Source organism: Marinobacter profundi (genome assembly GCF_002744715.1).
Classification (GTDB): Bacteria; Pseudomonadota; Gammaproteobacteria; order Pseudomonadales; family Oleiphilaceae; genus Marinobacter; species Marinobacter profundi.
On the sequence record NZ_KZ319369.1, the window covers coordinates 115,344 to 343,602 of the forward strand.

215 protein-coding genes and 1 tRNA gene (2 of these 216 only partly in view) are annotated in these 228,259 nt (G+C 60.2%); 99 read left to right on the forward strand and 117 right to left on the reverse strand.

Annotated features, from left to right (window positions below; genetic code table 11):
* From CLH61_RS06025 to CLH61_RS06075, 11 genes are all read right to left on the reverse strand, one after another.
* On the reverse strand, nt 1-246 hold the beginning of the coding sequence (locus CLH61_RS06025; RefSeq protein WP_170003618.1) for a flavin reductase family protein. Its footprint begins 771 nt before the window's first position; only the first 246 of its 1,017 coding nucleotides appear in the window; it begins with the start codon at nt 244-246; its stop codon lies off the left edge, out of view.
* Nucleotides 247-287: 41 nt separating this feature from the next.
* The gene (gene phnE / locus CLH61_RS06030) at nt 288-1,355 is read right to left on the reverse strand and encodes a phosphonate ABC transporter, permease protein PhnE (RefSeq protein ID WP_099613814.1); all 1,068 of its coding nucleotides are present in this window, start codon (nt 1,353-1,355) and stop codon (nt 288-290) included.
* 10 nt (nt 1,356-1,365) lie between these two features.
* Nucleotides 1,366-2,109 (reverse strand): phosphonate ABC transporter ATP-binding protein, encoded by a 744-nt coding sequence (locus CLH61_RS06035; protein WP_099613815.1) that lies wholly within the window; start codon nt 2,107-2,109, stop codon nt 1,366-1,368.
* The gene (locus tag CLH61_RS06040; RefSeq protein WP_099613816.1) at nt 2,106-2,990 is read right to left on the reverse strand and encodes a phosphate/phosphite/phosphonate ABC transporter substrate-binding protein; all 885 of its coding nucleotides are present in this window, start codon (nt 2,988-2,990) and stop codon (nt 2,106-2,108) included. Before CLH61_RS06040 ends, CLH61_RS06035 begins: the two co-directional genes overlap by 4 nt.
* 13 nt (nt 2,991-3,003) lie before the next feature.
* Nucleotides 3,004-3,639, reverse strand: coding sequence for a hypothetical protein (locus CLH61_RS06045; protein ID WP_143752099.1), 636 nt, complete (start codon nt 3,637-3,639; stop codon nt 3,004-3,006).
* Nucleotides 3,640-3,677: 38 nt separating this feature from the next.
* Nucleotides 3,678-5,297 carry a citramalate synthase gene (gene cimA / locus CLH61_RS06050; RefSeq protein WP_099613818.1) on the reverse strand — a complete coding sequence of 540 codons (1,620 nt, stop codon included), beginning with the start codon at nt 5,295-5,297 and terminating at the stop codon, nt 3,678-3,680.
* Nucleotides 5,298-5,301: 4 nt separating this feature from the next.
* Complete coding sequence (locus CLH61_RS06055; protein WP_099613819.1) at nt 5,302-5,919, reverse strand: NUDIX hydrolase; 618 nt, start codon at nt 5,917-5,919, stop codon at nt 5,302-5,304.
* Nucleotides 5,916-7,091 carry an MFS transporter gene (locus CLH61_RS06060; RefSeq protein WP_099613820.1) on the reverse strand — a complete coding sequence of 392 codons (1,176 nt, stop codon included), beginning with the start codon at nt 7,089-7,091 and terminating at the stop codon, nt 5,916-5,918. Before CLH61_RS06060 ends, CLH61_RS06055 begins: the two co-directional genes overlap by 4 nt.
* A gap of 89 nt (nt 7,092-7,180) precedes the next feature.
* The gene (locus CLH61_RS06065; RefSeq protein WP_099613821.1) at nt 7,181-7,873 is read right to left on the reverse strand and encodes an L-threonylcarbamoyladenylate synthase; all 693 of its coding nucleotides are present in this window, start codon (nt 7,871-7,873) and stop codon (nt 7,181-7,183) included.
* Nucleotides 7,874-7,905: 32 nt separating this feature from the next.
* Entirely contained in the window at nt 7,906-8,781 is an 876-nt protein-coding gene (locus CLH61_RS06070; protein WP_099613822.1) for a sugar phosphate isomerase/epimerase family protein, read from the reverse strand.
* 43 nt (nt 8,782-8,824) lie between these two features.
* Nucleotides 8,825-9,700 (reverse strand): SMP-30/gluconolactonase/LRE family protein, encoded by an 876-nt coding sequence (locus tag CLH61_RS06075; protein ID WP_099613823.1) that lies wholly within the window; start codon nt 9,698-9,700, stop codon nt 8,825-8,827.
* 179 nt (nt 9,701-9,879) lie between these two features.
* Between CLH61_RS06075 and CLH61_RS06080 the strand changes: the two genes are divergently transcribed.
* The 8 genes from CLH61_RS06080 to CLH61_RS06110 all read left to right on the forward strand — a co-directional run bounded on the left by CLH61_RS06080 (nt 9,880) and on the right by CLH61_RS06110 (nt 17,589).
* Nucleotides 9,880-10,812 (forward strand): helix-turn-helix domain-containing protein, encoded by a 933-nt coding sequence (locus CLH61_RS06080; RefSeq protein WP_228152567.1) that lies wholly within the window; start codon nt 9,880-9,882, stop codon nt 10,810-10,812.
* 119 nt (nt 10,813-10,931) lie between these two features.
* Nucleotides 10,932-11,087 (forward strand): hypothetical protein, encoded by a 156-nt coding sequence (locus CLH61_RS18410; protein ID WP_170003624.1) that lies wholly within the window; start codon nt 10,932-10,934, stop codon nt 11,085-11,087.
* A 145-nt stretch (nt 11,088-11,232) separates the two neighbouring features.
* Nucleotides 11,233-11,973 carry a ParA family protein gene (locus tag CLH61_RS06085; RefSeq protein ID WP_099613825.1) on the forward strand — a complete coding sequence of 247 codons (741 nt, stop codon included), beginning with the start codon at nt 11,233-11,235 and terminating at the stop codon, nt 11,971-11,973.
* 104 nt (nt 11,974-12,077) lie between these two features.
* A complete protein-coding gene (locus CLH61_RS06090) occupies nt 12,078-12,782 on the forward strand; it encodes an alpha/beta hydrolase (protein WP_099613826.1) in 705 nt (234 codons plus the stop codon).
* Between the two features lie 168 nt (nt 12,783-12,950).
* Nucleotides 12,951-13,940, forward strand: a complete 990-nt coding sequence (locus CLH61_RS06095; RefSeq protein WP_099613827.1) for an NAD-dependent epimerase/dehydratase family protein — start codon at nt 12,951-12,953, stop codon at nt 13,938-13,940.
* A gap of 1 nt (nt 13,941) precedes the next feature.
* Nucleotides 13,942-15,333, forward strand: a complete 1,392-nt coding sequence (locus CLH61_RS06100; protein ID WP_099613828.1) for a glycosyltransferase family 2 protein — start codon at nt 13,942-13,944, stop codon at nt 15,331-15,333.
* Nucleotides 15,330-17,135: a tetratricopeptide repeat protein gene (locus CLH61_RS06105; protein ID WP_099613829.1), complete on the forward strand. Its 1,806-nt coding sequence runs from the start codon at nt 15,330-15,332 to the stop codon at nt 17,133-17,135. The genes CLH61_RS06100 and CLH61_RS06105 overlap by 4 nt, the downstream gene beginning before the upstream one ends.
* A gap of 187 nt (nt 17,136-17,322) precedes the next feature.
* Nucleotides 17,323-17,589: a hypothetical protein gene (locus CLH61_RS06110; protein ID WP_099613830.1), complete on the forward strand. Its 267-nt coding sequence runs from the start codon at nt 17,323-17,325 to the stop codon at nt 17,587-17,589.
* A 352-nt stretch (nt 17,590-17,941) separates the two neighbouring features.
* Here CLH61_RS06110 and CLH61_RS06115 read toward each other — a convergent pair whose 3' ends face one another.
* The 8 genes from CLH61_RS06115 to CLH61_RS06155 all read right to left on the reverse strand — a co-directional run bounded on the left by CLH61_RS06115 (nt 17,942) and on the right by CLH61_RS06155 (nt 28,183).
* Complete coding sequence (locus tag CLH61_RS06115; RefSeq protein WP_099613831.1) at nt 17,942-18,958, reverse strand: Abi family protein; 1,017 nt, start codon at nt 18,956-18,958, stop codon at nt 17,942-17,944.
* 21 nt (nt 18,959-18,979) lie between these two features.
* Nucleotides 18,980-19,189, reverse strand: coding sequence for a restriction endonuclease subunit S domain-containing protein (locus tag CLH61_RS06120; protein ID WP_211289077.1), 210 nt, complete (start codon nt 19,187-19,189; stop codon nt 18,980-18,982).
* Between the two features lie 206 nt (nt 19,190-19,395).
* Entirely contained in the window at nt 19,396-20,676 is a 1,281-nt protein-coding gene (locus CLH61_RS06130) for an FG-GAP repeat domain-containing protein (RefSeq protein ID WP_099613832.1), read from the reverse strand.
* A 61-nt stretch (nt 20,677-20,737) separates the two neighbouring features.
* Nucleotides 20,738-22,411, reverse strand: coding sequence for a restriction endonuclease subunit S (locus tag CLH61_RS06135; protein WP_099613833.1), 1,674 nt, complete (start codon nt 22,409-22,411; stop codon nt 20,738-20,740).
* Nucleotides 22,408-23,904 carry a type I restriction-modification system subunit M gene (locus CLH61_RS06140; protein WP_099613834.1) on the reverse strand — a complete coding sequence of 499 codons (1,497 nt, stop codon included), beginning with the start codon at nt 23,902-23,904 and terminating at the stop codon, nt 22,408-22,410. The genes CLH61_RS06135 and CLH61_RS06140 overlap by 4 nt, the downstream gene beginning before the upstream one ends.
* Before the next feature lie 50 nt (nt 23,905-23,954).
* Nucleotides 23,955-26,387 carry an EcoAI/FtnUII family type I restriction enzme subunit R gene (gene hsdR, locus CLH61_RS06145; protein WP_099613835.1) on the reverse strand — a complete coding sequence of 811 codons (2,433 nt, stop codon included), beginning with the start codon at nt 26,385-26,387 and terminating at the stop codon, nt 23,955-23,957.
* A 245-nt stretch (nt 26,388-26,632) separates the two neighbouring features.
* Nucleotides 26,633-27,385: a hypothetical protein gene (locus CLH61_RS06150; protein WP_099613836.1), complete on the reverse strand. Its 753-nt coding sequence runs from the start codon at nt 27,383-27,385 to the stop codon at nt 26,633-26,635.
* A 222-nt stretch (nt 27,386-27,607) separates the two neighbouring features.
* Entirely contained in the window at nt 27,608-28,183 is a 576-nt protein-coding gene (locus CLH61_RS06155) for a hypothetical protein (RefSeq protein ID WP_099613837.1), read from the reverse strand.
* Between the two features lie 297 nt (nt 28,184-28,480).
* Here CLH61_RS06155 and CLH61_RS06160 point away from each other — a divergent pair, with 297 nt between their 5' ends.
* Nucleotides 28,481-28,966 carry a hypothetical protein gene (locus CLH61_RS06160; RefSeq protein WP_099613838.1) on the forward strand — a complete coding sequence of 162 codons (486 nt, stop codon included), beginning with the start codon at nt 28,481-28,483 and terminating at the stop codon, nt 28,964-28,966.
* Nucleotides 28,967-29,036: 70 nt separating this feature from the next.
* Here the strand turns inward: CLH61_RS06160 and CLH61_RS06165 are convergent.
* The 4 genes from CLH61_RS06165 to CLH61_RS06180 all read right to left on the reverse strand — a co-directional run bounded on the left by CLH61_RS06165 (nt 29,037) and on the right by CLH61_RS06180 (nt 32,847).
* Nucleotides 29,037-29,112, reverse strand: a tRNA-Phe gene (locus tag CLH61_RS06165).
* A 121-nt stretch (nt 29,113-29,233) separates the two neighbouring features.
* A complete protein-coding gene (locus CLH61_RS06170; RefSeq protein ID WP_099613839.1) occupies nt 29,234-29,506 on the reverse strand; it encodes an oxidative damage protection protein in 273 nt (90 codons plus the stop codon).
* 51 nt (nt 29,507-29,557) lie between these two features.
* Complete coding sequence (mutY, locus tag CLH61_RS06175) at nt 29,558-30,622, reverse strand: A/G-specific adenine glycosylase (protein ID WP_099613840.1); 1,065 nt, start codon at nt 30,620-30,622, stop codon at nt 29,558-29,560.
* Nucleotides 30,622-32,847, reverse strand: coding sequence for an AsmA family protein (locus CLH61_RS06180; RefSeq protein ID WP_099613841.1), 2,226 nt, complete (start codon nt 32,845-32,847; stop codon nt 30,622-30,624). Before CLH61_RS06180 ends, mutY begins: the two co-directional genes overlap by 1 nt.
* Nucleotides 32,848-33,011: 164 nt before the next feature.
* Between CLH61_RS06180 and CLH61_RS06185 the strand changes: the two genes are divergently transcribed.
* The 5 genes from CLH61_RS06185 to hisF all read left to right on the forward strand — a co-directional run bounded on the left by CLH61_RS06185 (nt 33,012) and on the right by hisF (nt 36,485).
* Nucleotides 33,012-33,473 (forward strand): SRPBCC family protein, encoded by a 462-nt coding sequence (locus CLH61_RS06185; protein ID WP_099613842.1) that lies wholly within the window; start codon nt 33,012-33,014, stop codon nt 33,471-33,473.
* A gap of 116 nt (nt 33,474-33,589) precedes the next feature.
* Complete coding sequence (gene hisB, locus CLH61_RS06190; protein WP_099613843.1) at nt 33,590-34,183, forward strand: imidazoleglycerol-phosphate dehydratase HisB; 594 nt, start codon at nt 33,590-33,592, stop codon at nt 34,181-34,183.
* A gap of 96 nt (nt 34,184-34,279) precedes the next feature.
* Nucleotides 34,280-34,918, forward strand: coding sequence for an imidazole glycerol phosphate synthase subunit HisH (hisH, locus tag CLH61_RS06195; protein WP_099613844.1), 639 nt, complete (start codon nt 34,280-34,282; stop codon nt 34,916-34,918).
* 43 nt (nt 34,919-34,961) lie between these two features.
* Nucleotides 34,962-35,708: a 1-(5-phosphoribosyl)-5-[(5-phosphoribosylamino)methylideneamino]imidazole-4-carboxamide isomerase gene (hisA, locus tag CLH61_RS06200; protein ID WP_099613845.1), complete on the forward strand. Its 747-nt coding sequence runs from the start codon at nt 34,962-34,964 to the stop codon at nt 35,706-35,708.
* 3 nt (nt 35,709-35,711) lie between these two features.
* On the forward strand, nt 35,712-36,485 hold the full coding sequence (gene hisF, locus CLH61_RS06205; RefSeq protein ID WP_099613846.1) for an imidazole glycerol phosphate synthase subunit HisF: 774 nt from the start codon (nt 35,712-35,714) through the stop codon (nt 36,483-36,485).
* A gap of 54 nt (nt 36,486-36,539) precedes the next feature.
* Here the strand turns inward: hisF and CLH61_RS06210 are convergent, their stop codons facing one another.
* The 4 genes from CLH61_RS06210 to gpmM form a co-directional block, all read right to left on the reverse strand.
* The gene (locus tag CLH61_RS06210) at nt 36,540-37,361 is read right to left on the reverse strand and encodes a divergent polysaccharide deacetylase family protein (RefSeq protein WP_099613847.1); all 822 of its coding nucleotides are present in this window, start codon (nt 37,359-37,361) and stop codon (nt 36,540-36,542) included.
* Nucleotides 37,361-38,755 (reverse strand): S41 family peptidase, encoded by a 1,395-nt coding sequence (locus CLH61_RS06215; RefSeq protein ID WP_099613848.1) that lies wholly within the window; start codon nt 38,753-38,755, stop codon nt 37,361-37,363. The genes CLH61_RS06210 and CLH61_RS06215 overlap by 1 nt, the downstream gene beginning before the upstream one ends.
* A 114-nt stretch (nt 38,756-38,869) precedes the next feature.
* Nucleotides 38,870-40,006, reverse strand: coding sequence for a murein hydrolase activator EnvC family protein (locus CLH61_RS06220; protein ID WP_099613849.1), 1,137 nt, complete (start codon nt 40,004-40,006; stop codon nt 38,870-38,872).
* The gene (gene gpmM / locus CLH61_RS06225) at nt 40,003-41,550 is read right to left on the reverse strand and encodes a 2,3-bisphosphoglycerate-independent phosphoglycerate mutase (protein WP_099613850.1); all 1,548 of its coding nucleotides are present in this window, start codon (nt 41,548-41,550) and stop codon (nt 40,003-40,005) included. The genes CLH61_RS06220 and gpmM overlap by 4 nt, the downstream gene beginning before the upstream one ends.
* A 142-nt stretch (nt 41,551-41,692) precedes the next feature.
* Between gpmM and CLH61_RS06230 the strand changes: the two genes are divergently transcribed.
* Together CLH61_RS06230 and secB are read left to right on the forward strand one after the other, a co-directional pair.
* Nucleotides 41,693-42,109, forward strand: a complete 417-nt coding sequence (locus CLH61_RS06230) for a rhodanese-like domain-containing protein (RefSeq protein ID WP_099613851.1) — start codon at nt 41,693-41,695, stop codon at nt 42,107-42,109.
* Nucleotides 42,110-42,251: 142 nt separating this feature from the next.
* Nucleotides 42,252-42,752 (forward strand): protein-export chaperone SecB, encoded by a 501-nt coding sequence (secB, locus tag CLH61_RS06235; RefSeq protein WP_099613852.1) that lies wholly within the window; start codon nt 42,252-42,254, stop codon nt 42,750-42,752.
* A gap of 75 nt (nt 42,753-42,827) precedes the next feature.
* Here secB and trmL read toward each other — a convergent pair whose 3' ends face one another.
* The 13 genes from trmL to trhP form a co-directional block, all read right to left on the reverse strand.
* On the reverse strand, nt 42,828-43,292 hold the full coding sequence (trmL, locus tag CLH61_RS06240) for a tRNA (uridine(34)/cytosine(34)/5-carboxymethylaminomethyluridine(34)-2'-O)-methyltransferase TrmL (RefSeq protein WP_099613853.1): 465 nt from the start codon (nt 43,290-43,292) through the stop codon (nt 42,828-42,830).
* A 6-nt stretch (nt 43,293-43,298) separates the two neighbouring features.
* A complete protein-coding gene (locus CLH61_RS06245) occupies nt 43,299-44,477 on the reverse strand; it encodes an acetyl-CoA C-acetyltransferase (protein ID WP_099613854.1) in 1,179 nt (392 codons plus the stop codon).
* Between the two features lie 151 nt (nt 44,478-44,628).
* Entirely contained in the window at nt 44,629-45,399 is a 771-nt protein-coding gene (locus CLH61_RS06250) for a pteridine reductase (protein WP_228152552.1), read from the reverse strand.
* 10 nt (nt 45,400-45,409) lie between these two features.
* Nucleotides 45,410-46,543 (reverse strand): tRNA nucleotidyltransferase/poly(A) polymerase-related protein, encoded by a 1,134-nt coding sequence (locus tag CLH61_RS06255; RefSeq protein WP_099613856.1) that lies wholly within the window; start codon nt 46,541-46,543, stop codon nt 45,410-45,412.
* 150 nt (nt 46,544-46,693) lie between these two features.
* Nucleotides 46,694-47,947 (reverse strand): conjugal transfer protein TraF, encoded by a 1,254-nt coding sequence (locus CLH61_RS06260; RefSeq protein WP_099613857.1) that lies wholly within the window; start codon nt 47,945-47,947, stop codon nt 46,694-46,696.
* Between the two features lie 202 nt (nt 47,948-48,149).
* Nucleotides 48,150-48,611 carry a SufE family protein gene (locus CLH61_RS06265; protein ID WP_099613858.1) on the reverse strand — a complete coding sequence of 154 codons (462 nt, stop codon included), beginning with the start codon at nt 48,609-48,611 and terminating at the stop codon, nt 48,150-48,152.
* A complete protein-coding gene (sufT, locus tag CLH61_RS06270) occupies nt 48,612-49,154 on the reverse strand; it encodes a putative Fe-S cluster assembly protein SufT (RefSeq protein ID WP_099613859.1) in 543 nt (180 codons plus the stop codon).
* Nucleotides 49,155-49,212: 58 nt separating this feature from the next.
* Nucleotides 49,213-49,566, reverse strand: coding sequence for a HesB/IscA family protein (locus CLH61_RS06275; RefSeq protein WP_099613860.1), 354 nt, complete (start codon nt 49,564-49,566; stop codon nt 49,213-49,215).
* A 13-nt stretch (nt 49,567-49,579) separates the two neighbouring features.
* The gene (locus tag CLH61_RS06280) at nt 49,580-50,833 is read right to left on the reverse strand and encodes an aminotransferase class V-fold PLP-dependent enzyme (protein ID WP_099613861.1); all 1,254 of its coding nucleotides are present in this window, start codon (nt 50,831-50,833) and stop codon (nt 49,580-49,582) included.
* A 6-nt stretch (nt 50,834-50,839) separates the two neighbouring features.
* Nucleotides 50,840-52,120 (reverse strand): Fe-S cluster assembly protein SufD, encoded by a 1,281-nt coding sequence (gene sufD, locus CLH61_RS06285; protein ID WP_099613862.1) that lies wholly within the window; start codon nt 52,118-52,120, stop codon nt 50,840-50,842.
* 14 nt (nt 52,121-52,134) lie between these two features.
* Entirely contained in the window at nt 52,135-52,896 is a 762-nt protein-coding gene (gene sufC, locus CLH61_RS06290) for a Fe-S cluster assembly ATPase SufC (RefSeq protein WP_099613863.1), read from the reverse strand.
* Between the two features lie 42 nt (nt 52,897-52,938).
* The gene (gene sufB / locus CLH61_RS06295) at nt 52,939-54,387 is read right to left on the reverse strand and encodes a Fe-S cluster assembly protein SufB (RefSeq protein WP_099613864.1); all 1,449 of its coding nucleotides are present in this window, start codon (nt 54,385-54,387) and stop codon (nt 52,939-52,941) included.
* A 378-nt stretch (nt 54,388-54,765) separates the two neighbouring features.
* Entirely contained in the window at nt 54,766-56,091 is a 1,326-nt protein-coding gene (gene trhP, locus CLH61_RS06300; RefSeq protein WP_099613865.1) for a prephenate-dependent tRNA uridine(34) hydroxylase TrhP, read from the reverse strand.
* A gap of 348 nt (nt 56,092-56,439) precedes the next feature.
* Here trhP and CLH61_RS18550 point away from each other — a divergent pair, with 348 nt between their 5' ends.
* Nucleotides 56,440-56,769 carry a helix-turn-helix transcriptional regulator gene (locus CLH61_RS18550; RefSeq protein ID WP_265734785.1) on the forward strand — a complete coding sequence of 110 codons (330 nt, stop codon included), beginning with the start codon at nt 56,440-56,442 and terminating at the stop codon, nt 56,767-56,769.
* A 24-nt stretch (nt 56,770-56,793) separates the two neighbouring features.
* Here the strand turns inward: CLH61_RS18550 and fabB are convergent, their stop codons facing one another.
* The gene (gene fabB, locus CLH61_RS06310) at nt 56,794-58,005 is read right to left on the reverse strand and encodes a beta-ketoacyl-ACP synthase I (RefSeq protein WP_099613866.1); all 1,212 of its coding nucleotides are present in this window, start codon (nt 58,003-58,005) and stop codon (nt 56,794-56,796) included.
* Between the two features lie 11 nt (nt 58,006-58,016).
* On the reverse strand, nt 58,017-58,526 hold the full coding sequence (fabA, locus tag CLH61_RS06315; protein WP_099613867.1) for a bifunctional 3-hydroxydecanoyl-ACP dehydratase/trans-2-decenoyl-ACP isomerase: 510 nt from the start codon (nt 58,524-58,526) through the stop codon (nt 58,017-58,019).
* A 348-nt stretch (nt 58,527-58,874) separates the two neighbouring features.
* Between fabA and CLH61_RS06320 the strand changes: the two genes are divergently transcribed.
* Nucleotides 58,875-59,387 carry an SRPBCC domain-containing protein gene (locus tag CLH61_RS06320; protein ID WP_099613868.1) on the forward strand — a complete coding sequence of 171 codons (513 nt, stop codon included), beginning with the start codon at nt 58,875-58,877 and terminating at the stop codon, nt 59,385-59,387.
* Between the two features lie 64 nt (nt 59,388-59,451).
* Here CLH61_RS06320 and CLH61_RS06325 read toward each other — a convergent pair whose 3' ends face one another.
* On the reverse strand, nt 59,452-60,636 hold the full coding sequence (locus CLH61_RS06325; RefSeq protein ID WP_099613869.1) for an NnrS family protein: 1,185 nt from the start codon (nt 60,634-60,636) through the stop codon (nt 59,452-59,454).
* A gap of 134 nt (nt 60,637-60,770) precedes the next feature.
* Between CLH61_RS06325 and CLH61_RS06330 the strand changes: the two genes are divergently transcribed.
* Entirely contained in the window at nt 60,771-61,151 is a 381-nt protein-coding gene (locus tag CLH61_RS06330; protein WP_099613870.1) for a SirB2 family protein, read from the forward strand.
* A 36-nt stretch (nt 61,152-61,187) separates the two neighbouring features.
* Here CLH61_RS06330 and CLH61_RS06335 read toward each other — a convergent pair whose 3' ends face one another.
* The 3 genes from CLH61_RS06335 to CLH61_RS06345 all read right to left on the reverse strand — a co-directional run bounded on the left by CLH61_RS06335 (nt 61,188) and on the right by CLH61_RS06345 (nt 64,040).
* Nucleotides 61,188-62,018, reverse strand: coding sequence for an ion transporter (locus CLH61_RS06335; protein ID WP_099613871.1), 831 nt, complete (start codon nt 62,016-62,018; stop codon nt 61,188-61,190).
* A gap of 96 nt (nt 62,019-62,114) precedes the next feature.
* On the reverse strand, nt 62,115-62,570 hold the full coding sequence (locus CLH61_RS06340) for an EVE domain-containing protein (RefSeq protein WP_099614197.1): 456 nt from the start codon (nt 62,568-62,570) through the stop codon (nt 62,115-62,117).
* A gap of 105 nt (nt 62,571-62,675) precedes the next feature.
* Nucleotides 62,676-64,040 carry an MFS transporter gene (locus CLH61_RS06345; protein WP_099613872.1) on the reverse strand — a complete coding sequence of 455 codons (1,365 nt, stop codon included), beginning with the start codon at nt 64,038-64,040 and terminating at the stop codon, nt 62,676-62,678.
* Between the two features lie 313 nt (nt 64,041-64,353).
* On the opposite strand from CLH61_RS06345, the gene CLH61_RS06350 reads away from it, so the two are divergent.
* The 3 genes from CLH61_RS06350 (at nt 64,354) to CLH61_RS06360 (ending at nt 67,016) form a co-directional block, all read left to right on the forward strand.
* Nucleotides 64,354-64,815 (forward strand): universal stress protein, encoded by a 462-nt coding sequence (locus tag CLH61_RS06350; RefSeq protein ID WP_099613873.1) that lies wholly within the window; start codon nt 64,354-64,356, stop codon nt 64,813-64,815.
* 42 nt (nt 64,816-64,857) lie between these two features.
* The gene (locus CLH61_RS06355; protein ID WP_099613874.1) at nt 64,858-66,363 is read left to right on the forward strand and encodes an MFS transporter; all 1,506 of its coding nucleotides are present in this window, start codon (nt 64,858-64,860) and stop codon (nt 66,361-66,363) included.
* Nucleotides 66,364-66,518: 155 nt separating this feature from the next.
* The gene (locus tag CLH61_RS06360) at nt 66,519-67,016 is read left to right on the forward strand and encodes a DUF2703 domain-containing protein (protein ID WP_099613875.1); all 498 of its coding nucleotides are present in this window, start codon (nt 66,519-66,521) and stop codon (nt 67,014-67,016) included.
* Nucleotides 67,017-67,061: 45 nt separating this feature from the next.
* On the opposite strand, the gene CLH61_RS06365 is transcribed toward CLH61_RS06360, so the two are convergent.
* The 3 genes from CLH61_RS06365 to CLH61_RS06375 form a co-directional block, all read right to left on the reverse strand.
* Nucleotides 67,062-68,654 (reverse strand): MFS transporter, encoded by a 1,593-nt coding sequence (locus tag CLH61_RS06365; protein WP_099613876.1) that lies wholly within the window; start codon nt 68,652-68,654, stop codon nt 67,062-67,064.
* Nucleotides 68,655-68,928: 274 nt separating this feature from the next.
* Nucleotides 68,929-70,059: an NnrS family protein gene (locus CLH61_RS06370; protein WP_099613877.1), complete on the reverse strand. Its 1,131-nt coding sequence runs from the start codon at nt 70,057-70,059 to the stop codon at nt 68,929-68,931.
* Nucleotides 70,037-70,582 (reverse strand): MarR family winged helix-turn-helix transcriptional regulator, encoded by a 546-nt coding sequence (locus CLH61_RS06375; RefSeq protein WP_099613878.1) that lies wholly within the window; start codon nt 70,580-70,582, stop codon nt 70,037-70,039. The genes CLH61_RS06370 and CLH61_RS06375 overlap by 23 nt, the downstream gene beginning before the upstream one ends.
* A 126-nt stretch (nt 70,583-70,708) precedes the next feature.
* Here CLH61_RS06375 and CLH61_RS06380 point away from each other — a divergent pair, with 126 nt between their 5' ends.
* Nucleotides 70,709-71,272, forward strand: coding sequence for a Yip1 family protein (locus CLH61_RS06380; protein ID WP_099613879.1), 564 nt, complete (start codon nt 70,709-70,711; stop codon nt 71,270-71,272).
* 38 nt (nt 71,273-71,310) lie between these two features.
* Here CLH61_RS06380 and CLH61_RS06385 read toward each other — a convergent pair whose 3' ends face one another.
* From CLH61_RS06385 to CLH61_RS06450, 14 genes are all read right to left on the reverse strand, one after another.
* Nucleotides 71,311-74,400, reverse strand: a complete 3,090-nt coding sequence (locus CLH61_RS06385; protein WP_099613880.1) for an efflux RND transporter permease subunit — start codon at nt 74,398-74,400, stop codon at nt 71,311-71,313.
* Nucleotides 74,397-75,755 (reverse strand): efflux RND transporter periplasmic adaptor subunit, encoded by a 1,359-nt coding sequence (locus tag CLH61_RS06390; RefSeq protein WP_099613881.1) that lies wholly within the window; start codon nt 75,753-75,755, stop codon nt 74,397-74,399. The genes CLH61_RS06385 and CLH61_RS06390 overlap by 4 nt, the downstream gene beginning before the upstream one ends.
* Entirely contained in the window at nt 75,752-76,363 is a 612-nt protein-coding gene (locus tag CLH61_RS06395; RefSeq protein WP_099613882.1) for a TetR/AcrR family transcriptional regulator, read from the reverse strand. The genes CLH61_RS06390 and CLH61_RS06395 overlap by 4 nt, the downstream gene beginning before the upstream one ends.
* A gap of 138 nt (nt 76,364-76,501) precedes the next feature.
* The gene (gene trhA / locus CLH61_RS06400; protein ID WP_099613883.1) at nt 76,502-77,167 is read right to left on the reverse strand and encodes a PAQR family membrane homeostasis protein TrhA; all 666 of its coding nucleotides are present in this window, start codon (nt 77,165-77,167) and stop codon (nt 76,502-76,504) included.
* 163 nt (nt 77,168-77,330) lie between these two features.
* Complete coding sequence (locus CLH61_RS06405; RefSeq protein WP_099613884.1) at nt 77,331-78,515, reverse strand: trans-sulfuration enzyme family protein; 1,185 nt, start codon at nt 78,513-78,515, stop codon at nt 77,331-77,333.
* A gap of 85 nt (nt 78,516-78,600) precedes the next feature.
* On the reverse strand, nt 78,601-79,302 hold the full coding sequence (locus CLH61_RS06410; protein ID WP_099613885.1) for a Crp/Fnr family transcriptional regulator: 702 nt from the start codon (nt 79,300-79,302) through the stop codon (nt 78,601-78,603).
* Nucleotides 79,303-79,468: 166 nt separating this feature from the next.
* Nucleotides 79,469-80,962 (reverse strand): nitrite reductase, encoded by a 1,494-nt coding sequence (locus CLH61_RS06415; RefSeq protein WP_099614198.1) that lies wholly within the window; start codon nt 80,960-80,962, stop codon nt 79,469-79,471.
* A gap of 87 nt (nt 80,963-81,049) precedes the next feature.
* The gene (cobA, locus tag CLH61_RS06420; RefSeq protein WP_099613886.1) at nt 81,050-81,916 is read right to left on the reverse strand and encodes a uroporphyrinogen-III C-methyltransferase; all 867 of its coding nucleotides are present in this window, start codon (nt 81,914-81,916) and stop codon (nt 81,050-81,052) included.
* A 10-nt stretch (nt 81,917-81,926) separates the two neighbouring features.
* On the reverse strand, nt 81,927-83,123 hold the full coding sequence (gene nirJ, locus CLH61_RS06425) for a heme d1 biosynthesis radical SAM protein NirJ (protein ID WP_099613887.1): 1,197 nt from the start codon (nt 83,121-83,123) through the stop codon (nt 81,927-81,929).
* A 28-nt stretch (nt 83,124-83,151) separates the two neighbouring features.
* Nucleotides 83,152-83,631: a siroheme decarboxylase subunit beta gene (gene ahbB, locus CLH61_RS06430; protein WP_099613888.1), complete on the reverse strand. Its 480-nt coding sequence runs from the start codon at nt 83,629-83,631 to the stop codon at nt 83,152-83,154.
* Between the two features lie 55 nt (nt 83,632-83,686).
* On the reverse strand, nt 83,687-84,166 hold the full coding sequence (locus CLH61_RS06435) for an Lrp/AsnC family transcriptional regulator (protein WP_099613889.1): 480 nt from the start codon (nt 84,164-84,166) through the stop codon (nt 83,687-83,689).
* On the reverse strand, nt 84,150-84,653 hold the full coding sequence (ahbB, locus tag CLH61_RS06440) for a siroheme decarboxylase subunit beta (protein ID WP_407657559.1): 504 nt from the start codon (nt 84,651-84,653) through the stop codon (nt 84,150-84,152). The genes CLH61_RS06435 and ahbB (CLH61_RS06440) overlap by 17 nt, the downstream gene beginning before the upstream one ends.
* 50 nt (nt 84,654-84,703) lie before the next feature.
* On the reverse strand, nt 84,704-85,168 hold the full coding sequence (locus CLH61_RS06445) for an AsnC family transcriptional regulator (RefSeq protein ID WP_099613890.1): 465 nt from the start codon (nt 85,166-85,168) through the stop codon (nt 84,704-84,706).
* A gap of 28 nt (nt 85,169-85,196) precedes the next feature.
* Nucleotides 85,197-86,921 carry a nitrite reductase gene (locus CLH61_RS06450; protein ID WP_099613891.1) on the reverse strand — a complete coding sequence of 575 codons (1,725 nt, stop codon included), beginning with the start codon at nt 86,919-86,921 and terminating at the stop codon, nt 85,197-85,199.
* 225 nt (nt 86,922-87,146) lie between these two features.
* Here CLH61_RS06450 and CLH61_RS06455 point away from each other — a divergent pair, with 225 nt between their 5' ends.
* Genes CLH61_RS06455 through CLH61_RS06475 form a run of 5 tightly spaced genes read left to right on the forward strand, consistent with a single transcriptional unit; the run spans nt 87,147 to nt 90,676 of the window.
* On the forward strand, nt 87,147-87,500 hold the full coding sequence (locus CLH61_RS06455) for a c-type cytochrome (protein WP_099614200.1): 354 nt from the start codon (nt 87,147-87,149) through the stop codon (nt 87,498-87,500).
* A 13-nt stretch (nt 87,501-87,513) separates the two neighbouring features.
* Entirely contained in the window at nt 87,514-88,797 is a 1,284-nt protein-coding gene (locus CLH61_RS06460) for a cytochrome D1 domain-containing protein (protein WP_228152553.1), read from the forward strand.
* Nucleotides 88,754-89,551 carry a hypothetical protein gene (locus CLH61_RS06465; RefSeq protein ID WP_143752101.1) on the forward strand — a complete coding sequence of 266 codons (798 nt, stop codon included), beginning with the start codon at nt 88,754-88,756 and terminating at the stop codon, nt 89,549-89,551. The genes CLH61_RS06460 and CLH61_RS06465 overlap by 44 nt, the downstream gene beginning before the upstream one ends.
* Nucleotides 89,548-90,336 (forward strand): CbbQ/NirQ/NorQ/GpvN family protein, encoded by a 789-nt coding sequence (locus CLH61_RS06470; RefSeq protein ID WP_099613893.1) that lies wholly within the window; start codon nt 89,548-89,550, stop codon nt 90,334-90,336. The genes CLH61_RS06465 and CLH61_RS06470 overlap by 4 nt, the downstream gene beginning before the upstream one ends.
* A gap of 10 nt (nt 90,337-90,346) precedes the next feature.
* Nucleotides 90,347-90,676, forward strand: a complete 330-nt coding sequence (locus tag CLH61_RS06475) for a hypothetical protein (protein WP_228152554.1) — start codon at nt 90,347-90,349, stop codon at nt 90,674-90,676.
* Nucleotides 90,677-90,858: 182 nt separating this feature from the next.
* Here the strand turns inward: CLH61_RS06475 and CLH61_RS06480 are convergent, their stop codons facing one another.
* The 6 genes from CLH61_RS06480 to CLH61_RS06505 all read right to left on the reverse strand — a co-directional run bounded on the left by CLH61_RS06480 (nt 90,859) and on the right by CLH61_RS06505 (nt 96,433).
* The gene (locus CLH61_RS06480) at nt 90,859-91,098 is read right to left on the reverse strand and encodes a cytochrome C oxidase subunit IV family protein (RefSeq protein ID WP_099613895.1); all 240 of its coding nucleotides are present in this window, start codon (nt 91,096-91,098) and stop codon (nt 90,859-90,861) included.
* Between the two features lie 26 nt (nt 91,099-91,124).
* Nucleotides 91,125-91,709, reverse strand: coding sequence for a cytochrome c oxidase subunit 3 (locus tag CLH61_RS06485; RefSeq protein WP_099613896.1), 585 nt, complete (start codon nt 91,707-91,709; stop codon nt 91,125-91,127).
* 2 nt (nt 91,710-91,711) lie between these two features.
* Nucleotides 91,712-93,532: a nitric oxide reductase activation protein NorD gene (locus CLH61_RS06490; RefSeq protein WP_099613897.1), complete on the reverse strand. Its 1,821-nt coding sequence runs from the start codon at nt 93,530-93,532 to the stop codon at nt 91,712-91,714.
* Between the two features lie 14 nt (nt 93,533-93,546).
* Nucleotides 93,547-94,494 carry a 4Fe-4S binding protein gene (locus CLH61_RS06495; protein WP_099613898.1) on the reverse strand — a complete coding sequence of 316 codons (948 nt, stop codon included), beginning with the start codon at nt 94,492-94,494 and terminating at the stop codon, nt 93,547-93,549.
* A gap of 63 nt (nt 94,495-94,557) precedes the next feature.
* Nucleotides 94,558-95,973 carry a cbb3-type cytochrome c oxidase subunit I gene (locus CLH61_RS06500; RefSeq protein ID WP_099613899.1) on the reverse strand — a complete coding sequence of 472 codons (1,416 nt, stop codon included), beginning with the start codon at nt 95,971-95,973 and terminating at the stop codon, nt 94,558-94,560.
* Between the two features lie 10 nt (nt 95,974-95,983).
* Nucleotides 95,984-96,433 (reverse strand): c-type cytochrome, encoded by a 450-nt coding sequence (locus tag CLH61_RS06505; protein WP_099613900.1) that lies wholly within the window; start codon nt 96,431-96,433, stop codon nt 95,984-95,986.
* A gap of 244 nt (nt 96,434-96,677) precedes the next feature.
* Between CLH61_RS06505 and CLH61_RS06510 the strand changes: the two genes are divergently transcribed.
* Entirely contained in the window at nt 96,678-97,595 is a 918-nt protein-coding gene (locus CLH61_RS06510; RefSeq protein WP_099613901.1) for an AEC family transporter, read from the forward strand.
* 63 nt (nt 97,596-97,658) lie between these two features.
* On the opposite strand, the gene CLH61_RS06515 is transcribed toward CLH61_RS06510, so the two are convergent.
* The 3 genes from CLH61_RS06515 to CLH61_RS06525 are packed head-to-tail and all read right to left on the reverse strand — an operon-like array spanning nt 97,659 to nt 100,573.
* Complete coding sequence (locus tag CLH61_RS06515; RefSeq protein WP_099613902.1) at nt 97,659-98,552, reverse strand: cation efflux transmembrane domain-containing protein; 894 nt, start codon at nt 98,550-98,552, stop codon at nt 97,659-97,661.
* 31 nt (nt 98,553-98,583) lie between these two features.
* Complete coding sequence (locus tag CLH61_RS06520) at nt 98,584-99,921, reverse strand: ATP-binding protein (RefSeq protein WP_099613903.1); 1,338 nt, start codon at nt 99,919-99,921, stop codon at nt 98,584-98,586.
* Complete coding sequence (locus tag CLH61_RS06525) at nt 99,908-100,573, reverse strand: response regulator transcription factor (RefSeq protein WP_099613904.1); 666 nt, start codon at nt 100,571-100,573, stop codon at nt 99,908-99,910. The genes CLH61_RS06520 and CLH61_RS06525 overlap by 14 nt, the downstream gene beginning before the upstream one ends.
* A gap of 202 nt (nt 100,574-100,775) precedes the next feature.
* Here CLH61_RS06525 and CLH61_RS06530 point away from each other — a divergent pair, with 202 nt between their 5' ends.
* From CLH61_RS06530 to CLH61_RS06570, 9 genes are all read left to right on the forward strand, one after another.
* Nucleotides 100,776-101,333: a cupredoxin domain-containing protein gene (locus tag CLH61_RS06530; protein WP_099613905.1), complete on the forward strand. Its 558-nt coding sequence runs from the start codon at nt 100,776-100,778 to the stop codon at nt 101,331-101,333.
* A 76-nt stretch (nt 101,334-101,409) separates the two neighbouring features.
* On the forward strand, nt 101,410-103,176 hold the full coding sequence (locus tag CLH61_RS06535) for a copper resistance system multicopper oxidase (protein WP_099613906.1): 1,767 nt from the start codon (nt 101,410-101,412) through the stop codon (nt 103,174-103,176).
* A gap of 68 nt (nt 103,177-103,244) precedes the next feature.
* Nucleotides 103,245-103,916 (forward strand): copper resistance protein B, encoded by a 672-nt coding sequence (locus tag CLH61_RS06540; protein WP_099614202.1) that lies wholly within the window; start codon nt 103,245-103,247, stop codon nt 103,914-103,916.
* Between the two features lie 173 nt (nt 103,917-104,089).
* Complete coding sequence (locus tag CLH61_RS06545; protein ID WP_099614203.1) at nt 104,090-104,446, forward strand: hypothetical protein; 357 nt, start codon at nt 104,090-104,092, stop codon at nt 104,444-104,446.
* Between the two features lie 11 nt (nt 104,447-104,457).
* A complete protein-coding gene (locus CLH61_RS06550) occupies nt 104,458-105,813 on the forward strand; it encodes an APC family permease (protein WP_099613907.1) in 1,356 nt (451 codons plus the stop codon).
* A gap of 27 nt (nt 105,814-105,840) precedes the next feature.
* Nucleotides 105,841-106,083: a hypothetical protein gene (locus CLH61_RS06555; protein ID WP_170003631.1), complete on the forward strand. Its 243-nt coding sequence runs from the start codon at nt 105,841-105,843 to the stop codon at nt 106,081-106,083.
* The gene (locus tag CLH61_RS06560) at nt 106,076-108,433 is read left to right on the forward strand and encodes a heavy metal translocating P-type ATPase (RefSeq protein WP_099613908.1); all 2,358 of its coding nucleotides are present in this window, start codon (nt 106,076-106,078) and stop codon (nt 108,431-108,433) included. Before CLH61_RS06555 ends, CLH61_RS06560 begins: the two co-directional genes overlap by 8 nt.
* Before the next feature lie 24 nt (nt 108,434-108,457).
* On the forward strand, nt 108,458-108,844 hold the full coding sequence (locus tag CLH61_RS06565) for a DUF302 domain-containing protein (RefSeq protein WP_099613909.1): 387 nt from the start codon (nt 108,458-108,460) through the stop codon (nt 108,842-108,844).
* A 192-nt stretch (nt 108,845-109,036) separates the two neighbouring features.
* Nucleotides 109,037-109,387: a DUF3147 family protein gene (locus CLH61_RS06570; RefSeq protein ID WP_099613910.1), complete on the forward strand. Its 351-nt coding sequence runs from the start codon at nt 109,037-109,039 to the stop codon at nt 109,385-109,387.
* A gap of 11 nt (nt 109,388-109,398) precedes the next feature.
* On the opposite strand, the gene CLH61_RS06575 is transcribed toward CLH61_RS06570, so the two are convergent.
* Together CLH61_RS06575 and CLH61_RS06580 are read right to left on the reverse strand one after the other, a co-directional pair.
* Nucleotides 109,399-110,121, reverse strand: coding sequence for a cytochrome c biogenesis CcdA family protein (locus CLH61_RS06575; RefSeq protein ID WP_099613911.1), 723 nt, complete (start codon nt 110,119-110,121; stop codon nt 109,399-109,401).
* A gap of 50 nt (nt 110,122-110,171) precedes the next feature.
* A complete protein-coding gene (locus CLH61_RS06580) occupies nt 110,172-110,684 on the reverse strand; it encodes a DUF411 domain-containing protein (RefSeq protein ID WP_099613912.1) in 513 nt (170 codons plus the stop codon).
* 323 nt (nt 110,685-111,007) lie between these two features.
* Between CLH61_RS06580 and CLH61_RS06585 the strand changes: the two genes are divergently transcribed.
* The 29 genes from CLH61_RS06585 (at nt 111,008) to CLH61_RS06725 (ending at nt 142,176) form a co-directional block, all read left to right on the forward strand.
* On the forward strand, nt 111,008-111,292 hold the full coding sequence (locus CLH61_RS06585) for a hypothetical protein (protein WP_099613913.1): 285 nt from the start codon (nt 111,008-111,010) through the stop codon (nt 111,290-111,292).
* Between the two features lie 226 nt (nt 111,293-111,518).
* On the forward strand, nt 111,519-113,927 hold the full coding sequence (locus CLH61_RS06590; protein WP_099614205.1) for a phosphoketolase family protein: 2,409 nt from the start codon (nt 111,519-111,521) through the stop codon (nt 113,925-113,927).
* Nucleotides 113,928-114,007: 80 nt separating this feature from the next.
* The gene (locus CLH61_RS06595) at nt 114,008-114,466 is read left to right on the forward strand and encodes an ATPase (RefSeq protein WP_099613914.1); all 459 of its coding nucleotides are present in this window, start codon (nt 114,008-114,010) and stop codon (nt 114,464-114,466) included.
* 48 nt (nt 114,467-114,514) lie between these two features.
* The gene (locus CLH61_RS06600; RefSeq protein WP_099614206.1) at nt 114,515-116,026 is read left to right on the forward strand and encodes a thymidine phosphorylase family protein; all 1,512 of its coding nucleotides are present in this window, start codon (nt 114,515-114,517) and stop codon (nt 116,024-116,026) included.
* A gap of 2 nt (nt 116,027-116,028) precedes the next feature.
* Complete coding sequence (locus tag CLH61_RS06605) at nt 116,029-116,946, forward strand: ribose-phosphate diphosphokinase (RefSeq protein ID WP_228152556.1); 918 nt, start codon at nt 116,029-116,031, stop codon at nt 116,944-116,946.
* Nucleotides 116,943-118,298: an MBL fold metallo-hydrolase RNA specificity domain-containing protein gene (locus tag CLH61_RS06610; RefSeq protein WP_099613916.1), complete on the forward strand. Its 1,356-nt coding sequence runs from the start codon at nt 116,943-116,945 to the stop codon at nt 118,296-118,298. The genes CLH61_RS06605 and CLH61_RS06610 overlap by 4 nt, the downstream gene beginning before the upstream one ends.
* A gap of 195 nt (nt 118,299-118,493) precedes the next feature.
* Nucleotides 118,494-119,564, forward strand: coding sequence for a YncE family protein (locus CLH61_RS06615; protein WP_099613917.1), 1,071 nt, complete (start codon nt 118,494-118,496; stop codon nt 119,562-119,564).
* Nucleotides 119,565-119,601: 37 nt separating this feature from the next.
* Complete coding sequence (locus CLH61_RS06620) at nt 119,602-119,805, forward strand: DUF2933 domain-containing protein (RefSeq protein WP_099613918.1); 204 nt, start codon at nt 119,602-119,604, stop codon at nt 119,803-119,805.
* A complete protein-coding gene (locus CLH61_RS06625; protein WP_099613919.1) occupies nt 119,795-120,451 on the forward strand; it encodes a methyltransferase family protein in 657 nt (218 codons plus the stop codon). The genes CLH61_RS06620 and CLH61_RS06625 overlap by 11 nt, the downstream gene beginning before the upstream one ends.
* Nucleotides 120,452-120,470: 19 nt before the next feature.
* Nucleotides 120,471-121,217: an outer membrane lipoprotein-sorting protein gene (locus tag CLH61_RS06630; RefSeq protein WP_099613920.1), complete on the forward strand. Its 747-nt coding sequence runs from the start codon at nt 120,471-120,473 to the stop codon at nt 121,215-121,217.
* Nucleotides 121,218-121,226: 9 nt separating this feature from the next.
* The gene (locus tag CLH61_RS06635; RefSeq protein ID WP_099613921.1) at nt 121,227-121,913 is read left to right on the forward strand and encodes an ABC transporter ATP-binding protein; all 687 of its coding nucleotides are present in this window, start codon (nt 121,227-121,229) and stop codon (nt 121,911-121,913) included.
* The gene (locus tag CLH61_RS06640; protein ID WP_099613922.1) at nt 121,910-124,423 is read left to right on the forward strand and encodes an FtsX-like permease family protein; all 2,514 of its coding nucleotides are present in this window, start codon (nt 121,910-121,912) and stop codon (nt 124,421-124,423) included. Before CLH61_RS06635 ends, CLH61_RS06640 begins: the two co-directional genes overlap by 4 nt.
* Entirely contained in the window at nt 124,416-125,549 is a 1,134-nt protein-coding gene (locus tag CLH61_RS06645) for a hypothetical protein (protein WP_143752103.1), read from the forward strand. Before CLH61_RS06640 ends, CLH61_RS06645 begins: the two co-directional genes overlap by 8 nt.
* On the forward strand, nt 125,537-126,025 hold the full coding sequence (locus CLH61_RS06650) for a hypothetical protein (RefSeq protein ID WP_099613924.1): 489 nt from the start codon (nt 125,537-125,539) through the stop codon (nt 126,023-126,025). Before CLH61_RS06645 ends, CLH61_RS06650 begins: the two co-directional genes overlap by 13 nt.
* 542 nt (nt 126,026-126,567) lie before the next feature.
* A complete protein-coding gene (locus CLH61_RS06655) occupies nt 126,568-127,887 on the forward strand; it encodes a TolC family protein (protein ID WP_099613925.1) in 1,320 nt (439 codons plus the stop codon).
* 5 nt (nt 127,888-127,892) lie between these two features.
* The gene (locus CLH61_RS06660; protein WP_099613926.1) at nt 127,893-129,191 is read left to right on the forward strand and encodes an efflux RND transporter periplasmic adaptor subunit; all 1,299 of its coding nucleotides are present in this window, start codon (nt 127,893-127,895) and stop codon (nt 129,189-129,191) included.
* A complete protein-coding gene (locus CLH61_RS06665; protein WP_099613927.1) occupies nt 129,188-132,313 on the forward strand; it encodes an efflux RND transporter permease subunit in 3,126 nt (1,041 codons plus the stop codon). Before CLH61_RS06660 ends, CLH61_RS06665 begins: the two co-directional genes overlap by 4 nt.
* 153 nt (nt 132,314-132,466) lie before the next feature.
* Nucleotides 132,467-132,961, forward strand: a complete 495-nt coding sequence (locus CLH61_RS06670) for a hypothetical protein (protein WP_099613928.1) — start codon at nt 132,467-132,469, stop codon at nt 132,959-132,961.
* 88 nt (nt 132,962-133,049) lie between these two features.
* On the forward strand, nt 133,050-134,669 hold the full coding sequence (locus tag CLH61_RS06675) for a BCCT family transporter (protein ID WP_099613929.1): 1,620 nt from the start codon (nt 133,050-133,052) through the stop codon (nt 134,667-134,669).
* Nucleotides 134,641-135,105 (forward strand): universal stress protein, encoded by a 465-nt coding sequence (locus CLH61_RS06680; RefSeq protein WP_099613930.1) that lies wholly within the window; start codon nt 134,641-134,643, stop codon nt 135,103-135,105. The genes CLH61_RS06675 and CLH61_RS06680 overlap by 29 nt, the downstream gene beginning before the upstream one ends.
* A gap of 141 nt (nt 135,106-135,246) precedes the next feature.
* Entirely contained in the window at nt 135,247-135,762 is a 516-nt protein-coding gene (locus tag CLH61_RS06685) for a Na+/H+ antiporter subunit E (RefSeq protein ID WP_170003634.1), read from the forward strand.
* Nucleotides 135,759-136,085, forward strand: coding sequence for an MrpF/PhaF family protein (locus CLH61_RS06690; RefSeq protein WP_099613932.1), 327 nt, complete (start codon nt 135,759-135,761; stop codon nt 136,083-136,085). Before CLH61_RS06685 ends, CLH61_RS06690 begins: the two co-directional genes overlap by 4 nt.
* Nucleotides 136,082-136,402: a cation:proton antiporter gene (locus tag CLH61_RS06695; RefSeq protein ID WP_228152557.1), complete on the forward strand. Its 321-nt coding sequence runs from the start codon at nt 136,082-136,084 to the stop codon at nt 136,400-136,402. Before CLH61_RS06690 ends, CLH61_RS06695 begins: the two co-directional genes overlap by 4 nt.
* Nucleotides 136,395-136,682: a Na(+)/H(+) antiporter subunit B gene (locus tag CLH61_RS06700; RefSeq protein ID WP_099613933.1), complete on the forward strand. Its 288-nt coding sequence runs from the start codon at nt 136,395-136,397 to the stop codon at nt 136,680-136,682. The genes CLH61_RS06695 and CLH61_RS06700 overlap by 8 nt, the downstream gene beginning before the upstream one ends.
* The gene (locus CLH61_RS06705) at nt 136,679-137,380 is read left to right on the forward strand and encodes a Na(+)/H(+) antiporter subunit B (protein ID WP_099613934.1); all 702 of its coding nucleotides are present in this window, start codon (nt 136,679-136,681) and stop codon (nt 137,378-137,380) included. Before CLH61_RS06700 ends, CLH61_RS06705 begins: the two co-directional genes overlap by 4 nt.
* The gene (locus CLH61_RS06710) at nt 137,377-137,724 is read left to right on the forward strand and encodes an NADH-quinone oxidoreductase subunit K (RefSeq protein WP_099613935.1); all 348 of its coding nucleotides are present in this window, start codon (nt 137,377-137,379) and stop codon (nt 137,722-137,724) included. Before CLH61_RS06705 ends, CLH61_RS06710 begins: the two co-directional genes overlap by 4 nt.
* Nucleotides 137,724-139,193, forward strand: coding sequence for a complex I subunit 5 family protein (locus CLH61_RS06715; protein ID WP_099613936.1), 1,470 nt, complete (start codon nt 137,724-137,726; stop codon nt 139,191-139,193). The genes CLH61_RS06710 and CLH61_RS06715 overlap by 1 nt, the downstream gene beginning before the upstream one ends.
* On the forward strand, nt 139,190-140,686 hold the full coding sequence (locus CLH61_RS06720) for a complex I subunit 5 family protein (RefSeq protein ID WP_228152558.1): 1,497 nt from the start codon (nt 139,190-139,192) through the stop codon (nt 140,684-140,686). Before CLH61_RS06715 ends, CLH61_RS06720 begins: the two co-directional genes overlap by 4 nt.
* Complete coding sequence (locus CLH61_RS06725; RefSeq protein ID WP_099613937.1) at nt 140,686-142,176, forward strand: complex I subunit 5 family protein; 1,491 nt, start codon at nt 140,686-140,688, stop codon at nt 142,174-142,176. The genes CLH61_RS06720 and CLH61_RS06725 overlap by 1 nt, the downstream gene beginning before the upstream one ends.
* Here CLH61_RS06725 and CLH61_RS06730 read toward each other — a convergent pair.
* A complete protein-coding gene (locus tag CLH61_RS06730) occupies nt 142,159-142,314 on the reverse strand; it encodes a DUF2256 domain-containing protein (RefSeq protein WP_099613938.1) in 156 nt (51 codons plus the stop codon). The two genes, CLH61_RS06725 and CLH61_RS06730, sit on opposite strands and share 18 nt — an antisense overlap.
* A 65-nt stretch (nt 142,315-142,379) precedes the next feature.
* Between CLH61_RS06730 and CLH61_RS06735 the strand changes: the two genes are divergently transcribed.
* Nucleotides 142,380-144,068, forward strand: a complete 1,689-nt coding sequence (locus CLH61_RS06735) for an HAD family hydrolase (protein ID WP_099613939.1) — start codon at nt 142,380-142,382, stop codon at nt 144,066-144,068.
* 18 nt (nt 144,069-144,086) lie between these two features.
* Here the strand turns inward: CLH61_RS06735 and CLH61_RS06740 are convergent, their stop codons facing one another.
* The gene (locus tag CLH61_RS06740; RefSeq protein WP_143752105.1) at nt 144,087-145,355 is read right to left on the reverse strand and encodes a type 2 periplasmic-binding domain-containing protein; all 1,269 of its coding nucleotides are present in this window, start codon (nt 145,353-145,355) and stop codon (nt 144,087-144,089) included.
* Between the two features lie 77 nt (nt 145,356-145,432).
* Entirely contained in the window at nt 145,433-146,974 is a 1,542-nt protein-coding gene (locus CLH61_RS06745) for a cryptochrome/photolyase family protein (RefSeq protein WP_099614209.1), read from the reverse strand.
* A 170-nt stretch (nt 146,975-147,144) separates the two neighbouring features.
* Here CLH61_RS06745 and hemN point away from each other — a divergent pair, with 170 nt between their 5' ends.
* From hemN to selD, 4 genes are all read left to right on the forward strand, one after another.
* Entirely contained in the window at nt 147,145-148,563 is a 1,419-nt protein-coding gene (gene hemN / locus CLH61_RS06750; protein WP_211289078.1) for an oxygen-independent coproporphyrinogen III oxidase, read from the forward strand.
* A gap of 145 nt (nt 148,564-148,708) precedes the next feature.
* On the forward strand, nt 148,709-149,704 hold the full coding sequence (gene ubiU / locus CLH61_RS06755) for a ubiquinone anaerobic biosynthesis protein UbiU (protein ID WP_099613942.1): 996 nt from the start codon (nt 148,709-148,711) through the stop codon (nt 149,702-149,704).
* Nucleotides 149,705-149,716: 12 nt separating this feature from the next.
* A complete protein-coding gene (locus CLH61_RS06760) occupies nt 149,717-150,610 on the forward strand; it encodes a U32 family peptidase (RefSeq protein ID WP_099613943.1) in 894 nt (297 codons plus the stop codon).
* A gap of 17 nt (nt 150,611-150,627) precedes the next feature.
* A complete protein-coding gene (selD, locus tag CLH61_RS06765) occupies nt 150,628-151,665 on the forward strand; it encodes a selenide, water dikinase SelD (protein WP_099614210.1) in 1,038 nt (345 codons plus the stop codon).
* On the opposite strand, the gene CLH61_RS06770 is transcribed toward selD, so the two are convergent.
* From CLH61_RS06770 to pqqA, 6 genes are all read right to left on the reverse strand, one after another.
* A complete protein-coding gene (locus CLH61_RS06770) occupies nt 151,655-152,524 on the reverse strand; it encodes a beta/alpha barrel domain-containing protein (RefSeq protein ID WP_099613944.1) in 870 nt (289 codons plus the stop codon). The two genes, selD and CLH61_RS06770, sit on opposite strands and share 11 nt — an antisense overlap.
* Complete coding sequence (serC, locus tag CLH61_RS06775; protein WP_099613945.1) at nt 152,517-153,608, reverse strand: 3-phosphoserine/phosphohydroxythreonine transaminase; 1,092 nt, start codon at nt 153,606-153,608, stop codon at nt 152,517-152,519. The genes CLH61_RS06770 and serC overlap by 8 nt, the downstream gene beginning before the upstream one ends.
* Nucleotides 153,608-154,114, reverse strand: a complete 507-nt coding sequence (locus CLH61_RS06780; RefSeq protein WP_099613946.1) for a urate hydroxylase PuuD — start codon at nt 154,112-154,114, stop codon at nt 153,608-153,610. Before CLH61_RS06780 ends, serC begins: the two co-directional genes overlap by 1 nt.
* A gap of 105 nt (nt 154,115-154,219) precedes the next feature.
* Nucleotides 154,220-155,353 carry a pyrroloquinoline quinone biosynthesis protein PqqE gene (pqqE, locus tag CLH61_RS06785; RefSeq protein ID WP_099613947.1) on the reverse strand — a complete coding sequence of 378 codons (1,134 nt, stop codon included), beginning with the start codon at nt 155,351-155,353 and terminating at the stop codon, nt 154,220-154,222.
* Nucleotides 155,322-155,615, reverse strand: a complete 294-nt coding sequence (gene pqqD / locus CLH61_RS06790; protein ID WP_099613948.1) for a pyrroloquinoline quinone biosynthesis peptide chaperone PqqD — start codon at nt 155,613-155,615, stop codon at nt 155,322-155,324. The genes pqqE and pqqD overlap by 32 nt, the downstream gene beginning before the upstream one ends.
* Before the next feature lie 81 nt (nt 155,616-155,696).
* Nucleotides 155,697-155,783, reverse strand: a complete 87-nt coding sequence (pqqA, locus tag CLH61_RS18675; protein WP_099613949.1) for a pyrroloquinoline quinone precursor peptide PqqA — start codon at nt 155,781-155,783, stop codon at nt 155,697-155,699.
* A gap of 394 nt (nt 155,784-156,177) precedes the next feature.
* Here pqqA and CLH61_RS06800 point away from each other — a divergent pair, with 394 nt between their 5' ends.
* The gene (locus CLH61_RS06800) at nt 156,178-156,369 is read left to right on the forward strand and encodes a DUF488 family protein, N3 subclade (protein ID WP_099614211.1); all 192 of its coding nucleotides are present in this window, start codon (nt 156,178-156,180) and stop codon (nt 156,367-156,369) included.
* 71 nt (nt 156,370-156,440) lie between these two features.
* Here CLH61_RS06800 and CLH61_RS06805 read toward each other — a convergent pair whose 3' ends face one another.
* The 5 genes from CLH61_RS06805 to CLH61_RS06825 form a co-directional block, all read right to left on the reverse strand.
* Nucleotides 156,441-157,154 carry a succinate dehydrogenase iron-sulfur subunit gene (locus CLH61_RS06805; protein WP_099613950.1) on the reverse strand — a complete coding sequence of 238 codons (714 nt, stop codon included), beginning with the start codon at nt 157,152-157,154 and terminating at the stop codon, nt 156,441-156,443.
* A gap of 212 nt (nt 157,155-157,366) precedes the next feature.
* Entirely contained in the window at nt 157,367-158,038 is a 672-nt protein-coding gene (locus CLH61_RS06810) for a hemerythrin domain-containing protein (protein ID WP_099613951.1), read from the reverse strand.
* Between the two features lie 382 nt (nt 158,039-158,420).
* Nucleotides 158,421-158,918: a ubiquinone anaerobic biosynthesis accessory factor UbiT gene (gene ubiT, locus CLH61_RS06815; protein WP_099613952.1), complete on the reverse strand. Its 498-nt coding sequence runs from the start codon at nt 158,916-158,918 to the stop codon at nt 158,421-158,423.
* Nucleotides 158,919-158,986: 68 nt separating this feature from the next.
* Nucleotides 158,987-159,646: a two-component system response regulator NarL gene (gene narL, locus CLH61_RS06820; RefSeq protein ID WP_099613953.1), complete on the reverse strand. Its 660-nt coding sequence runs from the start codon at nt 159,644-159,646 to the stop codon at nt 158,987-158,989.
* A gap of 35 nt (nt 159,647-159,681) precedes the next feature.
* Entirely contained in the window at nt 159,682-161,541 is a 1,860-nt protein-coding gene (locus tag CLH61_RS06825) for a histidine kinase (RefSeq protein WP_099613954.1), read from the reverse strand.
* A gap of 201 nt (nt 161,542-161,742) precedes the next feature.
* Between CLH61_RS06825 and CLH61_RS06830 the strand changes: the two genes are divergently transcribed.
* From CLH61_RS06830 to CLH61_RS06900, 15 genes are all read left to right on the forward strand, one after another.
* Nucleotides 161,743-163,014: an MFS transporter gene (locus tag CLH61_RS06830; RefSeq protein WP_099613955.1), complete on the forward strand. Its 1,272-nt coding sequence runs from the start codon at nt 161,743-161,745 to the stop codon at nt 163,012-163,014.
* A 125-nt stretch (nt 163,015-163,139) separates the two neighbouring features.
* Nucleotides 163,140-166,883 carry a nitrate reductase subunit alpha gene (locus CLH61_RS06835; RefSeq protein WP_099613956.1) on the forward strand — a complete coding sequence of 1,248 codons (3,744 nt, stop codon included), beginning with the start codon at nt 163,140-163,142 and terminating at the stop codon, nt 166,881-166,883.
* Nucleotides 166,880-168,457 (forward strand): nitrate reductase subunit beta, encoded by a 1,578-nt coding sequence (gene narH / locus CLH61_RS06840; RefSeq protein WP_099613957.1) that lies wholly within the window; start codon nt 166,880-166,882, stop codon nt 168,455-168,457. The genes CLH61_RS06835 and narH overlap by 4 nt, the downstream gene beginning before the upstream one ends.
* Nucleotides 168,458-168,467: 10 nt before the next feature.
* A complete protein-coding gene (narJ, locus tag CLH61_RS06845) occupies nt 168,468-169,208 on the forward strand; it encodes a nitrate reductase molybdenum cofactor assembly chaperone (RefSeq protein WP_099613958.1) in 741 nt (246 codons plus the stop codon).
* A gap of 23 nt (nt 169,209-169,231) precedes the next feature.
* Nucleotides 169,232-169,909 (forward strand): respiratory nitrate reductase subunit gamma, encoded by a 678-nt coding sequence (gene narI, locus CLH61_RS06850; RefSeq protein WP_099614212.1) that lies wholly within the window; start codon nt 169,232-169,234, stop codon nt 169,907-169,909.
* Nucleotides 169,910-169,973: 64 nt separating this feature from the next.
* The gene (locus CLH61_RS06855; RefSeq protein ID WP_099613959.1) at nt 169,974-170,780 is read left to right on the forward strand and encodes a peptidylprolyl isomerase; all 807 of its coding nucleotides are present in this window, start codon (nt 169,974-169,976) and stop codon (nt 170,778-170,780) included.
* A gap of 156 nt (nt 170,781-170,936) precedes the next feature.
* Nucleotides 170,937-171,686 carry a Crp/Fnr family transcriptional regulator gene (locus CLH61_RS06860; protein ID WP_099613960.1) on the forward strand — a complete coding sequence of 250 codons (750 nt, stop codon included), beginning with the start codon at nt 170,937-170,939 and terminating at the stop codon, nt 171,684-171,686.
* 47 nt (nt 171,687-171,733) lie between these two features.
* Nucleotides 171,734-172,111 carry a putative zinc-binding protein gene (locus CLH61_RS06865; RefSeq protein WP_099613961.1) on the forward strand — a complete coding sequence of 126 codons (378 nt, stop codon included), beginning with the start codon at nt 171,734-171,736 and terminating at the stop codon, nt 172,109-172,111.
* Nucleotides 172,112-172,164: 53 nt separating this feature from the next.
* Nucleotides 172,165-172,566: a ribonucleotide reductase subunit alpha gene (locus CLH61_RS06870; protein WP_099613962.1), complete on the forward strand. Its 402-nt coding sequence runs from the start codon at nt 172,165-172,167 to the stop codon at nt 172,564-172,566.
* A gap of 251 nt (nt 172,567-172,817) precedes the next feature.
* Nucleotides 172,818-174,917 carry a transcriptional regulator NosR gene (gene nosR / locus CLH61_RS06875; RefSeq protein WP_211289079.1) on the forward strand — a complete coding sequence of 700 codons (2,100 nt, stop codon included), beginning with the start codon at nt 172,818-172,820 and terminating at the stop codon, nt 174,915-174,917.
* 88 nt (nt 174,918-175,005) lie between these two features.
* On the forward strand, nt 175,006-176,892 hold the full coding sequence (nosZ, locus tag CLH61_RS06880; protein WP_211289080.1) for a TAT-dependent nitrous-oxide reductase: 1,887 nt from the start codon (nt 175,006-175,008) through the stop codon (nt 176,890-176,892).
* Between the two features lie 232 nt (nt 176,893-177,124).
* Nucleotides 177,125-178,393: a nitrous oxide reductase family maturation protein NosD gene (locus tag CLH61_RS06885; protein ID WP_099613964.1), complete on the forward strand. Its 1,269-nt coding sequence runs from the start codon at nt 177,125-177,127 to the stop codon at nt 178,391-178,393.
* Nucleotides 178,390-179,322 (forward strand): ABC transporter ATP-binding protein, encoded by a 933-nt coding sequence (locus CLH61_RS06890; RefSeq protein WP_099613965.1) that lies wholly within the window; start codon nt 178,390-178,392, stop codon nt 179,320-179,322. Before CLH61_RS06885 ends, CLH61_RS06890 begins: the two co-directional genes overlap by 4 nt.
* Nucleotides 179,319-180,149 carry an ABC transporter permease gene (locus tag CLH61_RS06895; protein ID WP_099613966.1) on the forward strand — a complete coding sequence of 277 codons (831 nt, stop codon included), beginning with the start codon at nt 179,319-179,321 and terminating at the stop codon, nt 180,147-180,149. The genes CLH61_RS06890 and CLH61_RS06895 overlap by 4 nt, the downstream gene beginning before the upstream one ends.
* A gap of 15 nt (nt 180,150-180,164) precedes the next feature.
* Nucleotides 180,165-180,737: a nitrous oxide reductase accessory protein NosL gene (locus CLH61_RS06900; RefSeq protein ID WP_099613967.1), complete on the forward strand. Its 573-nt coding sequence runs from the start codon at nt 180,165-180,167 to the stop codon at nt 180,735-180,737.
* Between the two features lie 52 nt (nt 180,738-180,789).
* On the opposite strand, the gene CLH61_RS06905 is transcribed toward CLH61_RS06900, so the two are convergent.
* From CLH61_RS06905 to moaA, 5 genes are all read right to left on the reverse strand, one after another.
* Nucleotides 180,790-182,520, reverse strand: coding sequence for a thiamine pyrophosphate-binding protein (locus tag CLH61_RS06905; protein WP_099613968.1), 1,731 nt, complete (start codon nt 182,518-182,520; stop codon nt 180,790-180,792).
* Nucleotides 182,521-182,699: 179 nt separating this feature from the next.
* The gene (locus tag CLH61_RS06910) at nt 182,700-184,307 is read right to left on the reverse strand and encodes an FAD-binding dehydrogenase (protein WP_099613969.1); all 1,608 of its coding nucleotides are present in this window, start codon (nt 184,305-184,307) and stop codon (nt 182,700-182,702) included.
* 102 nt (nt 184,308-184,409) lie between these two features.
* A complete protein-coding gene (locus tag CLH61_RS06915; protein WP_099613970.1) occupies nt 184,410-184,991 on the reverse strand; it encodes a DUF6448 family protein in 582 nt (193 codons plus the stop codon).
* Between the two features lie 208 nt (nt 184,992-185,199).
* Entirely contained in the window at nt 185,200-186,345 is a 1,146-nt protein-coding gene (locus CLH61_RS06920; protein WP_099613971.1) for a helix-turn-helix domain-containing protein, read from the reverse strand.
* A gap of 7 nt (nt 186,346-186,352) precedes the next feature.
* A complete protein-coding gene (gene moaA, locus CLH61_RS06925) occupies nt 186,353-187,345 on the reverse strand; it encodes a GTP 3',8-cyclase MoaA (protein WP_099613972.1) in 993 nt (330 codons plus the stop codon).
* A gap of 318 nt (nt 187,346-187,663) precedes the next feature.
* Between moaA and CLH61_RS06930 the strand changes: the two genes are divergently transcribed.
* Entirely contained in the window at nt 187,664-188,551 is an 888-nt protein-coding gene (locus tag CLH61_RS06930; protein ID WP_099614214.1) for a choice-of-anchor L family PEP-CTERM protein, read from the forward strand.
* Nucleotides 188,552-188,629: 78 nt separating this feature from the next.
* Here CLH61_RS06930 and CLH61_RS06935 read toward each other — a convergent pair whose 3' ends face one another.
* The gene (locus CLH61_RS06935) at nt 188,630-190,912 is read right to left on the reverse strand and encodes a nitric-oxide reductase large subunit (RefSeq protein WP_099614215.1); all 2,283 of its coding nucleotides are present in this window, start codon (nt 190,910-190,912) and stop codon (nt 188,630-188,632) included.
* Nucleotides 190,905-191,588 (reverse strand): iron-sulfur cluster repair protein YtfE, encoded by a 684-nt coding sequence (gene ytfE, locus CLH61_RS06940; protein ID WP_099613973.1) that lies wholly within the window; start codon nt 191,586-191,588, stop codon nt 190,905-190,907. The genes CLH61_RS06935 and ytfE overlap by 8 nt, the downstream gene beginning before the upstream one ends.
* A 355-nt stretch (nt 191,589-191,943) precedes the next feature.
* Here ytfE and CLH61_RS06945 point away from each other — a divergent pair, with 355 nt between their 5' ends.
* Nucleotides 191,944-192,300: a YbaN family protein gene (locus CLH61_RS06945; RefSeq protein WP_099613974.1), complete on the forward strand. Its 357-nt coding sequence runs from the start codon at nt 191,944-191,946 to the stop codon at nt 192,298-192,300.
* 27 nt (nt 192,301-192,327) lie between these two features.
* Entirely contained in the window at nt 192,328-192,765 is a 438-nt protein-coding gene (locus CLH61_RS06950) for an RrF2 family transcriptional regulator (protein WP_099613975.1), read from the forward strand.
* Nucleotides 192,766-192,821: 56 nt separating this feature from the next.
* Here the strand turns inward: CLH61_RS06950 and CLH61_RS06955 are convergent, their stop codons facing one another.
* Entirely contained in the window at nt 192,822-193,901 is a 1,080-nt protein-coding gene (locus CLH61_RS06955; protein WP_099613976.1) for a fatty acid desaturase family protein, read from the reverse strand.
* Between the two features lie 48 nt (nt 193,902-193,949).
* The gene (locus CLH61_RS06960) at nt 193,950-195,053 is read right to left on the reverse strand and encodes a ferredoxin reductase (protein ID WP_099613977.1); all 1,104 of its coding nucleotides are present in this window, start codon (nt 195,051-195,053) and stop codon (nt 193,950-193,952) included.
* Between the two features lie 266 nt (nt 195,054-195,319).
* On the opposite strand from CLH61_RS06960, the gene CLH61_RS06965 reads away from it, so the two are divergent.
* The gene (locus CLH61_RS06965) at nt 195,320-195,910 is read left to right on the forward strand and encodes a TetR family transcriptional regulator (RefSeq protein ID WP_211289081.1); all 591 of its coding nucleotides are present in this window, start codon (nt 195,320-195,322) and stop codon (nt 195,908-195,910) included.
* Between the two features lie 97 nt (nt 195,911-196,007).
* Here CLH61_RS06965 and CLH61_RS06970 read toward each other — a convergent pair whose 3' ends face one another.
* Nucleotides 196,008-197,447, reverse strand: a complete 1,440-nt coding sequence (locus CLH61_RS06970) for a WS/DGAT/MGAT family O-acyltransferase (RefSeq protein WP_099613979.1) — start codon at nt 197,445-197,447, stop codon at nt 196,008-196,010.
* Between the two features lie 271 nt (nt 197,448-197,718).
* Complete coding sequence (locus CLH61_RS06975) at nt 197,719-198,309, reverse strand: outer membrane beta-barrel protein (protein ID WP_099613980.1); 591 nt, start codon at nt 198,307-198,309, stop codon at nt 197,719-197,721.
* 350 nt (nt 198,310-198,659) lie between these two features.
* On the opposite strand from CLH61_RS06975, the gene CLH61_RS06980 reads away from it, so the two are divergent.
* From CLH61_RS06980 to CLH61_RS06990, 3 genes are all read left to right on the forward strand, one after another.
* Entirely contained in the window at nt 198,660-199,040 is a 381-nt protein-coding gene (locus CLH61_RS06980) for a CidA/LrgA family protein (protein WP_099613981.1), read from the forward strand.
* Between the two features lie 10 nt (nt 199,041-199,050).
* On the forward strand, nt 199,051-199,782 hold the full coding sequence (locus CLH61_RS06985) for an LrgB family protein (RefSeq protein WP_099614216.1): 732 nt from the start codon (nt 199,051-199,053) through the stop codon (nt 199,780-199,782).
* 100 nt (nt 199,783-199,882) lie between these two features.
* On the forward strand, nt 199,883-201,241 hold the full coding sequence (locus CLH61_RS06990) for a TrpB-like pyridoxal phosphate-dependent enzyme (RefSeq protein ID WP_099613982.1): 1,359 nt from the start codon (nt 199,883-199,885) through the stop codon (nt 201,239-201,241).
* Here the strand turns inward: CLH61_RS06990 and CLH61_RS06995 are convergent, their stop codons facing one another.
* The 6 genes from CLH61_RS06995 to tmpT form a co-directional block, all read right to left on the reverse strand.
* Entirely contained in the window at nt 201,242-203,098 is a 1,857-nt protein-coding gene (locus CLH61_RS06995; protein ID WP_228152571.1) for an alkaline phosphatase D family protein, read from the reverse strand. It abuts the gene before it with no gap.
* Nucleotides 203,099-203,224: 126 nt separating this feature from the next.
* Nucleotides 203,225-204,790 carry a SpoVR family protein gene (locus tag CLH61_RS07000; protein WP_099613983.1) on the reverse strand — a complete coding sequence of 522 codons (1,566 nt, stop codon included), beginning with the start codon at nt 204,788-204,790 and terminating at the stop codon, nt 203,225-203,227.
* Nucleotides 204,787-206,082, reverse strand: a complete 1,296-nt coding sequence (locus tag CLH61_RS07005; protein ID WP_099613984.1) for a YeaH/YhbH family protein — start codon at nt 206,080-206,082, stop codon at nt 204,787-204,789. Before CLH61_RS07005 ends, CLH61_RS07000 begins: the two co-directional genes overlap by 4 nt.
* Before the next feature lie 33 nt (nt 206,083-206,115).
* A complete protein-coding gene (locus tag CLH61_RS07010) occupies nt 206,116-208,038 on the reverse strand; it encodes a PrkA family serine protein kinase (protein ID WP_099613985.1) in 1,923 nt (640 codons plus the stop codon).
* 322 nt (nt 208,039-208,360) lie between these two features.
* Nucleotides 208,361-210,733 carry a DUF6351 family protein gene (locus CLH61_RS07015; RefSeq protein ID WP_099613986.1) on the reverse strand — a complete coding sequence of 791 codons (2,373 nt, stop codon included), beginning with the start codon at nt 210,731-210,733 and terminating at the stop codon, nt 208,361-208,363.
* Between the two features lie 148 nt (nt 210,734-210,881).
* Nucleotides 210,882-211,541, reverse strand: a complete 660-nt coding sequence (gene tmpT / locus CLH61_RS07020) for a thiopurine S-methyltransferase (RefSeq protein WP_099613987.1) — start codon at nt 211,539-211,541, stop codon at nt 210,882-210,884.
* A 77-nt stretch (nt 211,542-211,618) separates the two neighbouring features.
* Between tmpT and CLH61_RS07025 the strand changes: the two genes are divergently transcribed.
* A complete protein-coding gene (locus tag CLH61_RS07025; RefSeq protein ID WP_099613988.1) occupies nt 211,619-212,557 on the forward strand; it encodes a D-2-hydroxyacid dehydrogenase in 939 nt (312 codons plus the stop codon).
* Between the two features lie 81 nt (nt 212,558-212,638).
* Here the strand turns inward: CLH61_RS07025 and CLH61_RS07030 are convergent, their stop codons facing one another.
* The gene (locus CLH61_RS07030; protein WP_099613989.1) at nt 212,639-213,892 is read right to left on the reverse strand and encodes an OmpP1/FadL family transporter; all 1,254 of its coding nucleotides are present in this window, start codon (nt 213,890-213,892) and stop codon (nt 212,639-212,641) included.
* A gap of 266 nt (nt 213,893-214,158) precedes the next feature.
* On the opposite strand from CLH61_RS07030, the gene CLH61_RS07035 reads away from it, so the two are divergent.
* Entirely contained in the window at nt 214,159-215,487 is a 1,329-nt protein-coding gene (locus tag CLH61_RS07035; RefSeq protein WP_099613990.1) for a YihY/virulence factor BrkB family protein, read from the forward strand.
* A 39-nt stretch (nt 215,488-215,526) separates the two neighbouring features.
* Here the strand turns inward: CLH61_RS07035 and CLH61_RS07040 are convergent, their stop codons facing one another.
* From CLH61_RS07040 to CLH61_RS07050, 3 genes are all read right to left on the reverse strand, one after another.
* Nucleotides 215,527-216,756, reverse strand: coding sequence for a hypothetical protein (locus CLH61_RS07040; RefSeq protein ID WP_099613991.1), 1,230 nt, complete (start codon nt 216,754-216,756; stop codon nt 215,527-215,529).
* A gap of 271 nt (nt 216,757-217,027) precedes the next feature.
* Nucleotides 217,028-217,762, reverse strand: a complete 735-nt coding sequence (locus CLH61_RS07045; protein ID WP_099613992.1) for a 16S rRNA (uracil(1498)-N(3))-methyltransferase — start codon at nt 217,760-217,762, stop codon at nt 217,028-217,030.
* A gap of 5 nt (nt 217,763-217,767) precedes the next feature.
* Entirely contained in the window at nt 217,768-219,117 is a 1,350-nt protein-coding gene (locus tag CLH61_RS07050) for an adenosylmethionine--8-amino-7-oxononanoate transaminase (protein ID WP_099613993.1), read from the reverse strand.
* A 168-nt stretch (nt 219,118-219,285) separates the two neighbouring features.
* Here CLH61_RS07050 and CLH61_RS07055 point away from each other — a divergent pair, with 168 nt between their 5' ends.
* A complete protein-coding gene (locus CLH61_RS07055; RefSeq protein WP_099613994.1) occupies nt 219,286-219,774 on the forward strand; it encodes a DUF2505 domain-containing protein in 489 nt (162 codons plus the stop codon).
* 19 nt (nt 219,775-219,793) lie between these two features.
* Here CLH61_RS07055 and CLH61_RS07060 read toward each other — a convergent pair whose 3' ends face one another.
* From CLH61_RS07060 to CLH61_RS07095, 8 genes are all read right to left on the reverse strand, one after another.
* Nucleotides 219,794-220,369, reverse strand: a complete 576-nt coding sequence (locus tag CLH61_RS07060) for an NnrU family protein (protein WP_099613995.1) — start codon at nt 220,367-220,369, stop codon at nt 219,794-219,796.
* Between the two features lie 62 nt (nt 220,370-220,431).
* Complete coding sequence (locus CLH61_RS07065) at nt 220,432-221,178, reverse strand: amino acid ABC transporter ATP-binding protein (RefSeq protein WP_099613996.1); 747 nt, start codon at nt 221,176-221,178, stop codon at nt 220,432-220,434.
* Between the two features lie 13 nt (nt 221,179-221,191).
* Nucleotides 221,192-221,863 (reverse strand): amino acid ABC transporter permease, encoded by a 672-nt coding sequence (locus tag CLH61_RS07070; protein ID WP_099613997.1) that lies wholly within the window; start codon nt 221,861-221,863, stop codon nt 221,192-221,194.
* Nucleotides 221,864-221,950: 87 nt separating this feature from the next.
* Nucleotides 221,951-222,709 (reverse strand): transporter substrate-binding domain-containing protein, encoded by a 759-nt coding sequence (locus tag CLH61_RS07075; protein WP_099613998.1) that lies wholly within the window; start codon nt 222,707-222,709, stop codon nt 221,951-221,953.
* A gap of 259 nt (nt 222,710-222,968) precedes the next feature.
* A complete protein-coding gene (metF, locus tag CLH61_RS07080) occupies nt 222,969-223,838 on the reverse strand; it encodes a methylenetetrahydrofolate reductase [NAD(P)H] (protein WP_099613999.1) in 870 nt (289 codons plus the stop codon).
* Nucleotides 223,839-223,850: 12 nt separating this feature from the next.
* Nucleotides 223,851-225,245, reverse strand: coding sequence for an adenosylhomocysteinase (gene ahcY, locus CLH61_RS07085; protein WP_099614000.1), 1,395 nt, complete (start codon nt 225,243-225,245; stop codon nt 223,851-223,853).
* Nucleotides 225,246-225,560: 315 nt separating this feature from the next.
* A complete protein-coding gene (gene metK / locus CLH61_RS07090) occupies nt 225,561-226,751 on the reverse strand; it encodes a methionine adenosyltransferase (RefSeq protein ID WP_099614001.1) in 1,191 nt (396 codons plus the stop codon).
* A gap of 116 nt (nt 226,752-226,867) precedes the next feature.
* Nucleotides 226,868-227,869: an ArsR/SmtB family transcription factor gene (locus CLH61_RS07095; protein WP_099614002.1), complete on the reverse strand. Its 1,002-nt coding sequence runs from the start codon at nt 227,867-227,869 to the stop codon at nt 226,868-226,870.
* Nucleotides 227,870-228,076: 207 nt separating this feature from the next.
* On the opposite strand from CLH61_RS07095, the gene tkt reads away from it, so the two are divergent.
* A protein-coding gene (gene tkt, locus CLH61_RS07100; RefSeq protein WP_099614003.1) for a transketolase crosses the window boundary here: on the forward strand, nt 228,077-228,259 show its start. It continues 1,818 nt past the right edge of the window; the window shows 183 of its 2,001 coding nt (coding positions 1-183); it begins with the start codon at nt 228,077-228,079; its stop codon lies beyond the right edge, outside the window.

Sequence of the window (228,259 nt, forward strand, 5' to 3'; positions counted from 1 at the left end):
GCCGGAGACCAGGCCGTTTGGGATACGCTTTACGGTGATTCGCAGGTTACCTTCTTGAGGGGGGGTACTCAGGGAATAGCAGCGTACGAGAGCCTGATGGCCTATGGGAAATTGCAGATTGAGATACTGGCCGGCCTTGAACTGACAGTGTTCCTGAACATACGTTGTCGGCTCGAGCCAAACGGAAACCGCATCGGCGGTTTCGCGTTGAATGGCAACGACCTTGTAAACTTCATCAGCTTCCATGTTAAGGCGGACCTTGGGCTTCCGTTCCGGGATTCTGAGCATTACAGAACCCTTTTCCGCAAGAATGCACTACTGTAGTCGATAACAATGGTCATCAAAATTGTCACCAGGATAAAGGTCGCTGCACTGTCGTAGGCCAGTGCCGAGAGGTATTCGTGAATTGGCAGGCCTATACCTTCAGCGCCGATCAACCCCAGCACGGTAGCGCTGTGAACGTTGATCTCCATGCAATACAACAGCTGCGCAAGAATGCCGGGTAATGCCTGCGGGATAACGGCAAAAACCACAGAATTGAGCCAGTGACCCCCACTGGCTTTGACAGCTTCAACCGCACCATAGTCAATGGTTTCGATGGTTTCTGAAAACAGCTTGACCATGACCCCGAACGAGAACAGCGTTATCGCCAGAACCCCGGGAAATGGACCTAGTCCGACCAAGGCCACGAAAATCAGACCGAGCATGAAGGTAGGCAGCGCCCGCACGATTACCATCACTGCCCTGCAAAACAGGTAAACCAGTCTTGCCAGGATATTCCCGCCCATCAGGTTCTGGGCACAGAGAAAGCTTACCGGCAAGGCCAGGAGGAACCCCAGCCCGGTTCCAAGCAAAGCGACTTCCAGAGTCTGCCTGGCATAGATGAGTACTGCATCGGGCAGTAATGACCAGTCAGGGCTCAGCATTCCCTGGACCAGCTCACCGGCAACGGGAAGGCCCTGAACAATTCCGGCCAAGGATACCTCGGTGCTTCGAGCCAGCAACGCGACAGCAAAGCCTGTGGCGCCAAGGGTCAGCCAGGGCCAGTTCAGAACCGGAAGCCACCAGCCTGGCCGGCGGAACAGCTGAATGACCCGGTCAAGGTTTTCGGTATCCACGCTTTGTTGTTGCAGCTTGTTGTCGCAGGCCTTCTGATGGAGCTTAAAGAACCCCCGATAGCATTCACTGGCTACGAGCAGGAAGCCCAGTGGCAGCATCCAGCCGAAACCCAGAAGCGAATAGCAGGCAGCAAGACAAGTGACAAGAAGCATCACATCACGACAGGCCTGCCAGTACTGGCGTCCTTGCAAAGCCCGAGCCCCGGGCACTAAGAAAATAAGGGTGGTCTTGGTCATGTCATGCACCTCAGGCGTAGATTTGTTTCCAGTCAGGAGTGGACTTCGGAGTCGCCCCGGTGGGCTGGTGGAATTTCATTTGCCCCGCGCTAAGGCCTACAACAGAGTCGCAATAGCTCTCCACCAGGTCGGTCTGGTGAAGATTGACGACCACAGTGATGCCGTACTCCAGGTTCAGATCTCGCAGTAAACTCATGACGTTCCGAGCATTCAGAGGATCAAGGGATGCCACCGGCTCGTCGGCGAGGATAATGCTCGCTGCCTGGGCAAGGCAGCGCGCGATGGCAACACGCTGCTTCTGCCCGCCCGAAAGGTCTCGTATATCTCTGTAGGCGTAACGCAGCATTCCGACCTGACTCAGTGCCCTGAGTGAGATGTCCCTGTCACGTGCGTCAAACCGCCCCATTAACTTGGTCAACCCGCGTTTATGGGAAAGTCTCCCCACCAGGACATTGCTCAGCACACTCATACGAGGCATCAGGTTGAACCCCTGAAAGACCATTGATACCTGCTGCGGTGTCGTACCCGGAGGAACCGGGTGTCCATTGATCCGAATCTGGCCCCGAGTCGGCCTGACCAGCCCGTTGAGACTGCGAAGCAAAGTTGATTTTCCTGCACCGGAGGGGCCTACGATGCCGGTGAAGCTGCCCTCTTTAATTGTTAACTGTGCAATATCGAGCACGACCTGTTTGGTTCCGGGGTAGCGTACTTGAAGATTCTGGACGTCCAGGGCTGGTTGTGCCGGGTTCATCATGGGGCCTCCTGTTTTTGATCTGACAGTAATGCTGAATTAACCCGGTTCACGACATGCCTTAAACCTTCGTACTCCGCCGCCGTTGCCACGTTCAGGCCATCAATGCCATAGATCTCCTTCAACCATGTCCGTGCTTCGTCGTCACGTGACATCTCCAGGAGGGATTCCGTGAGCTTCCTTCTCTGAGTGGCATTGAGTGAGGCGCGGGCGATCTGGGGGTCCGCGGGAATCAGCGGTGTCTGGTAGAGAACCCGGGTGTGGGAGGTCACTTCAGGGTAGTAGCGAAGCACTTCCGGATTGAGGCGGGCGTCGTCGTAGATAGCGCCGGCGTCCACCTTGCCGGTTACTACCGACATAACCACGGCGCTTTGGCTGCTGAGCATCAAGGAGCGGATATCTTTATCCGGGTTGATGCCAGCCTCCTTTAGTGCCGCCTTGGGATAGAGACTGCCGGAGGCGGAAAGCGCATCTCCGAAAGCCACACTTTTGCCTCTCAGATCCGCCAATGACTGGATGTCGCTATCGGAACGGACGATAACGAGGCCGTGATATCCTTGTTGGCCGTTTCTGACGGCCGCGGTAAGCGGTACCGCGCCGACCCGGTCGTCAATCACCAGGTAGTTGATGGGACCCACAAAGGCAAAGTCCACTCTTCGGGACTTCATGGCCAAGGCAACGCCAGCGTAATTTGACAGTGTTACGGATTTGATTCGGTAACCGGTGGACTCACTGAGGTAATCCGCAATCTTACTGGCGGATACCTGAATCTCATGAACACTGCGGGATGGTACAAATCCCATAACGAGTTCTTCTTTCGGAGGCTCTTCCGCGCTGGCCAGCACGCTGAAAACAAAGAGAATGGTTGCAAGTAGTCGGTGCATGTCAGTTCCTGCGTTAGAAATTGAATCGAAATCCCAAAGACGAGGTATGGCCTTGACGACCGAGCAATGGATCGGCCTTGTCGAGGAAGTTCCAGCGATAATAAAGGTCCCAGTGGCGGTGCACTGGATGGATCACATCTGCCCAGAGGTTCCAGAGATCGCCACCTTGCGGGCGGTGGTAATAGACGTTGTTGCCGCGGATTTCGAGGGGTAACCCCAGCGGGGATTTCAGGTGGTAATAGTGCAGTACTTCCAGGTTACCCAGTTGTTCTGTGCGATTCCGGGCGAATAGCTGGACAAAGGATCTGGTGTTGATTGACCTGAGGGCGCTTTGCACGATGGGTGTGTGGTTCAGTTCCAGCTGCAGGCCTGCAGCTGCCATTGCGCTGGAACCGGACCATTTTTGTCCACGGACCACCCATCCCAGAAGGTCGTTGATGGGACGACCCAAATAAAGCTCATGGCGTTCATGACTATCGCGTGAGTCAAAATCGCGTTCGTTATCGTAGATCTGGAGTACATAGGTACCATCCTCAAAACGATGAAAAACGCTTTCGGTGAAGGAGTAAGTGTCTGCATCCGAAACCCGCGCCTGCAGACGACTGATCGTGACTGCGTTTGCGTGGCTCATTGCCAGTAGCAAAGCCATACAGACACCAAGGGTCCGAGTCGCTCGTATTGCCCGAATCATGCCGAGCACGCCATGGTTGCATGCAGCGACTGTTGCCTGTTTTGCCGGGCATTGAGCCAGGCCCAGCGATAGCTTTCCACAACGGCGAGACACTGTGCCGCCCGTTCTCCGGCGCCCGTCACTACCATGGATTGGGATGATTTGTCGGCACCGAGAGCAACCCACGCTCGCAGGTGTCCACTACTCAATGCTTCGACACTGACCTGCTGAATCCGCGGGGGCTCGAACTCTGCCCATTCCTCACGCATCAGCGCCAGCAACATGCTCTGGATAGCCGCTACGGGATGCTCACTGAAGTGCCGGCGGAATCGCACGCTTCCTGCAAAGCACAGCGCAAGTTCGATGCGGAAAAGCTGGCTGGACTCAATGCCTGCCAACGGGACACAGCTGAGGTGTTCCAGAGTCAGCCCCTTGCCCTGTTCGCCAAGCATGTCGTGGATCAATAGCTCCAGTGAGATCTCTGCCCGGTCGAACGCATAACCCTGGCTGCTGAGTCGCTTGATCTCCTCGACAAGTCGTTTCAGGGTCGCTTCTTCACATGTTTTGTATCCCATGCCCTTCAGTTTGTGGCTGATTGCCACACGCCCCGATTGCTCGGAAACGACCAACTCACGGCGATGGCCTACCCACTGGGGTTCAATGTGCTCGTAGCAACCGGGATGCTTGAGCACCGAGGCGATATGGACGCCGGCCTTGTGCGTGAATGCGTTGTCGCCGACATAGGGCTGGTTTTCCGTGACTGGAAGCCGCATTACCTCTGAAACCCGGCAGGAAAGGGGGCGCAACAGGGCAAGGCGGTTAGGGGTGATGAATTTCATCTGATAACCGCATTTGAGCGCAAGGTTGGGTATCAGGGAGCACAAATTGGTGTTTCCGCAACGCTCTCCAATCCCATTGATCGTGCCTTGAACCTGAAGGGCCCCGCCGTCGACTGCAGCGAGGCTGTTTGCTACCGCGGTGTCCGCGTCGTTATGGCCATGAAAACCAAAGTTGGCGCCCGGAAACCGGTTACGTACGGTTTCCATGGCTTGTCTGATCTGGCCGGGAAGTTTGCCGCCATTGGTATCGCACAGGACAATCCGGTCTGCTCCGGCATTCAGTGCGGCCTCTACCACTGCCAGGGAGTAGTCCGGATTGGCTTCCAGTCCATCAAAGAAGTGCTCCGCATCAAATATCACGGTATCGAACCGCCGGCGGCAGTACGCGAGTGACTCAGCAATGATGGCAATATTTTGTTCAAGGGGGATTTTCAGCCCCTCACGGACCTGAAAATCCCAGGACTTGCCAAACAGTGTCATCACGGGGACGTTCACGGCAGTCCCGGCGCGGAAAACCGGGTCGCTATCCACGGAAAGGGCCGGTCTGAATGTGCTGCAGAATGCGGCGATTCGACTATTGCCAAGCGTGCGGCGACCCAATTCCTTGAACAGATTTGTGTCGGTGACATTGGCTCCGTTCCAGCCCGCTTCGATGATGTCTATGCCAAAGTCGTCCAGCAGATCGATGATGGTGAGCTTGTCACTTAACGAAAAGTGAATGCCTTTGGTCTGTGCGCCATCCCGTAAGGTGGTGTCGTAAAGTTCGATGAACTGAGTGCGGGAATAGTTGTTGTTCATGGCTTCATTCCTTGGTGTAGAACCGTTCTCCCTTGCACAAAGGAGAAGCGCTTTCCGTAATCACATCCACGAAATGCCTCAGGATGCTGGCGGTCAGACCCCAGACCAGCCCATTACCATGGTTGAGTTCAAGCAGGTAGGCAGGCTGCCTCTGCGCGGCTGTCCGGCCCGCAGTATCCAGCTTGATGCGGGACAGCCCGGATAGAGGCATTAGCATCCATTCCGAAGATTCCTCGGGTTGCAGGCACAAACTCCCCCGGAAACTGGTTTCGGAAAGCGTGCAAACGAAAGGCCTGACCAGTTCGCCCCGGCCGTCATAGAAATCGTCGAGTTCAGCCAGTAGTGCACAAGACGATGGGTCAATCCCCGTTTCTTCTTGCAATTCGCGCCAGGCGCATGCCAACAGCGACCGGTCGTTAGCGTCCTGTCGTCCGCCAGGCAGGCACCAATCGTTGGCATAGTTGCGCATTGTTGCTTGCCGGCGGGTAAGCAGTAGTGATGGCTCATTTCGGGGTGGGCTCACCAGAGTGATTACAACTGCTGCCGGACGTGTTGTTTCAGCAAGAGGTTTTGGCCTGTGTGCAGCGAGTTTGTCCTTAATGGAGACCAGCGGAAGCATCATATTTGCCCTGTTTCGGTATCTGCCGGTACCAGGGTGTCTTTGGTGCCCAGACTGCGGCGAATAAAGGGCAGGGCACTCAGCACGCAGGTCATTCCAATCGCTACCCAGGTAATTTGTGGGTCCTGGCTGTACAGCCAGGGGATCAGCAAAGCGAGGAGCAGAGTCAGAGCTTCTGTAAGGCCGCCAAACGACGAAACAATGTCGGTTCTCTCAGGGTGGCCATCGACGACATCGGCGAACACCTTCATTCCGGCTGGCAGCATGAAGGCGAAGGCCAGGCTTTCAGCCAGAAACAGTGAGGTAAATACAAAGACGTTATCACTTACGCCAAACAGCATGATGAGCAAGGCCATCAGGGGCAGGCTCAGAGCGAGGATTTTCTCCGGTGCAAACCGGTCTGCCAGCTTACCGGTAAATGGCATCAACGATGCTGAAATAACGGCTGATGCGGTGAAGTACAGGGCAACTTCGGTTGGTTTTAAACCGAGTTGTGCGGTCACGAATAATGGCAGCACCATCATGAAGCTGAAGAACACCGCCCGTCGAATAATGCTGGGGCCATACTCCGGCAGGAATTTCATGTGACTTGCTGACGGTAACAGCCATGCACCACGTTTCTTCTGTGGAACCTGGTCGATGGCGGGTATGAGCAACGACGCCGCAGCGGCTAAACCACCCATCACCGATCCGGCGGCAAACATGGCGCCGGTTCCGCCCAGTTCGAAGCAGATTCCGCCTAACAGTGGGCCAACCACAAAACCTATGCCGAAGCTTGAACCGAAGATTCCCATAAGCTTGCCGCGATTCTCACGAGACAACACGATGGCGAGATCGGTCAGGCAGATAATGCTGATACCCTCGACGATTCCTTCGAAAAAGCGTAGCGCAACGAACGCCGAAGCAGTTTCAACAAGGGGGTAGCACGCGAACACCAGGGCGTAGAGCACGAAACTGACCACCAGCGTGGTCTTGTTGCTCAACAGCGCGATTATCTGTGCCGCCCATGTCTTCGATAGCATTCGGCCAACAATCAGGCTGACGAACGGCAGGGACAGGCCTGCGATGGAAAAACCATAGTCCTGCAAGAATGTGGGCAGGATGGGAACGATCAGACCCATACCCGCATTTACTGCCACAGTCAGGCAAATCACGATCAGAAAGGAGCGGTTCATGTCGGTTCCTTGACATCAGCGAACTCAGAGGGGTCGAAACGGGCGGTTACCGTGCGCGGAAACGTCGCCCGTTCTCTTCAAGGCGGCTGTTAAGCGGGTATGACGGGCCTACCCACGCGTTGCTTGGCCAGTGCCTTATACTCATTCTTGCTCTTGTCGATAATAAGGTCCGGTAAATAGCGCAATACCTCGTCCAGAGGGTAGGCACCGTCCCTGGCCAGCATTGGAAGGTCGAACGTGAAGTCAATAATGGTATTGGCGTTGTCAACCGCGGACACCCCGGCGTCGATTACCAGGTCCACATGTTCACCCAGGTGCTCAACGGCCTTGCGGACGTCAGGGACGTTGCCTGTACCACTCAGGTTCGCTGAGGTACCTGCCAGCGGTGTACCCACGAGATGCGCGATTTCACGGTGCACTGCGTTCTGGTGCAGGGTGCAGGCAACTGTGCCAAAGCCGCGTGTTACGTAGTGTGGAACGCTGGGTCTCTGCCAACAGACAAATGACACCATACCCGGCCACATGCGTTTTGCCAGGAATTCGGTCAGCGGGGAGGTGTAGGCGTACTGCGAAAACTCCATGCTGTCGCCGAGAAAGAGGGTCAGCGGGCTCAGGCTTTCGCGTTTTTTCATTTCAAAGATACGCTCAACGCCACGAGCGGAGAACGGTGACGTTACCACGTTATAGTTGGTATCCGTAGGAACAACGACAGTCCCGCCAGCGTTAATGATTTCCGCAGCTTTTCGGACCGCTTCGGGGCCAGATTTCATCAGTTCGGCCATGATTTGTTTCCTTCTGGGTATTGTTGGAGTTATCAGGCGACGTAACGGGAGCGCAATTCGTCGCGGTAACGTACGGCGGCGTTGAAGTAATCTTCGCCCTTGAAGCCCGCTCCGATTTCCTCAACGATGTAGGCGCCACGGTAGCCCGTTTCTTCAATCGCAAGGATCATATCGTGGTAATCGAAGTCCCCTTCACCCAGCGGAAGGTGCAGGTGCTTTGGAAACTTGATATCCGCGAGGTGCACGTTGGCCGCGTAGCGGGCAAAGTACTTCATCTCTTCCCGGGCTTCGGCAACCGTGCTGCAATAGGAAGCCGCATGCGCCATGTCCAGGGTCAGGGATAGGGGAGATGTGCTGAACAGCTCGTCGTTCTCGTCATGGGTAAGCGTCAGGAATGGCCTTTCGTTACCTGAGTTTTCCAGGCTGTAGGTGAGGTTCGCCCCCTGGTGCTTGTTGACATGGAACAGGTCATACGCCAGTTCCTGGATGAGCGCCAGAGCTTCACTGCGGGCCTCGGGGGCGCTATTTTTGGGGAAGCGGAATCCCGGATGGAAAGTCATTACCTGGGCACCGGCACAGATCGCAAATTCTGCAGAACGAATAATCGTGTCACGAGCTGCTGCGCGGTCTTCTTCTCGTCCAAGAATATAGTCAACGCGGATATAAGGCGCGTGAATGTTAATGGTGCTTCCTGTGTCTTCGGCAATTTTCCGGAGAGACCTGGCAAGCTCCAGATTACGTCCCTCGTCGCTTTGTGCTCGCACTGAGCCTTCGATTTCCACTTCCACGACCGGGAAGTGCGTCGCCAGGTAACGAACGAGCTCCTCTACGTTCTCTTCGTCCAGGAAAAGGTTGGTTGAAATGCCAATTCGATTGGCCAGGCTGTTCAGTTTTTTCTCGGGGGTCATATCAAAAGTCCTTTCTGTTTGCGGAATGGCAACTCCATCGCCATCAGAGTTCCAGGGTCTCGATTACAAGGGATTGGTCCAGCATGTTGGGCGCTACAACCCGGCCATCCTCCATTACCATGAAATCCGCCGGGCCACTGGCGTTGTTTCGAATGGTCTTTATCTGGCCTGACTTAAGGTTGATGGTTTTGAACTCACCGGCACCGGGTTCGAATTTGCCCCAGTCAGACACAACCACGGTGTCACCATCCACGACGCTTATGCCGTCAAACAGCCCGGCAGCGCCTTCTATGCGGTGGTACTTGCTGTCATTGAGCGAGAAAATACCGAGCTCGCCGTCGAGCTGGTCTGTCCCGAAGCTGGCAATGAAAAGTCGCTGCTGGTCGTTATCAACGAACAAGCCATTCGGCCCGGGCAGCGGGGAGATGGGTAAAGGCACAGGGATGGAGTCATCGGAGTTCAGGTCGACTTTATAGACGACCCCGGTATCAGTAGCGCTTACGTAAAGGTTTCCGGTGCTGCTGATAGCGACGTCGTTCAGAAACCCGACATTCTCAGAAACAAAGGAGATCTGTTTTACCTGGGTTTTGGTAACGAGATTGATGGCTACTAACCGGTCAATATCGGCAACATACAGGATATCGTTGTAGAGGCCCATTCCCTTGGGCGCATCCAGGCGGACGTTGCCGTCGAAGGCGTCCTTGTTTATCTCTCCGTCAGGATACACCGCGCTAATGAAACCGTCCCCGTCCTTGGCTGTGGGTGCAAGAGTTGCCCCAAGGTTGGAAACCAGCAGGTGATCGTTTACGGCGATCGCGGATTCCGGAAAGTTAAAGCCGTGCAGGGTATCGGTCAGTCCTGATATGGGGAGGATGCTGGCAGCAAAAAGGACCAGTCCCCGTTTTCTGAACGTGTTCATAAATTTTGTAAGCTCCCCTCGGTATTTAGAGGGGGCGTATAGTAAAGTTCACGCTCCCGGCGTACTTTTCATATAAGTTCATTTTTTTGTATTTTTGGCTCTTTTTAAGCGGTTTATGACGCTCTAAGCGCATGGAAGCGTGTAACAATCACGGAAAGGAGGTGTTAGCCGTGCCCGTCATGGTGCCCGATCATTTTTATGCAGAGTCCAGCCCTTTCGCACACTTCAAAACTCCGAGTGTGGACATCATTCGATACCAGCATGGAGAGAGTGAACTCGTAAACGAGGTTGTCCTGAACAAGTCACTGCTGCTGTTTATCAATCGGGGTACCAAGCGGCTGCGGGTGTCTGGCGAAGAAGAGAGCCTGACATGCGCGGAAGGCGTGTTTGTGCCGAAAGGCTCCTATGTGATGACGGAGGTGGCGGCAAGTCAGAGATTCAACGGATTCGAATCTTTGATGGTGCTCATTGACGATCATTTTCTGGAAGATTTCCTGCAAGGCTACCGGCCTCCTTTATCGCTCCTGGAGTCCGGGCAGAATGTTGCCGGCACGGAGCCGGGTGCGTGGGTCCGGTTCGAGAAAACGCCATTTCTGGATAGTTCTATCGTTTCCCTGCAGGTCTTTTTTGATCATCCGGAGCAGGTGAACCGGATGTTTCTGGAGGAAAAGGTCCGGGAAATTCTTCGGTACCTGTTGACTACGGTTAGGTCACACCGGTTGTTCAATATTCTGAAGTTTGCTTCGGGAGGAGGTCGAAATGCCCGGCTTCATCAGTTTCTCGAGTCGCACTACATGGAACCTTGGACGGTAGAGCGCTTTGCGGAAAATTTCGGGCTCAGTGTCAGCACTTTCAAACGTGAATGTTGCAACACTCTGGGCATGTCGCCCAAGCGCTGGATCAATAAAAGACGACTGGATTCGGCAAAGCAGAAGCTGCTATGCAGTGATGCGCCACTGACCCAGATTGCCTTTGAGCTTGGGTTCAGCGATGGCAGCCATTTCTCCACCGCGTTCCGGAAAGAATTTAACTGTTCACCGTCCAGTTATCGTAAAAACCGGCCTGGCAGGCTATTGGCTCAGCTCAACGCCGACACCCTGGTTCCTACCTGACCAGGTTTGCAGGTTATGAGTGACATTCCTTATACCCCCGATACGGCAGTGCGGGGGGAAGGTGCTACACTGGCACCCGTAATTCCAACCCCATGACTACGCCGACAGGAGAATCCACCATGGCGAAAAAACGGGCCAGGCCCACCCAGGAAAGCGCCATCAAGCGCGATCTGAAAACCCCGAAATACCAGATGCGCGTTGTCGAGGACAAAACCAGGTACAAGCGCCAGCGTGACCGGGTGGTGAGATCCGAGGACTTCCGTAAGGCTGCCTGAGCGGCGGATTTACGAAAGTCCCCGGTATCACCGGGTTTTGTCATCTGATTGCAACAATTCGGCGTGACCGGTCCGGTACCATAGATGGCTTTACTTCCGCGACAGGTGACTACGCCTGGCGCCGTATTTCCATTCGGGGACAGGGATGAGAACAATCGCGTTTTACAGCCTGAAAGGTGGTGTCGGAAAAACCTCTGCGGCGGTGAATATTGCCTACCTGGCCAGCCAGTCCGGCCTTGCCACCATTCTGTGGGACCTGGACCCGCAGGGCGCTTCCAGTTGGTACCTGGCCGGTGCCGATCAGGTCAAGGGGCGCAAGCTCGCGGCGCTGATGGACGGCAAAACCCCCATCGGCAAGTTCATTCGCCCGAGCCCGTATCCCAACCTTGACTTCATCCCTTCACACACCAGTTTCCGCAATCTGGATGTGCGGCTCGACAAGGAAGAGGACGCCAACCTGCTGAAACAGTGGCTGGGCCCGCTCTCCGAGGAGACCGAGCTGGTGGTGCTGGACTGCCCGCCCTCCCTGTCGCGGCTTTCGGAGCAGGTGCTGGCCGCCTCCGACCATGTTTTTGTGCCGGTCGTGCCCACCTGGCTGTCACTCAACAGTTGGCATCAGTTGCGGGATTTTGCGAAGGACCACAAACTCAAGCGGTCGAGGCTGCACCCGTTCTATTCCCTCGCTGACCGCCGCAAGGCTCTGCATCGCGAGCTGGTGGATGATCAGGAGCGGCATCTGAAGGGCAGCCTGAAGACCATCATCCCCAATGCCAGCGTGGTAGAGAAAATGGGGGAGAGCGGCCGCCCGGTGGAGCTCACGGCACCGTCGTCGATCGCCGCCGATGCCTACCGCCGGCTGTGGCGGGAGATCCGCGAACTGCTCTGAAGGTCGTGGCTCCGCACTTTTACTCTTACACCCGCCTGGCTGGCTGCTGTCAGACAGGGTGGCCATGATGGTAGAGTCTGGTGTTTACAACGACCGGAGAGCCCATGACTACACCCGATGCCCTTGCCCTGGATACCCTGCAACTGGATACCGGCCCGGATCCCCGAATGACCGTCATCTGGCTGCATGGCCTCGGTGCCAGTGGCCATGACTTCGAACCGGTGGTGCCGGAATTCGCCTTCGCCAGGGTGCGCCCGGTACGCTTCATCTTCCCCCATGCACCGGAGATTCCGGTAACCATCAATGGCGGCATGGTGATGCCGGCGTGGTACGACATTCTCGCCATGGACATCGACCGCAAGGTGGACGTCACCCAACTGAAGGCGTCCGCCGACCGGGTGGCCCGGCTGATCGAGACCGAGATCCAGCGCGGCGTAGCCAGCGAGAATATCATCGTGGGGGGCTTTTCCCAGGGCGGCGCCGTTGCCTATGAGCTGGCACTGAGCTATCCGCGGCCGCTGGGTGGCTTGTTTGCGCTGTCGACCTACTTCGCCACCGCCGACTCCATCGATCGCAGTGACGCTAACCGGACTATCCCGGTGTTCATCGGTCATGGTAGCTATGACCCGGTGGTGGCCGAATCCCTCGGCGAGGCCGCCTTGCAGCGTCTGCAGGGGCTCGGGTATACCGCGGAGTATCACCGTTACGCCATGGAGCACAGTCTGTGCCTGGAGGAGGTGAGGGATCTGGACCGGTTTCTCGAATGCTGTGGTGAAGCCATCGCCGCCGGAAGTTCCAGCCCGACCTAGGGTGAAAACCTGAGCGGAGCTGTCCGCCCTGCCGTTCACGGAATTGACCGGGAGCAGAGACAGCTGCCGAACACTGTGCAAGGATAACAATCAGCTATGTTGTCGTTGCGAATGCGCAGGGCATCCGAGCATTCCCGCCATGATCCTGAATTGAAGACGGAGTCGACTGTGCACATTCTCGTTACTGGTGGAGCGGGTTTTATCGGCTCCCATATCACCGAGTACCATCTCGCCCGCGGTGACAAGGTGCATGTGGTGGATAACCTCAGCACCGGCTCGCTGGCCAATATTGCAGGCTTTCAGGTTACCGGCCGCTTTCATTTCGATGAAGCGGACATCGTGACCTGGGAGGGACTGGACAAGGCCGTGGCCTGGGCCGACCGGATCTATCACATGGCGGCGGTAGTCGGGGTGTACCGGGTTTTGCGTGAGCCGGTCAACACCATGGCCACCAACATTGCCGGAACCGATCGCCTGCTCCGGGCGGTAGACCGCTGCAGCTGGTCTCCGCAGGTGATTCTGGCATCCAGCTCGGAAGTGTATGGTCCGCACACCGAGCCAACCCTCAGCGAGGACGATTCGCTGATCATCCAGTCCGGCGCGCCATTGCGCTGGAACTACGCCATCAGCAAACTGGCAGACGAAGGCTTCGGCCTCGCCTATGCCCGGGAACACAATCTGGCGGTGCTCATTGCCCGGTTCTTCAACACCGTGGGGCCGCGGCAAACCGGACGATATGGCATGGTGGTGCCGCGATTTATCCAGCGTGCCGTGGCCGGTGAGCCGATTACCGTCTTCGGCGACGGCGAGCAGACCCGCGCCTTCTGTGATGTGCGAGACACCGTGGCGATACTCGACCGCCTGGCCTCAATGCCGGACCTGCCCAACGGCGAAATCGTCAACGTTGGTAGCGAGCGGGAAATCAGCATCAACGATCTGGCTCGTCTGGTCATCGATTGTGCGGGCAGCCAATCGGCCATTGAACACATTCCCTACGGCGAAGCCTACGGTGCCGAGTTTGAAGATATCCGCCACCGCCGGCCATCGCTGGCCAAACTGCGCCAGCTGACTGGATATGAGCATCGCTGGTCGCTGGAGGACACCCTGCACGACCTGATCAACCGGGCCCGGGCACAACACTCAGCAGCGGAGCGCTAACATGGCCACAATGCCCTGGTTTGTCATCGGTCCGAGCACGTTGGTCTCCTTCATCGGATTGCTGCGAGGGCCGGACAAAACCCCGCCCGAGTCGGCGGAGGATCCTTCCGGCGCCATCGTGGACCTGGTTATCCCGGCGCTCAATGAAGAGCAGAACATCCTGATGACGCTCAGCTCCATCGCGCGGCAGACCCTGCAGCCCCGCAAGGTGGTACTGGTTGACGACGGCAGTAGCGACAGAACTGCAGACTATGCCCGGGCGCTGGGCGATGAGCTCGGCCTGAACCTGCAGGTTATCCGTCGCCGGGCGCCGATCGGCAAGACGCCGACGCTGAAACGTGAATCCCGTGAGCTGGATGCCGATGTGGAAGTGATACTCGACGGTGACACTTTTCTCGAGTCGGAAAACTACATCGAACGCCTGGTGGAAGAGCTGTACAAGGCGCCCGGCATCGCCTCGGCCTGCGGGATTGTCCAGCCCATGCGCCAGCGGGACCGCCGGGAAATCTGCCAGGCTCCGCCGCTGCGAGACTTTCTCGCCAGCCATGAGGACTTTGCGCCGCGGGAGCAGGGCGCCTGGCACCGCTTCAACCGCGCCATCACCAATTTTTACCGGGGCATTCTGTACACCTTCCTGCAGCGGTTTATCTACCGTGGCCAGATGGTGGTATTCGGCAGCATCATCAACCCGGTCGGATGCGCCGTGGCCTATCGCCGCAAGTATCTGAAGGAGCTGTTCGACCACTATGAACCCATCCTGGGGGATGATCTGACCAACTCCGAAGACATCTTCATCGGCTTTGCCATGCTCAACGAAGGCTACCGCAATGTCCAGTTGCAGGACGTAACGGTACGCTCGCTGGAACCCGAGTTCCCGCGATTGGCTCACCAGCTTTACTACTGGTCGTCCAGTTTCCTGCAGAGCTGTTACTACTTTGATGGCTTGCTGCGCAGCCCGTTCAAGGGTCTGCGCCGCTGGAAGCAGAAGCGCGAGGCCAGGCATTATGACCAGACCCATCCGGACAGCCCGCGCCAGCACCGGCGTGGTGAGCCCTACCGTCAGCCCTGGGGCCAGGGCTATACCGGCCGCTTTGGCCGGCCCATGGGCTGGGCGGTCTTTATGTCCGCGCTGGAGAAGATCGCCTTTCCCACCACCTTAGTGATCATGCTGATATTGCAGCTGTGGGGGCCGTTGCTGATTACCTTTCTGGCTGAAATGGCGCTGGTAATCATTATTCTGATGGCCAACGCACCCGGCCACCGGTTCCGCGCATTCTGGCAGGCTATCGCGGTAACGCCGCTACGCTACGGCAGCCTGTTGTTCGACGCCGTGAATATCGGCCGGTTTGCGACCGATCTCTGGATAACCCGCAATCGGAGGTGGCGCAAATGAAACGCCTGCTTGCCGGAGTCTTGTTTACCCTCTGTGCCGGAACCCTGGCCGCTGACCCTGCAGTCCCTGACGAAGGCCTGCAGGCGGAAATGGCCGGGCAGTGGGATAGTGCCCTGGAGGTTTACCAGGCTGTTCTGGACCAGCAACCACAGCGGGTGGATCTGTGGCTGCGCATGGCCGACATCTACCACCACCTGAACCGGGAAGACGCCAAGCTGGATGCGCTGGAGCAGGCCGCCCGCATGGCGCCGGACGATGCTGTGGTGGCGTACCGGTTGTCCCAGGCCTACGCCATGGCAAACCGGCCGGCGGATGCTGTCCAGCAGTGCCTGCGGGCGGCCGAGCTGGATCCGGGCAACGTGGAATACCTGCGCGGCTGCCTGCAACAAGCCAACTGGGCCAACAACCGGGCCGCCGCCCAGGCCAGTATTCAGGGCTTGCTGAGCGTCGCGCCAGGTGACCACGACGCACTGCTGGGGCGCGCCCGGTGGCACAGCTGGAGCGGCGACTATGGGCAGGCTGCCTCCGCCTATGAGGACTACCTCCGCTATTTCCCGGACGATCAGGACGCGGCGGTAGCTCGCATCCAGGTACTGAGGTGGGCCGGGGATGACGCCGGTGCCGAACAGGCGCTGGAGGATTACCTCCGTCGTTATGGCAACACCGACGATTACCAGCGGGAGCAGGCCAATCTCCTGCTGCAACGGGGGCATTTCTATGCCGCTTCCGCCCTGCTGGAACCCCTGGCCGATCGCTACCCGGATGACTACGACATCCAGTTCGCCCGGGTACTGGCCACCCGCTCATCCGGCCAGCCCTCGGCAGCGCTGGACGGCGTGGCGGCCATGGAGCGCCTGAAGCCGGATCAGCCAGAGACCGCGGACGTCGCCCGGGTAACCCAGGCGCCGCTGAAGTCGTTGGTGGGCATGTACGGTGACTATCAGTTCGATGCCGACGATATCCGCATCGCCAGCCTGCACACCCGGGGCGAACTGGCGCTGAGCCCGGAAACCCGGGCGCTCCTGGGCTACAACGTCCGCCGGGTAAGCACCCGCCAGGGCTCGCCCTTCATGACCGAGGAGAGCGAGCGCTCCACCATGGACCATTACGGCTGGCTGGGCGTGCGACACCAGTTGCATCGCCGCCTGAGCGTGGAAGCCCGCGCCGGTCGGGGTAGTGTGGAGGGCGGCGGTGACTACGGATACTACCTGCTCGAAGGCAGCTATCACCCGCGCGACCACCTGATGCTGCAGCTGACCCGCGAGCGGGCACTGTACGCCATGTCGCCCCTGGCCGTATCCGAGGAAATTGTTGAAACCCGCAACCGCCTGCGCGCCCTGTGGCAGCCGGCTCCGCTGTACCAGGTGGAGGGCTGGGTGAGCGTCTCGGATTTCTCCGACGACAACGGCCGCGAGGAAGTCTTCCTTGCCCCCAGTCGCAACGTCTATCGCCACGGGCCCTGGGGCGTGAACCTGGGGTTGTCGGCCCAGTGGTTCAGTTTCGATGACGACCTGAACAACGGCTATTACGATCCCGATTACTTCCGCCGCTATGCCGGCACCGCGCTGCTCTACTGGAGCCCCAACGCCGACGACTGGGTAAGTCTGCGCACCAGCCTGGGCTGGCATAAAGACAACACCTTCACCAGCTACGAATTCGGCTCCGACATCGAACTGGAAGCCCTCATCGGCCGCTACCGCGACTGGCAGTTCCACGGTCGTGTTGCCTACGCGGACCGCCTGCTGGAAACCGGGCGCTATTACGGTACGTCCCTGCACCTGGGCGCATTGCGCCGGTTCTGAGGGCCGGGGTAAATGCGCTGCGCCGCTGGTTGGCGCAGTGCATTCCGCTCCGGTTCACAAAACTGTAACCCCGATCAGTTTGAATGGCCCCGCCGAGAGAGACCTCGGCCCTGTCACGTTGCCAACGTTTCAAGTTTTCTCAGGACGAGTCGAACTCAGCTGTCACCTATTTGATCGGAGATGAGATGTGTCGATCCTGAAAGACGAACTCCAGGGATTCACCGTGCGAACCCTGTGGAAGGGGCCCGACGTCGAGCTGGTTGTCTTAGCAAAGCAGGATGCCCGAGGCTTGCTCTGCGACCAGCAGTTTGAAGTCCACATCCCCGGTGAGCCGGTGCTGTACCGCAGTACCAGCCGGAGTGCTGCGGTGCATTATCTGGAGATGCTGCTGGGAATGCCGGAATATTTTCAGGCGGGCAAAGGCTCCGGTGGGCTGGGTTATCTGGGTTATTAGACTGGTTGGCGACAATTAATGTCGAAAGACTCGGCGCTGCTTGGAATGTTCGATCAGTATGTGTCCCAATCCACGCTAGCACAGCGATGCCGATTGATAGCGCACTTTGGCTACGAGTCGGAAGTGGTTGCGCTTGATATTGCCTTGACGAATGCTTGATTATTTTATGCGCGGTTCATATCCTTTCACCTAACACGACCCCTGCCTCTTGGCTCCGACAGGAGCTTACGCGGGGGTTTTTTGTAATTAGTGGTAAGCCACACTTGAGTAATGCACCACTCGTGTCTATTATTTGTCGCAACACGGCCCCAATCGGTGGATCCGCTTTGCGGTGAAGCTGCTGCGGGGTTTTTTATTGCCTGCTTTTCGGGAAACACTCCCAACCTCTCCATTCATCCGAAACGCCAAAGGCGCCCCAGCCAACCCCAAGCGATTCGTTTTCTGGAAATTCTGTCAGTAATTCCGAGAGCCGTTGCCACCAGCTGGAACTTGGGTTGATGGAGCTCAACAGCGTCCGGCAGATACACAGCAACAGAAAAGGTCGGGCAAGGATATGTTCGTTGCCGCGCGCCCAGGCATTGTCAAAGTCCGGCACAACGCCCTTGGGAGGTTTTTGTGGCTGGTCTACAACGTTACGGTTCCATAAGCGGCTGTGATGGGCGCATACGTTGCGCAAATAGTTCAGACTTCGTAGCCAGGAGGCTAGAGTCCTGCCATCCTGAATCCCATATTTGTCCGCGATGGTGTCCTGGTCTTCCGGGCGCATGCCATCATAGAGCTCTGACAATGTGTTGAAATCCCATACCTCGCAGGCAATCCAGATAGGCAGAGGGTGGCCATACTTGGTTTTATTGTGCTTGATGAAGTCTTCCTTGGAGCGGGCGATTTGCGTGGCCTGCTTCTTCATCCAATCCACGTGTCTGGGTAACCCTGTTTTAGCGTCTGCCTCCTTGGCGAACCCCTCGAACAGAATGTCCGGATTCAGGTAGGCGAATGGGTCATGCTTTCCCAGGGTGTGGGATATATCGACCCGCAATGCCACTTTGATACGCTCGAGCGCATCCAGGGCAAGAAGGCGAAGCTTTTTGTCGAATACGTAGAGGCGCACGGCCGCCTCGAAAGACGCGCTCGGCTTGAAGCTGTCCAGAACGGTGCTGGTTTCCTTTGTTTTCTTCCCTCCGGGGATGCCCTTACCGATGGGGCAAAACAACCCTGAGCGTTCACGAAACGGATGCCAGTACCCACTCAATCGGTAGTAGCCAATACGCTCCAGGTATTCCAGAGCCTTCGGCTCATCGGTAACCGCAAGTCCCCGGTTCTTTAGTTTCTCAAGCTGCTCGCGGTACCTAAGCCACGGTTTTTCGTACACTGGGCGGTCATCCTTTTCCGGTTAGTTCAGGGCGTTTTCAACCACGGCGTCGGCCAACTGGCAGCGGGTTTCGCTGGCCCGGTTGACGCGTTCCTTGAGTTGGTCGCAGAGGGCCATGAGTTCATCGACTTTTTGGACGATACGGTATTGTTCTTGTTCAGGTGGCAGCCCCATCACAGTTGAGATGATTTTATCGCGCGAAATATTCGGCTGTGCTCCGCCTGCACCCATGGCGATAAATCGTGACCGGTATCCTTCATTACTTGGTCTTCCAGTAGCGACTCGTCAGCGAGGGCCGCAGACTTGAGTTTTTGTGGTTGGTCTCCGATTCGCCAAATACCTTGTTCGATTGCCATAACGCTGCCTGTGGACAGTTAGACGTAGTTTAGAGTAACTCAAGCAAACAAGCCTTGGTGATGGCCATATCAACTGCAATCCTACAAACCTGAATCACTGTCCGTTTGCAGGGCAATGCCAATCGTATTGTGGTATCCATGACTGGCTATTACGTCGAGCAGTCCGTCGTTGTTCAGGTCGGCTGCGCCGACCTGCATTGCATCAGGGGCGCCCGTATCAACTTGAGCTGCGTGCTCGAATGTTCCGTCACCCTTTCCTGTGTAAATGGTTACAGATGTCTCCTGGTTGGCCTCAGCCAATATCAGGTCATAAACTCCGTCCGAGTTAATGTCTGCTACTTCATAATCACTCCAGACAGGGGATGAAGAAATTGCTTTGAGAGGCTCTGAAAACGTTCCATCGCCGTTGCCCAAAAAGCTGAAGATGTTGCAGCTATCCGCTGCAACAGCATCGATATTTTCGTCCCCGTTTACATCTCGCAAAACTACCAAGCCCCCATGGGAGGTAAAGCAACCGTTGTCTGGCGCCAAGTAGAGGTTTGCAGTCTCAAAAGACCCATCTCCGATACCCATAAAGACGGCGAGCGTTCTATCTCCATCGAAAGTGACCGCATCACCTGCACCATCTTTGTCTAAGTCAGAAATAGCCAGTGCAGCTCCACTCGTTAGCCCGATGAGATCATGTGATGTGGTGAACTCACCGTCGTTGGAGGCAATATTGATATGGCCAGCGTTGGAGATGGAATCGATGACCTGGTCGTTGTTGAGGTCCTTTCCAAGAACATACCTGTTGCCACATGAGATGCTCGGCACACTTGCGAAACCGTCGAAACCGTCGGTTTCATTCGATTGATAGTAAGCAATAGAGCAGTCTGCTCCTGTTGGAATGAAAAAGCCGATGGAGTTCTTGTTGGGAACTTCAAAAAGCGAAATCCAGCTTGCACCGTATTCCAGGTCGGCAATAGTTGCTCGGTTGAACCCGTGGCCATCTAAATTTGAAAAGGCAGTGACGGAGTAGGTATATCCAGTCCACTGGTCGCCCTCCATCGTGGGAGCGATGATATCGCTCGCGCCATCAGTATCGATGTCGAAGATGGAAAACCAATAGGCATTATTCGCGGAGAGGAGGCTTGGGGCTGAGAAGGAGACGACTGGCTCACTCGGCTTCGGTGGTGCAGTCGGTTCACTAGGTTCCGGCGTTTCTTCGGACGCCGTTGAATCCGCTTCCTCTTGAGTTGAATCAGAGCTACTGTCGTTAGTTTCGGAAGGTTGGGGGGGCTCCGCGTCACTCCCAGAGCTGCCTCCGCAGGCGCTCAGTACGAGGGAGATCAGAATTGGTAGCAACACATTTGCGGGTTTCATGCTTTTCCTTCCTTGTTTAGTGGTGAAAGTCGCCGTACGAGGTTGAATTTTCGAGATAGCATCAACTCACTGCCTTTTGGACAATGGCTTCGGCCAGCTGGCAGCGGGTCTCGCTGGCCTGGTTCAGGCGTTCCTTGACTTGGTCGCAGAGGGCCATGAGTTCATCGACTCTACTTAGAATCCTCTCCTGCTCCCTGATAGGGGGCAAATCGATAGGCAGCGCCCAGAGTTTCTCTGATTTTAGCTTACAGGTGCCATGGCTAGAGCGGTCCACCAGGTCGGTCACAGTTGCTTTTCGAGCTTTAAGAAACAAAAGCAAGTACTGGGAGATGTCACTTGGCGGGACTAGCGCTTTCATGTCTTGATTGATGGTGACGGGGGCAGTTGTTATTGCGACAGGGAAGGAGTGCGCGAGTATCATCCCTCTGACAACCATAAGTAAGCTTTGTGGTGGGATTCTGCGCAGCGGGCTATTTGTAATCGCTTCTTTAGAGACGTGGTCTTGACTGTCTGATATTTGATCAGTCTTCATGTCTTTGGGTGAAACCCACGGAATCTCTCCCTGCCAAAATTCGGGATTTTTCTTGCTCGGCGTAGCTCCGCCAATGATTTCGCCCAAATCTCCCAAGCGCACTTGAGCCCATCCAGACTGTTCGTGGTTGGTGGCATTAATATTGTGTGAGTTAAGGTAATCAATGATGGGCTCATCCTCCGCATCCTGCTCCACCAACCGCCCCATCACGGCCAGTTGCAGGATGGTCTGCTTGAGCTTGTCGATGCTCTGTTCGGTGGTGAAAAGGGTGTCGAAGTGGGCGGCGAGGCGGGCCCAATTGTCGGCCAGTTCGGTGGCGTTTTGAGATTGGGTGAGGGTGCCGAACAGGGTGTCCACGAGGGTTTCGTGGGCTTCGAGCTGGTCGCTGGTTTGCTTTTCCAGCCGGTCGCAGAGGGCCATGAGTTCATCGACTTTTTGGACGATGCGGTGTTGTTCTTCCAACGGAGGAACCGGTACTAGGCCCGAGAAAAACTGTTTGTCGTTAATCGCTGGGTAAGCAATGCCAGTTTGCGCCGATTCAACATATCTCACGAAGGCTGGGCTTCGTAGGTAGTGAAGGAAAAAGCGAGCAGGCATTCCAGCGAGTGGGTGAAGGACAGCGAATGCTGTACTGGCGATTGGCTCTGGCTCGATTTCGCTTTCGACTACAGCGATATTCTGGAGGTAGGGACGGATGGTTGAGTATATCAGCGTCCCTTCACGCACGATTTTTCTTGCTCGCGATGGTGCTTCGTCAGCTGAGAGAATACTGGGCTGGGTGGTTGCACCTCGCAGGTTATCGACAGAAGCGACATCAATATAGCTAAATTCGTTGCTTGGTGCTTTCTGACCCCAATCTCGGCCCACATCCTCTAGCTGACCCCATTCCCAGCTTGAAGGTAAGTGAAAAGGTATGGTCATTTCCGAAAGTTCAGGGAGCTTCCTCCGTTTCTTAATCTCGCCCTGTTTCACCAAGTGAAGTTTTTCAGCTCTGACGCGCTCAAGGAGCTTGCTGGCGGGCTCGTCTGCTGGATTCTGCTCAACTAGCCTGCCCCGTACGGCCAACTCCAGAATCAACTCCCGAAGCTTCTTAATGCCAGTCAACTCAACCTTGCCATTACTCCCCCGGCCACTGCTGGACTTCTTCGTGACTGCCCCGGTCCACAAATCCAGATGCTCGGTAATCAGCTCCCGCGCACTCACGCCGCACCTCCGTCGGTATTCTCATCGCTGTTGTGAGAAAGCGCATCGGCTAGGATGTCCCGCAGTTGGTTGCGGATTTCCTGGATTTCGGCCTGTTGCTGTTCGTACTTGGCCAGCAGTTCGTCCGGGTCATGGTTGACCTCTTCGCCCTGCCAGGGGTTCTTGATGTCCAGGTTGTAGTTGCGGGCCTTGATGTCGTCGATTGACACCTTCCAGGCCTGCTCGGTTTCCTCGCGGCTGGCGAAGCTGTCGGCCTCGGTGCCCCACCAGTCGATTTCGGTCTGGAACTCGGAGAACTTCATGGGCTTGGTTTTGCTATAGCTCTTGTAGCCTTCCGGGTAGGGGTGTTCGTAGTACCACACGGTTTCCGTGGGTTTGCCCTTTGTAAAGAACAGCAGGTTGGTTTTGATGCCGGTGTAGGGGTTAAACACGCCGTTGGGCAGGCGCACGATGGTGTGCAGGTTGCACTCTTCCAGCAGCTTTTCCTTGAGGCGGGTTTTCATGCCTTCGCCGAACAGGAAGCCGTCTGGTAGCACCACGGCGGCGCGGCCACCGTCCCGCAGCAGGTGGATGAACAGGGTCATGAACAGGTCGGCGGTTTCCCGGGTGCGGAAGGCGCTGGGGAAGTTGGTTTCAATGCCGTCTTCTTCCATGCCACCGAAGGGCGGGTTGGCCACGATAACGTCTACCCGCTCTTTCGGGCCCCAGCTGATGAGCGGGCGGGCCAGGGTGTTGTCGTGCTTGATCTGGTCCGGCACTTCGACGCCGTGCAGAATCATGTTGGTGGTGGCCAGCAGGTGGGGCAGGGGCTTTTTCTCAACACCGTGGATGCTCTTCTGCAGGGTTTGTTCGTCCTGCGGGGTGCTGACGTAGTGTTTGCGCTTGTGCTCGATGGTGCAGGTAAGGAAGCCGCCGGTGCCGCAGGCCGGGTCCATCACTTTTTCGTCCAGCTTCGGGTCTATCCGGTTGACCATGAACTCGGTCACCGCCCGTGGGGTGTAGAACTCACCGGCGTTACCGGCGCTTTGCAGGTCTTTGAGGATTTGCTCGTACATATCGCCCAGCTCATGGCGCTCGGCGGATTTGTTGAAGTTGATGCCGTCTTGCAGCTTGTTGATGACCTGGCGCATAAGCTGGCCGGACTTCATGTAGTTGTAGGCATCCTCGAACACGTTGCGGATAACCACGCCCCTGTAGTCGTCACCGGCCGGCTCCAGGTTCTGCAGGCCGGGGAACAGGGTGTTGTCGATGAAGTCTTTGAGCTCGTCGCCGGTCATGCCCTCCGGGTCGGCGGCCCAGTTGCGCCAGCGCAAGTGTTCCGGAATCGGGGATTTGTAATCGTCGTGAGTAATTGCCCACTCATCTTCCCGGTCGTCGAAAATTTTCAGGAACAACATCCATACCAGCTGGCCAATGCGCTGGGCATCGCCGTCTACGCCAACGTCTTTGCGCATGATGTCCTGGATGGATTTGATGGTGGTGCTGATAGACATAGATGTTCAGTTCCTGGGTGCTCGGAATGGTGTTAAATGATTAGTTCGGATTAGGACGTTTGCCGGTAAAGCTCGTCTTCCAGGTCTTTCACGGCCTCGGTGTAGCCGGGCTTGCCCCCGAAGGAGTCCACCAGTTCCATGAGTGAGCCTATCTGGCTGAAGGGCGCGAGGGTGAGGATTTTAACATCTTCGATAGGCTCGATGCCGTCGTCGGTGTACTTGTCCAGCAGGGCGTCCAGAACCTCTTTGCTGGCGCCTTCGTATTTACTGAAGTAATCCTGCTTACGCACCTGCTCGGCCCGTTCCTTGCGGCTCAGAGGCGGCTGGTCGTAGACGATGTGGCAGATGACATCGAAGGGGTCGGGTTCGGCCCCCAGTTTCTTACTGACATCCTTGATGAGGTCGTCCCACATTACACCTTGCTCGGCCAGTTCTTCGATGATGGCCTGTTTGCGCTCGGCTTCGTTCCAGCCTTTGAGGAAGTCGGAGAGGGTGGCGTACTGCTCTTTCACTTGTTTGCGGGTGAAGTCTTTCAGACTTTCGGTGATGAGCTTGCCGTCCGGGCCGAGGTACTGGACGCGCTCCGCTATGACGGTGACTTCAACATTGTCTACCACGTAACGGGTTCGGCCACCGCCGGTTCCACCACCTTCGCCCGGGCCACCGGTATCTCCGCCTTGCGGGTCGTCGGTTTCCCAACCCGCTTCGGGGTCTGCTTCATAGCCCTCGGGCTCCTCGCCGCATCCATGCCCCGGCTCTGGAGTCTCCGGCGCGTCCTCGTCATCAGGATTAACGGGATCTCCGGCTCCGGGAACATAGACTTTCACAGGGTCGCCATCGAATGCTGGGTCCGCAAACAGCTCGGTGGCCTTTTTGAAGTCCAGAATGGTGAACCAGTGCTTGTTGTAGTCGTCGTTGATGCGGGTGCCACGGCCGATAATCTGCTTGAATTCGGTCATGGACTGGATGCGCTGGTCCAGCACGATGAGTTTGCAGGTTTGGGCGTCCACGCCGGTGGTCATCAGCTTGCTGGTGGTAGCAATCACCGGGTAACGCTCTTCCGGGTTGATGAAGTTGTCCAGCTCGGCTTTGCCTTCCTGCTCATCGCCGGTGATGCGCATGACGTACTTGCGGTTCTCTTTCACTCGCTCCGGGTTCAGGTTCACGAGGGCCTGGCGCATGCGTTCGGCGTGGTCGATGTCTTCGCAGAAGACGATGGTTTTCTGGTAGGGGTCGGTTTGTTCGAGGAATTCGGTCACTTTCCTGGCGACCACTTCGGTGCGCTTCTCCAGCACGAGCTGGCGGTCGAAGTCTTTCTGGTTGTAGATGCGGTCTTCGATGAGCTCGCCGTGCTTGTCGGTCTGCCCCTTGCTGGGGCGCCAGCCCTGCAGGTCTCGATCCAGGTCGATGCGTACGACTTTGTAGGGGGCCAGAAAGCCATCTTCGATGCCCTGCTTCAGGGAGTAGGTGTAAACCGGCTCGCCGAAGTAGTCGATGTTGGAGACTTCCTTGGTTTCCTTCGGTGTGGCGGTCAGGCCGATGTGGGTGGCGGCGGAGAAGTAGTCCAGAATCTGCCGCCAGGCGGAGTCCACGGAGGCGCTGCCCCGGTGGCACTCGTCGATAACCACGAGGTCGAAGAAGTCCGGGGAGAACTGCTTGTAAATGTTCTGCTCGTCCTCGCTGCCGGTGACGGCCTGGTACAGCGACAGGTAAATCTCGTAGGACGGGTCTACCGTTCGGTTCGTGACCTTGGTCATGGCCTGGCCGAAGGGCTTGAAGTCATTGTTCTTGGTCTGGTCTACCAGAATGTTGCGGTCGGCCAGGAACAGGATGCGTTTCTTCTGCTTGGACTTCCACAGCCGCCAGATTATCTGAAAGGCCGTGAAGGTCTTGCCGGTGCCGGTGGCCATCACCAGCAGAATGCGGTTCTGTCCGCGGGCCACGGCCTCTACAGTGCGGTTGATGGCGACTGTCTGGTAATAGCGGGGCGTTCGGCCGCTGCCGTCATCGTAGTAGGGCTGTTCGACCGTCTGCCTGGCGTTCTGGTGAATGCCTTTGTGCTGGCAGTAGAGCTCCCAGAGGGTTTCTGGGGAGGGGAATTCGCCCAGGCTTAGGGTGGTTTCGGTTTGGCCGAAGAGCCCGGTGCGGTCGTGGAACAGGAAGCCGTCGCCGTTACTGCTGAACACGAAAGGGGCGTCGAGGGCATCGCTGTAAGCCAGAGCCTGCTGCATGCCATCGCCCAGGCTGTGGTTGTTGTCCTTGGCTTCGATGATGGCAATGGGCATGTTCTTCTTGTAGCTGAGAACGTAATCCGCCCGGCGGCGCTTGCCACGGGTGTGCAGCCTGCCACGCACGATGATGCGGCCAGCAGTGAACGAGACTTCCTCCCGCACCTGGCTGTGCATGTCCCATCCTGCTTGCTGCAGGGCAGGATTGATGTACTTGGTGCAGATGTCCCGCTCTGTGAGCTTTTTCTTGTCCATGCGCTCGCCGCCGTTATTTCCGGATTGCAACTATCTGACGTGAAATGATTTTGCCGCTTCAGGGTAGCCCAAATTGTCGGGTTCCAGAAGAGCTGCTTGGTTTGCTGTGTCACTAGCGCGTGGAGTGCGATGTGCGGTGTCTGACCGATATTGGGAGGTGCGCATGGTCAGTAACAGCGACATCAGAATATTTCCTGGGAAACAAGCGGTCCTATTTGCAAACCTGAAAAGAATGACAAGAGCTGTCACCTTTCCAAGCTTAGCCCTATGTGCCGGTCCTCGTTCCACAAGACTCCGAAAATGAGGTCTGCAGTCTGCGGCTGAACGCCAAGCACTGAGCCAGCTCCCTTGTAGATTCCGCTTTTGATGCAATTACTGACGGTCGCCTCTATTTCAAAAACACCACCTTCAACGGATGGGTCATTGAGGCTGCCGGCGTACACACATCCGGTACTATCGGATCCAGTGAAGGTGTTATCAGCATCAATCGTTAGAGTTGTTGTCACCTCATCGTAGGTTTGAGACCACGAGCCGGTCGCATCGACAGCTGCCAGACAGATGTCTTCATTCGGAACCTGATACTGGGCATGGAATTGGTAGTCGAAAATGCCAAGGTTGTAGCCCTGAATTGAGTCTCGGGCAACAAATAATCCATTGAGTGAATAATTGGTTCGCTCGGTTTCAGCGCTCCACAGGTCGACATTTCCTGACACTTGAACGCTATCGGAGAAGTAGCCTGTCACTATGCCGATACTTGAAATAACCGTAATGCGACCTGAGGGCGTGAGGATTGCGTACGCGTCATCTGACGATTCCTCGGCTGCGATTTCGAGGAAGCCACGGTACACTCCGGCATTTTGTGCTGTTTCTTGGGAGTATTTTTGGATGGCGGGTAGGCACAATATTTCTGGTTCGGTTGTGGCGGTTTCATTTTCACTACTGCCTCCACAACCCGCGAGGGATGTCATTGCGAGTATGGTTAGAATTCCTGATTTCATTTCCGAGTCCCTCCGGATGTTGATGCACTAGGCTAACTAGCTGCAGAGATTTTGTGGATATTTTGCTATAAACGCATACTGGAAAATGCGGTATATGAATGCATTCAAACTCATGTCCCATATCGATTGAAAGTCTAAGTTCGACCGTTCGAACATTTGATTATTAGATTAATTCGGCAGCTAGTTTAAGCACATCTTGTCACTTACTGAAGGATCTATCCGTTATAACGGTTTTAATTTGACAACAGTTTCGGCTCGTGTTCTTACCAATGTTTGTGTTAATTTCTCCATGTCACCGTCGAGCTGAAAGGCGGTTGAGCAAGATTTTCCTTCGATGTAAGTGATGCTCAAGTATCTGCCTGACTTCTCAGGGCGGAATATAAGTTGTCGGCCATACCCGCAGGCTGGGGCATCGAAGCCATGCGCTTCGGATAGTTTATCGAGAGATAGCTGACTTAGCTCTGTCGCAAAAAATAATTCAAATGCTGGGCCGAGCGGCGTATCAACATCTGTGGCGCCTTCAAGTTGTTCAGGCAAATCATTGCTTCCTATAGTTAGCAGGATGAATTCTTGGTCAGATTCGCCCTCATAATCAGTATATACCCAGAATTTGCCTTTCCTGTTTTCAAGTTTCTGTCGCTCGGTGAAGCGGGAGTCAATTAGTACAGTGGCTTCTAAATCCAATAGAGTGATCCCGTGATAGCCATCGGTCACCACCGGTATTTCCTCAGTGGTTGGGGTTGAGATGCAGCCAGAGCTAAAGGTTGCGAATAGAATAATGATAGGTCGGATCTTCATGCAATTAACTCCCATTAGAGACATCCAATTCCATCAGTAGCATAAACTATAGGTCACATGCGGTTCGCGATGAAGGCTATGCTTGTTTCGTTCAGAAATCTGGAGTAAAAGCCAATTATTACTTGTTCGAGTGGGCATGCTCACCGATGGTAGTTCCTGAAATTGTCGAGCTTGGGAAAGTTTGAATTCAGGTAGAAACCACGCTCAGCGCCCCCCCGTGGTGATGGATTTCCGATAGGAAGGGCCCGCGCGCTTATATGGACTACCGTTGATAGTTGAAGGGAAAGGGAGAGCCTAATGATTGTTAATCACCATCGGAAGTGCCCAGAATGTAATGAGGTAATAGAAAAGGCTGCGCCCGGGTGTAAATACTGCGGTGAAAACTTCCGAATAAATACAGTGTATACCTGGATGGTCAATATTGGCACTCTGGTATTTGTTGGCGCGATGATGTGGGTTCTAATTAGCTGGGAAATAGGGCATTTTTATGATCCGCCGGCATTGGTTGCAGAGCGGCCAAGCAAGAGCGTAACCGGTGAATATTATATTGGTGCTATTGCGCTGGGTTGTGTCACCGAGGATGTATACTCTCGCGCCTTCAGCATGATGACGAATAGAGAGTGGGAAGCGTTGGCAAGAGTGGTGGAGTCAGGTCAGTGTGTTGAGCTCCCGGAAGGAATGCGCGTTCACATTGAGGATTCAACGTTTTCAATGGTGAGGATTCGACCGGCTGGAGAGGTAACGGCCTACTGGACTGGGATTGAAGTTCCCATTGAAAGGTAAAATCTGCTTACAAATTGGGGCATCAGAAACAACAAAGCCCGCACAAGGCGGGCTTCATCAGAATTCTTAATGGTGCCCGGAGGCGGAATCGAACCACCGACACGGGGATTTTCAATCCCCTGCTCTACCAACTGAGCTATCCGGGCGTGTTGCGGTACTGCGCTGCAACGGGGCGCTATTAAACCGGTTTAGCGGTACCGAGTCAAGGCTGTGCAGAAAAAATTTGTGGATCTTTTCGGGGTTGCTCAGTCCTTGACCAGGTTGGGCTTATTGCTCCGGTGGAACATAGCCTTCGGCCTTGTCAAACGGCTCGTTGTCGAGGAACCGTTCCATCTGGGCCTGCAAGTATTTGCGACTGTTCGGGTCCATCATGCTGAGGTGTTTTTCGTTAATCAGCATGGTTTGTTGTTGTTGCCATTCCTGCCAGGCTTTTTTTGACACGGTGTCATACAGCTCCTGGCCTTTCTTGCCCGGCATGGGCGGGAAGTCGAGGCCTTCGAGTTCTTCCTGGTACTTGCGACAGAATACGGTGCGGCTCATGTCTGCTCCTGTGGAATCGCCGGGTAGCGGGTCTGCGGGCATGATAACAGATCAGAGCAGGGCGGTTTGCTCTGGTGTGGTCAGCAGGGTGCGAATCGGGGCGGGCAGGCCCAGGGCGAGGGCTTCGTCCCGGTGGACCCAGCGTTGTTCAGTCTCCTCGGCCACCCCGGTTGGTCCGGTGACGGCGAGGCGCGCCGGCTGGATGTGCAGGTGGTAGTGACTGAAGGTGTGGCGGAAGCCGCTGATCAGCTCGGCGTCACTGCAGCCGAATCCGAACTGACGCTCGCAGGCGTCGGGTAGTTCCTCGGGGCCGTAGGCCGGGTCCAGCTCCGGCAGGCTCCATAGCCCGCCCCAGATGCCGCTGGGTGGGCGCCGCTCGAGCAGGATGCGTCCCTGATGGTCTTCGAGGATGACCATCCAGGTTGTTTTCTCCGGCTTGGCCTTTTTCGGCTTGGCGCCGGGGTAGCTGGTAGTTTCCTGGCGGGCGTAGGCGGTGCAGCCAGGCTGCAGCGGGCAGCGTTCGCAGGCCGGGCGGCTGCGGGTGCATACCGTGGCGCCCAGGTCCATGATCGCCTGGGTGTAGTCCCGCACCCGGTCTTCCGGAGTGTGTTCCTCGGAATGTTGCCACAGCTGGTTCAGTACCGCGGTCTGTCCCGGCCAGCCGGGTATGGCATGGTAGCGGGCAAGGACCCGTTTGACGTTGCCATCAAGAATGGCGGCGCGGATGCCGAAGGCCTGGGCGACAATGGCGGCGGCGGTGGAGCGGCCGATGCCGCTGAGGGCTTCGAGGGTTTCCTGCTGTTGCGGGAATTCGCCGCCGTATTCCGCGACGACTTGTTGCGCCGCCTTGTGCAGGTTGCGGGCGCGGGCATAGTAACCCAGGCCGGACCAGTGGCTGAGCACGTCGTCCACCGGTGCGGCCGCCAGTGCGGCCACGTCCGGAAAGCGTTTCATGAAGGCTTCGAAGTAGGGGATGACGGTTGCCACCTGGGTCTGTTGCAGCATGATCTCAGACACCCACACCCGGTAGGCATTGCGGTCATGGTGCCACGGCAGGTCATGCCTGCCGTGCTGGTCGTACCAGGCCAGCAGCTGGCCGGCGAAGCTGTCGGCCATTATTTGAACAGGCCTTTGAGTGCGTCCTTGACCTTGCTGCCGGCTTCCTCGCCGAGCTTTTCTTCCAGCTTCTCTTTCACTTTCTCTTCGGCCTTCTGCTTGGCTTCGTCCACTTCTTCTTTCGCCTTGGCCTTGGCGGCATTGGCGGCCATGTCCTTGAGGGTGTCGCGGAAGCGGGAGCCGTCGAACGAGCACAGGCCGGCGGGATCTTCGGTGAAGTTGCCGCGGCATTCTACCGGAATCACCGCGTTCTTGACGTATTCGGTGACGCGGCAGGCCGGGTCGCGGTGGATCTCACCAACAATGCGCAGGCCCAGTTCGTAGTCCAGTTGCGAGGCTGCCATGTCGACCGTGCCATCACCTTCCAGCGCCATGCCGGCCAGTGAGGCGACCAGATCGGTGTTGTTGAGGGTATTGCCGTCAATCTTCAGGGTGCCGCGCATATCGTTGAACGGGGTGCTGGTGCCCCAGTCACTGGTCGTCAGGCTTTCCTGGTTGGCGAGGGCAATGCCCTGGCAGGCCATCCGGGTCAGGTTCATACGGGTGAACTGGCCTTCGGCCAGGTTGAAGCTGACCAGGCCATTGGCATTGTTACGCAGCGCCGAGATGCGGTTGCCGGTGGTTTTCACGTCCAGGTCCAGGTTGGCGCCGCCGGATAGCATGTCCATCTCCGCCAGGTCCTGCAGCAGTGGCAGGGTCTGCACGCTGTTGACTTTGGAGCCGATCACCCAGCTCGGGTTGTCGGAGCGGGCGTCCAGGGTGACGTTGGCGCCGAAGCTGCCGTCATAGAGCTTGCCGCTGAACTGGTTGACCTTGAGCAGGCCGTCGTTGGCGGTGATCTTCGACTGGATCTCGTTGATGGTCAGGTTGCTGACGATCAGCTCGCCGAGCCCCAGGTTGATGTCCATGATCAGGGCCCGCAGGGTGTCCAGCGGCAGCAGGTCGGTTTCTTCCGCCGGGGTGGCCGGGCTGCTGCTGGCGCTCTGGCTGTCACCGGCGCTGCCTTGGGCTGCGGCGTCTTCCTCGCTGGCGAGTGGCAGGTAGCGGTCGGCATTGATCTTGTCGCCCTGCAGGTTGAGGCCGATGGCGCCGTTGCTGATGCCGTAGCGGGCGTCGCCCTGGAAGGTGGTGTCGTCGAGTGTGATCTTCAGGCCGTTGAGGGCCACGGTGCCGGCCGGGCCGGCGATATCGGTGGCGAGGGCCATCCTGGTCAGTACCTCCGGATCGGCGGTATCAATCGGCGCCTGGCCGAGGGCCTCGAGCAGTTCTTTCAGGGAGAAGGCGGCGATGTCCAGCTTGCCCTGCAGCTGCGGCTGGTCGCCGAAGCCGGTCACGCTCAGGTCGGTTCTGAGCTTGAGATCGGCGAGGCTGGCGGTGAAGCCGCTGACTGTCGCCACTTCGTTTTCCAGGTTTACTTCGGCTGATCCGCCAAGGGTTGCCTGCACCGACTTGTCGCCAAACGGCTCGCCGTTCATGTCGAAGGTGCCGTCCAGGTTGGCGATGGCGAATTCGTTGAGCGCTTCGTTGGCGCCCAGCTCGGCACTGATGGCTGCATCGACGGCGAAGCGGGGCTGGTTGGTCTCCACGCGGAAGCTCAGGTCCAGCGGAAACGCCTGGCCGAGGGTGATGTCGCGGGCGTTGACGGCAAAGTTGTCGAGGGTAACGGACTGGCCAGTGGCCTGGTCGTCGTAGTGCACTCGGGCATTGCTGATCTGCACGTTCTCGACGTTGAAGTTGAGCGGCTCGGCGGCGCCTTCCTCCGCGGCTGCCGCCGGAGTGGGTGCGGTATCTCCGGCTTGGGCGCTGCCGTCGCTTGGTGTACCAGTGGCGGCCGCGTCTTCTTTCATGATGCGGGTCCAGTTGCCATTGCCCTGCTTGTCCACCGACAGGTTGGCGTCCAGGCCGTCCAGCACAAAGGTGTTGACCCGCGGCGACATGCTGATCAGCGACCAGAAATCGAGCTGGGCGATCAGTTGCTGCAGGCTGACAAAACTCTGGTCGTCGAGCTTAGCTTCTACGTTATTCAGTTCCAGGCCCAGCGGGATGAACGACCAGCCGATGTCCCCGTCGAGGATCAGGTCGAGGTTGGTGTTGTCCTCCACGGCTTTTTCGATCTGCGGCTTGTAGTCATTGGGATCAATAACCGCGATGGCGATGGCAATCGCTGCCGCCACCAGTACGATAATGCCGATAATGGCCAGGATCAGATAACGTAAGGCTTTCATATCCGAAGCATCCTTTCGGTTGTTAGGGGCGCAAGCCCAAGGATAACGCACGAAGCACAAATTAAAAGTTGATATGTATGACAATACGCCGGTGATCAGCCAAAATAGCTCCCCTTAACAGATTAGACTGGTCCAAGACCTACAACGACAACAAGGAGCTTTTCGTGGCTATCACTGTATCCATTGAGCTGAACCGGGACATCGAGATTCCAGGCAGTTACGACGAGGTATTCGAGCTTCTCGCCGATGTACCCCGGTCGGCAAGCCACTTCCCCAAGGTCGACAAGCTGATCGACCTGGGTGACAACGTGTACCGCTGGGAGATGGAAAAAGTGGGTGTCGACAAGCACGCCATCCAGTCCGTCTACGCTTGTCGCTACGCCGCTGACAAAGACGCCGGCAAGATCACCTGGGAGCCGGTTCGTGGCGAGGGCAATGGTGTGGTGAAGGGAGCCTGGGTGCTCCGCGCCAACGGTGATAACGCCACGTCTGTCAAGTTCCAGACCAGTGCCGAGCTGACCGTGCCGCTGCCGGGCCTGCTCAAGCTGGCGATCAGCCCGGTGATCAAGCATGAATTCAACAGCCTGGTTGATACCTACATGAACAACCTGAAGAAGGCATTCTGACGACCACGGCTATGATCGTCATAGCGGTGTTTGCGGGACGTCGGGAAAGTTAAACGGTATAATCGGCAGGAAATGTTTCCCGGCGCCCCGGCGCCCGATTTAACTACGGAGTCCCCATGGCCGAACGTAAGGCTCGGGTTGAAAGAAATACCCTTGAAACCCAGATCACCGTCGAAATCAATCTCGACGGTAGCGGCAATGCCTGTTTTGATACCGGTGTGCCTTTCCTTGAGCACATGATGGACCAGATTGCCCGCCACGGGCTGGTGGACATTACCATCACCTCCAAAGGCGACCTGCACATCGATGACCACCACACGGTGGAAGACATCGGTATTACCCTCGGCCAGGCGTTCAAGCAGGCGGTGGGTGACAAGAAAGGGATCCGTCGTTACGGTCACGCCTACGTGCCGCTGGACGAAGCGCTGTCACGGGTGGTGATCGATCTGTCCGGACGTCCCGGCCTGATCATGGATGTGCCCTACACCCGTGGTTCGGTGGGCGGCTTCGACGTCGACCTGTTCGAGGAGTTCTTCCACGGCTTTGTAAATCACTCCATGGTGACGCTGCACATCGACAACCTGCGTGGCAAGAACACCCACCACCAGATCGAGACGGTGTTCAAGGCGTTTGGCCGTGCCCTGCGCATGGCGATCGAAATGGACGAGCGGATGGCGGGCATTACCCCGTCTACCAAGGGCTCGCTGTAACCGGAACTGCGGGCGGCACGGATCGGTACTGCCTGGTATTGATCAGACCGCCGGCCGCAGTCCGTTCTCACTGCATTCAGGAAACCTGTTCCCGATATGAAAACCGTTGCCATCATCGATTACGGCATGGGCAATCTGCACTCCGTCAGCAAAGCGGTGGAGCACGTGGCCCCGGATGTCCGGGTGCTTGTCACCGACAACCCGGACCTGATCCGTGCCGCAGACCGGGTGGTACTGCCCGGTGTCGGAGCCATCCGTGACTGCATGGGTGAAATCCGCCGGCTGGGGGTGGATACCCTGGTGAAGGAGGTGGCTGTGGACCGCCCCCTGCTCGGGATCTGTGTCGGCATGCAGGCGCTGATGTCCCGCAGCGAAGAAAACGGCGGAGTGGACTGTATCGGCCTGTTCCCGTCGGAGGTGCGGTTCTTTGGCGACAACCTGACCGAGAACGGCGAGCGCCTGAAAGTCCCGCACATGGGCTGGAACGAGGTCTACCAGACCCTCGATCACCCGCTGTGGCACAATATCCCCGACGGCGACCGTTTCTATTTTGTCCACAGTTATTACGCCGAAGCCGAGCATAACCCCGACATGGCCGGCCGCACCCGCTACGGCGTTGACCTGGCTGCCGCGGTGGCGCGGGATAACATCTTTGCCGTACAGTTCCACCCGGAAAAGAGCGCCCGGGCCGGATTGCAGTTGCTGAAAAACTTTGTGCAGTGGGCGGGCAAGTAACCGGCCCCGCCCCAGCCTGACCGAATCTACTGGAAGACCACTTATGCTGATTATCCCCGCCATTGATCTGAAAGACGGCAAGTGTGTACGCCTGCGCCAGGGCCGTATGGATGACTCCACCGTGTTCGGTGACGACCCCGTCGACATGGCCACCCGCTGGGTGGAGGCAGGCGCCCGTCGCCTGCACCTGGTTGATCTGAATGGTGCCTTTGCCGGTGAGCCGGTCAACGGTGAGATTGTGCAGGCGATTGCCCGCAAATTTCCGGACCTGCCCATCCAGATCGGCGGTGGTATCCGGTCTGCGGAAACCATTGACGCCTACCTGAAGGCGGGCGTGCAGTGGGTCATTATCGGTACCAAGGCGGTCAAGGAGCCGGAGTTCGTCACCGAGATGTGCAAGCGCTTCCCGGGGCACATCATTGTCGGCCTGGATGCCAAAGACGGCCGCGTCGCCACCGATGGCTGGGCAGAAGTCTCCGAAGTGATGGCAGTGGATCTGGCGAAGCGCTTCGCCAATGACGGCGTCGAGGCCATTGTGTATACCGATATCGCCCGCGACGGCATGATGCAGGGGGTCAACGTGGAAGCGACCGCCGCGCTGGCGGAGCAGGGTGGCATTCCGGTGATAGCCTCCGGTGGCGTTACCAACATGGATGACCTGCGCCAGCTGGCCACCGTGGCGGATAAAGGCATTCTCGGCGCGATCACCGGTCGTGCCATCTACGAAGGTACGCTGGATGTGGCGGAAGCCCAGGCGTTCTGCGACAGCCTCGAGCAGGCGGGGAGCTGAGTCATGGGGCTGGCCAAGCGCATCATTCCCTGCCTGGACGTGGATAAGGGTCGGGTGGTCAAAGGGGTAAACTTTGTCGACATCCGCGACGCCGGTGATCCGGTGGAGGTGGCCCGCAAGTACAACGAGCAGGGCGCTGACGAGATTACCTTTCTGGATATCACTGCCAGTCACGAGAGTCGCGACACCACCTATGAGACGGTTGAGCGGATGGCGAGCCAGGTGTTCATTCCGCTGACAGTGGGTGGCGGCGTACGTACGGTGGAGGATATCCGCAAGCTGCTGAATGCCGGTGCCGACAAGGTGTCCATCAACACGGCGGCGGTCTTCAATCCGGACTTTGTCCGGGAAGCCGCCGAGCGTTTTGGTAGCCAGTGTATCGTTGTCGCCATTGATGCCAAGCGGGTGAGTGGTGAAGGCGAGGCGCCGCGCTGGGAAATTTTCACTCACGGTGGCCGCAAGCCGACCGGGCTGGAGGTGGTCGCATGGGCCCGCAAGATGACCGAGCTGGGGGCAGGCGAGTTGCTGCTGACCAGTATGGACCGTGACGGTACCAAGATCGGCTTCGATCTGGAGCTGACCCGTGCCGTGAGCGATGCGGTTTCGGTACCGGTGATTGCCAGTGGCGGCGTTGGCGAGCTGCAGCACCTGGCGGATGGCGTCACCAAAGGTGGCGCCGATGCAGTGCTGGCGGCTTCCATTTTCCACTTCGGCCAGCACACCATTCCCGAGGCCAAGGCGTTCATGAAGGCTCAGGGCATCGAAGTCCGCGACTGAGCGTTTCCGGCGGGGTGACTGCCACCCCGCCGTCGGTTTTTCCTTTCTTTTCCGCTATGGCTTGCGCGCCAGCGCCGGCGACACCGGTTGCTTGTCGCCTTCGGCAAACATCGGCTGGTTGTTATTGCGGATGGCCCACAGCCCGCTGACCGTTGCAATGGCAATGCCCTGGGCATCAAGCTCCGGCAGGTGTTTCTCCAGATAATCCACGGTGACCCGGTGGGGATGGCCAATGCCCACCGCAGTACCGTTCTTCCTGGCAGTGCGGATCAGCAGCTGGAACTGGCGATGGACAAATTCCTCGGTTTGCTCGTGGTCCAGAAAGACATCCCGGGTCATGGTGGGAATCTGGTAGGCGGTGGCCACATCCCCGGCGACGGTGTTGGCAATGGTACGGCTGTCGACAAAGTACAGCGGGTAGCGGTCCAGCTCCGACATCACCCAGTCCATAGGCTCAAGCTGCTGGGTCAGCAGGCTGCCCATATGGTTATTGACACCGCGCACGTGGGGAATGGACTGCAACGCCCGGCGCAGGGTGGTGCGGATGCTGTCCTGGTCCATGTCCGGTGTCAGGCCGCCCGGGCCGAGGCCGAAGTTGCGGGTGTTGGCCATGGGTGCGTGCAGCATGACCTCCTTGTGGTTCTGGTGGGCCTGCCGGGCCAGCTGCGAAGTGTGGCGGCGATAGGGCAGGAACGCCAGGGTAAGAGGTTGCTCGAGGGCAATCAGCCGTTCGCCCTCTACCAGGTTATGCCCCATGTCGTCGATGATGATCGCAATGGTGGGCGGCCCCTGGTGGCGACCGGTTTCCTGCGGTCCGGCCGCAAGGGTGCAGGCCGGGCCGAGCAGGAGTGCTAGTGCCAGAATACAACGGTGCATCAGTTGCTCTGGCCCTGACTGCCCCGGTCGAGAATCTTCATTCCCTTGAGCAGGTTGAGTGCGGAGCGGAGCTGGTAGTCGCGGTCCACCGGCGAAGCGTCGGCATCGCTGCCGTCTTCGGCTGGTTCGCCATCCGCCTCGCTATCGCCATTTTCGAGGTGGCCGCTGAGGTCCGCCTCGGTGAAGAACGGCTTGCCGTCGAATTCGGTCAGCCGGGCGGGTTTCACCTCGATATCGGGGGTGATGCCCTTGGCCTGGATTGAGCGACCGTCCGGCGTAAAGTAGCGGGCGGTGGTCATCTTGATGGCATGGGTTTCGTCGAGGGGGATGACGGTCTGGACGCTGCCCTTGCCGAACGACTGGGTGCCCATGACGACAGCGCGGTGGTGGTCTTGCAGGGCGCCGGCGAGAATCTCTGACGCGGAGGCAGATCCACCGTTGATCAGCACTACTATCGGCGTGCCGGCAATGTGATCGCCGGGCTTGGCGCTGAAACGCAGCCGCGAACTCTGGATGCGGCCCTCGGTGTACACGATCAGGCCCTCGTCCAGCAGTGCATCGGCGGCTTCTACCGCCGCCTGCAGGATGCCGCCGGGGTTGTTGCGCAGGTCGATTACCACACCGTCCAGCTTGCCCTTGTTGTCTTTTTTCAGGTCGTCGAGGGCACGGACGAACTCGCTGCCGGTTTCGGCCTGGAACTGGGTGATGCGCACATAGCCGTAGCCGTTCTCGATCAGCCGGGACTTGATGCTCTTGACCTTGATGATGTCCCGCACCACGTCTATTTCAATCGGTGCACTCTCGCCTTCCCGCATGATGGTCAGGGTCAGGGTGGTGCCGGGTTTGCCGCGCATCAGCTTGACCGCCTCTTCCAGGGACATGCCTTTGACCGGCTGGTCGCCCAGCTTGATGATCAGGTCGCCGGCCTGCACACCGGCTTTCTGTGCCGGGGTGTCGTCGATGGGGGCGATTACCTTGACGAAGCCGTCCTCCATACCCACTTCAATGCCGAGGCCGCCAAACTCGCCGCTGGTGCTCTCCTCGAGCTGCTCAAATTCCTTGGGGGCCAGGTAGGTTGAATGGGGGTCCAGGTTGGACAGCATACCCTTGATGGCATTTTCCAGCAGGGTACGATCGTCCACTTCTTCGACGTAGGCATCCTTGATGCGGCTGAATACCTCGGTGAACTTGCGCAGGTCCTCAAGGGGCAATTGCTCTTCCGGGTCAGGGAGCCGGAGTTCCACTTGCTCGCCGTTCTGCAGGGACTCGAGGATCTGTTCCTTTGACGGTGTAGTGTCCTGTGCGCCTGCCGCCCCGGAGAGCAGGGCCAGGCACGTTGCCAGTGCCAGTGCACCACGGGGAGTGGACTGAGGGTTTCTTCCTGCCCTTATCATTCACGTATCCTGTTATTCTGATAGTGGAATTGGTTCCTGAAGCTGTGCCTCACAGTATGGCGTCAGCTGCCTGCTTTGTCAGCACCCGTGAGGCACCGCGATTCAGGCGGTCAGTCAGCGACCTGCCAGCCAGCGGCGGGGGTTGTCCGGCTTGCCCTTGTAGCGGATCTCAAAATACACTGCGGGCTCGGTGGTGCCGCCGGTCTGGCCTGAAATGGCGATCACTTCGCCGGCATCCACCCAGTCGCCGGGGCTGGTCAACAGGCTGCTGCTGTGGCCATAAAGGCTCATGTAGCCGTCGCCATGATCGATGATGGTGATCAGGCCAAAGCCCCGCAGCCAGTTGGCAAACACCACCCGGCCATAGTGGACGGCGCGTACGTCGGTTTCGTTGCCGGTGCTGATCAGCAGGCCGTTGTGGCGCAGTTTGCCTTCGGCGAGGGTTTCGCCAAAGCTGCGGCTGACCTTGCCCTTGGCGGGCCATGGCAGCTTGTTGCGCAGGGCGCGGAAAGGCTTCGATTCGTTGGGGGCGGGGATGCTGGCGATGGCCTGCTCCACTTCCCGCAGCAGTTTTTCGAGCCGCTTGCGGTCGGCATCGAGAGACTGCCGTTCGTTCTTGCGGTAATTGATGTCTTTGTTCAGTGCGGCGAGGGTCTGCTGGCGTTTGGCCTTGCCGGCCTCCAGCTTGTCCTGGCGCTCGGCGACACCTTTCTCCAGTTCGCCAAGCCGCAGCCGGGTTGCCAGCATGTCCTTTTCGGTACGCTGCAGTTCGCGCAGGTTGCGGTTGAAAGCTTCGAGACGGGTAACGGTATCCTTGCTCAGGTACTCGTAGTAGGTCATGGTGCGGGCAATGCGATCCGGGTCGATCTCGTTGAGCAGTACCCGAATGGCCGGGGTGTCGCCCTCCATCCAGGCGGCCCGGACCTGTTGCCTGAGACTCTTGCGCTGGCTTTCCAGGGTGCGCCTGAGCTCCGCTTCCTGCTGCTGCAGCTGCGCCAGGTTCTGTTCCTGGGCGGCAATTTTGCCCCGCAGCTCCCGTCGTTCACGGGTCAGCTGGCTGATTTCCTGCTCGACATCACGAAGCTGCCGCTCCAGGCTGGAGCGGTCCTGTTCGGCTTCATTGAGCCATTGGTCGATACTGGCGATCTTGTCCTTGAGCGCTTTGACCTGGCCGGGGGTAACCTGCTCTTGCGCCAGTGCCGCCGCCGCACCCAGTAACAGTGCGGCGGTCAGCAAGGTGCGCAGGATCAACCCAGCTTGACCAGGCTGTGGCCAGTCATTTCAGCGGGTTGGTCAAGCCCCATCAGCGTCAGCAGCGAAGGTGCCACGTCGCTGAGGCTGCCGTCGTCACTGAGGGTTACCGGCTGCGGGCCGACATACACCAGTGGCACCGGGCCGATGGTGTGTGCGGTGTGGACCTGGCCGGAGGTGGGGTCGGTCATCTGCTCGCAGTTGCCGTGGTCTGCAGTGATCAGCGCCTGGCCACCGACCTCTTCCAGCGCCTCGCAGACCCGCCTCACGCAGGTATCGAGACATTCAGCAGCCTTGATGGCCGCATCGAGCTTGCCGGTGTGGCCAACCATGTCGCCGTTGGCGTAGTTGCACACCACCAGGTCGTACTTGCCGCTCTTGATGGCTTCCACCAGCTTGTCGGTGACTTCCGGAGCGCTCATTTCCGGTTGCAGATCGTAGGTGGCGACCTTCGGAGACGGCACCAGGATCCGGTCTTCGCCCTCGAACGGAGTTTCCAGGCCACCGTTAAAGAAGAAGGTGACGTGGGCGTACTTCTCGGTTTCGGCGATGCGGAGCTGGGTCTTGCCCAGCTTGGAGACGTACTCGCCGAGGCCATTGCTCAGGGTTTCCGGCGGGTAGGCGCAGGCAGTTCTGATGTCGGCGGCATACTCGGTCAGCATGACAAAGTCGGCCAGTTCCGGGTGCTTGCGACGGTTAAAGCCGTCAAAGTCACGCTCCACGAAGGTGCGGGTCATTTCCCGGGCACGGTCGGCGCGGAAGTTCATGAACAGCACGGTGTCGCCATCGTTGATGGTGCCTTCGCTGTCGCCGGCCGCGCGGATGCGGGTCGGTTTGACGAACTCGTCGTTCTCGTCGCGGGCGTAGGCCATCTCAAGACCGGCCACCGCGGTGTTGGCGGTAAACTCACCTTCGCCCAGGGTCATCAGGTTGTAGGCGGCTTCCACCCGGTCCCAGCGGTTATCCCGGTCCATGGCGAAGTAACGGCCGACAATCGAGGCTACCCGGCCGACGCCCAGTTCCGCGAGCTTGGCAGAGGCCTTCTCGAGGGAGGCCAGCGCGCTGCGGGGGGGCATGTCACGGCCGTCGAGGAAGGCGTGGATATAGACTTCCCTGGCGCCGCGGCGGGCCGCCAGTTCGGCGGCAGCGAGGATGTGGTCCTCGTGGCTGTGGACACCGCCCGGGGAGAGCAGACCCATCAGGTGGACGGCACGACCGCCGCTGACGGCCTTGTCGATTGCCGCGCACAGCACCGGGTTTTCATTGAAGGTACCGTCGGCCAGGTCCTTGTCGATGCGGGTCAGGCTCTGGTAGACCACGCGACCGGCGCCAAGGTTCATGTGGCCAACTTCGGAATTGCCCATCTGGCCCTGGGGCAGGCCGACGAACATACCGGAGGTGTTGATCAGGGTCTTCGGCTGCTGTTGCCAGATCTGGTCCCAGTAGGGCGTGTTGGCATTGCTGATGGCGTTGTCTTCGGCCGGGTCCCGGTGGCCCCAGCCATCGAGAATAATCAGGGCAGTCGGCTTGCGCGTCGTGGTCATCACTCGTTCCGGTATGGTTGGACTGTTTACAAGCTGGAACGCGAATTCTAACCGTTTTCGTGATCTCAGGCTATGGACGCCGCCTTCTGTCACCGGCCGCGGGTGTGTATAATTCCGCGAAATTAATCAGTAGGGTGTTTTCATGGAAAGGTTGTTCGAGTTCGTCGTCAATCACTACATTCTGGCGTCCCTGTTTGTGGCACTTCTGGCAGCGATCCTGTTGCTGGAATCGCGTCGCGGCGGCCAGAAGGTATCGGCTCAGGCGGCAGTCAGTCTGATCAACCGTGACGAAGCCATTGTGGTGGACATCCGTGACCGCAAGGATTTCAACGAGGGTCGGATCACCGGCTCGGTCCATATCCCGCTGAGCAGCATCAAGGAGCGCGCCGCGGAGCTCAAGAAGCACAAGGACAAGCAGATCATTGTGGTGGACAAGATGGGCCAGCATGCCGCCCTGGCGGTGAAGCAGCTGACGGCGGAAGGGTATACCAACGTGGTCCGGCTCAATGGTGGCATTGCTGACTGGAAGGGCAGCAACCTGCCGCTGGTCCGCAAATAAGCGATCGCGTCCGCCTCTTGAATTGCGCGCGAATCTGACGCACTGTTTCACATCCGTACGCGGAGCCAGGGGTTAACTGTTCCGGCCGCGCTTTAAACAATAACAGGGCCCGCGGGCCCTACCGAGACCGAAAGGATTGAACATGGCTGAAAATCAGCAGGCCGCAGCAGGCAGTGAAAACCCGAACCAGCCGCAGTTCCACCTGCAGCGGATTTACCTGAAGGACCTGTCTTTCGAATCACCGAATGCCCCGGTGGTTTTCCAGGAGCAGTGGAAGCCGCAGGTCAACCTGGACCTGAACACCAGTCACACCAAGATCAGCGACAACCAGTATGAGGTGGTGCTGTCATTGACGGTTACCTGCAAGCTGGGGGAAAAGGTTGCCTACCTGGTCGAGATCCAGCAGGCCGGGGTTTTCCTGGTACAGGGCATTGAAGGGCCCCAGCTGGGTCAGATGCTCGGTGCCTATTGCCCGAACATCCTGTTCCCCTACGCCCGCGAGTCCATTGACGGCGTGGTGAACAAGGGCAGCTTCCCGGCTTTGATGCTGGCCCCCGTCAACTTTGACGCGATTTACGCCCAGGCCCTGCAGCGCAAGCAGGAAGAGGCCGCAGGCGAAGCCCGGGAAGAGCAGACGCACTGATCCCGCCAGCCCGGCAATGCCATAAAAAAACCGGCCACGAATGGCCGGTTTTTTTATGGCTGGGAGCAGCGCTTTCTACACCGCACCGTCAAATCCCAGCTGTCGCCAGGCCTCGTACACCACCAGGGCCGCTGTGTTGGACAGGTTGAGACTGCGGCTCTCCGGTCGCATCGGTACCCGCAGCCGGTGGCCCTCGGGTAGCGCGTCGCGGATATCGGCCGGCAGGCCGCGAGTCTCCGGGCCAAACATCAGGTAATCCCCCGCCCGAAAGCTGACCTCATGGTAGGGGCGGGAGCCCTTGGTGGTCAGGCCAAACAACCGGGTCGGCTGCTCGGCGGTCAGGAAGGTCGGGTAATCGCGATGCACCTTCACCCTGGCGTATTCGCTGTAGTCCAGCCCGGCCCGCCTCATCTGCTTGTCTTCGAGGGAAAATCCCAGCGGTTCGATCAGATGGAGCTGGCAGCCGGTGTTGGCGCAGAGCCGGATGATATTGCCGGTATTCGGCGGTATCTCCGGCTCGTACAGCACGACGTTAAACACCGGCGCTTAGCGCTCGACCGCCAGGGCGACACCCATGCCGCCGCCGATGCACAGGGTTGCCAGGCCTTTGCGGGCGTCACGGCGTGCCATCTCGTGCAGCAGGCTGACGAGAATCCGGCAACCGGAAGCACCGATCGGGTGGCCGAGGGCAATGGCGCCGCCATTGACGTTCACCTTGTCGGTGTCCCAGCCCATATCCCGGTTCACCGAGATGGCCTGGGCGGCAAAGGCTTCGTTGGCTTCGATCAAGTCCAGGTCGTCGACACTCCAGCCGGCCCGTTGCAGACAGAGCTGGCTGGCCGGGATCGGCCCGGTACCCATGATGGTGGGGTCGACACCGGCGCTGGCGTGGGCGCGGATGGTGGCCAGCGGGGTCAGGCCCAGCTCGCGGGCTTTGTCGGCGCTGCAAACCAGCACCGCGGCCGCGCCGTCGTTCAGTGACGAGGCGTTGCCGGCAGTGACGGTGCCGTCCTTCTTGAACGCAGGGCGCAGCTTGGCGAGGCTGCCTGCGGTTACGCCATCGCGGGGGTTCTCGTCGCGGTCCACGACGATCGGGTCGCCCTTGCGCTGGGGGATGCTCAGCGGCACGATCTGGCCATCAAAATGGCCGGCCTGTTGGGCGGCCACCGCCTTTTGCTGGGATGCCGCGGCGAAGGCATCCTGTTCCTCGCGGCTGATGCCGTATTTTTCGACGACGTTCTCGGCGGTGATGCCCATGTGGTAATCGTTGAAGGCATCCCACAGGCCGTCGTTGATCATGGTGTCGATCATCGTCCAGTTACCCATGCGCTGGCCGTTGCGGCTGTTGGGAACAACGTGGGGCGACTGGCTCATGCTTTCCTGGCCGCCGGCAATCATCATCTCGGCGTCGCCACAACGGATTGCCTGGACCGCCATGTGAATGGCCTTGAGACCGGAGCCGCAAACCTTGTTGATGGTCATGGCCGGCACCGAAGCGGGTATCCCAGCGTTGATGGAAGCCTGGCGCGCCGGGTTCTGGCCGCAGCCGGCGGTCAGGACCTGGCCGAGTACCACTTCGTTGATCTGGTCCGCAGCAACGCCGGTTTCTTCCAGCAGGGCGCGGATTACGGCGCTGCCCAGCTGATCGGCGCGAAGGCTGGCCAGTGACCCGCCGAAAGCACCGACGGCGGTGCGCTTGGCGGCAACAATTACGACGTCACGCATGAATCTTCTCCGGTTGAGAGGATAACGGGGGCAGCAAATTGGCTTCGTTGCCGCCCCGGGGGAATGGTTGCGTTGGCATTGTATCGGAAAGCCGTGGCTGCACCCAAGCAGTTGCCGGCCCCCGGAGCCGGCGGGGGTGGCAACTGCAGCGCTACATATTCAGGCTGCGGCCGCCATCGACTGCAAGGATCTGGCCGGTGACAAAGGGGGCGTCACAGACGAGGAAAGTGATGGCGGCGGCAATGTCATCGGGATTGCCGGTGCGCGCCAGCGGGGTTTTGGCAAGAATGCTCTGCTGGTACTGCTCGTTGATGGCGGCATCGCCGCCGGGCCAGAGGATAGCGCCGGGTGATACGCCGTTGACCCGGATATCAGGCGCCAGATCCCGCGCCCAGGAGCGGGTCAGCGCGGCCAGGCCGGCTTTGCTGGCGCAGTAGAGCGGATGGTCCGGCAACGGGCGTTCGCTGTAAATGTCGATCAGGTTGACGATGCTGCCCCTGCTGGCTCGCAGCGCCGGCAGCAACGCCTGGCCGAGGAAGAACGGCGCGCGCAGGTTGGTGTGCATGATGCGATCCCAGTCGGCAGCGGTGGCCTCGTCGGTCGGGTTCGGATAGAACACCGAGGCGTTATTGACCAGGGCATCAAGTCGTCCCCAGCAGGCGACGGCGTCCGTGGCGAGGCGGCCGAGGTCCTGGTCGCGGTCCAGTTCTGCCGCGATGGCCATTGCGCTGTCCGGGCGGCACTGGTTGAGGCTGGCAACCAGGGCCTCGGCCTCAGCCTTGCGGGCGCGGTAGTGGATGATGACGTTCCAGCCCCGCTCATGGAGCCGGCTGGCGGTGCGGGCACCGAGGCGGTGTGCGGCACCGGTAACCAGGGCGACGGGGCTGGCGATCATTGCGGGTGACGGATGTGCGGAATCCACAGCGGGCTCCTTAGTGGGCGGTCAGAATGTCTGCAATACGACGCAAGCGCTCGTTCCGGATCGCCTCACCGAGTGCCTTGCCCTTGTGGCCCTGTGCCATCAGTTCCCGGGGGTTGACGGCGCGGGCGGCTGCCACGGCTTGCTCGAGGATATCAAAGCCGGCTGGCCGGGTGTCGGCGAGCGTGCAGCGGCAGGCCTGTAACAGCCGCTCAAAGCGCTCGGGGCGGCGCCACACATCGGCCTGTTCGAGGATGTCCAGCACGGCTTCGGCGCACTGGTCGCTCGTTTCACTATCGCCATTCCCGGTGACCCGGGCGATGGCAGGGCCCAGGGTAACGCAAAGCCGGGCAAGGTCCTTGCAGTCGTTCGGGGCCTTGAGGGCTGCCGCACGGTCAATGGCGGCAGCGGCGCCGACGGCGCTCAGCAGCGCGGCGAACCGCACCTCCAGGGGCCAGTCATGGGCCTGGCAACACTGTAACGCGGTCATGGCCCCTGCCAGGATGGAGGGCTCCTCCAGTTCGGGAATCAGCACCGTCAGCGCTCCGCACGCCTGCAGGACGTCAAAGAACGTGGTCGGCGACTGTTCCATCAGGGCGCGCTGGATTTCCTGCCAGACCCGCTCCGGGACCAGGTGGCCAACTTCGCCGGAGCGTACCATGTCCCGCATCAGCGCCATGGTCTCCCCGGCCACGGTGAAGCCCTGGGGGGCAAATCGGGCGGCGAAACGGGCGGTGCGCAGGATGCGCAGCGGGTCCTCGGCGAATGCGCTGGAGACGTGGTGAAGTTGCCGGGCGGCGAGGTGGTCGCGGCCATGAAACGGATCGACCAGTTCGCCGGTATCGGATTTTGCCATGGCGTTGATGGTGAGGTCGCGACGGCGCAGATCGTCCTCGAGGGTCACGTCCGGTGCGCTGTACACCTCGAAACCGTGGTAGCCGCGGCCCTGCTTGCGCTCGGTGCGGGCGAGGGCGTATTCCTCACGGGTCTTCGGGTGCAGGAACACCGGGAAGTCCGCGCCGACCTGTTTGAATCCCCTGGCCAGCATGTCTTCGGGGGTGGCGCCGACCACGACCCAGTCCCGGTCCTTGACCGGCAGGCCGAGCAGTTCGTCCCGCACCGCGCCGCCAACGAGATAGGTTTCCATGAATCCTGCTGCCTTTTCTGGAGGGACAAGTCCCGTGTGCGTGGGTGAAACGGGGAGATTATCGGCGGGCAGCCGCCGGGGTGCAAACCGGGAATTAAAAGGCCCGTTGGGGAACGGGCCTTTTGATAGTGTCTGATCAGTGGCGGGAGGTCAGAACGCAACACCGAATTCGAGTGCGGCGCCGAACTCGGCATCACTGACCAGCGCGCCGATATCGAGACGGGCACCGAAAGGGTTCAGGCCCAGGCCCGCGGTCAGCTGGGTCGACTCTTCAACACCTTTGTTTCCGCTGTTATCCGCAAGGTTCTGCCGGACCCCGATGCGCAGCTGGGCGTAGCGCAGGGCATCGAACTCCGCACCCAGAGCCAGCCACTGGGTGTCGTCTTCATAGCCGAAGGCCTGCTGTTTGGTCAGGTCCAGCTCTGCAGTCACCACATGGTATTCGCTGGCGTGGGCAATGCCGACGGTCAGTTGTGGATTCAGCTCCAGGGTGCGGACTTCCTCGCCCAGTTCAGGACGGGTCGCTGCCGAGTCCAGGTCCATGGGAATGATGTTGCGAACCGCCGCGCCGAGGTTCCATTGCTGTTCCGTGCCGAAACGGTAGGCGGCGCCGATGTCGAAGTTCAGGCCGCTCTTGCTGGTTTCGTAGGTGCTGGCGTCGAAGTCGTTATCGTCGAAGCCGGAGACGGTTTCGGTGTACTGGAATGTGCGCAACTCAACGTATTTCGGTGACACGCCCAGCTGCAAGCTGCGGTTGTCCTGCAGGGTTACCGTGCGGGCAAAGCTCAGCCCCACTTCGGCGACGGCGGAGGCCAGGATGCTGCCCCGTGACTGCAGCTGGTCGGCAAAGCCGGGATTCAGCGCGCCGTTTTCAATAGCCGCCAGCAGGGCATCGTCATTGTCATCATACTCGCCGCGCACTGTGGCCCGCAGACTGCCCTGGGTGAAAAAGCCCACCGACAGGGTGTTGTTGGGGATCGCGAGGCTGATGCCAAGACCGGCATCAACCCGCATGGTGTCTTTATCGAAATCCTGCAGCTGGCGGCGGAGGTCTGCGGCGCCGGCCTGGGCTCCGGCGGTATCGAGGGTGTTAATGGCGTCATCGATGCGGTCGATGGTGGTTTGCATGTCGTCAATCTGGTCGACGGTGTCCTCGTCGTCGGCAACGCGGGCATTGACGGACGGCAGGATCAGCCCGAAATCGTCGGACCAGGCGTGGTGGTCCGCCGCCAGCATGGCCGGATTGGCACTGTTGGCTGCAGCCGGGTGAGCAATGGCCACGCCGGTGCCGCCCATGGCGAACGAGCGGGCGGTCAGGAAGTTCTGGGGGGCGGCCAGGGCGGAGGTGGTAGCAGCCGACAGGCTGATGGCCAGGGCAAGCCGGGATACGGGTACAGCGCGCATGAAAAGGGTCTCTCCTGGTTATGAAAAGCGGCGACATTATTAAATCAGTCAGTTATGTCGCCAAAGACACGTTCAGGAGATTAATAGAGTTCCGCCGGGCCGGCATGGGGTAACTGGTAACGGATTGTTTACCAACTGTTAATGTCGGGGAGGTTCGGCCCGGCGGGGCCGGGCTGAGGGCAGCGGCAAGTGATACGAGGGCTCAGGCCTGGCCGGTCAGCGCTGCAAGGTCGCGAATCTTGCCCACCATGGCGCGCAGGCCGTTGCCGCGGGTCGGCGAAATGTGGCGGAACAGGTCCAGCTGCTCGAACAGTTCGTCGATGTCGGTAGCCAGCAGGTCCCGTGGGGTCTTGCCGTTGAGTGCCACCAGGATGATCGCAGCCAGGCCGCGGACAATCATGGCGTCGGAGTCGATCAGCAGATAGAGTTTGCCGCTGGCCTCATCGTAGTGATGAATCAGCCACACCTGGCTCTGGCAGCCGTGGACGTAGTTTTCCTCGACGCGGGCGTCGTCCGGAAACGCCGGCAACTGCTTGCCCAGGTCAATGATGTAGGCGTAACGCTCCTCCCAGTCGTCGAGGAACTCGAAGGCATCGAGCACGTCTTCCAGGCGGGTGTCCTTGCCGAGCGGGTTGTTCAGAAAGTCCTGTACACTGGCGGTCATTTACAGCATTCCCAGTTCAAGCTTGGCTTCGTCGGTCAGCATGTCGTTGCTCCAGGGCGGATCGAAGGTCAGCTCGACGGTCACCTTGTCCACGTTGGGAACATGCTCGAGTTTGCGTCGGACATCTTCGGTGATGACCGGGCCCATGCCACAGCCGGCGGCTGTCAGGGTCATCTTGACGAAGACCTCGTTGCCGGCGTCGGTACCGTTGCGCACGTCGCACTCGTAGATCAGGCCGAGATCCACCACATTGACCGGGATTTCCGGGTCGTAGCAGTTGCGCAGGGCTTCCCAGACCTGGTTTTCGTTGACGGAACCGTCTTCCGGGGTTTCGAAGCTGCTTTCCAGGGGCTGCTTGCCGAGGGCGTCGGCGTCGTGGCCCTCGATGCGGGCCAGGTTGCCATTGACGGCCACGGTAAACGTGCCCCCGAGTGCCTGGGTGATGGTCACAAAGGTATCCGACGGAATCATGATCTCGGTTCCGGACGGTACAAGGCGGGCTTCCACCTCACGTTTGGTCAGCACCACTTCCCGTTCTTGCATGCCCAAGCTGGCCTCGCTGTTGACTGTTGATTACCTGACTGCCGTTGACCGGCCCGGTTCAGGCAACCGTGAAACTTTCTCCGCAACCACACTCCGCCGTGGCGTTGGGGTTACGGAACTGGAACATGGAATTCACGCCTTGGGTGACAAAGTCGATCTCGATGCCATTAACCAGCGGCAGGTGTTCTTCCCTGACGAACACATCCACGCCGTCGATGTGGAAGATGCGGTCATCACTGCCCGGTTCTTCCACCCATTGGGTTTCATACTTGAAGCCGGAGCAGCCGCTCTTGCGGATTGCCAGGCGGATGCCTTTGGCTTCCGGCTTCTTGTCGAGTTGTTTGCGCACGTGCTTGACCGCGGCGGGTGTCATCGACACTCCCACGGTCGGCGTAAAGACTTCGGCTGTCATTGAACCACCTCCATCAGGCAAACAGACGCTGGATTTTTTGCAGAGCGGTGAACAACTGGTCCACCTCATCTAACGTATTGTAGAACGCAAAGGAGGCCCGGGCTGTACCGGGAACTCCGTAGAAGTCCATCAGCGGCATGGCGCAATGGTGACCAGTGCGGATGGCAATGCCCTGCTGATCCAGCAGGGTGCCGATATCACTGGGGTGCAGGCCGGCAATCTTGAACGACATCACCGGCACCTTGTGGCTGGCGGTGCCGATGATTTCCATGCCGGGCACGGATTCAACCAGCTGGTTGGCGCGGTCCAGCAGGGCGTTTTCGGCGGCTTCAACGGCTGGCCGGTCAAGCTGGCCAAGGTACTTGATGGCAGCGCCCAGGCCGACCGCTTCGGCGATGGCTGGTGTGCCCGCCTCGAATTTGTATGGCAACACGTTCCAGGTGGTGCCGCTAAAGGACACCCGCTCGATCATTTCACCGCCGCCCTGGTAAGGGGGCATGGCTTCCAGCAGCGCAGCCTTGCCATACAGTGCGCCAATGCCGGTGGGGCCGAACACCTTGTGGGACGAGAACGCGTAGAAGTCGCAATCCAGCGCCTGAACATCGGGCTGGAAATGGGGCACCGCCTGGGCGCCATCGACCAGGGTGATCACCCCGCGGGCCTTGGCCCGGGCAATCAGCTCGGCAACCGGATTGACGGTACCCAGTACGTTGGATACATGGGTGATGGCCAGGACCCGGGTGCGGTCACCCAGCAGGCTGTCGAAAGACTCCAGGTCAAGCTCTCCCCCGGGGGTGACCTGTACCGGCACCACCCGGGCGCCGGTACGCGCGGCAATCATTTGCCAGGGCACGATGTTGGCGTGGTGTTCCATCTGGCTGACCAGAATCTCGTCGCCTTCCCGCAGTTGCGGTGCCAGGCCGTTGGCCACCAGGTTAATGGCCTCGGTGGTGCCGCGGGTCCAGATGATTTCGCGGGTGCTGGCGGCATTGAGAAAGTCGCGGACAATCTCCCTGGCTCCTTCAAAGGCCGCGGTGGCGCGGTCTCCCAGGGTGTGGGCACCGCGGTGGACGTTGGAGTGCATCTCCCGGTAATAACGATCCATGGCATCCAGGACGGCCAGCGGCTTCTGGGCCGACGCTCCGTTATCCAGATACACCAGCGGCTTGCCATTCACCTGTTGCGCCAGGATCGGAAAGTCCCGGCGGATGGCTGCTGCGTCGAACGCCGGCTTGTTGGCGGAATTTGCCACGGACAGGTCAGTCATAACCGGTCAGGCCTCCTGGAATGTCTGGTCAAAGAAGTCGCTCAGCCGGGCCTGGGCGGTTTCTTTCACCGCCTCGACCGGAATCTGATCAACCAGCTCGTTGATAAATGCCATGGTCAGCAAAACATTAGCGTCGCGGCGGCCGATGCCGCGGGATACCAGGTAAAACAGTGACGTTTCGTCGAGCTGGCCGATGGTGGCGCCGTGGGCACACTTGACGTCGTCGGCGTAGATCTCGAGCTCCGGCTTGGTGTCGATTTCGGCACCGTTGTTGAGCAGCAGGTTCTTGTTGTTCATATCCGCGTTGGACTTCTGGGCGTCCTGGTGGATGTGAATCCGGCCGTTGAACACTGCGTGGGACTCGCCGGCGGCAATGTTGCGATAGGTTTCTTCACTGTTGCAGTGGGGCGCAATGTGCTCGATGGTGGTGTGGTTGTCGTAATGCTGCTTGCCCTGGGTGACGACCACGCCGTTGAGCTTGCACTCCGCGCCCGGTCCTTCCAGGCGCACCTGGAGGTCGTGCCGGCGCAGCGGTCCACCGAAGCCGACACAGTGGCTTTCAAAGCGGGCATTGTCCAGCAGGCGAACGCCGGTAGCGCCCAGGTGCTGGACGTTCTGCTCTTCCATCGCCAGGCGGACGCTGGTGATGCTGGCGCCATCGCCGAGGGTGAACTCGGTGACGGTGTTGGTCATGGCCACCGCCGTCCCGCTGGAGGTGTACTCCTCGACGATGGTGGCTTTGCTGTGGCGCGCCGCGTCCACATAGATCCGCGGGAAGGCGGAGCCGCTGCTCTCGGCACCGGTCTCGTGGATGATGAACAGTGGCTGGTCGAGAACCGCCTCCGGCTCCAGGGTAATCAGCAGGCCATCTTCGAAGCGGGCGGAATTGAGCCCGGCCAGCTGCACGGCCTGGCGGTCCAGGGTGCCGTCGAGGCGCTGGGCCAGCGTGGCCGCCTCGTCGTCGGACAGCTCGCTGAAGCGGCGGACGCGGATGCCGGCTACTGCCGGCAGGTTACTGGCATCACTGACCAGCACCCCATTACGCAATACCGCACAGTAGCCAGGTGCCGCGGCGGCCGGAGTTCCGCTCACCGGCAGGGTGGCGGCAATCTCGTCGGTCAGCTTCAGGTACTTGCTGGAGTATTTCCAGTTTTCGGTCTTGCGGGTTGGCAGTGGCAGGTCGGCCAGTGCGGTACCCCGTTGTTGGCGCAGCGCAAGCAGGGCCGCGGGCAGGGTCTGCCCGGGCGGCTGCAGGAAGGCGCTGGAAAGCGTTGGTGCCGGTTTCATTCCGCGACCTCCTGTTATTGGGCTGCTACTTCGTCTTTGATGCCGAGCCAGCCGTAGCCGCGCTCTTCCAGTTCCAGGGCCAGTTCACGGCCGCCGGATTTGATAATCTTGCCGCCGGCCAGCACGTGGACATGATCCGGCACGATGTGGTTCAGCAGGCGCTGGTAGTGGGTCACCATCAGGATCGCACGGTCAGCCGAACGCAGGGCGTTGACGCCATCGGACACCACTTTGAGGGCGTCGATATCGAGGCCAGAATCGGTTTCGTCGAGAATCGCCAGTTTCGGCTGCAGCAGCAGGGCCTGCATGATTTCATTACGCTTTTTCTCGCCACCGGAGAACCCTTCGTTCACCCCGCGCTTGAGAAATGCCGGGTCGAGGTCTACCTGTTTGGAGACTTCCCGGGCCAGCTTCATGAATTCGGCGGCGTTCATTTCCGGCTCGCCCTTGTGCTTGCGCATGGCATTCACTGCGGTCCGCAAAAACTGCAGGTTACTGACGCCGGGGATTTCCACCGGGTACTGGAAGGCCAGGAAGATGCCTTCGCGGGCGCGCTCCTCGGTTTCCAGCTCCAGCAGGTTGTCGCCGTTGAGGGTGACTTCGCCTTCGGTCACTTCAAACGCTTCGTTGCCTGCCAGCACCTGTGACAGGGTGCTCTTGCCGGAACCGTTCGGGCCCATGATGGCGTGGACTTCCCCGGCCTTGATCTCCAGGTTGATGCCTTTGAGGATCTCTTTGCCCTCGACGGAGGCGTGCAGGTTTTTGATACTCAGCATTTGTAGCGTCTCTCTGTATTCTGGAATTCTGTTGTGAATGATTTAGCCAACGGAACCTTCGAGGCTGACCTCAAGCAACTTGCCGGCTTCTACGGCAAACTCCATCGGCAGCTCCTTGAACACTTCCTTGCAGAAGCCGTTCACAATCATGGATACCGCCTGCTCCGGGTCGATACCACGCTGACGGCAGAGGAACATCTGCTCGTCGCTGACCTTGGAGGTGGTGGCCTCGTGCTCGACGATGGCGGATTTGTTCTTGCTCTCGATGTACGGGAAGGTGTGGGCGCCGCAGCGGTCGCCGATCAGCAGCGAATCGCACTGGGTGAAGTTACGCGCACCTTCGGCACCGGGGCCGAATTTCACCAGGCCGCGGTAGGCATTGGAGCTGCGGCCGGCGGAGATGCCCTTGGAGATGATGGTGCTTCGGGTATTCTTGCCCAGGTGGATCATCTTGGTGCCGGTGTCCGCCTGCTGGTAGTTGTGGGTCAGTGCCACCGAGTAGAACTCGCCGACGCTGTTCTCACCGCGCAGCACGCAGCTCGGATACTTCCAGGTGATGGCGGAGCCGGTCTCGACCTGGGTCCAGGAAATCTTGGAGTTCTTGCCGATGCAGGCGCCGCGCTTGGTGACAAAGTTGTAGATGCCACCTTTGCCGTTCTCGTCGCCCGGGTACCAGTTCTGCACGGTGGAGTACTTGATCTGGGCATCGTCGAGCGCGACCAGCTCAACCACCGCCGCGTGCAGCTGGTTCTCGTCCCGCATCGGGGCGGTGCAGCCTTCCAGGTAGCTGACGTAGCTGCCTTCTTCGGCAACAATCAGCGTACGCTCGAACTGGCCGGTATTGGCGGCGTTGATGCGGAAGTAGGTGGACAGCTCCATCGGGCAGCGGACGCCTTTCGGGATGTACACGAAGGAACCGTCGGAGAAGACGGCAGAGTTGAGGGCGGCGAAGTAGTTGTCACCGGCCGGAACCACGCTGCCGAGGTATTTCTTCACCAGCTCCGGATATTTCTGTACGGCCTCGGAGATCGGGCAGAAGATAACGCCGGCTTTCTCGAGAGGTTCCTTGAACGTGGTGGCGACGGAAACCGAGTCGAACACCGCATCAACCGCAACGCCCGCCAGCTTGGCACGCTCGTGGAGAGGGATGCCCAGCTTCTCGTAGGTTTTCAGCAGCTCGGGATCGACCTCGTCCAGGCTCTGGGGCATGTCTTCCTTTTTCTTCGGCGCCGAATAGTAGGAGATGGAATTGTAGTCCACCTTGGGGAAGTCCACGTGGGCCCATTCCGGCTCTTCCATTTCGAGCCAGCGACGATAGGCTTTAAGCCGCCATTCGAGCATGAACTCCGGTTCCTGCTTGATCTCGGACAGGCGGCGGATTACATCTTCATTGAGGCCGGGCTCGAAGGTGTCGGATTCGATTTCGGTGACGAATCCGTGCTCGTATTCCCGTTTGATCAGCTCTTTCACCTCTTTGTCGGTGGTCGCCATGATCGTCGCTCCGTATTCTCTCATCTGGGGCTTGTGGCCCTGTGTGTCGCCGGCAACACCTCTGCGGGGTTGTGGCGGCGGATGTCATCAGTTCGGGTGTTGCAGTCGTCGCTCCACTGATGGATACGCTCTGCAATCGGTTTTTGGTTGACGGGCAGGAGTGGCCTGCTGAAGATGCGATGCCTGTCCCGTTGAATCTGGCGAGTGATTATACAATACCATACTAAAATAGTCAGGTATTAAATCGGTTGTGTAGGGATTATACCTTAATCGGCCTTTGGGGTACCAAGGGGCGGGTAATTGCCTTGTCAGACTTTGGTTTGCTGCGAGGCTTACCCGCCCGGCGCTGCCTGGCAGTGTGCAATTGGCCCGGCTATTTTAGTCCGCCGTTGCTTCGGGGAAGATTTTGGTCAGGTAACTGAAGTTCAGCGTCTCCGGCAGGTGTTCCGGCTTCGGGATCTTCACGATGTGACCGCTGCCGGGGGCGTATTCGATCGTTTCGCCGTGGCGGTTTTCCATGGTCGCCGCAGAGAAGCGGAGGTTGCCGGCCGGCGTGATGAGTTCGAGCTGGTCGCCGGGAGCGAATTTGTTCTTGACGTCGATGGTCAGCCAGTTGTCATCCTGGTCCGTTATGGTGCCAACCACCTGTTGGGTGCCGAGGTAGGAGGAGCCCTGTTCGTAGGACTGGTACTCCTGGGGTAAATGGCGGCGCAGGAAACCTTCGGTGTAGCCCCGGTTGGAAAGGGCTTCGAGCTCGTTCATCAGGCCCATGTCGAACGGCTTGCCGTGCACGGCCTCGTCGATGGCGCGCCGGTACACCTGGGTGGTGCGGGCCACGTAGTAGGTGCTTTTGGTACGGCCTTCGATCTTCAGGGAATGGACGCCCATCCGGCAGAGTTCGGCCACATGCTGCACGGCACGCAGGTCCCTGGAGTTCATAATGTAGGTGCCGTGCTCGTCCTCGTAGGCCGGGATGAAGCTGCCCGGGCGATTCGGCTCTTCCAGCAGGATTTCTTTCGGCTCGAATGCCTGTACGCCCCCTTGGGCTGAGGTGGCAATCAGGTCGCCGGTCTGGTCGTGGCTGTGGGCCACTTCCTTGTAGTTCCAGCGGCAGGCGTTGGTGCAGGCACCCTGGTTGGCGTCGCGGTGATTCATGTAACCGGACAGCAGGCAGCGCCCGGAGTAGGCCATACACAGCGCCCCGTGGACGAAGACTTCCAGCTCCATCTCCGGTACCTTGTCGCGAATTTCGCGGATTTCATCGAGGGCCAGTTCGCGGGACAGGATGACCCGGCTGATGCCCTGGCGTCGCCAGAATTCCACGGTGGCCCAGTTGACGGCGTTGGCCTGTACCGACAGGTGGATGGGCTGGTCCGGCCATCGTTCCCGGACCAGCATGATGAGGCCGGGATCCGACATGATCAGGGCGTCCGGCCGGAGTTCCAGCACCGGCTCGAGATCCCGCAAATAGGTGCGCACCTTGCTGTTATGGGGCGCGATATTGGAGACCAGATAAAACTGTTTGCCCAGTGCGTGGGCGTACTCAATGCCTCCGCCTAAAGCCGCAATGTCTTTGAAACTGTTATTGCGTACTCTAAGCGAGTATCGGGGCTGGCCGGCATAGACGGCATCCGCACCATAGGCAAAGGCGGTCTCCAGGTGTTCAGGAGTGCCGGCCGGGGCAAGTAACTCGGGGGCTTTCATCAGGACTCCGCGGGATTTGTTTGGGGGAGCGGTATTTTGCCCTGATCGGGCGGTCAGTGAATTGACCGGCCTCAAAGTTAGGGTTGGCAAGTTTCAGCTAACATCTGTACGCTGATGTTTTTCGGGGGCGAGCGAATATCGCCTCCGCTAATTGGGAGGTTTTTGATAATGGGAGCTGATCCAATGGGAGCCCTCGTGGCTGCCATGATCAAATATCTTCAGTCGTCGGGCGTTTCCCGCAAGGAGCTGGCCCGCTACGCAGACCTGTCCCTGGAAGATCTGGCGGCGGCCGAATCCCGGCTGTCACCATCCCAGTTACAGCGCCTGTGGCAACTGATTCAGTCGCGCATCCTGCCGACGCTGTCCTTCAGTGTTCAGGTCCGTCCGCTGATCGCGGACCAGCTGGCCCGTGGCCGGGTCCGGATCGAGGTGGTGGCTGCCCAGCTCAATATGAGCCGCCACACCCTCTACAAGAAGCTGAAGGAAGAAAACCTGACCTTCGCCGCCTTGCTGGAAGATGTCCGTCGCGAGCGCGCCCTGACGTATCTGCAGGACCGCTCCAAGCCGCTGGTGGAAATCGCCGAGCAGCTGGGGTTTTCCGAGCTCAGCGCCTTCAGCCGGGCGTTCAAACGCTGGATGGGCACTTCGCCGGCAGAATACCGGGCCGCTGCGGCCTGACAGGCAGGCCGCAGCACCGCCTGGTTACGCCTTCTTGAAGACCAGGGTCGCGTTGGTGCCACCGAAGCCAAAGCTGTTGCTCATGACCAGGTCCAGGTTCTGGTTTTCCCGAACTTCCCGCACGATGGGGTAGCCTTCGGCGCCCTCGTCCAGGGTTTCGATGTTGGCGGACGGGCTGATGAAGCCGTCGCGCTGCATGATCAGGCTGTAGATGGCCTCATGCACACCGGCGGCGCCCAGGGCATGACCGCACAACGGTTTGGTGGAGCTGACCGGCGGGATCTTGTCGCCAAAGGTTTCCCGGAGGGCCTTCAGTTCGGTGATGTCACCGGCCGGGGTGCTGGTGCCGTGGGTGTTGATGTAGCTGATCTCGCCGTCAATGTTCTTCATGGCCTGCTGCATGCAGCGCACGGCACCCTCACCGCTGGGGGCGACCATGTCGGCGCCGTCAGAGGTGGCGCCGAAGCCGACCAGCTCGGCAATGATGTTGGCGCCGCGGGCTTCGGCATGCTCCAGGGCTTCCAGTACCAGAATGCCGCCACCACCGGAGATGACGAAGCCGTCGCGGTTGGCATCGTAGGTGCGGGATGCCGTGTGCGGAGCATCGTTGTACTTGGTGGACAGCGCGCCCATGGCGTCAAACAACAGGCTCAGGCTCCAGTGGATGTCTTCGCCGCCGCCGGCAAACATGACATCCTGGCGACCCCAGGCAATCAGATCGGCAGCGTGGCCGATGGCGTGGGCGCTGGTGGCGCAGGCCGAGGTAATGCCGTAGTTGACACCGGTAATGCCGAATGCCGTGGCCAGGGAGGCGTTGATGGCGCTGCCCATGGTGCGGGGTACCCGGTAGGGGCCGACCCGGCGGATGCCTTTTTCCCGGTGGGTGTCGATGGCATCAAGCAGTTCCACCGTGGAGGCGCCGCCGGTACCGGCAATCACCCCGGTGGTGTGGGCGCGAATCTGCTCGTCGGTCAGTCCTGCCTGTTCGATGGCTTCACGCATCGCCAGGTAGGTGTAGCCGGACGCCGGGCACATGAAGCGCCACAGCTTGCGGTCAATCAGTTGCGGAAGATCGAGATTGATCTGGCCGCAGACATGGCTGCGCAGACCGTTATCACGGGCTTCTTCGCTGAACCCGATGCCGGACTTCACTTCCCGCAGGGAGCGGGTAACTTCTTCTTTGTTGGTGCCAAGGCTGGAGACAATCCCCATTCCGGTTACGACAACACGGCGCATTTCAGTAACTCCTAAAAATCGTCAGTAGAAGTGAACAGGCCGACCCGCAGGTCCTTGGCGGTGTAGATTTCGCGGCCATCGACTTCCATACGGGCATCGGCGATCGCCATGGTCAGCTTGCGCTTGATCAGGCGTTTGATGTCGAGGTGATAGCGGACCACTTTGTTCTGCGGCAGTACCTGGCCGAAGAACTTGACCTCACCGGCACCCAGGGCGCGGCCCTTGCCTTCACCGCCGGTCCAGGCCAGGAAAAAGCCCACCAGTTGCCACATCGCGTCCAGACCCAGGCAGCCGGGCATCACCGGATCGCTGTCGAAATGGACCTTGAAAAACCACAGGTCCGGATTGATGTCCAGTTCCGCCACCACGCTGCCCTTGCCATAGAGGCCATCGCTGTCACTGATGTGGGTGATGCGATCCATCATCAGCATTTCATCGATGGGCAGACGCATGGCGCCCGGGAACAACTCCCCGTGGCCACACCGGATCAGGTCGGCTTTGTCAAAATGGTCTGGATACATGATGCCTGTGTCTCTGTTACAAAATGGTTTCCTTTACTTTAGCAGAGCCTGACCACTTGGCGATTGACCTTTGGTTGGCTTTTTTTGACAGGTGGTTGATGGTTTTGATGGTCATCAAAGACTTCAGTGCAGTCGCTGCGTAGTCTGGATTCTGGCCCCTGAGCAGGCGTCGGGTTCGTCAGAACCGGTAACCGGATTCGGGCAGCAGTGCCCGGGGAAATGTGCGCTCCGGTCTGGATTTACTGTTGGATCCGGCACTCCAGGGACATCAAGACCGTCTGGTCAGGGGCAATTTTCTTCAGTAATCCGCGGTGTTATGACCGCGGATGGAAGACAGTGGAGTGAATTATGACGACCACAGAACAGCCATGGGGAACACTTCGCCGTGACGGTGACCGCGTCCGCGCCAGCCTGCAGCGTCGGCTGGACCATGATCCTGCCAGAGTCTGGGAAATGCTGACCGACTCGGTTTGCCTGGCCAACTGGCTGGCACCGGGCGTGATCGAGCCGCGCAAGGGCGGCATCGTCAAGCTTGATTTCGGTCGCAGTGGCACGCCGATTGACTGTCGGGTACGGGCCATCCGGGCACCGGAACTACTGGAATACTCCTGGAGCGCCGCCGGCGATCCGGAGCGTCCGATTCGCTGGGAACTGATCCCCGAGGGCTCCGGAACCCTGCTGCAACTTACCCTGTTATTACCGGATGACGAGCTGGTGGCCATTTCCTGTGCCGGCTGGGATGCCCACCTGGAAATGCTGACGGCGTCACTGGAAGGTATCCATATCCACTTCCCGGCCGACCGTTTCCGCCAGGCCCGCTGTGCCTTCGGTGAGATGGTGCGGGCCCGCCTCGCAGCCTGAGTCCCTTGTTCAGAGTGCCAGCACCGGCGGAGGCCGGTGCTGTGTCGATCCTCCCGCCGGCATCCTAGCCGGCTTTGCCGTCCGGCCGCGGGCTGGCGAGGATGCCGGTATAACGGATCAGGAACGCGGCATAGGCGCCCATCCACAGCAAGCTGCTGATACCGATACCGCTATGCCAGGGCAGCAGCTCAAAGGCCGTGATGACTCGCACCAGGGCGGCCAGGTGGATGGCCACAAAGGCCGCTACCATGCCTTTTGGGAGCACCAGTGGCCGCCCGGTATGGCCTAGGGATACCCGCGCAATCACACCAAGAATCAGGCAGCCGACCGCGCCGGTACCGGCAGCATGGGACCAGGCGTTGGACGGCCAGCCCAGGGTCAGGCTACCGGCGAGCAGGATCAGGGCGACCGGTACCCACAGAATGGACAGGTGCAGGATCCACAGTAACGGTTCGCTTCGTACCAGCCAGCCTTTCCAGTTATACAGCCTTACCAGCATCAGGAGGGCGGCAATGCCGGCCAGCACCGCCGTTATGGTCTGCCAGCCCGTCACCAGGGAAAGCATCAGCAGAATCATGCTGGCCAGTACGGCCATATCCAGCGCAGGAACCATTCGGATGGCGCTGGTATCGCGGCCCCGTTGCCGCAGCCAACCCATGGAAAAGGCCGGCGTGATGCGACCGCCAATGATACTGATCAGCGCCATTGCCATGATCAGGGCGCCGTGACTGAATCTCATATCAAGGCCGGTGACGAAGCCGACCTGCATCGCCCAGAGCAGTCCCAGCACCACCAGGATCATCAGCTGGCGCAGCTGGCGGGCGTGCCAGATGCGCCAGCCGGCATCGATCATCACCAGCGGCAGGAACGCCAGGTTCACACCCTGTACCAGCCAGTCCGGCAGGCCTTCCCCAAGCCCGAGTAGCAGACGTCCCCCCAGCCAGACCAGCCAGAGCAGCACCAGGCGCCAGCCATGGGTACGCTCGGTCTGGGTCCAGACACATACTGCTGTCAGCAGGAAGCCGGCAATGGCAGCGGTCAGGAAACCGAACAGCATCTCATGCTGGTGCCACAACAGGCCGGGCATCGCCAGTGGAAGGTGCACGGTGCCGGTGACTTCCAGCACCCACAGGGGGATCGCGGTCAGTGCCAGCACTGTCATTGACAGGAAAAAGATCCGGAACGGATAGGAGAACAGCTGGCGTGTGCTGGCCGCCCGGGTCTGGTTGGTGGTAGGTATCGCCTGCATGGAATGGCTCCGTTCAGGTGGGGGTGTTTGGCTTTAAGATTTATTTTAGATAAATGTTATCGGAGTTAACATACCCAGTTGTCGGTATGTTTGCGTACAATGCGTGACTGATTTATCTGACAACAGGATTGTGAATGAGTGCCTACCTGATTCTCAAGCATCTGCACATGACAGCGGCCTACCTTACAGTAACGCTGTTTGCCCTGCGCCTGCTGCTGGACGCCGTGGGCCGGCCGGGCTGGCGCCAGACGCCGCTGCGCTGGATTCCCCATGCCAACGATACGGTGTTACTGGTGGCGGCCATCAGCCTGCTGTTCGTGACACCCTGGATGCCATTTGTCCACGGCTGGCTGACGGCCAAGATCTTCTTGCTGGTGGGCTACATCGTTGCCGGCCTGTTCGCCCTCAAGCCGGGGCGCAGCACCCCGGTGCGGGTCACGGCGGCCATCCTGGCACTGGTGCAGGTGGCGGCAATCTTCCATCTGGCTATGGCCAAGCCCGTGTTCGGGGCCTGAGGGCCCCGCCGGCCGGGCTGAGGGCCGCCAGCCACGTCAGGTGTCGCGGCGGTTCTCAGCCAGCTGCCGCGTCAGTTCCGCCAACTGGTGTTGTACCCCCGCCAACTGACGGGCAATGTCTTCCCGCTCGTCATGGGCCTTCTGGGCCTGCTTGGCGTTCTGCTCTTCGCTCATGACCTCCAGAATGGCGCCGATCATCATGTTCAGGAACACGAAGGCGGTCAGGAAAATGAACGTCAGATAGTAAATCCAGCTCAGCGGGTAGGATTCCATGGTGGCGTACATCACGTCGGTCCAGTCCTCGAAGGTCGCGACACGGAACAGCGTCAGCATGGCAATCGCCACGTCACCCCAGAGCTCTTCATCGATGCCGGCAAAGAACATCGAGCCCATGGCGGCGTAGATGTAGAAGATGATGAACATCAGCAGGGCAATGTAGCCCATGCGCGGAATGGCTTTGAGCAGCGAATTGATCAGAAAGCGCAGCTCCGGCACGACCGAAACCAGACGCAATACCCGGAACACCCGCAGCAGCCGGCCCAGCAGGACCGCCTCCGAGTTGTCCAGCGGGATCAGGCTGCCGATGACCACGATGGTGTCGAACAGGTTCCAGCCGTCAAACAGAAAGCGCTTCTTGTTCTCGCAGACCCCGAAGCGGAACAGGATCTCCACCAGGAAAAACAGGGTGATGGCGTTATCCAGAACCGTCAGGACATTCTCCACCAGCGGTGGCACGTCGTAGGTTTTCGCACCAATGGTGAGGGCGGACAGGATGATGATGGCGATCACCGCGCCCTGGAACAGCTTGCTGGATTCGATACGACGCAGCTGGCTGAATCCGGAAACCGGACTGAGTTCGGATGACATGGTGGAAATCGGCTCCTGATGGCTGGGGGAGCCGCGATTTTAAGGGGCAATCCGCAGGAAAGGTAGTGGGTAGAACTCGCAGCCCGGCGCCGGGGCTCAGCCGGCTGCCAGAATGATCTGCCATTCTTCGTCGCTGACCGGCATCACCGATAGACGGTTGCCCTTGCGCACCAGGGCCAGGTTATCGAGCCCCGGCTGTGACCGGATCCGGTCCAGCGGAATCAGCCGTGGCAGTTTGCGGACAAACATCATATCCACCGCTTGCCAGCGGGGGTTGTCCGGCGTGCTTTTGGCGTCGAAATAGGGCGACTCCGGGTCAAACTGGGCCGGGTCGGGATAGGCGCTGCGGGCAATCCGTACGATGCCGGCGACGCCGATGTCCTTGCAGCTGGAGTGATAGACCAGCACCTCGTCCCCCACCGCCATGTCCTTCAGGAAATTGCGGGCCTGGTAGTTCCTCACGCCATCCCAGGGAATGGTTTTGTCAGGCGCAGCCGCGAAATCATTAATACCGCATTCGGAGGGTTCGGTTTTTACCAGCCATTTCGCCATCAGGTCACCTGCCGGGAAGTTGTTGTGCGAGGCCATCATTGTAACCAAAAAAAGCCCCCGACCGGGGGCAAAGCTACGTGCAGATCATCCGTCTGGCGCGCCCGGTCAGCGCCGTTGTTGCGGGGGCTTGCCGGAGGTGCCGGTGGCAGGTCCGGACTTGCGGTTCAGCGGGTAGAACAGTTGTGGCGAGGCCAGCTCCGGCAGGTCGGTGCGTTCCTCGTTGGCGGCCCACTCCACGCGCTCGGCCGAGCGGATGGCGTAGTGCATCCAGGCCAGGGCGGCGGCCACGATCACGAACATCAGCATGAAGCAGCTTTGCCAGACACCGGTCAGGTCGTTCAGCACCCCGAAAGTCAGTGGCAGGATGAAGCCGCCGAGACCACCAATCATGCCCACCACACCCCCCACCGCGCCGACATGAAGCGGGTAGTAAACCGGGATGTGCTTGTACACCGCGGCCTTGCCCAGGGACATGAAGAAGCCCAGGGTGAAGATCAGCAGAATGAACAGTGGCAGGCCGACGGTCAGGGTAAAGCGGATATCGCCCTCGATGCCATGGACCACGTATTCCGTAGGGGGGTAGCTGAGCAGGAAGGTGCAGACCACCGAGGCGATGAAGGTCCAGTACATCACCCGCCGGGCGCCGTAACGGTCAGACAGCCAACCGCCCAGGATACGGAACAGCGAGGCGGGAATGGTGTAGAGCGCGGCGATGATGCCGGCGGTTTTGATGTCGAGGCCGTACACCCCGATCAGGAAATGCGGTAGCCACAGGGCCAGTGCGACGAACGCGCCGAACACGAAGAAATAATACAGCGCGAAACGCCAGACCCGCAGCTCCTTCAGGGGTGCCATCTGTTCGGCAAACGACTTGGACTGGGCCTCGGCGCGGCTGGCGGCCAGCGGATCTTCCTTGGCCAGGATGATGAAGACCACCCCCATGATGGCGAGCACGGTGGCGTAAACCTGCGCGGTGCTTTCCCAGCCGATGGCGACCAGCAGGAAGGGCGCACCGAAATTGGTCACCGCGGCGCCAACGTTGCCTGCACCGAATATGCCCAGTGCTGTGCCCTGGCGTTTCGGTTCGAACCAGGCGGCGGTGTAGGCCACCCCGACAATGAAGGCACCGCCCGCCAGGCCCACCCCCAGTGCGCCCACCAGCAGCATCGGGTAGGTGGTGGCGAAGGTGAGCAGGTAGACGCAGAGGGCCGTGGTCAGCATCAGGATGCCAAACACCCAGCGTCCGCCATAGCGATCGGTCCAGATACCCAGAAACAGCCGGCTGATGGAGCCGGTAAGAATCGGCGTTGCCATCAGCAGACCCAGTTGGGTGTCGGACAGCCCGAGATCCTCGCTGATGCGGATGCCGATGATCGAGAAGATGGTCCACACCGCGAAGCACAGGGTGAACGCAAATGTGGACAGACCAAGCGCCCGGTACTGCTCGGGTCTGGACGGGACATTGACCATGGTGTCCTCCTTGTCTGGCCGGTTGGCGGCCTGCGTTGCGGACCGCCTCTCCGGCTCGGATTGTTAGCTAAAACCATATCAAAAACCGGGTTTTTCCATGCGGGGCATTGGAGGTACTCCCAGAGGGTGCCGAGGTGGTAGCTGAAGGAGCGCCAAAGCGAGGTGAAGGGATAGCTGGCGGATTGCCCTGGTGGGGTATGCGATAGCGGCGTTGATATACGTCAAATATCGGCTTCGGGGGCTGTGGGGTAATGCTGACAGATATCAATCCGTGCCCGGTCCCGGGCGCAGACTACCGTGTCTGGAGATCGCCATGAAAATCATGATTGCCTACGACGGTTCGCGGAACGCCAGGCTGGCGCTGGTGCAGACCATCACCATGTTCCGTGACCTAAAACCACAGCTCACCCTGGTGGCGGTGGCCGAGAACCCCCGCGACATCACGTCCGGCAACGAGGAACTCTTCCAGCAGGAAGTGGACGAGCTCAAGCAGCACCTGGAAGAAGCCCTGGCTGTGTGCCGGCAGGAGGAGATCGCCGGCGAGACCATGCTGCTCGAGGGCGATGCCCGCAAGATGCTGCTGTATGCCGCCGAGAAAAAAGTCCATCCGGACATGCTGGTCATCGCCCGCCACAGTCACGAGCCGGATGGTGGCTTTATTGCCCGCTCGCTGACCTATTTCGTGGATGAACTGGATTACATGACCTTTGGCAGCGTGAGTTCCTTCCTCGCCCGCCGCATCCAGTGTCCGTTGCTGATTCTGCCCAGCCGTTGAGGCGGCACCGAGTTTTGTCTTTGATAGCCCCGGGAGGCTGACATGAAAGTCGCAGATGTTTTCCATTTCAAGAATGCCGAGATCAGGGCCCTGCACCTGACCTGGATTGCGTTCTTCATTACCTTCTACGTGTGGTTCAACATGGCCCCGCTGGCGTCCAGCATGCTCAAGAGCGTGGACTGGCTGACCTCCGATGACCTCCGCCTGTTTGCCATCTGCAACGTGGCACTGACCATTCCGGCGCGCATTATCGTGGGGATGGCGCTTGACCGGTTTGGCCCGCGGCGGGTGTTCTCCGTGCTGATGGTCGTCATGTCGATTCCTGCACTGGTGTTTGCCTTCGGTAACACCATGACCCAGTTACTGGTCAGTCGCCTGGTACTCAGCTCGATCGGTGCCAGCTTTGTGGTGGGTATCCACATGACCGCCATGTGGTTCAAACCCAAGGACATCGGCTTTGCCGAGGGCTTCTATGCCGGCTGGGGTAATTTCGGTTCTGCAGCGGCGGCCATCTCGCTGCCAACCATCGCCCTGCACATGTACGGTGGAGACGATGGCTGGCGCTGGGCAATTGCCCAGAGCGCTTTCGTGATGGCGGCTTACGGGGTTTACTACTGGTTCGCCATTACCGACGGCCCTGTGGGCTCCGTGCACCGCAAGCCCCGCAAGGCGGTGGCGCTGGAAGTCAGCTCCTGGGGTGACATGATCAAGCTCATCCTGTGGACCATTCCTCTGGTGGGCGTGCTGGCCATTCTGGTCTGGCGGATCCAGAACATGGGGTACCTGAGCATCACCGGTGCGGTGATCTGTTACGCGGTGATTGTTGCCATCGTCTGCTACCAGATTGTCCAGATCCTGCGGGTGAATGTGCCGATTCTCCGCAAGGGTGTACCGGAGGACGACAAATACCCGTTCAACAGTGTGGCGGCGCTCAACAGCACCTACTTCGCCAATTTTGGTGCGGAACTGGCGGTGGTTTCCATGTTGCCCATGTTCTTCGAGGAAACCTGGAGCCTGAGCGCCACCGCCGCCGGCCTGATCGCGGCGTCCTTTGCCTTCGTCAACCTGGTGGCACGCCCGATGGGTGGCCTGGTTTCGGACCGCATGGGTAACCGCCGGTTCGTCATGCTCAGCTACATGTTCGGCATCTCCGTGGGTTTCGCCCTGATGGGACTGATGAATTCCAACTGGCCGCTGATCATTGCCGTCGGCATTACCGTGTTTACCTCGTTCTTTGTGCAGGGTGCGGAAGGTGCCACCTTCGGCATCATCCCCTCCATCAAGCGTCGTCTCACCGGCCAGATTTCCGGGATGGCGGGTGCCTACGGCAACGTCGGGGCGGTGGTGTACCTCACCATCTTCACCTTTGTCACCCCCACCCAGTTCTTCTATATCATCGCCGGTGGTGCGTTCGTCAGCTGGCTGCTGTGCATGATGTGGCTCAAGGAGCCGGAGAGCGGGTTCTCGGACGAGTACCACGTCTCCTCGGTGGATCGCCAGATCGAGGAAGAAGAGCGCCTCCGTCAGGCGGCAGCGCCCGCCAGCTGATCCCTGCCGCTGAACCAGGCCCGCCCGGAGCAATCCCGGCGGGCCTTTTTTGTTATCTGCCCGGTACACCTCCCGATCAAAGCGCTGCTATTCTGAAACGGTTAGCCGGCCGATCGAGTGGGGATCCACGAGTTGATTGCCGGTGGGAGGAGACGATGAAGACACTGCAGATTCGTTGGCAACGCCTGGTGAACCAGCAGGGCGAGACCTGTGACCGTTGCGGGATGACCGAGGCCGCGGTGACAGCAGCCGTGCACCAGTTAAAGCAGGCTTTGCAGGGGCTGGGTATCGACGTTACGGTGAGCAAGGAAGCCCTGAGCTCCGCTGAATTCCACGAGGGACCACTGGAATCCAATCGTATCTGGATCGGTAACAAGCCCCTCGAGCAATGGCTGTCGGCGACAACCGGCCAAAGCAGGTGTTGTGCCGCGTGCGGCAATGCCGATTGCCGTACCTTGACCGTCGATGGCCAAACCTTCGAAGCCATCCCGGTGGAGCTGATTATCCGGGCCGGATTAATGGCCGCTGCCGAGCTGTTGCAGAACTCGTCCGGCGAGACGTGCTGTGAGCCGGAGGCGCCTGAACCATCGTCCGGCGGGTGTTGCCCGGCGCCATCCGCGGCAGTGGGTTGTGGTAAGGCTGGCGGCAGCTGATACAAAAAAACCGGCTTCATTGCTGAAGCCGGTTGCCGGTATGGGTCAGGGATTCTTGATGTAGGCGTCCTTGCGCAGGTAGAACCACCAGTTGACGAAGAGGCAGACGGCGTAGAACACCGCAAAGCCGTACATCGCCACTTCCGGAGTGCCAGCCTGGATTTGCTGGCCCATGACCCGTGGCGCAATGAATGCACCGTAGGCGGCGATGGCAGAGGTCCAGCCAAGCACCGGTCCTTTCTGTTGCTGGTCGAAGATGAAGCCGATGCTGCGGAAGGTGGAGCCATTACCAATGCCGCTGGCGGCGAACATGATGATGAACAGGATCAGGAACAGGGCAAAGTAGCTGTTCGGGTCGGTGGAGTTGTAGGCCAGCATCATCACGTAACCGGTCGCTACGGAGGCGACAACCATCACCACCGAGATAATCTGGGTCACAATCGAGCCGCCCATCTTATCGGATATCCAGCCACCTACCGGGCGGATCAGCGCGCCCACGAACGGTCCCATCCAGGCCCAGGTCAGGGCGCTTGGGGCGTCCGGGTTGACTACCCGGGTCATGGTGCCATCTGCGGCGACTTCCATCATGTTGCCAAAGATAACGCTGATGGACAGCGGCAGTGCGGCGGAGAAGCCGATGAACGAGCCGAAGGTCAGGATGTAAAGCACCGTCATTGACCAGGTGTGCTTGTTGCCGAAGATCTCAAACTGCTTCTTGATATTGGGCTTGATGTCGCCGGGAATCAGCCGCAGCAACACCACGGTCAAGATGATGGTCAGCGGCAGGGCCAGCCACATGTTCATGATCGACAGCGCCCATACGCCGGCAATGGAGGTCAGGATGCCTACGCCATAAAGGCCAAGGATCTTGCCGAAGGCCGACATCGGATTACCCGGGTTGGGGGTGACTACTTTGAGGTTGTTCATGCCGAACCAGCCGGCAAAGGCCAGCGGAATCAGGAAAACCAACCAGATGAAGCCCGCGTTCTGGATCCAGGTGTTGGTGCCGGCTTCGATGCGGCCGATCAGGGTGCCGCTCGGGCTTTGCAGGGCCAGCGGATCGCCGGCGATGGCGCCAAAAATGCCGACGGTCATCACCAGCGGAATCAGGATCTGCATGGTGGTAACACCAAAGTTGCCCAGGCCGGCATTCATGCCGAGGCCATAACCCTGCTTGCTCTTCGGGTAGAAGGCGCTGATGTTGCTCATGGAGCAGGCAAAGTTGCCGCCGCCGATGCCGGAGAGCAGGGCGAGGGCCTGGAACACGATGAACGGCGTCTCGGGATTCATCAGGGCAATGCCGGTGCCCAGCGCCGGGATCATCAGTAATGCGGTGGTCAGGAATACCGTGTTGCGGCCGCCGGCGATCTTGATCATGAACGACGCCGGGATCCGCAGCGTGGCACCGGACAGGCCGGCAATCGCTGACAGGGTAAAGAGCTGCTCAACGGAGAACGGGAAGCCCAGGTTTTTCATCTGGGTGGTGATCATTCCCCACATCAGCCAGATGGCAAAACCCATCAGCAGGCTGGGTATGGAAATCCACAGGTTGCGGGTGGCAACGCGCTTGCCTTCCCGTTCCCAGAAATCTTCGTTTTCGACATCCCAGTGTTCAATGTCGGCGTTGGTTTTAGCCATGGTATTGACTCCCTCGGTTAACGTGCCCGGAGCCGCCGGTCAGAGCGGATCTTGGGCTTCACCTGCTCATTGTGCAAAGGCAGGGGAGGGGTCAATCTTGATATAACTCAAGGAAAATGATGGTTGGTTAAGGTGCCGTTTTTCGGTGTGGGCAGGGTCTTGCGGGGATCGATTTTTGTCTTTTAAAAACATAGAGATGCGACGGTAATATCCCCAATTGGGTAGCTCTGGGGCTGGCAGGGGCAGTGGAGGTAGCCAATCATTGCCGGCGGCGTTACGCCCGCCGGATCAGGTTGATAAGGTCGAATGTCACCGCAAGATAGGCGACGCTCCAGAGCCCGGCCGACAGCCACAGCAGGGCGGGTTCGGCGAATGGCGTCGCACCGGCCAGGTAACGGGTGATGCCGGCGCCGGACAGCGCAGCAGCCAGCGGCAGTACCCGACTGGCGGGGGGGAAACAGCGTTGCGAGCGCTGCCAGGCCAGCCGCAGCATGACGCTGGTGGACAGGGTGCCAAGGGCGGCCACCGTGATGAGGTGCAGCGCCGGCGCCAGCGGCGCCGCGGTCAGCAGGGCAATGCCAGTCAGCAGGCTGCCCGCGGCCAGCCACAGGTAACCGATACCGAAAACCAGCAGGTCCGGGCGTTCCGGACAACGCCACAGCTGCCAGCGCAGGGTGCGGGCAACGATCAGGGCTGCTGCCGCCACCAGTAACGCCCCGGCCAGCGGCCGACCTGGGGAAATCAGTGTCAGGGCCAGGGCCCCGCTCAGCAGTACCAGTAGCGCACCCTCAAGCCGTGGCTGCACCCGGGCTTCGAGGGCAATGCCCTTCTTTTCCAGGGTACCCGCCACCGCCGGGGCGATGATCCGGCCCCCCATGAACGTCATCAGCAACAGCAGGCCGAGCACGGTGCCCTGCATCAGCTGTCTCTGGTCCGGCAGCAGGCCGCCGGGGCGCCAGTCAACGAGCCCGATCAGCCAGTAGCCGGCGGCAAGCAGGCAGATCAGCAGGATCAGCGGTCCGGTGAGTTTGTTGCGCCACTTCTTGGCAGCATTGAATCTAGGCACCACCAGCCAGGCGAGGGTGAGGGCAAAGGCCGGGCTCAGTATCCCGGCGGCTGTGCTGCCCGGTAGTACCAGCCAGCTCATCCGGGCCAGCAGCCAGAGCCCGAACAGTGGCAACAGGATCCTGCGGGGTTGCGGGCCGAGGGTGTAGCCGGCCACCAGGGCCAGGGCGAAGCCGAAGATCAGCTCGTGGCCATGACCGGCACCCAATAAACCCGGCGGCCAGCCACTGCCGGAGCCACCCGACCATACCGACAGCGGCACAAGGAGGGCGGCCAGCAGGCTGGCGGCGGGGAAAAACCAGTAGAAAGCCGGCTGTTTAGTCGGCGCGCGGGTTGTCATCTGCCTCTCCTTCTGCCTCCCGCCCTGGCATAGCGTTACCCGATGGCGGCGGGGAAGCCGGCCAGCCGGGCAGGCTGAACTCTTCACGCAGATAGTTCAGCTCCGGTTGGTGCAGCTCGGCAATCCGTTCGGTCAGCTGCGCCCCCCTGGGCAGCAGATGAACCTCGATGCGCCGGCGGTCGTGGCGGGAAGAGCGCCGCTCCACCAGCCCTGCGTCAACACAGCGGTCTATCAGCATCACTGTGCCATGGTGTTTGGCCTGAAGTTTTTCGGACAGCTCACCCACCGTCGCCCACTCACGCTCCGCGAAGCCTTTCAGGTGCAGCAGTAACTGGTACTGCAATGCCGTCACGCCGTGATCGCGGCAAATGTCCTCGCTCTGACGCAGAAAACAGCGCAGCCGGTGGCGAAAGTGGGACAGTCGCTCAAAATCGCTTTTCGCCAGCGTTGTGACTGGCTGGTCAGGGGCGTCCTGATCCTGGGGGACGAGGTGGGGTTTAAGTGGAGAGTTGCGCGAGGTCATCCGGGCTTCCTTGACAGTCCGCAGCGGCCGAACTAAAAATTAAAAGAAAACATATCATAATATGATAGAAAATTCGTTGTCCCTGACCGATGACAACGACAACCTGATTACCGCGGGGGCAAGGTCATGAACGTAACGAATCTAATCAAAATGCCGTTTACCACCAAGGGGGGCTGGGAGGAGTTGCAGCGCCGGCAATTGTCCATTCCGATGCTGGCGTGGCTGATTGTGGTGCCGATGTCCCTGTTGCCTCCGGTGTTGCTCTATTATGCCGGAACCCACTACGGCGATGAGTTCATTGCCGGGTTTGGTGGCAAGGAATGGCGCTTCATCACCACCATCCTGTTTCTCGCGGAGCTGCTGACGTTCTTCGTGATGGGATGGCTGATCCATGCGGTGGTCGAGGGCCACAACCTGACCATCAGCTACCCCGATGCCTATTTGCTGGCCGCCGTCGCCCCGTTGCCCCTGTGGCTGTCATCGCTGGCACTGCTGGTGCCGGCACTGGCGGTGAGCGTGATTGCCGTGGCAGCGGCGCTGGTGCTTTCATGCACCCTGGTTTACCAGGGGCTGCGAGCCCTGTGTGAGCGCAGCGACAATGATGTGGTGGCCATGTCGGCGACCTACACCGTGATGGCCGCCTCGCTGCTGGCATGGGGCGTGCTGATGGCGATGGTCTGGGCGTTCTGACGTCGGCACCGGGAACGTGGCGGGCCCGACCGGGCCGGCTAGTCCTGCGGTCGGGTCATGCCCAGGTCGTCCAGCATCACGTACAGCGCCGGTAACGCCAACAGCACCAGCACCGTAGACGCCAGCAGCCCGAACACCACCGAAATCACCAGCGGAATCACCGCCATGGCCTGGGTGCTGGTTTCCGCCAGCAGGGGCAGCAGCCCGGCAATGGTGGTACCGGAGGTGATGAAAATAGCGCGGAAACGATCGCGGCTGGCCTGGCCGGCAGCCTCGCGGACCGATAACCCCTGCCGGCGGTAGGCTTTGATGAACTGCACCAGCAGGATGGCGTTATTGACCACGATCCCCGCCAGTGAGGCGGCGCCAATCAGCGACGGCATCGACAGGTTGTAGCCCATCAGCACATGCCCCCATACCGACCCGAGCAAGGCCAGCGGAATCGACAGCATCACGATCAGCGGCTCGACGTAACTGCGGAACTGGAAGGACAGGATCAGGAAGATCCCCAGTAATCCGATCAGCAGTCCCCGGGCAATGGACTTGCCGGTTTCTTCCGAGCGGGCGACCTGGCCTTCGATAACAATCTCGAGCCCCTCGAAGCGGTCAGCCAGTTGCGGAAATACCTGCTTACGAAGGTCAGCCACGATGGCAGCGGCATTGCTGGTGCGGCTGTCTATGTCCGCAGTAACGGTTACCGTACGGCGGCCGTCAATGCGGGTAATCTGGGCCCAGTTGCGCCGCTCGGTCACTTCGACCACCTCGGTCAGCGGTATGGCGGTGCCGGTGCGGCTGGTAATGCTGGTATCCCGCAGGAAATCGCGGGTGCCACGCTCTTCTGCACTCTGGCGCACCAGCAATTCGATGTGCTGGTCATCAATCTGGATGGTGTCAACGATCTCGCCCAGTAACCCGGTGCGCAACTGGTTGGCCACGTCAGCGGCATTGAGCCCGGCTTCGAGGGCGCCCTCCCGCAAAGTCAGGATCCGCTGGGGTTTGCCGGGACGCAGATCGTCGAGGACATTAAACGTGCCATGGTACGCAGCCAGTTCGGCGGTCAGCAGCTGAGCTGCCTGTTTGAGCTCTGTCAGGTCGTTGCCATGCAGGCGCAGTTCGATGGGGATGCCGGCGGGGCCGAATCCCGGTTCCTGGATATTGAGGCTCAGGATGCCGGGAATATCGCCGGCCGCCTGGTACCAGAGGCGGGTCAGTTCGGCCAGGGTGGTTGCCCGGTTTTCGGCGGTCAGCAGATCCACCAATACTGTTGCGACGTGGCCCCCGGTTTCATTGGCGGAAGGATTGTGGTTGAAGCGGATCTGCAGATTTTCTACCAGCGGTTGCTGGCCGGGTTGCTGCGGGCTGAGTTGCTCATTGAGCCGGCCCATGGCAGCGGCGACCTGCCCGGCCACCTGCTCGGTCCGGGCGAGCGGCGTGCCCTGGGGCATCAGGAGCCTGGCTTCGAGCACGTCACCGTCGATTTCCGGCATGGCCTCCATCTTGACGTGGCCACCGGCCATGAAGCCGATGGAGCCGAACAGCAGCAGGAGCAGTGCTGCCAGTACCGGATAGCGGTAGCGGATGGCGCCATCTGCGCTGCGGCCCACCTGCTCGCGGAACTGCTCGAAGCGCCGGTTGAAACGGGCGCGCCAGGAGTGCTCTGGCGGGGCGGCGTTACCTGAAAGCCCGGCTTTCAGGTGGTGGGGCAGGATCCAGAACGCCTCCACCAGGCTGGCGGCCAGGGCGGCGATCAGCACCACCGGGAGCACTTCGAGTACCGAGCCCAGCTCGCCGGCGAGGAAGGCCAGCGGAATGAACACCGAAACCGTCGTCAGGAAGGAGGACAGCACGCCGGGCAGGACTTCGGTAGTGCCGCTGACCGCCGCCTGGAGCGGTGATGAGCCAGCGGCCGCGGTGTCGGCAATGTTGTCGGTGATGACCACCGAGTCGTCCATCACAATGCCAATGGCCATCAGCAGGGCCACCAGGGTGATCATGTTCAGGGACAGCCCGGTCAGGGCCATCACCACAAAGGCACCGGCGAAGGCCGCCGGCAGGCCGAACAGCGCCCAGAGTGCGAGCCGCGGCCGGAAGAACAGGCTCATCACCAGTCCGACCAGCAGCAGACCGACAATACCGTTACTGACCAGCATCTGCAGCCGGTCACGGACAATGGAGGTCATGTCCTGGGTGATATCCAGGCTGACCGTGCCATGCTGCTGCGTGCGCTCGGCATCAACAACCTCCTCCAGCGCCGCCATTACCCGCAGGGCGTCTTCGTGGCGGTTCTTGTGAACTTCCAGGATGATGGCTCGCTGGTCATTGAACAGGATCTTGTCTTCGGCCCGTTCATGAGTTTCACGCACCGTGGCAATGTCACCCAGTTGCAGCACCGCACCGGTGGCACTGCTGATAACGGCCAGGGTCATGAGTTCCCGGGGGCTGCGGCGCTGGTCGACAAAGCGCAGCTGGATGTCCTGGCCGCGGGTTTCCAGGGTGCCCAGTGGCATATCCAGGTTCTGTTGGCGAATGGTGGCGGCAATTTCCGTCATGCTGAGGCCATACTGGCGCAACGCCTGGCGTGAGATTTCCACCTGCCACTGGCGCTGGGAGAGACCGCGGGTAACCACATCCGCTACCCCGGGAAGCCGGAACAGCCGGTCTTCCAGGCGGCTGGCATAGCTTTCCAGGTCGTTGAAGGACATGGGGCCGGATACCGCCACGGCGGCGACCAGGTCGGTGCGGTGGCGCTGGCGGATGACCGCAGCCTCGGCCTGTTCCGGCAGGTCGGTCAGGGCCTCGATTTCGGTGCGAAGATCGTCGAGAAACCGGCCCATGTCGCCGCGGTCGTCCATGCTGGCTACGGCGCTGGCCTGGTTGTCGCGGGCAGTGCAGCTGAACTCCTTCAGGTAATCGACCCGCTGCAGTGCGTCATCGAGCCGCTGGCACAGGGTTTCCTCCACGTCCGCAGCAGTAGCGCCGCGGTATTCCATGGTAATGCTGACTTCCGGCGGCAGGTAGTCGGGAAAGGTTTCACGGGTCAGGTTTGGCGCTGCAAACACCCCGGTTGCCAGGATCAGGATCAGCAGCAGGTTGCTGGCGGTGGGGTGGGCCGCAAACCAGCGGGTCATGGCCGCGCTCCACGGGCCAGTTGCTGCAGCCGCGCCAGCGCATCGGCATCCTCCGCCGGCGTCAGTGGCGTGCCGTCTATCGCCGGTACCAGGTCATCAAGAATCAGCCGGTCACCGACTTCCAGGCCTGCGGTGACCAGGGTCAGGTCACGCTGGGTCCAGCCGGTTGTCACCGGGTGGCGGGCCAGCCGGTTATCGTCGTCCACCACATAGGCCGTACCCTGGTGGATGCTGGCTGCCGGCACCACCACAACAGGCTCTGCGGCGGCCACGTCAAGAATGCCGTGGACGTACATGTCCCGCACCAGAGGTGGCTGGAGCGGCGGGTTGGCATTGCGGTAAGGCTCCGTTACTTCCAGTACCACCTGGAGTGTGCGGGTGGCCGGATCAACGCCGTTGGCAATGCGAATGACCCGCGCCGGCCATCGTGTTGCAGGGTCGCCGGCAAGGCTGAGGCTGGCGCCGATGCGGTCAAGGTCAAAGCGCCGGTGCAGATCCGGGAACCCATCGGCATCCTCCTGCCGGATCGGGGTGAGTGCTGTCAGCAGTTGGCGCATCTGGGCCAGCGGAATCTGAATGACGGCCTCTGCGGTGGCGATGCTGTCGGCGGTGAACAGGGGTTGCCCCGGGTTGACCTGCTGATAGCGTTCGACCCGGGTGTCATGAATGCGAAGATCGAAGGGGGCGTCGAAGCGAGTGTCGGCAATGTCCCGGCGGGCCTGGTCCCGGGCGGCTTCGGCCCGGGCCAGCCGCGCTTCAAGCAGGCTGCGGCGTGCCGGTACCAGCGCCAGCTGGTTGCTCAGGGCCTGTACTGCCTGGCGTTGCTGCAGGGTTGCCCGCTCCTGTTCGTCCAGGCGGGTCGCCGACAGGGCATTCCGTGCCGCCAGGGTCTGTGCCCGTTCCAGCTCCCGTTCTGCCAATGCCAACCTGCGTTGTTCCAGCGCCAGCAGTTTTTCGGTATTGCCCTGTTCTTGTATCAGTTGCTGGAGCTCGGCGCGGGCCGCGGCGCTATCGGCTTCGGCGGCCGCCAAGGCAAGCTCGAAGCGTGACGGGTCGATTTCCAGCAAGCGGGTGCCGGCGGGAATCAGGTTGCCGCTGGAGAGCTCCGGATGGGTCCAGGTAATCTGGCCGCCCACGCTGGCCACCGCCTGCCAGGAATCGCCGGGACTGACTTTACCGAACCCCTTTGCTTCCAGCTGGAACGGCAGCGCGGTAACCTCCAGGGTCCGCACGGCTTGTGGGACGACGGTGGCCAGGTCCCGGGCCGGGCCCTGTCGCAGGTTCACCATGACGGCAATAAAAACCAGGCCCAGACCAAACGCCGCAAGCAGCCCGAGGCGCTGCCGGCGAGTCATGACTGTGGCTCCCGTATGCCCGCAAGGAAAATGTCGAGTACGCGGGGGGCGGCCTGGGCCGCTGTTGCCATGTCACCACTGACCAGCGCCTGCACGGCCAGACCCTGGATGGCCCCCAGATAGAGCACGGCCGCCGCATCGGTATCGAGGTCGGCACGGACTTCGCCCGCGGCCATGGCGGTCTCCAGCAACTGGCCAATGCGGCCACGGTAGATGGTCATGGCGTTCATGATAACGGTGCGGGCTGCGCTCTGGTCCGGTTTCTGCAGTTCGCCCAGCATCAGCCGGGGCGCGCCGGGATGGCGAACAATAAAATCCACGTGGGCAAGGAACATGGCTCGCAGGCCGGCAAGCGGTGAGCTGTGCCCGTCTGCGGTGGCCGCAATCCGCCCGGTCAGCTGCTGGGCCACCCAGCGGGCGACTGATTCCCACAGGGTCTTCTTGTTGGGGAAGTGTTTGAACAGTGCCCCCTGACTCAGGTTGATGGCTTCGGCGATGGCTGCGGTGCTGAGGGTTGCCGGATCCCGTTCACCACAAAGACGGATCACCGCTTCCACGGTGTCGGACTGGCGTTGCTCGGAGCGGATGTAGGGGCGGGTATCGGACATGGCGCACCAAAAGAAAGTAATTGATTGCTTTCTAGTGTAGGCCGGTTTTTCCTGAAGGACAACGGTTCAACGGTGTCGTTGTTGCTTAATCGGCAGGCTGGCGGGCGAGGGGAAGGAGTGGGCCGTCACCCCGTCCGGTCAGGCCATGTGGGGCAGGACCCCAAAGTAGATGGCGCTGAAGTGACAGGCGCTGCCGCCTATCACGAACAGGTGCCAGATGGCATGCATGTAGGGTATGCGGTCGGCGAGATAGAACGCGACTCCGGCGGTGTACACAATGCCTCCTGCGACGGTGAGGTGCAGGGCGGTTTCGCTCAGGTTCTGCACCAGGTCCGAAGACGCAAACAGAATCAGCCAGCCCATGGCGACGTAGATGCCAACCCTGGCGAGTTTGAAGCGGTTCTTGAAAATCACTTTGAGCACTACCCCGGTCAAAGCAAGGGACCAGATGACCGCAAACAAGGTCCAGCCGGTGGCGCCGCGCAGGTTGACCAGCAAAAACGGGGTATAGGTACCGGCAATCAACAGGAAGATTGCGCAGTGGTCGAGGGTCTTGAACAGGGTTCTCAGCTGCGGCCGGGTGGCGCCGTGGTAAAGGGCCGAAGCCAGGTACAGCAGGATCAGAGAGGCACCAAAAATGCTGAAGCTGATGATTTTCCAGCTGTCGCCCAGGCGACTGGCGCCCACCAGCAGGGCAACGGTTCCGATCACACTCAACACCGCACCAATACCGTGGGTTGCGCTGTTGATCCACTCTTCAATACGGTGATGAACCGACTGAGCCGGTGGTTGGGTAATGGTCATGGCCGATGCCTCCCTGAATTATCTGGCCACAAGGTACTTCAGCGTACAAGTGTACGCAATAGCTTGAAGGCGCCATCTCTGTGACCGCGTGCAGAAAACAAGACACTTTCGCGAAAAGTCCCGGTTTCTGGCGCTCTGCCGCTGCGTCGGTCGCCCTGCAGTGTCAGCCGCAGGCTTTGGCCAGCGCCTGCTCCAGGTCGGCGATCAGGTCCTGGGGGTCTTCCAGGCCGACCGACAGCCGCAGCATGCTGTCACTGATGCCCCGCCGCTGCCGCTCCTCCGCACTCAGGCCGTGATGGCTGGTGGTGCAGGGCTGGGTAACCAGGCTTTCCAGCCCGCCCAGACTGGTGGCCAGCAGGAACAGTTGCAGGTTGTCGGCCACTGCTGCAGCGGTCGGGCCATCCCCGTTCACCTCGATGCTGACCATACCGCCGAAACCGTCCATCTGGCGACTGGCGAGGCTGTGGCCGGGAAAGCTCTCCAGGCCTGGGTAGTGTACCTGGCGGACATGGGGGTTCTGCGCCATCGCCCGGGCCACTGCCAGGGCATTGCTGTTGTGCTGGCGAATCCGCAGCGGCAGGGTACGCAGGCTGCGGGACAGCAGTGCAGCGGTTTCCGGCGCAATGATCTGGCCCAGGTTCTTGCGCCACTCAGCAACTGCGTTCACCGCTTGCTGGCTCGCCATCAGGGCGCCAGCGGTGAGGTCGCTGTGACCACCGAGGTACTTGGTGGCGCTGTGAACCACCAGATCGGCGCCCAGGGATAGTGGCCGCTGGTTAACCGGGGACGCAAAGGTATTGTCTACGGCCAGCAGGGCGCCCATGCGGTGGGCGCGGGCGGCCAGGTCCCGCAGATCCAGAATACTGAGGGTCGGGTTGGCGGGTGTCTCGCAATAGACCAGGCAGCCGGGCTCGGGCAGGCAGCTTTCCAGTTGCTCCAGTTCTGCCTGCAACAGGAATCGCACCGGGATCCCCAGGGGCTGGCACTGGCGGACCAGAAATTCCTGGGTGCCGCCATAAAGATCTCCGACACAGACAATGCCCTTGCGACCGTGTGCCAGCAAGGTCGCCGAAATGGCCGCCATACCGGAGCCAAATGCCAGTGCAGACTCGGCTCCTTCCATGCCGGCAAGGGCGTGTTCCAGTTCGGTAATGGTCGGGTTGGTTCCCCAGCGGGTATACAGGTTGCCGCGGACTCGCCCCTCGACCACATCCAGCAGGTCTGCGGTGGCGTCAAAGCGGAAGGTGGTGGTGTTGTAGACCGGGGTGTATGGGCTGCCGTAAGCATCCTGATGATACTGACTGTGGATGGCGCGGGTGGCTGGTTTCAGGGCATCGGAATCGCTCATGGCTGCTCCAGGGGCTGCAGGTGATCTGTCAAAACAGGGTTGTCGCGGCATTACCGGCGCCGCAACGCCGCAACCGGGATGGGCATCAGTGATTGCGGGTCGCGCTTTTCAGCCGTGAGAACGTTGCCGGCACCACGCCCAGCCACGACGCCAGCTGGTTATCCGGAACCCGCTTGACCAGTTCCGGGTATTCCTCGAGCAACAACAGGTAACGTTCCCGGGCCGACAGCGTCTGTTTACGGAACTCCCGCATGCTGGTCAGTTCGGCCAGCTCTTCGGTGAGGGCGAGTGCGAAGCGGGCCCAGTAGCCGTCTCCCTGAGCCTGAACCGCCGACCGGAACGCGGAGAAGTCCGCCACCCATACAGTTGCCGGAGTGACCGAGGTCAGGCACAGGGTGTTGCGCACGGTCCGGCTGCGGCCAAATACCGGCCACACCATGTCGCCTTCGGCGAAAAAATGGTGGACGGCGGTTTTGCCGCTGGGAGCCTCACGGAACAGCCGCAGGATACCATATTGCACCAGATACACGTTGGCCCAGGGGCGTTCGTGTTTCTCCATTGCAGTTTCCGGATTGATCCGGTGCTGGTGGAACAGGCGGGACAGGTTGTTGAGAAAGTGGTTTTCCGGCTTGTCGGGATCGTCGCTCAGGCGCATACCAAATACCCGGCTCAGGCCGTTAAGCAAAGCCAGGGATCCGGATGCGGGCTCCTGGCGGATGATGTCCGGGTTGCTCTCGCCGAGCAGGCATGGCGCCGAAGAAAATCGCGGCTCCGACTCAGTCTTCATGGTCTCTGACCCCCTTCTCATGGTCCGCGGCATTATTCCACCCGCAATCATGCATGTGAAATGACTTAAATCATTAAGGGTAACAGGTAAACTGGATAATGCTCCAGTTTACCTGTTACCTGCCATTACGACAGGGGGGGACAGGCGGACCAGTGATGGGGCGGGGTTAGTGGCTGGTGCCCTCCTCATAACGAATCTTGTTCCAGACGTTGTATTTGCCTGAGGGCTTGTTCATCGGCAGCCGTTTGAGCTCTTCGAGGGTATTGGCGTCGTAGGCAATCACCGCGCCGTCATCATCCCAGACACTCAACAGCAGTTTCTCGCCGTAGCGGTCGAACTCCACATGAGCGGACACCTTGCCCGGCGCCGGCTGCAGGGTTTTGACGATCTCCAGGGTCTGCTTGTCGATGACGTGGACCTTGTCGCTGTTGGGACCGAAAAACACATCGACCCAGGCATAGCGGGAGTTTTCATGGCTCCGCATAAAGAAGCCCGGTCCCTCGGTCTGCAGGGTCTTGATAACTTCCCAGTTATCCATGTCGATGATGGATACGGCACCGGTGCGGAAGTGGGGGGTGGCCATCACCCGGCGTCCCCGGTAATCCCAGGTAATGCCGGAGCCGAGGTGCGGCATGCCCGGCAGGGGCAGGTCGGCAATGGTCTTGCCGCTGTCGAGGTCGATGACCAGGCCGTGCTTGCCGTCCCGGGCGGCGCCGATCAGGTGTTGATAACCGGGGTCGAAGAAGAAGTCATCCAGGTAGGTGCCGGTTGCCATCACCCGCACCTCTGGCCGGCCCTGCCTGACGGTGATTTCCCAGGCTTCCGGCAGATCCTTCAGTGCGGCGATAAAGCTGCCGCGTGGCGGAGCGGTGTAGACCGCGCTGACTCTTGAACTGGTGCCGTTCTCGCCGGTCACGTCGATGACCTTCATCAGCCCGAGGTTGGTGGCATCAAACAGTACCAGGCTGTGGGGCAGGTAGTTGGCGGCGAGCACATAGTTGCCGTCGGCAGATACCGCAATGTTGCGCATATTGATGCCGGCGCGGACTTCGGCCACCACGCGGAGATTGTAGAGGTCGTACTTGGTAATCCAGCCATCCCGCGAGCCGAAATAGACATAGCGGCCGTCGGGGCTGTACTTGGGGCCGCCGTGCAGGGCATAACGACTGGCAAAGCGGGTCACGGGTGTCATGGTGTCACCGTCCAGCACAGTGACGTGGTGGTCGCCGATTTCCACGACCAGGAACAGGTTCAGCATATCTGCTTCGAAGACCGGCTCATCGGGCAGGCTGCCAGCGGGGTGAGGCAGCAGGTGGCTGGCGAGAATCTCGGGCTCGGCCCAGCGGGGTGGTTCGGCCGGGGGCTGGTAGATGAACTGTGCGAGGGCCTGGGCGGACTCCGCCGACAGGGTCTCGGCGAACGCCGGCATCTGGGTTGCCGGCCGCCCGTTGAGAATGACCCGGGCGGCATCGGCCTGTTTCAGCCGGGCCAGGTTCTCCGGTAACAGCGCGGGCCCCATGGCGCCAAGGCGGTCGGTCCCATGGCAGGAGGCGCAGTGTTCCGCATACAGCTCGGCGGTTCCGGGCTCCGCGGCCTGGGCTTGGGCCTGGGTGAGGGCGAGGGTGAGGGCGCCGGCAGCGGCCAGCAAGCCGCCCAGCATCAGGTACCTGACGGCGGGGTGGCGAAGCAGCGTAACGGACATGGCGGTTCCTTCTAACGAATCTGGTTAATCGTCGGTCGTCGGTGGTCAGCGTACAGGCAATGCCGCGACCGGCCGCTGGGCCGCCGTAACAGGAGCACTGCCCTGGCCGGTAGCAACGGATTTGGCCAGCTTGCCGGCCAGTGCCACCACCTCTCCGACGATAATCAGGGTGGGTGGCTGGAAGCCTTCCCGGGCAATGGTGTCTGCCAGGCCGGCGAGGGTGGTCACCGCCATGTGCTGCTGCGGCGTGGTGCCCCGCTCCACCAGCGCGACCGGGCAGCTGGCCGACAGGCCGTGGGCAGTCAGTTCACGGACAATGGTCGGGGCGTTGTGCAGTCCCATATAGAACACCCGGGTCTGCCCCGGTGCGGCGAGCACCGGCCAGTTCAGCTCCAGGCAATGATCGGATTTGCGGTGCCCGGTGACAAAGGTCACGCTCTGGGCATAATCCCGATGGGTGAGCGGAATCCCGCAGTAGGAAGCGCAGCCGGCGGCAGAGGTGATGCCGGGTACCACCAGGAAATCGATCTTGTGGTCGACCAGGAACTCTGCTTCTTCACCGCCGCGGCCGAAGATGTACGGATCACCACCTTTCAGCCGCACCACCCGGCGCTGCTGCCGGGCCAGTTGTACCAGCAGTTCGTTGGTTTCCTCCTGGGGCACATAATGGCAGCCGCTGGCCTTGCCGACGTGGATGCGCTCCGCTGTCGGGCTTGCCAGCTCCATGATCTGGGGTGATACCAGGCGGTCGTAGACCAGCGCGTCGGCCTGGCGGATCAACATCAGGGCGCGCAGGGTCAGCAGGCCGGGGTCACCGGGGCCAGCGCCGACGATGGCCACTTCGCCGGCCCGCAACGGTGGCTCGGCGAGCTGGAATTCCACCAGGCATTTCTTGTGTTTGCCGTTGGTCATGGCGGGCTCCTTAAAGGTTGTGGACCGGAATTTCGACCACCGGTGCGGCAACCCGCCGCGGTGTATCGGCAACCCCGATTTCTTCATTGGTGAGGTAGCAACCGGGGTCTTCTTCCCAGAAGTCGCCAGAGACGTTGTAGGCCCGCACCCGGGTGTTGCCATTGCAGATGGCCAGGTAATGGCAGCCGGCGCAACGGCCTTTGACCGGGCGGGGATGCTGGCGCAAGCCGGTCATTAGCGGATCGCTGGCATCCCGCCAGATTTGCGAGAAGGGCTGGCGCCGCACGTTGCCCAGGTTGTGGTTCCACCAGAAGGTGTCCGGGTGGACTTCGCCGAGGTTGTCGATGTTGGCGATGTTCACTCCGGAGGCATTGCCGCCCCAGTTTGCCAGCCGTTGGGCGAGGGCCGGCACCTGGTTCGGGTAGTGTTCGGCCGCCCATTGCAGCAGGAAGGGACCGTCGGCATCGTTGTTGCCGGTGACGTATTCCCGCTCGATGCCCCGTTGCAGCTCGTCGTGGCAGTGGTTGAACAGCAGGGTCATGGCGTCCCGGGTCATGTCGTACCAGGCGTCGCGCTTGCGGTTGCGGCCTCCGCGGCCGGAATAGTTCAGGTGCGACAGGTAGAACTTGTCGATGTCGTGCTCGTCGAGCAGCTGCAGCATGTCCGGCAGCTGCGGGTAGTTGTCCTGGGTCAGGGTGAAGCGCAGGCCGACCTTGATGCCGGCTTGCTTGCACAGCGCGACCGCTTTCATGGAAGCGGCGAAGGCACCCTGTTTCTGGCGGAAGTCGTCGTGGGTCTGCTCCAGCCCGTCGATACTGATGCCGACGTAGTCATAGCCGGCGTCGGCAATCTGGCGGATGTTGTCGGCAGTGATCAGCGTGCCGTTGGTGGACAGGCCGACGTAGAAACCAAGGTTCCGCGCTCGTCGGGAAATATCGAAGATGTCCGGACGCATCAGGGGCTCGCCGCCAGACAGGATCAGTACCGGTACGCCAAAGCGCTTGAGATCATCCATCACGGTGAAAACTTCAGTGGTGCTGAGTTCACCCTTGAAGTCCACATCTGCCGAGATGGAATAGCAGTGTTTGCAGGTCAGGTTGCAGCGGCGAATCAGGTTCCAGATTACCACCGGGCCGGACGGGCCGGGGACCGCGCGAACCGGGGCCGGATTCATCAGGCTCTTGATGTAGCGGGTCATTCTGAACATGGTGTGTCCTCTCTCCCGATGATCTGGTTCAGGTTCTGCGCAGCCGCAGTCCGGTTTTTTTCAGGATGGCCGAGCTGTACAGGATGGTGTGTTCACCACAGGCCGTGCCGAGCAGCTCGCGGATCTGCTGAGCCTTGGTTTCCACCTCGTTGCGGCTGGTGCCGTGCACCATGGCAAACAGGTTGTAGGGCCAGTAGGGCAGGTGGCGGGGCCGGCGGTAACAGTGGCTGACAAACGGCAGTTGTCCGGTCGCCTGGCCGAGTTCCCTGATGTGTTCGTCTGCCACATTCCACACAGTCATGCCGTTAAAGCGATAGCCCAGGCGGTAATGGTCCGGTACCGCGGCCACCCGCCGGATGACGCCGGCCTGCTGCATACGCTGGAAGCGGGCGAGAATCTCGTCAGCTGGCAAGCCGAGGCGCTGGCCGAGCTCGCCCCAGGGGTCCGGCACCAGTGGCAGGCCCGCCTGAGTGGCCAGGATCAGTTCACGGTCGGTGGCGCTCAGCACATAGTCTGTCTGCGAAGATCCGGAGCCGGGCAACGGAGCCCCGGACGGTCGTGAGTCAGACGGCAAAGTGAAGCCGGACATGGAACTCCTCCTCCTTGGGCATGTTGTAAACCGGGTAACCGGTTTTTGCCTCGATGGCCCGGATCACCTCGGCGATGGCCTCTCCGGTCTCGGTCGCCAGTACGAACCACATGTTGAGCTGGTGTTCGCGGCGGTAGTTATGGGCCACTTCGGCAAAGCTGTTGACCTGCTCGCTCACCCGGGCAAAGTCCGCTTCCGGAATGCGCATCGCGGCCAGGGTCAGACCACCGCCAAGTTCACCGGCATGGAACATCGGCCCGAAGCGGGTCAGGATTCCCGTCGCCAGCAGGTCATGCAGGTGGTCAAGCAGCGCCGCCTCGCTCAGGCCAAGCTCTTCGGCCACCGCCGCGTAGGGCCGGGGAACCAGGGGCAGGCCATGCTGGAGCCGGTTGATGATGGCCCGCTGCGCGGGACTGAAGGTTGCGGGGGCGGTGCGGTCAGCTTCTGCTGGCATAACGGCCTCCCCGCTGCAGGTACGCCTTGTGACTGAACAGGACGGCATGGGGCACGTCGGCCAGGCCATGGGTGTCGATGAGTTGCTGCAACTGGTCCTGCACCGTGCCCCGGCTGGTGCCGTGGATCATGCAGAACAGGTTGTAGGGCCAGTCCGGCAGGCGGCGCGGGCGCTGGTAGCAGAGGGTGACACAGCGGGCTTCGGCGAGCTTTGCACCGAGTTGGCTGACCCGCTGATCCGGGACATCCCAGACCACCATGGCGTTGGCGGTGTACCCCAGGGTACGGTGGCGGACCACCAGGCCCATGCGCTTGATCAGGCCTTCCTGCTGCCATTGCCGGACCGCGTGTACGACTTGCTCCTCGGTCAGTCCGGACCGTTCCGCGAGAGTCTGGAACGGGCGTGGGGTCAGCGGCAGGCCATTTTCCAGTTGCTGGCGCAGTCGCAACAGGCCCCAGGCGCTCACGGGCTCCGGGCCCGGAGCAATGCACCTCAGGCAGGCCTGGATGGCCGGTGCGGAGGGCTGCAGATTGCGGTTCACGGCAGGGACTCCCAGTCGATGTCGAAGCCCAGGTCGATGTGATAGCCCTCAACCATGGGCAGCCTCAGTATCGGTAACCGAAGCTGGTGTTCCAGTTCGTCCAGCCGCTCGTCGAGAGTCTCCTCATCGGGGGCGGTCATCACGAACCAGAGGTTGTAGGCATGCTCGCGGGCGTAATTGTGATTTACCCCCGGAGCATGATTGATGCAGGCCGCGATCAGGTCGATCTGCTCTTCCGGTGCGGCCACCGCGGCGAGCAGGCTGGCGCCTGCCCGGCGGTGTTCAAATACCGGTCCCACCCGGCTGATGACCTCCCGGGCCTGGAGTGCTTCCAGCCGCCCGATGACCTCCTCCTCTGCCAGCCCGACTTCCTCGGCCATGGCCAGGAACGGGCGCTCGCAAACCGGCAGGTTATGCTGGAAGCGGTCGATCAGTTGACGGTCTTTGTGGTCCAGTCTCATCGGGTCACCTCGTCCGGGTGGGGAACGGTCAGTACACGTCGTGCTGGGTGTTGTAGACGTTGAACTTGCCGGTCGGAGTGACCAGCCGTTCATCCTTGATCACCGCCTTGAGCTTGCGGGTCTTGTCGTCGACCACCACCAGCGCCGATTTCTGGTCCTTGCCATTCCAGACCGAGAACCAGACCTCATCACCGGCTACGTTGTATTCCGGTTGCACCACGCGTTTCGGTCCTTCACCAAGATTCGCCCATTCCGCGATCGGCAGAACCTCATAGCCGGCCTCCAGGTTGTCGATGTCATACACCGCCACGCTCTGGCTCACCGCCTCGGCGGGGTTCAGCGCGGTATCCACATACAGGTTGCTGGATTTCGGATGGGTCTTGATAAACAGCGAGCCACCGCCCTGGCCATTGAGGGTGCGGACCACCTTCCAGGCATTGTCCGGATGGTTGTCCGGGTCGGTGCCGATCATCTGGATGGTCGGGTCGCCCAGGTGGCTGGTTGCCCAGACCGGTCCGAACTCAGGATCGACAAAGTTGGCGCCACGGCCGGGGTGGGGAATACTGCCCACTTCCACCAGCGCTGCCAGCTTGCGTTCCTTGGAGTCCACCACGGCAATCTTGTTGGACTGGTTGGCGGCGGTCATGAAGTAACGCATGCTGCTGTCCCAGCCACCGTCGTGGAGGAAGCGTGCGGCGTTGATGGTGGTGGTGTTCAGGCTTTCCAGGTCCTCGTAATTCACCAGCATGATCTTGCCGGTTTCCTTGACGTTGACGATGAACTCCGGATGTTTGTGGGAGGCCACAATGGCGGCAACCCGGGGTTCCGGATGGTATTCCTGGGTATCCACCGTCATGCCGCGGGTGGAGACGATTTTTTTCGGCTCCAGGGTCTCGCCATCCATGATCACGAACTGGGGTGGCCAGTAGGTGCCGGCAACCGCGTAGGTGTCCTCGTAACCCTTGTACTTGGAGGTTTCCACGGAGCGGGCTTCCAGGCCCACCTTGATCTTGGCCACGGTGTCCGGTTTCTCCATCCACAGATCCACCATGTTGATCAGCGCATCCCGACCGATCACGAACAGGTAGCGGCCGGACGCAGACATGCGGGAGATGTGGACGGCGTAGCCGGTGTTGATGACGTGGGCGATTTTCTTGCTGTCACCGTCGATCAGGGCAATCTGGCCGGCATCCCGCAGGGTGACACTGAACAGGTTTTTCAGGTTCAGCTTATTGAGCTGCTTCTTGGGACGCTGCTCCGGCGGGATCACCACCTCCCAGGTGGCTTTCATTTCCGCCAGGCCGTATTCCGGTGGCTCGGGCGGCTCGTGCATCAGGTACTTGGCCATCAGCTCGACTTCGTCTTCGGTGAGGTCACCGGAGGTGCCCCAGTTGGGCATGCCGGCCGGTGAGCCGAAGTTGATGAACACCTTCAGGTAATCCAGCCCGCGTTCCTGGGTGATATCGGTGGTCAGGGGCTTGCCGGTGGCACCTTTGCGCAACACGCCGTGGCAACCGGCGCAGCGCTCGAAGAAGATCTTCTTGGCTTTCTCGAATTCCGCTTCGGTCAGGTCCGGCGCGCCGGGCGTGCGGACTACTTTGGCGGATTCGGGGGCAATGGTGGTGGGTGCTCCTTCGTAAGCTGTGGCCGGGGTTTCCGGGTGTTTGGGTGCGGCGCTGGCGGTCATTGCTCCGGTGGATGCAATGGCAACGGCCAGGGCCAGTGGATGGAACAGTCGCTGTGTAACCCTCATAACTCTCATCAGGTCCTCTCCTCGGAATGTAAGAGTGTTTTAAGGTTTCGCGGATTTGCTCCTTCAAACCTTGATCAATATCAGAAGATGTATTTTATCTGTTGGTCTACCCAGCTGGAGGTATATCCAAATCCCTTGGGCGACGTTAGTTTCTTTTACCAAAGTCAAGGATGGCGCCGGACTGACTGTTCAGGATGGCGTTAAGTGCTGGACGGAGGCTTTCTGGTGGCAACAAATCGGATACATTCAGCTGGCCTGGTGGCCGGGCTGCAGCAGCGGGTAATTTTTTCGGTGCTGATCCTGCTGGCACCGCTGGTTTCCGCCGAGCCGCAGGAGCAACTCGCCAACCTGGTGCTGCAGGATTGCGGGTCCTGCCATGGTATGACCCTCAAGGGCGGGCTGGGACCGCCTTTACGGGCCGAGGATCTCGCCCGGCTGCCGGCTCCGGCGATCGCCGCCATCATTCGCGATGGTGTGCCGGGCACCGCCATGCCGCCCTGGAGGGCATTGTTATCGGACCAGGAAATCCGCTGGATCAGTGAGCAGCTGAAAGCCGGCGCGCTGGTGGCACCACAATGACGGGAGATGCCCGATGAAGTTTTTGATGCGACGTGAGAGGTCTTGTCCGCGGGTCGCCGCTGTACGCCGGCGCCTGGCTGCCAACTGCCTTTGGCCAGTGCTGGCGCTCCTGCTGGCGGGCTGCCAGGCCCCGGGGCCGGGTGCAGCGGACGTTGACGCAGCAGGGGTGCCAGAGCTGACTGAGCTGCGAGGCACCGGCGACCTGGGGCTGGTCATCGAGCGGGCCACCGGTTCGGTGCTGGTTGTCGATACCACTGCCCATAAGACGCTCGGGCGCATCGAGGGCCTGGGTGATTTATCCCACGCCTCCGTGGTGTACTCCCGCGATGCCCGCTACGGCTTTGTATTCGGTCGCGACGGCGGGCTTACCAAGGTGGATCTGCTGACCCGCCGCATTGTCAATCGTACCCTGCAGTCCGGAAACAGCATCGGCGGGGCCATCTCCCAGGACGGGCGTTTTGTCGCGGTCTCCAACTACCAGCCGGGTGGCGTGAAGGTGTTTGACAGCGGGACTCTGGAGCAGGTGATGGACATTCCCGCCCACTACACCACCGCGCTGGGCGAGCCGGCCCGCTCCAAGACCGTGGGCCTGGTGGATGCGCCGGGCAACCAGTTTGTTTTCAGCCTGTTTGATGCGGATCAGGTGTGGACGCTCGATATGGCGTCGCCCGCACGGGAAATTACCCGCTATCCGGCTGGCCGGGCGCCCTATGATGCGCTGATCTCACCCGATGGCCGCTATTACATTGCCGGGCTGTTTGGTCAGGACGGCCTGTCTTTGCTGGATCTGTGGAATCCTGAACTGGGGGTTAGCGAAATCCTGCCCGGTTATGGCAAGGGGGAACAGAAGCTGCCGGTGTACAAGATGCCTCACCTGGAAGGCTGGGCGATTGCCGGTGGCCGGGCGTTTGTACCCGCGGTGGGTCATCACCAGGTGTTGGTGGCAAATATGGCGGACTGGGCGCTGGAGGACCGGATTCCCGTTCAGGGCCAGCCGGTGTTTGTGATGGCCAGCCCGGATAACCGGCAGATCTGGGTAAGCTTTGCCCACCCCGGGAACGATGTGGTCCAGGTGATCGATACTCGCAGTCGCCAGGTGATCCGCACCCTCGAGCCGGGCAAGGCGGTGCTGCACATGGAATTTTCGCCGCGGGGCGAAGAGGTCTGGGTGTCGGCGCGGGACAGTAACCGGATTACCGTTTACAGCACCCGTAGCCTGGAGCCGGTGGCGACCCTGGAGGCGGAGAAACCCAGTGGCATTTTCTTTACCAGCCGGGCGCATACTCTCGGTTTGTAGGCGTACCGGCGCGGCTGCGGCGCTTTACGTGGTGGCGCTGGCGGTGCACGCTGAAGACCAGCCGGCGGTCGAGGTGACAATCGAGGCGGTCACCGCCGTCACCGCTGTAGCGCGTTTCCGCCTGGGCCGCTACCTGGAAAGCGCGGATTGTCCGGCCACGATTCGCTTTGGTGAGGCGGACCGCAACACCGCGTTGGCTTTCCGGTTCAGCCCTGCCGCGGATGAAGCTGGCGAGGAGGCAGCTCCGGTGCTGGTGGCGCTCAACCGGCAACGGCGCTTGCCGCAACCGGTCTGGGTATCCCGGCGGACCGCCGGGGTCACGGCGTTGGGGCAGCTGGAGGACCGGGACCTGGCCACGGTTGGCGGTGCCGATCCGCTTGGTGCGGACCTGCCCCTGGCTGCCCTTGGCGGCGAGGGTGTGCGGCCGGGCCCTGAACGGCTTTACCAGGCCGGAGATTACAGTTCGGCACTGGGCCTGCTGCTCCACAACAACACCTATGCGGCGGTGTCGGAACTCGGGTTTGTTCTGCCGCTGCTGGATAGCAACGGGCTGGCGGTGACCTGGGCGGGGGAGCCGGTGATGGCTGCCGGCTGGTACCGGGGGCCGGCGTGGCGTTCCGGGGCGCTGGCCTGTGAGCAGGCACTGCAGCGCTTATCCCGGGCGGATGACCGCCAGGTTTTTGTGATTTTTCCGGAGTGGGTTGACGGTTTTGCCGGGCCCCAGCAACAGATTTCAGAGGATGATGTCCAATGACTTTTTATCAGCCGATTGGCAACGAGATTGAACTTTTCCGGGCGGCAGCCGACAACGGTCTGCCGGTGCTGATCAAGGGGCCCACCGGCTGTGGCAAGACCCGTTTTGTGCGCTATATGGCGGAGCAGCTGGGGCGTCCGGTGTACACCGTCGCCTGTCACGACGATCTGACCGCGGCCGATCTGGTGGGGCGTCATCTGATCGGCCCTGACGGTACCTACTGGCAGGACGGCCCGTTGACCCGGGCGGTGCGGGAAGGGGGCATCTGCTATCTTGATGAGGTGGTGGAAGCGCGCAAAGATACCACGGTGGTACTGCATCCGCTGGCAGATGACCGTCGCGAACTGCCCATTGAGCGCACCGGTGAGCTGCTGACCGCGGCGCCGGGCTTTATGCTGGTGGTGTCCTATAACCCGGGTTACCAGAGCCTGCTCAAAGGTATGAAACCGAGCACCCGGCAGCGTTTTGTGTCACTGCGGTTTGATTATCCGGCGGCCGAGGCGGAACAGGCCATTGTGATCGAGGAGGCGGGTTGCGACCGCGAGCTGGCGGTGCAGCTGGTCAGCCTTGCGACTGCGCTGCGCAATCTGAAGGATCACGATCTGGAGGAGGCGGCATCGACGCGGTTGCTGATTCATACCGCGTTGATGATCCGGGCAGGGTTGCCGCCGCTGGATGCGGTGCGCGCCGGCATGATCGAGCCGCTGTCGGATGATGAAGCGACGGTTAGCGCACTCATGGAGGTGGGGTATGCAGTATTCGGGAGGCCGGAAGACGGCCGCTAGCGGAGCGGTGGTGCCGGTTGTCTGGTATTTGCTGAATCTGCTGGTGATTCCGCTGGTCGGATTTGCGGTGTTGCTGTGGTTGTTTGCCGGCAGTGCCGATACCAATGCCTTGCGGCGGGCCCATACCCGTGCGGCGATGTTTATGTCGGTGATCGGGGCGGTATTGATCAGTTCCGGGGTGGGCGTTGCCTGGCTGGCGCTGGGCAATACCGGGCACTTCTGGAGCTTTGCTCTGGTTTGGGCGATCGTGCTGCACACGGGATTTGTGTTGTGGGGGATGATTGCCTTGGCTCAGGCTATGTCTGACAAGCGGCCGTTGTTTCCCGCGCAGTGGTTGTAGCCTGCGTTATTCAGGGGGCGAGAGCTTTTGACGCGGGTTGTCCAAAACCCGCTCCTTGCGGCACATCCCTGTGACGCTTGGGCTCCGCCATCCATGGCTCCGCACAGTTTTGGACAACCCGCGCCAAAAGCTCTTTCTGACCTGGGTGCCAGCCTCCGCGGCTTTAAGGTCTCACAGCCCCTCTAGCTCACTGCATGAAACCCCGCAATCACCGCCACCACCACCGGCGCCCAGGCCTGGGCGGCGAAGCGCCAGCCTTTGGGGGCGTGGCGCATTTCCATGAAGTGATCGACCAGCAGCATCGCCTTTACGAGGATGAGGCCGAACACCAGCCAGGCCAGGAATTCCGCGCCCAGGCCGGTTTGCAGGGCGAGCACCGGCAGTGCGGTACAGATCATCAGGGCGAGGTAGATTGTCAGCATGTCAGTTCCTCCTCAGGCCAGTACGTTCAGGCCAGCACGTAAATCATCGGAAACAGCACCAGCCAGACCAGGTCGACCATGTGCCAGTACGAGGCGCCGGATTCCATGCCGTTCATGTCGGAGCCGTCGTAGTCGCCGCGGCGGACTTTAACCGCCAGTACTGTCAGGATGATCTGGCCCAGGACCACGTGCATGAAGTGGAAGAAGGTCAGGAAGAAATAGAACATGAAGAAGGTATCGGTGCCCAGGTTGTAGCCGAGGCTGTAGAGATCACCGTACTCCCACAGTTTGCCGGCGGTGTACACCGAAGATACTGCGAGGGCGAGCCACAGTCGGAGCTGGCTGCCGGGTTCGCGGTGGCGCAGCTGGTGGACGGCGGTGGCGACCAGGTAGCTGGCGGTGATCAGGGCGATGGTGTTGAGCAGGCCGACCCAGGGGTGGAGCACGTCGCGGCCGGCGTGGAAGGTGGCCGGGTCGAGGCTGCGGGCGACGGTAAAGCCGATGAACAGGATGCCGAATACCGCCAGTTCGGCAAAGATGAACATCCACACAGCCAGGTCTCCGGGCAGGTGGCGGTTGGCGGGCGGTTGAATCAGGCTCTGGTCGGTCATGGTCAGCGGGTCAGGTTCATATAGAGTTTGGGCAGTTGCAGGGGCAGTTGTGCCGGGTCGCGGATGACTACGAAGTTGTTGCTGCCGAACACGTAGGGCAGGTATTCGCTGGCGTCGTCGTCAATGGTGACGCAGAACGGGGTCAGTCCGGCCTTGTGGGCTTCCTGCACGGCCATGCGGGTGTCTTCGACGCCGTAGCGGCCTTCGTAGAGGTCCAGGTCGTTGGGCTTGCCGTCGGTGAGCAGCAGGAGGATTTTCTGGTGCTCATGGCGAGCCTGCAGCAGGCGGGTGGCCTGGCGAATGGCCGCGCCCATGCGGGTGTAGTAACCCGGCTCCAGGGCCTGGATCCGTCCGCGGCTGATGTCGGTGTAGGCCTCGTCAAAGCCCTTGATGTGGTGAAAGCGCACATGGTCGCGGCGCCGGGATGAGAAGGCGAACAGGGCAAACGGATCGCGGCTGGCCTGGAGCGCTTCGCTGAGCAGCTGCAGGCCGTCACGGGTAATGTCGATAACCCGCTGATGGTTGTTGATGTAGGTGTCGGTCGACAGCGACACATCGGCGAGGATCAGGCAGGCAAGGTCGCGCTGACTGAGCTGGCAGCGGCGGAACAGTTTCTGGTCGATCACCCCGGAGCCGCGGCGATGCTGGACTTCCCGGTCCAGGCAGGCGTCGAGATCGAGTTCGTCACCCTCGGTTTGCCGGCGCTGCCACTGTTTCAGCGGTTTGAGTGCGCTGAACTGGCGGCGCAGCCGCTGCGCGGGCCGTTTCAGTGCCTCCGGCAGTGGTGATGGCACCGCGTCACGGCTGAGCATGGGTTGCAGGCAGCAGAACTTTTCCCGGTAGCCCTGGCTGCGCCAGTCCCATTCGGGCAGGTGGATGCCGGGGCCCAGGCGCAGGTCGTCGTTTTCTTCCGATGGCAGGTCGAGGTCAAACTTGATCGCCGAGGAGGTTTCCCGCCGGTCGCTGGAGATGGAGATCATGTCCATGTCGTCGGCGACGGCCTCGGCATCTTCTTCTTCGGTGTCGTCACCGGCCCGGTCTACCGGGATGAATTCGGTCCAGGAAAACAGGCTCTCCAGGCGGAAGATCATCAGGCCCTGGTCGCGATCGAAGCCGTCTACCCGTTCTGCCTGGCGGCGCTTGTTCTTCTTTGCCAGGCCTCCGGGCCTGGAGTTGGCATCGTCATCAATGACCTGGCCGCTGACTTTGCCCTTGCCCAGCACCGGGTATAGCCAGAGGATGACGGGCCAGGGGTCGGTGGTGGCGCGGGGCAGGCGGGTGACGCTGCCGGGGTGGATCAGCGCCTGGCGCAGGGCACGCTCGCGCTGGGCTTCGGCCTCCGGCAGGCTGTCCGGGTCCGGCCGCCATTGCAGGGTGTGGCGAACCAGTCGTTGGTACATGGTTTCCAGGCCTGGCCAGTGGGCAAGCAGGTGCTGTACCCGTTGCTGGTTTGCAGTGAACCAGTCGGGATGTTCCTGGCTGTCAGTGGCGGCCAGTGCCGCCAGCCATAGATAGAGCTCGCGATTCAGCTGTTTGTCGGGGAACAGCGCCAGCCGCTCCGGCAGGCGCAGGCTCTGGTCATCCCGCCATGCCAGTTCGAATTTGCGGTGGGTTCCGGCCAGTTTCTGCAGCAGGCGCCGGCGGATCTGGAAGTGGCGGGGTTCGGCGGTGACCAGACTCAGTGCTGGATCGCCGCCAAGGGCGCGGAACAGTACGCCGAGGGTCCGGGCCTCGTCTTTCAGGCACACCGCATGCTCCGGGAACTCCCCGAGCGCCTGCCGGGTGATGTATTCGTGCCACTTGAATCCGACCCATTCTTCCATATCAGCTCCGTTGGTCAGGTGCGGCCCTTGCGCGGGGCGGTGTCCAGCTGGTGAACCGGAATCAGCACGGTTTGCCGGTTAGGCTGGCCCGGCTCCCAGTGCAGCAGGCTGCCTTCCGGATTGTCTTTCTGGACCTCGCGACAGGCGCTGACGCATTGCAGGCACTGGGTGCAGGTGAACTTTGCCCGTTTATGGCTGCGGGTGGGCAGCCGCATCGGGCAGGCTTCGTCACAGGCCCGGGTGCAGTCCCGGCAGGCCGCGGCTCGGGCGGTATCAAAGGTTACCAGGCGGCCGCGGCCGTTGGTCATCCAGGCAATGCTTTGCACCACGCCGAAGGCGCAGCCATATTTGCAAAACAGGTGGCGGGCAAACAGGAAATCCAGGGTAAACACGGTGCTGGCCACCGCGAGAAACACCGAGGGGTAAAAGGCTAGATTGCCGGTGATGAGGTCGGTGTACAGCGGAATCGGCGGCAGCAGGTAGGACAGCAGCGCCAGTGCCCAGGAGAATCCGATCAGTCCGCACACCAGGGTCAGTCCAGTCCAGTGGATGAACTTGCCGCGGCGACCTTTCTTCAGGGCTTCCCACAGGGTGGGGCGACCGGTAATCCGGGTCATCAAGTGATTGATGGTTTCGACCACAGAGAAGTGGGGGCACAGCCAGCCGCAGTAAATCCGCCCCCATTTCCAGGCCACCCAGAGCACCAGGGGGACCAGTACGGTAATCGGTAACACGAACCAGACCAGGATTTGTCCCGCGACTTCTGCCGGGGCACTGTGGGACACCCAGTCCAGGTCGAGATTGAAAGAGAGCGGAAACCCGAACAGGATGAAGTGGGTTTCCGTCAGGTCATAACGAAAGATGTTGAGCACCGGCGCAAGCAGGAACAGCAGGAAGAAGCCGCTGCGGGTCAGCAGTCGGTTCCGCTGCAGGGTGTCCTTGTTGGTGGTCGGTGCAGGCACGTTGATGGTATCCCGTCAGGGGTGAAGGCCGGGGCACCAGGCCCCGGCGTTGAATGGCTCCGATCAGGCGTCTTCGGTGGCAGGTCCGCGGACCTCTTCCGCAGCAGACGCCTGTCCGCCGATGAAGAAGCTGCCGAAGTAGACCACCAGCCCGCCCAGGAAGAAGCAGCCGGCAACAAAGCGCATCCAGTAGAACAGCGCGATGTTGTCCTGGGTGGCCATGAACGACAGCGCCTCGCCGCTTTCCGGAATCCGCTGCAGCCAGATCTGCAGGATGCCGGCGCCGGTCAGGAACAGGGTGATGAACACCATGGAGATGGTCATCAGCCAGAAGCCCCACATCTCCAGTACCTGGGCAGTATTACTGTTGCCGTAGGGCCGGCCGCGCATGATCGGCATGGCATAGGAGATGATGGTCAGCACGATCATCACGTAGGCGCCGTAGAAGGCCATGTGGCCGTGAGCAGCGGTAATCTGGCTGCCGTGGGTGTAGTAGTTCACCGGTGCCAGGGTATGCAGGAAGCCCCAAACGCCAGCGCCGAGGAATGCCATCACCGCAGTCCCCATGGCCCACAGCATGGCGGCCTTGTTGGGGTGGTTACGCCGGCGGCGGTTGATCATGTTGAAGGCGAACAGCACCATCATGAAGAACGGCAGCGGCTCCAGGGCAGAGAACACGGAACCCAGCCACAGCCAGTACTCGGGCGGCCCGATCCAGAAGAAGTGGTGGCCGGTACCGATGATGCCGGTAATCAACGCCATGGCGATGATGACGTACAGCCACTTCTCGATCACTTCCCGGTCGACCCCGGTAATCTTGATCAGTACGTAGGCGAGGATGGCGCCCATGATCAGTTCCCACACGCCTTCTACCCACAGGTGGACGACAAACCACCAGAAGTATTTGTCCAGGGTGAGGTTGCTGGGGTTGTAGAAGGAGAACAGCCAGAGCACTGCCAGCCCGACCAGGCCGGTAATCAGCACGATGTTGACCACGGTTTTACGGCCCTTGAGGGCAGTCATCAGGATATTGAACAGGAATCCGACCACCACCAGCGCTATGCCTATCTTGGTGATGGTGGGCTGCTCAAGGAACTCCCGGCCCATGGTGGGCAGTAACCGGTTCATGGTGACATCGGCCAAGGTGGCGTAGTCGACAAACAGGTAGCCGAGAATGGTCAGAGTGCCGGCGGCGGCAAACACCCAGAACAGGATCCACGCCAGCAACGGGCTGTAGAGCTCGGTCTGGGCCTCTTCCGGCACCAGATAGTAGGTGGCGCCCATGAAGCCGAACAGCAGCCAGACAATCAGCAGGTTGGTATGCACCATCCGGGCGACGTTGAAGGGGATCTCCGGAAACAGGAAGTCGCCCACGACATACTGCAGGCCGAGCACCAGGCCGAATACGATCTGGCCGGCAAACAACAGCAGGGCGAAGATGAAGTAGGGCATGGCGACCCTTTGGGATTCGTATTTCATGTCAGTTCCCTCAGCCTTCGATATTGGGTGGCCAGTTGTTGTCGTCGATTTTCGATGTCCACTCCAGGAAGGCCGCGAGCGCATCGATCTCTTCGTCGGTCAGGTTGAACTGGGGCATCTGGCGGCGGCCCGGCACATTGGTGGGCATGGCGTTCATCCAGGCCCGCATGTAGGACTTGAAGGTCGCACTGTCGCCGGCACCGCGGCGGTCAAACACGTTGGCCAGTTCCGGCGCGAAATACGCGCCTTCGCCCATCAACGAGTGGCAGCCGACGCAGTTATTTTCCTCCCAGATGTGTTTGCCCTGGGCCACCTCGGCGGTGATCAGTTCCCGGTTGTCACGTTCGGGCATGGCCCGTGACTGGGTGTCATAGGTGAGGGCCAGGAACAACAGGACGAAGAAGGCACTTCCCCCCAGATAGATGTTCCTGGCCATGCTTTTGGTAAAGCGCTCGGCCATTGTTCTGCTCTCCTTGATCGTTATGGAAAACCTGATTGCGCTACTAGGATATAAAGATGCATTTTAAATACTGTTGATGATTATCAAAGAAATTAGGGGATCCTGCTATTGATCCGGGGAGTTACCTCCAGAGAGGTATGCGAAACGGCGGGGTGTGCGGGCAGCGGGGGAATATCGTCCGCGCCGGGCGGTGGTGATAGACTGCGCGGCCTGAGTCTGTTCACTTGCCGCTTCCGGAGTATCGATGGCTGCTGCCCTTGCGCTTTTTATCAAGTTGATTCCGCTGTACGTTACCGTAGCCCTGGGCTGGATAGCCGGGCGGTACCTGGAGGCCAGCGGCCGTCACATTGCCGGCATCATGCTGTATATCGTCACGCCGTCGGTGGTGTTCTCCGGGGTGATGGTGGCGCCACTGTCGACCGAGGTGATCCTGCTGCCGTTCCTGGTTTTCGGGCTATCTTCGGTGCTGGGACTGGTGCAGCTGAAGCTGGCAAAAAAGGTGATCCGTGACGGCAGCGCCAACATCATCCCATTGTGTGTCGGTTCCGGTAACACCGGCTATTTCGGAGTGCCGGTGGCGCTGTTGCTGTTCGGCGAGGAGGGTCTTGGGCTGTATATCGTGTGTATGCTGGGGACCACCCTGTTCGAGAATTCGGTGGGCTTCTATCTGGCAGCGAGGGGCCGCTACGGCTTGCAGGATGCACTGTTGCGGGTCGCAAAACTGCCATCGGTTTATGCCTTTGTGGCGGCGGTGCTGCTCAACCTCAATGGCGTGGGGATACCGGAGGTCTTCCAGCCGTTGTTCGATAACCTGCGGGGCGCCTACAGTGTGCTCGGCATGATGATCATCGGCATGGGCATCACCAGTTTCCGGGGCCTGGCCGGCAATGTCCGTTTTACCGCCCTGGCCTTTTTCGGCAAGTTCGTGATCTGGCCACTGGTGGCCATCCTGTTCTGGTGGCTGGATGCCAACGTACTGGGGATCTACGACACCGCCGTCCACCAGGCCATGTTCCTGATTTCGATCACCCCGATTGCTGCCAACACCGTGGTCATAGCCACCCTGCTGGACACGTCGCCACGCCAGGCTGCGGGTACCGTACTGCTGACCACGCTGTTTGCCCTGGCGTTCATTCCGGTGATGGTTTCGCTCGCGTTCTAGCGGGAACCGGAGGTGGAGCCCTTGAGTGCCGGTGCCACGCTGCCGGCCCGGGCCTCGGCTCCCTCAGGCCTTGAGTGCGAGTATGCGTCGGGCGCCGTTCAGTACGATCAGCCCGACAATGGTGCCGACCATGAGGTCGGGATAGTTGGAGCCGGTCCAGGCCACCAGTGCGCCGGCAACGATGACCCCGAGATTGATGATCACGTCGTTGGCGGAGAATATCCAGCTGGCTTTCATGTGGGCGCCACCATGCCGGTGCCTGGAGATCAGGACCAGACAGGTACTGTTGGCCACCAGGGCAATCAGGGCCATCACCATCATAAGCGCCGATTCCGGCTCGCTGCCAAGCAGGAAACGTCGACCCACCTCCAGCAGTACCCCGAGTGCCAGGATCAGTTGCAGAACGCCGGCAACATGGGCTGCGCGCACTTGCATCTGGATGCTATGCGCAACGGCATACAGCGACAGGCCATAGACGGCAGCGTCGGCGAACATGTCGAGGGAATCGGCAACCAGGGCGGTGGACTGGGCGATGACCCCGGTGGTCAGCTCCAGCACAAACATCACCGCGTTGATGGCCAGCAGGATCTTCAGGGTGCCGGCTTCCTCGCCGGCACGAGTCGCCGCTGCTGTGGCAGCTTCGATGGCATCCGGGTCCGCCGGGCGAGTTTCCTGCAGGGTTGCCCCCAGCCCCAGGGGCAGCAGCTTGTCGGTCACAGGTTGGGCTTCGCCGTCATGAAGCACCCGGAGCTGGCGGTTTTCCAGGTCAAATGACAGGCCGCCGATCTGCGCACAGCCGTCCAGCGCCATGCGAATCATCCGTTCTTCCGATGGGCAGTCCATTTTCGGAATTCGGTACAGGCTGACCCATTCACCGGACGTTACGGGCGCCGCCGGTGCTTGGCTCCCGGGATCACCTGACTGACAACCGCATTCACCACTTCTGGCTTCATTCATAAACCGAATTGCCCCATCCACTTTTTCGGGTTCACGTCCAGGGAATATCGACCAGGGCACGAAGGCCGCCCTGAGCACCTGTATCAAAGGTGAGTGTACCACCGTAACGTTCGGTGATTTCCCTGACGATGGCCAGGCCAAGCCCGTGGCCCGGGGTCTGTTGGTCCAGTCGAAGGCCGCGGACACCCAGGGAAGACAAGGACTCGGGGGGGACGCCGGGCCCGTCGTCCTCGACCCGTATTATCATACGGTCATCCTCCTCCAGTAACGACAGTTCGACGGTTTTCTCCGACCACTTACCGGCATTGTCCAGCAGATTGCCGAGCACTTCGTTCAGATCGTGTTCCTCCAGCGGCCACCGCTGCTCCTCCATCATTTCGGAGGATAATTCGAACGACTTTTCCGGGTACAGCCGGCCCAGCATCCAGAGCAGGTCTCGCGCCTGCTTGACCGGGTAGGCGCTTTTCCCAACCTGAGGGCCGGCAAACCGGCTTCGGCGCATTTCCGCTTCAAGCTGTTTGTCGATATCCCCGAGTCGGGATGCCATTTCGTGCCTGAGGGGGGCGTCCAGCGGGCGGCTGGTATCTTCCAGTATCTGCCGGGTTGCTGCTATGGGGGTTTTGACACTGTGGGACAGGTTGGCCAGGGCGTCCCGGGAGCGTTCAAGGCGTTGGTCCAGCGAGTCCAGCAACTGGTTGAGCTGTTGCACGAGGGGGCGGAACTCTTCCGGGGCCTGAACGGCAATACGGGAGATTTCGCCATCCTGCAGTCTCTTCAGGGCAGCCTTCAGGGTCACCACGGGCCGCATGGACAGGGTGATGCCCAGCCAGATCACCGCAACGAGCAGCACAATCAGAAGAATGGAGACGATGGCGGTCCACGCATGCAGCTCGGCCTGGCTGCTTTTCAGGGCGCCCAGATCCTCGGAGACAATCACCACAATGGGGGTGTCGCCAACCCGGAACGACTTTCTGTAGGCCAGGATACTGTAGGGAGTGTCGGCATTCCCTTTGCTTGCGACCTGGGTGGCGCCGTCTGGCCCGGACTCGAGCAGTGACATCAGTAGGGGCGACCAGGATTCCGGGGAGATGAGGGTGCGGTCGGGAGAGTGGATGACAAAGGCATGGTGAAAGACTTCCTGGAAATAGTCGCCGGTCTGGAGTGTGTCGATGCGACCGCCGGATTCCCGGATCTGGTGCTCGAGGAACGCCACCTCGTCCTTTAGCCGGCTTTCAACAAATTCCCTTGCCATCCGGTCCAGCAACAGACCGTGAACCAGCCAGGCCAGAGCCATCAGGCCGATGCCGGCCGGTAACAGCAGGACGAGCAGGGTGCCCTTCACGGACACCGGCTTCTTAAACAATGTCATTGAACAGATAACCCTGGCCCCGCCGTGTTGCGATGGTGTCCGGGCCCACCAGTTTCCTCAGACGCCGGATGTAAGCCTCGATCACATTCTCGCTCGGGTTGTCGTTGAGGTTGTATAGCTGCTCCATCAACTGTTCCTTGGAAAACACATGGCGGGGGCGGCTCATCAGGCAGCGGAGCAGGCGGAACTCGGTGCCGGTCAGGGTATGCTCGGTGCCATCGGCCAGTTTCAGGCACTGGCGATTCTCATCCAGCTCGAACCGGCCCGCTTTCACCACCGAGTGAACCCGGCCTTCACTGCGCCGGACAATGGCGTTGAGGCGGGCGATCAGCTCTTCGGTCTGGAAGGGCTTGGCAAGGTAATCGTCCGCCCCGGCTTTCAGGCCGTTCACCTTGTCCTGCCAGTCGCCCCTGGCGGTCAGAATCAGAACCGGCAGATCGACCTGGTGCGCCCGCCATTTCCTCAATACCTCCAGGCCGTTTCCGTCCGGTAAGCCAAGGTCCAGCACCGCGGCGCGGTAATCCTCCTGTTCTCCCAGCACGACAGCCTCCCTGGCCGTGGCAGTGGTATCCACACTGAAGCCCGCTTTTTCAAGCTGTCGCGCCAGGCCATCGGCCAGCAATCGGTCGTCTTCGACAAGCAGTAAGCGCATGACTCTGTTCCTTATCGGTGTCTTGTCGGCCGCGTCAGTGTCACTGACTTACCTGAATTCAGCCTGAACTCTAAATTGTTGGTCATTTTCAGAAAGAATTCAGGTTTGTGCGAGATGGTATCAACCGTTTCTTGGTATTGCTCAAGTTTCAGAGCGAGCCGACCCGCATTCCAACGCACAGTATTTCACAGGAGAAGATGGCATGAATGCATCAAAAAATTTTGTTGCCGCTGCGGCCATGTCGTTGACCGCGACCGCGTTCGCCGCAGGCGGCCACGGCGGTGGTCACGGCAACGGCATTGGTGAGCCCGGTAAAGCGGGTGATGTTTCCCGCACCATCCAGGTGGAAATGCACGATAACTACTATGAGCCGGAAACCATTGAGGTGGCCCGCGGCGAGACCGTGCGCTTCGTGATCGAGAACAAGGGCAGGCTGGTGCACGAGTTCAATCTCGGTACCCCCGAGATGCACGAGGCCCATCAGGACGAAATGAAGATGATGGTCGAGCACGGGGTCATCCAGGGGGGCACCCTCAATCGCAAGCTGATGGAAATGGACATGGGCAATGGCCATTCCATGAAACACGATGATCCCAACAGCGTGTTGCTGGAGCCGGGTGAGAAGAAGGAAATCGTCTGGACCTTTAACACCAAGGCCAACATGGAATTCGCCTGCAATATTCCCGGCCACTACCAGTCCGGGATGTACGGCGATGTGAACTTTGATTCTGCGGCCGACAGCCAGGCCAGCGCAGACTGATCCCGCCCGGAGACGGTAAGAAGGGAGTGCCACTTTCCCGGTGCTCCCGAAGCAGTATTCCAGGAGTAACCAACACATGAAGAACGCCCTTATGGCAGGGGCCCTCGGGCTCCTCATGCCGGCGCTGTCGGCTGCCGGTGAATACAACATCACCGTGGACCGCGTGATGATCGATACCGGCGATTTTGTGAAAGAAGGCATCGGCTACAACGGTGCCTCGCCCGGACCGGTGCTCAGGTTCAAGGAGGGGGAGACGGTAACGATCAATGTCACCAATAACCTCGATGAGCCGACCTCCATTCACTGGCACGGACTGATCCTGCCGTTCGAACAGGACGGGGTTCCGGGCATCAGCTTTGACGGTATCAAGCCCGGTGAGACCTTCACCTACGAGTTCCCCATCGTGCAAAGCGGCACCTACTGGTTTCACAGTCATTCGGGCTTTCAGGAACCCAACGGTGCCTATGGTGCGATTGTGATCGAACCCGAGGGGCGGGAGCCGTTCCGGTACGACCGGGAGTATGTGGTCCAGCTCACCGACAAACACCCGCACGATGGTAACCGGGTCATGCGTAATCTGAAGATGATGCCGGACTATTACAACCGTCAGCAGCAGACCGTGGGGGATTTCTTTGCCGATATCTCGAAGCACGGTTTCGTGACCACCCTGCAGGACCGTCTGGCCTGGGGCGACATGCGCATGATGAAAGCCGACGTGGAAGATGTTCAGGGCTTTACCGGCCTGATCAATGGCAAGGGGCCCGAACAGAACTGGACCGGCCTGTTCGAGCCGGGCGAGCGCATCCGACTCCGGTTCATCAATTCCTCCGCCATGGCGTACTTCGATATCCGGATTCCGGGCCTGGAGATGACCGTGGTGCAGGCCGACGGCAATAACGTACAGCCGGTCACTGTGGACGAGTTCCGCATCGGTGTGGCGGAAACCTACGATGTGATTGTCCGGCCGAAGACCGCCGAGGCCTACACCATCTTCGCCGAATCCATGGGCCGATCGGGCTATGCCCGGGCAACCCTGGCGCCTGAGGAAGGCATGCAAGGGCCCGTGCCCGAACTGAGAGAGGCGCCATTGCTGACCATGGCCGATATGGGGGGCATGCATGGTATGGCCGATGGCGATATGGCGACCCGCGACGGTGCGGAAGACATGGACCATGGCAACATGAGCCAGGGTTCAATGGAACAGGCCAGTATGAATGGCAGCTCCGGCATGGCCGCTGACGCTGGCACTTCGATGGCCGGAATGGACCACTCGGGCATGGATCACGGTGCCATGATCATGGCCGAAGGTGGTGCCAGCGATCCCTTCTACGCGGAGGGTAGCGGCCTGGTGCCGGTGGCGGCGAATGGTGGCAAGTTCCTCTCGTACTCGGATTTGCGGGCCCAGAAGCCACTGTACGAGGAGCGGGAGCCCACCCGTGAAATCGAACTGCGCCTGACCGGCAACATGGAGCGGTATACCTGGAGTATTGACGGCGTCAAGTATGAGGACGCGGAACCATTGAAGCTGCAATACGGCGAGCGCGTCCGGTTCAAGTTTGTTAACGAAACCATGATGACGCATCCGATGCATCTGCATGGCATGTGGTCGATCCTCGATGTGGGGGCCGGGGAGTGGAACCCGGTTAAACACACCGTCAGCGTTCAACCGGGCACTACGGTCTATATGGAAACCGAGGTGGACGCGCCGGGCCAGTGGGCTTTCCATTGCCACCTGTCCTACCATGCCGCCTCCGGCATGTTCCGTAAGGTCGTGGTCGAGGGTGGTCCGGACCAGGGCAACACCGCCGGCGTTGAAGTTGCGAATGACGGAGGTGATGCATGAGGACTTTGACCCTGTCTGCGCTTGCACTGGCATTGACGTTGCCATCGTTGCCCGTGCTGGGCAGTGATATGCCGCAGGACCAGTCCGGCCGGAAGGACGCGCTGAGCCTCTGGGGTGTCCAGTTCGAGGAACTGGAATATCGTTACAGTGACGATGACGAGGAACTGGGGGTCTGGAACGGCGATGCCTTCTACGGCACTGATGAACTCAAGTTCCGCTGGCTGACTAAAGGTGAGTACGCGATCGAAGAAGAGGCCTATGAGAAGCTGGAAAACCAGTTGCTCCTGCAGACGCCGGTGTCCAGCTTCTTCGACGCCAAGGCCGGCGTGCGCTTCGACACGCCCGAGGGCCCGGACCGTACCTATGGGGTGTTGGGGCTGACCGGCCTGGCTCCGCACTGGTTCGAGGTGGATGCCAGCCTGTATGTCAGTGACGAAGGCGATACTTCGGCGGAGTTTGATGCCGAGTACGAGCTGCTGTTCACCAATCACCTGATCCTGTCTGCTGCACTGGATGCCACTGTTGCTTTCAGTGAAGACCGGGAAATTGGTGTGGGCAAGGGGCTGGTTTCTACAGAAACCGGGCTCCGGTTGAGCTATGACCTGGTTGACCGGTCCTTCTCGCCCTACCTGGGCGTGGTCCACGAACGCAAATATGGCGACACCGCCGACTTTGCGGAAGCAGAAGGGGGAGGCACCGAGGACTGGTTCGCCGTTATCGGAGCCAGAGTCTCGTTCTGAGTCCGCCTCTGACGCTCCAGCTAACGGGCCGAGGGTACCCCCCTCGGCCCGTTTTTGTTGCTGACAAGTTGATGTGGATCAACCGGGGGCGGTTGAGGCAGCTGATTTTCAGCCGCAATTCAGCTTCGGATGTTGTGATGAGGTCAAAGCAAGCAGGTTGGGAGGTGAATGCCATGACCAAAGCTCACAAAGCAACCAGTCAGGAACCCTTTCTTCTCCACAGGAAATTGCCCGTTGAGGGGCTGGGTGAGAGTCAGTGGGAGGATTTCATTCACGAACTGAATCACCACCCCTGCGTGGACTTCGCCGAGCGCAAGCCGGGCAACCGTCTATTCGTGACCTATGATGGAAGTCATTGGTCCATCGATGAGTTGCTCGATCTGGTTGCAGGCTATGACGGGAGGCTTCCCGGAGGCTGGTGGACGCGCAGGAAACTGGCCTGGTACCGGTTTACCGATGACAACGTCCGGGCCAATGCCAATCACGAGCCATTCTGTTGTTCGAAGATTCCGCCAATGAAACGAAAGTGACAGGAGGTTGAATGGGCAGTGAGCAGGACAGAACCACCCATTATCAGGAAGGAAGTCTGACGCTTCCCGGAACCGTGATGCTGGGAACCGGCGTCATGATTGGCGCCGGTATCTTCGCACTGACCGGCCAGATGGCCCAGATGACGGGTGTGCTGTTTCCGCTGGCCTTTCTGGCGGCTGCGGTCATCGTGGCCTTCAGCGCGTACTCCTATATCAAGATCTCCAATGCCTGGCCATCCGCCGGAGGCATTGGTATGTATCTGCACAAAGCCTACGGGAACCGCTTGCCAACTGCGTTCAACGCCTTGCTGATGTATTTCTCGATGGTGATTGCCCAGAGTTTTCTGGCGCGTACTTTCGGTTCCTACACCATGCAGTTGTTCGGCGGCGACGAAAGCGGACGCATGGTACCCATTCTCGGCGTATCGCTGATCCTGGGGGCTTTTCTGATCAACCTGCTGGGTAACCGGATGATCCAGGGAGTGGCCTCCTTCATCGGCATTCTGAAAATAGGGGGGATACTGGTTTTCGGGCTGGTGGGTGTCTGGATCGCCGACAGCATATCGGTTGATTTCTCCACACCGGGAGAAGCGGGAACCGCTGGTAATTTCCTGGGTGCCACCGCGCTCGGGATACTGGCCTTCAAGGGTTTCACCACCATCACCAACAGTGGCTCCGAGGTGAAGGATCCGCACCGGAACGTGGGGCGCGCTATCGTTATTTCCATTGCAGCCTGTGTGGTGATCTACACCCTGGTTGGCTTTGCCGTTGCCAGCAATCTTTCACTGGCTGAAATCATTGAGACCCGGGACTACTCCCTTGCTGCAGCCGCACGCCCGGCACTGGGGGATTATGGTGTCTGGTTCACGGTTGCCATCGCCATGATGGCCACCGCCGGTGGCATTCTGGCCAGTATCTTCGCTGTCTCGCGCATGTTGGCCATGCTGACGGAGATGAAGCTGGTGCCCCACAGTCATTTCGGCATGCCGGGAACCATCCAGAAGCACACGCTGGTCTACACTGTGGTCCTGGGGCTGACCCTCACGGCCTTTTTTGATCTTTCCCGCATTGCGGCTTTGGGGATCGTCTTCTACCTGGTCATGGATATTGCCATTCACTGGGGCGTGCTTCGGTATCTGCGGGCAGATGTGAAGGCAAGCGTCTGGGTGCCGGCGACGGCGATCATTCTGGATATGCTGGCACTTGGTGGTTTTGTCTGGGTGAAACTGAACACCGATCCTTTTGTTATCGGTGTGGCCGTGGCAACGATGGCCGTGATTGCCATTGTCGAGCAGCTGTTCCTGACCAGAACTGCGCGCACCCGGGAATCCGGGCATGAGGGAACTCAGGTGCATCATCACCATTAATAGGTTATCGACCTGGAGAGCAGTACCATGATGGGAAATGGAGCGTTTGGTAATACCATGTTTTATAACACGATGTGGGCCGGACACTGGTTGTGGATGCTGGTGATCGGCATTGTGGTCGTCATACCGGCCTGGCGTATTTGCCAGCGCACGGGATATCCGGGCTGGATGGGCATTCTGATACTGATTCCAGTGGTTAATCTTTTCCTGCTTTATTTTCTTGCGTTTTCTGAATGGCCCGCGGATAAACAAGGGGGGCCGGATGCCTGAGCACCAGCACGCTCACCATGCCCACCACGGTGAAGGGGAAAGTGGAGAGCACCTCGCCAAGGACCCGGTTTGCGGAATGTCCGTAGACCCCCACACGGCCGAGCATCGAAGTCAGCACGGTGGAAAAACCTGGTATTTTTGCTCGTCACGCTGCCAGTCGAAATTCGACGAGGACCCCGAACAATACCTCGGCGGGCAACCGCAACAGGAAGAGGCCGTGCCGCCGGGCACCATCTACACCTGCCCGATGCATCCCGAAATTCGCCAGCAGGGACCGGGAGACTGCCCCATCTGTGGTATGGCTCTGGAGCCCGAGCAGGTGAGCCTGGATGATGGGCCATCCACAGAGCTTACGGACATGACCCGCCGGTTCTGGATTGGACTGGTTCTGACTCTGCCGGTGCTGGTGCTTGAAATGGGCGGGCACCTGACCGGGCTTGATCACATTGTCGCCCCTCAGATATCCAACTGGATCCAGTTGGTGCTGGCAACACCGGTTGTTATGTGGTGTGGCTGGCCGTTCTTTGTCCGGGGCTGGAAGTCCGTGGTCAGTCGCAACCTGAACATGTTCACGTTGATTGCCATCGGTACCGGCGTGGCGTTGATATATAGCCTGGTGGCGACCCTTGCCCCTCAGGTTTTCCCGGCAGCCTTTCGGCAGGAGGATGGCTCGGTTGCCGTCTATTTCGAGGCCGCGGCGGTCATTGTGGTGCTGGTCTTACTGGGGCAGGTGCTGGAACTCCGGGCCCGGGAAAAAACCTCGGGTGCCATCAAGGCCTTGCTGGATCTGGCGCCGGCAACCGCCAGGAAACTGGACGATGCGGGCGGTGAGTCCGATGTGTCGCTTGATCAGGTCAAGGTTGGCGACCGCCTTCGGGTTCGGCCCGGAGACAAGGTGCCACTGGACGGAGAGGTGCTTGAGGGCAGCTCCAATGTGGACGAATCCATGGTCACTGGTGAGCCTTTGGCGGTCAGCAAGAAATCGGGAGATCAGGTGATTGGCGGCAGCATCAACCAGCAGGGCAGCTTTATCATGCGGGCCGACAAGGTTGGCCGGGACACCATGCTGTCACAGATTGTGCAGATGGTGGCGAGCGCCCAGCGCAGCCGCGCGCCCATTCAGGGCCTGGCCGACAAGGTCGCGGGCTATTTTGTGCCGGCCGTGATCCTGATCGCCATTATCGCCTTTATCGTCTGGTCCGTCTTCGGGCCCACGCCGCCCATGGCCTTCGGGCTGATTGCCGCTGTGAGCGTGTTGATCATCGCCTGCCCCTGTGCCCTGGGGCTGGCCACGCCCATGTCGATCATGGTCGGCGTCGGCCGGGGTGCCCAGAGTGGTGTGCTGATACGGGACGCGGAAGCTCTGGAGCGCATGGAAAAGGTGGATACGGTTGTGGTGGACAAAACCGGCACACTGACAGAAGGCAAACCTCAGGTCACAAAGCTGGTTCCTGCCGAGGGATTCAGCGAGGAAGAACTCATGCGGTTTGCCGGCGGCCTGGAAAAGGGCAGTGAGCACCCGCTGGCCCATGCCATTCTCGACAAAGCCGGGGCCATGGACCTGACGCTGCCAGAGGCTGAGGGTTTCGACTCCCCGAATGGCAAAGGCGTGACCGGAAAGATCGATGGGCAGCAGGTACTGATTGGCAACCGGCTGTTGATGGAATCCGAAGGCGTCGATACCTCGGATTTTGAGTCTGAAGCCGACCAGCTCCGCAGGGATGGGGCCACGGTGATTTTCGCAGCCGTTGACGGAAAGGTTTGCGGGTTGCTTGCCATTGCCGATCCGGTGAAAGAAACCACCGAAGCGGCCATAACGGCACTACAGAAGGATGGCATCCGTGTCGTCATGCTGACCGGCGATAACCGAACATCGGCTGAGGCCGTTGCCCGCAAACTGCACATTGACGAAGTGGAGGCGGAAGTCCTGCCGGAGGACAAGGGCAAGATCGTTCAGCGCCTGAAAGATGAGGGCCGTATTGTGGTCATGGCCGGCGATGGCGTAAACGACGCACCCGCATTGGCAACGGCGGATGTGGGTGTGGCCATGGGCACAGGTACGGATGTCGCGATCGAAAGCGCCGGTATTACACTGCTCCGGGGAGACCTGATGGGCATTGTGGAAGCCCGCCGGCTGTCTCTGGCGACCATGCGCAACATCCGGCAGAACCTGTTTTTTGCCTTTATCTACAACTCTGCCGGCGTCCCGATCGCCGCCGGGGTGTTGTATCCGTTTGCGGGCATCCTGCTGTCCCCGATTTTCGCGGCGGCGGCCATGTCGCTGTCTTCGGTCAGCGTGATTGTCAACGCACTGCGTTTGCGAGTGGTCAGTCTGGGACCGGGCCACTGAACTTTTCTCTCACAGGAGATAACCATGTCATACACGATCAACCGTCTCATCAAGAATGTCGATTTTGAGGATGTGGACCAGAGAGCGCGGCAGGCCCTGGGGGACCACGGCTTCGGCGTGCTGACCGAGATCGACGTCAAAGCCACCATGAAGAAAAAGCTCGACAAGGACATGTCTGCCTACCGGATTCTGGGGGCCTGTAATCCCGGTATGGCCTGGGAAGCTATTGGCGTGGAGCCCCGCGTCGGTGCCATGCTGCCGTGCAACGTGATTCTCAGGGAAGTTTCGGACGGCGTGGAGGTCAGTGCCGTTGATCCTGTGGCGTCCATGACGGCCATTGATAATGACGAGCTCAAGCAGGTTGCCGGGAAAGTCAGAGACATGCTGTCTGAGGTTGTCGAGGCGATCTGACCGATGGCCTCGGGCGCCCTGCCTCTGCGCGTGCGTTAAGCCGCAAGAGGGTGTTGGAATCGTTGGTGAAGAGAGAATACCATTCCCGTGCGGTTTTTCCGGAATTAAAACGAATAGATGTTCCCTGGTCTCCCGTCTGGCTCATTAGATCAGCGATTTAACCAGACGGGACACTAGCCAGAGGACGATTGAATGGCATGGCTTATTACCAAGTATGCGATTACTGCTGCATTGGTGGTGCTGGTATCTGAAATCGCGAAACGCAGCGACAAACTGGGCGCGCTGATTGCTGCCTTACCCATGGTGACAGTGCTGGCCATGATCTGGCTTTACGCTGAGCAGCAGCCCGCAGAGAAAATCAGCAATCATGCCTGGTATACGTTCTGGTACGTGCTGCCGACCCTGCCAATGTTTCTGGCTTTCCCGTTCCTTCTGCCGAGGTTTGGCTTCTGGGTTTCCCTCGTGATCAGTGCTGTCATCACCATCGCCTGCTTTGCGGCACTGGCGGCCGTGGTAAAGCGGTTTGGTATCTTTCTTCTGTAATTCCGCGTGTTTTAGCCAAGGCTGCCCAACACTGGAAAGGTCGATAGCATCCACGATGCAAACCGTGTCATTTGCCCGGTGATCACCATTACGCCCATGATCACCAGCACCAGACCTGCCACTGCCCTCAGTGGTCTGCTCCAGCGACTGAACCCTCGCATCCGCTCGCGAAAGTGCTCGATGAACAGCGCGGTTCCAAGGAATGGCAGCGCCAGTCCCAGCGAATACACTGCAAGGTACAGCATGCCCGTTTCCGCGTTGGCATGGGTTGAGCTAAGGGCCAGTATGGCGCCGAGTATGGGGCCGATGCAGGGCGTCCAGCCGATGGCGAACGCCACGCCCAGCACGAATGCTGCCGTGGGCCGCCCGCCTTCCAGCGTATGCCCCAGGCGCCAGTCCCGTTGCAGGGCCGGCATGCTCCACCAACCCAGCATGAACAGGCCCATGAGCACAATCAGCAACCCGGCCACCAGATTGGCTTCCTGCCGGTAGGCCATCAGCCACTGCCCCAGAAGACTGGCGCTGGCGCCCAGGGCAACAAACACCAGGCTGAAGCCGAGCACAAAGCAGACACTCAGCCACAAGGCTTTCAGCCGATTCGACGCCTCGGTTACTGCGCCGCCGGTAACGACAGACAGGTAGCCCGGGACCAGTGGCAGAGTGCAGGGTGAGAAGAAAGACACCAGGCCGCCAAGGAAGGCGGCCAGGATGCCCCAGGTTGCAAGATCTGGCATTCAGGAACTCCCGAATCAGTGGTATTCCCGGCCGGCAGCCGGGAACGGCCTCAGTAATCTTTGTGCTCGCTGAACACGCTCTGCTGCCCGTTGGCTCGGAAGGCAATCACCTGGTAGTCGTCCTTCCGGCCGGTTTCCATGCCGGGGCTGCCCTGGACCATGCCCGGCACTGAAAGCCCGAGGGTATTGAACTGGGGGTTTTCCAGGTAAGCGAGGATATCGCCAGCCGGCACATGACCCTCGATTACCACATCATCAATCAACGCGGTGTGGCAGGAAGCCAGCTCTCCCGGTACGCCATGGGTCTGCTTGATAGCACCGACGTTGTCGGTATCGATAACGCGGGTCTCAAAGCCGTTGGTCTCAAGGTGCTCAACCCAGCCCTGACAGCAGCCGCAGCTTGGGCTCTTATAGATGGTGATCGCGGGGCCAGTTTCGCCAGCAGAGGCCAGAGGGGTTGATGGTTCGGAGGATTCGTTGGCCTGGATTGCCAGCGTGGTGGCGCCGGCGGCAAGAACAATGGCAGCGACGCCAGTATAAAGGGCAAGTTTTTGGGTCTTCATGGTGATCTCCTGACAGGCATGCCCATTTATGACGGCTTTGCCTGTTAACAATGTGATTCGGGTTTCCCGGGCGATATCGCCCGACAATGAAGCTGCGTCAGGATCAGGAGAAGGCTTCAGGAGGGGGGGTCAGGACGTCGGAAACGGGGCTGTGGTACACCGCTCGGACCGCTGTGGCATTAACGCGGGCGGCGGATTGAACAGGGGGCACGGATGTTCCGGTGGCCATGCCGTAAACAGACGCGGAGGCGCAATGAGGGGTCGCCAGGTGACAATTCTGTTGCTCGGGGGTATCGCACTGTACCGACACTCCGGACGGATTCATGCTCGAGGAATGGTTCATGCCGGCGTTGCCAACCTTGGCCATTCCGTTGCAGCCGGTAGCGTTGAGGCTCGTGTTCGTCGCGTTGGCATTGGCTACCGCGGCAAGCCCCTGGGTCGGGCCGCCGATCAACAGCAAAACGCTTAACAATGCTGCGAGGAGTTGGCGAGACGGCATGTTGGTTTCCGTGTGTCGAACGGTTATCGCCGCCCTGACCTATACTCTGGTTCAGATGCTTTTTGAACGCGGGGAGAGCGGCAAGCAGAGCAGCAACTTTGATCGTTGAGGTGATTATAAAACCTTTGATCAGGTCATACGTCAAGCGACGGCACTGTTATTTTTTGTTGGGTGATTACGGGTTTGATTGAGATCAACGTGCGGTCTGATTCGCTCAAATAATTCAGCTTGAATTCAGGTGGCTGTGCTTTGCTTTGCTGGCGTGTTCCTACGCTATCCGGGTGCGGTCCTGATCTGAAGCACAAGCAGGCTGGATTTTTGTGGAGGATCTGATCTTGAAAAAGTCGGTGCAAGCGGAAAAAAGCAATGCCGAACCTGGCCCGTTGACGCCGGATGAACTCCACAGAATGGACGCCTACTGGCGGGCCGCCAACTACCTCTCGGTGGGGCAGATCTACCTGCGCGACAATCCGCTACTCACCGAGCCACTGACTCTGGAGCACGTCAAGGCGCGACTGCTGGGACACTGGGGAACCACCCCGGGGCTTAACTTCATCTACGTACACCTGAACCGGATCATCCGAGCGCAGGATCTGAATATCATATACATCACTGGCCCCGGACATGGAGGGCCGGGCCTGGTTGCCAATACCTGGCTGGAAGGCAGCTACAGCGAGCTTTATCCGAACATTCCGCAGAACGCAGCGGGCATGCAGCGTTTGTTCAGGCAGTTCTCGTTTCCCGGTGGCATACCAAGCCACGTGGCGCCCGAAACCCCGGGCTCCATCCACGAAGGGGGCGAGCTCGGTTACTCCCTGTCCCATGCCTTCGGCGCGGTATTCGACAATCCGGAGCTCATTGCGGCGTGTGTGGTCGGTGACGGCGAAGCCGAAACGGGCCCACTCGCTACCGCCTGGCACTCCAACAAGTTTCTCAATCCTGCCCAGGACGGCGCGGTACTGCCGATACTGCACCTGAACGGCTACAAGATCGCCAACCCCACCGTGCTGGCGCGCATTCCCCGTGATGAGCTGGAGAGCCTGTTCATCGGCTACGGCTACCGGCCCTATTTCGTTGAAGGCGATGAGCCCGCGCGGGTGCACCAGCGTATGGCGGCGACCCTGGATACGGTCATGGCCGAGATCAGGGAAATCCAGCACGAAGCCCGCACCAGGGGCGCCGCCGGGCGCCCGCGATGGCCAATGATTGTCCTCCGAACCCCAAAGGGCTGGACCGGCCCGAAAGAAGTGGATGGCCTGAAGAGTGAAGGTACCTGGCGCTCGCACCAGGTACCTTTCTCAGCGATGGCGAGCAAGCCTGAGCACCTGAAGCTGCTTGAAGACTGGATGAAAAGTTACCGCCCTGGAGAACTGTTCGAGCCGAACGGGGCCCTGAAACCGGAGCTGGCAGCTCTGGCACCGAAAGGTGAACGGCGCATGGGCGCCAACCCGCACGCCAACGGCGGGCTGCTGCTCAGGGATCTGCAACTGCCCGACTTTCGCGAATTTGCTGTTGCAGTCACCAGCCCCGGCGCGGAGCAGGCGGAATCGACCCGGGTTATGGGTACCTACCTGCGCGACGTGATGCAACTGAATAACGAGACGCGCAGCTTCCGTGTGATGGGTCCGGATGAGACCAACTCCAACCGCCTTGGCGCGCTGTTCGAGGAGACGGACCGCGCCTGGATGGCCGAAACCCTCCCGGGAGACGATCACCTGGCGCCGGACGGCCGGGTCATGGAGATCCTCTCCGAACACACCTGCCAGGGCTGGCTGGAGGGGTATCTGCTGACCGGCAGGCACGGGCTATTTTCCTGCTATGAGGCTTTTATTCACATCATCGACTCCATGTTCAACCAGCATGCCAAGTGGCTTAAGGTTGCCGGTAAAGAGGTCCCCTGGCGTCGCCCCATTGCCTCACTCAATTATCTGCTGACTTCCCACGTCTGGCGCCAGGACCACAACGGTTTTTCGCACCAGGACCCCGGTTTTATAGACCATGTGGTGAACAAGAAAGCCGACGTTATTCGCGTCTACCTGCCGCCTGATGCCAACACGCTGCTGTGCGTAACCGACAACTGCCTGCGCTCGCGCAACTTCGTGAATGTCATCGTGGCCGGCAAGCAGCCCGAGCCACAGTGGCTCGGCATGGACGCGGCCATCAAGCACTGTACCGCGGGTATCGGCATCTGGGAGTGGGCCAGCAACGATGAGGGCAGCGAGCCGGATGTGGTCATGGCGTGTGCCGGCGACGTGCCGACACTGGAGATCCTGGCGGCGGTGGATATCCTGCGCCATCACCTGCCCAGGCTCAGGGTGCGGGTGATCAATGTAGTGGATCTCATGACCCTGCAGGATCAGGCGGAACACCCGCATGGTCTGTCTCACAAAGACTTCGATACCCTGTTCACCACCGACAAACCGATTATCTTTGCCTACCACGGGTATCCCTGGCTGATCCATCGCCTGACCTACCGGCGCACCAACCATAAGAATCTCCATGTGCGCGGCTATAAGGAGGAAGGCACCACCACCACGCCCTTCGACATGGTGGTGCGCAACGACATGGACCGTTTCCATCTGGCGGCAGACGTTATCGACCGGGTTCCGCAATTGGGGGCTCGGGCAGCCTATCTCAAACAGTGGCTGCGGGACCGGCTTATTGAGCACCAGCATTACATCACCGAGCACGGTGTTGATATGCCGGAAGTAACACAATGGCAATGGGGAACGCCGGCCGGCTGAGGAAGTCTTTTTGCACGAGGGCATGACTGCGATGAGTGTTAGCCCTTTTATCGTCAACCAGGTGTAAGAGGTAACCGGTAATGGATATCAGAACGTTTCGGGAGCTGATTGAGTGGACACGGGATCTGCATGCCAACCTGGCACGTTGCATGTCCCATTGCGCGACAAAGAATGAAGAGGAACGGGCAAAGGCGCTGTTGGACTACCTGGCAACCCATGAGTCCGAAATGGAACGCATTGTGACTGAGTTTGAACAGCAGGGAGACCTTAAGGCCCTGGAAACCCGGGTTTACGATTATCTGTCCCATAACCCGATCAAAACCCACCGAACCTGCGACGAGCCATACGCGAAGCTTGATTTTGCGGGCATCTGCCGCGAGGTCTTCGATTTCCATGACCAGATTATTGATCTCTATAAAACCATGGTCGGAAAAGCCGAGATTCCTGAAGCGCGGGAACTGCTCGAGTCGCTCCTGACTATGGAAGAAAATGAATCCATGCGCCTGGCCCGCCAGATTGGCCGCATGGACGATCTCTGAGAGTTGTTGATCTGGCAAACCGTCGTCCGTTTTGCGCAGCGAGGGATTATGGGTTCAGCCAACCAACTAAAGGCCTTTCTGATCGGCATTGATACGCATCAGGAGCCCGTCATCTTCATGCGGGATGATTGTGAGGTGTGCCGATCAGAGGGACTGGCCGCACGCACCAGGGTGGGCGTTACGGCAAAGAACAAATCTATTATCGCGACGCTCAATGTGGTCTACGGCGGGGCGGTTCCGGAGGGCCATGCAGGGCTTTCCAACATTGCCATGGAGCGGTTGGGCGTATCGCCTGGGGAGCCGGTATCAGTCCACCACGCGCCGGTTACTGAATCATTGAGTCTGATGCGAAAGAAAGTGTTCGGCCACGCACTGAGCCAGGATGAGTTAACCAGAATCGTCGCCGACATTTCCGAGTATAGATACAGTGATCTTGAAATTGCCTGCTTTTTAAGCGTTTGCGCCGGTGGCCGGCTGGCTTTGAATGAAATTGCCGGGCTGACCCAGGCCATGGTCGACTGCGGAGAACACCTGACGTGGGAGGGCACCACCCGGGTGTTCGATAAGCACTGTGCGGGTGGCCTCCCCGGCAACAGGACCACACCGCTTGTGGTGTCCATCGTCAGTGCGGCAGGGCTGGTCATGCCCAAGACGTCTTCCCGGGCCATTACCTCGTCTGCCGGCACGGCGGATACGATGGAAGCTCTGACAACCGTCAATCTGGCGTTGGCAGACATTCAGCGTGTCGTCAGGAACACCGGTGCTTGCCTGGCTTGGGGAGGGGCCATCAATCTCAGCCCGGCGGATGACCTGCTGATCCGAATTGAGCGGGCACTGGATCTGGACGGTGAAGGGCAGCTAGTGGCCTCGGTTCTATCGAAGAAGATTGCTGCCGGCTCAACCCATGTGGTGATAGATATTCCGGTGGGTGCGACCGCAAAAGTCCGAAGCCGTGAGGAGGCTGACCGACTGTCCTTTCTGTTTTCTGAAGTGGGCGCTGCCTGCGGGTTGGTCGTCCGCTGTGTTCTGACGGATGGCAGCCGCCCGGTCGGCTCGGGCATAGGGCCGGTGGAGGAGGCTCGGGATGTGATGGCGGTGCTTCAGGGAAGGCAGGAAGCTCCGGATGACCTTAAAGAGCGAGCGTTGCTGCTGGCGGCTCATGTGTTCGACATGGCGGATAACGGCGGACTGGAGGCCAGCCAGCAGAAGGCCCGGCACATTCTTGAAAGTGGCCGGGCCTGGGAACAGTTCCGGCGCATTACGCAAGAGCAGGGCGGGCTGAAACAATTGGGGAATGCCAGGGTCCGGCACCGGGTATTAGCCACCGAACCGGGGACCATTCTGTCTGTTGATAATCGCCGGCTGGCTCGCCTGGCCAAGCTCGCCGGTGCACCGGCGAGCCCTGCGGCCGGGTTGCGGTTATTTGCCCACGTGGGCGATACCGTAGCAGTTGGGGATCCACTCTACGAGTTGCTGAGTGAAAGCACCGGCGAACGGGATTATGCCCTGGCCTATATAGCGGGTGAGGCCCCAATTTTTTCCCTTCAGACGGAGAGGTGATTGTGGGCAAGAGTAGCGAGCGAGTGGTTCTGTTTTGCCTGGAAAACCATCCCTTACGGGAAAAGCTGTGTGATCAGCTTGGCTTGGAGCAGGGGCGTCTGGAATTTCGCAGGTTCCCCGATGGTGAGTCCTACCTGCGTATCGATACTCCGGTCAGTGGTGCGCGATGTATTGTGTTGGCTGACTTGTCCTATCCGGACACCAGGTACCTTGCCCATCTGTTCCTTTTCGAGACCCTTCGGGAGCTCGGTGCACGCTCGGTGGGGCTGGTCGCACCCTATCTGTGCTATATGCGTCAGGACCGTCGTTTCCGGGCCGGGGAGGCGGTCACCTCCGGTGTGTTTGCACAATCTTTGTCGCGCCATATCGACTGGCTGATAACGGTTGACCCGCATTTGCATCGATATCACTCCCTCGGTGAAATTTATAGCGTACCTACCCAGGTTGTTCAGGGGGCACCTGCACTGGCGAGCTGGCTCAGGGGGCAGAACGATCTACTGCTGGTGGGCCCGGATGCCGAGAGTGAGCAATGGGTTGCCAGTATTGCAGAGGCCAGCAGTCACCCTTATGTCATCGGTGCCAAGCAGCGCCTGGGTGACCGGCGTGTCGAAGTCGCACTGCCGGATTTATCCCGGTACCGGGGCCGCACCGCCATCATCATAGATGACGTCATCTCCAGTGGCCGCACGGTTGGTGAATGTGTCAAAGCGCTAAGGTTGCAGGGCATGGAGGCTATTCTCTGTGCTGCGGTGCACGGCATCTTTGCCGAGGCTTCGGATCAGTATCTTTTGGCTGCGGGCTTACAGTCTCTGGTGACCACCAACACCATTCCACACAGTACCAACGGGATTGATATCAGTGAGTTGCTGGCGCCACCGATCAGGCATTTTCTCAATCAAGACGGGAGTAAGAGCCGATGAATATTACGTTCCTGGGTGGCGCCGAGACGGTTACCGGATCCAAGTTCCTGGTTGAAGCGGGTGAGACGCGGGTTTTGGTTGATTGTGGCCTGTTCCAGGGTTACAAGTGGCTGAGAAAGCGCAACCGGCAGCCATTGCCGCTGGATATAGAATCACTGGACGCAGTGCTTCTGACCCACGCCCACCTGGATCACTCGGGCTATATACCCGTGTTGTACAAGCAGGGGTTTCGCGGGGCGGTTTATACCCATCATGCAACCCGTGATTTGAGTGAAATACTGCTGGCCGATAGCGGCCATCTCCAGGAAGAGGAGGCGCATTACCTCGGCCGCCATGGACTGAGTAAACATGAGGTTCCGGCGCCACTGTATGATCAGAATGATGCCGAAGCCTGTATGGAGCTGTTTGAGCCGGTAGGCTTTTATGAGGAGGTCTTGCTCGGTGATATACGCTTCCACCTGCATCCGGTAGGGCATATCCTCGGGGCCGCCTGCATCATTATTGAGGCGGAAGGAAAATGCATCGGGTTTTCCGGTGATGTCGGGCGGCTCAATGATATTTTCATGAGGGCGCCGGCTCCTCTGCCAGCTCTGGACATGCTGATGCTGGAGTCAACGTATGGCAATCGTCGGCATGACAACGCGGACCCGTTTTCGCAGTTGGCAGATATCGTCAATGAAACCGTCGACAAAGGGGGCAATATATTGATTCCGGCCTTTGCCGTGGGCAGGGCGCAGGTGTTGCAGCACATGTTAACTGCCCTGATGCGGTCGGGGAGAATTCCGAAGTTGCCAGTATATCTGGATAGTCCCATGGCAATTGATGTTTCCGAAATCTACTGCCGCTATGAGGATCAGCACCGGTTGAGCCGTTCAGAGTGCCATGAAATGTGTGGCACCGTTCAATACAGTCGCAGTGTTCAGGACTCCAAGGCGCTGGCTGACCAGGCATACCCCCACGTAATCATTGCCGGCAGTGGCATGGCAACAGGCGGACGCATACTTCATCACTTCAAGCGTCTCCTGGGCCAGCACCGCACAACCGTTATCTTCGCCGGCTATCAGGCCGGGGGAACACGAGGGGCCAAGATGGTTAGTGGAGCGGAAAGGGTGAAGATCCACGGTGACTGGTTTCCCGTCAAGGCCCGGGTAGAGGTGTTGAGCGGGCTTTCCGGACACGGGGATTTCACAGAGATTGAACAATGGCTTGCCCAGAGTGCTTTGGCCCCCGAAACGCCGATTAACCTGATTCATGGGGATCCGGAGGCGCTGGAAGCCATGCGGGATCATCTACGCATGAATAGCCGATATTCGGTAGAGGTGGCCGGTTATCACTCCATTGTGCGGATCTGAGCTGTGCCGGGAAGCCGGCGCCAGCGCCCGGAAATTGACTCGCGTCAAATAGATGCATCTTCAGGAAGGGTTTTCAGTTCTAGTTCAGTTTGGCGTGTTCAACTGGGATTGAAGCATTTCTTTTTCGCAAGCGTGCAACGGCCGCTTTTCTGCCGAAAAAGAATCATTCTGCCGTTCTGTTCCGAAGGTGACCTTATGAAATACCCGTCGCGAAAATCGTGGTTTTGGAGCCTCGTCGCCATGTTCTCGATGAGTCTGTCAACGGCGGTGTCTGCGGACGGTGGTCGCGCCTTCATTCCCATGGGGACGGCGGATTCTGTGGGGGTCATGAACCTGGAAACCCACCGATTAACATCGACGATCTCCGGTACGGTCAATACCCATGGATCAGCGCTGACTCCGGATGGCCGCTACCTCGTTGTGGGAAGCCTGACTGCCCATGACAATCAGGAACCTCCCATGCGACCGGAGGGTGTCACGGAAGATGATCACGCCGCCCATCACGGTGGCGGCGGCGCCGCAGCTCCGGAATTATCCGGTACTGGTCGGGTTTATGTCGTGGACACCAGCACGAACGCCATGGAACGGGTATATGAGGTACCGGGGCCAGTGCATCATGTTCTGGTCACACCGGATGGTCGCTATGCCGTTTCCACACATCCGATGGGTGGGGGTATCAGCGTTGTTGATCTGGATTCCGGAAAAGTCGTTGACGTTATCGCGACTGGCCCTTCTCCCAACTATATAGCGACGACGGGCGACGGCCAGACGTTATTCGTCAGCAATACCGGTAACGGCACGATCAGTGAAGTGGATACCGGGAACTGGTTCGTCAAGCGCAATGTGCTCGTAGGTGGAGGCCCGGAGCACATGGCTCTCGCCCCGGACGGTGATCATCTGTACATCAATGATGCCGCCTCCGGTGAAGCCCTTAAGCTGCGGCTTTCTGACGGTGTCGTGACGGCTCGCTACCAAATTGGCGAAGCGCCTCATGGTCTGGGCCTGAGCGCCGATGGAAAGACGCTTTTTGCCACCAGTCAGGGTGATGAAAGGCTTGTTCGCATAGACCTCACTCCCGGCATCCGAAAAAGTATCCCGCTCGCCCCGGCTCCCTACCACCTGGCGGTTTCCCCTGTCGATGGCCGCATACTGGTAACCAGTCGGGGGGAGGCTAAGCTTTGGGTACTTGACCCGGTGCTTCTGGAGATTGTTGATGAGATCCGGTTGGGCGGCATCGGCCATCAGATCTCGATTGACAAGCAGTGACGATCGCAGAGTTGAATTGCTCACAAAAGGAACTGTCATGGATCGGCGCTTTAAAATCACATTGGCCGTATTTGCGGTTATTGCACTGTTTTTACTGTGGGGGGAACACAAGGTTCATCTTCTCGGCGCCTTGCCCTGGCTGATATTGCTCGCATGCCCGTTAATGCATCTGTTCATGCATGGCGGGCACGGTCATCACAACCCCGAAGGCAAACGAGGGGATCCGCACGATGAACAGTGAGATACCCAGTTATGGTTTATGGGGACTGGTGGTTCTGAATTCAGCCGTTTTCATCTTTTTCGCCTTCAGTTTTTTTAAACCGCAGACACGCCGGGACTGGCGTTCATTCGGTGCGTTCAGTGCGTTTCTTGTTGCTCTGTTTACGGAGATGTACGGGTTCCCGCTGACCATCTACTTTCTCTCGGGGTGGCTGCAGTCACATTATCCTGAGGTGAACTGGCTGACTCATGACAGCGGCCATTTGCTTGAAATGTTGTTTGGTTGGCAAGGCTCCCCGCATTTTGGGCCCTTTCATCTGTTGAGCACGGTTTTTATAGGGGGAGGCTTCTATCTGATTGCAGCAGGCTGGCGGACTCTGTACGCGGCTCAGAAAGACGGGGAGCTTGCAACAACCGGACTCTACGCCTATGTCCGCCATCCGCAGTACGTGGGCTTTGTGTTGATTATGTTCGGATTTCTCCTGCAGTGGCCAACGCTGTTGACCCTGATAATGTTCCCGGTGTTGCTCTGGATGTATTCACGACTGTCGATAACTGAGGAGCGGGAAGCCGAAAAGACGTTCGGAGAGGCCTGGCAGCATTATGCCGCCAAGACACCAAGGTTTTTCCCCAGGTTACGGGATTTAGAGCGTAAGGTGCGAAGATAATCAAGAGAGGGCCTGGCAAATGAAATTCTGGATAAACGTTGTCTTTTTGTTTGCCATATCGGGGCGCCTTTTCGCGGCAGATCCCTCGGCTGTTTCTTTGATAGAAGCCATGGAGCAAACCCTCTGGTCCGACAGTAACCACGGCTCTTACGTCATGCGTATCGAAAGTGAATACTGGACCCGGGAGCTGCAGCTGGAAGCCTGGATGGACCGGCCCGATCACACGTTAATCCGCATTCACTCGCCGAAAAAGGAGGCGGGCGTGGGCTCGCTGAGAATCGGTGATGCCATGTGGAATTACCTGCCAAAGGTCGACCGAACCATCAAGATCCCGCCGTCGATGATGCTGCAGCCCTGGATGGGGTCCAACTTCAGCAACGACGATCTGGTCAAGGAAAGTTCGTTTGTCGACGACTACACCCATGAGGTTGCCGGGGTAGATGCTTCTGGCGAGGTGCCTGTGTATCGGATTGTTTCAACGCCAAGGCCCGACGCGCCGGTGGTCTGGAGCCGGCTTGAATTTGAGGTTCGCGCGGACGCTATCCCCGTGTCGGTGGCCTACTTCGGGGAGCGGGATCAGCTCGTCAAACGGTTGACCTATGAACAGGTCAAGACCATGGACGGGCGCCGGATACCGACGCTGTGGACCATGGTTGATGCGGACAACCCCGAATCCCGCACCGTCATCAGAATTGAAACCATCCAATTCGATCTTCCTTTGGACAAGTCCCTTTTTTCACTGCGCCGTCTGCGCAACCCGGAATGAGTCCCCGCTATGAGCATCGTCAATGTGCAGAATGTCTCGCGGATCTACCGGCAGGACTCCATTGCCGTCAAAGCCCTGAATGACGTATCGGTGGCCATTGAGCCCGGTGAGTTCACCACACTGGTGGGACCTTCGGGGTCGGGCAAGACCACCCTGCTGAACCAGATCGGCGCCCTGGACGAGCCGGATAGCGGGCATATTCAGGTGGCGGGCGAGGAAATTACCGGGCTCAGCCGCAAGAAGCGCACCATTCTGCGGTTGTGGAAGATTGGCTTTGTATTCCAGGAGTACAACCTCATCGGCGTACTGTCGGCCCAGGAGAATGTGGAGTATGTGCTCATGCTTCGCGGTGTTCCGTTTCGCGAACGACGAGCCGAGGCACAGCGCATTCTCGCGGAGGTTGGGCTGCGAGGAATGGAGCAACGTCTGCCCCACGAACTCTCTGGCGGCCAGCAGCAACGTGTGGCGGTGGCCAGGGCCATCGTCAGCAAACCCGCCATTGTCCTGGCCGATGAGCCCACCGCCAATCTCGACTCCACGACCGGTGCAGCCCTGTTGGACCTGATGCGGGGGCTGAACGCCGAGCACGGGATTACGTTTGTGTTCTCCACCCATGATCCAATGGTGATGGAGCGGGCGCGCCGGGTGATCCATCTCCGGGATGGCGTCATTGAGCGCGAGGAGCGCCGGCCGTGATCGCCTGGCTGCGACTGGCGTTTGGCAATCTCCGGGTCAATCGTCGGCGTACCGGGATCACCCTGTTGTCGGTGGCGGTCGGTGTCGGTGGGCTGGTGTTTCTGTGGGCGTTTATCGACGGCATCAATGCACAGATGATCAACAACATGACCGGCTATGTGACCGGCGACCTGAAAGTGCATCAGCGCGGGTTTCACGACGACCGGGAAATGAACATTGCCCTGGCCGAGCGCTGGAACCTTGCCCAGGAGGTGTCCGCCGTAACCGGTGTCGCGGCGACCACGGCCAGGGTGACAGGCAACGCGCTGGCCAGCCATGGCAACCAGTCCAGGGCCTTGCAGGTAATGGGGGTCGACAGTGCAATCGAGCCAACGGTCACCCGGCTGGATCGGTCGATTGTTATGGGCCGCTATCTGGAGGGGGGCAATGAGATCATTATGGGCGTGGATGCCGCCGATGCCCTGGAGGTGTCCCCGGGCGAAGAGCTGGTGCTGGTGGTCCAGGCGGCGGACGGCTCCATTGGTGCGGACCGATTCGAGGTGGTGGGTGTTTTTGAAACCGGCATCAAGCGAATTGATGGCTTCGTGGCCCAGATGCCCCTGGCGTCTGCCCAGGCACTCTATGCCTTCCAGGGACGGTTTACCGAGATAGCGGCCCGCGTAGAAGATTCCGACCGGCTCGAAGCGGTGGTTGCAGGCCTGCGGAATCAGATGCAGGCCCGGAACGTAGAGATCCTGGGGTGGCCAGCGCTGATGCCATCGCCGGTACAAATGGTCGCCTTTCATGATGCTGTCGCCTACATCGTGATCTTCGTGGTGTTTGTGGTGGTGGCGGCCGGTATCGTTAACACCATTCTGATGTCGGTGCTGGAACGTGGCCGGGAATTCGGTGTGATGATGGCGCTGGGTACCCCCAGCAGCCGTATTGTCTGGCTGGTGCTTCTGGAAACAGCGATTCTGGCTGGTCTGGGCTACCTGTTGGGGCTGGCGTTGGGTCTGTCACTGACGGGCTATTTCGGTACCCATGGGCTGGACTTCAGTGCCTATATCAAGGCCATGGATACCATGCCGGGGCTGAGCGGTATCGTCTATCCCACCATCGAGCTCCAGCGCCTGGTGGTCATTGGCGTTGTGGTGGTGTCTGTCGCTCTGCTGGCAGCGGCCATCCCGGCCTGGAAAGCCAGCCGAAACAGCCCGCTGGAGGCGATGGGCGCACGGCGAACTATGATCAACCGTATCCGCCGGATCCATTGGCAGGTGACGTCTGATCATCGGCTGCTGATTTTTGCGCAAATGGCACTGCGTTCGGTTTTCAGAAATCCACGACGGTCTGTAATCACCGCCTCGGCGACTGCGTTCGGGCTGGCTGCCTATCTGTTCCTGTATGCCTTTGCCGATGGTTTCTTCGAACAGATGATTCACAACTCGACACAGCAGCTTAGCGGGCATGTGCAGGTGCTGGAAGGGGGGCACGACGTCGATCTGTCGCCGGCTTTACGCATTGCCGACAGTCAGGCACTGCAGCGGCAGTTGCAGGCGCGCCCTGAGGTTGAGGCTGCCGCATCCCGGGTGGTGCTGCGTGCCATGGTGGCCAACCCCGGTAAAAGCCTGCCGGTGGAACTGGTGGGTATTGCTCCGGAACAGGAGAGGGCGGTTACGGAACTTTCCGGGTACATGGAGCAGGGCACCTACGTTCAATCCGGGGAGACGGGAATCGTGATTGGCCAGAAACTGGCCGAGGAGTTGGGTGCCCGATTGGGGGACAAGCTGGTCATTACGGTCCAGCAGGCTGGGGGAGATCTTGCCTCCAGTGCCCAGGCCATTCGCGGTATCTACCGCACCGGCAGTGACCTGTTCGACACCGAGTATGTCTTCACCGATATCAACGTAGCCCGCCGCCTGGGTGGACTGCTGGAAGACGAAGTCTCGCGAATCGTGCTTAGGCTGTCAGACCGCGCAGAGAGTGCCGGCCTGGCGCGAACCCTGAACCAGTCGCCGCTTCTGACCAACGACGGACTGGTGGCCCAGGACTGGGAGACCTTGCTCCCGGTGGTGGTGCAGATGGTGGAGATGAGCCAGGTGGATTTCTATCTCATCCTGTCGGTGGTTTTTGTGGTGGTCGCCATAGGTGTCATGAACACCATGGTGATGTCAGTGATGGAACGTACCCCGGAACTGGGCGTGATGCTGGCGTTGGGCACCAGAGGGTCGCAACTGCAACTGACGATTCTGTTTGAGGCTTTCTTCCTGGCACTACTGGGAATGCTGGCAGGATCGGTGGTTGGCGGACTGCTCGTCGTCTGGCTTGGCACTACCGGCATCGATCTGTCCTCGATCAGTGGTGCCCTGGAAGCCATCCCCGGCATCACCGATCGTATCTATCCGGTGCTGATTTTCGATCACGTCTGGCTTCCCAGCCTGCTGTTGTTCCTGTGCTCTGTGTTGGTGGCGCTGTATCCGGCCTGGCGTGCCTCGCGACTGGATCCGGTGGAGGCCATCCGCCATGGCTAGGCGATCTCCACTGACGCTGGTCGCGATGGCCTGGCTAATGCTGGCGTCAGACGCTGGGGCGGACTTCAGCCATTCGGGATCGCTCAAGAATCTGAGCGTTGGCTCGCGCTCGTTGATTGACGACAGTCGCTACTTCTCGAATCTTACCCGCCTGCGTATTGAGCCCCGTTATCGCTATCGGGACTGGGTTGTGGATGCGGCCTACGACCTGGAGCTGGTGACCGGCAGTTTCCTGGACAGCCCGGAGTTCGCCCTGCTCAGGGACGCTTCCGATCCGCGCTACTGGGATCTTCAGGGGGACGTGCACGAATCGGGAGATGTGTTGGCGCGCCATCAACTTTACCGTGGCACGATCCAGTGGCGCTCGCCGGTCGGTGACTTCAGGTTTGGCCGTCAGCAAGTGAATTGGTCCACGGCGCTGATCTGGAACCCCATGGATATTCTCAATCCTGTCAGCCCACTGCAATTGGAGCCTGATGAACGCATTGGCGTGGACGCGCTGTTATGGGACAGAGCCTGGGGGGCAACCGGCCGGATCAGCGCCGTGCATGCGCCGCAACACACGGACCAGAATGCCAGCACGGCGGCACGGGCCAAGCGTTTTTTCGCCGGGGTCGATGCCGGCGTAATGATGGGCGAGTTCGCCGACGTCACCAAAGCGGGTGTCAGCGGCAGTGGCTCCGTGGCTGGCACCGGTTGGCGCACCGAACTCGTCTGGAGCGAGCCAGATGCGGGTGATAGTTACTGGCAGGGAGTAGCGGATCTGAACTGGGCGTTTCGCAACGGGTTCAATCTGGCCGTTGAATATTTCTATAACGGTCAGCCGGTATCGCCGGGAACGACAGGTCTGGCCAATCTTGTGTCCGCGCAGCCCCTGTATGCCGGGCGTCATTATGCCGGACTACTGGTATGGCAGGATATCAACCCGTTCTGGCTGTACCGGGTGGTGGCCGTCCGTAATGCCGATGATGCCAGTTGGGTGCTTTACCCGAGATCCACGTGGATACTGCCGCTGGGTCAGGAGATCTACTTCACTGCCGGAGCCCAATGGTTCGGAGGTGACCAGGACAGCGAGTACGGGAGACTGGAGCCGCTTGGGCTGATGGAGATTCAATGGTTTTTCTGAAGGTCAGATACCGGCGTCGGGCCGCCGTTGCGCTTGCCGTGATGATCTGGGGCGTCAGCTTTTTTCTCCACTTTTTTTGGGAAATGGTGCAGGTTCCGTTCTTCACCGATATGACTGAGACCCGTCATTGGGATGTGGTGTGGTTGTGTACCCGTGCCACTATCGGAGATGCCAATGTAGCCGTCGGCGCATATGCAGTTGCGGCATGGATATCAAGGGACTGGTTTTGGGCCGTGGGCGGCTGGAGACGGACCAGCCTGTCCGTTTACCTTGCTGTCGGGCTGATTGTAACGATCCTTTTTGAGTGTTGGGCAACAGGGGAGGGCGACCGGTGGAATTATAGCGAGTTAATGCCGATTCTCTCATGGACCGGCACCGGAGTGCTTCCTCTCGCCCAGTGGGCTTTATTACCACTGGTCACGATATTGATTGTCAAATGGATGTTTGTTGGATGGTCAATGTTGAGAGCCAAGTGAAAGAGAGATGGTGGAAGTTGAGAGGCGGCAATTGCTATATGTTTAACGTGTAATAAATAGCCGAGAACCTTCAATGACAGGCGGTCGACTATTTGCTTGGACTGTTAATCCTGAATTTGTCTCAGTAATTCAGTCCGGTTTCAGGTTGGTGTGATTTACTTGTTCGCGATCAGGGCGCCGGTTGTTATCACTTGTTACAGCCTGTGCCCATGTCTCCGCGAGTTAACTTCGCCGCAGGGTTTACCCTGCGGTATTTTTTTGTTCTTCCTTAGTGAATTATATTGAAATGGCAGCTGTTTAATAAAATACGAATAATCTTTTCGTCATTTCATCTCCTATTGGTTGGTTAGTTTATTAAAACACCAGTTTCTGATTTATCCTGAAATTTAAAATAATAAGAGTTAATATTTTTTGATATTTGTCAGGTTTGAAGAATATTTGAGCCAGATCAAAATATACTATTTTTGTTATAAGTTTCAGTTTGGTTTCAGATTAGAGCCATAAGATCTCCGTTCAGAAATAACTTAAATGGAGATTTAAAGTTGTCCATCCCTCCTCTCGTTATAAAACCGGCCATTTTTTGTGTTCTGGTTTTAACCAGTCTGCCCGGTTGGGCGAACTCAGAACTTCAACTGACCAATGTCGTTAACACGGCTATCGAGAACGACCCTTGGCTTCGGCAGAGCGCCCGGATGCAGGACGCGTTGATCGAAGAATCCTATGCAGAGGGAGCGCTCCCTGATCCCCGGGTAACCATCGGCGCCGCAAACCTGCCCACGGATACTTTCGACACCGGGCAGGAAGCAATGACTCAGGCCACAATCGGTTTCTCCCAGCGCATTCCCCGTGGTGACAGTCTTCAGCTGGCCGGTGAACAAAAGACCCGGATGGCTGAAGTGCAGCCGTTCCGCCGGGAAAATCGCCGAGAGCAGGTAACGGAAAGGGTCACTCACCTCTGGCTCGAGCTCTGGCGAACCCAGGAGAGTATCCGGTTGATAGAGAGCAACCGGGGGCTCTTTGAGCAGTTGTCAGATGTCGCCGAAGCGGGCTACACCTCTGCGACCATGGGCTCCAGGCAACAGGACATCATTCGGGCTTCACTGGAACTGACCCGGCTTGAGGACCGTCTGGCAGCGCTGAACACCCAACTGGCGTTCAGCCGTGAATCGCTGGGTGAATGGATTGGCGCGGACGCAGCACAGTTGCCGGTGCCCGGAGAGATTCCGCCAGAGCTATTGGCCGAACATGCGAAAATGTGGCCGGAAACAGATGTTAATGGGTTAATCCGCCATCCCTCGATCCGTGCCACCGATCAGTTGATTGATGCCCAGGCGATTGATGTGGACCTGGCGCGCCAGGCCTACAAGCCGGAATGGTCTGTTTTTGCGCAGTATGGATATCGGGACAGGGCCCCGAATGGCCAGGATCGCGCCGATCTGTTTTCTGTCGGAATCGGTTTTGACCTCCCGATTTTTACCGGAAACCGACAGGACCGGAAGCTGCGCTCCTCAACAGCCCGCCTGGAAGCTGCCAGGTCCGAGCGGATCCTGCAGATGCGGGAGCTTCAGGCCAGGGCCCGCGCCGCAATGGCACGGATTGAACAGCTTGATGACCGGATCAGGCTATACCGTCAGACCCTGATACCGCAGATGGAACAGCAGGCCAGCGCCGCCCTGACCGCCTACGACAACGACGATGGCGATTTCGCAGAAGCCGTGCGCGCACGCATTGACGAGCTTAACGCCCGGGTTGAGCTGATACAGATTGTTGCCGAGCGCGCAAAAAATCTCGCGAGCTTTCGTTATTTGACTGCCCACTCCTCTGAAACACCTTCTTCCTCACTACCGAACGATCAGGACTAACGACCATGGCCAATCTGATTCGCCCATTGGGCTTTGTATTGCTGGGTGGCGTTGCCGGAGCCGCGGCTGCCTATTGGCTGGCTGCCGAACCCGGAATGAACCACGCCCCTGACCCAGCCAGCACTGAAAGCAACGAACCTTTGTATTGGGTGGCGCCCATGGACCCCAATTTCAAACGTGATAAGCCGGGCAAGTCGCCCATGGGCATGGATCTGGTGCCCGTCTATAAGGAGGGCGGCTCCGGGGAAGACGCACCAGGCACGGTCCGGATCTCGCCCACCGTGGTGAACAACCTCGGTGTGCGGACGGCGTCCGTGATCCAGGGGCGGCTGCCAAGCACCGTCAGGACGGTGGGTTACGTGCAGTACAACGAGGATGAGATGACCCATGTGCACCCGCGTGTAGAAGGGTGGATCGAAGCCCTCTATGTAAAAGCGGAGGGCGAAATGGTTGAGAAAGGAAAGCCTCTTTACACCCTCTATTCGCCAACGCTCGTCAACGCCCAGGAAGAGCTGATCCTGGCACTGAACCGGGGAAACCAGCGCCTGATCAACGCGGCTGAAGAACGTCTCAGGGCACTGAATGTGCCTGCGTCCGTGATCCGTCACCTGAAAGACGCCGGTGAAGTGCAGCGAACAATGACCGTCCACGCCCGGGCCTCGGGCGTTATCGATAACCTGAACGTGCGGGAAGGTATGTTCATCAAGCCCGGCGACCGGGTTTTATCGATTGCGTCACTGGATGAGGTGTGGGTGATCGGAGAAGTCTTTGAGAGCCAGCTTGCCGCACTTGACTCGGGCAACAAGGTGGTGATGACACTGGATTACATGCCCGGGCGCCAATGGGCCGGGCGCGTGGACTATATCTATCCGGAGATCAACCCGAAAACCCGGACGGCGCGGGTCAGAATGCGCTTTGACAATACCGATGGTGCCCTTTTGCCAGGTATGTTCGCCGCGCTGGAGGTGCAGGGCGAACGCAGAGAGCGGCGCATGCTTGTGCCCAGGGAGTCCATAATCCGCACCGGGCAGAGTGACCGTCTGGTGCTGGCGCTCGATGAGGGCGCCTTTAAGTCCGTCAATGTCAGCGTGGGGCGTATCGGTGACCCGTATGCCGAAATTCTTGAGGGTGCCAAGCCGGGCGATACCGTAGTGACCTCCGCCCAATTCCTGATCGATTCCGAATCCAGCAAAACGTCGGATTTTCAGAGGATGTCAGCGCCAGCCGGTGAAAAGACAGACCCGGAGATGAATCACGGGGGAATGGATCACAGCACCATGAATCATGGCGGAGACGAGTCATGATTTCAGCCATCATCTACTGGTCTGTTCGTAACCGTTTCCTGGTGCTGCTGGCGACTTTGCTTGTCACCGGGCTCGGACTCTATTCACTGAAGAACACGCCGGTGGACGCCCTGCCGGATCTCTCCGATGTACAGGTCATCATCAAAACCAGCTTCCCGGGGCAGGCTCCGCAGGTGGTGGAAGACCAGGTGACCTATCCGATGACAACGGCCATGCTCTCGGTGCCGGGGGCTAAAACGGTGAGAGGCTACTCATTCTTCGGTGACTCCTACGTCTATGTGATTTTCGATGAGAACACCGATATGTATTGGGCCCGCTCACGGGTGCTGGAGTACCTCTCCCAGGTGGCGCCCAGCCTGCCGGACTCGGCCCGGCCCCAGCTTGGGCCCGACGCCACCGGAGTTGGCTGGGTTTATCTTTACGCGCTGGTTGACCGTACCGGCAACCACGATCTGAGCCAGCTGCGCAGCCTCCAGGACTGGTTCCTGAAGTACGAGCTGCAAACGGTACCGGGTGTGTCTGAGGTGGCCGCACTGGGCGGAATGGTGAAGCAATATCAGGTCAAGGTCAGCCCGGAAAAACTACGGGCGCTGGGCATCCCGCTGGCTCACATCCAGAACGCGATCAAACGGGGCAACCAGGAAGTGGGCGCGTCGGTGATCGAGATGGCGGAAGCGGAATACATGGTTCGCACGTCGGGCTATATCCAGTCCCGTGATGATCTGTTGTCGATCCCGCTGGGTCTTGACGATAACGGTACCCCGATTCTCCTGAAAGATGTGGCCAGCGTTGAGGTCGGCCCTCAGATGAGGCGTGGCGTTGCCGAACTGAACGGGGAAGGTGAAGCTGTTGGCGGCGTTGTGGTAATGCGCTTTGGTGAGAACGCCCAGGCAACGATTAATGGGGTGAAGGCGAAGCTGGAGGACCTGAAATCCAGCCTGCCCGAAGGTGTGGAAGTGGTGACGGTTTATGATCGCTCTGGTCTGATCGAGCGAGCCGTCAATAACCTCGGATTCAAACTGCTTGAAGAGTTCCTGGTCGTCGGTCTGGTGTGCATTGTCTTCCTGTTCCACGTGCGCTCGTCGCTGGTGGCGATTCTCAGTCTTCCCGTGGGCATCCTGGCGGCCTTTATTGTTATGCACTGGCAGGGTATCAACGCCAATATCATGTCGCTTGGGGGGATCGCCATTGCCATTGGCGCCATGATTGATGGCGCCATTGTGATGATTGAGAACATGCACAAGCACATGGAACGGACGCCACTCACACCCGAGAACCGTTGGGAAGTCGTCGCAAGGTCAGCCTCCGAGGTGGGTCCGGCGTTGTTTTTCTCGCTACTGATCATCACGGTCAGTTTTGTGCCGGTGTTCGCCCTGGAGGCGCAGGAAGGGCGGATGTTTGCGCCCCTGGCGTTCACCAAAACCTACGCCATGGCGGCGAGTGCGGCTCTTGCAGTGACGCTGGTTCCGGTTCTGATGGGCTATTTCATTCGCGGCAAGGTGCTGCCGGAACACAAGAATCCTGTGAACCGGCTGCTGGTCGGTGCCTATATGCCGGTGCTGAAGCTGGTACTCCGGTTCCCCAGGATGACGGTGGTGTCTGCACTGCTGATACTGGTCATTGGCCTGTGGCCGGCTACCAAAATTGGCAGTGAGTTCATCCCGCCGCTGGACGAAGGCGACCTGATGTATATGCCCACCACTTATCCGGGCATCTCCATTGGCAAAGCCCGGGAGCTGTTGCAACAGACGGACAAGCTGATTGCGACGGTGCCTGAAGTCGAAACGGTGTTCGGAAAAGTAGGGCGGGCCGACACCGCAACCGATCCGGCGCCGTTAACCATGATCGAGACGTTCATCCAGCTCAAGCCGAGGGATGAATGGCGGGAAGGCATGACTACGGAGAAACTGAAGCAGGAGCTCAATACCCTGATTCGCTTCCCCGGAGTGACCAACGCCTGGGTCATGCCGATCATCACCCGTATCGATATGCTGGCAACGGGTATCAAAACGCCGGTTGGTATCAAGGTGGCGGGGCCTGATCTTGCCATTATTCAGGACATCGGCAAACGCCTTGAGGAGATCATGGTAGACATCCCCGGGACTGCGTCTGTCTACTCCGAGCGGGTCGCCGGTGGTCGTTACATCAAGGTGGATATTGACCGCGAAGGTGCCGCGCGCTATGGGCTGAACATCGCCGATGTCCAGCAGGTGGTGGCTTCGGCGATTGGTGGTATCAACGTATCGAGGACTATCGAAGGTCTTGAACGTTACCCCATCAATCTCCGGTACCCGGAGGATTACCGGGATTCGCCCGAAAAGCTGGAACAGCTTCCCATTGTGACCGCGTCCGGGCAGCGAATTGCCCTGGCGGATGTGGCCGATATCCGGGTTGAGGACGGGCCGCCGGCCATCAAGAGCGAGAATGCCCGCCTCAATGGCTGGACCTTTGTGGATATTGATGGGGTCGATGTGGGCACTTATGTAGAGCAGGCCATGGCTATAGTGAGCGACGAGCTTGATTTGCCTGCAGGCTACTCCGTTAGCTGGTCCGGCCAGTATGAATACATGCTCCGCGCCAAGGAAAAACTGACCTATGTGGTGCCGCTGACCCTGGCGATCATTGTCATCCTGCTGTTCCTGAACTTCCGCCGTTTTGCAGAGGTAGGGATCATCATGGGCACGCTGCCATTTGCGATGATCGGTGCCATCTGGCTGATGTATTTGCTCGGCTACAACTTTTCGGTGGCGGTCGGTGTCGGCTTCATTGCCCTGGCCGGCGTTGCCGTGGAAATCGGTGTGATCATGCTTGTGTATCTGAACCAGTCGTACCAGGCAATGCTGGAAACCTGTGAACGGAAAGGGCTGGCCCCGAGGCGGGAAACGCTCCGCCACGCGGTCCTCCACGGCGCCGGACTGCGGGTGCGGCCGGTCATGATGACGGCTGCCGCGATTATCGGAGGGCTGGTGCCTATCATGATCGGTGGCGGTACCGGATCCGAAGTCATGGGGCGGATTGCCGCACCGATGGTTGGCGGGATGATCAGCGCTGTGATTCTGGCTCTGCTGGTGATTCCTGTGGGTTACTACCTTTGGAGAGCCAGAGGCTTGGCTGGTGAGTGAAGGGTCTCCATTCGCCGGTCCGATGACAAAACCGGATGAATCTTTTGAGCGAGATCAATTCGTTGCCGTCTCAGCCAGGAAATTCAGTTTGAATTCAGCTCTTGAGCGTTAAATGGGGGTGAGTGTTTTGAACCCGCGTGATGGAGAATGAAGATGGTTTCAATCAAGAAGCTTGCAGCATGCGTCATTCTTGCGGCCGCTCCTGTCTGGGCGTCTGCTCACGGTGAACAGGGCAACTGGCAGGGCCACGGTCCCGGAATGATGATGGACCAGGACCAGATGCAGCAAATGCAGCAGAACTGGTCGCGTATGAACGGATTCATGCAGCAGATGCCCGGGGCCGGATCACCGGAGGAGCGTCAGCGCTTCCTCGAAAACCACTGGGAGGCCATGGAAGACCAGATGGAGTTGATGCACCGGGGCATGATGGGCCCGGGCATGATGGGAGGCGCCGGCGGCATGATGGGCGGTAACCAGGGGCAGGGCATGATGAACAATCAGCCTGGCCAGGGTAATCGTCAGGGCAATGCCGCTGGCATGTCACCCGATCAGCGTTTGCAGTTCATGCAGGAGCGCATGGACCAGATGCAGTTGATGATGGAACAGATGCTACAGCATCAGCGGCAACTGAACAGAAACAGTAATTGAGGCAAATTGATCCCGGTTCACCAATCGGTTTGACAGCTGTGCTAGGTTGAGAAGCATCTTTTTCGATTTTCAGGATGCGGAGGCTTGCGTGCTGGAACGGCTGCAACGTCGATTGGGTCTGCAGACAATACCGGGAGTATTTTTCACCTCTGCCGGGGTGGCAACGTTGTTTGTTGCCCTGGCGGTCCCCTTTGATCAGGCCGTAGCCGAGTATTTCGGCCTGCTGACCGGTTGGGTGGCCCGCAATCTTGGCTGGTTTTACATCCTTGCGGTCACCTCCCTGCTGGTGTTCTTGCTGGGCCTGGCGGTCAGCCGCTATGGCACCATCCGGCTTGGCGGCGACGACAGCCGGCCGGATTATTCCAACCTCACCTGGTTCACTATGTTGTTCGCTGCCGGTATCGGCACCATCCTGATGTTCTGGGGTGTGGCGGAACCGGTTTCCCATTTCGCCAACCCGCCGTTCGACGGGGTCTCGCCCGGCTCCGAGCGGGCCGCCAGTGATGCCATGACGGTGGCGCTTTACCACTTCGGGCTGCATACCTGGACTATCTTTGCCATGCCGGGCCTGGCGATTGGTTACTTTGCCTACCGCCACAACCTGCCCATGCGCATCAGCAGTCTGTTTTACCCGATTCTCGGAGAGCGGGCCTTCGGACCCTGGGGCTGGGCGGTGGATGTGATTGCCGTGCTGGGCACCCTGTTTGGCGTCGCCACCTCACTCGGGCTGGGGACCCTGCAGCTCAACAGCGGGCTGAATTACCTGTTTGGCGTGCCCTCTACCGGCCTGGTTCAGGTCATCCTGATTGCGGTTATTGCCAGCATCGCTGCCACATCCGTGGCCCTGGGGCTGGACAAGGGGGTGCGTCGGCTGTCCCAGCTCAACATCCTGCTGGCCATGGTCCTGCTCGCATTCGTGCTCGCCGTCGGGCCAACCGTGTTCATTGCCGAAGGCATGGTCCAGAGCGTGGGGGATTACTTCGATGCCTTGCCCTGGCTGGCGTTCTGGACCGAGACCTTCCGGGAGTCTGACTGGCAACGGCAGTGGACCCTGTTCTACTGGGCCTGGACTATCTCCTGGGCGCCCTATGTCGGCATTTTCATCGCCCGGATCTCCCGGGGCCGAACCATCCGCGAGTTTGTTGCAGGGGTGCTGTTCGCCCCGACGGCGTTTACCCTGGTGTGGTTCGGGATCTTCGGGTTGTCCGCCATCCAGGTGGAGATGAACGGCCAGGTCGCGCTGGCCGAGCAGGTACAGCAGGATCCTTCGGTGGCGATATTTGCCTTTCTGCAAGCATTCCCGCTGGCCGATGTGGCGTCCGCCCTCAGTGTGGTGATCATTGTCATCTTCTTCACCACGTCCTCGGACTCCGCCTCCCTGGTGATCGACATGCTGACCCGACGGGACGATCAGCCGTCGCTGGTACGCCAGCGCATTTTCTGGGCTGCCGCCCAGGGTGTGGTGGCGGCCACCCTCTTGCTTGCCGGTGGGCTGGATGCCTTGCAGAACGTGATTACATCCCTCGGCCTGCCGTTCTGCATTCTGCTGATCTTCATGGCGGTGTCACTGTTCCGGGCACTCCGGGCGGACTACCGGGGCTACAGCGTCGATGAACTGGTCCGGGGGCGAGCCTTCCCGGAAGTGGAGGCGTCGGCCGAAACCAAACAGGAGAGTGAGTATGTACCGGAAGCTGTTGATCGCCATTGATCCGGAAGACGACGGCGAGGGCAAGCGCGCCCTGGAGGCCGCCATGGAGCTGCTGGCTGAGGAGGGCGAACTCCACCTCGCCAGTGTATACAGCCCGGGCGGTGGCGGGTTCTTCCCCCACGTAACGGAAGAGGCGCCGGAGCAAAAAGAGGGTGAGGTTCGGGAGGTGCTGGATCTGCTTGTGCGCAAGTACCTGCCCCTGAACCGCACCGCGAGCCTGCATGTGGTGGCCGGCAATGCCGGCGAAAAACTGGTGGGGCTGGCGGGCCAGCTCGGTGCCGACCTGCTGCTGTTGGTCTCCCGGGGTGGTGGCGGTCACTGGCCCTTGCGCCGGGCCACAGTAGAGTATGTTGCAGTGAACGCACCGTGCCCGGTACTGGTACTGCCGGCGCTGGATAAAACCGAACCGGGTACCCGGGAGGAAGCCAGCGATTAGTCTGATCGTGTCTGGAACGCTGGTGCTGCCCGGGGCGGAAGGGTTTATGCGGGGCGCCCGCGTTACTGTGCTAGGCTTTCAGGAACTGTAACAGGAAGTTAGCGAACCGGCTCCTTGTTGAATGCCGGGATGGGAGGGCCGATGACGTCAGTGGCAACGTTACCCGCAGTGGCCTTGATCGTACGCAGTATTTTGCTGTTGCTGGTGTGGTGGGTGCTTACACTGGGGGATCGCTCCGGTCTGGGCTTTGGCGTCGTGGTGGCGGTCCTGGTGGCCTGGCGGTCGGTTCGGCTGTTCCCGCCTTCCGGTTACCGGCTGCGGCCCCTGGGGGCGTTGCTGTTCACCGGCTATTTTCTGTCCCGCTCTGCAGTGGCCGGCCTGGACGTCGCCCGGCGGTTGCTGTCGCCGTCGCTGCCGGTCAAGCCGGGTGAGATCACCCTGAGTCTCCGTGTCCCGGACGGCAGTCCCCGCTGGTTGCTGGCCAACACCCTGTCACTCATGCCAGGCACCCTGAGTGCTTTGCTGGAGGGCGATCGGCTGACCGTTCATTGCCTGGACACCCGGATGGACGTGGAACAGGATGTGCGCGAAGCCGAGCGGCAGGTAGCACGGGCGTTCGGCCTTCGGTTGCCTTCCGCAGACGGAGCCGCGCAATGACCCTGATGCTCAAGGCCGTGGGTGCCTTTCTGTTACTCACGCTGCTGATTGCGCTGGTCAGGATCTGGCGGGGACCAACCCCGGCAGACCGGATGCTGGCGTCGCAACTGTTTGGCACCACGGGGGTCGCGTTAGTGCTGGTGCTGGCCTATGCCCAGCCGCTGCCAGCGCTGAAGGATGTGGCGCTGACGTTGGCGGTGCTGTCGGTGCTGGCCAACGTGGCGTTTGTGACCCGGGTAGTGCGCATTGACCGGCCCCAGGCGGCCGACCGCTCCTCTTCAGGGAACGCCGACGCCAGGCGGAAGGAATGGAGGGCGCCATGATTGAAACCGTGATGCCTGCCGCTCAGGGGGTGTTGCTGATACTGGGCTGCCTGTTGTTTGCGGTGGGGACCCTGGGCCTGTTCCGGCTGACTGATACCCTGGCCCGTATCCATGCCCTGACCAAAGTGGATAACCTGGGACTGGGTTTGATTGTGCTGGCCCTGTTACCCCTGGCGCCCTCGTTTCTCGCCGGGCTGAAGACCCTGTTGATCTGGGCGGCAGCGCTGGCCGCCAGTGCCACTGCCGCGCACCTGGTTGCCCGGGCGGTTCATGCCGGGCGGGAAGCCCCCGGTGCGGAGGACTCCGCAGATGATTGACTGGCTGGTGGATGGCTTGCTGGTGCTGGCGTTGCTGGTCACCGCTCTGGCTGTCCTGTGGTCACGGAGTCTGTTTCGTGCGGTGGTGGTTTTCATCGCCTTCGGACTATTGATGACGCTGGCCTGGGTGCGCCTGCAGGCGCCGGATATTGCCCTCGCCGAAGCCGCCATCGGTAGTGGGCTGACCGGAGTGTTGCTGCTGGATGCTGCCCGCCATCTTCGCGACAGCCGTCCCGGTCGGCATCAGGCGGGTGAGCGCCGGGGAGGGCAGTCGGAATGATGCGCTTGCTGGCGTCGGCCCTGGCTATCGCGGTTTGCCTGGTTTTTGCCGGCGCACTGGCGGCGGCCGTGTGGCAGATTGCCGGAACACCGGCACCGGTGAGTCTGCCCGGCTTGCTGGCAGACAACCTTGCCGCCAGCGGCGTGGAACACCCCGTCACCGCAGTGCTGCTGAACTTCCGCAGCTACGACACCCTGCTTGAGATTGGCGTGCTGGTAATTGCCGGCATTGCCGGGATCTCCATGGCGCGGACCACCTCCCTGGAAGACCCGGAGTTGCGTACTTCGGATTCACTGCTCTACGCCCTGCAACGCTGGTTTGTGCCGTTGATGCTGGTGTTGGCCGGCTACCTGCTGTGGGCGGGCTCGGATCGCCCGGGCGGTGCCTTTCAGGCCGGCGCTGTACTGGCGGCCTCCGGCGTGATGATGCGTCTGGGCGGGATTCCCATGCCGTTCCTGCGTCCCGGTTTATTGCTGCGGCTCGGCCTTGCCCTCGGCTTTACCGTGTTCCTGTTGGTGGCGGTGGCCAGTGCCGCGGGAGGTGAGGCGTTTCTGGCGTACCCCAAAGCCTTTACCAAACCACTGATCCTGGCCATTGAAACCGTATTGACCTTTTCAATCGCCATGGTGCTGCTGGCGCTGTTTGTATCGGCTCCGGTCAACCAGGCACTGGAACCGGAAGAGGGGGATCCAGGATGACGCCGTCACTGCTGTATGCCTTTGCGGGCGTCCTGTTGTGCAGCCTCGGTCTGTTCGGTTTTATCCGCCTGGCGCACCTGTTGCGCAAATTGCTGGCCTTCAACCTGATGGGGTCGGGGGTGTTTCTGGTGATGGTCGGACTGGCTCAGCGGGACGGTGAGCCGGACCCGGTGCCCCAGGCACTGGTGCTGACCGGTATCGTGGTGGCAATTGCCGCCACCGCGTTGGCGGTGGTGCTGATTCGCCGTTACTACCACCTGTCCGGGCAAGCCACGCTGGCCGGGCCTGCCGCGACGCAACATGGTACGGCAAAGCCGGTTGTCCGGGCTGAGGATCGGTCTTGATGACCCCGTGGTTAATGGCCGGGTTGTTGTTCACCCCGCTGGCCTGGGCGGTACTGACACTGCTGGTGAACTTCAATCGCGGCCGGTTGATTAGCTGGCTGGGCATCCTGGTGCAGGTGGTGGTTTCCCTGGGCCTTTGGGCGGCGGTGGCAGGCGACGGTGGTTTCCACTACCAGCTGGGCGGGTGGCCGGCGCCACTGGGCATCGAGCTGCGGGTGGATGGCCTGGCGGTTACCTTCGTATTGCTGACGGCCCTGGTGGCTGCGGCCTGCGGCTGGCACGCCAGCATCTACCTGGATCCGGCAAAAGCCTGGCACCGGTATTTCTGGCCACTGTTCTGGTTTCTGTGGGCCGGTCTGAACGGAGTCTGGCTGGGCGGGGATCTGTTCAACCTCTATGTCGGTCTGGAGCTCATCAGCCTGTCGGCAGTAGGGCTGGTGGCACTGGGAGGCGAGTCCGCTGCCCTGCGTGCTGCGATACGGTATCTGATGGCAGCCCTCCTTGGTTCCCTGGCATACCTGCTGGGAGTGGCACTGATCTATGGCCAGTTCGGGTCGTTATCCATCGCGGGTGTCAGCAGGCTCCTGGGCGAAGCGGGTACTGCGCCCGGTCAGACCCTGCCGCTGCTTCTCATGCTGTTCGGACTCACCCTGAAAACCGCGCTGTTTCCCATGCATGGCTGGTTGCCACCCGCCCATGGCATTGCCAGGTCACCGGTCAGTGCGCTGTTGTCGGCACTGGTGGTCAAAGCATCTTTTTACATTGCGGCGAGGATCTGGCTTGACCTTGGCGGATACCTTGGCAGTTATGGGCTGGCGCAACTGATCGGTGGCCTGGGGGCAATCGCCGTAATCTGGGGCAGCTGGCGCGCGCTTTGGCAGGCCAAGCTGAAGCAGGTGGTGGCTTACTCCTCGGTGGCGCAGATTGGTTATCTGTTTCTGCTGTTTCCGCTCACCTGGGGCGTGGCCGAGCCGGTTTCCCTGCAGGCGCAACAAGGCATCACCTTGCAGATCATCAGTCACGCACTGGCCAAGGCGGCCATGTTCCTGGCGGCCGGCAACCTGATCATGTCGGTGGGCAGTAATCGGGTAGATGCCCTGGCCGGTGTCAGCCGGTTTCTGCCGTTTTCTCTGTTTTCCTTTGGCCTGGCGGGAGTGTCGCTGATGGGCCTGCCGCCCTCGGGAGGTTTTGCCGCCAAGTGGCTGTTGCTGCAGTCGAGTCTGGCCAGCGGGCAATGGTGGTGGCTGCCGGTTCTGCTGGCGGGTGGTCTGTTGTCTGCCGCCTATGTGTTCCGGGTGTACCGGGCCTCCTTCATGGAACGTGCCGGGACTGACCGGTTCTTCCATCCGTCCCGGAGCCTGGAGGTGATTCCGATGATCCTGGCGTTACTCTCGCTGGGTCTGGGCCTGGTAGCCGGTCCGGTACTGTCGGTGATGGTGCTGCCTTTCGGGGAAGGAGGTGGTCAGTGAGCCTGGCTTCCCTGCTGCCGGTTTTTGCGCTGATGACCTCGCTGCTGGCTGCGGTCATTATCTTCACTTTGCCGGAGCGCAGTTTCCGTTTGCGGACCCTGGTCAACCTGGGTGCCGCGGTTATCAAACTGGTGCTGGTCGGGGTGATGATCTGGGGCATTGTGCAGGGGCGCGCCTACGAAGTGGCCTTTACCATGGTGCCGGGTGTCCGGTTTGTGTTGCGGGCCGATGCGCTGTCCATGCTGTTTGCCGGCTTGTCGGCATTACTGTGGTTGCTGACAACCATCTACGCTGTGGGGTATCTCGAGGGCTCCCCGAATCGCAGCCGGTTTTTCGGCTTTTTCAGCCTGAGTGTGGCCAGCACCATGGGCATTGCCCTGGCAGGTAATCTCTTCACGTTCTTCCTGTTCTACGAAATGCTCACGCTTTCCACCTATCCCCTGGTGGTTCACCGCGGCACCCCCAAGGCCCTGCGGGCCGGGCGCAGTTACATCATCTACACCCTGTGCGGCGGGGCCGTGCTGTTGCTGGCGATCGCCTGGTTACATGGGTTGGTGGGAGACCTGTCGTTTCGGCCCGGGGGCTATTTTGCCGAGGTGGAGGACGCGCTGCGCGGGCCACTGAGTCTGATCTTCGTGCTGCTGGTGGCCGGGCTGGGAGTAAAGGCCGCTCTGGTGCCTCTCCATGGCTGGTTGCCACAGGCAATGGTGGCGCCGGCGCCGGTCAGTGCCCTGCTGCATGCCGTGGCGGTGGTGAAAGCCGGCGCGTTCGGTATTGTCCGGGTGGTCCTTGAAATCTATGGGCTCGATGCGGCCAGCGACCTGGGGCTGCTGGCCGGCCTGGCGGGGGTTGCCGCGTTCACCATCATCTATGGCTCCGCCCGCGCCCTGTACCAGGTCGACCTGAAACGACTGCTGGCGTTTTCAACGGTCAGCCAGGTGTCCTATATCATTCTGGGCCTGTGTCTTTTCGGGCCGGTGGGCGTCGCCGGTGGGCTGGTGCACCTGGTGCATCAGGGCATCATGAAGATCACCCTGTTCTTCTGTGCGGGGAACTATGCGGAAACCCTGGGGGTGCACCGCATTGACGAGCTGGACGGCGCCGGCGAGCGCATGCCGGCCACCTCGGTGGCCTTTACGCTGGGCGCGTTTGGCATGATCGGGGTGCCACCGTTGGCCGGCTTTACCACCAAGTGGATCATGGGCACCGGGGCTCTGGCGGTGGGCATGGACTGGGTGGTGGTTGTGCTGGTGGTCAGCAGCCTGCTCAATGCCGCCTATTTTTTACCAATCCTGCACCGGATCTGGTTTGGCGAACGGCAGGCGGCCTGGCCGCAAGAGCGCCGCTGGGGTCGTCTGGAAACCAGTGCCTGGCTACTCTGGCCTGCGCTGATTACCGCGGTATTGCTGATTCTGGCCGGCCTCCTGGCTAACCTGCCAGTCAGCCCGTTGAGCTGGGTTGAACTGATCGTCGCTCGGGAGGTGGCTCTCTGATGTTCGAGTCGGCATCCTTTGTGTTATTCGCCGTTACCCTGCCTTTTGCCTCATTGCTGCTGGCCCTGCGATCGGGGCTGCAGAGGGCCTATTGTTATAGCTTGCCGGTGCTGCCGTTACCTGCGCTGATGATCGCCCTGCTGAGCGATCCGGGGTGGCTGTTGTCATTACCGGGGCTGCTCCACGGCGGCCTGTGGGGCATGGATGACCTGCGGCGGGCTTTTTTGCTGCTGACCGCAATGTTGTGGCTTGCGGCTGGTGTGTTCGCCCTTGGTTATATGAAGGGTTACCTGAAGGCTGACAATCTGCGGCGGTTCTGTGTGTTCTGGGCGCTGACGCTGGCGGGCAATCTGGGGCTGACCATCGCCGAAGACATTGCCAGCTTCTATGGCTTCTTTGCCCTGATGACGTTCGCCGCTTATGGGCTGGTGGTGCATGAGGGCACGGACGAAGCCAATCGGGCCGGTCGGGTCTATCTCGTGATGGCCGTCGGGGGTGAAATGGCCATCCTGGCCGGTTTGCTGATGGCGGCTCAGCTGGCCGGCAGTGATTTGCTGGCGGACTTGCCAGCGACGATTGCCGGTGCCGAGCAGCGCGGGTTGATCATGCTGTTGCTGTTGGCCGGTTTCGGGGTAAAGGCAGGCTTACCACTCTTGCACTTCTGGTTGCCGCTGGCCCACCCGGTGGCCCCGACGCCGGCCAGTGCCGTACTCAGCGGTGCGATGATCAAGGCCGGGTTGCTGGGCTGGCTGGTAACCCTGCCGTTTGGAGAGGTGTCGCTTCCGGGCTGGGGCGATCTGCTGGTGATTGTCGGGGCGGTAGGGTCATTGGGCGGCGCCGTACTCGGGCTGCGTCAACAACAGCCTAAAACCGTGTTGGCCTATTCCAGTATCAGTCAGATGGGGTTCATCACTCTGATGGTGGGCGCGGCCCTGGCCAGTGCCGATGTTGTCGTGACCCTGTTTGCGGTAATGGCGCTGTTCGCATTGCATCATGGTCTGGCCAAAGGCAGCCTGTTCCTTGCCACCGCCATGACGCTGCCCCGCAGCCGTATTGGCCAGTGGTTGATGTGGTTGCTGGTTGCCTTGCCGGGGCTATCGCTGGCGGGGCTGCCCTTTACCAGCGGTGCGGTGGCCAAGCTGGCGATGAAAGAGGTGCTCAAACCTGACCATTTCGCGTTTGCGGCGGCGCCGTATCTACCGGCATTGATGAGTGCCGGCGCCGTGGCCACCATGCTGTTGGTCTGGCGCTTCCTCTGGCTCCAGCGGGCGGTCGGCAAAATCGGCAGGAACCCTGTAGCCATGTGGGTTGGCTGGGGATTGTCGCTTGCCGGCAGCCTGATTCTGTTCTGGTACCTGCCCTGGCATGGAGCTGTGCCTGAAAAGACGTGGCCAACCGCAATAACCGGCGAGGCCTGGAGTCTGATCTGGCCAATCTTGATGGCAACACTGATGGCCGCGGTGGCACCGCGTTCAGTGAGGCAGCGCTAGCTTGCCCTTTCCGCCACGTCGGCAGCGTTCACTGCAGTAGCGAACCCTGTCCCAGTCTTTTGCCCATTTCTTGCGCCAGGCAAACGGGCGCTGGCACACCGGGCAGGTTTTTTCGGGCAAGTGTGGTTTTTTGTGCATCGGACCAAAATGGTTTTTACTGACAGTGACGACTTGTACGTTCCTGAAACGCCAAAGGATTGTCTATGGCCCGATTCAGTGACCACCTGCCGGTGCCGTCGGTTCTGATCTTCGATTGGCATGGCACCCTGGTCGACACCCACGATGCCATGTTCAGCGCCATGGAGGACATGCTGCCGCAGCTTGAAGAGCTGGGGCTGGTGGAGCGGCTGCTGCCGGAGGACCAGTGCCGGACGGCGGAGGACGCCCGGCTGGTGCGCTATATCCGCATTTTCCGCCGCCTGCATCCGCGGATCCTGGCGGAGCGGCGGGTATCCCGCACCGATATTTTCAATGCGATCTTCGGCGAGGACCGGGAGGCCCGGCTTATCGCCCACCAGGCGTACAATGCCGCCTACCGGAAGTACTTCGGCCAGGTGAAGCCCTTTCAGCCGGGCGCCTACGACTACCTGTGCGCGCTTCGGCAAATGGGCATCAAGCTGGCAGTCTCCACCAATCGTAACCGGGAGTTCCTTGACCGCGAACTGCAGACGGTGGACGAAGGTCGCTGGCAGAACCTGTTCGACGCCACCGTGTGTGCTGATGATGTCACCGAATACAAGCCGGATCCCGAGGTGATCCTCAAGGTGCTCGACAAGCTCGGCCTGCCGGCGGGGGAGCAGGCCTGGTACGTCGGCGACAGTTATGTTGACATGCTGACGGCCAACCGTGCGGGAATCTCCGGCATTTTCTACAACGGCGCCTGCTGGGATGCCGGGCGCATTGACAGTTGGTTCAGTTTCCGGGATGCGCCGGCGGCGATCCTCGACAGCTTCGAGGACCTGATGGACCTGCTGGCCTTGCTGGAACGGGGGGCTCCGCAGGCCTTCCGGGCAGTGCCAGCAGAGGTGCGGCCACGGCCGTTCCCGCCCCCGCCGCGTCCGGAACCGCGGATTGAGCCGGACTGGCATCCGGCCATTGCGCGACTTATCCGCCCCTCGGTCATCCTGTTCGACTGGCACGCAACCCTGGTCGACACCCTGGATGCCATGTATCACGCAGTGGATGACATGCTGCCGGAGTTCCACCCCCTGGGGCTGATGGATCGCATGGTGATGCCGGAAGACAGCAAGACTCCGGAAGACGCCCGGCTGGTGGCCTATGTGCGGGAATTTGCGAAGCTGCATCCCAAGGTCAAGGCAGACCGCAAGATTTCCCGCACCGATATCTTCGAGGTGCTGTTCGGTGAGGACCAGGAGGCCAAGCAGATGGCACACCGGGTATTCAATCACCACTACCGCAATCATTACGGCACGGTGGCAGCGTTCGAACCGAAAGTGCGGGAGGTGCTGGAGGGACTGCGCAGGCTGCATATTCAGGTTGGCGTTATCACCAACCGTGACCGCGAGTTCTTCGAGCACGAACTGGCCGCGGTGGAGGGGACCGGCTGGGCCGACCTGTTCGACGTGGATGTGTGCGGCGATGACACACCGCTGCGCAAACCCCATCCTGACCAGTTGTTGCTGGCCGTCCAGAAACTGGACTACCCGCCGGATCCCAGTGTCTGGTATGTGGGTGACAGCACCACCGATGTGATCGCAGCCAAGCGGGGCGGGCTCACCTCGGTGTTCTTCAATGGCGCCCAATGGGATCAGTTATGGCTGAACAAGATTTTTCCCGGTACCCACAAACACCCAGACAAGCCGGATGTGGTGGTTAACGATTTCTCGGAGTTCTGGGCGCTGGTGCTGGCGTGTGAGATCGGTCCGCCGTGAGATCGGTCGGCCCCGGGATCAGAGCGCGCCCCTGTCCGCCCGCAGCGCGTGTTCGATATCCAGGGCCAGGGCGACAACGCCAACCGTCAGCCCGGTGGCAGGGTCGGTCACCGGCTGGCTGGCAAACACCAGGAAACGCGAGGACGACGCGTCATAGCGCAGAGAGGTCAGGTGCACCTCGCCCGGGACCAGCTTCAGGGCCTCGGTAAACTTGCCTTCGTCACCTTGCCAGTAGTCGGAAGTCAAACGGCTGGCGGCAGCCAGGGTGCCATCACGGGTGATGGCCATGATTTCGGTGACAAGGTCGTGCTGGCCTTCCTGCCAGCGATGCAGGGCATCCGATGCCGGCAACGCCAGGATCTGCTCCGCCAGCGGGGTTGGCCGGTACGGTGCGAGCGCCCGCCATTTGCTGTCATGGTTCAGAATCTCGGCCATGGAATCGAAGTGAGGTGCGGCACCTATTGCCCCGATCAGATCGATGTCACCTGACAATTGTCGCAGTAACTCGGCAGCGCGTTTCCCGAGGATGGCCCGTTCATTTTCTGCCAGCGTGAAGGTGCCGGGCAGGCAATCGGGAATCGACTGGTTAAAGTTTCTGATGAAGTCCGGGTTGGCCTGGGCGAACGCGTTGTTCAGATACAGGTACAGGGGCGCGTAGCGGACGAAACGGAGGTGCAGCGGGTCGGCGGGAATGGCGCCGTTTCGGGCGAGGTTGTTCATGAGCACCTGGTAATCGGCCAGTCCGGTATCAATGCGGTTGCGTTGCATCACGGCCAGCAGTTGCCCAACTGTTGAGACTTCCATGTGTACCGCAAGGCCCTGGCGCTTCAGCCAGCGGGCTTCGTTGCTGCCCGCAACCACGCCGATGCGGCCCATAGTGGCGGTCGCAGGCGTCAGCTTGGAGAAGAAAAACCATTTTTCCAGGGCGATCGGGTCGGTGCGGGTGGCCACCTCGTCCAGCATGGCTGACCGGTCAACAGCGAAGTAGCCGTCAATGGTCTGGCCCTGCAGGGCGTGAATCGCCCGGTTCTGCGGCACGGTGCGGATCTCGGTATTCCAGCCGGCCTGGCCGGCGGCGCAAACAACCGTGTTGACGGTTTCTCCCCGCACCATCGGGCCCGTCGGCAAACCTGGCTCCGTGACCTGGTACGGCGCGGCTTCGAAGGTATACAGCCTGAGGATGTCAGCCCGGGTGTCGGCGCATGCCAGCGCAAGCATGCCGATGATCGGGGCGTAACGCCGCAATGTCATTGTTGCCAGGTCCTTCTGCATGTAAAAGCTTATCATTAAGACTCTGAGAGCCTAGCATAGCAGCCATGGATTGGAAGTGCCGGACGGGCCCTTCCATTCAGGCCATTCAGTACTCACAGCTGCTCCAGCCGTTCGAGCAAGTCCTCTGCCCGGCCCAGCAGCGCTTGCCGACGTTCCGGCGTCTGTCGGTCCCAGTTGCGGTACATCATAGTCATTCGCGGGTTAGCTGCGAACTGTTTACGATGGCGATGGATGAAATGCCAGTACAGGGCGTTGAACGGGCAGGCGTCCTCTTCGGTGCTGTGGGACACCTTGTAGTGGCAGTTGGCGCAGTGGTCAGACATACGCTGGATGTATTTGCCGCTGGCGGCATAGGGCTTGGAGCCAAGGTAGCCGCCGTCGGCGTGCATGACCATGCCCAGCACGTTGGGTAGCTCGACCCAGTCGTAGGCGTCGGCATAGACGGCCAGGTACCAGTCACAGATTGCCTCCGGACGAATGCCGGCGAGCAACGCGAAATTGCCGGTGACCATCAGACGCTGGATGTGGTGGGCGTAGGCGTTGCGGCGGGTGGCATCGATGGCTTTGTGCATGCAGCGCATGCGGGTGTCACCGGTCCAGTAGAACCAGGGCAGGTCACGGTTATAGCCGAGGCGGTTTTCTGCGGCATAACCAGGCATGTGCAGCCAGTAAATGCCGCGGACAAACTCACGCCAGCCAATGATTTGCCGGACGAACCCCTCCACCGCGTTAAGCGGTGCCCGTCCCGCGTACCAGGCCTGGACCGCCGCCTCGCAGACTTCCCGCGGGTCCAGCAGGCCACAGTTGATAGAGGGTGAGAGGATCGAGTGGAACAGCCAGTCTTCGGTTTCCGACATGGCGTCCTGGAAGTCGCCAAAACAGGGCAGGGCGAAATCGATGAAATGCGCCAGCGCGGCCCGGGCATCGGTTGCGGTGACGGCGAAGTGGAAGTCGTCCGTGGTGCCGAAGTGGCCAGCGAACTGCCCGTTGACCAGCTCAATCACTTCCCGTGTGATGGCGTCCGGTTCAACCCGGAAGGGCGCGGGGGCAGGAGGCCTTCCTGTCCACTTCTTGCGGTTGTCAGCGTCGAAGTTCCATTGGCCACCTTCGGGAGTGCCGTCCGGTGTCATCAAAAATCCGGTTTTTCGCCGCATCTCCCGGTAGAAGAACTCCATTCTCAGCTGTTTGCGGCCTTTTGCCCAGTTTGCGAATTCCTCCTTGCTGGCCAGGAAACGGTCATCCAGGCGAATTTCTACGGCGACATCGAGCCGTTGCGCCCACTGGCGGATTTCGTTGTCCAGCCGCCACTCGCCACATTCGGTAGTAATCACCCGGCGCGCACCCGTGACAGCGAGCTGCCGGCGAATCACATCCTCCAGGCTGCGACGGTCGCTGGCGGGGTCGTAGGCATGGTAGTGCACCTGCCAGCCGTCCTCCTGCAGCGCCCGGGCAAAGTGCCGCATGGCACTGAACAGCAGTACCAGCTTCTTCCTGTGATGGTTGGTGTAGCTGGCTTCGTCATGCACCTCGGCCATCACCAGGGTGTCGCGCTGCCGGTCTGCGCCGGCCAGTGCGCTGATGTGCGGGGTCAGCTGGTCCCCGAGGATCAGTATCAGATTACCGTGGTCGTGCACGTTGCAGGTCTCCCAAAGGTGGTAGCCAGAATACGCCAACAGCCCGAAGGCAGTTCATTGCCGGGGATGGTATGCTGGTTACGGCAGTGCAGCTGACACGTATCAAGGCGGTTGCGCCACCCACCGCCTACAATGGCGCTTTTCATTTTGCCCGAGCAGAGTTGGTTATTATGGCAGCTTCCCCGAATTCTCCCGACCATGAGTCCTCCATCCCCGCCTTTATCTGGGACGAGGCGCTGATCCGGCGGTACGACCTGAGTGGTCCCCGCTACACCTCTTACCCCACCGCGGTGGAGTTCACGGCGGATTACCGGGTGGAAGACATGGTGAAAGCTGCCGGACGCAGCAAGGCCAGCGCACGTCCGCTGTCGCTGTACACCCACCTGCCGTTCTGTGCTCACCTCTGTTACTACTGCGCCTGCAACAAGGTGATCACCAAGAAGCGCGACAAGGCGCTGCCTTATGTACAACGGGTTCTCAAGGAAGCCGCTATCCAGTCCAGGCTGTTCGGCGCTGACCGCCCGGTCCAGCAGCTGCACTGGGGCGGTGGCACCCCGACCTTCCTGCCAAGGGATGTCATGCAGGAACTGATGGGCGGTTACGCCGAACTGTTCAACCTGCAAAGCGGTGATGAGCGGGATTACAGTGTCGAGATCGATCCGCGGGAAGTGGACAGCGATACCTTGCCGACCCTGTGGGAGCTTGGCTTCAATCGCATCAGCCTGGGGGTCCAGGATGTGAACCCGCAGGTGCAGAAGGCGGTCAACCGCATTCAGCCGCGGGAAATGACCGAGGCGGTGCTGAACGAAGCCCGCAAGATCGGCTTCCGCTCCATCAACCTGGATCTGATCTACGGGCTGCCCTACCAGACCCCGGCAAGCTTTGCCGAGACCCTGGAAGCGGTGATCGAGATGTCACCGGACCGGTTGTCGGTGTTCAGCTATGCCCACCTGCCGCAGCGCTTCTACCCGCAGACCCGGATTCAGGGGGATACTCTGCCGAGCCCCCAGGAGAAGCTCACCATCCTACACAACACCATCAACCGCTTGCTTGAGGCCGGGTACGAATACATCGGCATGGACCACTTTGCCAAGCCGGACGACACCCTTGCGGTCGCCCAGCGCGAGGGCCGGTTGCACCGGAATTTCCAGGGCTATACCACCCACGCGGAGTGTGACCTGGTTTCCCTCGGGGTGTCTGCCATCGGCCAGACCGACGATGCCTACTTCCAGAACAACCACGATCTGCCCTCCTGGGAAGCGTCCATCGACGCCGGCCAGCTGGCGATCACCAAGGGCGTGACCCTGACCCGGGATGACCGCATCCGCCGCTGGGTGATTGGCCAGCTGATTTGCCAGTTCCGGCTGGATCGCCAGCAGTTTGCCCGCGAGTGGAGCGAGGATTTTGATCGCTACTTTGCCGACGAGCTGCATCGAATCCGCCCGATGGTGAAAGACGAACTGATTGCCGACGATGGCAGCGCCCTGCAGGTCCAGCCCGCTGGCCGGCTGCTGATTCGTGCTATTTGCCAGATCTTCGACCTGTATCGCAAGGAAGGCGCCAGCCAGCGCTTCTCGCGGATTATCTGAGCGTTCAGCGCCAGCCGCAACCCGGGCCATGCCCGGGTTTTTTGTTGCTGCGGCGGCGCTGGTGCAGCCAGTGATGACAATGGTCAATGAGAACCTGGGGCTGTCCGGTTAGGGTACCCAATACCCTGATTGTGGAGCAGAAAGTATGGAGCTTGTCTGTCCGGCCGGGAGTCTTCCGGCCCTCAAAACGGCTGTTGATAACGGCGCCGATGCGGTCTACCTCGGCTTCCGCGACAGCACCAATGCCCGCCAGTTTGCCGGCCTGAACTTCAATGACAAGCGTGCCGCTGAAGGTATCGAGTATGCCCACGCCAAAGGTAGCCGGGTGTTCTGTGCCATCAATACCTACCCGCAGCCGGATGGTTGGGAGCAGTGGAAGGGCGCGGTCGACCGGGCGGCGGCGATCGGGGTGGACGCCATCATCCTGGCGGATATGGGGCTGCTGGATTACGCCGCCAACAAGTACCCCCACATTGCGCGCCACCTTTCGGTGCAGGGGTCGGCCACCAGCCATGAAGCCCTGGCTTTCTACAAAGACAACTTCGATATCCGTCGGGCGGTGTTGCCCCGGGTGTTGTCCATTGACCAGGTACGGGGTGTCGCCAAACACAGCCCGGTGGAGCTGGAGGTGTTTGCCTTTGGCAGCCTGTGCATCATGGCCGAGGGCCGCTGCTATCTGTCTTCCTATCTGACCGACGAATCCCCCAATACCCGTGGTGCCTGCTCCCCGGCCAAGGCTGTGCGCTGGCAGGAAACCCCGCAAGGGCTGGAATCGCGCCTGAACGACGTGCTGATCGATCGCTACGGCCCCGGTGAGAACGCGGGTTATCCCACCCTGTGCAAGGGCCGATTCGAAGTGGAGGGCAGCGTGTACCACGCCATCGAAGAGCCGGTCAGCCTGAATACCATGGATCTGCTGCCGGAACTGCAGGAGCTGGGCATCAGCGCGGTGAAAATCGAAGGCCGTCAGCGCAGCCCGTCCTACATTGCTGATGTGGCCCGCACCTGGCGTCGGGCGCTGGATCAACTGGGTGCCCATCCCGGCATGTTCACGGTGGCGCCGGAGTGGCGCAATACCCTGTCCGGTCTTTCCGAAGGCGGCCTGACCACCATCGGCGCCTACCATCGCAAGTGGAAATAAGGTTCTGCGATCATGATGAAGTTATCCCTGGGCCCGATTCTGTGGTTCTGGTCCAAGCAAAGTGTTATCGATTTCTACGCCAGGGCTGCCGAGTGGCCGGTGGACACCATTTATCTGGGTGAAGTGGTGTGTTCCCGCCGCCGCGAACTGAAGCCGGATGACTGGCTGGATCTGGCCCGGGATCTCAAAGCCTGTGGCAAGAACGTGGTGCTCTCCACCCTGACACTGATTGAATCCGAGGCTGACCTGCGCCGGCTGCGCCGGTTCTGTGAACAGGATGAGTTTCTGGTCGAAGCCAATGACCAGAGTGCCTTGCAGGTGGCCATCCGGAATCACATTCCGTTTATCACCGGCCCGTCCATGAACATCTACAACACTGCCACCCTGAAAATTCTGGCAAAGCAGGGGCTGCAGGGCTGGAACCTGCCGGTGGAGCTGGGCAAGGACACCCTGGCACAGCTTATTAAAGAACTGGACCAGGAAGGCCTGGACCTGCCCGCAGAAGTCTTCTCCTGGGGCTTCCTGCCCCTGGCCTGGTCGTCCCGTTGTTTCACCGCCCGTCACTACAACCTGCCGAAGGACAATTGCGAGTTCCGCTGCCTCGAACATCCGGATGGCATGGAGCTGCGTTCCCGCGAAAGCCAGGAGCTGTTCCGCCTGAATGGCATATCGACCCTGTCCGGCTCGCGCTACGACCTGATGCGGGAACTGCCGGATATGGCGCGCATGGGGGTGAGCACAGTGCGCCTGAGCCCGGAACACCAGGGCATGGACGAGGTGGTCAGACGGTTTGATCAGGTACGCCGGGGCGAGGCTCCGGAGACCGACCCCCTGGCCCTTGTCGAAGCGCCACCGTGCAATGGCTACTGGTACGGCAAGCCAGGCATGGATCTGGTCGGGGAGTGAGGGCAGTGAATAATACGCTGTCGACAAGGCTCACAGAGTTCAGTCACGGTGCGGGTTGTGGCTGCAAGATTGCACCGGATGTCCTGGAGCGGATTCTTCACTCCGCTATCCCGGATTATCACGACCCGCGGCTGCTGGTTGGCAACGCCAGCCGGGACGATGCGGCGGTGCTGGATGCCGGCAATGGGCTAGGCATTATCAGTACCACGGATTTCTTTATGCCGGTGGTGGATGATGCGTTTGATTTCGGCCGGATCGCCGCGGCAAACGCAATCAGTGACGTCTATGCCATGGGGGGCAAGCCTCTGATGGCATTGGCGATACTGGGCTGGCCGATCACCCGGCTGGCTCCGGAGATTGCATCCCGGGTCATCGAAGGGGGGCGGGCCGTATGCGCGGATGCGGGAATAGCCCTGGCTGGCGGTCACAGTATTGATTCCCCGGAACCCATTTTTGGCCTCGCGGTAACCGGTCAGGTGCCGGTCGACCGGATTGTCCGTAACGATACCGCCCGGCCTGGCGATCTTCTTTACCTTACCAAGCCCCTTGGTGTCGGGATCTTGACCAGCGCAATCAAAAAACGTCGTATCGGAGACGCCGACCTGGCGGCAGCGGTCGCGACCATGTGCACCCTGAACAAGGCCGGTGAGGCATTTGCCGCCGTTGAGGGTGTTCATGCCATGACCGACGTGACCGGATTTGGCCTTGCCGGGCATTTGCTTGAGGTTTGTCGTGGTAGCGGCGTCGGCGCGATCGTGCGAGGTGGGTTGGTGCCGCTGCTGCCGAATCTCGACGGTTATATCGGGGCGGACTGCATACCGGGAGGCACCCATCGAAATGCCGCAGCATTCGGGGGCGACATTGACGGCTGGTCCGAGCGGAACAAGATTGTGTTCTGTGACCCCCAGACCAGCGGCGGCCTGCTGGTCTGTGTTGCCGAAAAACATCGTGAGGCCTTTGAGCGCGTGGCCAGTACTCAGGGGCTCGAGCTGAACCCGCTGGGGCAGCTCTGTGACCGATCTCCGGCGGAGCCGCTGATCCGCATTACGGACTGATCTGCCAGCCGATAGCGGGCCCTTCGAACACCAGGGCGTTGTGCAGTTGAACCAGGTCTGCCCCGGCCTGCAGCCTGTCCCGGTAGTCCTGCCGGCAGTACACGCCGCCATTGGTCAGCAGCGCCGTAGCGCCGGTGAGATGCCGCCTGCAGGCCTCAAGGATGCGGCAGGTGGTGGCCTGAAATTCCCGGTCCTGCCAGCGGCGATAGTGGGCAGCGGTGAACGGTTTGCCAAAGTCGAAGCAAAGCAGAATGCCATCAACCGCCTGGTCGGCAAGACCGCGGACGAGAGTAAGCGCATCCCCCCGGCCGGGTATGAGCCGAAGCTTGTAGACAATCGGGCAGCTTTTGCCGGTTTGGAGGGTCAGCGCCTGCTGAGTCGTCCGCAATGCGCGCAGGCTGGCGTAACGTTGCTGAGCGGGAACCGCTGCCGTTAGCCATTCAGGGGCAATCGACAGGTAGTCTGCGGTGTGCCATGCCCGTTCGATAAGGCGTGCCAGTTGACGGGTTTCCTGTGCGGCAGATTCCGGTGTGATGGCCGCCAGGCGAATGCCCAGCCGGGTATCGAGCAGGGGGGCGGGGTGACTGGCAAGGACGGGCTCCGGCCAGTTATGCGGCGTCCAGCTGCCCAGTTCAATGGCGCCAAACCCGAGGTTGCCGGCAGCGCGACCAAGTATCCCCTGGCGGTCAAACCCTGCAGCGATACCCAGGCGATTGGGGAACACCAGGCCCATGCAGTGGGCGGGGCTGGCGGCCAGTGCCAGGCGGCGCCAGGCAAGCCGGGGCTCGCTGGCCCGGTCGCAGGCGGCCCGGAATGCCTGCTCCCGGATTTCGGTTGGCAGGGGCAGTGATTTAGCCATAGCGCTGGCGGAAGTCGGTCATGAAGGCCGCCAGCGCCGCGACTGCAGCATCGGGCTGGGCGTTGTACAGGCTGGCCCGGAGTCCGCCAGCGTGGCTGTGCCCGGTAAGGTTGAGCAGCCCGCGGTCAGCCGCTTCGGACACAAACCGTTGTTGCAGCTGCGGTCGGGCCAGGCCGAAGCATACGTTCATCATCGAGCGGTGCCCCGGCAGCACCCGGCACTGAAAGAAGTCGTCTTCATCAATAACGCGGTACAGTGCCCGGCTTTGAGCGATATTGCGGGCATGGATGCTGGTCAGCCCCCCCTGTTCCGTCAGCCAGTCCAGCATCAGATGCACCAGGTAAACGGCAAACATCAATGGCGTATTGACGCGGTTCTGCCGTTCCAGTTGTCGCTGGTAGTTGAATACCGTCGGGGTCTCCGGTCGTGCCCTGTCCAGCAGATCGTCACGGATGATGACAATAACCAGACCGGTCGGTCCCAGGTTCTTCTGGGTCCCGGCGTAAATCAGGCCATAGCGCCGGATGTCCACCGGGCGCGACAGGAAGTCGGAGGTCATGTCCGCAACCAGCGGGATGTCACCACAGCTCGGGTCGGCGTGGAACTGCACCCCGTTGGCGGTTTCGTTGGACGTGATGTGGCAGTACTGAAGATCGTCGGACAGCGCCCAGTGGTCGACCGGAGGAATGCGGTCAAACTGGCTGGTACGGCTGCTGGCCACCAGGCGCGCCCGAGCGTATCGGCGCCCCTCCTCAAATGCCCGTGTCGACCAGTGGCCGGTTTCCACATAGCCGGCGGTGGCGGTTGCGGGCAGAAGGTTCAACGGGACCAGGGAAAACTGGGCCGAGGCGCCACCCTGCAGCAACAGCACCTGGTAGTCATCCGGCAGCGCCAGTGCGCTTTTGATCTGGTTCCGGGTGGTCTCCATCAGGGATATGAATTCGTCGCTGCTGAAGGGCGTTTCAAGGAGGGAATAGCCCAGCCCCTGCCAGTCGCCCAGGCTTTCCCTGGCTTTTGCCAGCACCTCCGGCGGTAGCGTCGCCGGTCCCGCTGCAAAGTTGTAGAGTCTGCCGGTGCCCCTCATCAGAACACTGCCAGGCCGTGGCTGCCGGCCGCCATGAAGAAAATCAGCGGCATTGAGAGAATGGTGTTGGTGCGGGAGGACAGGAAGGTAATCCGTGAACAGCGCACCCGTTCGGCGGCCGGCGCCGCTACGAAACCCAGTACTTTTTTCTGGTGTGGCCAGAGCACCAGCCACAGGTTCAGCACCATGACAATGCCGATCCAGGCGCCGACTCCAATGACGACGTGGTGGCCCTGCAGTAACAGGGCGTCGGCGAGAATGCCGCGCTGCCAGAGCAGCAACGCGCCCGACGCCAGCACCACCAGTGAGGCATAGCGGAATGTGCCATGTTCCTGATGCATGCGCCGGGTCAGGTCGGACGACCGCTGGCCGTTGTCGTCCGGATCAAGCCGCAGCGGCACAAATACCGGTGTCTTAACCACATTGGCGTAGTTGTGGCCGACCCAGATCAGGGCAAACCCTATGTGCAGCCAGCGCAGTGCAATGTCCACCAGCGCCCAGCTCATGACAAACCTGCCTGGAGCCAGGCGCCGGTCAGCAGGTAGAGGATCGCAGTCAGGGTGATGCCTGCGAGGAGCGTTCCTGCGAGCGAGTCGTGAGGTAGTTTCATGTCAGCCCTCCGTGGGATGCCAGCCGGCATCACGGGCGATCAGCATCCTGTGGTCCTGCCGGGTTGCACCTGCCCTGGCCACGGCTTCGCGAACAAGGTGGTGGTGGGGCGACTTGCTGCAGGCGGGATCGGCATTGGCGGCGTCGCCGGTCAGCAACATGGCCTGGCAGCGACAACCGCCAAAGTCGTGTTCTTTTTCAGTGCAGCTTCGGCAGGGCTCCTTCATCCAGTCATCACCCCGATACCGGTTGAAGCTTTCCGACTGGTGCCAGATCCAGCCCAGGTCATGGTCGCGCACGTTCGGGAAGTGCAGCCCCGGCAGTGTGCGCGCCTGCGAGCAGGGCAGTACCATGCCATCGGGCGCAATGGTCAGGTGAATGCTGCCCCAGCCGTTCATGCAGGCCTTGGGGCGGCCCTCGTAGTAATCCGGGATGACAAAGAAAATGGTCATCCGGTCGCCGAGCTGTTTGCGGGCGTCGGCCACCTGGGCCTCGGCCATCGCCAGGGCTTCCCGGGTGGGCATCAGTTGATCCCGGTTTACCAGCGCCCAGTTGTAGTACTGGACGTTGGCCAGCTCCAGGTACTCCACGCCGATGTCGGCTGCCAGCGCAATAATCTCGGGCACCTGGTGGATGTTAAGGCTGGAAATCGGGACATTCAGCACCATGGGAAAGCCCAAATCCTTGATTTCCCGGGCGATGCGGAGTTTTTTGTCGTAGCAGTCCACCCCGGCCAGCCAGTGGGCCGTTTCCGGATTGCTGGATTGGAACCCGAGCTGGATATGACGAAGTCCGGCCTGTTTCAGGTCTTCCAGGCGCTTTCGGGTAAGGCCGATGCCGGAGGTAATCAGGTTGGTGTAGTAACCCAGCGCGTTTGCCTCTGCTACCAGCTCTTCAAGGTCTTTGCGCAACGTGGGCTCACCCCCTGAAAAACCGATCTGCATGGCGCCCATGTCGCGGGCATCACGAATCACGCTTTTCCATTCGGCGGTCGTCAGTTCGTCCGGGTGGGCGGCCAGGTCGGTCGGATTGCTGCAGAATGCACACTTGAGCGGGCATCGGTAGGTCAATTCCAGCAGCAGCCACACCGGGTTGCCCTGACCATCAAGATTCAGATTGGATCCAGCCTTTGCCATGACACACCTCCAGGAACTGGCGAACTCGGGGTTCGATGAAGTCGGGTTGCTCGGAGAAGAGTTCGGAAAGCTCAAGAACAATATCGCTGAGAGTGTTGAGCCCGTTGCAGCGATTAAGAATTTCGCCGGCAGTCGTGTTCAGCTTTACGATGCCCTCCGGGTACATCAGGACAAAGGCCTGCTGGGACTCTTCCCACCGGAACATAAAGACCGGCGCAATGCGGAATCGGGGCAGGCTGTTGTGATTGTTTGAGTCAGCCATGGGTATGTCTCCCGGGTTGGTGGGGCGGGGCGACAGCGCGGCCCCGCGGCGTATGGCCGGCCACGGCGCCGCCCCGCGGGGTTAGCGGACGTAGACGTAGGCGGTCACCTCAAAGCCCAGTCTCAGGTCTTTGAAATCCGGATCAATCCACTTGGAATCGTTTCTCATGGCAGTGTCCTGTATTTGTAATGAATGTTATGAGGCGAGAAGTGTGCGCGCTCACAGTCACTTTAGGGCTCATGAAAGTGGCGGATAAATGGTGCATTCGGTCTAAAAATGTTGCACTTTGGTCGTAATTTTGCGGTTTTTTCCAGTGATGGCCTGTCGGGTTCTCTGTGAATCCTGCCAGTCGGTATTTTAAGAAGTAGAGAAATTGATTGTTATCAAGAGGGATGACGGCAAGGGTGATTCGCAGCGCCAGTTCCGAAAGCGGGACACGTCAGAGGGAAGGGTACATCGATAAGCTTTTGATATGTGGTGCGACGTTGGATTCAGACCACTTGCTTTTACCCGAAGACCAGAGACTTTTTGAAACCCGCGACATCCGGGCGTAGGCTGAAGAATCAACTTCTGGGCGGAATTTCGCGACCGTTACCTGAAAGAACTCCAGGCCGACGCCGCCGCAGAGGATCTGGCCACATTCCGGCAACTGATTGATCAAAACAAGCGCATAACGCTGGTGTATGCTGCAAAGGACACCGAACATAACAACGCGGTCGCGCTGCGGGATTTTGCCCTTGAAGGATATCTGTGATGTTTTCCGGGGGTAAGACGTTGGCTGGTGCTGGCTGATCTTTCTCCTTTTCCCGGTCTCAATCGGGGATATCAGACCTGCTCCCGAACCAGCATCGCTTTGATATGACCAATGGCTTTCATGGGATTGAGTCCCTTGGGGCAGTATGCCGTGCAGTTACCGATACCCCGGCAACGAAATACACTGAAGGGATCTTCCAGCTTTGCTAACCGCTCTCTGGTGGCGGTATCCCGCGAGTCCACCAGAAAACGATAGGCCTGAAGCAGGCCGGAGGGGCCAATGTACTTTTCCGGATTCCACCACCAGGAGGGACATGCCGAGGTGCAGCAAGCGCAAAGAATACACTCGTAGAGCCCATCCAGCTTCGCTCTGTCTTCCGGACTTTGGAGGCGCTCAATGGCAGGTTCCGGGCTGTCGTTAATCAGCCAGGGCTGTACCCGGGCATATTGCTTGAAGAACAGAGACTGATCTACGACCAGGTCCCGTATAACCGGCATCCCGGGTAATGGCCGGACCTCAAGAATATCCTTCTTGCCGAGAGCATCCTCCACCCGTGTGATGCAGCCCAGGCCGTTACGGCCATTGATGTTGAGCCCGTCGGAACCACAGACACCTTCCCTGCAGGAGCGGCGGAAGGCGAGCGTAACGTCCCGGGTTTTCAGATGTTCCAGGACATCGAGAACCATGCGATTGCGGAATTCGCCGTCAACCTGGACATCCTGGTTGTAGGGGGTGTCATCCTGTTCCGGGTTGTAACGATACAAGCGAACGGTAAAGGTCGACATTCTGCTACCTCCTGGAATTTCATGCATTCTTCGTATGCGTCTAATGTCAGATTAGCAGATTGGGTGATTGTCGTAGTGGAGAGTGACCATTCGGCAGGCACTCATCCGGGTGTATGAGAAGTACCCGTTGAAACATTACCCCCGGCCTGACCGGGGGTGATGCAGCCGGTGCATGTTGACGGTGCCCGACTAATACATTTCGAACCTTTCCGTTAGAACTGGAAGCGCGGGAACAGCACATCCCGTTCCAGGTAAATTTGCTCAGACAGCCGAAAATCCAGCGCTTTCAGCTCCCGGTAGAATCGCTTCCAGGAGCGACAGGCGTAATCCGGCGCGCGGTAGTTGCTGGTCATTTCGCGGAGCTTTTTCAGCTGCCGTTTGATGACCGAGTGCTCTTCATTCATCTGTGCGATTGGTGTTTCTGGCCGGGGCGGCTGGTCATGAATCATCTGATTCAGTACGTAAGTGTTCTCCCGTTCAATGTGATCCCGGAGCGTGTACTCCAGATTCTTGATGGCGAGGGTAATGCCTTTCGGCACCTCCGGGCTTACCCTGTGAACGGCTTCAATCTTGCGGGCCAGTCGGTGAAGCTCGGGCAGCTTGGCCAGATGTGCGGCATCGTAGCCCCTCAGTATGAGTTCCAATAGTACGTCAGTGTCCAGTTCTTCGATGGATGTCTGCTCCATGACGGTATCAAACAGCTCCTGACACAACTGCTCTGGTTCGACATCGGCAATGGAAGCAACCATGTCGATGGTGGCCTCACGTTGATCGTCGATTTGGGGCGCGTATCGGCGGAACACGTCGAGCGTTTGCGGGCATCTGCTAGCCAGTTGAGCAACAGTGGTTTCGCTGCAGCGCCCAAGAATATCCTGATAGTTCATTGCTCACCCTCCTCTCTTACTTTAACATTCATCCTAAATACATTTTATGTGATGTCAAGAATAATTCTCATTTTCCTGCCGTGGGAGGGAATGCTGATGACGTGTCACAAGCCGGAGCACATAAAAGACGAGATCTGGGCTCAGCACTTGAAGTGGCTGGACCTGGTTCGGGAGGAGTGCAAATCCAATCGCGCAAAATTTCGGCGAGAGAGGCGCCGACATCAAGAGGTCGTTAATCGCGGACATCAACGCTGAAGTGACGCCGGCTGCCTGCCACTGCATGAATGGCGTGTTGGCAAGGCAGGCCAGTCTGGGTCTATCGCTGTCGGTTGGTGGTCAGACTAAGTTTGAGAGCCTGCCGGCTAAGGCCCGTGGAATAGACTCAGGTCCGTGGAAATAATAGTTTCCGGGGGCTGAAATTCCACTCCAGGCTATCCAGCAGGTTTTTCAGCCCCAGTCCCAGTTCCGTATCTCCCTCGATGACCAGACGGCGCTGGAAGAACAACTGATCCGGATCCTGCCGCCGTTCGGCCAGGGTTCGGAAGGCGGCAAGAGACCCCCGGATGGTGGCTTCGCCCGGGCCATCGACAACACGCAGCCTGCCGGCCCAGAAGCCGATGGTGATACCGGGTTGGCCACCGGTGATTTCGAGCCGGACCCGGCGGTTCTCGAAATCATCGAATTCACCGTCGGCAATGGCCCGGGCAAACAGCCGGTTAAGTGGCGCTTCCGCAGCAAGTTGTTTAAGTGGCATCGGGATTCTGCGGTCAATGGCGCCGAGTACAGGCACCGGCGAGGGCAGGTACTCTTTCAGTACGGCCAGTGATTGTGCGGTGAGGGGGCCATTTAAGGATGCAACGGAAGGTAATGAAAATGCCATGGCTTACTCCGGGCGGTCAGTAACCTGCCCAGAGTAAGGCAAAACCGGCGACAACGATTTGATATAACTCAGCCCTTGTGCAGGCCTTCCTCCACTGCCCAAACCGCCACTTCGACCCGCGAGCGCAGGTTCAGCTTCTTCAGCAGGTGCTTGACGTGGACTTTCACGGTGCCGTCGCTGATGTCGAGCTTGCGCCCGATCATCTTGTTGGACAGGCCTTCGGCGATCAGCCGCAGGATGTCTTTTTCCCGCGGCGTCAGGCTGGCAAAGTCAGGCTGTACCGCCTGCTGGGGCTTCTGGGAGCGCAGCGCCTCTGCCAGCAGGGTGGTCAGCCGGTCACTGATGACCATCTTGCCAACGGCGGCCTGATGCAGTTGCTTGATCATGTCTTCCGGCTCCATGTCCTTGAGCAGGTAGCCGTCGGCACCCGCCCGCAGCGCGGCTACCACATCATCCTCGTGGTCGGAGACGGTAAACATGACAATCCGCGAGCTGATGTTGAGGTCGCGGAGCCTCTTCAGTGCCTCGATGCCGTTGACCTCCGGCATGTTGAGGTCCATCAGGATCAGGTCCGGTTCCAGCTCGGTCGCCAGCCGGATACCGTCGGTGGCGTTACTGGCCTCGCCCAGCACCTCCATGTCATCTTCCATTTCGATCAGTTGCTTGATTCCCTGCCGCAGCAGCGGGTGGTCATCAATCAGCAGAATGCTCGCGGGGGATTCGGACATGGTTCCTCTCATCTTGTTGGTCAGCTTGTCGTTATTCAGGTGTTGATCGCTTCGGTGGTGATCAGGTGGCGACTCTTCGGTACAAAGTTGAAGGCCACTTCCACACCGCCCGTGTCACGGTTCTGGATAGAAATGTTACCACCAAGTGTGCGGGCGCGGTCTTGCATGATGATCAAGCCATAATGTTGCAGCGGCTGATCGCCCCCCGGCAGGCCCTTGCCGTTGTCGAGGATGCGGACACAGACCCGCGGGGATTCGAACCGGACCTGGACGACGATTTCCGTCGCCTCGGCGTGTTTGACGGCATTGGCCAGCGCCTCCCGGATCACCTGCAGGGTATGAATCTCCTCGTTGGGGGAGATGGTCTGCGGTGGCAGGTTGTAGTCCAGCTGTACCGGGTAGCCCAGCCGGTCGGAGAACTCGTTGACCGTCTGCTGCAGCGCCGTCCGCAGATCCGGCGTATCCAGCTTCAGGCGGAAGGTGGTAAGCAGCTCCCGTAACTGGCGGTAGGCGCTGTTGAGGCCGGTGCTGAGCTCCTCGAGGATGGCGTCGTGGGCCGGCTTGTGGTCACCGCTGATATCCAGCCGGCGTAACCGGGCCACCTGCATCTTCAGGTAGGACAGTGACTGGGCCAGGGAGTCGTGCAACTCACGGGCGATCACGGTACGTTCCTCGGCCAGGGTCAGCTGTTGCTCTTCGGTGATCTGGCGCTCCAGGAAAATCGCGGTGGCAAGCTGGTCGCTCAGGGTCTCCAGCAGGCGGCGGGCGGTCTGGGACAGCCCTTCATTCGCCGGATACCAGACCTCCAGGGTGCCCAGCAGCTGGCCGGGGGTGCGAATCGGCAACAGCAGGCGACGGCCGTCATTGCCTTCCACCGGCAGATCGTCGTATTGCTCCGGCGTCACCAGGCACGCGTTGCATTGGTGGTCACGGCAATAGAAGGGGCGCTCCTTGACCGAGGTGCTCAATGCTTCTACCGGTTCGGCGGAATGGCGGTCATGGAGGAACAGCCGGATAGGCCCGATGCCCAGCAGCTTTTCCAGCTCCTGCAACATGGGTACTGCACCGTTACACAGGTCATGGTTGGCAAACAGTTTGCGGCTGGCGTTGTGCAGCAGCTCCAGCGCGGCGTGACTTTTTTCCAGCTCGCGGGTTTTGTCGCGGGCTTCGGCTTCCAGTTCGTAGTAGCTCAGCGCCAGCTCGCTGGTCATCTGGTCAAAAGCCTGGCCAAGGCGAGACAGCTCGTCCGAGCCTTTCAGGTTGGCCTTGCGGGAAAAGTCCTGCTCGCCCACCGCAATGGCGATGTCCACCAGCTTGCGCAGCGGGCGCAGCACGCGGTTTTTCAGGTCATGGAACAGTGCCACGATGATCAGGATGGAGAACACCAGGCTGACGATCTGGATCAGGTGGAGCAGGTCAATGCGGGCTTCGGTGCGCTGTTCCAGCAGGTTGACTAGGTTGTCCACCTGGGTGACAAACTCCTCCGTGATGGTGAGCAACTGGTCGGTCACCGGTGTACCGCTGGTGTGTAAAAGCAGCGCCGGGCGCAGCTCCTGCTGCCAGATCCGCAGCATCTCACGATATTCCCGGGTTAACGGGTGGTCGTCGGATTCCGGCACCGTCCGCATAATGCCCTGGTGTGAGAGCCGCTGTTCATAATCCGCCAGCTTTTGCTGCAGCTGCGCGCCGTTGGAGCCCAGCCGTGCCGGGCTCATGGCAGATGCCAATAACTGAAAGGCACCCATGCGCAGGGAACCGGCCAGGTTGATGGCCGTGGCATTACCTTCAATGCTTTTCGAAACCGCAAGGGTGGTCGCCATGCTGACCACCGCCGTGATTACAACGGCACCAACGGCAATGGCGATTCGGTTAACCAGCGGGCTGCGGGATTTCATCGGAAACGGTTCATCATCAAGAGTCGTTGTGGGTTGCCCCGGCTGGTGGAGGCCAAAGCTGCGATTTTGCGGCATTAAACATAGGCCGTATACCCCCTTGAGGATAGTCAATTACCCCGATAGGCAATATCCCATCATAGTCTTTGACCCTTGGCAGGGCAAAGCCGGACACTCAACGGTGGCTAATTATCGGGTAGTACAATGCAGTCAGATCCAAACCGAGATGATGAAGACAGGGCAAATTCACTGGCAGTGGTGCTTCCGCTGGCAGTCACCGGTTTTATTATTGCAGCCGGATGCTGGACCCTGTTTGCCGTTGCCGGCTTCCATTTACGGGAGGCGCTGCAGTTAACCGGGTTGCAGTTCGGTTTATTGCTGGCAATGCCCATGGCGGTCGGTGCCGTGCTCGCGGTTCCCGGCGGACTGATTGCGCAAGCGCTCGGGGCGCGGAGGGTGATGATCTGGGCGCTGGCAGGGCTGTCGGCCTGCATGCTGTTGCTGATTGCCGTTACTTCCTATGCCGGCTACCTCGTCGCCGCCTGCGGGCTGGGGCTGACGGCGGCTTTCTATAGCGCCGGGTTGCAGTTTGTCATGAGTCATACCCCCCGGCACCATGTCGGCCTGGTGCTGGGGGTATTCAGCGCGGGCGTGATCGGGGCCGGGCTCAATTACTACGTGGTGCCGCTGCTCTATCAGGCCTTCGCCTGGGAGGCTATTCCACTGGCCTACCTGATAGTCCTGCTGCTGGTCATGGTGCTGATGTTGCTGCTGACCGACAATCCCGACGCCAGCGCCGCACCGGAGACCGAAACGTCCCCCCGCCAGTTACTGGCGCGACTGCGGCACTGGCGTATCTGGCGGCTGTGTTTCTATTTTGGCAGCGTTGCCGGGAGCTTTTTTGCGGTGGCGCTGTGGTTGCCGGATTTCCTGACGTCCCGGTTTGAACTGCCGGTGGATGATGTTGCCCGCCTGGCACAGTGGTTTGTCATTCCCGGTGCGCTCGCGCAGGTTGCCGGTGGCGGGCTGGCGGACCACTTCGGGGTTGCCCGGGTGGTGTCACGGGCGCTGATGGTGTGCCTGGTGGCGCTGTTTGTGCTGTCCTATCCCGAGATGACCCTGCTGGTTCGTGGTGTCGAGGGCATCATCCAGCTGGAGTTTGCCTTGCCCCTGCCTGTTGAACGGCTTTTTGTGGTGGTACTTGGGGCCACCATGGGATGTGCCATGGGGGCGCTGTTACGGATGATGGTTGACCAGAATCCCGGCGCCACCGCATTTGCGGCGGGCATGCTGCTGCTGTCCGCGTGTTCGGTAGCGTTTCTGCTGCCAGTGGTGTTTGCACTGGTCAATCAGTTGCTTGGAGTGCCCAGTGCGGCCTTCATGATTCTCTTTGCCATCCTGGCAGCCTGCCTGCTTCTGTTCACCCGCGTCGCCCGCTCCGCCGAGCGCCAGTCACTGCTGTCCCCGCGGGCCTGACCCGCTCCGTATCACCAAGGTGGTAGAGAGCGGTTATCTCGGGGTAACCACGCAGATTTCAGGGTTTTCATCCCACACAATGGTCTTAAATCGGAGAAACGATCCGGCAGACGGAGAGAGAGACCATGAGTCATTTGATCGACAAACTTACCTACTTCAGGAAGAAGCGCGAGCCGTTCGCCAACGGCCACGGCGAAACCCATGACGTCAACCGTGACTGGGAAAACGGCTACCGCCAGCGCTGGCAGCACGACAAGATCGTGCGCTCCACCCACGGCGTCAACTGCACCGGCTCCTGCAGCTGGAAGATCTACGTCAAGAATGGCCTGGTGACCTGGGAAACCCAGCAGACTGACTATCCCCGTACCCGTCCGGACCTGCCCAATCATGAGCCCCGCGGTTGTCCCCGGGGAGCCAGCTACTCCTGGTACATGTACAGCGCCAACCGCCTGAAATACCCGCTGATGCGCAAGCATCTGATGAAGCTGTGGCGTGCAGCCCGAATTCAGTTCAACGACCCGGTGGAAGCCTGGGCGTCCATCGTGGAGGATCCGGCCAAGACCGCCGAGTACAAGCCCCGTCGTGGCATGGGTGGTTTCGTGCGCTCGAGCTGGGACGAGGTTAACGAGCTGATCGGTGCCGCCAACGTCTACACTGCCAAGCAGCATGGCCCGGACCGCATCATCGGGTTCTCTCCGATTCCTGCCATGTCCATGGTCTCCTACGCGGCGGGCAGTCGCTACCTGTCGATGATCGGTGGCGTCTGCATGAGCTTCTACGACTGGTACTGCGACCTGCCGCCGGCCTCTCCGCAAACCTGGGGTGAGCAGACCGACGTTCCGGAATCCGCCGACTGGTACAACTCCGGCTACATCATCGCCTGGGGCTCCAACGTACCCCAGACCCGGACTCCGGATGCCCACTTCTTCACTGAAGTCCGCTACAAGGGCACCAAGACCGTCGCCATCACGCCGGACTACGCGGAAGTGTCCAAGCTGTCCGACGAGTGGCTGAACCCGAAACAGGGCACCGACGCTGCTCTGGGCATGGCCATGGGCCACGTGATCCTCAAGGAATTCCACGTCGACAAGCCGAGTGAGTACTTCACCGACTACGTGCGCCGCTACACTGACATGCCGTACCTGGTCATGCTGGAAGAAAAGGACGACGGCAGCTATGTGCCGGGCCGCTTCCTGCGCGCCAGCGACCTGGTGGATGGACTGGGCGAAGAGAACAACCCGGAATGGAAAACCATCGCCATTGACGAGGGCACTGGCGAACTGACCGCTCCGAACGGCTCCATCGGTTATCGCTGGGGTGAGAAGGGCAAGTGGAACCTGAAGCAGACCGCCAAGGGCTCCGATGTCAATCTGCAGCTGTCCATGGTCGAGAAGCACGACGAAGTGGTGGATGTGGCCTTCCCGTATTTTGGCGGCATCGAGCACGACCATTTCCAGCACGTCGAGATCAAGGACATCCTCAAGCACAAGCTGGGTACCCGCAAGGTCAAGCTGGCGGATGGTTCCGAGGGCCGCGTGGTCACGGTCTATGACCTGATGGTTGCCAACTACGGCATCAGCCGCGGTCTGGGTGACGATGACGGCGCCACTTCCTATGACGAAGTGAAGCCCTATACCCCGGCCTGGCAGGAAAAGATCACCGGCGTACCCGCCGAGAAAGTGATCCGCATTGCCCGTGAGTTTGCGGACAACGCCGACAAGACCAAGGGCCGTTCCATGGTCATCGTGGGTGCTGGTATGAACCACTGGTACCACATGGACATGAACTACCGCGGCCTGATCAACATGCTGATCATGTGTGGCTGCATCGGCCAGAGCGGTGGTGGCTGGGCCCACTACGTTGGCCAGGAAAAACTGCGCCCGCAAACCGGCTGGCAGCCGCTGGCCTTCGGCCTGGACTGGCAGCGTCCGCCCCGTCACATGAACTCCACCTCGTTCTTCTACGCCCACTCCGGCCAGTGGCGCTACGAGAAGCTGGGGGTCGACGAGATCCTGTCGCCGCTGGCAGACAAGTCCAGATTCGGTGGCAGTCTGATCGACTACAACGTGCGTGCCGAGCGCATGGGCTGGCTGCCGTCAGCGCCGCAGCTTAACCGCAACCCGCTGACCATCGCGGCCGAAGCCGAGAAAGCCGGAATGGAGGTGGCGGATTATGTCACCCGGTCCCTGAAAGACGGCTCGCTGGCGTTTGCCTGTGAGGATCCGGAGGCACCGCAGAACCATCCGCGCAACATGTTCATCTGGCGTTCGAACCTGCTGGGCTCCTCCGGCAAGGGTCACGAATACATGCTGAAATACCTGCTCGGCACCAAGAGCGGCCTGCAGGGCAAGGACCTGGGCCACGAAGGCGGCGCCAAGCCAACCGAGGTTACCTGGCACGACGAGGCGCCGGAAGGCAAGCTCGACCTGCTGGTCACCCTGGACTTCCGCATGTCCACCACCTGTCTGTATTCCGACATCGTGCTGCCGACCGCCACCTGGTACGAGAAGAACGACCTGAATACCTCGGACATGCACCCGTTCATCCACCCGCTGACCGCTGCCACTGATCCGGCCTGGGAAGCGCGTAGCGACTGGGAAATCTACAAGGGCATTGCCAAGTCCTTCTCCAGGGCAGCTGAGGGCCACCTGGGTGTCGAGAAGGATGTGGTTACCCTGCCACTGCTGCACGATGCGCCCGCCGAGCTGGGCCAGCCGTTCGATGTGAAGGACTGGAAGAAAGGCGAATGCGAGCTGATCCCCGGCAAGACTGCGCCGAGCATCATCACCGTTGAGCGGGATTACCCGAACACCTACGCCCGTTTCACCTCCCTTGGGCCGCTGATGGACAAGCTGGGTAATGGCGGCAAGGGCATCAACTGGAATACCGAGAAGGAAGTCAACTTCCTGAAGGAGCTGAACTATACCCATCTGGAGGGTGCCAACGCCGGTCGCCCGAAGATCGAGTCGGCCATTGATGCGGCGGAAGTGATCCTGACCCTGGCGCCGGAAACCAACGGCCAGGTGGCGGTGAAGGCCTGGGCGGCGCTGTCGGAAATGACCGGGCTGGATCACACCCACCTGGCGACCAACAAGGAAGAGGAAAAGATCCGCTTCCGCGACATCGTGGCACAGCCGCGCAAGATCATCTCCAGCCCGACCTGGTCAGGCCTGGAAGACGAACACGTGTCCTACAACGCGGGCTATACCAACGTCCACGAGCTGATCCCCTGGCGTACCCTGACCGGCCGTCAGCAGTTCTACCAGGATCACGAGTGGATGCGTGCCTTCGGTGAAAGCCTGCTGGTGTATCGCCCGCCGATCAATACCAAGGCAGCGACACCGTTGCTGGGCGCCAAACCCAACGGTAACCCGGAGAAGGCGCTGAACTGGATCACCCCGCACCAGAAGTGGGGTATCCACAGCACCTACAGCGACAACCTGTTGATGCTGACCCTGTCCCGCGGTGGTCCCATCGTGTGGCTGAGCGAGGATGACGCCAGGGAAATCGGCGTGGCCGACAACGACTGGATCGAGCTGTTCAACGCCAACGGCGCCATTGCGGCGCGGGCGGTGGTGAGCCAGCGGGTGATGCCGGGCATGGTGATGATGTACCACGCCCAGGAGCGGATCGTGAACATTCCGGGCTCGGAGATCACCGGAACCCGGGGCGGTATTCACAACTCGGTAACCCGGGTGTGCCCGAAGCCGACCCACATGATCGGCGGCTACGCCCAGTACTCCTACGGCTTCAACTACTACGGCACCGTTGGCTCGAACCGCGACGAGTTCGTGGTGGTGCGCAAGATGCATAACATCGACTGGCTCGATGGCGAAGGTAACGACGATGTACAGGAGGCAGTGAAATGAAAATCCGTTCCCAAGTCGGCATGGTGCTGAACCTGGACAAGTGCATCGGTTGCCACACCTGTTCAGTTACCTGCAAAAACGTCTGGACCAGCCGGGAAGGCATGGAGTACGCATGGTTCAACAACGTCGAGACCAAACCCGGTATCGGCTACCCGAAAGAGTGGGAGAACCAGGACAAGTGGAAGGGCGGCTGGATGCGCGACAGCTCCGGCAAGATCCGCCCCCGCATCGGTGGTCGTTTCCGGGTGTTGGCAAATATCTTCGCCAACCCGGACCTGCCGGAAATCGACGACTATTACGAGCCGTTTGACTTTGATTACCAGCACCTGCATACCGCAGGCGACAGCAAGCACCAGCCGATTGCCCGGCCCCGCTCGCTGATCTCCGGCGAGCGCATGAAGAAAATCGAATGGGGTCCCAACTGGGAAGAAATCCTCGGTACCGAGTTCGCCAAGCGCCGCAAGGACAAGAACTTCGACCAGGTGCAGGCGGATATTTACGGCCAGTTCGAGAACACCTTCATGATGTACCTGCCGCGCCTGTGCGAGCACTGCCTGAACCCGGCGTGTGTGGCCAGCTGCCCGAGCGGTGCCATCTACAAGCGTGAAGAAGACGGCATCGTGCTGATCGACCAGGACAAGTGCCGCGGCTGGCGGATGTGTGTCTCTGGCTGCCCGTACAAGAAGATCTACTTCAACTGGAAGACCGGCAAGTCCGAGAAGTGCATCTTCTGCTACCCGCGGATCGAAGCCGGTATGCCCACCGTATGCTCCGAGACCTGCGTCGGCCGGATCCGCTACCTCGGTGTTCTGCTGTATGACGCCGATCGCATCGAAGAAGTGGCCAGCACCCCGGGCGAGCACGAGCTGTACGAGAAACAGCTGGAAATCTTCCTCGACCCGTTCGACCCGAAAGTGATCGAGCAGGCGAAGAAAGACGGCATTCCGATGAACGTGATCAAGGCTGCCCAGGAAAGCCCGGTGTACAAGATGGCGGTGGACTGGAAACTGGCCCTGCCGCTGCACCCGGAATACCGCACCTTGCCCATGGTCTGGTACGTGCCGCCGCTGAGCCCGATCCAGTCTGCGGCAGAGGCCGGCAAGATCGAGTTCGACGGCGTACTGCCGAAGATCGAGAGCCTGCGTATTCCGGTCAAGTACCTGGCCAACCTGCTGACTGCCGGCGATGAGAAGCCCATCGTCCGTGCCCTCAAGCGAATCATGGCGATGCGTTTGTACAAGCGTGCCGAGACCGTGGAAGGCAAGGAAGACCTGCGCGCCCTTGAGGAAGCCGGCCTGACCAAGGCCCAGGCCGACGAAATGTACCGTTACCTGGCCATTGCCAACTACGAGGATCGCTTCGTGATTCCCACCAGCCACCGTGAGCTGGCAAAGGAAGCCTTCCCGGACGCTACCGCCTACGGCGAGCGCGGCGGTTGCGGCTTCAGCTTCGGCGATGGCTGCAGCGGCGGCGACAGCGAGTTCAGCCTGTTCGGAGGCAAGAAGCAGACCACCAGCATGGTGCAGAAGCTGGCCACCGTGAAACAGGTCGACCCGAAACAGCTGCAGGAATAAGGAGCGCATCATGATTCTGCTGAAAGTGATTGCCCGGTTGCTGGATTACCCGACAGCCGAACTGCAGGCGTCCCACGATGCCCTGACCGCGGTAGTACTGGAAGACACCCACCTGCCGCGGGACCGGAAGCAGCAGCTGCTAAGTTGCATCGACCGGCTTTGCCTGGGGGATCTGCTGGACCTGCAGGAGGAATATGTCGGCACCTTTGACCGTGGCCGGGCAACCTCCCTGCTGCTGTTCGAGCACGTTCACGGCGAGTCCCGTGACCGTGGTCAGGCGATGGTCGACCTGATGGCCCAGTACGAGGCGGCTGGCCTGGAGCTGGACGCCAAGGAGCTGCCGGACTATCTGCCCCTGTTCCTTGAGTACCTCTCCCTGCGTCCGCAGGAGGAGGTCACCGGCTGGCTGGAGGATATTCACCATATCCTCGGCCTGCTGGCGGAGCGGCTGTTCCAGCGCGAAAGCATGTACAGCGTGCTGATGGACAGCCTGCTGGTGCTTGCCGGACGGCAACCGGATCGTCGCGAACTGGCGCGGATTGTCGCGGCCGAAGAGCGGGATGATACCCCGGAGGCCCTGGACAAGGTCTGGGAAGAGGAAATGGTGAAGTTTGTGGATGACCAGGGCAGTTCCTGCAGCACCGGCAATGTTGTTGGCCAGCGCCGCCGGGAGCTGGAGCAGGTTCAGACCATTCACCTGAGTGACAAGCTGATGACGGATGCCGCCCCCCGTCAGACAGGGCGCGCCTGAGGGCGCAGGAGGAAACTGAAATGATGTCCTATCTCAATACATTGCTCTTCGGGATCTACCCGTACATTGCCCTCGTCGTGCTGTTTGTCGGTACCTGGGCACGTTATGACCACGGTCAGTTCACCTGGAAAGCCCACTCCAGCCAGATGCTGCGCAAGAAGAACATGGTGCTGGCGTCGGTGCTGTTCCACGTGGGCGTGCTGGTGATCTTCTTTGGCCACCTGGTGGGCCTGCTCACCCCGCACTGGGCCTACGAGTGGATTATCACTCCGGGTCAGAAGCAGGTGATGGCCATTGTGGTTGGCGGCATCGCCGGCGTCATGGCGCTGATCGGTGGTGGCATGCTGGCCTGGCGCCGGCTGACCGATCCGCGGGTTCAGGCCAGCAGCACCTTTGCTGACAACATGATCATCGTGATCCTGGTGATCCAGCTGGCGCTCGGCCTGCTCACCATCCTGCCCACCCTGGGCCACCTGGATGGCAGCACCATGCTCCGCTTCAGTGCCTGGGCACAGGGTATCTTCACCCTGCAGGGCGGTGTTGCCGATCACCTGGTGGGCGTGCACTGGATCTACAAGACCCACATCTTCCTGGGCCTGACCATCTTTGTGCTCTTCCCCTTCACCCGTCTGGTACACATGCTGAGCGTTCCGCTGGAGTACTTCGGCCGCCGCTATCAGGTGGTCCGCAAGCGGGCGTAATGACCGGCGTTTCCAACAAGGGGACAGGTTTCAGATCTGTCCCCGTGACCCAGAGGCAAACATCATGCAACTGATCCCCGTCGGCGATGCCGAAAAACCCAGAAACCAGTTCCCTCCGGTGTCCGTAGGCGAGACCCTGATCGGCGAGGAAGATATTGCCCGCGAGATGCAGCACCACCCGGCAGAGGAAGTCGCGCAGGCCTGGCACGATGCCGCCAGAAGCCTGGTGATCCGGGAACTCCTGCTGCAACAGGCCAACCGCCTCCAGTTGTCGGATGAAATGGACGAGGAAGATCGTATTGCCCGTGTCCTGGAGCTGGAACTACAGGTTCCGGATCCCACCGAGGCAGACTGCGAGCGGTTCTATGACGCCAATCCGGCCCGCTTCCGCAGTCCGACCCTGATGGCAGTCAGCCATATTCTGCTCGCGGCCGCGCCGGATGACGTCCAGGAACGGATCCGCCAGGAAGAGGCTGGACGCCAGTTGTTGTCGGGGTTGCTGGATGGCCGCTCCCGGTTTGACGAGCTTGCCCGGCAGTATTCGGCCTGTGAATCCCGCCATCAGGGTGGCAGTCTGGGACAGATCAGCAAGGGCCAGACGGTAGAAGAGTTTGAGCGCCCGGTACTGAGTCTGCGGGAAGGCCTGTGCCCCGAACTGATCGAGAGCCGCTATGGCTGGCACATCGTGCGGGTGGACCAGCGTATTGATGGCGAGCAGCTGCCCTATGAGCATGTGAAGCCACAGATTCGCCAGTTCCTGAGTGAAAGTGTCACCCGGCGGGCGTTCCGGCAGTATCTGCAGGTACTGGCTGCGGAAACCGGTGTGGAAGGCGTTGACCTGGAACTGCCGGACTCCCCGTTAATGCAGTAACCCGTGCCTGATTGGGTGCAGAGTGCAACTTTTGACTTGGATCATGTTTCAGGTGTTATACCCGGTGTTTACCTCCAAGGAGGGAGCGATTTTTGACCATTATCGTTTTACTATTAAAGCAACATATAAAATGCATTAATAGTGGGGAAGCGGATCATGGCTCTTATACAATCCATCGGGTCGCGTTATACCAAGCCGGTACTGGTCGCGGCGAACAAGCCTTTTGAAGACGACGACAAGTTGCTGTCCCTGCGCCAGCATCCACTGTTTGCCGAGCTGAGTAGTGAGCACCTGGACCAGGTGCTGCAGCAGTCCCGTCAGATTCGTCTGGGTAACCATCAGCTGCTGTATCGCCAGGATATGCCGGCGCATCACTTCTTCTTCGTGATTTCGGGGCGCCTGCGGCTCTATCGCCTGGATTCGTCGGGGGTAGACCGCACCCTCGACAGCCTCGCGCCCGGTGACTGTTTTGCCGAGGTCATGATCTACGCGGATCCCCCCCGCTATGCCTGTTACGCCGAGGCCCTGAAAGCCAGCGAAGTGCTGATGATCCCGGTCCGGGCTTACCAGGAGCTGCTGGAAGCACATCCGCCCTATGCCCAGGTGGCATTGCGCCATTATGCGATGCGTGCGGTATCGCGGTTTCATGATCTGGAAATCATGACGGTCCAGAATGCCCGTGACCGGCTGATCCGATACCTGATCGACCTGCTTCCCGACGGGCCGCAACACTCCGGCGAGGTCGAACTGCCGTTGCCGAAGTGCCTCGTGGCTTCCCGGCTGGCAATGCAGCCGGAAACCTTCTCGAGAATCCTGGCCGATCTCAAATCCAACGGGCTGATCCGGGTTAATCGCAGCCGCCTGTTCATCCCGGACCCCGGCCGGCTGATCCAGATCAGCCAGTAATTCAGACACGGTGAGGTCGCAACGGCCTCACCCCCTGTGGAGGTTCTGTGAAAGCACGAAAACAGCGTCCGCTGATCTATTCCTGCTCCGGGTGCTCGGATGTTGCCCAGCTGGCCAACAACGCCGCAGTGCAGCTGGATCACGCCGGCGACTTCGAAATGTCCTGTATCTCAGGTGTTGGCGGCAAGGTCCCGGCGCTGGTCAAGACCGCCCAGTCCGGCCGGCACATCACGGTGATCGACGGCTGCCCGCTGCATTGCGCCCGGGCCTGCCTGGAAAACATCGGAGTCCAGCCCGATGAGCATGTCCGTCTTTACGAACACGGCTTCAAAAAGCATTACGGCCAGAGCTATGACAGCGAGGCTGTTGATGAGGTCTGCCAGATGATCCTGGAATGCCGGGACATCACCGGGGATGCCGAATAACCCCGGCACCCCTTCGCACCTCTTTCCCCAACCTGATAACCAGGATGAGTACCATGATTTCCAGCTATGCCGACCTGATGAAAGCGGTTGCCGAACAAAGCGAACCCCAGCGCCTGCTGTTTGTATTCTGCCGGGCCGAGTTGCCAGACGACGCCTCGGACGAGGAGAAGGCGGGTTTCGAGCGGGGCGAGGGTGGCGCCCTGACACCGGTGGTGTGTGTCGACAAGGCACCCGACGAAGTGACGGACTTTGATGCCCTGGTGGCAGAGTCCCGGGAAACCGGCCAGCACTGGGACGTGGTTTTTGTGGCCGCGATGTCCGGACGTGGCGGCATGAAGCCTTCGTCCGATGAAGCCCAGCAGCCGCTGACCATGATGGTGGAGTCCATCCGCCTGGGGCACCTGGGTAACTATCTGCCGCTGGACAGTCGCGGCCAGGCGCTGGCGCTGGGCTGAGAGCCCGCTGACGCCCGCCACAAAGAGGAGTTATCCAGTAAGAGGTATTTGATTTTCCTCACGATCGTCTAGGCTGTACTTATTAACCGACCGCCAATGAGAAATATCAATCCGTTTGTAAAGCAACGGGCCTAAGATACCGGGCGTGTGTGGTGTTCATGCTGATAAATCTTCCAGACCGTTGTTTTGTTGGGGGTAATGTGAATTTTGTACGCAGTATTGTCAGGGTTCTGACCGGGGTTCTGTGTCTGATGGCTGGTCTGGCTAGCGCCATGCCGTTGGAGCAGTATGAGCCGCTGGCGGCTCGCCAGGTGATTCAGCAGGCGTTTCCCGAGGTAACCGACATCGCCCCCCGGGAAAGCAACCGGGCGATCCAGGAACTGCGTGCCGGCAACGAACTGCTGGGCTATGCCTACCAGAGTCTGGATTTTGTGCAGACTCCCGCCTATTCCGGTAAGCCGGTCAATGCGGTGGTTGTGCTGGATACCGAAGGCACCATCAAGGCCACCAAGGTTATCCACCACGATGAGCCCATCCTGCTGGTGGGTATCCCCGAAAGCAAGCTGCACATCTTTACCGACCAGTACACCGGGCTGAAGGCTGACCAGCGGGTTACCGTGGGTGGCACTTCGTCTGATACCAAGGTGGCGGTGGATGGGCTGTCCGGTGCCACGGTAACCGTCATGGTCATCAACGAAGTCCTGATGCGGACGGCCCATCGGGTGGGTGTCGAACTGGGCCTGGTTGAAGGGGGCAGCAGCAAGCGGCCGCCTGTGGCGGAGGTCGCCACTGACCAGTTCAGCGAACGCAACTGGGAGCAACTCACCGGGGATGGTTCCATCCGTCGTCTGCTGCTGACCCGCGGCCAGGTGGATGATTCGTTTGCCGGCACCGCTGCCGAAGGTATCGAAGCTGCGGCACCGGGCGAGCGGGACGACGCGCTGATTGACCTGTATGCCGGGTACCTGAACGCGCCGACAATCGGCCGCAACCTGCTGGGCGAAAACCAGTATCAGTGGCTGATGGGAGAGCTGAAGGACGGCGAGCATGCTATCGCCGTCATGGCCAACGGGGAATACTCCTTCAAAGGCTCAGGCTACGTCCGTGGCGGTATTTTCGACCGGGTTCAGATCCGTCAGTTCGGCGATACCTTCAACTTCCGTGACCTGGATTACTTCCGTCTCAGTGATGTCTATGCCGCCGGCATGCCGGACTTCTCCGAGATGGCCATTTTCATTGTCCGCCAGCAGTACAATTTCGACCCGGGCACCGACTGGGCCCTGGAGCTGACCGTCAAACGCCAGACTGGCCCGCTGGACAGCGAGTTCCAGGTGTTCCCGCTGACCTACAGCCTGCCGGAGCAATACTACACCCGTGCCGAGCCGGTACTGACCGAAGAAGAGATGCTGGCCGATCAGCCGCTGTGGGTGCAGGTCTGGTACCAGCGCCAGTTCCAGGTGCTGGTGCTGGGCGTCGGGATCGGTGTGCTGTTGTTCATCCTGTTCTTCCAGGACTGGCTGGTGCAGAAGCCCAAAATGATGCGCTGGATCCGCCATGCGTTCCTCACCTATACCCTGTTCTTTATCGGCTGGTATGCCCTTGGGCAGCTGTCCATCGTCAATGTACTGACCTTCGTGCACAGCCTGTTCAGTGGCTTTACCTGGGAAACCTTCCTGATTGATCCGGTGATGTTCGTGCTCTGGGCCGTAGTGGCTGGCATTGTCCTGCTGTGGGGACGGGCGGTGTATTGCGGCTGGCTGTGTCCGTTCGGTGCCTTGCAGGAGCTGGTCAATGAAATCGCCCGCAAGCTGAAGGTGCCCCAGTACACCGTGCCGTTTGCCTGGCACGAGCGGCTGTGGGCGATCAAGTACATCGTATTGCTGGTGTTGTTCGGGGTCTCCCTGGAGTCCATGGCGACCGCTGAGCGCATGGCTGAGGTGGAACCGTTCAAGACCGCCATCACCCTGCACTTCGACCGCACCTGGCCCTTTGTCACTTATGCGGTGCTGCTGGTGGTGGTGAATATCTTCACCCGCAAAGTCTACTGCCGCTATATCTGCCCGCTGGGTGCCGCGCTGGCGCTGCCCACCAAACTGCGGGTGTTTGACTGGCTCAAGCGGCGCAAGGAATGCGGCAACCCGTGCCGGCTGTGTGATCACGAGTGTGAGGTTCAGGCCATTCATCCGGACGGCCACATCAACTACATGGAGTGCCATTACTGCCTTGATTGCCAGATGACCTATTTCGACGATCACAAGTGTCCGCCACTGATCGTGAAACGGCGCGGCAAACGCCGTGGCCACAACGCACCCGGCCATCCGGAGCAAATACCGGTTACCCAGGTGTCCTGAGAGGAGCCCGCCTCAGAAGAGGCTCCCCGGGGAAAGCAAGACCTAGTGAGAAGCTAAAACCGCCATACCAATAACGGAGTTGAATCAGATGAAAAAGCAAGATGAGCTCAAACAGGATGCGCCTGAGAATGGCCTGAGCCGTCGTCGTTTCCTGGGCGCAACCGCCCTGGCAGGCGTCGCCGGTGCGACCGGGCTGGGTACTGCGGTGATGTCACGGGAAGCCTGGGCTGCGGCCTCGGAAGAAGCCCGCAACAAAGCGGTTATCCACCCGGGTGAGCTGGACGAGTATTACGGCTTCTGGAGCGGTGGTCACCAGGGTGAGGTTCGTGTCCTTGGTGTTCCGTCCATGCGTGAGCTGATGCGTATTCCGGTGTTCAACGTGGACTCCGCTACCGGTTGGGGCATTACCAACGAAAGTAAGGATGTGCTCGGCCACGATAACGAGTTCCTCAACGGTGACTGCCACCACCCGCACATTTCCATGACCGATGGCCGTTACGATGGCAAGTATCTGTTCATCAACGACAAGGCCAACACCCGGGTGGCGCGGATCCGCCTGGACATCATGAAGTGCGACAAGATCACCCATATCCCGAACGTGCAGGCGATTCACGGTCTGCGTCTGCAGAAAGTACCGCGTACCAAGTACGTCTTCTGCAACGCGGAGTTTGTGATTCCGCAGCCGAACGATGGCAGCGACTTCAGCCTCGATAACAGCTACACCATGTTCAACGCCGTGGATGCGGATACCATGGAAGTGGCCTGGCAGGTCATCGTCGACGGCAACCTGGACAATACCGACGCCGACTACACGGGCAAATATGCCGCTTCCACCTGCTACAACTCCGAGAAGGCTGTGGATCTGGCCGGCACCATGCGCAACGACCGTGACTGGGTAGTGGTGTTCAACGTTGAGCGTATCGAAGCAGCCGTGAAAGCCGGCAACTTCAAGACTATCGGTGACTCCAAGGTGCCGGTAGTGGATGGTCGCGGCGACTCTGAACTGACCCGCTACATTCCGGTTCCGAAAAACCCGCACGGTCTGAACACCTCTCCGGATGGCAAGTACTTCATTGCCAACGGTAAGCTGTCGCCGACCTGTTCGGTGATTGCCATCGACAAGCTGGATGACCTGTTCGACAACAAGATCGAGCTGCGGGACGCCGTGGTTGCCGAGCCGGAGCTGGGCCTCGGGCCGCTGCACACCACCTTTGACGGTCGCGGTAACGGCTACACCACGCTGTTTATCGACAGTCAGGTGTGCAAGTGGAACATCGCGGACGCCATCAAGCACTACAATGGCGAGAAGGTGAACTACATCCGCCAGAAGCTGGATGTTCATTATCAGCCGGGTCACAACCATGCCTCACTGACCGAGTCCCGGGATGCCGATGGCAAGTGGCTGGTGGTGCTGTCCAAGTTCTCCAAGGACCGCTTCCTGCCGGTAGGCCCGCTGCATCCGGAGAACGACCAGCTGATTGATATTTCCGGTGAGGAGATGAAGCTGGTTCACGACGGTCCGACCTTTGCCGAGCCGCACGACTGCATCCTGGTGCGCCGTGACCAGATCAAGACGAAGAAGATCTACGACCGTGACGATCCGTACTTTGCCAGTGCCCGTGAGCAGGCGAAGAAGGATGGCGTTACCCTGGAGGCCGATAACAAGGTTATCCGCGATGGCAACAAGGTTCGTGTTTACATGACCTCGGTGGCACCGCAGTATGGGATGACGGAGTTCAAGGTGAAGCAGGGTGATGAGGTTACGGTGTATGTGACCAACCTGGATACCATTGAGGACGTGACTCACGGTTTCTGTATGGTGAACCATGGTGTGAGCATGGAGATCAGTCCGCAGCAGACGTCGTCAGTGACCTTCAAGGCGGATAAGCCGGGGGTTCACTGGTATTACTGCAACTGGTTCTGTCATGCGCTGCACATGGAGATGGGTGGTCGCATGATTGTTGAGAAGGCCTGATCTTCTCTTGGCCGGAGCTCCCTTGTGGGGTTCCGGCTGCTTTACTGAAGCTTGGGAGCAGCAACCCAAGAGGAGACGGCTTTCCAAAACACGCTCAAGCCCATCCATGGGGCGCTTGGGCTCCGCCATCCATGGCTCCGCACAGTTTTGGAAAGCCGTCTCCTCTTGGCTTGCCCTACCTTGGGGCTGAATTTCGGACATTCGGTCATTCTTACTTCTCAGAGAAACATTGATGTACCAAATTTTGCGTTATGGGGTGGCCCTGTCAGTCGCTCTTTTATCGCTGACCGCAAACGCGGACCTGCAACAACAGCTCGATGCCCTGGAACCGGGTGCAACCTTTGAGCTTCCACCGCAACAACTTTCACCGCTGGCTATCCGGGTGCCCGGGGTAACTGTGGCCTGTGCGGCGGAAACGGTGATTGATGGTGGCGGGCAGGGGCATGCGGTGGAGATTCTGGCTGAAGAGGTGACGTTGTCCGGGTGCGCGGTGCGCAACTGGGGACGGGATCTGAACGAGCTGGATGCGGGAGTTTTTGTGGCCCGGGAGGCCCGGGGTTCGGTGATTGAGAATAATCGCCTGAAGGGGCCGGCTTTCGGAGTCTGGCTGGATGCGACACCGGAGGTGACGGTGCGCGGTAATCACATCCGCGGCGAGACCAGTTTGCGGTCGCAGGACCGGGGCAACGGGATTCATCTGTTCAATACCACCGGCGCGTTGATCGAGGGCAATGACATCAGTCAGACCCGGGATGCGATTTATATCGAGACGGCGAATAACAACCGGATTCGCAATAATGTGATGACCGACCTCCGCTACGGCATCCATTACATGTATTCGATGAATAACCTGCTGGAGGGCAATGTTACCCGGGGTACCCGCACCGGTTATGCGCTGATGCAGAGCAAGCGGCTGACGGTGCTGAACAACCGCTCGGAGAATGACGAGAACTACGGCATTCTGATGAACTTCATTACCCAGTCGGAGTTGCGGGGTAATGTGGTGACCGGTGTATCCCAGGGGCAGAGTGCCGGGGTGGTGATTTCCGGGGCGGAGGGCAAGGCGGTGTTTATCTATAACTCGCTGTATAACACCTTTGCCGGCAATTATTTCGGCGACAGTAACATCGGTATTCATCTTACTGCCGGTTCCGAGGATAACCAGGTGTTTGGCAACGCCTTTGTGAACAACCAGCGCCAGGTGAAGTATGTGGCGACCCGCACCCAGGAATGGTCGAAAGAGGGGGAGGGCAATTACTGGAGTGATTATCTGGGTTGGGACCGTAACCAGGACGGTGTTGGAGATGTGCCTTATGAACCCAACGATAATGTCGACCGGCTGCTGTGGAAGTATCCGGAAGCCAAGATCCTGATGTTCAGCCCGGCAGTAGATACCCTGCGCTGGGTGCAGGATGCGTTCCCGGTGGTGAAATCCGCCGGGGTCGCCGATTCCCGTCCCCTGATGCGTATTCCCGCTGATCTGCAACCGGAGAGCCGATGAGCTGTTTTCGTCTTGAGAATGTGAGTTACCGGTACGATAAGAGTCCGGTGTTGCACGGTATTGATCTGCGCCTGGAAGCGGGCGAGATCCTCGGCCTGTTCGGTCACAACGGCGCTGGCAAGACCACGTCCATCAAGCTGATCCTGGGGCTGATGCAGCCCACCGAGGGCAGTGTCGCCGTTCTGGGGGGGCAGGCGGGAGATCCGCAGGTGACCCAGCATATCGGCTACCTGCCCGAGAACGTCATGTTCTATCCCCAGCTGACCGGGCGGGAGATCCTGAGCCATTTCGCACGGCTCAAGGGGGCCTCCCTGAAGCAGGTACCCGTGCTTCTGGAGCAGGTCGGCCTGGGCGACGCCATGGATGCCCGCACCAAGACCTATTCCAAGGGCATGCGCCAGCGTCTTGGCCTGGCCCAGGCGCTGTTAGGCAAGCCAAGGCTGCTGATGCTGGATGAGCCCACCGTGGGGCTGGATCCGGTCGCCACCGCAGACCTGTACCGCTTGCTGCGGGATTTGCGGGATGAGGGCACCGGCATCGTGCTGTGTTCCCACGTGCTGCCGGGGGTCGAGCCCTATATTGACCGTGCCGCGATTCTCACTGAGGGCACCTTGAAGGCTGCCGGCGACCTGGCGGCACTGAGGCGGCAGGCGAACATGCCGGTGACGTTGTCGCTCGCCCCGGCCCATACCCTGGCGGACCTGGAGAAGGTGATTGACGAAGCGTCTGCCAGCAATGGCCTGATGATCCGGACGGAGAACGGGTCGTTACGGGTGGATGTGCAACCGAGGGAAAAAATGGCTTTACTGCAAGCAGTGATGGCATCGGGGGAGGTGGCCGACGTTGGCATCCACCAGCCGAGCCTGGAAGATATCTATGTGCACTTTATCGGCTCAGGTGGCCTCGCCCATCGCGGAGGCAGCCAATGATGAGTATCTGGACCATCGCCCGCAAGGAGCTGAGTGACAGCCTGCGCAATCGCTGGCTGATGGCGATCTCCCTGGTATTCGCCACCCTGGCCCTGGGCATCGCCTGGTTCGGCGCCGCGGCCTCCGGTCAGGTCGGTTATGCTTCGACTCCGGCCACCATTGCCAGCCTTGCCAGCCTGGGGATCTTTCTGATTCCGCTGATTGCGCTGTTGCTGGCCTACGATGCCATCGTCGGTGAGGAGGAGGGCGGTACCCTGCTGTTGCTGATGACCTACCCGCTCAGCCGCAGCCAGTTGTTGCTCGGCAAGTTCTTCGGCCATGGCCTCACCCTGGCCCTCGCCACCCTGATCGGCTTCGGCGTGGCCGGTGTTGCCATTGCCCTGCTGGTGAAAGATGTTGCCATTGCCAGTCTCGCGGTGGCCATGTTTCGTTTTATTGCCTCGACCGTGCTGCTGGGCTGGGGGTTTATTGCCCTGGCCTACGTGGTCAGCGTCCGGGTCAGTGAAAAGCCGATTGCCGCCGGCATGGCCCTGGCCATCTGGTTCTTCTTCGTACTGATCTTTGACCTGATGCTGCTGGGCACTCTTGTTGCCAGCGAAGGTAAGTTCAATGCCGAGTTGCTGCCCTGGCTGCTGATGTTCAACCCGACGGACATCTATCGCCTGCTCAACATTGTCGCCTTTGACGACACCGCCCAGCTCAGCGGTGTCCTCAGCCTGGGCGCCGACCTGCCCATTGGCGCCGCTGGCCTCTGGATCGGCCTCGTCCTGTGGTTTGCCCTCCCGCTGGCGGGCGCCCTGTTACTTTTCCGAAATCGTCGTATCTGACTGGAGTTGTCCCTGATGAACCGCAGCAAACTGAACTGGCTCCTTGCCATACTGGCCGTGCTCACACTCACTGCCTGCTCCGACAGCGAAGAGCAGGCCACCGCAAAACCCGCCCCGGTCCATTTCGAAAGTGGCGACGAGTGCCATGTCTGTGGCATGGCTATCGGCAATTTCCCGGGGCCCAAAGGTCAGGCCATTACTGAAAAGGAACAGCAGGTCCGTAAATTCTGCTCCACCAAGGACATGTTCGCGTGGATGCTGCAACCGGAGAACGTCAACCGCGATCACACCCTTTACGTCCATGACATGGCGCAGACCGAATGGGAGCACCCGGATGACACCGCCCTGATCGACGCCAGGGAGGCCTTCTTCGTGGTCGGCTCAGACCGCACCGGCGCCATGGGCCCGACCCTGGCTTCGTTTGCCACCGAAGACGCTGCCCACAACTTCATGATGGAGCATGGTGGCCAGGTCCTGAGCTACAGCGAGATCACCCTCGATCAGCTGAACACCGGGATGGCGATGGGGGAGATGCCGGGAGCCCATGAAATGGAAAGCTCGTCGACCGGTCACACCATGGACCACTAGGGCGCGCGTTCCGGATCAGATGAACGTGTTCATCTGATCCGGTTTGCAGACCTTATGGCCGAACCTTGCGCCACAAAGCCCGGCCAACCACCCGTACCTTGTCCCGTCCCGCCATCCTGCCGAGGTTCGTCTTCACCACTCCCTTGGTAAACCGTGTCGGCTTACTGTAATCAATCCGCACATCAACCAGCACCGGCACCCCGCCGCCAGCCTTCTCCAGAGCCAGCTTCACGCTGTCTGTAATTTCGCCGTTGCCGGACAGCGCCACGTACGCCACCCCGAAAGCCCGGGCGAACGCCTCGTAATCCACGGCCCCCAGTACCGAGCAGGTCTTCTGGTTGTAGGGAATCTGCTGGGCCTGGGAAATCTGCGACAACTCCCCGTCGTTGAATACAAACAGCACCACCCCCAATCGTTCCCGCACCGCCGTCACCAGCTCCATGCCGGTCATCAGCAGCGCGCCGTCGCCAACAATGCCCACCACCTGACGGTCCGGATTGGCCAGCTTCGCGCCGATTATGCCCGGCACACAGTAGCCCATGGCATTGAAGTCGCTGGGGGACATGTAATTGCGGGCACCCAGGATCGGCATCAGCTCTGCTGTCAGGAAGGTGTGGTTGCCGTCGTCGGCCACCACAATGGCATCGTCATCGAGGATCTGCCGTAACTGACTGAAAAACAGCTCCGGATTCACCCTGTCACCACTGTCGTGATCCCGCCATTCTTTGCGGTAAGCCGCCTTGTCCCTGGCGATCTGTGCCCGGATGCCGGTATCACTGGCGTCGGCCTTGATGGCCTTCACCGCGGCCAGCAACGCCGGCACGATGGCCCTGGCATCCCCCTCCAGGGTGTGGCGGGCCGGATAGTTGGCGCTGAACACCTCCGGGTTGATGTCGACGTGAATCAGGTTCGCCGGCGGGGTTATCCCGTAGCTTCCGGTCGGAATTTCCGAAAACCGGGTGCCGATGGCGAGCAGGCAGTCCACCTGTGCAAACGCGTTGGTGGCCGCGGGTACCGCATAATGGCCCATCCCCATGCCGGTGTGCAGTGGATGGTTGCCGGGAAATGCACTGAGCCCCTGCAGCGTGGTCGACACCGGCGCATCAAGGTGCTCGGCCAGCTCAATGAGCGCTTCCTGGGCATCCACTGCCCCCCAGCCAGCAAAGATTCCCGGCCGCCGCGCCACGGCCAGCGCCTGCGCCGCCGCCTCAATCATGGCCTGGTCAGGCAGGGGCGGGGCCTGCGGCGGTTGCCAGGAGGGCATGTCATCGACGTCACCGAGGAAGTTGCTGATGTTATAGGGCACCTCAACAAACACCGGCCCCGGCTCGCCGGTGGTCGCTATCTCATAGGCCCGGTAGAGGGTTGGAATGATGTCCCGGTGGCTGGTCACTCGCCAGGTGCCCTTGGTGATCGGTTTCAGCAATGTGTGCTGATCCATTTCATGAAGCTGGTAGCGGTGCCCGCTGGCGGAGTGAATGCCGCCGGAAATGATCAGCATGGGAATGCCGTCGATGCCGGCCTCTCCGATACCGCTGGCGGCATGGGTAACACCGGCGGCCGGGACGATCAGCAGGGTACCGATTTCCGCCCCGGTCCGGCTCGCCGCATCGGCCATAAAGGCGCCGCCGCATTCGTGGGCGACCAGTGTGGGGGTGATGGTTTCCGAGCGATTGAGCTCGTCGTAGATCTCGGTGGTGTGGACGCCCGGAATGCCAAAGGTGCGCCGGATTCCGAGTTGTTCGAGGGCGAACCGGACCAGAGCCGCGCCGGATTTTTTCATGGTAGTGAACCTTATTGTGTTTTTATTGTCTTTCGAACTCGGGGCGGGAGCCATTGGGCAGGGCTTTCCAAAACACGCTCAAGCACATCCATGTGGCGCTTGGGCTCCGCCATCCCTGGCTCCGCACAGTTTTGGAAAGCCCTGCCCAATGCCTCCTTCTGGCTCCCCGCATGGCTTCATCACAGCTTCCCGGCAATACTCTGCGCTGCCCGCCTGCCATTCAGGATGCAGTTCGACAGGAACGTGCCTTCCAGCGATCTTATACCGGAGATGCCCCCGCCACCAAAACCCGCCGCTTCGCCGGCGGCGTAAAGTCCGGGCACCGGTTCGTTTGCGTTGTTCAGCACCCGCGACTGCAGATCGGTCAGCATCCCCCCCATACTCTTGCGGCTGATCAGCTGCTCACGGATGGCGATCAGCGGGCCGGCTGCGGGGTCCAGGATCGGCTGGAAGTTGCAGGTGCGCAGTCGATCCGGGAACCACTGGCGCAACTGGGCCAGGCGGCGGATCTGGTCGTCATTGTGAAGGCGTTTGCCGCGAGCCAGGTTGGCATCCCAGGCCTGAAGGTCGCGAATCATGTCGTCCGCACAAAGGCGGGGGCCGTCGCTGACTGCGTCCATACGGTGGGCCAGTTCCTGCGGGGTTGTTGCCGTGACCACGTCCGGACACTCGGCAATCAGCCAGTTGACCAGCGCCGGGTCGCCGCCCCGTAAGGTGTTCCATACCACCCGCAGCAGTTTGTGGTCGCGGAAGTCCGGGTTGGTGTCGGTGCCCGAGATGGCAAGCTCCCGGACCGCGATTTTGTGGTTCATCACCTGCCAGGAATACTGCTCCGGCAGCTTACCGATGCGTTTGCACAGGTCGTGGGTATCAAAGCCGGTAACCAGAGGCTGTGGCCCGATGCGGCGGCCAGTGGCGTCGAGCCAGAGGGCGGAGCGTGGGGGTATCAGGCTGAGGCCGTGGTGGGGGAATTGCGGTTGGGGATGGCGAATGCCTGCGGCGTAGTTCCACATCTGGTTGAGATTGACTACCTGGCCGCCGGCGGCCACAACCTGGCTGTGCAACGCACCGTCGGCATCCGGGCTGGATCCGGCCAGCAGGTTTGCCGGTGGGCGGCCGTAGCAGGTGTCCCAGTGCTGGCGGACTTTGTCCAGGTTACCGTTGATCCCGCCGCTACAGACCACAGTATGGCTTGCGGTTACCGAGAACGGTCCTTCGGAGTGGTTGCCGTGGCAGCCGGTCACCGCGCCTGCAGAATGGTTGAGGGCGGCGACCCGGTGCCCGGTGAGTACCGTCAGCCGGTCCCGGTTGGGATGGCCCAGCAGCCGCTGCGCCAGGGTCTGGGCGATGCCCCGACCACAGCCCCAGGCAATGTGGTAGCGGGGTACGCTGTTGCCATCGCCATAAAGTCCGCGTTCCACCCACTGCACCGAAGGGAAGAAGCGGATGCCGACGCTGCGGAGCCAGTCATAGATCATGGGGCGGCAGTGTTCGGCATACAGCTCCGCCCAGACCTGCGGCCAGTAATCGTGGCTGCTGAATTCCGCGGCCCGGCGCCAGTCGGCCAGCAGCAGTTCGGGTGAGTCGCTGATGCGGTTGCGGGCCTGTTCCGGGGTATTGATCAGCAGCATGCCGCCAAAGGCTTCATTTGCCTGACCGCCCAGCCGGCCATCCGGTGAGCCATCCAGCAGGATGACCGGTAGTCCGTGATCCAGCAGTTCCAGTGCAGTGGTGATACCGGCAAGGCCCGCTCCGATAACTACCACTCCGGTTTGGTAGGTGTTCATAGTCGGTTCTTATTGTTCGTGACAGGCTCTCATCTTTCACGAACTGCGGAGTTTCTGCCTTGACCGGTATCAATCTGCCGGGGGTATGCCTAAACCACGCTTTCAGTGGCCATCATGGTTGCCGGCTACGATATCGTGGATCGCCTCAACCGAATGCACGTACTGCACGTAGTTCGCGACGAACTCCCGGCCGGCAATGACATCTTCGGCCTTGAGGCCTCGGTGGCTGGCCTGGAAGCTGTTTTTGACGAACTCGGTCACTTTCTGGCCCAGCTTCTCGGCGAGCGCATTGGCGTTGCCAGCGGCTAGCGCCTTGTCTGCAGCCTTGGCGGCGGCCGAGGCGCTGCCGGCCGGCTTCAGTCCGTCATAGGGCGCGCCTTCTGCCGCGCGGTGCAGGCGAACCAGGGTTTCGAAGAAGTAGCGATCGGCAAGGGCCTGCGCGTCTCCATTCAGTTCCCGAACCTTAAGGGTGTCCCGGAACGTGGCAGTCAGTTGCTGCGCATCGGCGGGTTTCACCCATTTCAGCACCGGATCGATCCGGTTGTCGGTGAGGGCCTTTCTGGCGTCTTCGATAACCGGGCCGTCGAGGGAGTCGCAGTGGGCAAAGGTCGCCGAACTCCAGAGCACCGAACCGGCAAGCAGGGTAAGGCCGAGCAGGCGTGTGGTTTGCTTTTTCATGGTCATGGGTAACCTCATAGGTGGTGAGTGATTGACAGGTACGCGACCGGGCAGGCCGCGCTACCTGTACCGACAACTTTGTCACCAGGAGGGTTGGGCTGACGTCCGGATTCCGGAATCCGAACGTTCGGATCTTGCCGCGGTGCGTTCGTCGTGTGTGCGGCGGGCTGTGGGGAAGGCTCAGGAGCGACGGCAGGTGGTTGGCGGGGAAACGTCAGTCCATTGACGATCGGGCATCTTGGCGGAAGCGGGTGGGCGTCATACCGGTGCTTTTCCGAAACAGCGTATTGAACACCGACTTCGAATTGAATCCGGCTTCATACATGATGTCGAGCACGGTCTTGTCTTCCTCCGGGTCGGCCAGACGCCGTTTGACTTCGGTAATGCGATACCCGTTCACGAACTCATAAAAATTACGCCCCAGCACCTGATTGAGGTGCCGTGAGAGATCCTTTGCCGGAACGCCAAGCAAGTGGGCAAGCCGGTTGACGGTAAGGTTGGAGTGCAGATACGGCCGCTCGCTGGCCATGAGATCTTCCAGCTTGCGGGTCAACGCCTCATCCTGCGCTTTGGTCGTCGAAGGTAATTCGGTGGCCTTCGCGACGGCCCGTTGGGCCGGGCTGATTCCGGGGAACCGTTCAGGCTGTCGCAGAGCGAGCAAGGTCATGGGCAGCAGGATGCCCAAACCTACCAGGGCGCTGGCCAGGGTGAGCCACTGATGACTGACAGTAACCCGGAAGATGTGGGCGAGCAGGCAGTAGCCGAGGCTCAGTAGCCACACCGCGGAATAGGCCAGAAGCAGATTGCGGAGCCACACCAGGTCCTTGTTGCGGAGGTCGGAAAAGAGGTTCCTGAGCTCAACGTCAAAACGGGTGATGGTGCGGATGGTGGCGCCGAGATAGCTGAGCATGGTGCCGTGTATGGCGATGGCCAGCACCAGCGAGTTCATCACGCCAGGATACTGGCTGTCGGACAGGATGTTGAGCTGGACCGGGGCCGGCTGGCGATAGTAACTGAGCCAGAAGACCAGGGCGGCAACCAGCGGCGGACCCAGGTGCACCAGGTGGCGTCGCACCAGGCGGAAATCCCGGTACATGGCGGCCTGGGTAAACAGATAGATTGCGCCTGCCTGCACCAGGCCCAGTGTGGTTCCCCAGTAGGCGAGGTTCGGGAAACGCGTGGTCATGCCGGTGTTGTGGAAGAAAACTTCCAGCTGGGTGCCGGCAAAGCCCAACAGCAGAACCGCCAGCAGCCGATTGGCCGGGTGCCGTCCGGTGCCGTGCAGGCCTGCCAGTACCGCCAGAAATAACAGCTGGGCGATGATACCGAACAGGAACAGCTCCGGCAGGTTCAGGTACACCCGGACCTCAGCCGCCGGTCATGTTCATGAAGCGGAGGATCTGCACGTCGCCATCGCTGGAGAAATGGTGGCGCTCCGGCTTGAGGTCCATGGCGTTGATGATGGTCTGGCGCAGCCGGTCGTCGGACACCGGGTTACCCCGGAGTACGCGACGCAGGTCAACGGAGTGTTCGTTGCCCAGGCACAGCAGCAACCGGCCTTCCACGGTGACGCGCACCCGGTTGCAGGTGGCGCAGAAGTTGTGGGAATGGGGGGAGATAAAACCGACGCGGATGTCGCTGTCCGGCATGCGGTAATAGCGTGCCGGGCCACCGGAGTCCCCGGTGGCGGGCAGCAGCTCATGGTGCCGGCGGATGATAGCGCGGACTTCATGGCTGCTGCAGAAGCTTTCGCCCCGGTCGTGCTCGGTAATTACGCCAAGGGGCATTTCCTCGATAAAGCTGATATCGACGCCCTTGCGCCGGGCGAACTCGATCAGTGCCGGAATCTCTTCGTCGTTACGGCCCTTCATCACCACCGTGTTGAGCTTGATACCGCGAAAGCCGGCTTCGCGGGCAGCGTCGATACCTTCCAGAACCCGGGACAGCTGGCCGGTGCGGGTGATACGGCGGAATTTGTCAGCATCCAGCGAATCGAGGCTGATGTTGAGGCGATGCAGACCGGCCCGCTTCAGGTCATCCGCCATTTGGGGCAGCTGACTGCCATTGGTGGTCATCGCGAAATCCCGCAGGCCATAACCGCCAATTTCGCGGACCAGCTCGAGGATGTCCTTGCGCACGAGCGGCTCGCCTCCGGTCAGGCGGATCTTCTCGGTGCCCAGGCCGGTGAAGGTGCGGGCCAGGCGGGCAATTTCTTCCAGAGTGAGAACTTGCTGGCGTGGCAGGAAGGTCATGTCCTCGGCCATGCAGTAGACACAACGAAAGTCGCAGCGGTCAGTGACGGAAAACCTTACATAGTTGACGGTTCTGCCAAAGCGGTCTTGCAGTGGTTTGTCAGACATCTTACAGCTTCCTGCCCCGATACGGCTCGCCGGAAAGTGGCGTAAACACAGGGTTTCCGGGCTTGAGTGGAGGTAACGAATATGTCTGCCAGTATCGCAGAGCGCACGCGTCGCGCCGATACCTCTGCCGGGGTAACCACTCAGGGCCGCCACCGGTGTCAGCATGCTTGACAAACAGATGTACCAGAAGGCCGTCGAGAGGATTTTTGTTGTTGTATTTAAAGGTTTTTTTAGTGGTGGTTCGTAAATTGCTAAAGCCAACGGTACATCGGCTTGATGTACCACGATGAACCATTAACGACAGGGATGAATGACATCATGACTACGCACAGACGAATCAGCGGTGCTCTGCTTGGCGCTGGTGTGCTTTTGGCCAGTGCCCACGCCTCGGCACTGAGTGTCACGGAGAACGACAGTGGTCTGGATCTGATCAGTGCGATCCTCGGCACCGGGGTGACCGTTGACAGCTCTACCATCAATTACATCGGCGGTACTGGTCAGGCCGGGCTGTTCACCGACGGGCTGGCGTCCGGCATCGGCATTGATACCGGTATCCTGCTGACCAGTGGCAAGTCCACTCTGGCCGAAGGCCCCAACGATCAGGACGGCGCGACCTATGCCTGGGGCAGCGCGGGTGACAGTGACCTGGATGCCCTGGTAGGCGGTGGAACTGCAGACGCCAACGTCCTCGAGTTCGAGTTCACGACCGTCGGGGGCGATCTGTTTTTCAACTATGTGTTCGCATCCGAGGAATACAACGAATATGTCAACAGCCAGTTTAACGACGTCTTCGCCTTCCTCGTAGACGGCATCAACATTGCCACCATCGGCTCCGATCCGGTGGCCATCAATACCGTCAACTGTGGCAACCCATACTCCGGCAGCGGCCCCAACTGCTCCGAGTTCAATAATAACGATCTTAGTGACGGTGGTCCCTATTTTGACCTCCAGTACGATGGCTTCACCAACGTCTTCACCGCATCGATCCTGGGTCTGTCCGCCGGCACTCACACCATGAAACTGGCGATCGCGGACCGTGGTGACACCATTCTGGATTCCGGAGTGTTCATTCAGGGCGGTTCCTTCTCGGACCAGCCAACCCCCCCGACTCCGCCTTCCGCGAGTGTTCCGGAGCCGGGTACCCTGGCGCTGTTCGGCCTGGGTCTGCTGGGGCTCGGTCTGTCCCGCCGCCGGCGTCAGGGCTGACCCTGTAACGGGAGGCCAGGCTGCAAAAAAACAAAGCCCCGACAGGTGTCGGGGCTTTGTCGTTTCCGGGGCAGGAGCTCAGATGCGTTCGCTCAGCGCCTCCTCATACCCGGTTTCAGCGGCCAGTTCCGGGAAGAACAGGCCTTTCACCACCTGCCAGGCGACTGCCAGCGCGCCGACGATGAAGACCACATCACCGATGGTGCGGATCCAGCGCAGGGTTTGCAGGATATCGCTCTGCATGAATGCTTCGCTGCGGGCGTACCACAGGCCTTCACTGGCACTGGCGAGGAACTGGATGATGCCGACCGGCAGCAGGCTGGTAAACAGCATCAGTACCAGGCCGATATTCAGCCACCAGAACGCCACTTTCATCAGTCGCTCGTCAAAGACAAGGCGCGGCCGGATGTAGCGCAGGATCAGCAGTGCGAACCCCAGGGCCAGGAATCCGTAGACACCGAACAGCGCAGCGTGGGCGTGGGTGGCCGTCGTGTTCAGGCCCTGAATGTAGTAGAGCGCGACCGGCGGGTTGATCATGAACCCGAGTACTCCCGCACCCAGCATGTTCCAGAACGCCACGGCCACAAAGAAGGTCAGCGGCCAGCGGATGTTTTCCATCCAGGGTGCACGGGACTTCAGACGCCAGTTCTCCCAGGCTTCGTAGCCGAGAACCACCAGCGGAACCACTTCCAGGGCACTGAAGGTAGCGCCAACCGCCATCACCGGTGTGGTGGTGCCGGCGAAGTACAGGTGGTGGAAGGTTCCCGGTACACCGCCGAGCATGAACAGGCTGGCGGAGGCCAGGCTGGCCGAGGTGGCGACGGTGCGTGACACCAGCCCCATGCTGCAGAAAATGAAGGCCAGGGCGGCGGTAGCGAACACTTCAAAGAAGCCTTCTACCCACAGGTGGACGATCCACCAGCGCCAGTACTCCATGATCGAGATGTGAGTGCGCTCGCCATAGAAGAAGCCGGCGCCGTAGAACAGGCCGATGGCCACCACCGAGGCGGTGAGCAGGGCAAGCAGGTTCTTGTCACCGGGCTGGCGCAGGGCGGGGACAATGCCGCGAAGCATCAGCACCAGCCAGAACACGATGCCGAGGAACTTGCCAATCTGCCAGAGGCGGCCCAGGTCCACAAACTCGTAACCCTGGTGACCCAGCCAGAAGCTGAGGTTGGCCGGCATGATCTGGGCAATCGCCAGGAAGTTACCAATGAACGAGCCGGCGACCACCACCACCAGTGCCCAGAACAGCACGTCGACACCCAGTTTCTGGAACTTCGGATCTTTGCCCCCGTTGATGATGGGCGCAAGGAACAGCCCGGCGGCCAGAAATCCGGTGGCGATCCAGAACAGCGCCGCCTGGATGTGCCAGGTGCGTACCAGGGAATAGGGGAACCATTCCGACACGTTGATGCCGTAGAAGCTCTGACCTTCGACTGTGTAGTGTGCGGTAAAGCCCCCAAGCATGACCTGGAAGGTGAAGAGCCCGACCACCAGCAGCAGGTACTTTCCGAGAGCCTTCTGGGACGGTGTCAGGGCAAAGGTGCTCAGGGGATCCCGGATTGGCGCCGCAGGATCCTCCTCATCATGCTTGCGCAGGAAGGACCAGGCCCAGACCAGCCCGCCGACGCCCGCGATCAGCAGGATCACACTGATTACCGACCAAACCACGTTTTCGGCACTGGGCTTGTTGTCGATCAGCGGTTCATGGGGCCAGTTGTTGGTATAGGTGACCTTGCTGTCCGGGCGCTCGGTAGCAGCGGCCCAGGCGGTCCAGAAAAAGAACTCGGTCATCTGCTGACGGCGCTCGGCGCTGGGCAGGGTGTTCTCTTTCATGGCGTAGTTTTCACGGGTGGCCTGCAGCTCCGGCGCGTTGCTGAACAGCCGGCTGTAGTAATCGGCGGTCTCGGCAATGGCGGCTGTCCGGCGAGCGGACAAGTGCAGGGTGCCGGTGGCATCGTCGTAAGTGTTACGGCGATACTCGGTTTTCAGCTCGTACTGCAGGGCGTTCTGCTGTTGGCCGCTGAGGCTGTGCCAGTCTTGCCCGAATTCTTCCCGGGCGGCGATGTCGAGCCAGTTTTCCAGCTCCCGGTGCAGCCAGTCCGCGGTCCAGTCCGGTGCCTGGTAGGCGCCGTGGCCCCAGATCGACCCGAGCTGCATGCCACCGACCGACTGCCAGGCAGTCTGGCCATCGAGGATGCTTTCCTCAGTCATCAGAAGCTCACCGGATTCGCTGACTACCCGGTCCGGGATGGGGGGCGCCGCCCGGTAAACTTCGGCACCAAAGTAGCCCAACAGGGCAAAGGTGATCGCCAGTACGGCGATAAGAATCAGCCATAAACGACGGTATTCAGCCACGGTCAGCGCCTCCCATCCGGCCATCAATGCGATTGAACAGTACGTTGTTCTCGAGGTGGATGTGTTCCATCAGGTCGTCCCGGAACGTCGCCAGGCCAAGGTAAAGGGCGCGCCAGGTGTTGCAGGCATCGGCGGGCAGGGTGATGTCATTGGTCAGGGCCAGCACCCCTTCCAGTGCCGCGCCATGATCGTCGTGTTCGTGGCGCATGACCGCGACCGGGGCGGCCGCCATGCCTGCCATGCCCCGGGCAATCATCGGGAACAGGATCTGTTCCTCCTTGGCCATGTGACTTTCAAGCTCGGCCAGCATGTTCTCCAGTTGCGCGGCCAGGCCCGCAGGGCAGTCCGGACGATTGCCATGAACCCGTTCGACCCGCTGGGCGAGTCGAATGAGTTCCGGCAGTTGCTCGCGGTGGACATCGTGAAAACGGTTGAGGATGTGCTCGATCAGTTCCTCGTTCGGGGCGCCGGCCAGTGAGTCGGCAGCTTGAGAGCGTTCGCGCAGGGCATCGAGGCTCGCAGCGATCATCGCTCCGTCGACGCCCCGCTTGGCGGCGGCCGCTTCCAGGGTGATATCACCGCCACAGCAGAAGTCGAGCTTGTACTGGTGAAAAATGCCAGTGGCGCCGGGGAGGTCGCGGGCAATTTCGCCCAGGGTTCGGTTCAGGGTTGTCATGGTTCATCTCCTCTCTAAAGATGTGCAAATAATACATCTTTAAAATTGAAGATGTAAACTGGATGAATGAAATAATTTGGATAGCTGACCGAGCCCGGATCGTTGCCTGGCTGCTTCAATGCTTATGAATCCCCGTTCGGCTGTAAGGCTTGCGATTGGGCAAAAAATGATCTAGTTTATAAGGTGTATTTAATATAGTTTTTTTGTTGTTGGCTATTTGGTTGGATGGTGGATGGATGCTCTGCGGGCGCTGCCTGGCCGGAGGCCTTCCGTCCATCGGGAAGACCCGTTCGCGGAACAAGTGTAAAATCGAACTATCTCTGGGCAGTCGGGTACTATGAGCGGAGTATTGTTAATGGGGAAAACCGGATACCGGATTCTGGCGTATTTCAGTCTGATCCTGGCATTCGCTGGCATCTTGCTGCCGTTGCTTCCCACGACACCATTCGTTTTGCTTGCAGCCTGGTGTGCGGGCCGGGGTTCCCCGGCTTTTGCAGCCTGGCTGGATAATCACCAACGGTTTGGTCCCCTGCTTGAAGGCTGGCGCGCACAGCGTGCCGTGCCCCTGTCGGCCAAAGTGCTGGCACCGGCCATGATGGCGCTGAGCTGGACCTTGCTGTTCCTGGCCGGTATGTCGCCGGTGGTGCTGGTAATCCTGGGCCTGTTTTTCGCCGGGCTGACCGGGTTTTTAGTGACCCGGCCCTCCTGTTAACTGTTTTGTTCATCACGGAGTCTGTTAATGCATATCACCCGTTATACCGATTATTCGTTAAGGGTGCTGATTTACCTGGCGGTGCAGGGTGATCGTCTCGCTACCATCCAGGAAATTGCCGACAGTTATGCCATCTCCAAGAATCACCTGATGAAGGTGGTGCACCAGCTGAACAAGAAGGGGTATGTGGAGACGATTCGCGGCAAGAACGGTGGGCTTCGTCTGCACCGTGCGCCGTCAGACATCAACATTGGCGTGCTGGTGCGTGAAACCGAGCAGGACATGAACCTGGTGGAGTGTTTCTCGCCCAACAACAAATGCACGATCACCCCGGTCTGCGGCCTGAAGAACATGTTTTCGGAGGCGTTGCAGGCATTTCTGGCAACCCTGGATCAGTACACCCTGAACGATGTCATAGCCGAACGGCACCAGCCCCAGTTGCTCAGGTTATTGCAGATCGCCTGAATGACAAACGCCCCGGCCGTTTCCCGCCGGGGCGTTTTTGGTTCAGGGGACAGCGATCAAGCAGGCTGGGCTTCCAGCCGGCTACGCACACCATCCGGCAGCGAGTACTTCAGGATGCGCTTGATCACCGTGCCGTACTGGCCGGCAAAGCTCCCGGTGTTGTAGTGGATGCCGTATCTGGCGCAGATTTCCTGTACCCGGGGCGAAATCTCTGGATAACGGTGAGCGGGCAGGTCCGGGAACACATGGTGCTCGATCTGGTAGCTCAGGTGGCCGCTCAGCAGATGGACCAGTTTACCGCCGGTAAAGTTGCTTGAGCCGGTGAGTTGGCGCAGATACCAGTGGCCCTTGCTTTCGTTCTCACACTCCGCTTCGGTAAAGGTTTCTGCGTCCTGGGTGAAGTGCCCGCAGAAGATCACTGTGGAGGACCAAAGGTTGCGGATCAGGTTCGCCCCGACGTTACCAGCCAGCACAATCGGCGCTACCGGGAAGGTCAGCAGCGGGAAGAAGACATAATCCTTGAACGCCTGACGGCCACCCTTGCGGGCGAACTCCTTCAGAAACGGGAGCTTGTCCTTCCAGCGGATCTCGCGCCGGCGCAGGCGCTCAGTCTCCAGTTCGTGAACCCCCACCCCCCACTGGAAGAAAACACTCAGCAGAACATAGTTGATGAACTGGAGGCTGTGACCGGGGTGCCACTTCACGTCATCGCTCAGGCGCAGTACGGCATAGCCGTAGTCGCGGTCCTTGCCGATCACGTTGGTGTAGGTGTGATGTTCGTAGTTGTGGGTACGCCGCCAGGAATCACCTGTGCATACGGTATCCCACTCATAGGTCTGGGAATGCAGTGCCGGATCGTTCATCCAGTCGTACTGGCCGTGCATCACGTTGTGGCCGATTTCCATATTCTCGATGATCTTGGCAAGCCCCAGAGCGGTGGTGGCGGCCACGAATACCGGCGGAATGAAGCCGAAGGGCATCATCACCCGCCCTGCCACTTCCAGGCTCCGGTGCAGGCGGATAACCTTGCGGATGTAGCGGGCATCCCGCTCGCCGAGATCGGCGAGGACCTCATCACGAATGGCGTTCAGGTCTTTTTCCAGTTCGTTGAGCTGGGCTTCTGTCAGTTTTTGCATGGTGTTCTCCTGGTACAGCGCATGGTCTGGCTGTGTACAACTGTTCTTTTAAAGCTCGAGGTTGACCGGCCCTTTGGGTACCGAAACGCAGAGCTGGATTTTTTCTTCACCCGGGCCGGAAGTTTTACCGGTGAGGCGGTTAATTACGGTGCCGCTGGTTTTGGTGCAGCTGCACTGGTGGCAGATGCCCATGCGGCAGCCGTAGCGTGGTGACAGGCTGGCTGCTTCGGCAATATCGAGCAGTGAGACCTCGCCCTCGGCGGTCACCGTGACATCACTACGGCTGAACCGGACCTCGCCACCGAGGCTGTCGCCGGCAAGGGCCGCTTTGGGGGCAGCGAAAAAGGTGCAGTGGATGTGGTCATCCGCGATGCCCCGTTGATGCAGCAGGTCCGTGGCCAGCTCCATCAGGCCACCCGGGCCGCAGAGGTAGCAGCGGCGGGCACGCAGACCGGGTACCGCATCCAGGTGGTCGTCGTTAAGGAAGCGGGGAGCCGCACCGGTTTCCGTAGCCAGTATGCTGAGGCTGAATGCCGGCCAGCCCTGGCGCAGGGTGTGCAACCGTTGTGCTGCAATTATGTCGGCCTGGGTCCGCACGAAATAGAGCAGGGTGACCGGGGCGTGGTACTGCTCGGCGGCCATGGTTTCCAGCTGGCTCAGAATCGGGGTGATACCGCTGCCGCCGGCAATGAACAGCACCGGCTCCGGTTGCCCGGGGATCAGGAACTCGCCGAAAGTTTCGCCCAGACCAATGACCGCACCGGGTTCCAGATGGTCGTGCATCCAGTTGGTGACCAGTCCGCCGGGCAGGCGCTTGATGGTCAGGGTCACCAGGCCCTCTTTCTGCCAGCGTAATGGTGAGCACGACAGGCTGAAGGTCCGGTTATGGCGGCGGCCGTCGATGTCGATACTGACGGTGACGTGCTGGCCAGCGCGGAACCCACCCCAGCGGGCGGCCGGCTTCAGGGTAAACGTCTTGGTATCTGCGGTTTCGGCCTCGATGCGCTCGACACGGGCCGGCACATATTGCCGCACCAGCATCGGATCAAGGGGGGCCAGCAGCGGGTCAAAAAAGGCAGCGGGGTCTTCCCGGTTGAACAGCTGCTTGCCCAGCCAGCGCAGGGTGGTACTGTTTTCGAGTTTTGACAGCATGGTTTATCCTCCCATCTGCACAAGTGTTGTGTACAAGTGTTCACTAATGTGTACGACTGTACACAGGAGTTGGGAGGCGGGCAATCTGCGACGAAACCTTGGCTCGAAATGACAAGCAGTAAGTACTTTATTTTTCCTGGATGTGTACACTTGTTGTCAAAGTTAACGAGCAGTATGTGTGCGGGACTATGGTCGACAAGCAAAGGCCTGATAAACAGCGGGTCGAAAAAACACGAAGAAAACCGGGCGAGACCCGGGACAAGCTGATGACAGCCGCGCTGGAGCTGGTCGGCAAGGGCCGGCATTTCGCCAGTCTCGGTATCCGAGAGGTCACCCGCCAGGCCGGCGTGGTTCCGACGTCCTTCTACCGCCATTTCCGTAATATGGACGACCTCGGGCTGCAGCTGGTGGACGAGCTCGGCCTGGTGTTGCGGCGGATGATGCGGGAAGCCCGCGCCAATGTGCTGCAGGCGGACAAGCTGATGGAAGAGTCCGTTGGCATTTTTATCAGCCATGTCCAGGCCAACCGCAGTTTTTTCCTGTTCATGGCGCAGGGACTGGCCGGTGAGAGCCGGGCGGTACAGGACGGTATCCGCAGCGAGATGCGGTTCTTTGCCACCGAGCTGGCCAACGATCTGCGGCGCTTGCGGCTGGCGGAGCACCTCAGCGATGCCGACCTGGAGATGACCTGTGACCTGGTGGTTCGCAGCGTGGCGTTCAGTCTGACCGATCTGCTGGGTGTCTCACCGGAGGATGACTACCAGATTGACCAGGTACGCAAACGGACGACACGGTTTTTGCAGCTGATCTTCGTGGGGGCGGCGCACTGGAAGAGTGCCGACCTCAAGTCACGCTGACCGTAAGCGGCGATCGACAACGACCGCCAGTTTTCCGGGCATAGGGGGATGGATCGCAGAGCGCGGGCAGTCGGCTGTGGCTGCCCGCGCTTTCACTTCAGTGTGTGCCCGCGGCTTTCTTGCGTACGGCGGCTTTGGGCTTTGGTGGCAGGATCAGCGACTCCAGTTCGTCCAGCGCTTCGCCGGTATACACCGCCAGTTTCTGCATGCTGGGGAGGGTGTCACGGCAACCCGTGAAGCCGAAGTTCAGCGAGCCGCTGTAACTCAGGCAGGTAATGTTCAGGGCACCACCGTGGGCGATGAGGGAGACCGGGTACATCGCTTCCAGCCTGGCGCCCTCGTAGTACAGCGTACGTTCCGGACCGGGAACATTGGAAATGGTCACGTTGAACACCGGTCGCATCCGGCCGCCCATACCGGACATCAGTTGCAGAATGTAGGGCGACATTAGCAGCATGGTGTATTGGTTCAGGGCCTTGCGGGGCAGCTTCTGCAGGTGTTCCTTGGCCCGCCGGCTGGAGGATTTGATGTGTTGCAGGCGGCTGAGCGGATCGGCTTCGTTGGTGGCGAGGGAGGCGATCATGAAGCTGATCTGGGTGCCGGTTCCCTGGTCATCTGCAGGGCGGATGTTCACCGGAATGCCCGCGGTCAGCGGACTATCGGGCAGGCTGTTCTGTTCCAGCAGGAACCGCCGCAGGGCTGTGCCGCACAGGTATAGCACAATGTCATTCAGCGAGCCGCCAGACACCCGCGCCAGCTCTTTGAGCCGGTCCAGCTGGTAGTGCTGGGTCGCCAGCCGGCGCTGACCGGTCACCCGGTGGTTGAGGATCGACAAGGGCCCGGTAAACGGTGCCGTCAGGCCGTCTTCGGGATGGCGGGCAGACTGCACCAGCCGCCCCATGGCGTCCCACAACCGCGGCGCCATGTCGGCCTGCAGTTTCAGGGCATCCATGGCCTGGGAGAAGGCCGCCGGAATACTCGCTTCCTTGTCGGTCTTGCTGCCACGGCGGCGCTGGGGTTTGACCGTCCAGGGCGGCGGCATATCACGCTTGGCGGGATCGGTGGTCAATACCCGCTGCATTAACCGGACGCCGCTGATGCCATCGATCATCGAATGATGCATCTTGGTGTACAGGGCAAACCGGTTGTTTTCCAATCCTTCTATGACGTGGCATTCCCACAGCGGTCGGGCGAAATCCAGCGGATTGGAATGGAGCCTTGAGACCAGGATCCCGAGCTCCCGCTCGCCACCGGGGCGGGGTAGTGCGGAGTGGCGGACGTGATAGTCCAGGTCGATGTCCTTGTCGACCTTCCAGGCGGGCGCTACCAGCCGGCCGAGAAAGCCGGAAAAAGCCAGCTTCGAGCACCAGGGCGGTGCTACTTCGGTGCAGGATTTCATCCGTTCAACCATGTCCCGCAGGAAGGTTTCCGGGGCATCCTCCGGTAAGGCAAAAATCTGCAGGTTCCCTACGTGCATCGGAGTGTCTTCCGACTCCACCGCTAACCAGGACGCATCCAGTGTTCCCAGGCGTTTCATTCATCGTCCTCTTGCTTGGCGGCCCCGTTAACCCGGAGCCGGACCAGTGTTGAGCTTGTTATGTAGTTATGAGCGCAAGTATACGCAACTACTGCGGCTAATCACACGGCCAGCGGGAGCGATGGTTCCATCGGATTGTCGAGTCCGGCAAGCCGGCGTATCGGGGTGGCGGTTGGGACGGGCGGGTTGCGATGGCGAAGAGCGAGAGAGCAACAGGCGGAAAGGAAGCCGGGCGCGGCAGTGTTGTGCCGGGCCCGGACAGGCGCAGGGATCAGAACTCGAGGGTAACGCCGCCGATCAGGCCCAGCTCGCCGTCGTACAGGTCAACCTCGCCAAGCAGCTTGAGGTTGTCGCGGAGTGCGAAGCGTGCGGTGCCAGTCAACCCAACGTAGTCCAGGTCGCCGGTGATGATGCGGGCGCTGCCGCCGATTTCCAGCTTGTCATCGAGCTGATGGCGCAGACCGCCACGCAGGCCGAGGGCTGTGTCATCGAAGCTGTTGGAAACACAGAACGGGCCGCTGAAGGTATTTACGCATTGGGTGCCGCCGTCAATTTCCTGATACTCAATGGTCAGGCCGGCCCAGAGGTCGGTCTTGGCATCCAGGCCATGGCGATAGCCGCCGCCAACGTGCAGGGCAGTCAGGTCAACATCGTCGGTGAGGTACTTGAGGCCGCCGAAGGCGAAGATGTTCTCGTTAATGGCGAAGGAGCCGCGGCCTTCGAGCCCCAGAAATGTCTGAGATTCATAGCTCGGGTAAAGCGCCAGGCCACCCTCGACATAGTTGTAGCTCAGGCTTTCGGCGGCAACGGCTGCAGGCAGCAGGGCAGCAGCGGCGACAAGTCCGGTAATTCCTTTTTTCATCTCACACCTATTCAGTCTGGTTTTTGGTCGATTATTGGGGTGTTGTCCCTGAGAGACGGCTGCCAATGGTATCAGACCTGGGTTGTGGTTTTTTGGAAATTCTGTTGTAAATCTGTTACTTGCGAAGGTGATGCTGTGTGACGGAGATCGCACCATAAGTGTGACGCAGTATTGTATTTGTGAGGCGTGAGGGCCCGGGTGCGACGGCTGCCACCGTTCCGATGCGACTTCTGGCGAGTGTTCAGCTGACGGGGTTATGGCTATGCTCAGCCTTAATGTTGGATCAGATAGTAGTCGATTACATGGTGTCGGTAAAAATGGCATTCAAATAACAAGCCGGAGTACCGGAGATGCAGTTTCTCAACGGAATTACCCTGTTGCTGGTTTACCAGTTGGTGGGCGAGGTTACGGTGCGGTTGCTGGGACTGCCCATTCCCGGTCCGGTACTGGGTATGGTGATGCTGTTCCTGACCCTGATGATCCGGGGCCGGACGCCGCAATCGGTTGATAACGCCGCCACCGCCCTGCTGAGCCACCTGTCGCTGCTGTTCGTCCCGGCCGGTGTGGGAATGATGGCGCACTTCGGGCGCATCGCAGAGGAATGGCTCCCTATTACCCTGGCCCTGTTACTGAGCACGATACTCACCATGGTGGCGACCGCACTGATCATGCAGCTGACCACCCGCTGGCTGGCAAAGCCGGCGGGGCAGGGGGGCTGCAAGGATGAATAACCCTGGCCTGCTGCCGGATCCCGGCCTGAAAGATATCTGGGTGTACCTGTCGGCGTCACCGCTGCTGGGGCTGACCATCACCCTGGTGGCCTACGGCCTGGCCTATCGGCTCTACCTGCGCACCGGATCGAGCCCCTGGGCGAACCCGGTGGTTACCTCCGTTGCCCTGCTGATCGGGGTTTTAGTGCTTACCGGGTCCACCTACGATGACTATTTTGCCGGCGCCCAGTTCGTCCATTTCCTGCTGGGGCCAGCCACGGTGGCCCTGGCGGTGCCCCTGTACCAGCAGTTTTCCCGTTTGCGCCAGTTGTGGTTGCCGGTCACCATTTCACTGATCTGCGGGGTGGTCATTGCCGGCGGCAGTTCCATTGGCCTGGCCTGGCTGCTGGGCGGTTCAACCGAAATCCAGATGTCGCTGGCACCCAAGTCCGCCACCGCGCCGGTGGCCATGGGGATCTCGGAAAAAATCGGTGGGCTGCCTTCCCTGACTGCAGTACTGGTCGTGCTGACCGGGATCACCGGCGCCTTGCTGGGGACCAAGCTGTTTGAATGGCTGCGGATCAAGGACGATACTGCCAAGGGAATCGCAATGGGGGTTGCCGCCCATGGGATCGGTACCGCTCGGGCGTTCCAGGTGAGCCCCCAGATGGGCGCATTCTCCGGGCTCGCCATGGCGCTGTCCGCCTTCGCCACGGCCCTGTTGGTGCCCTGGCTGGTGGATCTCATGGCCGCCATGTTGTAACACTGCCGGCAGCAACGAAGACAGCATTCAGACCCCGAAGCCGAAGCCAAAGTCAAAATCAAAGCAAGACAGAACAACACCAAAAAAGGACGTGGAATTCATGCAAACCAAGTTTCTTCTCGATGAAAGCCAGATGCCAAAATACTGGTATAACCTGCAGGCTGATTTCCCCGAGCCGCTGCCGCAGGTGCTGCATCCGGCCACCATGCAGCCGGTCAGCCCGTCTGACCTTGAGCCGCTGTTCCCGATGGCACTGATCGAGCAGGAAGTGACGACGGAGCGGGAAGTGGAAATTCCGGAACCGGTCCGCGATGTCTACCGGCTGTGGCGTCCGGCACCGTTATACCGGGCGCACCGCCTCGAGAAGGCCCTGGGTACGCCGGCTAAAATTTTCTACAAATACGAGGGCGTGAGCCCGGCCGGCAGCCACAAGCCCAATTCCGCGATCCCGCAGGCGTTCTACAACCGTGAAGCCGGCATCCGAACCCTGACAACGGAAACCGGGGCCGGCCAGTGGGGGACGTCGCTGTCGTTCGCCGGTTCGCTGTTTGACATGGATGTGACGGTTTTCCAGGTGCGGGTATCCTATGACCAGAAACCCTACCGTCGGGCCGTGATGGAAACCTATGGCGCGAACTGCGTTGCCTCGCCCTCGAACCTGACCGAATTCGGCCGCAAGGTGCTCGCCGAGAATCCCGGACACACCGGCAGCCTGGGTATCGCCATTTCCGAGGCGGTCGAGCTGGCCATGAAGGACCCGAACACCAAGTATGCGCTGGGTTCGGTGCTGAACCACGTGCTGTTACACCAGACCGTTATCGGTCTTGAATCGATGCAGCAGATGGAAATGGCAGACTGCTGGCCGGATGTGATTGTAGGCTGCACCGGTGGTGGTTCCAATTTTGCGGGGCTGGCGTTCCCGTTTATCGGGCATGCCCTGCGGGGCGGGGAGAAGTCCCGCATTGTGGCCGTGGAACCCTCCTCCTGTCCGACTCTGACCCGCGGTAAATACGCCTATGATTATGGCGATACCGCCAAGATGACTCCGCTGACCAAAATGCACACCCTGGGCTCAGGGTTCACACCGCCTGGCTTCCACGCCGGTGGCCTGCGCTATCATGGCATGGCGGCGATGGTATCCCACGCCAAGGAGCTTGGGCTGATGGAAGCGGTGTCCTATACCCAGCGCGAATGCTTCGAAGCCGGGGTGCTGTTCGCCCGCAACGAAGGCATCGTGCCGGCGCCTGAGGCCAACCACGCAGTGAAGGGGGCGATTGACGAAGCCCTGCGCTGCAAGCGGGAGGGCAAGGAAGAGGTCATCCTGTTCGGTCTGAGCGGCCACGGCCACTTCGACATGGCCGCCTACACCGCGTACTTTGCCGGTGAGCTGGGTGACCACGAATACGATGACCAGGAGCTGGCTATGGCGCTGTCCGGCCTACCCTCCGTGGGCGCCTGATTACACGTCCCGACCCGGCTGGAACACCGTCCCGCCGCCATCGGCATTGAGTTGCCGGATGGCACTCGGGGTGCCGTCATCGTCCAGCCACACCTCGCCAATACCGGCGTGGTTCCATAGCCGTTCGCCCGCTTCCCTGCCTTCCGGCAGCCGTGGGCGGATGTGCATGCGCCGGCGTTTGGTGAACCAGTTGAGCGGGGACCAGGGAGCGAACAGCCAGCGGTTAAGCCGGTCCAGCCACTCCAGCAGACCATTGGGGAACTCGTTCTTGATGCCGCTGCTGGTGATCTGCCAGATCTGCGGGCCGTTGCGCTTGTGGCGCAGCCTGATGTCGTAGGCAAAGGAGTAATGGACATCTCCCGACAGGATCACGAAGTGCCCGGGGGTGCGGGGATGGCCAAAGATATTCAACAGCACACTGGCGGCTCCCCGGTGGGCCATCCAGTTCTCCGCATCCACCAGCAGGGGCTTGCCGAACCAGGTGAACACCCGCTGGATCATTTCGATCAGCTTGACGCCGAACATCGGCGCCGGGGATACCACCACAACCGCCTTCTCGCCCATGATTTCCTGCTGGAAGTCAGTCAGTGCCTCCCAATCCATCAGTCCGGACGGGTGGCTGCGGCGCAGTTCACTGCGCCAGCGATGGGTGCGGGTGTCCAGCACCACCAGTTTCGGGTGGGTTGGCAGGCTGTAATGCCAGTGGCGGAAATGGAACAGGTTGTCGATCAGTTGGTCCTGGGTGGCCTTGTCCAGCTCATGGTGGTCCCTGTCAGCGTCAAGCAGTTGCCGACACGGGACCAGCAAGTCCCGGACGTTCCCGGGCTGGTTACCCCAACCCTGACACAACAGGTAGCCCAGCAGGGCATTACCGATAATCCGTCGGGAAAACGGATGCTCGTAGGCGGTGGTTTCCCACAGGGCGGACAGATTCCAGTCATCACTGATGTCGTGGTCGTCAAAGATCATGTACACCGGCACATTGGCCAGTGCCCGGGCCGCTTTGGGCAGTCCCGCCCGGAAGGCATCGATGGCTTGCTGCTCGCGCCGGTAGCGGGCCAGTTCGTCCACGTCGCTGACCGGTTCTGCGGCGGTAACCAGGGACCAGGGGGTGGGTGACCACACCAGCAGGTACATGGCGATGACCTCGGCGAAGGAAATCAGGTGATTGCCCGCGTTGGCAGTGGTGAACACCGGCTTGCGCACACCGCCGAAAAACCGTTCGGTGAGTTCCTCATTGAACTCGGACTTCGGCAACAGCTCGTCCCGGTGGTAATAGGCGTTGGCAACAGAGGTCAGTTCGCGGCTGTGGGCGAGGGAGGCGCCCTCGAGCACTTCCTGGTAAAGGCCCAGCTGGTGGATAACGCAATGGATGGCGTGGAGCATCGGGCCGGCAACATCATCGGCGTAGATCTGGTCGCCGGTCATCAGCAACAGCGCGGGCACCTCCCCGGGGTTGGCGGCCGACTGCAACTCCTCATCGACCCGTAGCAGGCCATCTGCCGCGGGGTGATGGGGACGGCGGCAGGAGCCGTGAAGAATCCGGTCGAGCCGTGACTTGAGCACGAAGCCCGGCCGCGCCCGGTTCCCGGGGCACAGGTGTGGTGCCCAGTCCTGCACCCATCGGGGCGTCCCGTGCGTCACGATGCCGAGGTCGTATTCGAGGAAGGTGTCCCGGGGCAGCGGCAGATCGGGGGTGATCTCGAGCAAGTGCAGCCAGGCATGGCTGCCCACCCGCAGTCGGGTCAGCTCGTCGCCGCGGATCGCGCGATCCAGGTAATGCTGTTGCGGCTGGTCCCGCCCGGTCACCCTGATCATCAGGTCGAGGGGCTCGCGGCTGGCCAGCCAGAGCACCATGCGGTCCGTCGCGGTATGCCGGAGTAGCGGGCCGGCCAGCACCGGAGAGGCGGTGCCGGCGGCTGCTTCAATATCCGGGCCAGCAGGTTGTGGGGATTGCTCTCGGGTCACTCATCGTCATCCCGGTTAATCGTCGCCGTCCAGCAGGTCCTTGGGGGGGCAGTGGTATTCCTGCACCAGCGTGCCGTCATCCACGCTCTCCAGATGCACATCAAAGCCCCACAGCCGGTGGACATGGCGCAGCACCTCATCGGTATCCTCGCCCAGCGGCACCCGGTCGACGGGAATGTGGCGCAGGGTAAGCGAGCGGTCACCCCGCACATCCACGTTCCACACCTGGATGTTGGGCTCCCGGTAGCTGAGGTTGTACTGGCGCGCCAGCTTCTCCCGCAGCACCCGGTAGCCCGGCTCGTCGTGGATCGCGGTGACCTTGTAATGGTCCTCGCGGTCGTCATTCTCGATGGCAAACAGCTTGAGATCCCGCATCACCTTGGGCGACAGGAACTGCTGGATGAAGCTTTCATCCTTGAAGTTCTTCATGGCAAAGTGCAGCGTCTCCACCCAGTTGGTACCGGCGATGTCGGGGAACCAGTGGCGGTCCTCGTCGGTGGGATGTTCGCAGATCCGCCGCAGGTCGGTGAAGATGTTGAAGCCCAGGGTGTAGGGGTTGATGCCGGAATACCAGGGGCTGTTGAACGGCGGCTGGTAGACCACTGCCGTGTGGCTCTGCAGGAATTCCAGCATGAAGCCGTCGTTGACCAGACCCTTCTCGTACATCCGGTGCAGCAGGGTGTAATGCCAGAAGGTCGCCCAGCCCTCGTTCATCACCTGGGTCTGTCGCTGCGGATAGAAGTACTGGGCCAGCTTGCGCACGATACGGACGATTTCCCGCTGCCAGGTTTCCAGCAGCGGCGCGTTTTTTTCAATGAAGTAGAGAATGTTTTCCTGGGGCTCTGACGGAAAACGCTTCTGGCGTTTCACCGGGTCGTCCTCGCCCCCCATCTTCGGGATGGTTCGCCACAGGTCGTTGAGTCGGCGCTGCTGGTATTCCTCCCGGTCTTTCTGCCGGCGCTGCTCTTCCGAGGCGGAAATCGGTGCCGGACGCTTGTAGCGGTCGACGCCGTAGTTCATCAGGGCATGGCAGGAATCGAGAATTTCCTCCACCGCATCCACGCCGTGGCGTTCCTCGCACTGGGCCACGTAATGACGGGCGAACACCAGGTAGTCGATGATCGCGCTGGCATCGGTCCAGGTGCGGAACAGGTAGTTGCCCTTGAAGAAGGAGTTGTGACCATAGCTGGCATGGGCAATCACCAGTGCCTGCATGGGCAGGGTGTTTTCTTCCATCAGATAGGCGATGCAGGGGTTGGAGTTGATCACGATTTCATAGGCCAGCCCCATTTGCCCGCGCTGGTAGCCCCGTGCGGTATGCAGGAACTGCTTGCCGAACGACCAGTGATGATAGCCCACGGGCATCCCGACCGAGCTGTAGGCATCCATCATCTGCTCGGCGCTGATGACTTCGATCTGGTTGGGGTAGGTGTCCAGACCGAACTCGGCGGCGCATTTGGCGATCTCGGTGTCGTACTGGCGGATCAGCTCGAAGGTCCACTCCGAGCTGGTGGAAATGGGTATGCGCTCCGCCGGGGTGTCGGGCGCCGGCTCGTTGGGACGGTCAATAATGTCACTCATGCGGCTTTCCTCTCGAACAACTGGCGGAAGACCGGGTAGATCTCACTGGGATCGGCGATCTGCTGCATGGCAAAGCTTTGCGGGAAGTTCTCCATCACCTTCTCGTACTCGTACCACAGCATCTGGTGATCCTGCGGGGTGATCTCCACATAGGCGTAGTACTGCACCAGCGGCAGGATCCGGTCGGCAAGAATCTTGCTGCATACCGGGGAGTCGTCATTCCAGTTATCACCGTCGGAGGCCTGCGCGGCGTAAATATTCCATTCCGATGGCGGGTAGCGGGACTCGACAATCTTGTGCATCAGTTTGAGGGCACTGGATACGATGGTGCCGCCGGTTTCCCGGCTGTAGAAAAACTCCTCCTCGTCCACTTCCTTGGCGCTGGTGTGGTGGCGGATGAAGACCACATCGATCTTCTTGTAGTTCTTCTTCAGGAACAGATACAGCAGGATAAAGAACCGCTTGGCGATGTCCTTGTGCATCTGGGTCATCGACCCGGACACGTCCATCAGGCAGAACATCACTGCACTGGTGGCCGGCTGCGGCTGTTTGAGGTGCTGGCGGTAGCGCAGGTCGATGTCGTCGATGAACGGAATGCGCCGCACGTTGGCCTTCAGTCGTGCGATTTCCTCCTCCAGGACCTGGATCTGGTCCTCATGGCTGAAGGCCGGGTCGAGATCGTCCGGGGCTGCCAGCAGTTCGGCCAGCTGGGCTTCCAGTTCGCGGATTTTCTTCTTGCGGGCACCTCCGAGGCCCAGCCGGCGAGCGTGGGCGCCACGCAGCGAGCGCACCACGTCCAGCTTGGCGGGTACCCCCTGGGTGGAGAACCCGGAACGCACGTATTTGAAGGACTCGGTATCTTTCAGTTTCTTGCGGGCGAGGTTGGGCAGCTCCAGGTCATCAAACAGGAAGTCGAGGAACTCCTCCTGGGTAATCTGGAAGGCAAACTCGTCCATGCCTTCGCCATCCGGGCTCGCCTGGCCCTGACCTCCGCCCTGACCACCCCCGCCCTGGGGTTTGGGCACCTTGTCACCGGCAACAAACTCTTTGTTGCCGGGGTGAACCACTTCCCGCCGGCCACCCTGACCATGGTGGAACGTGGGTTCCTGGATATCCCGGGACGGGATGCTGACGTTCTCGCCCCGTTCGATGTCGGTTATCGAGCGCCGTTGCACAGCATCCGCCACTGCCTTCTTGATATGGCCGCGGTACCGGCGCAGGAACCGTTCCCGGTTCACTGCGCTCTTGTTCTTGCCGTTCAGCCGTCGGTCGACGATGTGGGTCATACCCATAGCGTTACTCCCGATCAGTGAGTGGTCACTGACTTAGTGAGACTTGCGAACCCGCAGATACCATTCTGCGAGCAGACGCACCTGTTTCTCGGTGTAGCCTCGATCGACCATACGTTCGACGAACTGCTTGTGTTTCTTCTGATCTTCCTGGCTGGCTTTCGGGTTGAAGGAAATCACCGGCAGCAGGTCCTCGGTGTTGGAGAACATCTTCTTCTCGATCACGCTGCGCAGCTTCTCATAACTGAGCCAGGACGGGTTGCGTCCCTGGTTGTTGGCCCGGGCCCGCAGCACAAAGTTGACCACTTCGTTGCGGAAGTCTTTCGGGTTGCTGATACCGGCCGGCTTCTCGATCTTCTCCAGTTCATCGTTGATGGAGGAGCGGTCGAGAATCTCGCCGGTTTCCGGATCCCGGTATTCCTGGTCCTGAATCCAGAAGTCGGCATAGGTCACATAGCGGTCGAACAGGTTCTGGCCATACTCGCTGTAGCTTTCCAGGTACGCGGTCTGGATCTCCTTGCCAATGAACTCCACGTAGTGCGGTGCCAGGAACTCCTTGATGAACCGCAGGTAGCGCTCCTGGGTTTCGGACTGGAACTGTTCCTGCTCGATCTGCTTTTCAAGCACATACAGCAGGTGGACCGGGTTGGCAGCCACTTCCGTGGTGTCAAAGTTGAACACCTTGGAGAGGATCTTGAAGGCAAACCGGGTGGACAGGCCGTCCATGCCTTCGTTTACCCCGGCGGAATCCCGGTACTCCTGGATCGACTTGGCCTTGGGATCGGTATCCTTGATGTTCTGGCCGTCGTATACCCGCATTTTGGAGAAAATGCTGGAGTTTTCCGGCTCCTTGATGCGAGACAGCACCGAGAACTGGGCCAGCATGGCCAAGGTGTCCGGAGCACAGGGCGCGCCGAACAGCGAACTGTGCTTGAGCAGTTTCTTGTAGATCTCGATCTCTTCGGTCACCCGCACGCAGTAGGGCACCTTGACGATGTAAACCCGGTCAAGGAAGGCTTCGTTGTGCTTGTTGTTGCGGAAGGTCTGCCACTCGGACTCGTTGGAGTGGGCGAGGATGATGCCTTCAAAGGGCACCGAACCCATGCCCTCGGTGGTGTTGTAGTTGCCTTCCTGGGTTGCGGTCAGCAGCGGGTGCAGGACCTTGATGGGCGCCTTGAACATCTCGACGAATTCCAGCAGGCCCTGGTTGGCCTTGCACAGGCCGCCACTGAAGCTGTAGGCATCCGGGTCATCCTGGGAATAATCTTCCAGCATGCGGATGTTGACCTTGCCGACCAGGGCGGAAATGTCCTGGTTGTTGTCGTCGCCGGGTTCGGTCTTCGACACCGCAATCTGGTCGAGTACCGAGGGGTAGCGCTTGACCACCCGGAACTGGCTGATATCACCACCAAACTCGTGCAGGCGCTTGACCGCCCAGGGTGACATGATGGACTTGAGGTAGCGGGCGGGAATGCCGTATTCCTCCTCGAGGATCTGGGCGTCCTCGGAAGGATCAAACAGGGCCAGCGGCGACTCGTTCACCGGCGAGCCCTTGATGGCGTAGAAAGGCACCTTCTGCATCAGCACCTTGAGCTTCTCGGCGAGGGAGGACTTGCCACCACCCACGGGGCCGAGCAGGTACAGGATCTGTTTCTTCTCTTCCAGGCCCTGGGCGGCATGGCGGAAGAACGACACGATATTCTCCACGGCTTCTTCCATGCCGTAGAACTCGGAGAATTCCGGATACCGTTTGATGACCTTGTTGGAAAAGATGCGTGACAGGCGGGAGTCACGGGAAGTGTCGATCAGTTCTGGCTCGCCAATGGCCAGTAACATACGTTCGGCGGCGGTTGCGTATGCCGTCGGGTCCTTTTTGCAGATCTCCAGGTATTCCTCCAGGGAGTATTCTTCTTCCTGGGTCGACTCATACCGGGTCTTGAAGTGCTGCACAATGCTCATAGATGGCCCCTCGCTCGCAGTTTCTAACTTATAAGTTCACGCAATTTCCCCGTTGCTGTCGGTGCCGCCAAACCTGGCGGTTCGGTTGTTCCAGGTGGATGAAAAGGATAGTCCTCACCGGTTTGTACGCCGCAGGGCGTTTGCCGGTTCGGTTAATTTGAGATTAGTCCAATCTCGCGGGGTATGACAGTGAGATTGCTAAACCGTTTCGTAAGGCGGTGTGATTTTTAATGTCGAAACTTTTAATGTCGGAACCTTTAAAGCAGGAACCTCCAAAGTAGGAACATGGCAGCCAGCGGTCGGCTGCCATGTTCCCTGGCCCCTAGCGGGCCGGTCGGCCCAGGTCAGGTTGGCTGTAGTCGCACACGCCGTCCGGGAAGATGGCGTGCAGGCGTTCGGCCTCCTCCGCACTGAAGCTCACCGGGCCATAGGTGCCATCGGTCAGCGCGGTACTCACCGGCTTGAGGCTGCACTGGAAGATGCTGCCCTCGATGGGACCGCCCGCCACCATCCGCGAGGTGGTGTAGGTCGGGAACTGCGCAGTGCAGGCGCCCTCGGGGTTGTCGTCAAGGATGCCGTCCCACACTGTGTCGCCGGCGCTGATCAGGCTGCCGTCACTGCTGAAACAGGCATCGGTGGCGAGGGTGGGGCGGTTGCCGGCAATTCCGTGCTGCGGGTTGGCCCGGATGTTCATGATCCAGTCATGGAGCACCTCCAGCGCCTGCCAGGTCTGGTTGAAATCGTCGGCCGGGCGTGGCCGGTCCGGGTTGCTGGTGTCGGTGGGCCGGGCATCGGTAAACCAGATCACCTGGTTGCCGGCATCCCCCATCCGGTTGATGATGCGCTGGCGTGCCGAGAAGGACTGGTGGCTGTTGTGCATATCCAGCACCTCTTCAAGGTAGTGGCGCCAGTCGATAACCGGCATGTTGAGCTGGCCGTCGAATACCAGGCCCGAGGTGTAGGCGGCCCCGATCGCTTCGGTGCTGGCCCGGGTCCGTGGAGCGGGCGTCTCGCCGTCCGGGCTGAGGGTCATGTTGCGGGCGCTCCAGGGGTCGAACCGTGACGGGTCTGCCATCACGTCATCAAAGCTGCCAAGGAACGGAAAGCCCTCCTGCACCATGTCATTGGGGTGTTTCCAGCCGCCCACCAGGGCGTTCAGCCGCAGGAACTCCGTGGTGCTGATCTGGCCCTCGGTGAGCGCCCGAAGCCCGTACTGGACACCGACATTGTCATACACCGTGCGGGGGTTACCGTTCTCGTCCAGGCCGTAGATATTGCGGGCATCATCGAAGTGGGTCCACTGCACATCCGCCATGATCCCCGGCGGTTGCATCAGTTGCTGGTTGTCGGCAAAACCGAATAACGGATTGAGGACCAGCGGCGACAGACCGCGCCAGGCGGGGATGCATTCGGTCATCCCCGGAGCCGTTGCGAAGCCGAGTGCACGCTTGGCATCGGCCAGCGGGTCCGGGTAGGCATCGGTTGCGTTCAGTCCGACCAGCCAGCTGCGGTTGCTGGTGGTCTGCCATTTCTGGTTGGTGCGGTCGGTTACGTCCATGAAGTGTTCCAGCAGCTCGCAATCGCCGACATGAATGACCTGGGTAATCATGTCCGGGTAGGAATACTGGGGCACGCCGCCATCCAACAACTCGGGATGGTTCTGCGAATAGACGTACTGCTGGATGCCGCCGCCGGAGCCGCCGATCGCCACGGTGTAGACAGGCTCACCAAAGCGCTTGATGAAGTGTTCCTTAACCATCAGCGCGGTTTCGCCGCCGACCTGGAGGTTATAGTGGGTACTGGTGCGGGTGCCGGTGGAATAGATCACCGCATAGCCTTTTTTCAGTACTTCCGGCTCCAGTGCCCGGCGGCTCAGCTCACCCTGGGTGTGGCCGATGGCGACGCCGCCTTCAAAGTGGAACAGCAGGCGGCCGTTCCAGAGCCGGGTAGACGCTTGCCAGGGAGTGTCGCTGGCCTCCGCCAGGGTGGCGAAGCTGTAAATAAAGCGGTTGATGGTGCCCCGTTCCTGACGCACCACAAAATCAACCGTGCGCCCATCCGTCAGGGTGGTGGTGGCCATGTCTGCGGGCCGGCTGCCGTCATCCGGCAGCGTATGCCACTGACCACCGGTGGTGCGGTAGAGGAAGGTGACATAGGGCTCGATCGAACAGTCCTTGCTGAGGCCGATCTGGTTGCCATTGTCATCCAGTACCGGAAAACCGCTGTCGCTCCCGGTGTCCACCAGGGGTTGTTTGCCCAGTTCGGTGGTTACCGTGCAGACAAACGGGTATTGCTGGGGACCGGAAAATATCGGCCCGCTGATGGGGTGGGCAACCAGTTCCATACTGGCCAGCGGGCCTTGCTGGCGATGATGAAGCTCCAGGCGGTTCGGGCCGGTTTCCAGGCCGCTGATCAGGATCTCGTGACCGTTGCGTCCACCGCGGATCAGTGGTTCAACCGGTTGGTCGTTGAGCCAGAATTCGAGTTGGCGCAACCGGGAGGCCACCGCGGGCGTCGATTTGTCCGCGTGTTCCCGGAACATCACACGAACCAGCACCTCGGTTCCGGACACCTGGTCCGGTGCGCTGGACAAGACCTCCAGTGAATAGTGGGGGTTGGCGGCCCGGCTGAGGGGTGACAGGCCAAGGAGCAGTCCCAGCGCCAGGGCCGGGAGCAATCGAACAATTGCTGGCATGGTAAGATCCTTCTTTGTAAATAAATGTTACAGCGTCCAATTTGCCAGCATGGCTCAGCATGACGAAAACACAAACAAAAAGAGCGGCATTTTCGGCGCCGCTCCGGGATATTTGGGTTAACTCTTTATAACGTCGAGAAGTTCGGGATCAGTTTTTTTTGAGATAAAAAACGCTTTCAGTAGCGCCACTCTGCAGACCCCGGCGTTTGGCGAAGGGGTTGTCGCGGGCCATATCTTTCTTGAGTACCTGGCGGATGTCGTAGTCCTCGCCGAACAGGCGGTGGACTTCTTCATCACTGACATTGAACGGCGGTCCTTTCATCTCCCGGCTGTCATAGTCCAGGGTGATTAGCAGGATGCGGCTGTCCTCGGGGATCACCGCCGTCAGGTGATCGACATAGCCCTGACGCATCTCCGGAGGCAGCGCGATGAGGGCGGCGCGGTCGTACACCAGGCGGACGTTGCGAAGGTCTTCCGGAACCAGCTGAAAGAAGTCGCCGCACCAGAGTTCGAGATCGTCATGGACAAACCTGGTGAAGGGCTCGCCAGGGTGAACCATGGCTTTTTCCTGGCCCTCCTCGAAAAAATCCTTGCAGGCGATCTCGCTGAGTTCGACGCCAATAATGGGATGGCCGCGATCGTTGAGCCACCACATGTCGTGGGATTTGCCGCACAGTGGTACAAAGACGGTTTCGTCGCCACTGGTGACGAAGTCGGGCCAGTGGTCACTGAGGTACTTGTTGACGCTGCCCTCGTGGAAGCCGATCTCTTTGTTGGCCCAGCGGGCGTGCCAGAATTCGTGTTCCATCGCTGTCTCCCTGCCTGTGGTTAGAGTCGTTTCCTGAGTGTACCCTAGTTAGCAACGAACGCTTATGGAGAGGTGCAATGAAAGCGGTATTCCTGGATGCAGACACCCTGGGAAACGATGTGGACCTGGCCCCCATCGAGGCCGTTACCGGTGCCCTGGTGAAGTACGGTCGGACGGCCCCGGAGCAGGTGCTGGAGCGGATTCGCGGTTTCGATACGGTGCTGACCAACAAGGTGGTGCTGACGCGGGACCATTTTGCCGCCTGTCCGGAGCTGGCGACGATCGCGGTGGTGGCTACCGGGCTGAACAACATCGACCAGGTGGTGGCCAAGGAACATGGCATCCGGGTGATGAACGTGGTCAATTACGGCCGCTCGACCGTGGCACAGCACACCATGGCGCTGATTCTGGCACTGGCGACCCGCCTGCTGGATTACGACCGCGATGTGCGATCCGGGCGCTGGGGCCGGAGCGACATGTTCTGCCTGATGGATCACCCGATCCTGGAACTGGAAGGCCGCACCCTCGGTGTGGTGGGATACGGTGACCTGGGGCAGGGCGTGGTGGAGCGGGCGAAGGCATTCGGCATGAAGATCCTGCTCGGTGCCCGGCCCGGGCAGCCGGCGGGGGAAGTGGACGGCTACCAGCGCCTGCCGCTGGACGAGTTGCTGCCCCGGGTGGATGTGTTGTCGCTGCACTGCCTGTTGACCGAGGACACCCGCAACATGATCGGCGCGCGGGAGCTGGCCCGGATGAAGCGGGATGCCTTGCTGATCAATACCAGTCGCGGCGGGCTGGTGGACGAGCAGGCGCTGGCGGACGCCCTGAGAAACGGGGTGATCGGCGGCGCCGGCTTCGATGTGCTGACGGAAGAGCCGCCCCGCAATGGCAATCCCTTGCTGGCGGACGACATCCCCAATCTGATTATCACGCCGCACTCGGCCTGGGCCAGCCGGGAGGCACGCCAGCGCATTGTCGGTATCACGGCCGCTAACCTGGCCGCGGTGGCAGGCTGAACCGGGCATAAAAAAACCGGCAGCGCCTGATAGAGCTGCCGGTTTTGGTGTTGGCCAGGCAACCTGGCGGGGGCTTCTGCCTCAGAAGGTCCAGCCGATGCTGGCGGAGGCGCCGACCTGGTACATTTCCAGACTGATGGTCTGGTCCGCGGCCAGCGGGTTGGCACCGGTCACTTCCTTGGCGGGTGAGTAGAAGGCCATGGCAGAGAGCTGCAGGTTCTCGCTCAGGCTGCGGGTAAAACCACCGGTGAAATGCCATTCCTGCACGCCGGGTGCGAGGATATTGAACAGCACGTCCTCGTCGGAGATCGGGCTTTCGCCGTAGCTGACACCGGCCCGCCAGGCGTGTTCCGGGGACTGCTGCCACTGCCAGCCCAGCTTGACGACGGTCACGTCATCCCAGCCGAAACCGGCGCCCTGGTCGTCGCCCAGCGGGGCTGTCATCAGGTTGGGCAGCAGCGGGTTGCCCACGCTGTTGATCTCGCTGTAACGAATGTGCTGCACGTCAAGCAGGAACCAGTGGTTGCGGATGCCGGACCAGGCAATGCCGGCATTGAACATCTGCGGGATATCAAAGTCCCCCTGCTCGGCAAACAGACCGCGGTACTTGTCCAGTTCGTCCATCTTGAGGATGTTGCGCCAGCTCACGCCACCGCGCAGGGTATCGGTGATCTCGCCCTGCCAGCCGATCTGGTAACCGTAGCCCCACGCGTCGTCGGTACCCCGGTCGGAAACCGCGGCCGGATCGGAGGAGAACGGGGCAAAGTTCTGCAGGCCCTTGGCTTCAAAGCGCTGGTAGGCGAACACCGGGGAGATGCCGATGGCCTGATTGTCGGCAAACTGCCAAGACCAGGTCGGGGCAATGAACAACTGCTCCATGTTGACGCCGGTGCGGCCGCCATAGAACGGCCCGCCATCGGTGCTGGGGTATTCGGTGTTCATGCCACCGTTGGCAAACACCGAGACCCCGAAGCTGTGCTCGTCGTTGAGCTGGCGGTTGAAGCCGAAATGAGGGATGGCGAAGCCGTTCTGGCTGCTTTCGTAGGTGCCTGGCGTCAGCGGCAGCATGTCGCCCTGCTGCGGGTTGCCCTCAACGGAATATTCCCGCCGCGGCGAAAACACCTCGACGCCGCCGTCGATGCGGTTGCCAATGAACGCCATGCCCGCGGGGTTGGTGGCGGCTGCGATACTGTCCTGGGACAGCGCGCTGCCGGCACCGGCCATGCCTTTGTTGATAGTGCCATAGCCGTGGCTGAAATAGCCGTTGGTGGCCAGGGCGGCTGACGGCGCAAGGCTGGCGATGACCAGGGCAGGGATCAAAGGCTTGAGTTTCATGGCAACTTCCTGATATCCGTAAAGGCAATTTTGATTTGGTTGGTGTTTGTACAGGATGTCCTTTATAACTGGAAGTGACTTTTTCTGATATCAATATTACTTTTTTTTGATTTTGTTGCGCGGTCCGCCGTGGGGCACGTACAAGTTCATGAAAATACGCCATACTTAGCCCCGAACCAGAACATACTCCGGGTTGCGGTTGGCCCTGGATGGCCCTGAATGACCATGGCTGCCGATCGTACCCCCAACGCGAAACAGGATGTTGTGTGGCTTCCAACCAACTGAAAGATCGCCTGCAGGCGGCGGAAAACTGGATTCTTGCAAACCCCAACCCACCCCGGACCTGGCCATGGACCTGGCTCTATAAAGTCGGCCGGGTGAGCTATGCCCTGGTGCGGGACTTTATCAGCGGTGTTCTGACCCTCCACGCCATGAGCCTGGTCTACACCACCTTGCTGAGTATCGTGCCCCTGCTGGCGCTGAGTTTCTCGGTGCTCAAGGCGCTGGGTGTGCACCAGCGCATGGAGCCGTTTCTGTACCAGTTCCTGCAGTTTCTCGGCCCCCAGGGCGCAGAGATCGCCGACCAGATTCTCGGCTTTGTCGATAACATGAAGGTGGGGGTGCTGGGTTCGGTGGGGCTGGCGCTGCTGGTGTATACGGTGATTTCCCTGCTGCAGAAAATCGAGCGTTCCTTCAACATGATCTGGCGGGTGCCGGACATGCGTTCGATGGGGCAGCGGTTCAGTAACTACCTCAGCGTCATCATGGTCGGGCCACTGTTAATGGCCTCGGCAATCGGCATCTCCGCCACCATCTTCTCGTCGTCGTTCGTCCAGACGCTGATGGCCATTGAGCCGTTCGGATCGGTCATCCTGCTGGCCAGCCGGTTTACCCCGTTTTTCCTGGTGGTGGGCGCCTTCACCTTCGTCTATGTGTTCATGCCCAACACCCGGGTCAAGCTGCGCTATGCCTTCATTGCCGGACTGGTGGCGGGTATTTCCTGGCAGGCCGCGGGGCTGCTGTTTGCCTCGTTTGTGGCCGGTTCGGCCAAATACGCGGCGATCTATTCCAGTTTCGCCATCGGCATTGTGCTGCTGATCTGGATCTATCTGAACTGGATGATTCTGCTGCTGGGGGCCAGCCTGGCGTTCTATCTGCAAAATCCGGGCTCGGTGGCCAAGCGCCAGCAGGTGCGTTTCTCCCCCGAGTTGCAGGAAAAGGTGGCCCTGGCCTTGATGTGGATGGTGTGCAAGCCCTTCAGCAGCGGTGAGCCACCTCCTCAGCAGGAAGCCCTGGAGCGGCAGTTGCGGATACCCGGGGATGTCACCCGGCAGATCTCGGACAAGCTGATCCGCGCCGGATTGCTGATGCTGGCGGGGCGGGACGGTGACTGCCTGGTGCCGGGGCGGTCGATGGACAGAATCAGTGTGCGCGACGTACTCAGCGGTGTCCGTCAGGACGAGGACCGCCTGGTGGGGCGGCTGCCTGCTTTCCTGCCGGAGAAGCTGCTGGGCGTGTGGCAGGAATCGTCTGTCGACGTGACGTTTGCTGAGCTGTTGAAGGAGGAGGGCGTCGACACACCCGCCGGCAACTGAGGTCAATCCTGCAGCCCGGCCACCCGGCGGGTGGCCGGGTCAGACCAGGGATTCGCCGAACACAAAGATGAACTGGCAAATACCGGCGGCGAAGCCGAGGAAGGCGCCCACCAGGATCAGCTTGATCTCGTCTTCCTGGAAGCAGGGCCGCAGCAGGTCCTGGAATTCCTCCGACGACAGCGCGATCATCCGTTCCACCATGATGCTTTCCACCGCCCGTGCCCGGTCTTTCTCGAACATCGGGTTATTGAAGGAGGTCTGGGAGATCTCAATGGCCTTCTCGCCCACCTGGTTCTTCAGGGTGGCAAAGCCGGTCGGGCCGAATGCCATCTGGGTCAGCGCCTTGCCCATGCCCGCCGTTTCATCCACCAGCGGCTTGATGTGCTTCTTCACCATGTTGCGGGCGCGGTCGCCGTTGGGGCCGTCGAGGATGGCGTTGATGATGTTGCCTACCGTGAGGATCTCGTGGGTGACAATGTGGCAGAAGGACTCCGCGACCGCCTTCTGGCGTTTGAGGAATAGCCCCTGCAGACGCACCGGGCCGATTTTCTTTTCGTGGAGCGGGCGGAAGATCACGTTGAGGGCAATCCAGTTGGTTGCCCAGCCCACCAGCAGGCCAAACACCGGCAATACCCACCAGCCCTGGTAGAAGTACCACACGGTCATCTGCACCAGGCCGAACAGGAAACCGAAATACAGGCCGGAATTGACGATAAAGCGGAATTCCACCTCGCCGCATTCCAGGAAGATCCGGTTCAGCAGGCGTTTGTCCCGGGCCAGCCGCTCGATCACCATGCCTTTGATGTCCAGCAGACCTTCAATGTTGTCGGACACGTCTCCGACCAGGTTGTCCACCAGTTGCGGGGTGGACTTGCGCACACGCTCGTAGACCATCTTGCGGGCCGAGGCCGGCAGGTTCTCCCAGAAGGTGGGGTATTCCCGCAGCATCATCTCGTCGACGTACTCTTCGATGCGGGGGTCGACGGAGGCAATGATGTGGGCGGCCAGCACCTTGGGGTCGATCTGTTCGAAAATCTCCTGCACGGTGCCGATCTTGGAAATGGTGGCATCCACGCTGATGGCAGCCATTTTGCGGGCCTTGGAGGGGATGATGCCTTGCCAGCCGAGCAGCGGCGGCTTGCCGATGAACTCCAGTGGGTAGAAGGTCATCTTGATGGCCAGCCAGTTGGTTGACCAGCCGATCAGCGCAGCCACCACTGGGATGCTCAGGTATTGCCAGAATTCTGGGGACGTCAGCAGGCTTGTCATGCTGTGCTCGCACTCTTTAGTTATTTTGCAGCCCGGGAGCACGTGGCCGGTCGGGCCGGGCGTTCTGAAACCCGCTCAAGCACGTCCATGTGGCGCTTGAGCTCCGCCATCCATGGCTCCGCACAGTTTCAGAGCGCCCGCCCCGACCGGCCACCCCCAGCATGTGGTGGTGCTCGCTTGGGCCAAATTTTACGACAGGAATCATGTTGGCCGGTCCGGCTACTGTCAATGACTACAAAGCCGAAACGGGACGGCGGCACGGTCGTAAGGGTCAGCTACCGATATCGCCCCACAGCCACTGGCACAGGGCGATGGCGGCAACCGGGGCGGTTTCGGTGCGCAGCACGCGGGGGCCGAGGGCGACCGGCAGGAAGCCGGAGTGTTCGGCGGCGGCAATCTCGTCGGCGCTCAGGCCGCCCTCGGGGCCGATCATCAGGGCGACGGCCTGCGGTCGGCTGATCGATGCCAGGCTTTGTTCGGTGCGGTGGTGCAGTACCAGCCGCAGATCGCAGGACTGGCTGTGTTCGAACCACTGGGGCAGGGTCATCACCGGGCTGATCACCGGCACCACGGCGCGGCCACACTGCTCGGCGGCGCTTATCGCCACCGATTGCCAGTGTCGCAGGCGTTTGTCTTCGCGGTCGCCTTTAAGGCGGACATCGCAGCGCTCGCTGACCAGCGGCACGATTTCGGTAACCCCCATTTCGACGCTTTTCTGGATGGCGTAATCCATGCGGTCGCCCTTGGACAGGGTCTGGCCGACGACGATCCGCAGCGGGGATTCCAGGGCATTGGGGGTGGGGGTGCCGACGGTGACCGAGACCTGTTTCTTACTGACTTCGGCGATGGTGGCCGGGTAGTCCTGGCCATCCCCGTTGAACAGCTGCAGCTGTTGGCCCGGCTGCATCCGCAACACCCGGCCGACGTGCTGGGCGGCGCTCTCGTCCAACGGGGCGGTGGCCCCGGCGGTCAGTGGAGCCTCAGTAAAAATTCTCGGTATACGCATGGTTATCAGTCCCGGCAGGCAATTTCGATGCCCTCAGTAGCCACCTGCGCCAGATGGCGGATCTGGTCTTCGGTGATGACATAAGGAGGCATGAAGTAAACCACATTACCCAGGGGGCGAAGCAAGGCCTGGCGCGTCAGTGCGTGTTGATAGACCCGGATGCCGCGACGCTCCTGCCAGGAGAAGGGGGTTTTTGCGGCCCGGTCGCTGACCATCTCGATGGCCAGGGTCATGCCGTGCTGGCGGATATCGCCCACATTGGGGTGGTCGGCCAGGTGGGCAACGGATTCGGCCATGCAGGTCGCCAGCCGGCGATTGTTCTGCACCACGTTATCGTCGCGGAAGATGTCCAGCGTGGCCAGGGCTACGGCACAGCCGATCGCGTTGCCGGTGTAGCTGTGGGAGTGCAGGAACGCCCGCAGGGTTTCGTAATCGTCGTAGAAGGCGCTGTAGACCTGGTCGGTCGTCAGCACCACCGACAGGGGCAGGTAGCCGGCGGTCAGGCCTTTGGACAGACACATGAAATCCGGCGTGATGCCGGCCTGTTCGCAGGCGAACAGGGTGCCGGTGCGGCCAAAGCCCACGGCAATCTCGTCGGCAATCAGGTGGACGCCGTAGCGGTCACAGGCCTCCCGCAACCGGGTGTGGTAGATGGGGTGGTGCATCCGCATGCCGCCGGCGCACTGGATCAGCGGCTCCACGATTACCGCGCAGATCTCGTCATGGCGTTCGGCCAGCAGCGCTTCCATGGCCTCGAACTGGCGCAGGGCATAGTCTTCCTCGCTTTCGCCGGGTTCGCGGTTGTAGGCATCCGGGGAAGGTGCCGTGAGCACCTCCATCAGCAGTGGCTGGTAGGTTTCCTTGTACAGGGATACATCGCCCAGGGCGAGGGCGCCAAGGGTTTCACCATGGTAGCTGTTGGCCAGGTTGACGAAGTTCTTCTTGCCCGGCTTGCCCAGGTTCTTCCAGTAGTGGTAGCTCATTTTCAGGGCCGCCTCGATGGCGGACGAGCCGTTATCGGCATAAAAACATTTGTTGAGGCCTTCCGGCGTTACCTCGATCAGCCGCTCGGACAGCCGGACCACCGGCTCGTGGCTGAAACCGGCGAGGATGACGTGCTCCAGCTGGCCGATCTGCTCCTGGATGGCAGCATTGATGCGCGGGTTGGCGTGACCGAACAGGTTGACCCACCAGGAGCTCACCGCATCGATGAAGCGGTTGCCTTCAAAGTCTTCCAGCCACACACCTTCGCCCCGTTTGATGGGGATCAGTGGCAGGCTTTCGTGGTCCTTCATCTGGGTGCAGGGGTGCCACACGGACTTGAGGTCGCGGGCGACAAGGTCGGCATTGCGCATAAGGATCTCCGGTCAGGCTATGAAGCGCGCAAATGGGCGCTGTTAACTTTTGCGGATATTACAGTTAACAGCGCCGGCTGGCCACCGTGCCAAAGCCGATTGACCGGCCGGCCAATGTCCGCAGCCGGCCCGGGCCGGACAATTCCGTTAACAAAAAACGGAGGCATTATGGAACTTGAACTGACTCACCCCTATGAGGCCGGCCTGGAGCGCGTGCTCGGCGCCTTCTTCGACAAAGGTCTGATCCAGGAGAAAAATGTCCGGGTCGGCAATCGCAACGTAAAGATCGCGGAGCTGACGCGGGATGACCTGTCCGCCAAGCTGGTGGTGGAACGGGAAGTGGCATCCCATCATGAGTTGCCCGGCATCCTGGCCAGCTTTAACCGGGAGTGGCACCAGGTGCGTCAGGAGGAACACTGGTTCCGCAAGGATGATGGCGAATGGCATTGCGAATTCCGCGTCCACGTCAGCGGTGTGCCGGCGAAAATCAAGGGCAACATGAAGCTGCAGGGCAGCGCGGGTGAGTGCACCAATTACGTGACCCTGAACGTGCGCTGCGACGTGCCGTTGCTGGGCAAGACCATCGCCAGGTTCCTGCTGGAGGACTCCCGGGCCAAGATCGAGCAGGAATACCAGGCGACCCGGGAGTTGTTGTAAGTCGGGGACCTGGTGAGTACTAGGTAGCCACCGGGGCCACACCGAATAACCATTGGTGGGCCCAGAACACGGTTACTGCATACACCACCAGGCCGCCTGCCACGGCGATGGCGTCGTTCGCCTTGTTGGCCGGGAGCGTGGTGATGGGGCGCTGGGTTCTGTGCTTCATGGAAATCCGGTCCGCCACGGCCCACGCCAGGAATGATCCGAACAGCAGCAGATCGTGCAGCATGCCGTTGGCCAGCAGGTGCGCCAGTGCCCAGAGTTTCACGGCAGCCAACATCGGATGCCCCAGCTTTGTCTTTATCCTGCCCGGGAAATAGGTGGCGAACAGCAGCGGAAAGACCGGAACCAGGAGCAGCATCGCCAGGTGTCTGAGCCAGCCAGGCGGCGTGTAGATGACAGTCGGCTCCAGGCGCGCGGCGCTGTAGCCCCAGATGATCAGTACCAGGCCGATCAGGGAGGCGAGCGAGTAGAGGCCCTTGAACGCGGCCTCGCCGAGGGACGCGTGCAGGCGATTACGCAGCGGCTCGTTGGCAATGGACAGCGAGTGCACGCCGAGAAACAGAATCAGACCGACGATCAGTAGTGCCATTTGCTCAGGCTCCTTGGTTGTTGAGGAGGCCACTCCGGAATACCGGAGTGGCCGGCAGCACGTCAGTGAGCCAGTACCCGGGACAGAAACGCCTGGGTGCGCTCGTTCTGCGGGTTGTCGAAGACGTCATCCGGCTTGCCCTGCTCGACAATCTCGCCTTCGTGGATGTAGATCACCCGATCAGCCACCTCACGGGCAAAGCCCATTTCATGGGTGACCACCATCATGGTCATGCCTTCCCTGGCCAGCTCCCGCATCACGTCCAGCACTTCGCCGATCATTTCCGGATCCAGCGCTGAGGTGGGTTCATCGAACAGCAGCAAGCGGGGTTCCATGGCGAGCGCCCTGGCGATGGCGACCCGCTGCTGCTGGCCGCCGGAGAGATGGCTGGGGTACTTGTCCGCCTGGTTGCCGATGCCGACTCGGTTCAGCAGGCGTTCCGCCGTGGCATTGGCAATCACCTGAGAGGTGTTCTTGACCTTCATCGGCGCGAGCATGATGTTCTTTTTCACCGTCAGGTGAGGGAACAGATTGAATTGCTGGAACACCATGCCCACTTCCTTGCGGATGTCACTCAGGGCCTTCTGGTTGCCGCCTTTGGGGGCGAGGGGGTGGCCGTCAACCACCAGTTTGCCGGATTCATACTCCTCCAGGCCGTTGACGCAGCGGATCAGGGTGGACTTGCCGGATCCGCTGGCGCCAATGATGACGACTACCTCGCCGGACTCGACGGTCAGGTCGATCTCTTTCAGGACATGAAGCTTGCCGAAGTATTTGTTCATGCCCTTCATTTCAACGATATGAGTCATGGGTATGGTTCCTTCAGACAGATGCCAGGCCACGCCGCTCGATCAGGCGGAGGATCAGCGACAGGGACAGGGTGATCGCCAGGTACAGAACGGCCACCACAAAATAGACCTCGAAGGCGGTAAAGGTGTTGGCGATGTACACCTGGCCCTGACGGACCAGTTCGCCCACTCCGATCACCGAAAACAACGAGGTGTCCTTGATACTGACGATGGCCTGGTTGCCCAGCGGCGGAATCATCCGGCGGAAAGCCTGGGGCCAGATAATGGACCAGAAGGTCTGGGTGCGTGACAGTCCCAGGGATAGCCCGGCTTCAGTCTGGCCCTTGTCGATAGACTGTACGCCGCCGCGCACCACTTCCGAGATATAGGCGCCGGAGTTGAGGGCAATGGCCGCAATACCGGCAGTCAGCGGGTCGATGGGGCCGCCGATCAGGTCCGGCAGGCCGTAAAAGATGAACAGCACCTGAACCAGGATCGGGGTGCCCCGGAAGATTTCGATGTAGGCGGTTGCCGGCCAGCGCAGGAACCACTTCTTGTTGATGCTCAGCAGGCCAAACAGGATGCCGAGCAGGAAACCGATGGCCAGGCCACCGAAGGAAATCATCAGGGTGTAGGGTATGCCTTTCAGCAGAAAGGGGATGGAATCGATGGCTGCCTGCCAATCGAACTGGAACTGGAATTCCACAGGGTGAATCTCCGCTGGTGATGGAGTCAGGAATCGCCGGGGCGGTCAGCCCCGGCGCTGGGAATCGGGCACGTGGCCCTTCGGCGACTAGTTGCCTTCCGGCATCGGGCCGAACCATTTCTCGTAGATGGTTTTATAGGTGCCGTCGTCCTTCATGGCGGCGAGGGCAGCATTCACTTTATCGGCCCATTCGCTGCCCGACTTGAGGGCGATACCATACTGCTGGCCCTCGTACAGCGGGCCCACGGTCATGACCTTGCCTTCGCCCTTGGTGCGGGCGAAATAGCCCACGTTCGGGGCATCGTAGAACACCGCGTCGATGGCCCGGGACATCAGCGCCATGTACATGTCGGAGCTGCCCGGATACGGCGTTACACCGTCATCTTTGTCGAGGGTCTTCATCAGGTAGTCGTAGCTGGTGGAACCGATCTTGGTGCCGATCTTCTTGCCTTCAAGGTCGTCGAGGGTCTTCACCTTGTCGTTCCCTTCACGAACCAGGATACGCAGGCCGGAATCGTAATACGGGTCGGAAAAATCGACGATCTGCTCGCGCTCTTCGGTGATGGTGATACCGGCGATGGCGATATCCACGTTACCGGTCTGCAGGGCCGGGATAATGCCGTTGAAGTCCATGGTCTGGAGTTCGTAGTCAAAGCCAGCCCGTTCTGCCACCTCGGCAATGATTTCCATATCGAAACCGATCATCTCGCCGGTTTTCTGGTCCATCATTTCAAAGGGAACAAAGCTCGGGTCGGTAACGACTTTGAGCGTCTCGGCACCCGCGGTGCCTGTTGCCACGGAAAGTGCCAGGCCAGCGCCAAGAGTTTTCAGCCATTTCGTGCTCATGCTTTCTCCTTGTCTTTCTTATGAGGCTCCAATTGCCCGGTAAGGCAAGCCGGTAGTCACGGCTGTTGACCGTGACCCCCGGGGAGCGTTAATGGAACTGCATCAGATACACTTTAGACTATGGGGGGAGGAGTTGCAGGAAATCAAATGGTTGGGGGTGGGGGAGCGTCTTGATTTCGGTTGCAGTAAATATAAAGAGGGAAAAGCCGTAGGGTGTGGTTCGCGGCACTTCCCGCAACACACCCCATGGCACCTCAAATCAAAAAGCAATCTTCTCCCGCTCACTGATGCCGAGGTTCTTCCAGATGCTGATGCTGGGTTCGGCCTGGTTCAGGGTGTAGAAGTGCAACCCCGGGGCGCCGGCTTTGAGCAGCTTTTCGCACATGTTGGTAACCACTTCCTCACCGAACTTGAGGATGCTCTCGCTGTCGTCACCGTAGGCTTCGAGCTGCTTGCGGATCCAGCGGGGGACTTCGGCGCCGCACATTTCGGAGAAGCGCACCAGGCTGCTGAAGTTGACGATGGGCATGATGCCCGGCACCACCGGGATGGTGATGTTCATCTGTTCCAGCCGGTCGATGAAGTAGAAGTAGCTGTCCGCGTTGAAGAAGTACTGGGTGATGGCGCTGTTGGCACCGGCCTGTACCTTGCGGGCAAAGTTCTTCAGGTCTTCCTCGGCACTGCGGGCCTGGGGGTGGAATTCCGGGTAGGCGGCCACTTCCAGGTTGAAGTGGTCGCCGCTGTGCTCCCGGATGAACTCCACCAATTCGTTGGCGTAACGCAGCTCACCGGATGCCCCCATACCGGAGGGCAGGTCGCCGCGCAGGGCGACGATCCGGTTGATGCCGTTCTCTTTGTACAGATCCAGCAGCTCGGCAATTTCCTGGCGGGTACCACCCACGCAGGACAGGTGCGGAGCCGTGGAGATGCCCTGCTTGTGCAGGCTGAGCACGGTCTCAATGGTGCGGTCCCGGGTGGAACCGCCTGCGCCGAAGGTGACCGAGAAGAAATCCGGGTTCACCGCGGCGAGCTGGTCACGCACGGCCTGGAGTTTTTCCTTGCCCTGGTCGGTCTTGGGCGGAAAGAACTCGAAGCTGAAACGTCGCTTGAACTGTTTCTGGGATTGCATCGCTTTATCCGATCAGTATTTGTAGCTTTCCGGCTTGTACGGGCCTTCGACCGGTACGCCAATGTACTTGGCCTGTTCCGGGGTCATTTTGGTGATCATGCCGCCAAAACCTTCCACCATGGCGCGGGCCACTTCCTCATCCAGCTGCTTGGGCAGAACCTGGACGTACACGCCTTTGGCACGGGCCTCTTCCGGCAGGTCGGCAAACTTACGCTCGAACAGGTACATCTGTGCCAGTACCTGGTTGGCGAAGGAACCATCCATGATCCGTGACGGGTGACCGGTGGCGTTGCCCAGGTTGACCAGGCGGCCTTCGGACAGCAGGATCAGGTGGTCGTTGGTGGCCTTGTCGCGGTACACCACGTGAACCTGCGGTTTGACCTCGTCCCACTCCCAGTTCTTGCGCATGAACGCGGTGTCGATTTCGTTATCGAAGTGGCCGATGTTGCACACCACGGCGCCGTTTTTGAGGGCCTTGAGCATGTGGGCGTCACACACGTTCATGTTGCCAGTGGTGGTTACCAGCAGGTCGGTGTTCTGCAGCAGGGCCTTGTCGATGCCGGCTTCGGTGCCGGTGTTGACGCCGTTGAGGTACGGGGACACCACTTCGAAGCCGTCCATGCAGGCCTGCATGGCGCAGATCGGGTCGGCTTCGGTCACTTTGACGATCATGCCTTCCTGGCGCAGCGATGCGGCAGAGCCCTTGCCCACGTCACCGTAGCCGATAACCAGTGCTTTCTTGCCGGCCATCAGGTGGTCGGTGCCGCGCTTGATGGCGTCGTTCAGGCTGTGGCGGCAGCCGTACTTGTTGTCGTTCTTGGACTTGGTGACGGCATCGTTGACGTTGATGGCCGGCACTTTCAGGGTGCCTTCGCGGAGCATTTCCTGGAGGCGGTGCACGCCGGTGGTGGTTTCTTCGGTGACACCGTGGCAGCTGGCCAGGATTTCCGGGAATTTGTCGTGGAGCAGGGCGGTCAGGTCACCACCGTCGTCCAGGATCATGTTCGGTTCCCAGCCGGCTACGTCGGCACCGATGGTGCGCTCGAGGCACCACTCGTACTCTTCTTCGGTTTCGCCTTTCCAGGCAAATACCGGGATGCCCTGGGCAGCGATGGCGGCGGCGGCCTGGTCCTGGGTGGAGAAGATGTTGCAGGAGGACCAGCGTACGCTGGCGCCGAGTTCGATCAGGGTTTCGATGAGCACGGCGGTCTGGATGGTCATGTGGATGCAACCCATGATGTTTGCACCCTTCAGCGGCTGTTCCGCCTTGTATTTTTCACGCAGTTTCATCAGGGCGGGCATTTCGCCTTCGGCGATCTTGATTTCTTTGCGGCCCCAGTCGGCGAGGGTGATGTCGCGGACTTTGTAGTCGTTGAAGGTGTTCAGTTGTTCTGCCGGAGTGCTCATGGTGTTCTCCTGTCGCTTTCAGTATTGGGTGCAACTCGATTTTCGGTGCTGCTAAATTCGGGCGATTCGGGAGTGGGGGTTGCCTTCCGCGGAACCGCTTCAAGCACATCCATGTGCGCTTGACTCCGGCCATCCATGGCCTCCGACATTCCGCGGAAGGCAACCCCCACCCCCTCTTTCAAACCTTGGGTGTTTGCGTTCATCAATACGCTGCTTAACCCTAAAAGGTCTTGTAGGCTTCAGGAGATCTTCCCTCGGGCACCAATGTGGTGACCAAGGCGAGAGGCTTGCTCCTGAAGCCATGCTGCAGCAATATCAAAGACCGGCAGCGTCCTTCAGGGCAGAAGCCTTATCGGTCTTCTCCCACGGGAACGCGGTGAAGGTCTTGCCGCCAACGGTCATTTCGAACGGGTCGCGACCGAAGTGACCGTAGGCTGCGGTGGCCCGGTACATCGGGTGCAGCAGGTCCAGCATGCGGGTGATGGCATACGGACGCAGGTCGAAGTGCTCGCGGACCAGTTTGATGATCAGGTCGTCGCTCACCTTGTTGGTGCCGAAGGTGTTGATGGAGATGGATGTCGGCTCGGCGACGCCGATGGCGTAGGACACCTGGATCTCACACTTGTCGGCCAGGCCAGCGGCAACGATGTTCTTGGCGACGTAACGGCCGGCGTAGGCGGCGGAGCGGTCAACTTTCGACGGATCCTTGCCGGAGAACGCGCCACCACCGTGACGGGCCATGCCGCCGTAGGTGTCGACGATGATCTTGCGGCCGGTAAGTCCGCAGTCGCCCACCGGTCCGCCGATCACGAACTTGCCGGTCGGGTTAATGTGGAACTGGGTGTCGGCGTGCAGCAGTTCAGCCGGCAGCGCGTGCTTGACGATCAGCTCCATCACCGCATCTTTGAGGTCGCTCTGGGAGACTTCCGGGTCGTGCTGGGTGGACAGGACGATGGCGTCGATGCCGGTGACCTGGCCGTTTTCGTAGCGGCAGGTGACCTGGCTCTTGGCATCCGGACGCAGCCACGGCAGCAGGCCGCTCTTGCGGGCTTCGGCCTGGCGCTCGACCAGGCGGTGGGCGAAGGTGATCGGCGCCGGCATCAGCACTTCGGTTTCGTTACTGGCGTAGCCGAACATCAGGCCCTGATCGCCGGCACCCTGGTCTTCCGGCTTCTGGCGGTCAACGCCCTGGGCGATGTCAACGGACTGTTTGCCGATGATGTTGATGATGCCGCAGGTGTCGCCGTCGTAGCCCACAGTCGAGGAGGTGTAGCCGATGTCCTTGATCACGCCACGGACCAGGTCTTCCAGGTCAACCCAGGCGCTGGTGGTGATTTCGCCGCCAACGATGGCCACACCGGTTTTTACCATGGTTTCACAGGCAACGCGGGCGTGGGGGTCTTCGGCGAGGATGGCGTCCAGAACCGCATCGGAGATCTGGTCGGCCATTTTGTCCGGATGGCCTTCAGAGACCGACTCGGAAGTGAAGATGCTGTAGTCAGACATAGGTGTTGCTCCTCTGTGAGCGTTTCATATTCCGGAGACCGGACACTGGTTTAAGGTATGGTACGTATAACTACGTACAACTGTATCAAAATATTTTGATATTCGGTTTTTGTAGATCAGTTCTGGCTGGCAAGCTTCCAGAACTCCCGTACCTGCATCTGGAATCCGTTACGCAGGCCAATAAATAGCTGTTCGCCGGCGGTCAGCCCGGCATCGGCCGCCCAGGCGGTAAGTTCCTCCGGCTCGAACCCGAGCCACAGGTCGCCGCAGTTTTCCTTGGCCCAGTCCTGGTCATGGCTGCACAGGTCGCTGATCACCAGGCAACCGCCACTGTTCATCAGTGCGGCGGCATCGAGAAAGATATCCGCCGGGCTGGGCACGTGGTGCAGCACCATGTTGGCAACCACCAGGTCGAAGGCATCGCCGCGGGCCAGCAGGGTGTCGGTTACCCCTTCAATCAGGTCGACGTTGTTCAGCCGTTCTTCGATGCAGGTCCGGGTGGCCTTGGCCAGCATGTCCCGCGAATTGTCCAGGGCGACCACGTTGCCGCACAGTTGGGACAGCACCGGCAGGAATCCGCCTTCGCCCGGGCCAATCTCCAGCGCGCTGTGCCATTCATGTTTGCCGGAGCGCTTGCGCAGCAGCTCGGCAACCGGCTCGGCATAGAGCTCGAACGCCGCAATCAGTTCCTGCTGTTCGCGGAACTGCTCCGCGTAGCGGGCAAAGAATGCCTGGGACTGGTCCGCCCGCTGGTTGCGGATGGCCTCGATCTTTTGCTCCAGGTGCAGCGGCAGCGGCAACTGGTCGACGGTTTCAAAGATCTGGCGGATGGTGCGATCGGTCAGCTTGTCGCTTTCCAGGTGCAGCGGGCGACGGTAAAAAATGGCGTTACCTTCCCGCTGCGGCTCCAGCAGCCCGGCCTTGTGCATCACTTTCAGGTGGTGGCTCATGCCGGACTGGCGCATGTCGAACAGCTGGCTGAGCTCCAGCACCCCGAAGGTGTCGCGGCGCAGCACACGCAGGATCTCCAGGCGCAGCGGGTCTCCGCTGGCCTTGAATATCGGGGCGAGGGTATCCGCCGGGGAGGTCTCGCTGGCGTGTGTGGTCATGTTAGTCATGGGGCGGAGTTTAGGGTGGATTGACTGGTCACGCAATAGCCATATCAAAAAAAATTGATATAGTTTTATGACCTGTGTGAACGATCTCGGAAATCCACAGCCATATAAGCGACAGGTTGATTTGCTCCGCCACCCACTAATCGGCGAAAATACGCGCCTTATTTCTGATCAGCCCCTTTCTTTCCGACCAATACTGGAGAAACGTCAATGCCGTCTCGCAAAGATCTCGCCAACGCCATTCGCGCGCTGAGCATGGATGCGGTGCAAAAAGCCAAGTCCGGCCATCCTGGTGCGCCTATGGGTATGGCGGATATCGCCGAGGTTCTGTGGAACGATTACCTCAGCCACAACCCGGCCAACCCTCAGTGGGCCAACCGTGACCGCTTCGTG

Excerpts from the sequence above, each read along its gene's own strand:
- phnE (WP_099613814.1), bottom strand. The coding sequence starts at position 1,355 with ATGACCAAGACCACCCTTATTTTCTTAGTGCCCGGGGCTCGGGCTTTG.
- CLH61_RS06035 (WP_099613815.1), bottom strand. The coding sequence starts at position 2,109 with ATGATGAACCCGGCACAACCAGCCCTGGACGTCCAGAATCTTCAAGTA.
- CLH61_RS06040 (WP_099613816.1), bottom strand. The coding sequence starts at position 2,990 with ATGCACCGACTACTTGCAACCATTCTCTTTGTTTTCAGCGTGCTGGCC.
- CLH61_RS06045 (WP_143752099.1), bottom strand. The coding sequence starts at position 3,639 with ATGGCTTTGCTACTGGCAATGAGCCACGCAAACGCAGTCACGATCAGT.
- cimA (WP_099613818.1), bottom strand. The coding sequence starts at position 5,297 with ATGAACAACAACTATTCCCGCACTCAGTTCATCGAACTTTACGACACC.
- CLH61_RS06055 (WP_099613819.1), bottom strand. The coding sequence starts at position 5,919 with ATGATGCTTCCGCTGGTCTCCATTAAGGACAAACTCGCTGCACACAGG.
- CLH61_RS06060 (WP_099613820.1), bottom strand. The coding sequence starts at position 7,091 with ATGAACCGCTCCTTTCTGATCGTGATTTGCCTGACTGTGGCAGTAAAT.
- CLH61_RS06065 (WP_099613821.1), bottom strand. The coding sequence starts at position 7,873 with ATGGCCGAACTGATGAAATCTGGCCCCGAAGCGGTCCGAAAAGCTGCG.
- CLH61_RS06070 (WP_099613822.1), bottom strand. The coding sequence starts at position 8,781 with ATGACCCCCGAGAAAAAACTGAACAGCCTGGCCAATCGAATTGGCATT.
- CLH61_RS06075 (WP_099613823.1), bottom strand. The coding sequence starts at position 9,700 with ATGAACACGTTCAGAAAACGGGGACTGGTCCTTTTTGCTGCCAGCATC.
- CLH61_RS06080 (WP_228152567.1), top strand. The coding sequence starts at position 9,880 with ATGGTGCCCGATCATTTTTATGCAGAGTCCAGCCCTTTCGCACACTTC.
- CLH61_RS18410 (WP_170003624.1), top strand. The coding sequence starts at position 10,932 with ATGGCGAAAAAACGGGCCAGGCCCACCCAGGAAAGCGCCATCAAGCGC.
- CLH61_RS06085 (WP_099613825.1), top strand. The coding sequence starts at position 11,233 with ATGAGAACAATCGCGTTTTACAGCCTGAAAGGTGGTGTCGGAAAAACC.
- CLH61_RS06090 (WP_099613826.1), top strand. The coding sequence starts at position 12,078 with ATGACTACACCCGATGCCCTTGCCCTGGATACCCTGCAACTGGATACC.
- CLH61_RS06100 (WP_099613828.1), top strand. The coding sequence starts at position 13,942 with ATGGCCACAATGCCCTGGTTTGTCATCGGTCCGAGCACGTTGGTCTCC.
- CLH61_RS06105 (WP_099613829.1), top strand. The coding sequence starts at position 15,330 with ATGAAACGCCTGCTTGCCGGAGTCTTGTTTACCCTCTGTGCCGGAACC.
- CLH61_RS06120 (WP_211289077.1), bottom strand. The coding sequence starts at position 19,189 with ATGGGTGCAGGCGGAGCACAGCCGAATATTTCGCGCGATAAAATCATC.
- CLH61_RS06130 (WP_099613832.1), bottom strand. The coding sequence starts at position 20,676 with ATGAAACCCGCAAATGTGTTGCTACCAATTCTGATCTCCCTCGTACTG.
- CLH61_RS06140 (WP_099613834.1), bottom strand. The coding sequence starts at position 23,904 with ATGTCTATCAGCACCACCATCAAATCCATCCAGGACATCATGCGCAAA.
- hsdR (WP_099613835.1), bottom strand. The coding sequence starts at position 26,387 with ATGGACAAGAAAAAGCTCACAGAGCGGGACATCTGCACCAAGTACATC.
- CLH61_RS06150 (WP_099613836.1), bottom strand. The coding sequence starts at position 27,385 with ATGAAATCAGGAATTCTAACCATACTCGCAATGACATCCCTCGCGGGT.
- CLH61_RS06155 (WP_099613837.1), bottom strand. The coding sequence starts at position 28,183 with ATGAAGATCCGACCTATCATTATTCTATTCGCAACCTTTAGCTCTGGC.
- CLH61_RS06160 (WP_099613838.1), top strand. The coding sequence starts at position 28,481 with ATGATTGTTAATCACCATCGGAAGTGCCCAGAATGTAATGAGGTAATA.
- CLH61_RS06170 (WP_099613839.1), bottom strand. The coding sequence starts at position 29,506 with ATGAGCCGCACCGTATTCTGTCGCAAGTACCAGGAAGAACTCGAAGGC.
- mutY (WP_099613840.1), bottom strand. The coding sequence starts at position 30,622 with ATGGCCGACAGCTTCGCCGGCCAGCTGCTGGCCTGGTACGACCAGCAC.
- CLH61_RS06180 (WP_099613841.1), bottom strand. The coding sequence starts at position 32,847 with ATGAAAGCCTTACGTTATCTGATCCTGGCCATTATCGGCATTATCGTA.
- hisB (WP_099613843.1), top strand. The coding sequence starts at position 33,590 with ATGGCCGAACGTAAGGCTCGGGTTGAAAGAAATACCCTTGAAACCCAG.
- hisH (WP_099613844.1), top strand. The coding sequence starts at position 34,280 with ATGAAAACCGTTGCCATCATCGATTACGGCATGGGCAATCTGCACTCC.
- hisA (WP_099613845.1), top strand. The coding sequence starts at position 34,962 with ATGCTGATTATCCCCGCCATTGATCTGAAAGACGGCAAGTGTGTACGC.
- hisF (WP_099613846.1), top strand. The coding sequence starts at position 35,712 with ATGGGGCTGGCCAAGCGCATCATTCCCTGCCTGGACGTGGATAAGGGT.
- CLH61_RS06210 (WP_099613847.1), bottom strand. The coding sequence starts at position 37,361 with ATGCACCGTTGTATTCTGGCACTAGCACTCCTGCTCGGCCCGGCCTGC.
- CLH61_RS06215 (WP_099613848.1), bottom strand. The coding sequence starts at position 38,755 with ATGATAAGGGCAGGAAGAAACCCTCAGTCCACTCCCCGTGGTGCACTG.
- gpmM (WP_099613850.1), bottom strand. The coding sequence starts at position 41,550 with ATGACCACGACGCGCAAGCCGACTGCCCTGATTATTCTCGATGGCTGG.
- CLH61_RS06230 (WP_099613851.1), top strand. The coding sequence starts at position 41,693 with ATGGAAAGGTTGTTCGAGTTCGTCGTCAATCACTACATTCTGGCGTCC.
- secB (WP_099613852.1), top strand. The coding sequence starts at position 42,252 with ATGGCTGAAAATCAGCAGGCCGCAGCAGGCAGTGAAAACCCGAACCAG.
- CLH61_RS06245 (WP_099613854.1), bottom strand. The coding sequence starts at position 44,477 with ATGCGTGACGTCGTAATTGTTGCCGCCAAGCGCACCGCCGTCGGTGCT.
- CLH61_RS06255 (WP_099613856.1), bottom strand. The coding sequence starts at position 46,543 with ATGGAAACCTATCTCGTTGGCGGCGCGGTGCGGGACGAACTGCTCGGC.
- CLH61_RS06260 (WP_099613857.1), bottom strand. The coding sequence starts at position 47,947 with ATGCGCGCTGTACCCGTATCCCGGCTTGCCCTGGCCATCAGCCTGTCG.
- CLH61_RS06265 (WP_099613858.1), bottom strand. The coding sequence starts at position 48,611 with ATGACCGCCAGTGTACAGGACTTTCTGAACAACCCGCTCGGCAAGGAC.
- sufT (WP_099613859.1), bottom strand. The coding sequence starts at position 49,154 with ATGCAAGAACGGGAAGTGGTGCTGACCAAACGTGAGGTGGAAGCCCGC.
- CLH61_RS06275 (WP_099613860.1), bottom strand. The coding sequence starts at position 49,566 with ATGACAGCCGAAGTCTTTACGCCGACCGTGGGAGTGTCGATGACACCC.
- CLH61_RS06280 (WP_099613861.1), bottom strand. The coding sequence starts at position 50,833 with ATGACTGACCTGTCCGTGGCAAATTCCGCCAACAAGCCGGCGTTCGAC.
- sufD (WP_099613862.1), bottom strand. The coding sequence starts at position 52,120 with ATGAAACCGGCACCAACGCTTTCCAGCGCCTTCCTGCAGCCGCCCGGG.
- sufC (WP_099613863.1), bottom strand. The coding sequence starts at position 52,896 with ATGCTGAGTATCAAAAACCTGCACGCCTCCGTCGAGGGCAAAGAGATC.
- sufB (WP_099613864.1), bottom strand. The coding sequence starts at position 54,387 with ATGGCGACCACCGACAAAGAGGTGAAAGAGCTGATCAAACGGGAATAC.
- trhP (WP_099613865.1), bottom strand. The coding sequence starts at position 56,091 with ATGAAAGCCCCCGAGTTACTTGCCCCGGCCGGCACTCCTGAACACCTG.
- fabB (WP_099613866.1), bottom strand. The coding sequence starts at position 58,005 with ATGCGCCGTGTTGTCGTAACCGGAATGGGGATTGTCTCCAGCCTTGGC.
- fabA (WP_099613867.1), bottom strand. The coding sequence starts at position 58,526 with ATGTATCCAGACCATTTTGACAAAGCCGACCTGATCCGGTGTGGCCAC.
- CLH61_RS06320 (WP_099613868.1), top strand. The coding sequence starts at position 58,875 with ATGACGACCACAGAACAGCCATGGGGAACACTTCGCCGTGACGGTGAC.
- CLH61_RS06325 (WP_099613869.1), bottom strand. The coding sequence starts at position 60,636 with ATGCAGGCGATACCTACCACCAACCAGACCCGGGCGGCCAGCACACGC.
- CLH61_RS06330 (WP_099613870.1), top strand. The coding sequence starts at position 60,771 with ATGAGTGCCTACCTGATTCTCAAGCATCTGCACATGACAGCGGCCTAC.
- CLH61_RS06335 (WP_099613871.1), bottom strand. The coding sequence starts at position 62,018 with ATGTCATCCGAACTCAGTCCGGTTTCCGGATTCAGCCAGCTGCGTCGT.
- CLH61_RS06340 (WP_099614197.1), bottom strand. The coding sequence starts at position 62,570 with ATGGCGAAATGGCTGGTAAAAACCGAACCCTCCGAATGCGGTATTAAT.
- CLH61_RS06345 (WP_099613872.1), bottom strand. The coding sequence starts at position 64,040 with ATGGTCAATGTCCCGTCCAGACCCGAGCAGTACCGGGCGCTTGGTCTG.
- CLH61_RS06350 (WP_099613873.1), top strand. The coding sequence starts at position 64,354 with ATGAAAATCATGATTGCCTACGACGGTTCGCGGAACGCCAGGCTGGCG.
- CLH61_RS06355 (WP_099613874.1), top strand. The coding sequence starts at position 64,858 with ATGAAAGTCGCAGATGTTTTCCATTTCAAGAATGCCGAGATCAGGGCC.
- CLH61_RS06360 (WP_099613875.1), top strand. The coding sequence starts at position 66,519 with ATGAAGACACTGCAGATTCGTTGGCAACGCCTGGTGAACCAGCAGGGC.
- CLH61_RS06365 (WP_099613876.1), bottom strand. The coding sequence starts at position 68,654 with ATGGCTAAAACCAACGCCGACATTGAACACTGGGATGTCGAAAACGAA.
- CLH61_RS06370 (WP_099613877.1), bottom strand. The coding sequence starts at position 70,059 with ATGACAACCCGCGCGCCGACTAAACAGCCGGCTTTCTACTGGTTTTTC.
- CLH61_RS06375 (WP_099613878.1), bottom strand. The coding sequence starts at position 70,582 with ATGACCTCGCGCAACTCTCCACTTAAACCCCACCTCGTCCCCCAGGAT.
- CLH61_RS06380 (WP_099613879.1), top strand. The coding sequence starts at position 70,709 with ATGAACGTAACGAATCTAATCAAAATGCCGTTTACCACCAAGGGGGGC.
- CLH61_RS06385 (WP_099613880.1), bottom strand. The coding sequence starts at position 74,400 with ATGACCCGCTGGTTTGCGGCCCACCCCACCGCCAGCAACCTGCTGCTG.
- CLH61_RS06390 (WP_099613881.1), bottom strand. The coding sequence starts at position 75,755 with ATGACTCGCCGGCAGCGCCTCGGGCTGCTTGCGGCGTTTGGTCTGGGC.
- CLH61_RS06395 (WP_099613882.1), bottom strand. The coding sequence starts at position 76,363 with ATGTCCGATACCCGCCCCTACATCCGCTCCGAGCAACGCCAGTCCGAC.
- trhA (WP_099613883.1), bottom strand. The coding sequence starts at position 77,167 with ATGACCATTACCCAACCACCGGCTCAGTCGGTTCATCACCGTATTGAA.
- CLH61_RS06405 (WP_099613884.1), bottom strand. The coding sequence starts at position 78,515 with ATGAGCGATTCCGATGCCCTGAAACCAGCCACCCGCGCCATCCACAGT.
- CLH61_RS06410 (WP_099613885.1), bottom strand. The coding sequence starts at position 79,302 with ATGAAGACTGAGTCGGAGCCGCGATTTTCTTCGGCGCCATGCCTGCTC.
- CLH61_RS06415 (WP_099614198.1), bottom strand. The coding sequence starts at position 80,962 with ATGCTGGGCGGCTTGCTGGCCGCTGCCGGCGCCCTCACCCTCGCCCTC.
- cobA (WP_099613886.1), bottom strand. The coding sequence starts at position 81,916 with ATGACCAACGGCAAACACAAGAAATGCCTGGTGGAATTCCAGCTCGCC.
- nirJ (WP_099613887.1), bottom strand. The coding sequence starts at position 83,123 with ATGTTCAGAATGACCCGCTACATCAAGAGCCTGATGAATCCGGCCCCG.
- CLH61_RS06435 (WP_099613889.1), bottom strand. The coding sequence starts at position 84,166 with ATGCCAGCAGAAGCTGACCGCACCGCCCCCGCAACCTTCAGTCCCGCG.
- CLH61_RS06445 (WP_099613890.1), bottom strand. The coding sequence starts at position 85,168 with ATGAGACTGGACCACAAAGACCGTCAACTGATCGACCGCTTCCAGCAT.
- CLH61_RS06450 (WP_099613891.1), bottom strand. The coding sequence starts at position 86,921 with ATGAGGGTTACACAGCGACTGTTCCATCCACTGGCCCTGGCCGTTGCC.
- CLH61_RS06460 (WP_228152553.1), top strand. The coding sequence starts at position 87,514 with ATGAAGTTTTTGATGCGACGTGAGAGGTCTTGTCCGCGGGTCGCCGCT.
- CLH61_RS06470 (WP_099613893.1), top strand. The coding sequence starts at position 89,548 with ATGACTTTTTATCAGCCGATTGGCAACGAGATTGAACTTTTCCGGGCG.
- CLH61_RS06480 (WP_099613895.1), bottom strand. The coding sequence starts at position 91,098 with ATGCTGACAATCTACCTCGCCCTGATGATCTGTACCGCACTGCCGGTG.
- CLH61_RS06485 (WP_099613896.1), bottom strand. The coding sequence starts at position 91,709 with ATGACCGACCAGAGCCTGATTCAACCGCCCGCCAACCGCCACCTGCCC.
- CLH61_RS06490 (WP_099613897.1), bottom strand. The coding sequence starts at position 93,532 with ATGGAAGAATGGGTCGGATTCAAGTGGCACGAATACATCACCCGGCAG.
- CLH61_RS06500 (WP_099613899.1), bottom strand. The coding sequence starts at position 95,973 with ATGAAATACGAATCCCAAAGGGTCGCCATGCCCTACTTCATCTTCGCC.
- CLH61_RS06505 (WP_099613900.1), bottom strand. The coding sequence starts at position 96,433 with ATGGCCGAGCGCTTTACCAAAAGCATGGCCAGGAACATCTATCTGGGG.
- CLH61_RS06510 (WP_099613901.1), top strand. The coding sequence starts at position 96,678 with ATGGCTGCTGCCCTTGCGCTTTTTATCAAGTTGATTCCGCTGTACGTT.
- CLH61_RS06515 (WP_099613902.1), bottom strand. The coding sequence starts at position 98,552 with ATGAATGAAGCCAGAAGTGGTGAATGCGGTTGTCAGTCAGGTGATCCC.
- CLH61_RS06520 (WP_099613903.1), bottom strand. The coding sequence starts at position 99,921 with ATGACATTGTTTAAGAAGCCGGTGTCCGTGAAGGGCACCCTGCTCGTC.
- CLH61_RS06525 (WP_099613904.1), bottom strand. The coding sequence starts at position 100,573 with ATGCGCTTACTGCTTGTCGAAGACGACCGATTGCTGGCCGATGGCCTG.
- CLH61_RS06530 (WP_099613905.1), top strand. The coding sequence starts at position 100,776 with ATGAATGCATCAAAAAATTTTGTTGCCGCTGCGGCCATGTCGTTGACC.
- CLH61_RS06535 (WP_099613906.1), top strand. The coding sequence starts at position 101,410 with ATGAAGAACGCCCTTATGGCAGGGGCCCTCGGGCTCCTCATGCCGGCG.
- CLH61_RS06540 (WP_099614202.1), top strand. The coding sequence starts at position 103,245 with ATGCCGCAGGACCAGTCCGGCCGGAAGGACGCGCTGAGCCTCTGGGGT.
- CLH61_RS06545 (WP_099614203.1), top strand. The coding sequence starts at position 104,090 with ATGACCAAAGCTCACAAAGCAACCAGTCAGGAACCCTTTCTTCTCCAC.
- CLH61_RS06550 (WP_099613907.1), top strand. The coding sequence starts at position 104,458 with ATGGGCAGTGAGCAGGACAGAACCACCCATTATCAGGAAGGAAGTCTG.
- CLH61_RS06555 (WP_170003631.1), top strand. The coding sequence starts at position 105,841 with ATGATGGGAAATGGAGCGTTTGGTAATACCATGTTTTATAACACGATG.
- CLH61_RS06560 (WP_099613908.1), top strand. The coding sequence starts at position 106,076 with ATGCCTGAGCACCAGCACGCTCACCATGCCCACCACGGTGAAGGGGAA.
- CLH61_RS06565 (WP_099613909.1), top strand. The coding sequence starts at position 108,458 with ATGTCATACACGATCAACCGTCTCATCAAGAATGTCGATTTTGAGGAT.
- CLH61_RS06570 (WP_099613910.1), top strand. The coding sequence starts at position 109,037 with ATGGCATGGCTTATTACCAAGTATGCGATTACTGCTGCATTGGTGGTG.
- CLH61_RS06575 (WP_099613911.1), bottom strand. The coding sequence starts at position 110,121 with ATGCCAGATCTTGCAACCTGGGGCATCCTGGCCGCCTTCCTTGGCGGC.
- CLH61_RS06580 (WP_099613912.1), bottom strand. The coding sequence starts at position 110,684 with ATGAAGACCCAAAAACTTGCCCTTTATACTGGCGTCGCTGCCATTGTT.
- CLH61_RS06585 (WP_099613913.1), top strand. The coding sequence starts at position 111,008 with ATGCTCGAGGAATGGTTCATGCCGGCGTTGCCAACCTTGGCCATTCCG.
- CLH61_RS06595 (WP_099613914.1), top strand. The coding sequence starts at position 114,008 with ATGGATATCAGAACGTTTCGGGAGCTGATTGAGTGGACACGGGATCTG.
- CLH61_RS06600 (WP_099614206.1), top strand. The coding sequence starts at position 114,515 with ATGGGTTCAGCCAACCAACTAAAGGCCTTTCTGATCGGCATTGATACG.
- CLH61_RS06610 (WP_099613916.1), top strand. The coding sequence starts at position 116,943 with ATGAATATTACGTTCCTGGGTGGCGCCGAGACGGTTACCGGATCCAAG.
- CLH61_RS06615 (WP_099613917.1), top strand. The coding sequence starts at position 118,494 with ATGAAATACCCGTCGCGAAAATCGTGGTTTTGGAGCCTCGTCGCCATG.
- CLH61_RS06620 (WP_099613918.1), top strand. The coding sequence starts at position 119,602 with ATGGATCGGCGCTTTAAAATCACATTGGCCGTATTTGCGGTTATTGCA.
- CLH61_RS06625 (WP_099613919.1), top strand. The coding sequence starts at position 119,795 with ATGAACAGTGAGATACCCAGTTATGGTTTATGGGGACTGGTGGTTCTG.
- CLH61_RS06630 (WP_099613920.1), top strand. The coding sequence starts at position 120,471 with ATGAAATTCTGGATAAACGTTGTCTTTTTGTTTGCCATATCGGGGCGC.
- CLH61_RS06635 (WP_099613921.1), top strand. The coding sequence starts at position 121,227 with ATGAGCATCGTCAATGTGCAGAATGTCTCGCGGATCTACCGGCAGGAC.
- CLH61_RS06645 (WP_143752103.1), top strand. The coding sequence starts at position 124,416 with ATGGCTAGGCGATCTCCACTGACGCTGGTCGCGATGGCCTGGCTAATG.
- CLH61_RS06650 (WP_099613924.1), top strand. The coding sequence starts at position 125,537 with ATGGTTTTTCTGAAGGTCAGATACCGGCGTCGGGCCGCCGTTGCGCTT.
- CLH61_RS06660 (WP_099613926.1), top strand. The coding sequence starts at position 127,893 with ATGGCCAATCTGATTCGCCCATTGGGCTTTGTATTGCTGGGTGGCGTT.
- CLH61_RS06665 (WP_099613927.1), top strand. The coding sequence starts at position 129,188 with ATGATTTCAGCCATCATCTACTGGTCTGTTCGTAACCGTTTCCTGGTG.
- CLH61_RS06670 (WP_099613928.1), top strand. The coding sequence starts at position 132,467 with ATGGTTTCAATCAAGAAGCTTGCAGCATGCGTCATTCTTGCGGCCGCT.
- CLH61_RS06680 (WP_099613930.1), top strand. The coding sequence starts at position 134,641 with ATGTACCGGAAGCTGTTGATCGCCATTGATCCGGAAGACGACGGCGAG.
- CLH61_RS06685 (WP_170003634.1), top strand. The coding sequence starts at position 135,247 with ATGACGTCAGTGGCAACGTTACCCGCAGTGGCCTTGATCGTACGCAGT.
- CLH61_RS06690 (WP_099613932.1), top strand. The coding sequence starts at position 135,759 with ATGACCCTGATGCTCAAGGCCGTGGGTGCCTTTCTGTTACTCACGCTG.
- CLH61_RS06695 (WP_228152557.1), top strand. The coding sequence starts at position 136,082 with ATGATTGAAACCGTGATGCCTGCCGCTCAGGGGGTGTTGCTGATACTG.
- CLH61_RS06700 (WP_099613933.1), top strand. The coding sequence starts at position 136,395 with ATGATTGACTGGCTGGTGGATGGCTTGCTGGTGCTGGCGTTGCTGGTC.
- CLH61_RS06705 (WP_099613934.1), top strand. The coding sequence starts at position 136,679 with ATGATGCGCTTGCTGGCGTCGGCCCTGGCTATCGCGGTTTGCCTGGTT.
- CLH61_RS06710 (WP_099613935.1), top strand. The coding sequence starts at position 137,377 with ATGACGCCGTCACTGCTGTATGCCTTTGCGGGCGTCCTGTTGTGCAGC.
- CLH61_RS06715 (WP_099613936.1), top strand. The coding sequence starts at position 137,724 with ATGACCCCGTGGTTAATGGCCGGGTTGTTGTTCACCCCGCTGGCCTGG.
- CLH61_RS06725 (WP_099613937.1), top strand. The coding sequence starts at position 140,686 with ATGTTCGAGTCGGCATCCTTTGTGTTATTCGCCGTTACCCTGCCTTTT.
- CLH61_RS06730 (WP_099613938.1), bottom strand. The coding sequence starts at position 142,314 with ATGCACAAAAAACCACACTTGCCCGAAAAAACCTGCCCGGTGTGCCAG.
- CLH61_RS06735 (WP_099613939.1), top strand. The coding sequence starts at position 142,380 with ATGGCCCGATTCAGTGACCACCTGCCGGTGCCGTCGGTTCTGATCTTC.
- CLH61_RS06740 (WP_143752105.1), bottom strand. The coding sequence starts at position 145,355 with ATGATAAGCTTTTACATGCAGAAGGACCTGGCAACAATGACATTGCGG.
- hemN (WP_211289078.1), top strand. The coding sequence starts at position 147,145 with ATGGCAGCTTCCCCGAATTCTCCCGACCATGAGTCCTCCATCCCCGCC.
- ubiU (WP_099613942.1), top strand. The coding sequence starts at position 148,709 with ATGGAGCTTGTCTGTCCGGCCGGGAGTCTTCCGGCCCTCAAAACGGCT.
- CLH61_RS06760 (WP_099613943.1), top strand. The coding sequence starts at position 149,717 with ATGATGAAGTTATCCCTGGGCCCGATTCTGTGGTTCTGGTCCAAGCAA.
- CLH61_RS06770 (WP_099613944.1), bottom strand. The coding sequence starts at position 152,524 with ATGGCTAAATCACTGCCCCTGCCAACCGAAATCCGGGAGCAGGCATTC.
- serC (WP_099613945.1), bottom strand. The coding sequence starts at position 153,608 with ATGAGGGGCACCGGCAGACTCTACAACTTTGCAGCGGGACCGGCGACG.
- CLH61_RS06780 (WP_099613946.1), bottom strand. The coding sequence starts at position 154,114 with ATGAGCTGGGCGCTGGTGGACATTGCACTGCGCTGGCTGCACATAGGG.
- pqqE (WP_099613947.1), bottom strand. The coding sequence starts at position 155,353 with ATGGCAAAGGCTGGATCCAATCTGAATCTTGATGGTCAGGGCAACCCG.
- pqqD (WP_099613948.1), bottom strand. The coding sequence starts at position 155,615 with ATGGCTGACTCAAACAATCACAACAGCCTGCCCCGATTCCGCATTGCG.
- pqqA (WP_099613949.1), bottom strand. The coding sequence starts at position 155,783 with ATGAGAAACGATTCCAAGTGGATTGATCCGGATTTCAAAGACCTGAGA.
- CLH61_RS06805 (WP_099613950.1), bottom strand. The coding sequence starts at position 157,154 with ATGTCGACCTTTACCGTTCGCTTGTATCGTTACAACCCGGAACAGGAT.
- CLH61_RS06810 (WP_099613951.1), bottom strand. The coding sequence starts at position 158,038 with ATGAACTATCAGGATATTCTTGGGCGCTGCAGCGAAACCACTGTTGCT.
- ubiT (WP_099613952.1), bottom strand. The coding sequence starts at position 158,918 with ATGGCATTTTCATTACCTTCCGTTGCATCCTTAAATGGCCCCCTCACC.
- narL (WP_099613953.1), bottom strand. The coding sequence starts at position 159,646 with ATGTCCGAATCCCCCGCGAGCATTCTGCTGATTGATGACCACCCGCTG.
- CLH61_RS06825 (WP_099613954.1), bottom strand. The coding sequence starts at position 161,541 with ATGAAATCCCGCAGCCCGCTGGTTAACCGAATCGCCATTGCCGTTGGT.
- CLH61_RS06830 (WP_099613955.1), top strand. The coding sequence starts at position 161,743 with ATGCAGTCAGATCCAAACCGAGATGATGAAGACAGGGCAAATTCACTG.
- CLH61_RS06835 (WP_099613956.1), top strand. The coding sequence starts at position 163,140 with ATGAGTCATTTGATCGACAAACTTACCTACTTCAGGAAGAAGCGCGAG.
- narH (WP_099613957.1), top strand. The coding sequence starts at position 166,880 with ATGAAAATCCGTTCCCAAGTCGGCATGGTGCTGAACCTGGACAAGTGC.
- narJ (WP_099613958.1), top strand. The coding sequence starts at position 168,468 with ATGATTCTGCTGAAAGTGATTGCCCGGTTGCTGGATTACCCGACAGCC.
- narI (WP_099614212.1), top strand. The coding sequence starts at position 169,232 with ATGTCCTATCTCAATACATTGCTCTTCGGGATCTACCCGTACATTGCC.
- CLH61_RS06855 (WP_099613959.1), top strand. The coding sequence starts at position 169,974 with ATGCAACTGATCCCCGTCGGCGATGCCGAAAAACCCAGAAACCAGTTC.
- CLH61_RS06860 (WP_099613960.1), top strand. The coding sequence starts at position 170,937 with ATGGCTCTTATACAATCCATCGGGTCGCGTTATACCAAGCCGGTACTG.
- CLH61_RS06870 (WP_099613962.1), top strand. The coding sequence starts at position 172,165 with ATGATTTCCAGCTATGCCGACCTGATGAAAGCGGTTGCCGAACAAAGC.
- nosR (WP_211289079.1), top strand. The coding sequence starts at position 172,818 with ATGGCTGGTCTGGCTAGCGCCATGCCGTTGGAGCAGTATGAGCCGCTG.
- nosZ (WP_211289080.1), top strand. The coding sequence starts at position 175,006 with ATGAAAAAGCAAGATGAGCTCAAACAGGATGCGCCTGAGAATGGCCTG.
- CLH61_RS06885 (WP_099613964.1), top strand. The coding sequence starts at position 177,125 with ATGTACCAAATTTTGCGTTATGGGGTGGCCCTGTCAGTCGCTCTTTTA.
- CLH61_RS06890 (WP_099613965.1), top strand. The coding sequence starts at position 178,390 with ATGAGCTGTTTTCGTCTTGAGAATGTGAGTTACCGGTACGATAAGAGT.
- CLH61_RS06895 (WP_099613966.1), top strand. The coding sequence starts at position 179,319 with ATGATGAGTATCTGGACCATCGCCCGCAAGGAGCTGAGTGACAGCCTG.
- CLH61_RS06900 (WP_099613967.1), top strand. The coding sequence starts at position 180,165 with ATGAACCGCAGCAAACTGAACTGGCTCCTTGCCATACTGGCCGTGCTC.
- CLH61_RS06905 (WP_099613968.1), bottom strand. The coding sequence starts at position 182,520 with ATGAAAAAATCCGGCGCGGCTCTGGTCCGGTTCGCCCTCGAACAACTC.
- CLH61_RS06910 (WP_099613969.1), bottom strand. The coding sequence starts at position 184,307 with ATGAACACCTACCAAACCGGAGTGGTAGTTATCGGAGCGGGCCTTGCC.
- CLH61_RS06915 (WP_099613970.1), bottom strand. The coding sequence starts at position 184,991 with ATGACCATGAAAAAGCAAACCACACGCCTGCTCGGCCTTACCCTGCTT.
- moaA (WP_099613972.1), bottom strand. The coding sequence starts at position 187,345 with ATGTCTGACAAACCACTGCAAGACCGCTTTGGCAGAACCGTCAACTAT.
- CLH61_RS06930 (WP_099614214.1), top strand. The coding sequence starts at position 187,664 with ATGACTACGCACAGACGAATCAGCGGTGCTCTGCTTGGCGCTGGTGTG.
- ytfE (WP_099613973.1), bottom strand. The coding sequence starts at position 191,588 with ATGACAACCCTGAACCGAACCCTGGGCGAAATTGCCCGCGACCTCCCC.
- CLH61_RS06945 (WP_099613974.1), top strand. The coding sequence starts at position 191,944 with ATGGGGAAAACCGGATACCGGATTCTGGCGTATTTCAGTCTGATCCTG.
- CLH61_RS06950 (WP_099613975.1), top strand. The coding sequence starts at position 192,328 with ATGCATATCACCCGTTATACCGATTATTCGTTAAGGGTGCTGATTTAC.
- CLH61_RS06955 (WP_099613976.1), bottom strand. The coding sequence starts at position 193,901 with ATGCAAAAACTGACAGAAGCCCAGCTCAACGAACTGGAAAAAGACCTG.
- CLH61_RS06960 (WP_099613977.1), bottom strand. The coding sequence starts at position 195,053 with ATGCTGTCAAAACTCGAAAACAGTACCACCCTGCGCTGGCTGGGCAAG.
- CLH61_RS06965 (WP_211289081.1), top strand. The coding sequence starts at position 195,320 with ATGACAGCCGCGCTGGAGCTGGTCGGCAAGGGCCGGCATTTCGCCAGT.
- CLH61_RS06970 (WP_099613979.1), bottom strand. The coding sequence starts at position 197,447 with ATGAAACGCCTGGGAACACTGGATGCGTCCTGGTTAGCGGTGGAGTCG.
- CLH61_RS06975 (WP_099613980.1), bottom strand. The coding sequence starts at position 198,309 with ATGAAAAAAGGAATTACCGGACTTGTCGCCGCTGCTGCCCTGCTGCCT.
- CLH61_RS06980 (WP_099613981.1), top strand. The coding sequence starts at position 198,660 with ATGCAGTTTCTCAACGGAATTACCCTGTTGCTGGTTTACCAGTTGGTG.
- CLH61_RS06990 (WP_099613982.1), top strand. The coding sequence starts at position 199,883 with ATGCAAACCAAGTTTCTTCTCGATGAAAGCCAGATGCCAAAATACTGG.
- CLH61_RS06995 (WP_228152571.1), bottom strand. The coding sequence starts at position 203,098 with ATGGTGCTCTGGCTGGCCAGCCGCGAGCCCCTCGACCTGATGATCAGG.
- CLH61_RS07000 (WP_099613983.1), bottom strand. The coding sequence starts at position 204,790 with ATGAGTGACATTATTGACCGTCCCAACGAGCCGGCGCCCGACACCCCG.
- CLH61_RS07005 (WP_099613984.1), bottom strand. The coding sequence starts at position 206,082 with ATGGGTATGACCCACATCGTCGACCGACGGCTGAACGGCAAGAACAAG.
- CLH61_RS07010 (WP_099613985.1), bottom strand. The coding sequence starts at position 208,038 with ATGAGCATTGTGCAGCACTTCAAGACCCGGTATGAGTCGACCCAGGAA.
- CLH61_RS07015 (WP_099613986.1), bottom strand. The coding sequence starts at position 210,733 with ATGCCAGCAATTGTTCGATTGCTCCCGGCCCTGGCGCTGGGACTGCTC.
- tmpT (WP_099613987.1), bottom strand. The coding sequence starts at position 211,541 with ATGGAACACGAATTCTGGCACGCCCGCTGGGCCAACAAAGAGATCGGC.
- CLH61_RS07025 (WP_099613988.1), top strand. The coding sequence starts at position 211,619 with ATGAAAGCGGTATTCCTGGATGCAGACACCCTGGGAAACGATGTGGAC.
- CLH61_RS07030 (WP_099613989.1), bottom strand. The coding sequence starts at position 213,892 with ATGAAACTCAAGCCTTTGATCCCTGCCCTGGTCATCGCCAGCCTTGCG.
- CLH61_RS07040 (WP_099613991.1), bottom strand. The coding sequence starts at position 216,756 with ATGACAAGCCTGCTGACGTCCCCAGAATTCTGGCAATACCTGAGCATC.
- CLH61_RS07045 (WP_099613992.1), bottom strand. The coding sequence starts at position 217,762 with ATGCGTATACCGAGAATTTTTACTGAGGCTCCACTGACCGCCGGGGCC.
- CLH61_RS07050 (WP_099613993.1), bottom strand. The coding sequence starts at position 219,117 with ATGCGCAATGCCGACCTTGTCGCCCGCGACCTCAAGTCCGTGTGGCAC.
- CLH61_RS07055 (WP_099613994.1), top strand. The coding sequence starts at position 219,286 with ATGGAACTTGAACTGACTCACCCCTATGAGGCCGGCCTGGAGCGCGTG.
- CLH61_RS07060 (WP_099613995.1), bottom strand. The coding sequence starts at position 220,369 with ATGGCACTACTGATCGTCGGTCTGATTCTGTTTCTCGGCGTGCACTCG.
- CLH61_RS07065 (WP_099613996.1), bottom strand. The coding sequence starts at position 221,178 with ATGACTCATATCGTTGAAATGAAGGGCATGAACAAATACTTCGGCAAG.
- CLH61_RS07075 (WP_099613998.1), bottom strand. The coding sequence starts at position 222,709 with ATGAGCACGAAATGGCTGAAAACTCTTGGCGCTGGCCTGGCACTTTCC.
- metF (WP_099613999.1), bottom strand. The coding sequence starts at position 223,838 with ATGCAATCCCAGAAACAGTTCAAGCGACGTTTCAGCTTCGAGTTCTTT.
- ahcY (WP_099614000.1), bottom strand. The coding sequence starts at position 225,245 with ATGAGCACTCCGGCAGAACAACTGAACACCTTCAACGACTACAAAGTC.
- metK (WP_099614001.1), bottom strand. The coding sequence starts at position 226,751 with ATGTCTGACTACAGCATCTTCACTTCCGAGTCGGTCTCTGAAGGCCAT.
- CLH61_RS07095 (WP_099614002.1), bottom strand. The coding sequence starts at position 227,869 with ATGACTAACATGACCACACACGCCAGCGAGACCTCCCCGGCGGATACC.